The following is a 228,092-nucleotide window of genomic DNA, read 5'->3' as shown; positions in this document are numbered from 1 at the left end:
TCTTGGTGAGTGTGTTTTAGTCGACTTCATTCTATCAATTTGGGTATCTCTTTTTCTATACTTCGCATACAAAAAAGTGTTGGAAGAAAATCGGAGATTTTCCACCAACACTAAATATTGTAGAACCGCTTTTTTGAGTGCGTTAGTCGTTATTGAAGCGGCGTTTCAGCCATGCAGATCCTCGATTAACAAACTGACGCATACGCTTTTCAGTTCTGGTCAAGCGGCTTTTTTCTTCATTTAAAGTCAGAACCTCTGCCAGATGACGCAATGCTTTTTTTTGTGGCAGCTGTTCTACGGCCAATGCTTCCAACAGTTCTTGATAGACTCGTTGGGGTTGATACTTTTCAAAGGCGACCGTCGCAAAGCTTGCCGCCTCTTGGTGAAGCAATGGGAAATCCCGCAAGCTTTTTTCTATCCGCACTGTCAATTCTGCCACATCACCGGAAGAATACAGCTCTCCACCACCAAAATAGTCAAAAGCCGAGCGATGACCGGGATTGTCCGACAAAATCACCGGTACGCCTTTTAGCAGAGCTTCAGCGTAGACCAAACCAAATGTCTCCATCTCAGAAGGCAAAACACAGAGATCCCTCTCTGTTACTTCCCCCCAAGGATCTGTCTTTTTCCCAGTAAAGGTGACAGTCGATAGGCGCTGTTCTTTGACGAAGCGGTCAACTTTTCGCTTGTAATCGTCATCCCAAGCGCCAATTAAAACCAGCTCCGGCCGCGGTTCTTTTAACCTCGTATAAGCCTGTAACAACTCCAGCTGATTTTTTCCTGGTGTCAAACGTCCAATGGAAACAATTCGCTGCTGTTTGCCACTTTTTAATGACTTTGTCGTGACCTCGGTGAAAGGCACAAAACTGCCAATCGTCTTTTTTGATGGCAAGAGTGTCTGGAGTTTTTTTTGCAGTTCCCCTTGAACAGCAAACAGCGCATCGCTGTTTTCAGCTACGAAATCCAGCTTGTCCAAATAATAGGCAAACTCGTTTTCCGGAAACTCATGGATCAACCAAAAATGACTCACTTCCTCACAAGCGGCTGCGACAGCTCCTTGAAACATATTCACCGTATTAGTAATCACTACTTGTATTTCTTTTTCTTTGATCAGCTGTCGCAAAGCACTGATATTGTCCCGGTAGGCCGCTGCTCGCTCGCCAGCAGTCCCGTATTTCAATCCTGGCGCTTCTTCCCACCACCACTTGTTTCGGGGAATAAATGTTACAGGAACGTCGATTTCTTTAAAATGAGCACGATAATCTTCTTCAAAATTAGGAAAAGAAGCTGGCGCAGCATTGTAAACGACATGCCCATTGTCTTTTAACAGCTTCATGAGATGATAGATTGAGATCTCCGCACCGTTGTCAAAGGTCCCACTAGGTGAAACAAATAATATTCGTGTCATTGAACTGCCCCCTTCTCATCAGATGCAAGCCATTTCTTGACATACGCCGTTAACTCATCGTGATGCCGGCTTGTGACACACTGTCTTTCAACTTCCTCAGCTGCCGCCTCTGCCAAACGCTGCCGTAATTCTCGACTACCGATTAGCAGCTCCAATGATTCTTCCCATTCGTCATCACTTGCCAGTAAACCAGTCTGACCGTCCTTGATCATTTCTTCAAAGGAACCCAAACGGCTAGCGACTGTGGGAACTTTTACCAATGCTGCTTCCAACCACTTAATCTCTGATTTTGCTTGATTGAAGATGGTATCAGTTAGCGGGGCTAAGTTAATATCTACGCGGCTGATCAATTCGGGCAACTGATGCCACTCTACATAGTCATGAATGATGATCCGTTTTTTAAAGGGCTGCAGATCCTGGGGCAGCTCCAGGTACCCCACAATATGGAGCTCTACATGCAAATAGCGGTTCATTAAACGAATCAGCGCCTCTTTGACCAACTCAAAATTTTCATTATGGGTGATAGAACCTGAAAAATAGCCAATCTTCACCGTGCTTTCTTCTGGTGTCGAATAGTCCTTCATAAACTGACGACTGATGTCTACCAGCTCTTTGGAAGCCAGATTACGATTCATCAATACAAAGGGACGATAATTGGATAGCTCTGTTTTTAAACGTGCCGTAGTGGTCACCGCTCCATCACAGAGTTCCAGCATTTTACCATAGCTCATAACTCCAGCATCATAATCGCCTTTCGCTCCGACTGACAGGCCTTGAGTATATGCCAGCTGGTCGGTATATTTCGTAGCGATTACCAAATCATCGATGTCATACAGGACGCCTTTTCCAAATTGCTTTGCCAAAGTGACCATTTGGCCTAAGACTTCTCGATACCCACAGCGATAAACAATAATCAAAAACGCCCTTTCAGCATCGGCTAATCGGAATTTAGAATTGTCCACTACTTTTACTGGATAGCCTAATGAACGCAGCTGCTCGGCTTTGTTTAAAACACGATAACGGGTGCATTGTGGAATTTGATTTTCAACGCCATCGATGATTAAAATGTACTGCTCCTGATCTTTCTTACGGATATCTTCCTGAATTTGGTGAATCACTGCCATCGGATAGTTTGTCTGTTGGTCAAGATAGGCGATTAAATCTGGTACTTCTGTCTGGCGCTTAAGGCCCTGCCACAAAAACTTTTCATTCGAATAATTCGCAAACGCACTGTATTTTACTAGTGGAATGCCTTTTTTTAACATGGTTAAAGGATGAATATACATTGCACTGTCGGCGTTGTGAGTCAGAAGAGCATCGGCTTTAAAGCCTAGATCAGTAAAGTGACGGGTAAAGACTGTCTCATGGCGACCAATCGCTTTTTCCCGTGAATTGGTATCTGTCAGCTGTTCCCAATAAGTCCAAAAGGCTGGACTATCCAGCAATGAATGTTCAATTGCTAAAAAATACGACTGCAAGTGTAACGGAATATAGCCATATTTGTTGTAACCGGTAATATCTGATTGCTCTTCCCCATAGGAGATTCCCCAAAAATCTAAACGGCGGGCAGCCATCTTGGAAAAAACTTGCTGAAGATTTCCAAAAGGACCAACATTGGTGTCATTGACCAGCAGCAGCTGATCATACGTGACCAACTGTTCTTTTCCTAAAAAGAGAATGCCCTCACGAAATGCAGCTGTGTCATAACCACTGTTTTCCCGACAATGCACCTGGCCATAGGTTGCCAATTTAGCTATATCTTTTTGGGGAAGCTCGCCATTGACGACAATTAAAATATCCGCGCAAAAGTCGGCCAAGCCTTCAAGAAAAAGCAGCTTGTATGTTTGCAATTGCGGTTGCTCTTCATAAATCACATAGATTAACTGACGCTTAGGATCAGTATAGTTGTTTTTACTTCTAGCTAAACTGCGATAAGGTCGATAGAGATAGCGCATCGGCGAAGGAATTTTTCGTGCCGTCCGTTTCATTCGTGACAGAACTCTTTTGACGAGGGGTTTTGCAGCACGAGGATTTCGGACAACCTTCAAGGCATATTTTGCCGGGCGAATGATCGCATTGCCCATGCGATAAGAACGGGAATGCAGCAGCGCGACCTGTTCTCCTTGGAGTCGCTGGATTTCCGTGTTGAGACGCTTAATTTCAGCTTCTGGTGATTGATTAGCCGGATCCCCAGTCAATTTTCCTTCAAGGGATTTGACATAGTCGGTGACTTCTTCAAGGTGATCTGTCAACTCAACCAAACGATCTTCCAACAACATGGTATTGTTTTCCAGCGCCGTAAAAATCTCATCTTTCCATTTAGGCACATGCTTTTTTAACAGATAAAAATAGACTTCGTAAAAGTTTTTGCGTTGGGTATGTCCGTCTCTTCTGGATATCGAATCCGGCAAGATACGGTAATTGAGTTTGACTTCTGGGGCATAGACTGGTTTTGCCCCGTTTTCCAAAATCAGCGTCATCAAAAAGTCCCAGTCTTCCAAAAACTGGCGGTTCAATGCCATATCGTAACGGGTTTCTTTGATCACGCTTCTTCTCAACAAGGAGGAATTATTGATGTAATTGCTCTGTAAAAAAGAAATCAGTTCAAACGCGTGACTTTCAACGTAAAATTTATCCTCATTGAAATCCCATAGATTTCCGTAAACGATGTCAGCAGCCGTCGCTTCGGCTTTTTCTACTAAGCGCTGCACGTAATCTTGTGGTAAGTAATCGTCGCTGTCGATAAAGAGCACAAAGTCCCCGGTTGTCTCTGCTAAACCCCGATTACGAACCGCACAAACACCGGCATTCTCCTGCTGTAAAAAGACTGTATTGGAAAAAGGCGACCGGCCAAGAACCTCTTGGATGATCGCCCCAGAACCGTCAGTTGAACCGTCATCGATGACAGTCAATCGAATGGCCGGATAAGTTTGTTTGAAAATGCTAGTCAGGCATTGTCTGATATATTTTTCATGATTGTAACAAGTCACAATAACAGAAACCTGCTTCATAATTTCCCTCTTATCTGTTTCGATTTTTTAGTACTTCTTTAGTGGGACAGATTTGCCAAATTATCCGACTTCCCAAATTCCGTTAGCAGTAAGGACACCACTGGCGGCGTCTCGTCGGCTGGAATTCAGAGTTTCATCTGGCGAAACAATAATTACCGGTGAATTGTCCGGACGATTAAAAGCTAATGGTCGCTGTGCATCGTCTCTGACAGAGACCGTCAAAGCCAGTTTACATGAATTGATACCCTTCAACTCACAACGATAACGCATCGTTTTATGCCCCGTACCTTTAAGCATTTGTTCCTGAGAATTGTCGTTATACATCCAGAAGCTGCGGTCGATGTCTGTCAGTGAAAAGGCCAGATAGGTTGTGATATCCTGCATGACATCGTAGCTCACTTCAAAATCAACGGTACGATTTTCACCAGTCAGTATTTCCGAGGACAACAGCCGCACGTTGACATTTTCTACGCTGGACAATTGGCGATCCGACTCGTTTTTTGCAGCATCCAATACCTCAGCTCCGGCTTGAACAACGTTATCCAATGAATACTGGTTGGCTACTTCATCCGGCGTTCCCAATACCTTGACTTTTCCCTTGTCGATCATCACCGCTCGGTTGCAATACTTACGCACGGCTTCCATCGAATGAGTTACCAGAATAATGGTCTTTTTCTCGGCTCGAGCTTGCATGAAATAATCGTTACATTTCCGCTGAAACGCTTCATCTCCCACCGCTAAGACTTCATCCAATACCAAAATATCACTCTTGGCCTGAATAGCAACAGAGAATGCCAAACGGACCTGCATCCCACTTGAGTAGTTTTTCAGCTTCTGATTCATAAATTCTGAAAGCTCGGCGAAACTGACAATATCCTCATACATTCCATCGATTTCTTTTTCAGAAAAGCCCAACATGGCACCATTTAGATAGACGTTTTCCCGTCCAGTCAGCTCAGGATTAAAACCCACCCCCAGCTCGATAAATGAAACCAAACGGCCGTCAATTTCAACAGTCCCATTTTCCGGCCAATAGATTTGACTGATAATCTTCAATAGCGTAGATTTCCCGCTGCCGTTACGGCCAACAACCCCGAAAAAATCGCCTTTGTAGACATCAAAGGAAATATCTTTCAACACTTGCTGCTCTTTATAGCCCTTGATCCCTTTTACTGTGTTGATGACCAGGCGTTTGAGACTATTGGTGCTCTCAGTAGGCAATTTAAAGGCCTTGCTGACATTTTTGATACTTACTGCTGTTTCTTTCATTAGATAATCTCCGCAAATTTTTTGGCATTTTTCTTAAAGTAACGATAGCCGATAAGTAAGATCACAAACGGCAGCAGATAAGGAATAATCGCCAACCACTTTTGATCCACCAGCTGCCAAATCGTCAAATTGGCTGGACTGGTCAATAAATGACGCATATCCTGAATAATCTGCGCCATTGGATTGAACAAAAGAAGCTGTCCAATCAAACGACTTTGATTAAGCACCATTGTTACCGGATAAATCAAAGGCGTGGCATACATCCCAATCTGCAAGATGACTTCCCAGATTGGACCAATATCACGAAAACGTACATAGATGGTGGCTAGAATAAAAGCCACACCTAACGCCAACGCGTAGAGTTCTATTAGCAACAACGGCGACACGATAGCTAACGGAGAAATTGTAACTCCATTAATCAAACCGAAAATAAAAACGATCACCAGACTGATCAAAAGATTAATCAGTGCATTCAGTGAGACCGACAAGACGATAATCTCTGTTGGGAAACTAAGCTTGCGGATCAGATCTCCTCGATTTACAATCGCCATCATTCCCATATTGGTAGTCTCCACAAAGAAATTCCATAAGACCATCCCCAACAACAACGCAATGGCAAAGTGCGGGACGTCCGCGCCGAAACGCAAAAATTTAATGAAGACGACATACATGACCGCAAACAGCATCAAAGGTTTCAACACCGACCAGATATAACCGATGGCACTTCCCTGGTAACGCAGCTTAAAGTCAGTTTTAACTAATTCTTTCAGTAGGATCAGATTTTTTCGTTCAAACATGCTTTTCTCCTGTTGGATCCGGCAGACTGTCCACCAGCCGCCAGATTATTATGGAAAGATTATACCGGACAACCGGCTCTTACTCAACCTTTGTAACGTCAGCTTTACTTTCAGATAACATTTCAGATAAAGCTGTCTGCCAAGTTGGAATCACAAATCCCAGTGCCTCCGCCTTGCTTAAGTCCATCACTGAATACTGAGGGCGGCGCGCTTTTTGCGGATATTCCGCAGAAGTCACCGGAGCTACTTCCACTGTGGTATCTTTCAGGATTTCCTTAGCAAATTCATACCAGCTGCAGGAACCTTCGTTGGACAAATGGTAAATTCCAAAGGGCGCTTGCTTTTGAACAACGAATGTCATGAATTCTGCCAATGTCCGGGTCCAAGTAGGACGGCCAAATTGATCATTGACAACAGTCAGCTTGGAGTGGCTTTTTGCCAAGCGCTGCATGGTAAAGACGAAATTATTGCCATAATTTCCGAAAACCCAGGAGGTTCGAATAATATAATAATTATCCATGATAGCTGCCACTGCTTGTTCTCCCAGCAGTTTGGTGCGGCCATATTCGTTCAGCGGTGCCGGAGTATCAGATTCTTTATACGTATGCTCTTTTTTGGCTCCGTCAAAAACATAATCAGTGCTGATATAAACCAAGGTCGCGCCTACTGCTTTTGCGGCTTCAGCGACATTGCGAGTGCCGTCAACGTTGATCAATTCATCCAACGCCTTACTTTCCTCTTCCGCTTTATCAACTGCGGTATACGCAGCACAGTGATAGATCACTTCAGGCTTAAGCTCTTCAATAACCTGGTGCGTCTGTTTGACATCCGTGATATCCATTTCTGAAGAATCAGTGGACACATAGGTCACTTGCTGTTCATCCAACAGCTTTCTTAGTTCAGTCCCCAATTGGCCATTTCCGCCGGTAATCAAAATCATCTTTGTTCCTCCGTTCTTGCCGCCTTTGCAAAGAGCGCTTTTCAACTTCCTACAAAGTTTATGCCCTTTGAAAAAGGCAGGTACGCACCTGCCTTAGCTGTCTTTTTTATGATTGCTTCAATGCTATTTATTGCCCGTTTTCCGCATATTTTGCTTCAACCGCTGCTTTTTCTGCTTGCCACCATTCGCGATTGTTCATATACCAATCAATAGTGTCTGCCAGACCTTCCTCAAAGTTGGTAAACTGAGGTTGCCACCCGAGTTCTTCTTTCAGTTTAGTGGCATCAATCGCATAGCGCAAATCGTGTCCGGGACGATCGTTGACGTGATCATAGTCTTGAGCATCTTTTCCCATCAGACGTAAGATCAACTCCAACACTGTTTTGTTGTCTTTCTCACCATCCGCACCAATCAGATAGGTTTCGCCAATGGTTCCTTTTGTTAAGATCAACCAAACTGCTGCTGAATGATCCTCGGTATGGATCCAATCGCGAACATTCTTTCCATCTCCATACAGTTTAGGCCGTTCACCGCTTAAAATATTCGTAATCTGGCGGGGAATAAATTTTTCAATATGTTGGTAAGGACCATAATTGTTTGAACAGTTGGAAATGGTCGCTTGCAGACCGAATGAACGCACCCAAGCCCGTACTAACAGATCTGATCCCGCTTTTGAAGCCGAATATGGGCTAGAAGGATTATAAGGTGTGTGGTTGGTGAACTTCTCACCAGGTCCCTCTCCATGCCCCGGTAAATCTTCTCGCAAAGGCAGATCACCGTAGACTTCATCCGTTGAAACGTGATGGAAGCGGACACCCTTTAGTCGACAAGCTTCTAAAAGAGTGAAGGTGCCTACCAGATTCGTCTGAATAAAAGGAGATGGGTCTTGTAACGAATTGTCATTGTGAGACTCAGCCGCATAATGCACAACGGCATCAGCTTCAGCCACTAAAGAATTAACCAACTGTGCATCCGCAATATCTCCCACCACTAATTTTACTCGATCAGTTGGTAATCCTGCTAAGTTTTCCCGATTTCCGGCATAGGTCAGCTTATCCAATACCGTGACGTGGACTTCTGGATGATGTTTCACAACATAATGGACAAAATTAGAACCGATAAAACCGGCGCCCCCGGTTACAATAATATTCTTCATAGATCACACTCCCTAAACATAATGCTGGTCACAAAGACACTTGCGACTCAAGTAAGTAGCATATCTGACAACGATTAGAACCCCACCTCTGTCAGATTTCTCCGTAAATAAAAAGATTCTCTTTCTCAAATTCTTTAAAACTCGGATGATTTTGGTCTTTTTCCGATAAGATAGCTTTGCTGATATCCAGCGGCCAGTCGACGGCTAATGTAGGATCATCAAAAGCAATGCCAGCGTCAGCTTTGGCGTCGTAGTAACGATCACATTTATATAAGAAATTGACATTCGTTGTCAGCGTCACAAACCCATGAGCAAACCCTCGTGGCACTAATAATTGTCGTTGATTTGCTTCTGAAAGGATAAAACTTTCCCATTTGCCATAGGTTGGGCTGCCCTTACGCAAATCGACAATCACATCCAACAAAGCGCCAGTAACCACCCGCACCAATTTTGTTTGAGCCGACTCACCCATTTGAAAGTGCAGGCCGCGAATCACACCCGCTTGTGTAGACAGGGAATGATTGTCTTGTATAAAATCGTGCTGGATGCCAGCGGCTTTAAAGTCCGCTTCGGAATAACTCTCTGTGAAGAACCCCCGGTGATCTCCAAAGATCTGCGGTTCTACAATCAGTGCATCTTGTAAAGTTGTTTTAGTTATTTTGATTTTCCCCATTTGTTTTACTCACCTGCTAAACGGAGCATATACTGTCCGTATTGATTTTTTTTCAGAGGTTGCGCCAATTGGATTAATTTTTCTCGGTCGATATAGCCCATGCGATAGGCAATTTCTTCCAAACAGGCAACTTTCAAATTTTGACGCCGTTCAATCGTTGCGATAAAACTGGAGGCTTCCAATAGTGATTCATGGGTGCCGGTATCTAACCAAGCAAAGCCACGGCCCATGACTTCTACAGCCAACTTACCTTTTTCTAAATAGGCTTGATTGACGTCTGTGATTTCAAGTTCTCCTCTGGCAGAAGGCTTGATATTTTTGGCGATTTCAACAACCTCATTATCGTAAAAATACAGACCAGTCACTGCATAGTTTGACTTCGGTTCTTCCGGCTTTTCTTCAATGGAAACTGCCTGCATCTTCTCGTCAAATTCAACGACGCCAAAGCGTTCTGGATCATTGACGTGATAACCGAAAACTGTCGCCCCATCTGCTTTAGCCGCAGAGCGCTGCAACAGCTTAGATAGGCCACCACCGTAATAGATATTGTCACCTAAAATTAGACAAACACTGTCTTTTCCGATAAATTCTTCGCCAATCAGAAACGCCTGTGCCAGACCATCTGGACTAGGCTGTACTGCGTATTCAATGGATAGGCCCAAATCACTGCCGTCGCCAAACAGATCTTCAAACCGCGGCGTGTCTTGCGGCGTTGAAATAATTAGGATGTCACGGATTCCCGCCAACATCAAAACGGACATTGGGTAATAGATCATCGGTTTATCATAGATGGGCATCAGCTGTTTAGAAGTCGCTTTAGTCAAAGGATACAAACGTGTTCCTGAGCCACCAGCTAAAATAATACCTTTCATGGCAGATTCCTCATTTCTATTAGGTGATAGATTGCTTTGCGTAGTCTCTATTGCCTCAAACATTACCGGTGCAAAATAAAAACCCGCAACACGTATTATCTCACAAAAGACCAAAGTTAAAAACCAAAAACTTGTACTCTTATCTTCTTGTTCTGATTCTGCTCCTTAAAGACATCAATAAATTCCCCCGCCACACAAGCTTTTGACGGAAACTGGTGCTGCTAGCCAATTCACTTGAATTATTGCCGTGTCTCCGATACAAAGTCAGCGACTCCGGTAACAGACGCAACTTGTTTCCCGCCAATAAGCCAATCCACATGTCATGCATCGGAATTTTATCAGGGAAGGGTAAGATTTTTTCTTTTAACCGACTGCGAAAGGCCATCCCCGCACCGATATACCCATTGCGCCAGACGTTACGCCAAAAACCAGTCTTGACCTTTTTTAATTGAAAGTAAGAAGCATATTGTACTTTCAGCTGCTCATCTGTAACAGACAGATCTGAAACCACCACATCGACAGCCGGATTTTCAGCAAAAACCGCCTTGATCTTGGCAACTTTTTCCGGCAACCAGACATCATCTTGGTCCGCCAAAAAGACCAGTTCTCCCCTCGTATGCCGAATGCCATACTCGAAATTTTTAATCAGTCCTTTTCCCGGACCTTTTAGCACTTGAATGCGGGGGTCTTTGGCAGCATAGGAAGCCAATATCGCCACCGTTTCGTCTGTTGAACCGTCATCAGAGACGATGAGCTCATCTGTTTCTTCCAGTTGAACTAAAATCGAATCCAGCTGTTCTCGCAAATAGGCGGCGCCATTATACGTCGCCATGCAAACAGATATCAATTGCGCTCCCTCCTCATCTTCCAATACTCTTGCCAAGTCATTTTCCAAATCTGCCGATCCTTGACTTGAATAAACTGCTTGATTGTCCGCAAAAGAAGCTGTCGATGATGGCGTCTCCTGTTTGCTCTGTCATATTTGGCATAAAACAGACTTTCTCCGGCAAGAATCGACTGATAACGTGTCGCTGTGATATTTTGATAATTCAATACAGAAAGCGCATGAGCCATTTTTTCCTGTGAGACTTGAACACCTTTTTTTTCCTCAGATAGGCGGAAGAAAAACCAATGATCCAAAAAATCTAGTGGAAACGCCTCATTGAATCCGCCAATGCCTCGCAAATATTCCAATGAAATCCCACAGCCGGAATTAACGGCCATCACTGGTTCTCGATGCTCACCAGGGGTTGCTGGAAGTGTATTTCGCCCGATATATCCAGAAGCCAACAGCGGCGACAGTTGCCGTTTATCAGCAAAAAGTCTTGGGACAATCACCGGCACCGACTCATCAAAGGGCCACAAGCGTACTTCCGCCAGATAGGCCGCTGTCAACTGCGTATCCTGATCCAACAGCAACAAGCGATCATGCTTGGAACCTGCTAATTCGATTGCTTTATTATAGGCGACAGCCAAGCCAGCATTTTTCTTGTCGTGAATATAATGCACACCTCTTGTAGCAAAGAAAGGATCTGTTTGTGGGAGTGGGCTGTTGTCGTAGAGTAACAAACTGCCCTGTCCTTTTTGGCAAAAGTCTTCTAAAACAGGTAAAAGTGGTGACTCCCGCCACCGTTGCCGGTACAGAACCACCACTATAAACAGCCGATTCATCATTTAGAAAAACCTCCATCCCCATTTTCCAAAAAATTTACCCATGGATGACATGAAGATTCGGAACAACCGAAAACTCTTATGGGCCCCTTTCCCGTACAAATGAGTCACGTTGGCTTCCGGAGTGTATAAGATTTTGTCCCCGTTCTTGCCAAAACGCAGGCACAAATCATTGTCTTCAAAATACATGAAGAAGCGTTCATCAAATCCGCCAATCTCTTTAAACTTCTCAAGATCCACCAACATAAAACAGCCAGAACCCATTTTGATATAACTGTCTTGGTCGTCTGGCAAACTACGGCATTCAAAATCTGCCAAGCGTTTATTGAAGAGTCGATTCAAAAAGCCAATGGAAACAAAGCGCAGAAAATAATCGAAAACAGCCAAACGATGCCGCACCAGGTATTGGGTGCTGCCATCCCCATTCAAGACTTTGGGACAAACTGCGGCAAGGTCCTGTGCTTTGATTTTATCCACCATCAGGGAAACATCTTTTTCAGCGACCAAAATATCTGGGTTGCAAATAATCCCATAGCGATTTTCAGCGGTCAGCAAGACCCGGTTGTGACCATAACCAAATCCCCGATTTTCGCCAGACTCAATCAGTCTGACAAAAGGATAAGTTGCCAGTTTTTTCCGATAGTCGGCTTCAGAGCCATTGTCATAAATTACCACTTCGTATGCGCCACTAGGGATCAGTTCTTCTTGCAGCTTATCCAAAGTTAAAAAAATATCTTTGCTGTTATATGTCACTATACTAATAATAATTTTATCCATCACTACAGTCCTAAACATCTGAATTGGCGACTGCCGTCAGATCATTGTATTTTTTTGTTTGGCAGAAGCTGCCGCAAAACCCAAGAAACTGAACATGACCGGCACCCATTGAACGACCATCAGACTATCTTCCATGAAACAGTAGCCCAACACCAGGAAGAAGGCGATTAGACAGCTGATTTGACAGTCGGTAAGTGCTACTGCTTTGTTCTTCAACTTTAAAATATAATAACTCAGTCCGGAATTCAAGAAGAGATACCCAAGGATTCCGAAATTACACAGCAAGTATAAATAACTATTATGGGTGCTCAGCAAATGACGCCCATAAAGAAACGGCTTCTGTCCTGCCAAAATCGCCTGAGGTTCTTGTAACCACTGATTGAAAAAAGCCCGCCAAATATCTTCACGTCCAGTAAAGACATTGATTGTCTCAGAATCGGCAATCCAATACGTGATAATCGGTGCCAAAATAAAAATCAGTGAAAATCCCCAGAGCCAAAAACGTCGCTTACTCAGCATCTTTTTAGGCAACAATGTGTCTAAAATCATAAATGCCAACAAAATTAGAAATGAAGTGCGTGATTGGCAGCCCCAAGTCCCCAACAGCCCCAAAAGATATAGGATGCCAGTAAAGATGACGCTGTGTTTTATACCTAGTGATTTGATCATTATGGCGGAAGTTATCGTACAGAACAAAAGAACTGCACCGATAACATTGACATTGATCCAGATTTCTTTCAAAGAATTATCTAACGTGAAGAAGTTATGCAATAATTCTGCATTGTATAAGTGTTTAAAGAGTCGAAACAGATTCAGCCCCATAATGCTGACAGAAATAAACAACAACAACTCTTGATCAAGCTTATCAAAGGGTGTCATTTTACAAGCCATTACAAACAGCACTATCACACTTGGAATAATTGACATGTCCAAGGTCTCCGCATGCCGATATCCAGCCGTATAGAGATTCAATAGGACGTTCGCTGCTGCTAATGCCAATAAGGCCCAGTCGCATCTTTGAAGCTTTCGGACGTTTAACAAAACCACCACCAGCATCAGACCACCCAACCAATAGGCCGAATCGCTGAAAACAGGTTGGACCAATTTGTGATTGATTCCTAATAACCAGAAACTGTAAGAAACTCCAATAGTAAACAAGATCAATAATGAACTGATCCGATGAATGACTTTTTCCATAACCCTTCTTCACTCCTGCAATACGCGTCTTTTCAATACAACCTAGTATACAATAAAACTCTGCCCCTGTCCGGCAAGTTTGAGAAAACATTATTTTTTGCTGTGACTCTGCTGCCCTCCGCTTCAAAAATCCGCTTTCCTTTTAACTTTTCACAACCTTTTTATGTTATCTGTCCCCTTTGAAAGATGACACCCGTGCCAAGCCTCTTTTCAGAAAATCCCCAGAAGACCGCTCCTTCATCAATCCGCCAATTATCTGGGACTCATTAAATAAAAAAACAGCAATGGGACTGAAACCCTAATTGCTGTTCAAAGTTTATGATTTTATTAAGGATAGATCCGGTTTAACAGACGTGGGAAGGGAATAGCTTCTCGGACGTGTTCAATACCTGCAAGCCAAGTTACTGTCCGTTCCAACCCAAGGCCAAAACCAGCATGCGGCACAGAGCCGTATTTCCGCAGATCCAAATACCAAGAGTATTCATTTTCGTCTAAGCCGTGCTTTTGAATTTCTTCCAACAAGTATTCGTAATCTGTCGCCCGTTCACTGCCACCAATGATTTCCCCATAGCCTTCCGGGGCAATCATATCGGCGCAGATCACAACGTCGTCTCTAGTTGGATGAGGCTTCATGTAAAACGGTTTGATTGCTTTTGGATAATTCAAAATGAATACCGGCTGGTCAAAGGAATTGGCAATAAACGTTTCATGAGGAGAGCCGAAGTCATCCCCCCACTCAATATCATCAAAGCCATTTTTCTTCAATAGTTCTACAGCATCATCATATGAAATACGTGGATAAGGCAGCTTGGTGTATTTTTCCAAAACTTCTCGGTCACGACCAAGGACGTGTAATGCGTAGTCACAGTTATCCAGTACGCTTTGAACCAGATACGCAACATACTGTTCTTGCACTTCCAAACTTTCTTCTTGATGTGTAAATGCCATTTCTGGTTCAATCATCCAAAATTCAATCAGATGACGACGAGTCTTGGATTTTTCAGCACGGAAAGTCGGTCCGAATGAAAAGACTTTTCCAAAAGCCATTGCGGCAGCTTCCATGTACAGCTGACCAGATTGTGACAAATAGGCTTTTTGATCGAAGTAGTTGGTCTCGAACAAATCAGTTGTTCCCTCTGGTGCTGACCCTGTCAAAATCGGCGGATCAATTTTAATGAAGCCATGGTTGTTGAAAAATTCATAGGTGGCACGGATTAACTCGTTTCGAATCTGCATGATTGCATGTTGTTTCGAAGAACGCAACCACAAATGACGATGATCCATCAAAAAGTCCGTTCCGTGTTCTTTCGGTGTGATGGGGTAATCATGACTTTCTCCCACCACTTCAATGCCATTGATTCCAATCTCATAGCCGAATTTGGAACGACTATCTTCCCGAATCTCACCGGTAATCAAAACCGCTGTTTCTTGATTCAGGTTTTTAGCCAATTGGAACACTTCTTCTGGAACTTCGCTTTTTACAACGATTCCTTGAAAATACGCCGTACCATCCCGCAGCTGTAAAAAAGCGATTTTGCCGCTTGAACGCTTGTTGGCAACCCAGGCACCGAGCTGAACGGTTTGTCCTACGTGGTTTTTTGCATCAATAATTTGAATTTGTTCCACAGTTGTCTCTCCTGTCTTTTTGTTATCAAAACTGATTTTAATCTTTTATAAGGGATTTTTCAACAACCAACCGTTTATTTATCAGCTTTCAAAAGAATCGTCTCCCGTTATTTGTATTTTAAGCATCTTAAATAGGTGGCTGTTTATCAAAAAAAGCTGTCTAACTGTTGGTGATTTCAAATCCGTAACCAACATGAATCATCTCATGCAGGTCACTTGGATCAGATGCCAACAGTCAGACAGCTTATACGTCCACTTGGTTTTCAAAAAAGTTGCTTAGAAGCTTAACGAATCCGTTTTTCTTCAACAAATGCATTGATTCGTTTGACTGCTTCTTCTAAAGTTTGCCAGTCGGCTGCATAGCTGATACGCAGATTCTCCGGTGCACCAAACCCTGCCCCGGTAACCGTCGCAACGTGAGCGTCTTCTAACAAGTCATTGACAAAAGTAGTGACATTGCTATAGCCACACAGTTCCATGGTTCCCTTAACATTAGGGAAGAGATAAAAGGCGCCTTGTGGTTTGGTGAGTTTCACTCCGGGAATCGCCGCAACCAAGGGATACAACTTGTTCAGTCGTTCTTCAAAAGCCAAGCGCATGTCTTCCACAGAATCCTGCTCGCCTGTCAGAGCTTCCAAAGCTGCATACTGACTGGCTGCGGTGGGATTGCTTGTGGATTGAGAGGTGATCTTCGCCATTGCCGCGATGATTTCCTTGTTCCCAATGGCAAAGCCAATGCGCCAGCCGGTCATGGAATAAGTTTTGGAAACACCGTTAATTACCAATGTATTTTTGCGGATTTCTTTACTGATGGACGCGATTGGCGTGAAATGATTGCCATTGTAGACCAGCCGTCCGTAAATATCGTCTGCAATAATCAAAATACCATTTGCTACCGCCCATTCTCCAATAGCCCGCAATTCATCTTTTGTGTAAATCATTCCTGTCGGATTAGAAGGTGAATTCAACAGCATGGCTACTGTTTTGTTTGTTCTGGCAGCTTCCAACTGCGCAACAGTCACCTTGAAATCATTTTCCATCGCAGCCTCTACAAAAACTGGAATCCCTTCTGCCAGTTTGATCTGCTCAGCATAGCTCACCCAATACGGAACTGGAATGATGACTTCATCTCCGGCATCCAAAATTGTTTGAAATAACGCGTAAAGCGCAAATTTTGCACCATCAGTTACGATGGTTTCTTCAATCTGATAGTCGATTCCATAATATTTTTTCATATAATCAACGACTGCCCGTCGCAACTCAGGAATACCGGCGGCTTGTGTATAGTAGCTAGCTTCGCCACTACGAATCGAAGTAATCGCAGCATCCTGGATGTTCACCGGTGTTGGAAAATCCGGTTCTCCAACAGTCAAACTCAACACATCGTAGCCCTCAGACTTTAGTTGCTTGGCTTTGGCTGCTGCTGCCAAAGTGACAGATGGTTCCAATTTCTGTGCCCGTTGCGATAACTTCATATACATACCCGCTTCCTTTTATTTGTCCAAAACTGATTACATACTCGTAATCAAATATTGCTGATTTTTTTGATTTCTTTACCCTCTTCATAAGACAGCAATAAAAAGTTTACTGCGCCATCTCCAGATTCACTCGTAACCTCCCAGACAGGTTTCTCGTCAAACATTCCCAGGCTGGCCTTCATCACCTGTTCATCAGGATATGCTTGTGCCGCTTTTTGTAGTGCCTGCAGCTCGGTAATGCCATCTTTTTGATTCAAAACTTTGATTTTATCGCCGTCTTTCGGCATGATAACCGCAATTTTTGAACCATTTTTATCTTTTCCTAAGAGACTGAAATAGGTTTTCTCACGAGTGAACCAGTAAAATTCGTCCACTGTGTCCAGATCAGTATATTTTTTAGCCATCGTCGTTGCTTCGTCTTTTGCCTGTGCCAAAGGTCGGCTGCTACGGTAAAACAGCGAAACAAATCCAATGATTACAAATACCAACACCAGTGTTAATACCAACAGAATCCATTCTAAACGATGTCCTTTTTTGCTGCTTGTTTCCATAATGTCACTCCTGACTTTGCAAACCAGCTGGTAGAAGACGAACATTCCATACTGAGTATGACGTCTTCAAACGCTTTTATATGGTTTTTTCATTATAACAGATTTTTTTGCATATTTAATCATCTTTTGCTGCGGTTCGCGAATTTTTTAAAAATTCTTCCAATTCGAGTTTAGTCTCTTCGGTAGAAAGTTCTTGTAGCGGGACCTTTTGAGGGAATGCTTTTGCCAACTTGCGTCCGTATTTTGTCGTCACTAGCCGTCGATCCAAGATCACCATTACCCCTCGATCGTCATTCCCTCGTACCAAGCGTCCATAAGCTTGTCGCAGTCGCAAAGCTGCTTGGGGAATCGCTTCTTCAAAAAACGGATCAATCCCCCGAGACTGCAAATACCGATTGCGGGCTGCCGTCAACGGCCGTTTCGGATTCGCAAATGGCAGCCGCGTGACAATCAGAACTTCCAGCCGCTCTCCTGGAAGATCGACACCCTCCCAAAAGCTGTCCGCTCCCAATAGGACGCTGTCTTTGGACAGGCTGAAACGCCGCAACAGTTTCTCCCGACTACCGCCTACACCTTGCGCTAAAATTTCCCGGCCTTCAGCCAGAAATTTCATATGAAGCCGCTCATAAACTCGCTGCAAACTGTCATGGGAGGTAAACAGCACCAGTACTGGTTTTTGCACCGACCGCAGGATTTCTTCCACTGCTTTTGCCAGATAGTCGCCGTATTCTTGAGAGGTCAGCTGCTTAACTGAAATTCCTTTATCCGGCAGAATGGCCCGCGTCTGTTTTGGATAATCAAAAGGTGCTTGAATAATCTTTACCGGTGCCTCCGCAATTCCCAAACGTTCCGGAAAATAATGGCGATTGCCGCCAATTTTTAAAGTACCGCCGATATACAGGATGCGCTCATAACGTTCATACCACTTGGTCCGAGGCAAGAGTGGTGCGGAAAAGTCCGTCAGTTGAAAATCACCAGTGATTTGATTACTGTTGAGTTTTAGCCAATGAACCAGTTCTCCTGACCACTCCTCAAACCACCGAGTCATGATTTGCCCTTGATGGGTGACCTCTTGCAACAGCTCGAACAATTCTCTCACCATTTTTTTCTCAGAGACCACCAAAGCGCTGTTGACAGCATTTATTTGTCGTCGTAGTTTTTCGGCCACCTGTTCTGCTTCTTGATAGTATAGAAGCAACTTTTTTTGAGACTTTTGTGCTGCTAATGGTAACTGTTGGAGATCATCAAAGCTCACCACCAATTCCGAGCGTGTCTCTTCAGCTTTTAGCTGATAAAGATGAGTGATGACTACTTCTTGCATCTCAACAATTGCTTCCAGCTCCTGCTGATAAAGCCTCACTGTCGCTAGAATTTCTGGCTTCTGGGCAAACAAATTTTCAAGTTGAGAAAACAGTCCGTTTTCCCCATTCAGTCCGCTGACTTGCCGTCGAAAAGCAAAAGTCGCCACTTGCTGCCGCTCGGCTTTTTCACAGTTATCCGGCAGATGATGGGCTTCATCAATTAGTAAAAAACGACTTTTCGGTAATTGAAATTCCTCTCGCAAAGATTCTCTGGCTAAAAACGCATGGTTAACTATCAAAAGATTGCTCTGGGTCATACGCTTGTGTAAAAAGCGCAGAAAGTCATGGGCATAAAACGGACTCTCGTGATCCAAAAAAGCTGTGCCACGATGGCCAGTTTCGCTAAAGAAAGGATGATCGAGTCGAATCAGATTCAGTTCATCCAAATCACCGGTCTCGGTTTTAGTCAGCCAAACTAAAACCGCCATTTGGTACAGTAAATACTGCTTTTGAGCTGACGGCTGCTGCAAGGTAATGGCAAATCGAGCCAAGTCGAGATAGTGGCGTTGTCCTTTAATAACGGTAGCGACAAAGGGTTGTGGCAATACTTTGTTTACCAATGGCAAATCCTTTTGAACTAACTGGTCCTGTAGTAAAAGTGAAGCTGTACTCACAATCAGAGGATTCTCTGGCGTTGCCAAAAAACCGGTTGGAAACAAGTATCCGATGGTTTTGCCCATCCCTGTCGCTGCCTCAATGAATAGATTTTTAGGATCAGGTGTTTCATCTGATAAGGCTTCTTCACCACTGAAATGGCGATATACCAGATTCATTAGTCGGGCTTGTTCTTTGTGAAAAATCAATTGTCCGTCAAAAAGCTGCTCTTTGCCTTTTTTCTTAGTCGGATACTTGCTTTCATACAACTGCTCTTCAAACAACGGAACCTGCTTATTTTTTAGCGCAATTCCTGACACAACAACCAAATCTTCAGGTAGTGATCGGGTTTGTCTCCGCATTTCTGCGACATTTTTTTGAATGAACTGACCGGTCTGCATACCCGTCTGACCAGACAGTTGTGCAATTTTTTCCATCGTAACTAGCGGCAGCCCGCGCATCACTTGTTGGATATACAGCAGCAATGCTCCAGTCACCTCGGCATCGCTGTCTGCCTGATGAGGATTGTCATGGCTGAGACCTAAACTATCAGCCAGATCTTTCAAACGAAAACTCGTCGCTGTCGGCAGGAAAATTTGGGCCAGCTCCACGGTGTCAATTCCTGGAATCGTCATTTCCGGTACGCCACAACGAGCAAATTCATGATTTAAAAACTGATAATCAAAATAAATATTATGCGCCACAAAAACAGTATCCGCCAATAAATTAGCAATCGTAAACGCAATATCTTCAAAATATGGTGCCTTTTGCACGCGGGCATTCGTAATCTTCGTCAAATTTTGAATCTGCTTTGAAATTTTCTTTCCTGGATTGACATCGGTCGCAAAACGATTGATAATCCGGCCATCTTTAATCAAAACACAGCCAAACTGAATGATTCGGTCCTTTTTCGGGTCGGTTCCGGTCGTCTCGATATCCACCACCGCATAAATGTCTTCGCTTGGCATATTTGTCATCCTCTCTACTGCATCGAGAAAAATTATACTACACCCATCTAGCATGGAGCAACCGCGGTCCTTACTTATCCTTAATCACCACTGAAAATCATCAAAAAAGGACTGCACTTTATAAACTATCAAAAAATAGTTACCTAATCGTTGCGTCAGAGTCCGTAGAGGGAACATTTCCATCCGGAGAAAGTCTGTATTTGAAATTTTTTAACAATGAAAAGAAGCCACTTCGATTCTTTAACAGAAGTGGCTTCTTTTTATTGTGGCTCACATTTGGTCGTGTTTCTTTTAAAGAAGTGTGACCAGATGCTTATCACAAACCTTTTTGGTAACTGCTTGCCTTAATCCAATCCGATTTCATCACGAACGATCTTAGCAATTTTTTCTACATAATAGTTAACTTTTTCATCAGTTGGGGCTTCTGCCATCACTCGCAGGAGCGGCTCTGTCCCAGAAGGTCGCACGAGGATCCGACCCTCGCCATTCATTTCCGCTTCGGCTTCATCAATGACTGCTTTAATAGCCGGAACTTCCATGGCCCCGTCCTTATTAGATACGCGGATATTAACTAATTTTTGAGGATAAATCGTCACTTCTTCTGCCAACTCAGACAACTTCTTACCCGTCTGTTTCATGATATTCAACAACTGAATACCAGAAAGCATACCGTCACCTGTCGTGTTGAAATCTAAAAAGATCATGTGGCCGGACTGCTCGCCACCAAAATTATAGTCGTTTTTACGCATCTCTTCTACGACGTAGCGATCACCAACTTGTGTAATCACATCTTTTAAACCGATGCTTTCCACGGCTTTGTGAAAACCTAAATTACTCATAACCGTCGTAACGATGGTATCTTGTTTCAAGCGTTTTTTAGACGCCAGGTACTTGGCACAGATGTACATGATTTTATCACCGTCAACGATATTTCCCAATTCATCAACTGCAATAACACGATCGCCGTCACCATCAAATGCCAACCCAACGTCGGCGCCTTTCTCCAAAACAAATTCAGCCAGTTTTTCTGGATGGGTGGAGCCGACACCGGCATTGATGTTTAACCCATTCGGATTTGTTCCGATGGTATAAAATTCTGTCTCCAAATCAGCGAACAAACGATTAACAGAAGTCGCCGTTGCACCATTTGCCGCGTCCAAACAAACTTTAAGTCCTGAAAGATCACCGGGAATCGTTTGTTCCAAGAATTGGGAGTACTTCAGCAAGCCTTCAGGAAATTCTTCCACTGAACCTAGACCTTCTGCAGACGGACGTGGCAGCAAATCTTCTTTAGCATCCAAGAGAGCCTCGATTTCCAACTCTTGGTCATCCACCAGCTTGAAGCCGTCGCCGCCAAAGAATTTGATGCCGTTGTCTTGAGCAGGATTATGAGAAGCTGAAATCATAACACCGGCGCTGGCTTTTTGCACGCGGGTCAAGTAAGCAACCCCAGGTGTAGAGATCACACCCAATTGAAAGACTTCGATTCCAACTGAAAGCAGTCCCGCAATCAAGGCATTTTCCAACATCTGTCCGGAAATCCGTGTATCTCGTCCAACTAGTACGCGGGGACGTTGATCTCCGCTTTCATGTTGACTTAAGACATATCCGCCGCAACGGCCAAGTTTAAATGCTAATTCCGGCGTCAATTCAACATTTGCTTCGCCTCTGACACCATCAGTTCCAAAATATTTTCCCATATTGATACTCCTCGCTCTTTTAAAATAAAGATTTGCGTTTTATTTTTCAAAAAAAGTGTTACAAAACAGATAAGCACCTGTAATCGTACTTATATCCGTCTGCTCTTTTGCATAGTTGCTTATCGCTTTGTATCATTGTGAAGATTTGACACGAAAAAAGCAAGAGGTTTTGTCGATTTCACTTTTTCTCGCCTTTTTCTCGTGAATAGCCTTTTTTCATTTCTGGTTTACCGCATGGCTACCTGGGCATCTGTAGCTGTCTCACTAAGTGTTGTTGAATCCACAGCGGTTTCATTTTTTTCCTTAGACTCCGTCGGCTTTTCTTCATTGGACGTCTCCGTCGTTTTTTCAGCATCAGAAGAACTCGTGTCATCGCTAGTTGAACTGCTTTCGTCACTGGTTGGCTTTTCTTCAGAGGTACCTGCTTCGGAAGTAGAGGACTGTTGAGTATTTCCCGTGTTCTGTTGCGAACTGCTGTTTTGAGTCGTTGTGGTATTCATTTGTGGTGTAATCGTCACTGTCACTTCCGTTGGCTCGACTGCTAGGCCATCCGGAACCGGGATATGCACTTTGCGTGTCGTTTTCTGACTAATCCCTGAAATGTCTACAGGAACTGAGAGCGTCTCCAGTTCATCCAAGGCACTTTGTTTTCCGCTAATGATGGCCGAGTTACTAGCCAGTTCTATCCGATAGCCTGCAACCCCGGACGCCGGTGTTCCTGCCTGCTCTGTATAAAGTCCAACTTGTTTTTGTGGAGCAGTCAAGGTCACTTTGACAGTAACTTCAGCTGGATCAATTTCGGCACTCAAAACGTTGCCTTCTTGGTCCAAGGCCTGCACCCTAGCCTTTTCTTCGGTATTGTGATCGGTGATTTTGGCGGGATCTACCGTTGCAACTAAACGATGAATCTCTGAGAGCGTTTGACTTCCTGTTGTGACGGTAACCTCTTCAGGATCGACTGCTACTTTATCAATAGCAAAGCCTTCTGCTAAATTTGTTGTAGAGACACCTGGCTCGACTTTCATTTTAGCTGAGGCACGGCTCTCGATGGTGACTGTAATCGTCGTGGGTTCAATGGTTCCTTCGACAGCAGAACTCATATTTTGCAATTGCAGTTTGACTTCATGGTTTCCTTCTCCCAACCCGGTCAAATCGGCAATTACGCGAAACCCGCGAGTATCCGCATTGGCTTCGGTATTCAGCTGAATTCGGTTGACACTTTTCAACTTCACTGAAACAGTAGGATTAAATCCATGGATATAATATTTGGTATTGTCGTAAACAGGCTCGATACGGACATTGCTGACGGTCTCCTCGTAAGCTTCTGGTGTAACACCACCAGTCAGCGGTGAGCCCAATCCTCTTCCGTTAGCATTAAAAAACAAAATCAAGGCAAAGACCAATGCAATCAAACCGTATAAAAGATTGCTACGAATTTTCGGTTGGATCATTTTTTACCTCCTTTTGTCACACCATCAATGAAGGACTGGAGGATACTACGTTTATTATCAGTTTTTTCTTCATCCATCAACTCACGATGGAGCGTCTCCAAAAATTCTTCTTGGGACAAGCCTGGACGCAGCTCATTATTCAAAGTCACACTAACATCCCCGGTCTCTTCTGAAACCACGACAGTCAAGGCATCGCTAACTTCACTGACTCCAACAGCTGCCCGATGCCGTGTCCCAAACTCTTTTGGAATCAGCATGCTTTCTGACAGCGGCAGATATGCGCAGGCTACTGCGATTTTATCTTGGCGCACGATTACAGCCCCATCATGAAGCGGCGTATTAGGGATAAAGATATTGATAAACAGCTCACCGGAAATATCTGCATCTAGCGGAATCCCCGTCTCAATATACTCTTCCAAGCCGGTATTGCGCTCGATAGTGATCAAAGCACCAATTCGTCGTTTCGACATATATTGCACAGCTTTGTCCAAAGCTTTAATGAGTTTTTCTTCTTCCCGTTGTTCCTGCTTAGTGGTTCTAAACAGCGTGCTTCTTCCCAAATGTTCCAATCCCCGCCGAATCTCCGGCTGAAAAATAACAATGGCCGCAATGACCCCATAGGTGATAACTTGATCCATCAACCAAGACAAGGTATGCAACCCGATCAGCTCCGCACCAAAACGAATTGCAATAAAGATTGCCACCCCTTTGAATAGCTGAATTGCCTTTGTACCTCGCACCAATTGAATCAGCTTATAGATAATGTACCAAACTACCAGAATATCCAGGACATTGATCAAAAAGCCGACAGAAAATACATCGGTGGTAAACAGTTGTTTCCAATAATTGAAATCTAAGAATTCCGTTAGATTAAAAGACATAGGCAGACGCCCTTTCCGCTCTTTATTCCTTAAACAGTATACCATAACCTTGAAATTTTGACGGTATTTTCATTGAAAAAGCCTTAAGGTAACTGGATTTGTATTTTTTCGCTTAAACAATTTTCTTTCCAAGAAGCAAAAATTTGATTACACTGACTTATAGAAGATTACTAAAGAAAAGAGGCTGGCTTTTATGGATATCACACGTATCGACCCACAACAAACGACACCCCGCCACGGCATTAAAATTGGTGATCCCCATGCTCGCCACACGCTGCTGGAATTCATCAATCTACGCTGTCCGTATTGCCGCAAATGGCACCAATTGTCTGAGGGAATACTGAAGCAAGCCGTTGCAGACGGTCGCGTGTACCGGGTCATCAAACTCTATGACAAAGACAAAGAGAGTCTGCAGCGCGGCAATGTCATGCATCGTTTTGTTCCAAAGAATGACCCAGCTGCCGCATTGGCCGCCATTGACGCGATTTTTGCCACACAAAAAGAATGGGGCGATCTTTCTTTGGAGGAAACAGCCGAATTCGCCCGTACTCAACTGGGCTTACAAGAAGCTGCAGATCCCGCAACTACAGCGGCAATCAAAGCAGAAGCGGCTGCAGCCAATATCCAATTCGTTCCCACTGTTATTTTAGATGAACATATTTTTGATGAAAGCATCTCTCCTGAGGCCCTGACAGATTTTCTTGTTTGACCCTTCAGAAATAGAAAAGACCAGCGTCATTTCGACTATAAATTCGGAATGGCACTGTTTTTTTTGTATCCTTAAATCAGATTATTTCTAAGCTGATCGGCAAATTCATTAATTTTTCGAATCCGATGATTGATGCCCGATTTGGAGATAGCACCGGAGGGAATCATTTCTCCCAGTTCTTTCAAACTGATTTCTGGATGCTCCAAACGCAGCTCGGCAATTTCCTGTAGTTTTTCAGGAAGGGCCTGCAAGCCAACGTGATTTTCGATAAAGTGTATGTTGTCAATTTGTTTGGAAGCCGCATCAATGGTTTTGTTCATATTGGCCGTCTCACAGTTTACTAGACGATTTACCGAATTGCGCATATCCCTCACGATTCGAACATCTTCAAACTTCAACATGGAATTGGTCGCCCCGATTAGTGTTAAAAAATCAGCAATCTTTTCGGCACCTTTCAAATAGGCAATATAGCCATTTCGTCGTTCCAGCGTGCGGGCATTCAAATCGTAATAATTCAACATATCGCAAATATCCTGATTGTGCTCTTCATAAATGGAGTAAATCTCCAGATGATAACGACTGGTTTCAGGATTGTTCACGGAACCAGAAGCCATAAATGCCCCTCGGAGATAAGAACGCATTTTTTGCGCATTGCCCATGATTTCATTAGATACGTGACTATGAAACATCATCCCGTCCATAATGTCCAATTCCGTCAAGACACGCTCTGTCTCTTGTTTTAGTCGAACAATATAGACATTGTTCTTTTTCAATTTCATTTTTCGACGAACCAACAGCTCACTACGCACATCAAAATGATCCTTCAACAAAGTATAGATGCAACGGGCAATCGCTGCATTTTCGGTCTGAACATTCAAGACAAATTGATGATTGGTCAGACTCAAAGACCCGTTCATTCGAATCAGCGCCGCTAATTCAGCTTTGGCGTGTTCTCGATGGACTTCCAACGTCGTCAATTCTTTTTTCACATCGGCAGCAAATGACATCTCTTTCCCTCCTTCCTCTTAGCTGTGGCAACTGTTTTAATAAGGGTTTTTCGCACCATACAAAATCGTCAGCAGCTCCTCGACTACTTTGTCCCCATCATGGAAAACACCACCGTCTCGCAGCTTCAAAAAGTCCGTTGAAACAACGCGACAATTTTGCGCCCGCAAGCCCTTGAAATCGTGTTTGACTTGTACTAGATATTCATCATAAACCTCAAAATCCATATATCCTTCAGGCACTTTTTCCGTATTTACCAAAACCGTATCGATAAATTGGTCCTGAAGATGTTCATGCAACACTTCCACGTGGTTGGCATCAGTAAAGTGTTCCGTCTCGCCTTTTTGCGTCATAATGTTGCAGATATAGACTGTCTCCGCACTGCTTTTGCGCACGGCTTCACCGATTTCAGAAATCATCAAGTTAGGCAAAATGCTCGTAAACAGACTGCCTGGGCCCAAGACGATCATATCGGCCTCCATAATTGATGTCACAACTTTTCGCGCAGCCTTTGCTTCATGCTCGCCGTCCTGGTTGCGAACAAATACCCGCTCAATGGTTTTGCGATCTCGAGCAATCTTAGACTCTCCCACGGCTTCTGTACCGTCTTTGAACACTGCATGGAGCACCAATGGTTTTTCGCTGCTGGGATAGACATGACCGTCAACATGCATCATCTTCGTCAAAAGTTGTACAGCATCGTAGGTACTGCCTCGCATTTCAGCAATTGCTGCAATAATCAGATTGCCCAAGGCGTGATTTGCTAAAAACTTGTCCTCTTTCTTGAAACGATACTGGAAAATGTCTGAGTACAGTTTTGGCATATCGGACATAGCAACTAAAACATTGCGAAGATCTCCCGGTGGTGCGATTGCGATAGACTCTCTGATTTCACCGCTGGAACCGCCATCATCAGCCACAGTTACCACAGCCGTAATTTCCACACTTTCGCTGCGCAGACTGTTCAAAATGACCGGCAAGCCGGTACCCCCGCCAATCACCACCACTTTTGGCTTTCTGATCCGATAGGTTTTCATTTTCATGAGCGATTCACCGTCTCTTTACGTTTATCTTTGTCACGATGGGTGATGTTCACCTTGTAGTCTTGCGCCAAAGCATGACCGACCCGCTCAGTCAATGCCACTGAGCGATGCTGCCCACCTGTACAGCCGATAGCCACAGTCAAACTGCTCTTGCCTTCTTTCACATAGCCGGGCATGATTGTCTGCAACAAACCTAAAAAGCGTTGGTAAAATTCCTCTGTCTCCGGAAAAGACATAACATAGTCGTACACCGGCTGATCCATTCCAGTCAAAGGCCGCAAATCTTGGATATAGTGGGGATTAGGCAAAAAGCGAACGTCCATCACGATATCCGCATCAATAGGCAATCCGTATTTAAAGCCAAAGGAAACCATTTCAATACGAAAGCCTTGTGTCTCAGAAGTCTTAAACTCGGCAATGATTTTTTCCCGCAGTTGCCTTGGGGTTAGCATAGTTGTATCAATCACCATGGTGGCTTTTGTTTTCAAGTCCCCTAAAATCGCCCGTTCTTTGCGAATTCCTTCAGTAACTAGGCCGTCCATTGCCATCGGATGCGTCCTGCGGGTTTCTTTATAGCGAGATACCAGTTCCTCATCTGAAGCATCCAAAAACAACACTTGTGTATCGATAAAATTGGTATTCTCAATATCAATCAGCATATTTTGGATTTCCTCAAAAAATGAACGGGAACGCAGATCTACTACCAATGCGATCTTGGTGATTTTCCCCGACTCTTTGATCAGCTCCCAAAATTTGGGAATCAGAGAGGGTGGCATATTGTCGATACAAAAGAAACCCATATCTTCAAAACTTTGGATGGCTACTGTTTTACCGGCACCACTCATTCCTGTAATGATTACTAATTTTAAATTTTCCTGCATCAGATTTTGCTCCTTTCCTGATGAACCGCAGATGGACAAACGCACTTCGACAATCGTTGCCTATTGGGGTAGTCAACAACAATCAAAGCGTCCATTTTCTTTTTGGTTGGTATAGCTTATTTTCAACTCTTTGAACATTATATCATTCCGGGCGTGTCCTTACTATCTTTTTACTGAAAACTTACAAAAGCCGCAATTTCTAACTAATACGATCAATATAGTAAACTGGCGTCCAAAAAAGAGGACCGTCTGTAAAAAAATGGCTTTCTACTTCAAAGCCACCTGGAAAACAGAGTATCTGACCCCCCTCAGAGAGAGTCGTCTGCCCCTTTCAATCTGCAACTGCGTAAAGACCAGAGACACCCCGACGTCAAGCTAATCTTAAAAGAACTGCTCGAGTATTATGTACCAGAGTTAAACCCGAATTTTGAGCATAAAAAAATGCCCAACGGAGAATCCGCTGGACATTTTGACTTTAAATGGATTAGCCTTTAACAACGTTTGTTGCTTGAGGGCCACGTTGGCCGTCTTCAACGTCGAAAGAAACTGCTTGGCCTTCTTCCAAAGTTTTGAAGCCGTCGCCTTGGATTGCTGAGAAGTGAACGAATACGTCGTTGCCGTCTTCTGCAGTGATGAAACCAAAACCTTTATCAGCGTTGAACCATTTTACAGTACCTGTTTGCATGTTAAATATCCTCCTGTGTGGGGTTTGCCCACAATTTGTTTTGCAATTTCATGTGTCGGGTGTTAATGGGAATGATGTTTAACAATGGAAACAAACTACCATAAAAGCCCTTAACTAAAACTACAAGATGTATTGTATCACACAATCGCAACAATACCTAATTTTTTCGGAAAAAGGTAAAAAAAGACGTCCGCACCGCTTGAAAGAGCGGCAGGACGCCAATCTAATTATTAAATTTTAATAACGCAAGATAGCAACAAGACTCTTTTCATCCGGCGCATCTTTTTGATCCAGGACAAATACTTCTCCACCATTTGCTATCACATAGTCAGCCATCGTGTTTAGAACTTGACGGCGATCGTATTCAGTATCTGGATCTTCTCCGAAACCGTCCACTAGATTTGAAGTGGCAATGAACAGATGAGAAATCCGCCCCTCTTTTGCTGCTGGGACGATATCCACCAACTGATCCATGAATTTTTTATCCATCAATTTCTGATAGCCGGCGATTTCTTTTGCAGACAGTTGCTTGGAAATCTCGCTGATCTGAGCAGCAATTTCTTTTTCATTCAAGGTTGCCGGAGATGCACTAATACTCGCATCGGTACTGAAATAGGACGTTTTGGCATACTTTTTAAACATTGTTTGATTTTCTGGAAGTGCAAACAGATACAGCGGGTATTTCTCTGGATTGTCAAATTTATCCCGCAGGAAGGTATCCACTGCTTGATAGTAATTTTTCCAGTCAATGGCTACTTCTTCATCCTTTGCGCTGACACCGTGATAAGCTACGCCTTCTTTGGAACCAGCCTGACTGCCTTGCGAACTATAGTTCAGATTCCCGCCAGTAAGCTCTTCTCCCAAGGCAGTAGGTACATCAATTGGCGCGCCCTCTGGCAGTTCGACTGTCGTCAGTTGCTGATTGTCAACAAAATATAATTTGATAGAGTCACGATTCAACCCCAACAAGTAGTAAGTGTAGTTAAATTGGGCATTTTTGATTACCGCTAAAAGATAAGGTGTATCACCTACATAATACTGATCATCAATAGGAATATTCAAACGGTGGATCAAGGTTTGCTCTTCAGTCAAAAATACGGCCACGCTGATTTTACCACTGCGCCAAAACGACTGATCTGCCAGCAATTCATCAATTTTCTCCTGATATGTGCTCCAATTTGCGTCGGGATATTTCTTTTCAAAGCGCTTTTTGGCTTCCTTGGCAAAATTTTTGAATTTAATCTGATCTTTTTCAACATCCTGATGGGCCACATGGGTGTTGAGCATGATGGAAACAAAGGGGCCCTTCGCTCCAGTTCCAGTCAGTTCCGCCAATAATTCCTTGCCTGCTTTTGTCATAAATGATTCCCTCCTATGGTTGATGCCGAAATCCTAAAAAAACTAAGTCGATTTCGCTCATTTCCGAATTTAAATACAGCTGCTATGCTGTAATTAAAGTGTAACACGCTTACATTTTTCGATAAAGCAAAACGATTAGAGCGGCTCTGGCATTTTTCTCATGTTACCGATGAAAATCAAAAAGATGCTGAAAACTTATTTTTTTAACATTTGTTCGCTTTACAAAAGCAAACGTATGTTCGTATAATAATAGACGAGAGCTCCCCTCATTCAACCTTTGTAAAAATAGAAAGAAGGTGCCACCAAATGAATCGTGGCTTCAACTACCGAACTGAGCCGCTACGAGATATCTTGTTCATCGATGTCAAATCCTTTTATGCCAGCGTGGAATGTGCACTCCGCGGCTGGGATCCGCTGACAAAAATGCTGGTGGTCATGAGCACCGCCGACAATACCGGCAATGGCTTGATCCTTGCCTCTTCTCCAATGGCAAAAGCAAAGCTGGGAATCACCAATGTCACTCGAGCAGACAATCTACCAGACCACCCTGATCTGGTGAAAGTTCCTCCGCGGATGAATTTATACATCAAAGAAAATGTCAAATTCAACAATATTTTTCGTGAGTATGTTGCAGATGAAGACTTATTGATTTATTCCATCGATGAATCAATTTTAGACGTTACCGCTTCGATGAAACTTTTCTTTCCAGATTCAACGCTTAGTCGCAGCCAAAAGCGCAGGCTCTTTGCCCAACAAATTCAAGCAGAAGTTAAAAATAAGCTGGGACTAGTTCTAACCGTCGGTATTGGTGATAACCCACTTTTGGCTAAACTGGCATTGGACAACGCAGCCAAACACAACCAGGATTTTGTCGCTGAATGGCGGTATGAGAATATTCCTGAAACAGTTTGGCAAATTTCAAACATGCGGGATTTTTGGGGAATTGGCCGGCGAATGCAGCAAAATTTTTACAAATTGGGAATTGATAGCATCTACCAATTGGCCCACACCGACCCTGAACTGCTGCGGCAGCGGTTCGGCGTTTTGGGACAGCAGTATTATTACCATGCAAACGGTATCGATCGAACCCTTTTATCTGAACAAGGACCGCTGATAAAAGAAAAGTCTTATGGCAACAGCCAAGTCTTACCTAAAAATTATGTAAAACAACAGGAGATCGAAATCGTTGTCAAAGAAATGGCCGAACAAGTTGCCGCTAGAATTCGACGACACGGCTGTCTGACACAGTGCATTCATCTGTTCATCGGTACTGCTCAAGGAGAAAGCAAAAGCGGCTTTTCTCATCAGATGAAGATTCCAGCCACCGATAATACTAAGCAGTTGGCCAGCTATTGCCTACAGCTGTTTCGCAAGTATTATCGTGGGCAAGTCGTTCGTCATGTGGGTATCACGTATTCAAAGCTGTTGTTTACCAATAGCCGGCAACTAAGCTTGTTCGAATCTCCTGAAAAAGCTGAAGCAGAACAGCGCTTAGATCAAATCATCGATCAGATTAGAGAAAAGTACGGCTTTACAGCAATCGTACATGCAACTAGTAAATTAGAAGGCGCCCGCAGTATCCCCCGCAGTCATTTGGTGGGCGGTCATGCTGGCGGCGCAGGAGGATTGGATGGCTTATGACAAATGAACTTCACCCTTATCAAGACCGGAAAAAATTGAAATGGAACGGCTTTTACCTATCTGAACATACCAGCCAGTTAGCCGCTGAAAAAAAGGAACGTCGCTATACTTGGCCAGCAAAACCAGCCATGACCACCGAAGAGATTGGCCAGCTATTGACAGAAGCCCGTATCAAAGACCAGTCTGTCGCACTGCAAAAAGAAGAAATGGATGCTGAGGGTCACTATCCTCCCGATGTAGTAGGCAAAATACAAGGCTATGATGAATTGGGTATCTATATTGCCGGTGAGAAAATCCACTACGACGAAATCCGCAGTGTTGCACTTCATAAGACTAAAAAATGGAGCGCTCTGGATTAATTTTCAGCATTTCATTACCAAAACCACTCTATATTGAAAATTCACATTTTAAATTGATACACTCGAAAACGGCCGATAAATTCTATTTCAATAAACCGAACGGGCCCCCACTGAAACAAGTTACAACGATTAACAGCTTCTCTGCTTGCAGCGGTCTGAAAATCTTATTAAGAGGACTGTGAGCTAGATAAGTAAAAAGGCTGCGATAGCTCATTTCAAAGCAGCATAGAGAGAAAAACTCCAAACACCAACTTTCCTTGACAAAACAAAAATTAGACAGCATTTGAGAGGTTTAACAGCAAAAAAACAAGCACCTTCCAATGTTTCTTAAGGAAGTTGCTTGTTTTTTTTTGCAGCTCATGTGTTCATTTGGCAGGGTTCGCTTCGAAGAATTGTGACCTGATGATTGTCACAGGACCTCTTGGCTAGAATAGCGATGTACCTCATCGATTAATAGACTGCGCACAACGATACAATGTGTGGCGCATTCCGCGAATCGCAATGGACATTTCAAAGATATTTTCAGCTGGTGCTAAACCGCCGTAACCGGCATCACCGATATGTTGGATATCGACTCCACAAGTTTTACAAGTCAAGGCGATTTGACGAAGGGTCTCTGGCCGAGCACTTTCTTGACTAGTTCCGATGGCTGTCATTGTCAAAAGATCCCGTGCTTTGGCAAACTTCACGGCTTCGATTAGATCTTGTTCCAAAAAGCCCTGAATGGTTCCCACTGCCGGCAACAGTAAGATGTCAGCCCCAGCTTCTGCATAAGCCGCGATTGCTTCTTTTGTTACTACCGGTTCATCTGAGCCGGCACTGTGCATCTTACCCGCGATAATCATCCCAGAAAAGTTTTCCTTGGCGATTTTTACTGCACCGGCAATGGCTTCATTAGTTACACCGGTACCAGGATTTCCGGTAAAGCAGATAAAATCCACACCGAGTTCTTCGGCACGCTGAATCGTTTCTGCAGAGCTGGTACGCCCTTTGGAGATCACTACTTGTTCACTCATCAAGTCAAGATCATCTGGGATTGGTTCCAGATTGATCCCGATTGGTCGTCCAGTCAGCTCCTTCAGCACAGGGATTGGATTGGCAATCTCAGCTGTTGGATCCAATACCGCTTCAAAAGATAAGCCCGGTACCCCCATGACTACCGGATGAAAGCAGTCAAAACCATTCAGCAGAATTAAATCCGCTCCAAAAGCTTTTGCCACTTCTGCGTTTGTCAGATCACCGACTTGTGGCAGTGTACCAACAACATTTTCCACACAAATCGTGCGTCCTTCGCTGGCTTTGATGGACTGCTTCAATTCTGCCCCATTCATTTGTGCGACTTCACTTGGTGTCGCACTGATTAATCGTTTTACCATTTTCTTTCCTCCAATCGTCGTTGACTACTTGAATCCTTGCGTCAACAACGTTAAAATAAACAATGTCGTAAAAATAATAGGTTCCCTTAGTTAAATGGATATAACAAATCCCTCCTAAGGATTAGTTGCTGGTTCGATTCCGGCAGGGAACGTTCTAAAACATATTCGCGCTAGCTGACTGTTGATTCGCAGTCTTCTTTACAGGAACGGCAAATTGCCGTTCCTATTTTTTATTCAAAGAATCACTGTTTTACAGAGTTTCGTGGGACCTTTTAAAGAACAAGCTTGTTACTGATTCCACAAGCGTACTTTTAGATTTAACCGCTTTCAAGTGCTACACTTATTGAAACAAGGTTACAAAACTATCTGATAATTATGAGGGGGACTTAATTATGAAACAACGAAAAGAAGAGGTTTTGGCACGACGCATGAATCAATACAAAAAAACTCGGGAACAAGTTGTAAAATCCGCTTTAAAAGATCAAGGCGAACTTTCCCGTGAGACGAAACGTCCGTCGAAACCTATCCGTTTTAAATTTGTCCGCAGTGATGTCAAAAACTAACCACTACTTTTATGCCGCTGTCCACTATGCTCGTGGATAGCGGCCTTTTTAATTACTATTAGCAGCAGCTATCCAAAATCAGAAGTAATCTTCTAAGATTGGTTTTTGATTAGGCAGGATTGTTTTTAAAACTTTTAAAAGACTTTCATCAGTTTCGATTAGTCCATGAAACAAAAGGGTCTCTGGTGAGAGGTATCCCATAAACAACTGAGTAAACCGTTGAATTGACAGCTTAACAAGGGGCAGTTCGGTCTCTTCTACCTGCACAATGTCTACTCCACAATCGCCTTTTCTCAGCTCAAAAATACCATTGTTCCAAGCAGCATAAGAGTCACCCGTCACCATTAGTGCGATACTTTCGGGAAGCGCTTGAACCTTTTTAGTGTATTTTAAAAAACGCTTAACGTCAACTACCCGTGCCATCATTTCTGGTCGCACAGTAAATCCGCTCATTGGTGTTTGAGTGAGAAACTGCAGGTTCTGTCCATCAAAACCTACGTCATAAAAAATGTTGGCCACTGAACCATTATGAGAAGCAACAAAGCGATTCAATCCTCGAAAGGCTTCTCCAGTCAGCCAAGTCCATTCTGCAATAGTCAATTTTCCCGGCTCCAAAAGGTAGACCAAGTAACCTTGAGGGATATCTTTTGCATCATAATACACCGCATAGGTATAGTTTTTGCGTAATGGGAACTTGAAGGACAACCACCACTCTTCTCGCTCAACACCGCCTTGATGGTGCCGTTTCGCGGCAGTAAAAAGCTCCTGAATCACCGGCTTGGCTTCTGTCCAGGACAGCCGTTCAACCCGTCCTGAGACTTTTGGCGAGTCAGGCCACTGAGAAGCCGGCACATCATAGACTGCCCGTTCAAACGTCAACTCATATCCATAGCGTCTGTAAAATGGGTAGGAGAAAGGAGCCAAGTAAGACAGATTAACGCCTCTTTCCCGGGAAGTCGCCAGCAATTCTGTCATGATGCGATCAATTCGACCTTGACTGCGGTATTCAGGGTAGCTAGCAACAAAACCGATACCTGCCATCAAATGGTGGTCACCAAAGAGATCAATTTTAAAAGGAGTCGCCATCACTTGGCTGGCTAGGCGTCCCTTTTCATCAAAGGAACCGAAATTCCATGAATTTTCCGCCAGCATTGAAAAGCGTTTGCGATTGTTATCTGACAATTCCCACTGAAAAGCATACGAGACCAGTGATAGCATGTCCTCAACGTGCTCGCTGGTCATTTCTTTGACATCAGTCAATGTTTCTATTCCTCCTTGTTTCTATCATTGAACACAAAAGTCGACCGCAACACCTACTGCCTGAGGGCACTAAGCGTTCCGGTCTGATGATTATGCAGATTTTTCGATCATTTCCATCATCTTTTTGAAATTGCGTTTTTTAAAGAAACCCATGGGAATCCCCATCACAGCATCATTCATTTGTTGCATGAACCCAAAGGACTTCATCGTTTCTTCGTAATGGATCTTACAACGATTTTCAGCCAGCTCCTCAATTTCATACCGTACTGTAAAATCATTTCTGGTGGTTGACGTTCTGAACTGGTAGACACGATTGGGAACGACTTCTTCAATCAAAATTTTTGCTCGGTTGATTTTAGAGAATTCTTTGATATATTCAAAATTCTTTAACTGGTTTCTGGTGACATCTTTGCCAGTTGTCTTTCGGATATCGAAGACTACCGAGTCAATGATCTTATCATAGAAATTTTTGGCAGATATTTTAAGTTCTTTTTCGATGATCACTCTTGGCGTCTCCTTCCTTTGCTTTATTATTCTTAATGCCTCTTCTGAAGAGCAGAAGACCGACAATAATCAATGTAACTGCGGTTGAAATCGATTCCCAGTTCCAATTGACATTGTTCGGATTCATGCTGTAAACCAAAACCAGCAATCCGATGGCGATCAAGCTGAGTCCATATTTATCCATGACTTAACCTCTTTTCATGATAGCTACAGGCGTAAATCATCAAACTGCAGCTGCTTGTAGATACAATACTGAGCCCCATGATTGCGCTTTGATTAATTTTTTAGCGGCAGCTGCTGCTTCTGCAGGATCACCAGTTACATCAAAAATCAATTTGATTCCTTGTTTTTCTTTGAAAGTATAGGTAAAGTCGCCACCTGTATAGTTGTTCAACAATTCTTTGATTTCGTCTTGTTGCATTGCACTTGCGATTGAGATCATTTGGGTTCCTCCTCATTTGTAAATTTAATCATAGTATCTCCGACAAAAAACATTCAGTCGGATCCCATTGATTACTATGTACAGTGTATAGCAAATTTCCTATGAATTCCATTACAGCAGATTTTTATTTAAAAAGGAAACCACCACCGCCTCTTTGGAAGCGACGGTAGTTCCCGATAATTGGCACAGATTATTTTTCTTCGCCCAAAGCTGGATCCATTTTGTTTGCAGCGATAACAAATGGCAGCCAGATGAGGAAGGCAACGATCATACATACCAGTGTTACGATAGGTGCTTTCCAGTCCATTGTTGCCAAGAATGACATCAAGATTGGTGGCACTACCCAAACCACAGATTGAGAAACTGGGGCAACAAATCCAGAAACTGTTGCAAAGTAACCAATTGCAGTTGTTACGATTGGCGCAATGATGAATGGGATAAAGAAGATCGCATTCAATACAATTGGCATACCAAACATAACTGGTTCGTTGATATTGAAGATACCAGGTCCAATAGACAGTTTAGCAACTGTCAAGTAGTCGGCACGTTTTGAGAACAAGAAGATCGCAATCAGCAATACAATTGTACCACCGGAACCACCGAACATTGTGTAAACGTCAAATGAACCACGTACCCAGTTGTATGCTTTGCCGTCTTTAACAGCGTCAAGGACTGCTTCAACACCTTTTTTACCATTGTAGCCTTCTTGGAAAACATTAATGTTTTTCAATTGGGCAACACCCCAGATACCTTCCAGTACAGGAGACATTACGTTTGTACCGTGGATACCGAAGAACCACAATACTTGAATCAGCAACTGAACGATTACCAAGATACCGAAACCTTGAGATGCACCCAAGAATGGTTCCGCAATGTATTTTTGGATTAAGTCGATCAACAATTGCCCGTTTGTTACTTTACCAACGATGAAGTTGATGATTGCTACAGTGTACAACCCGATAGCAGCCGGCAAGATCGCAGCAAATGCGTTAGATACTGCTGGCGGTACTGAATCAGGCAATTTGATAGTGATGTTCTTTTGCATCAATTTTGCATAGATGATAACAGCGATGGCACCCATGATCATGATCGTGAAGTAGCCATTGGCATTCAAGTGATCCAATTTCAACCAGCCCCAAGCATTGTTGGTGATGGTATCAAAGTGAGTCACATTGCCAGTAACGGCGTCTGTTACGTCGGCAGTGCCAACAACAGAACCTGCGTCACCCAATGTTTTCAAAGCGTCAGCAGTCAATTTGCCTTGTTCAACTTGAACAGTTGCAGGAGCAGAGAATTGTACCCCTTGCAAGTAAGCAGCGATTGCTACGACACCACCGGCCAAGTCATTAACCTTGTAAGCACGAGCTAAGTTGAAGCCCCATGAAAAGGCAAAGACAATACCGGCTACAGCCAAAGTACCATTCCATACGTAACCGTTGACACCAATGATTTCGCGAATAACCGGAATACTGTTCCCGTCATATCCGTCGACAAACTGTGTCGGCAAATCTCGAATAATAGCGTTGATCATTACGGCGACCGCACCGGCCATTGTTGCTGGCATTGTTCCGATAAAGGCGTCACGAAGGGCAACTAAGTGGCGTTGCGCACCGATTTTCGCAGCTACCGGGAGGATGTGTTTTTCCATCCAAGCTGTTAATCCGTTCATTTTTTTCCCTCCTAATTATGAAAAACCAAATTTATATGAAAGAATTTCTTCCTCATATCATAGGTTATGAAAATACGACAACCAACAATCGTACTTCCGATTAGGTGAGCAGAGAGACGGCCATATTCTTTTTTAAGATTTGCGGCTCTAAGCCACCTAGTGCGAAATAATTGCTTATTCCGCGTCGATGCGACGGTACAAGTCGATAATCTCTTTTGCCAAGTCCGTAAAGGCAATGGCTGTCATCAAGTGATCTTGGCTGTGTACGGTCAAAAGAGTCACTTGCACATGGTCACCTTGTGCTTCTTGCGTCAACATACCTGTTTGGGCATGGTGAGCCTCTGTCAAAGATTTTTCTGCGTCGGCAATTTTTTGGTCAGCCAGTTCGAAATCTCCTTGTTTTGCGGCTTGGATAGCCTCCATCGCGTCACTTTTTGCGTTACCACCATACATGATCAATCCCATGATGGCTTCCAAGTTTGGTTGATCTTCCATGTGAAATTCCTCCTAGATAATTGTTTCAAATTAGCTGTTAATTAAGTTTTGACCTGGATAGATGAGATTACTCGCCCATCAGCTTTTCAGCTTGTTCTAAAACTTTTTCACCGTTCATCATTCCGTAGTCGGCCATATTGATAACATCCAATGGAATTCCTTTCGGCGCCAGTTTTTGTTCAAACTGTGATTTCATAAAACGGACTTGAGGGCCTAAAAGCAGAACATTAACGTCTTTTTCCTCCAAGCTGTTGTCCGCATCAGAAGCAGAAACTGCAAAAATATCTGCATCTACACCTTTTGCTTCAGCAGCTTTCTGCATTTTGGTTACCAAAAGACTGGTACTCATTCCTGCAGAACACACTAACATAATCGTTTTCTTCGCCATTCATCTCACTCCTTTCTAAGATTACTTACACTTATTTATAATGCAAAAAGCGTGCCAACTTTAGAATTCCTTAAAAAAAAGAGCGAAACCCTACTAAATCAAGGTTTCGCTCTAGACCATTTTGCTACACACTGTGTGTTTTTCACTTACACACTGATGTTCTGTGTAAAAGTGAATGGGGATTGTAATTTATTTTCTAATAGCATCTGTGTCAAAAAGGCAATCTCGTCTTCCGGTATTTGAAAATCAAACTCTTTTTCCAACGGCATCAGATTAGTTGTAACCAAGTCGTTTTCCAAACGGTATTTTTTTACAAAGCCTGGAAGATCTTTAAATCGTCGTGTAGGTTCACCTTTCAGCAAGCCGTCGATTAAGAAAGCTACATGAACCAAGACTCCTGCTTCAACACTGGGTTCAACGACGGCATGCATCTGTTCTTGAATTAATCGTAGCGCACGTTGCAGCTTCTTCATTAAGCCTCCGACATCTCCAATCTCTGTTAATGTGTTTTCCAGTGAGGCAACAATTTTTTTCATTGGAACTTCATCAGAGATTACTCGTTGCAAAACTTTGATTCGTTCATTATCAAAAACTTCATATGCAGAAAAGAACGGGATATTTTGATACTCAATTTCCACGGTTCCACAAATTGCTTTAATCTCATACTCTTCCAAAAGAGAATCGATGTGTTGAATAAAAACCTCTCGTTCAATAAATTGCATCTGAATGATTTCTACTGCCTGCTGATCGACAATTGGTTCGATTCGTTGGTATAGCTTGTGGGCAACACCTTCCCCAGTGAAGCAGGTCACGACCACCGCTTTTTTCAACTTGGAGTCGCTGATTGGTAAATGACTGTTTTCTCGAATAATGGAGCGGAAGGATTGCATGATATTTTGATAGATATCCTCCAAACTACGGCCAATGTCTGCCATTCGCAATGCTTCTACAACAATCATCGTACTTGTCATGGAGATTGCCTTGGTGCGAATCCCGGTTTCTTTGTAAATCAAGTCAGCAAAGGAATTCAACGACCCCATGTCAGTCAAAAGTAACAAGCCGTTACTCAAGCGGTCTTTATTTTCAGTAACGTGTTCCAGCAACTGGCGATACATGTCTTGCACTTCCATATCCAGACGCATGTTCATACCATGCCCGGTCTTAGTCCCTAAAAGCTCCTGCGCAGCTTCCAACATACTAGTCGCAGTTGCTTTTCCGTGCATCAATACTAAAACTTCGACTCCTTGCTCGATAGTTTTTCCGGTGTCACAAACCTGAATCGATAAAAACATACTGATGAAGCCAATTTCATCAAAGGGAATCTCCACTTGACATTCCTCTTCTATAATAGAGGAAAGATCCAAAGCGACCTGAAATTCCTTCTTCAGGTGTTTACGTACATTATTCAAGTCCGGGTGAACGATTGGGTGTCCGTCATGCAAACGTTCAATGGTACTTTGCAGATGCAAAGCAAATGCAAAGCGAGCCTTTTCATTGAATTGTCGCTCCAATCGCTTTTGTGCAATGTCATATAACTGATTGGTCAGCCGCCACAAATTCGATGGTAGCAAATCCTTGTGAATGGAATGCTCTGCTAATTGTTCCACATAGGTTTCAAAATAAGCATCCACATCTTTCATGATCAATTTTTCCAGATCAATTGTTGCTACGCCGGTATCAGTCAAATCAGATACTTTTTCTTCGATAGCGTTGTAAACCTGCATATTTCGTTCCGGATCTTGGGACCAGACGACCTCTGTTTCTCCCGGTTCAAAACTCAGATATTCACCTTTGCCTTCAAGAAATTTATCCAAACGATCCGCTAGTTCTTTGACTTTCAATAAGCCTTTTTGAACTTGCAATGAACAGTCTTCTTTTCGAATCAAGAGACTTTTTTGATTGTGGGTGCGATAGTGCAAGAATGCTTTAGCACAAACCAGTTTCAAATCCCGCTTGACCTGTCCGATGTTGCCTTCTGCCTCATAGAGCATAAAGGCCAAAATTGCCTCTTTCTCTACCTCGATACGCTGGATTAGACGATTGGCTTCTTGTTTGATGAACAATGTGATAATTTCATATCGTTCATCCAACGAACGCTCTGTTAAGCTGGGCATCGTGATAGAAACCGGAATTCGGCGATTGAACGTTGTTAGAAAATTATCGGAAGACTCCGTAGTGGCACCGATAATCTGCACAGAAGCCTCATAAGTCTGAGCGCTTTCTCCTAAAGGTCGATAGCTGCCTTTATCAATAAAAGTAAAGAGCATTTCTTGTCCTTCTGGTGGCAATCGATGGATTTCATCCAGAAACAAGATGCCACCATCAGCTTTCGCAATTAAACCTGGGCTGTCCTTTTCTGCCCCAGTATAAGCCCCTTTTTTGATACCAAAAATATGACCAAACAGCAATTGCGGATTTTGAGCGTAGTCCGCACAGTTAAAGGATACAAAAGGCGCATCTGCTTCAATAGAGTGGGAATGCAGTGCAAATTGATACATGCACTCGGCAAATAGCGATTTCCCGGTACCCGTCTCACCAAAAACAATGGTGTGTAATCCTCGCGGTGGATAGAGTATAGCCGCTTTAGCTTGTTGAACGGCGACCTTTAGTGAATTTTCTACCCCCACCAAAGAATCAAAAGAAACCGTTGACGAAGTATCCACATGGACCTCTTCTTCAGTCAACGGCTCATAGATCACCGGACGCCCGCTCAATTTCCGGACTCGTTTTTCTTTAGCTAGTTCATTTAAGTAACGGCTGATATTGCTGCGATCGATATGTAATAGTTCAGCCATTTGAACTGCTGTCATCCCTTGCTTGCGCATCTCAAGGGTGCGGAGGATCTCTTCTTTCCTTGAATTCATCGTTCTCTCCCTCATGAAACCATCATATTACACAGTAATTCTAACACAGATCATCTGTGTGTGGAAGATGCACTTTTCTTACTACTTTTTCTGAAAAAAGGACCGCACACTATCAATTGAAATTTCACAAAAGTTTGTTTCTTGTCCCGTTTCATCAGCAAAAGAGGCGCATTAACTGCGCCTCTTCCCTTTGTTTTTCTGTTTGCGTTTTCGATCTTTTTCCCGTTTGACAACCTTCTTAGGTGCGTCAGTGTGTAACACAGATGACTCACCTGTCGTTACTCTCGCTGTTTTTTTGGTTTTGCTCACCGTCGTAGTTTGTGTTACGTCTTTTTCAGGTGGTGTCGTTTGAAAACGACCACCATGAAGGTAGATTTCATTGAGCTGAATATCTGCTGCTTTGACCGTTTTCCGCAACTCTTTTAATTGGCGCTCGCCAATGATGGTCACCACGCTACCCTTGCGACCCATACGCCCTACTCGCCCGGAACGATGGAGATAAGCCGCTTCATCACCAGGAATATCGGCATTCACCACAAGATCCAAGCCTTCAATATCCAGACCACGGGCAGCAACATCCGTACTGAGGAGGCCTGCCAGCTTTTCATCACGAAAGGCAGTCAGCGCTTGTTTACGCAGAGTTTTTCCTTGATCAGAAGCCAATGACGCCACTGGCAACCCATGAAACAGCAGCTTCTCTTCAGCTGCTCCCAGATCGGCTAACTGGTTGAAAAAGATTAGACAGCGCTGATCCGGCTGATTTAGAATTCTTCGCAGGGCATCGACTTTTTTTCGAGAAGGCCAGATTAAATAAAAGTGATCAATGGCGCCCTTGCTTTCATCTGTCTCTGTGACATCAATCACTTTGAGAGCAGCCGGAGAAATTTCCCGAATCTCCGACAAAGCTTGATCGGCCGTAGCAGAAAAAAAGCTTAATTGACAATCTCGATTCAAATGTTTTAACAAACGCAACAATAACGGCTTTGCCCCTTGGCTGAGCAGTTGATCGGCTTCATCCATAACGCAGCTTTTGATTTGATGGGCCTTTAACTTCCGACTGTCCATCAACTCCACCAAACGACCAGGAGTCCCTACAATGATTTCCGGTCGATTTTTCAGCTTTTCCAATTGGCGTTTCAAATTGGCTCCCCCGATTACAGAGGCCACTGACAATTCAAGATCTCTACCCCAGATACGGGCTACCTCAGTGACTTGCATTGCCAACTCCTGGGAAGAAGTGACAATTAGCAGTTGCGTCCCTTGCCCTGCGACTACTTTTGTCAGTAGTGGCAATAAGTAGGCAATTGTTTTTCCCGTCCCAGTTGGTGAGATACCCACGAGATTATCTCCGGCTGTCAATGGTTCAAATACTTGTTTTTGGATGGCTGTTGCTTCTGAAAATTCCTGCTGCCAGCGCTTTTGCCAGACTTCAGGGAGTTTAGATTGACTCATGTTTTTCCTCATTTTCTGTAGATTGGTCTAAATCGGCGTCAAATACGACCCCGGCTTGTTTGCGTAGACGATAAATCACTTCATTGACGTTTCGGGACAATTCGACCCATTCTTCATATTGAACGCCAAGCTCACGATCAGAAGGATGGCGAATAATCTTGGCGAAGGCCTCTGCTTCTTCCACCATCGGATTATCTTGTATAACAATGGGCAGCTCTTTGCGGGAGCCACTGCCGCGATCGTAGTATTCAGCAAACTCAAAAGCGTTGATTCCGCTTAAAATCAAAGTGCCGTCTTCCAAATAAATCTCAGAGGGCAAGAAAGAATCGGCAATTTTTCCTTGCTGAATGGTTACATCAAACAAGTCATAGCGCAAAATAATCGTTCCTAAGCCGTCGACACCGGTATCGATGCGCCGGGCAAAGTAATGAACCTCATTGGGCATCCCAAACCAGCCCAATGCGGCATACAAAGGATAGATTCCTAAATCCTGCAACGACCCGCCGGAAAAATGCGGAGAAAAGATATTGGGCTCTTCCCCATTCAAAACCGCGTCGTAGCGAGAAGAATATTTCATGTAAGTAAAGTTTGCTCCCAAAATATGGTCTTTTACCGGCAGAAAATCAGCAATTGTGTCAAATGCTTTTTCATGAAGATTGCGCGCTGCTTCAAAATAGAAGACTCGTTTTTCATTGGCGCATGTGATAATGTCTGCCATTTCGGTGGGATTAGAAAATGCCGGCTTCTCGACAATAACATGGTGTCCTTTCAAAATAGCTGCTTTGGCTTGCGGATAGTGCAGACTATTTGGCGAGGCAATATAAACCACGGTCAAATCGGCTGCCGTCAAAAACTGTTCCAAGTCCGTCCAATAAGTAACCGCCTCCCCATATTTTTCTCCAAACTTGCGTGCAGTTGCTTCCTTGCGGGAATAGACAGCAGTCAACTGATACTGACCACTCTCGATTGCCGCTTGTACAAATTGATCGCTGATCCAATTGGTACCGATCACTCCAAGTTTCAACATTTCACTTCCTCCTTTGTAATTGCTGGTGCATGAGCGTTTTATACATTTGGGTCAACAAAAGGAAAATCGGGATCAAAAGGGACGGCTTTTTCTACGGCTACCTCTGCTGGCGTTACCCGACAGTTGTATGCCAAAACTTGTACACCGACAGCCTCTGCCTGTTTGATTTCCTCCAATAGAGACGGCTGCATCGCAGTATGAATCGTAGCCATCTGAATTTTTTCAAACTGTACGATAAACAAGACATAGCTATGGTAGCCGGCTCTTTGCGCATCGGCCAACTCTCTGACATGTTTTTGTCCCCGAAGTGTTGGGGCATCAGGAAAGGCGCCGATGCCCTGATTTTCCAGGGTCATCCCTTTGACTTCAATAAAGCCTTTTTCTTCGCCAACTGTTTCAAAGTACAAATCGAACTTCGAGTGTTCGAATGTGACCTCTGGTTTCAATAATTTCAGGCTTTCCTTCACACCCGGCAGTAGGATTTTTCCATTTTGCAGCCCTTCAACAGCCAATTTATTGGGCAGTTGACTGTCAATATTGATCCAACGATCGCCTTTTTTCACTGCCAGCAGATCATAACTGGTTTTTCTTTTGGGGCTCGGGCAATATTGTAATACCACTAGCGCATTGGGCAGGAGAACTTCTTTGCCCCGTCCAGTATTTTTAACGTGGACGACTACTTCGCTGCCATCATCCAGGCGGCAGCGCGCAATAAAGCGATTTTCTCTTACAATGAAACGAGCTGTCAACGTATTTTCATATTTCATTTTTTTCACCTGTCAAAATAGTACCACAAATATCTTAAAGACTTGTTAAAATCCAACCTAAGACCGAGGAAACCACGAGCAGCTCATGCTATACTTTGACCAATATCATAACAAAAGACAGGCCTGTGTTGCTGGTCTAAAACATCCGAGGTGATAACATGAAGAAACGTTTTCCAATTTTGGTAGGTATCTCTATTGTAACGGGGATAATCGGGTCATTAGCAGTTCGACGCAAGCAGCCTCCCGTACGAAACTATTACGAAGATTACGTTGGAAAATGGCGTTATCAAAAAGATCGACATCATCCGGCAGTGATTGTTTCAGTCACGCCTGACTATCAGGTTTTATTTCAAGATCGTCCAGAAATGGTTTCTATCGTGGAGTTAACTCCAAATCGTTTGGTCTTTTTAGACAAAATGGGTTACCACATCATTTTTGAAAAATGTGGTGATAACATGACGTTTTACGACGAGACGGAAGGCCACAGCTACCCGTTAGAATTTTTAGCGGAATAAAGCGTTTTTCTCGTTGAAATCATAAATAACTGCTATAATTGGTTTGTAAACAAGTTGAAGCTACTGTAAATATAGCAATATCGCATGTTACTGAAAAGGAGGTCTTTTCTATGTTTATGACTTTGATTACATTGTTTTCACTGCTGTCTTTGATTTTGGTTTTAGGCGTGTCGGCATACGCTGTTTTCCAATACATCACGTTAGAAAACCAGATGGAAAAAGTACCTGTCCGTGTCAAAAATGACTACCATCGCTAATTTTTGACGATTTAAGCGATTAATAAACTGCTGCAATTGCGGCAGTTTTTTTTGTGCGAAAAAAAGCTGCCCTCGCCCTTTGTGTCTTTACAATACCATTCTAGCGGCGAAAAGCTGAGTATTCAAGGCGCCTGATTGTTTTTGGCAGCTGTCTCTTGTCATGAAAAAACATTAAAGTCTTGTGACAAGCGTTGAATGTGCAGGAGATCTTTGATAAAATTTGGACTTGATATGACAAATACCTTTTATCGAATAGGAGTTTCATTATGACAAAACGCATTCGTTGCTTATTTCTGCCCTTTTTAGCACTCTTTTTGACTATCGCGGCTTTTAGTAGTCCTCAGGCCGCTGCTGCTGAGACTGATTTTACTGTTGCCTCCAAAGCTGCGCTGTCTGTCGATTTTGAGACCGGCAAAGTTTTCTATAATCAGGACGCGGATAAACCGATGGGAATTGCCTCTGTTACGAAGATTATCGGCTTATACCTGATTGAAGAACAAATAAAAGAAGGCAAGTTGAAATGGGAAGATCCCGTGACGATTTCAGAGGATGTCTCCAAACTCAGCGTTGCTCCTGATCTCTCCAATGTCGCACTGAACGCTGGCGAACAATATTCCGTCAAAGAGCTCTTCGAAGCAAGCTTCATCGCTTCTGGGAATGCCGCAATCGTGGCACTGGCAGAAAAAGTGGCTGGCAGCGAGCCAAAATTCGTTGATATGATGAAAGAGAAGGTAGAATCTTGGGGAATCAAAGATGCTACTTTGGTCAATGCTTCTGGTCTGAACAATAGTTACCTGGGAGAAAACATCTACCCTGGTACCGACAAAAATGACGAAAACCTGATGTCGGCTAAAGACGTGGCAATCGTTGCTCGTCACTTGCTAAAGGACTATCCTGAAGCATTGGAAACCGCCAAGACCCCTACCAAAATCTTTGCTGAGGGAACGACTTCACAAGTTGAGATGGTCAACTGGAACTGGATGCTGCCAGGATTTTTGAACTACAAAGAAGGCGTAGACGGCTTGAAGACAGGGACGACTGACCTAGCTGGTGCTTGTTTTGTCGGCACCATGATCAAAGACGGCCAACGAATCATTACCGTGGTTCTAAATGCCACCAACCATGAAGAAGACCCCAGCGCTCGTTTTATCGAGACGGCCAAATTGATGGATTATACTTATGCAAACTGGAAAAAAGAAGAAGTCTTACCTGCTGGAAGTCGCCTACCAGATATGACAACCATCAAAGTCAAAGATGGCGAAGAGCTGACTACCAAAGTATCGTTGAAAAGCGCGGTATCCTTGTGGGTACGCAATGATATGGATAAAACGAAGCTTACAATCACACCACAGCTGAACAAAGATGCTGCCAACGGTGAATTGCAGGCGCCAGTCATGAAAGGCGCCAAATTGGGGACCGCTCAAGTAGCTCTTGAACAAGATGACTTGGGCTACTTGGATGATACGACCCATGAATCAGAAATCATCGTAGACCAAAGTGTGGCTAAAGCGAACTTCTTTGTTCTTTTGGGCCGAAATATCAAAAATTTCTTTTCAAATTTGTTCTAAACCAGATGTTTTCTTATCACATCGGATGGTAGAACCCAAATGACTCTCCTTAAGCTCAGACTGGAAATTTCCAGTCTGAACTTTTTTGCGTTTTTTTTAGTTTCAGTGCAATAGATAGTTGTGCTCCACATTATTTTCAAGTAAAAGAAAGTCAATGCTCGAATTGCTGGCTGGTAGAACAAAGTAAAGAACGCTAACCGTCCTCGCTAAAATCAAGGTAGTCAGCGTTTTAAATTATCCTCAAAAAGACAAGGAATTATTCATGACCAGCATTACTTTTCCAGAAGCGTGACAGGTTTGTTGCCACTGCCTTCTCTTTTAAGTTCTAACTATTACTCATTGAGTATTCTGGTTGGAAAATATAAAACAACTTCCCCTGCAGCAAAATCAGGTTCATAGTATTCCTGGATTGCAGCAGCTAACGTCTCACCTTGTTGTGGAATAATTTCTGTCAGCATTTTTTCTGTCATCGCCACTAAATCCTGTGTATTGGTTTTGACGATTAAATATTCCATCGCTGGCAGATTCCAACGGATCCAACCAGGTGGTGTTGGTGTGTCAGCAGGGACTTCCATGCCTGCCAAGTAACAGCCCACTGCCTGCCAAGGGGTCAACCAAGCCGTTGAATCGCTCATCAGCCCCCACATTCGAATCTCAGTTAGCTCTTTTTGATTAACCACCGCTCCTAATTCTTCAAAGTGGTTATTGGCAGTTTCCCACAGTGGCGGAACCCAGGAAGAACCCTCCTCCGCCAGACCGTCTCCCAGTTTGCCAATAACTGCAAAAGCCGGCAATCGTACTTTTTGCACTTCACCCATTTCCATCCTTATCTCCTCCAGACTTTCCTATTCTTTACCAGTCACTTCCATCTACGCACCATCGACTGTGCAGCTTTTGTGACAAATTCTCATACTGGTAAACAAACAATCCATTTTATTTGTAGTTGTTCCCATTGTACCCCAAAATCACAAAACTCTGAACTCAGGTACTTTATCCGAGCAATCAAGGTAAAATTTGCTATACTAATTATGATTAAAAGAACGACTGATGTCCAAGTGTTGGTGGCAACATTTAAGAAGCTGAGACAACTATTGCCTCAAAAAAACGCAACCAGCCTATTTTCAAACAAACTGGCCTTCAGCGGTTTTTGGTTTATTGTTTTATTCAAGGAGGATTTTATTATGACAACGTTTATACCGGAGATTACTTTTGCAGTGGTCTTCCTTTTAGGCAATTTGGCTATGATCGTTTGGCGGCGCCGACAAGACGATCCGGACACTTTTTTCTTCTGCTGTATCTGGTCCCTAACAGCACTTTTTATCTATCTGGCCATCAGAGAACTTGCTATCGGCAGTTTCTTTATTCTGATTCCATTGCTATTTTTTGGCATATTTTTGTTGGCTTATTTCAAAGAAAAGGCCCGGCTAGCCAACGGACTGCTCTTCAATCTTTTTCTGATCGTTTTCGGGGGCTACCTGGTTTACAATCTATTTTCCACCGGTAGCCTAATTGTCGGCGGCTTGTTGGCAGTTGCGCTGGTAGCCCTCCTCCTAGTAGCAGCCTTTGGAATTATGACCTTGGTCGTTTTTCTCTATTGGAATGCTGCCGTCGTGATTAAAAAAGAATCCCATTCTCTGGCAAATCTGTTGACGCTACTTTTGGCCTTGTTTTTAACTGTATTTTTGATTTACGATTATTTTATCGCTCAACAGCTACCTAATTGGCTCAGTAGTTTTCTCAGTTGCTTGCCACTGATTATGATGTACTTTTTCATCGTTTTCTACAATTTTTTGACCGTTTCGGTATTGTATCAATTCAACCATCCCCGCTATGATCAAGACTACATCATCGTTCTGGGAGCCGGCCTATTAAGAGGAGAAAAAGTTTCTCCTCTTTTGGCTCGTCGAATCGATAAAGCCATCGAGTTTTACCGGTTGCAGCAAAAAGCCAAGAACAAGGCTGCCAAGCTGGTCATGTCTGGTGGGCAAGGTGCTGACGAAAAACTCTCGGAAGCGGCTGCAATGGCTGCCTATGCATTGGAGCAAGGGATCCCACAAGAGGATATTATTCTGGAAGACCACTCCACCACAACCCTTGAAAATATGCGCTTTTCTAAAAAAGTGATGGATGAACGCTCACCAGAAGGGTATAAAGTGATTTTCAGCTCCAATAACTATCATATTTTTCGTGGGGGCATGTTTGCCCATCAAGCTGGACTAAAAGCAGATGGCATCGGCGCGAAAACAGCACTGTATTATCTACCAAATGCCTTTTTACGAGAATATATCGCTATCTTGATGATGAACAAACGCCGACATCTGCTGGTGGTAGGGACTATTTTAATTCTGACTACTTTATTCGCTCTGCTTAATCTCTTCGTTATGTAAGTTGTTACTACTAGCCGAATACTCGGGCGGTAAGAACTCAGTTTCATATTTACAAGTATTGCTGTTTTACTACAAAAACCGCCTTGTCACTGAATTCAGTGACAAGGCGGTTTTAATTTATCAAACTGATTGTTTTTTAGGAAACCATTGGTGCCATTTGTGGCGCAAGTTTTCAGTCATTGGTTCCGATGCTTCTTTGATGGCGCAATACTTGTCCACCATCGTAACGATATAGCTTTCTTTGTATTTCGGTGGTGCAATGGTTGCTCCCCACATGTGCTTCAAGATAATGTCTCTTTCCAAATCAGAAAGCTCCGTGATCTTTTCGGCATTTTTGACAGCAATTCGTGGATGCATGTATGCATGACTGCCTTCATCAAACTTAGTTGTGCGCCAGTCATAGTAGAACAAATCATGCAATAACCCAGCACGAGCTGTTGCACGGGCATTTCCGCCCCATTTTTTTGCTAATTTGTAACTGTAATAAGAAACGCTCAGCGAATGTTCCAAGCGGGTAGAATTCACATGTTGTGTGTAATTTGCCAGTTTTTGGACCGCTTCGGTTGCCAGTAAGTCCTCAATATAGCTCATGTACTCCGGATCATCTTGCCATTTTTCGGTCATAGATTTGCAGTCCCCTTTAAGTTAAATGTACTCTTTTTGTAACTGGGTACAGTATAGCACCATTCAACTTACAGCAGTGTAAGGAACATCTAAGCTTAATACATCTTTAAAAAAAATTACCACTGAAATGATACATAAGGATTCCCGCGGCAACACCGACATTTAAGGACTCTGCTTTTCCATAAATTGGGATATAAAGGTTCAAATCTGTCATTTCTAATAAATTACGAGCAACCCCTTGCCCTTCGTTACCCATCAATAGCGCGACATTTTCTTCATTTTCCACTGTTTGGAATGGACGAGCCGCTTCATTTAATTCTGTTCCATAGACAGTCATACCGGCTGCTTTTAGTTCTGGAATAATGGTTTCCAGCGCTCCGTTTAAAATGGGCAAATGGAAATTACTGCCTTGCATGCTTCGTAACACTTTGGTACTAAAAGGATCAGCACAACCGACTCCCAAAATCACACCTGAAAAGCCGGCAGCGTCAGCGGTTCGTACCATTGTTCCTACGTTTCCAGGATCTTGGACGCGATCCAACAGCAACCAACGCCCTTTTTTGATGTCTGCTACCGGTTGTGCTTGACTGACCACGGCGATGATTCCTTGTGGGGTCGGTAAATCTGAAAGACTGTCCATGACCTCATCAGAAACTAGATATTGCTCCAATGTCTCGTAACGTTGCAGCCATTCCTGCCATTCCTGTAAGCCCCGTTGATTTACCAGAATCATTTGAATTGCTGCTTGGTTTTCTGCTGCTTCTTCCACTAGATGAAACCCCTCCAGCAAAAAGCGCCCCTGCTCTTGTCGGTGCTTTTTTTGATGCAGCTTACGTAATTCTTTAATGAGGGGATTTTTGACAGCTTGAATCTCTTTCATGTGTCGTCCTCCGTTTCTTTGCCTGAATTATAGCATACTTGTCAGCACATCTCTTGTTGCCCAACAAAAAAAACGGTATCATAAAGACAGTAATCATTTCATCGGAATGGAGGTGGCGTTATGAGAAAGGTCCATATGAATGTGACTGGGCGCGTCCAAGGGGTGGGCTTTCGTTATACCACCAAAATGCTTGCTGATCGCCTGGGAGTCACCGGCGCTGTTTGGAATGAGGCGGACGGTTCTGTCGGTATTGAGGCCGTAGCAGAGGACGCGGTAATGGATACCTTTATTGCTGCCATCAAAAAGTCCCCTTCCCCAGCGGGCAGAGTTGCTCGTTTGACTGTACGTGACGATGCAAAAATCAAAGAAAGAAGCCAGTTTGATGTTACTTACAGCCCGGATTAGTTGGCTATATTAAAGCTTTGATATGCGCTGTAATTGAGACTTTTTCATGAAGTCGTTGAAATCAACGGCTTTTTTTAGTATGATTATTCTTGTGCAATTTAGCTGTATCGATCCACTTTCATGCTTGCAAGAACGGTTTTCTTAGAGGATGATCGGCTTTTGATCCACGGTGAAAGTGTATGATGAAAGGAAGAAATCAATGAAAAAAATAAAAAATTGGCTGCTGGGTTCCGGCATGCTGATGCTCCTCGTATTCTTATCCGGGTGTGTCAAAATGACGACGGATTCAGCTGGAAAAACGATCCCGGATACTTCTAGTTTTATGTATAGAATCTTGGTAGCCCCACTAGATGCCTTGCTGAAAATGTTAGCAAATCTCGTAGGTGGGGACAATCGCTGGGGCTGGGCCATCATCTTGGTCACACTGATTGTTCGTTTTATCATCTTACCTCTTGGCATTCATCAATCTCGCCAGACGATGATCCAATCCGAAAAAATGCAATACATCAAGCCGCAATTGGACGCGGTTCAAGCGAAATTGAAAGCTGCAACAACGCAGCAAGAACAAATGGAAGCCCAGCAAGAGATGAGCGCTGTCTATAAAGAAAATGGTGTCAGCATGTTAGGTGGCATGGGCTGTCTGCCACTTTTGATCCAGATGCCGATCTTCTCGGCATTGTATACGACTGCCCGCTATTCGGAAAATCTGCAAAATGCCGTCTTCCTTGGCATTGACTTGAGTAAGCCGAATTTGGTATTCGTAATTGTCGCCGGTGTCTTCTACGCATTGCAAAGTGTGATTAGCTTAATCGGTATTCCTGAAGAACAGAAAAAACAAATGCGTACCATGTCTATCGTTTCTCCATTGATGATTATTATGTTCTCCTTTGGGGCACCAGCAGGAGTTACCCTTTATTGGGTGGTAGGTGGTTTCATCGCCTGCGTACAAACTTATATCACCAATGTCATTATGAAACCGCGGATTAAAGCTCAAATTCAAGCTGAAATGAAAAACAATCCGCCAAAAGTGGTGGTGACTCCACCAAAACAACAAGTAGAACCGAAAAAAGCTGAAAAAGTTTCTGATGGCGCTAATCGCAACCAACCGTCAAATCATAACCAAGGAAAAGGACGTAATTCCGGCAAACAGCAACGAAATAAATAACCACAACTGACATGCGTGACGGAATTGATTCCTCACGCATGTTTTTTCAATCTTTTGTAAAGCAGGTGCTGACTATGCTTCAAGCCTATTTAAATATTTTTGCCATTTTTGCACTGATGTTTTTAGGATACTATCTTTCCTACAAGCAATGGTTTTCCAATCGTACGGCAGATGTTTTTTCAAAAGTCGTATTGAACCTGGCGCTGCCTTTCAACATGTTTTTGAACATCACCGCTAACTTTTCCCGCTCTGAATTTTTGTCGCTATTTTCTGGAATGATCATCCCCTTATTGTCGATAGTGGCAACTTTTGGAATCAGCCTGATTTACCGTAAACTCGCCAAAGTCACCCCGGGTCGGCAAGGGACATTTTCCACGATGTTTACCTGTTCCAACACAATCTTTATCGGATTGCCCATCAACTTAGCGATTTTCGGTGAAAAGGCAATCCCTTATGTTTTGTTGTACTACATTGTCAACACCACCTTTTTTTGGACAATCGGAATCTATGAAATCGCCCAAGACAATCCAGATATCCAACACGCGCAGGTTTCATTTCATCCGCTGGTGCTCTTAAAAAAAGTTTTTACTCCGGCTTTAATGGGCTTTTTGATTGGCCTGGCTTGGGTCATGACTACTTTGCCAACCCCGTCATTTATCCAAAATTTTGGTGGCTATCTGGCAGATCTCACCACCCCCCTTTCCATGTTTATCATCGGCATTATCGTCTATTTCAGCGGCCTAAAGAATCTACGCATGAACCGCGACATTGTCGGTGTGCTGTTGGGCAGGTTTGTGATCTCCCCATTGATTGTTTGGGCTTTGGGTTTTGTCTTTCCCGTACCGCCTTTGATGCTCAGTGTTTTTATCATCCAGTCCTCCATGCCGGTTCAAAACTCGGTACCGATCCTCGCTCGCAATTACCATGCCGACGAAGAGTTTGGTGCATCTAGTCTCGGCTATTCTGTCTTATTGTATATGCTCTACATTCCGCTGCTGCTCAAACTGATCTTATAAACGCACTTTCTTCAAAGTATTTTTTTCTTGTCGCTGAATCTGGTGACTTCAAAACAAAAAACGCCGATCCGCACAAGAGATCGACGTTTTTTTGTTTTGGTATACTTATCTATTTGATGATCAATGAGTCCAGGCTTGCGACTGCCAGAGCCATTTTGGAGATAATTTTCAGTTGCGCTAACCGATTATGGCGGACTTTTTCATCTTCCACCATTACCATGGTCTCTTCAAAGTATTTCTCAATATACGGGCGCAGTGCTACCAAACCAGCATAGTTTTCTTCCATCGTTTGGCGAGGGAATTTTTGTTCCAAATCAGCTGCAACTTCAAACAAGGCTTTTTCAGCATCGTTTTCAAATAAGTTGGGATCCACATGATCTGTTGAATCTTCTGCTTTTTTCGCGAGATTGATCGCCCGGGTCAGGGCTTCCACGGACGGCTTGAACTCAGCATCGGCCACATGTTTGCGCAAAATTGTTGCAGCGGCAAAGAGTTGGGTCAAATCTTCTTGGTCGGCATTGATGACGGCATCAATCACATCGTGGCGAACATTTTCAGAAGTCAAGCGCTGACGCAGACGGGCTTTGATAAAGTCCAAGACGTCCTGCTGGCCACTTGACAGCTTGATTCCGAAGCGTTTTTCATCACTGTTGATCTTTTCATCAATAGCTTTTTGCAGCTGTTTCAACGGGAAGTACCAGCCCTTGTCTTCAACGATGCGCACAATCCCATAAGACTGACGACGCAACGCATACGGGTCATTGGAACCAGAAGGCACCATCCCTACTGCAAAGAAGGACAAGACACTATCCAGCTTGTCTGCAATCGCTAGAACTGCCCCGATATCTGATTGCGGCAGTTGCCCCTCAGCTGAGATTGGCAGATAGTGTTCACGAATCGCTTGGGCAACAGCCGGTTTTTCACCTTGTAGCAATGCGTATTTTTCACCCATGATTCCTTGCAGCTCTGGAAATTCTCCCACCATATTGGTGACTAAATCAAACTTATAAATCTCAGCTGCGCGCTTTAAGTCTTCTAATTGCTCGGTAGTCAAGCCTACCGTTTCACCGATAATCTGAGCTGCTGCTGCAACCCGCTGCATTTTTTCATAGATGCTGCCGATTTTTTCGTGGAAGGTGACATGTTTCAACTTATTGACCAACTCTTCAATGTTGAGTTTTTTGTCCTCGTTATAGAAGAACTCTGCGTCTTCTAAGCGAGCGGTCAAGACTTTTTCATTCCCTTTGGCTACATTTTCCAACTTCACATTATTCCCATTACGAACTGAGATAAAGTGTGGCAAAAGTAAGCCATCTTGATTGCGAACGTCAAAGTAACGTTGGTGCTCTTTCATGGAGGTGACTAAAACCTCTTCTGGCACAGCCAAGTATTTGTCTTCAAAATCACCAACAAAAGCAGTCGGGTATTCCACCAAGTTGTTGACCTCTTCTAACAACTCCCCGTCCATTTCGACTTTGAATTCATTTTTAGCAGCCAACTCAGCGATTTGTTCCACAATTAACTGTTTGCGCTTCATAGGATTGGCAATGACAAACTGTTCCGCCAATTTTTCTTCGTATTCAGAAGGATTGGAAAACGTGAGGTCCTCTCCCAAAAAACGATGACCGCGAGAGTGGCGACCAGTTTTGACATCCAAGATTTCAAAAGGCAAGACGTCATTATCCAACAATGCTACGATCCAATGAATTGGACGAATGTATTCAAAATCAAAATTACTCCAATGCATGGTCACTGGGAAGGTCAAACTCATAATGACATCTTTCAATCCAGTCAATACAGCTTCTGCGGATTCTCCTTTGACATACTTGGTTACGTAGACGTACTCCACACCTTTTAACTCTCTAAAAGTGATGGCATCTGTAGTCACACCTTGTCCCCGAACAAACCCTTGGGCTGCCTTGGACCAATTGCCTTCTCCATCCAATGCAATCTTTTTAGCAGGACCTTTGACTTCTTCTTGAATGTCTTCTTGTTTGTCAGCAATTTTCTCAATCAACACTGCCAAGCGCCGAGGAGTGGAAAAGGCTTTGATTGATTCAAAGCTCAAGCGATTGTCATCCAAAAAAGCCGTCACTTTGTTTTCCAACTGCTCCATGCTGGGAGTGACCACATGTGCGGGCATCTCTTCCAAGCCGATTTCCAGTAACAAATCTTTTGCCATATTATTTCTCCTCCTCTAACAATGCTGCTGCTTGTGCAGGATCCAAAAGCGGATATCCCAGTTTGGCACGCTCGGCCACAAAAATCTTGGCAACCGCCCGCGCCAGATTACGGATACGCGCCAGATAGCCGGCACGTTCCGTTACTGATACGGCTCCGCGAGCATCCAATAAATTGAAGGTATGGCTGCACTTCAGAATATAGTCATAGGCCGGATGTACCAGACTTTCGTCGATACACCGTTTAGCTTCTGCTTCAAAGCGATCAAAATTGCCTAAGAGCAAGGCTTGGTCGCTGATTTCAAAAGAGTATTTTGAATGCTCATACTCCGGTTGTCTGAAAATCTCGCCGTACTTAACGCCTTCTGTCCATTCCAGATCATAAACACTTTCGACTTCTTGAATATATGAAGCTAGCCGTTCCAAGCCATAAGTAATCTCTGAGGTCACTGGTTTACAAGGTAGTCCCCCCACTTGTTGGAAGTAAGTGAATTGGGTAATCTCCATCCCATCTAACCAAACTTCCCAACCTAATCCAGCACAGCCCATCGACGGGTTTTCCCAGTTGTCTTCTACAAAACGAATGTCGTGCTCCAATGGTTCGATGCCTAAAAGTTTCAGACTTTCCAAATACAATTCTTGGATATTAGCAGGCGAAGGCTTCATCACCACTTGAAATTGATGGTGTTGATACAAACGATTGGGATTTTCTCCATAACGACCATCAGCTGGTCGGCGAGAAGGTTCCACGTAAGCAGCATTCCAGGGTTCTGGTCCAATCGCCCGTAAAAAAGTATACGGGCTCATGGTGCCGGCCCCTTTTTCAGTGTCGTAGGCCTGCATCAGCATGCAGCCATTGTCTGACCAGAATTTTTGTAAGGTCAAGATGATGTTTTGAACGGTCATTTTTGTCATTGTGACGCTCCTTTCAAATTTGCAGCAGAGTTGTTGAAGACGTGGGCAGCATTTTTTCCAAAAGTTCTTTGGCAGAGTTTCTTGCAAGAAGATACAAAAAGCCCTGTGTTTGTCTGTATATCAATAGACAAACACAGGGACGAAAAATTCGCGGTTCCACCCTGCTTCCGATTTCTCGGCAGCTTCATTTTGCTGATGCTCCCAAACGCCTGCGGAAAAATGTCTCCATATCCGGCTTCCACCCTCCCGGAATCGCTTTGATGTCTGGCACATTTCCAAATTTGATCAACGCATCTCTTCAATTACCTTATATAATAGCGACTCTTGTTACCCTTTGTCAACCAAAAATCTTTTTTTCAATCGTCAGGTTTTCGAAAAAACTACGAACAATTATCAGAATATTTGCGTTTGTTTCCAATTTTCACTGGTACAAACGATTATTTTTTGCTAGACTGGCAAAAATCACGCTACCTCTCTGTTAAGTGACTGAAGTCAGTCAGTTAGCCGAGATTTGTTAGTAATTAATTCTCAGGAGGACAAAATATGGACCAATGGTTGACCAAACTAAATGACTTAATCTGGGGCGCCCCGATGATCTTGCTGATTTTGGGAATTGGTGTCATTTTGACTGCTGGATTGCGCCTAATCCAAGTGCGGCGGCTACCACTAGCCCTGCGCTACATGCTAAAAGATGAGGAAGATGGTATCGGGGATGTTTCCAGTTTTCAAGCTTTATGTACCGCACTGTCTGCCACCATTGGCACCGGCAATATTGTAGGCGTTGCAACTGCTATTGTCGCTGGTGGACCTGGTGCATTGTTCTGGCTGGAGCTGGCGGGTCTCTTAGGGATGGCCACCAAATATGCTGAAGGCCTACTGGCAGTGAAATACCGAACGTTTGACGCGAATGGCCGTGCGTTGGGCGGTCCCTTTTACTATATCGAAAATGGCTTGGGTAAAAAGTGGCGCTGGTTAGGCAAGCTGTTTGCCTTTTTTGGGATTATGGCCGGCCTTTTGGGTATTGGGACTTTGACACAAATCAACGGCATCACTTCGGCAGCCCAAACGTTTTTTGATCCCAATCAAGTTCATAGTATTCAGCTTTTTGGCAACAATTATTCCTGGGCAGTAGTAATCGTGGGCCTTTTAGTGACCGTTTCTGTGGCTGTGGTCCTTATTGGTGGCGTAAAGCGTATCGCTCGCGTCTCGGAAATTATCGTTCCGGCAATGGTCGTTTTGTATGTCACTTTATGTTTGGTGATGATCTTATTGAATCTCAATAAATTACCCGGTGTCATCGCAGAGATCTTCCAGGGTGCATTTGGCTTACGCGCAGTTTCTGGCGGTGCAGTAGGGGCAATGATTATCGCGATGCAAAAAGGAATCGCTCGAGGGATTTTCTCCAACGAGTCCGGCTTGGGTAGTGCGCCTATTGCTGCAGCCGCTGCCCGGACAAATGAGCCGGTACGCCAAGGATTGGTTTCTATGACCGGAACCTTTATCGATACCATTATCGTCTGCAACATGACCGGCATGGCAATCATTATGACTGGTGCTTGGCAGACTGGTAAAGAGGGCGCTGCCGTCACGATTCACGCCTTTTCCAAAGCGCTGCCCATCTCTTCACAAGCAGCCTCTTTTCTGCTGATGATTTGTCTGGTCTTTTTCGCTTTCACCACGATTCTTGGCTGGAATTACTATTCAGAGCGCTGTCTGGCTTATTTGTTGAATACCGACCGCTACGCCAAAATTTTCCGCCTCGTCTATGTTGGTGCTGTCTTCATCGGCCCTTACCTAACAGTCTCGGCTGTCTGGACGTTAGCGGACATCTGCAACGGTTTAATGGCCTTTCCTAATATCATTGCATTAGCCCTTTTAACACCCGTAGTTTTTAAAGAGACTAAAAGTTATTTTGCTCGCTTAACAGCTTCGAGTGCCCGCACCATTGAGGACCTCCGTCTGCCAATCGAAGAATAACCGGCAAAATTTCCCCATAAAAAAGACACCCTAATTTCGGAAAAGGCCTAAGATTCAGGCGCCGATGGGGTGTCTTTTTTTGATGTGTTTTCAGCATCAGCTCTAGGCTCAATCATCAGTTGGGACCAACTTTGCATTTGATCAATGAACCGTTTGCTTTTTAAATGGAGACCGACGTACTCTTCATAAAGCTGATCGATAAACTGTCGCAGCCCCTGTTTGGTTTCAGTTTTTAGTGTAATAGAGTTGATTTGGTCATAGGAAATATTCATGAAGAGACGAGCAAAATGGACTGCCCGAGGATCAGCATGATAGCGGTGCACATCGTGATCAAAATGGTGCTGGCACAATAAGCCGCCAAACTTGGAAGAATAGTCGAAGGGGCCTTGTCGATCTCCACAAACCGCGCAATGGTCCAACTGCGGAGTCACACCGAAACGCTGCAAGATTTGCAGCTCAAAAATATTGGTAATTACCTCCGGGTCGACGCCGTTGTTCAGCTGCATCAAGGACTGATGAGTAAACCCGTAGAGTTGAGGGTCGTATAGACGATCTTCAATCGCCGCATCCACCAGGTTCAAGATATACGTCCCATAAGCTGTCACAAAGATGTCTTCTTGAATGTGACGAAAAGTTTTGACCTCTTTGGCGCCATTCAAAAAAGATAGGCCTTCAGAAGGAATCGTACCAAAATAAACACCTTCAGTAAAATTTAGCAATGCCGCTGCCAAGGGATTATTTTTCCGGTGTGCCCCTTTTACATAAAACATCTGCTTGCCATAGCTTTCTGTAAAAATCTTGACCAGCTTGTCTTTTTCCTTGTAATCTCGGGAAAACAAAATAATGCCTTTGGTTTCTGCAACTTCCAATTTATCACCTCTTCTTAAAAAAACTGCGACAAGAAAGAAAACTGTTGTCGTAACCTTCCCTTTCTCTCCGGTCCAGTTTAGATTCCGGCAGCAAAGATGCTTAGCCGGCAGTTTTTTTCTGTCGCAGCCCTCACTGTGAATTCATCACTCATGAAGGATTAATAGTCCTCTTTTTTATAACCGTAATCCGTCAAATAGGTCTGTTTATCCCGCCAATCTTTTTGGACCTTCACCCAAAGTTCCAAGAAGACTTTATCGCCCAACAGCAGTTCAATCTCACGACGGGCTTTGGTACCGATGTCTTTCAACATCTTGCCCCCTTTACCGATGATAATTCCTTTTTGACTGTCTCGCTCCACAATAATGGTAGCTTGGATATGGACTTTATCATTTTCGTTTCGTTTCATAGAATCCACGACAACTGCAACGGAATGGGGAACTTCGTCACGCGTCAAAAGCAATACCTTTTCCCGAATCAATTCTGAAACGATAAAGTATTCAGGGTGGTCGGTAATTTGGTCATCTGGAAAATACTGTGGCCCTGTTGGCATTTGTTCCACCAGTGTTCCCATCAGTGTTTCAAAATTATTCCCTTCTGTCGCAGAAATAGGGATGATTTCCTTGAAACTCAATTGTTGGCGATAGTCATCAATGATTCCCAACAGCTCATCAGGATGTACTTTATCAATCTTATTAATCACCAGATAAACCGGACTATCAACAGTTTTCAAGCGCTCAATGATGAAGTCGTCTCCTTTGCCACGTTTCTCATCAGCGGCAATCATAAATAAGACGGCATCTACTTCCCGCAAAGCACTGTAGGCAGTTTCCACCATGAAATCCCCTAAGCGATGTTTTGGTTTGTGGATTCCCGGTGTATCAATGAAGATCAATTGTGCGTCATCCGTCGTATAAACGCCTTGAATTTTATTCCGTGTCGTTTGGGCTTTGTCGCTCATAATAGCAATCTTTTGACCGACAATACGGTTTAATAGTGTTGATTTCCCAACATTTGGTCGTCCCACAATGGCGACGAATCCGGATTTATGTTCTGTCATACAATTCTCCTTTAGGTATTATTCAAAATAATCGAGTAGCAGTTAACGAGGTGCCTTGTCTTTGTCTAAAAAAACCAGAACCAGATTTTTGGTAGAAACAAGATTAATCCTACCACCAAAGCAAAGCCGGAAGTCAGCAGTACTGCCCCTGCGGCCATGTCTTTGACCTTTTTTCCAATTGGATGAAAGTGACAGTCAGTAACCATATCCACCACATTTTCAAAAACCGTATTGATGACTTCCACAATCCAAACCAGAAAAACCGCTAATAAAAGCCACAGCCACTCCATCTGGTTCAAGCCGAAAAACAGCCCTGCTAAAACTGCTAAAATCCCGATGGCAACATGTTTGCGCATGTTACGTTCTTCTTTGAAAACCGTTTTGACGCCAGTTACGGCAAACTCCACCGAGGTAATGAAGTTCTTGTTTTTTTTGACATTTCTATCTTTTGAGTCCATAGGCATCCAGAATTTCCTTTTGCAGTGAGAACATCTCTTTTTCATCTTCCGGTGTCATATGATCGTAACCGTTGATATGCAAAAAACCGTGCAAGGCTAAAAAACCCAGTTCCCGATCATATGAATGCCCGTATTCTTCTGCTTGTTCTTTGGCACGCTCCACAGAAATCATCAAATCTCCCAATTCACGGGGTAAGGGTTCATCATCTTCTTCAAAAAGGATTGGTACTTCACCGTCGCCTTCTTCTTCCAAGGCAAAGCTGATGACATCTGTTGGTGCGTCTTTGCCGCGATACTCCCGATTGATTTCCCGGATTGCTTCGTTGTCCATAAAAGTCACTGACATCTCCGCATTGTCAGGCAGTTTTAATTGATCTGCTGCAAATTGCAACAAATCGTCAATTTCCCGAATCTTATCTTCAGGAACAGATTGAGTTTCATCGATAAAGGTGATTTCCATTATTTTTCGCTTCTTTCCTGTTCTTCTTTCATCTTTTCAGCTTCAGATTTCATCTTCGGATACTTGATCCGAGAATGGAAGGTACTGCACAGGCCGTTGACAAGTGATTTTTCTACCAAATGAATTTCTTTCATCGTCAAGCCGCTATCATCCAACTGACCGTCGATAATTCGATCGATAATCAGATTGTGAACAAACTGTTGAATTTTCTCGTTGTCGGGATGATCCATCGCTCGCACTGCCGCTTCACAGCTGTCAGCGATACTAACGACACCGGCTTCTCTAGTTTGTGGTTTTGGTCCCGGATAGCGAAAATCAGCTTCCGTTGTTTGAGGATTCCGTTCTTTGGCTTTGGCATAGAAAAATTTCATCATGGTCGTCCCATGGTGCTGACGACAAATATCAATCACCATTTGTGGCATCTTATAGTCTTCTAAAACTTTTGCGCCATCGGTTACGTGACCGAAGATAATCTGCTTACTATCTTCCGGCAACAAGAAATTGTGGGGATTTTCTGCCCCTTGCGGCAAGTTCTCAACAAAAAAGTTAGCATGCTTCAACTTACCAATATCGTGGTAATAACAAGCAACTCGGGTCAATAGCGAACGGCCACCAATTTCCGCCACCGCGTTAGCACTGAGATTGGCTACCATCATGGAATGATGGTAGGTGCCCGGAGCTTCTTCTAATAACTGCTTCAATAGCGGATGGTTAGGATTGCTCAACTCATTCAAGACAATCACCGAATCATCGGTTACTAAAAGCTCGATGTACTGATGCAATCCCATGGTCAGCATGAAAGACAATAGACTGCCGGCAAAGCCGCAAACAATCGTCAACCAAGTTGCACCACTGGAAAAACTAAGGCCTTGGAAAACCATCAATACAAAAGTCAACAATGTTGGAAAGACGATAACCCACATTACGGCCGGCCAGCCTTGACGACCAATTCGTTCACGTTTAACGATAGTTCCCATCAATCCGGAAAAGAGGTAGGTGATCAAGATAATCGTCAGCAGGTTGGTTCCTAACGCGTCGTAATAGACAAAGATCGCCGCCACTACCTGGAACATCGCCGCGATAATCCCCGTCCGTCGATTCATAAACAGGCTCAATACTAAGGGAACAAAGGCCGCTGGATAAAACAAGGGGATATAGAGTGTCTGTTCAGTTTGGAAAACTTGGAAGAACTTCATCAATAGCACACTAAAAACCATCGCGGCTGTATAGAAGGTAAAAAACTCCTGCTGATTGTCTTTTGAATGAAATTGGCGACCAAAATATAGTAAAACCGCAATCTGCAACAAGATTCCCATTACCATTGCCACTATTGGAAAAATCGAGCTGCTTTGACTGGTCAGTCCTAAAAGTTTCAATTTTTCGATGGCGTTGGCATCAATTTGGGAGCCTTCACGAACAATAATCTCCCCTTGGTAGATCATGACTGGCTGCACAGCATTACGGGCAGCTTCCCGATTTTCTTCGGTTGCTTTTTCATTTGGAAATTCGTTGACTACGATTCCTTTTTCCAGCAAACTTTCGATTACTGAAACTGCTTGTTGGCTAACGCTCAATGATTCAGCTTGTGCCTTGGCATTGTCCAAAATGTCCGACAGATTGCTTTCTCTAACGTGCTGGGCCATTTCTTCGCTGATGATTGTCAACGACTGGTTTCGTACCACGACGAGATCAGATGCGGAAAGTTCAAACAACGCGTTGTAGAAATCAGCAGAAAAGCTCTGATAAAAATCCACGTCGTCAGCATCAATCTTCTCAAATTTCTTTTTCAACGCAGCCGTATGGTCATCCACGGTGGGCACCGGGACGCTTTCCTTTTTAGCTTTTTCCTTGTCGCTTTCATACTGCTTGTTCAAATCATCGTTGACTTCCCCTACCAGATCAAATAACCGCTTCACGCGATCAAATTGAGTAGTGGCGATTTCTTCTTGATAATTGTATTCGGTAGTAACCGCTTCGGCAGCCAATTTTCGCTTTTGATCCGTTGCAAAAGTATTTTCAATCGTCTTGTTGGCGCGAATGTTTTCCGCGGCTACCTGGCCTTCGCTGTAATTCGTCTGCTTTTGCTGCACGCTGGTAAACAGCACCGCAAAAATAGCTACAAAGAACAAACACAAGACGAGAGGCGTATAAAAACGCCCTAATTTTTTTCGTATCCTGTACAAGGGTTGGATAATCATCCTGTTACCTCCGAAAAATTTCTGGACCAGCACCTTGTGATAGCACTAGCCTACAGAACTTGCTTATGCATCGTTTTTCAAACTGGCTTTGTCATAGGCTTCGATGATTTCTGCCACCACCGGATGACGCACGACATCGCTGGATTCAAAATTAACGAAGGCAATCTGCTTAATATTCTTCAATGTTCGTTCGGCATGAACCAGTCCACTGACAACCCCTTTTGGCAGGTCAATTTGGCTGGTATCCCCGTTGACAATCATTTTTGAGTTGAAACCCAAGCGTGTTAAAAACATCTTCATCTGGGCAATTGTCGTATTTTGGGCCTCGTCTAAAATCACAAAGGCATCTTCCAACGTTCGTCCTCGCATATAGGCCAGCGGCGCGATCTCAATCACGCCTCGCTCCATCAGCCGATTGGTATGATCCGTTCCAAAAATCTGATACAGCGCATCGTAAACCGGACGCAAGTAGGGATCGACTTTTTCTTTCAAATCTCCCGGCAAAAAACCAAGATTTTCGCCAGCTTCCACCGCCGGACGAGTTAAGATAATTTTTTGTACCTGCCCTTTTTTTAACGCAGCAATCGCCATGACCACAGCTAGAAATGTTTTCCCAGTCCCCGCTGGCCCAATGCCAAACACGACGTCGTGGGCTTTGACACTCTCCACGTAATGTTTTTGGCCGGCATTTTTGACCCTGATAGGGCTACCATTACGGTCTTTGACAATTTCTTCTTCATACATGTCTACAAAAAAGCTCAGACGGTCACTTTTAGCCATTTTTAAGGCTGACACTACATCTGGTGTACTGATGTTAATGCCCCGTTTAATCAACTCTTGGATTGCTTCAATGACCCCTTTAGCCAATGCTATTGCTTCTAGCGCTCCTTCAATTTGGATCACTTCTCCACGAGCCCGGATCACCGTTTGAGTATTTTCTTCAATCAGCTTCAGATTTTTATCATGGGAGCCCAATAACATCGCGATATCATCGGATTCACTTAATTTGATTTGCAAAGATTGGCGTTCTTCTGTCAAAAGTACATCTCCTTCGTCCTTCATTCTTATCTATTTTACCATAACGCCTGACAAAATAAAAAACTATGAAATGCTTTCTTATTCTTTTGTTGAGAAAGAATTCACCAGAGAAGTCATAACAAGAACAGTTTCTGAATTACTTATCCCCTCAAGAAACTCTATCAAAACAGCATAAAAAAATCGCGGACAGGATATCCGCGATTTTGTGCACTTATTGTAATAATTCTTTGACGATCGCATTGACTTGGTTCCCGTCTGCTTTGCCTTTTACTTGCGGCATTACAGCGCTCATCACCTTGCCGAATTCCTTTGCGGAGGTCGCGCCGGTTTTAGCGATTGCCTGCTTGACGATGTCACGAATCTCTTCGTCCGTCAACTGTGCAGGAAGATATTCTTCAACAATTGCGATTTCGACTTTGACTTTTTCCGAAAGATCATCACGACCGGCTTTTTCGAATTCCGTTAACGAATCGCGACGTTGTTTCATCTCCCGGGACAAAATCGTCAGTTCTTCGTCAGCGTTCAATTCGTGTCCGACTTTGATCTCTTCGTTCTGAAGCGATGCTTTCAACATACGGATCACCGCCAGACGTTCTTTGTCTTTGGCTCTCATCGCTGTCTTCATATCATCGTTCAGTGTACTTAGTAGTGTCACACTACCAGCTCCAATCCTTGTGAGCCAAAATTAGAATTTCTTGCGTTTTCTGGCTGCTTCAGATTTCTTCTTGCGTTTCACGCTTGGTTTTTCATAGAATTCACGCTTGCGAGATTCTTGCAGAGTACCGGCTTTTGACACGGAACGTTTGAAGCGACGAAGAGCATCGTCAAGAGATTCATTTTTACGAACCACTGTTTTTGACATGTAAATTCCCTCCCTCCGAGCTTAAAAAGTAACCGTTTTTGTCTTTTGGATCGAAATTCAAAAAACAAGACTGTCCTTAAAAAATTATAAAGGAGGTTTAAAACGGTGTCAAGAAGTTCCTTGAAAAAATAAATATCTCCTAGGCTCCCTTTTAATTGCTATAAGAATAAAATAACTATTGGCAGTCCTCGCAGCGCCCTAAAATCTCAAAGCGGTGTCCTTCAATTACACAACCGGGCAGCTGTTCAGCGAAGTAATCCATTGGACAAAGATCCAGTTCCTTGGTCTTGCCACAAACCGTACAGATGAAATGATGGTGATGATGGTGGGCATCTTGACAGCAATGGAAGCGAAATTTCATCTCGCCATTCAGGTCAGTTTCCTCCAACAAGCCGATTTCGGCAAAATCATGTAAGTTTCGATAGATCGTATCATAACTAACCCCGGGAAAATGTTCGTCCATAAACTGATGAACCTCTTTAGCTGCGAGATAACGATTACGCTTAGCTAAAAAAGTCAGCATCGCTTCCCGCTTCTTCGTATTTTTAAAGCCATTGTCTTTCAGTGTATTCATGGCCTGTTGGATTCGTGTCGTCTGCATCATCTATGTCCTCCCTGCAGCTCATTGCCGCTCATTCAGAAAAGTCGGCCTGCTGTTTTTTGCGGTAAATCAAAATGATTCCGAATTAAATTTAGACAATCGTATGGTATAATAAAGTGGATAAAAAGACAAGAGGGGCTGTTGCTTTTATGAACGATGAAAACAATATCTTAACAATTTTTGTGATTTCCGATTCCGCTGGTGAAACCGCTACAAAATTGGCACAGGCCACCATGGCACAATTTCCCACCGTTGAATTCAACCTGTACCGTAAAACTTTCGTCAATGACAAGGAAAGCTTGATTAAGGCATTGACAGACGCAAAAAAACACGACGCTATGATTCTCTTTACAATGATCAACGAAAATCTATCGACTCTGTTACAAGACTTCTGTGAAGAAAGTGGCCTGTATAGCTTCGACGTTCTTTCTTCCACCATCAACGAAATCGAAGCGCGCAGTGGCGTCAAAGCCAGCCGCGAACAAGGAGCCTTGCACCATTTGAACAAAAACTATTTCAAACGCATCAAAGCGATGGAATTTGCTGTAAAATACGATGATGGCAAAGACCCCCGTGGTTTTTTGGAAGCTGATGTCGTGTTACTAGGAGTCTCACGTACTTCCAAAACGCCCCTCAGCCTCTTTTTGGCCAACAAAAACCTCAAGGTGGCGAATTTGCCCCTAGTTCCGCAAGCCCATATTCCTAAACAATTGTGGGAAGTTGACCCTAAAAAAATCGTCGGTCTTACCAATGACCCGGATGTTCTCAATAGCATCCGTAAAGAGCGCATGCGTGCCTACGGATTGAATCCGGACACCGCCTATTCCGATATCGACAAGATCCGGGCCGAATTAGAATTTGCGGCTGACTTGTATGAAAAACTTGGCTGTGTAGTGATCAATGTGGCTTCACTTTCCATCGAAGAAACCGCCTCGATGATTATGAACGCTTTGAATCTGGAAGATCATAGCTATTACGCAACAGAAGAAGAATAGACCGCAAGCTCTAAAACTCCAGTCGGCTGACTGGAGTTTTTATTTACTTTTCAGCAAAAGCAAGTCCGAAAATATCGGTGCCACGATTGAAAATCTATTCCTCACTAACGTCATAGCAAATGCATACTTATGAACCAAATAGGCAGTATTTTGCTTATTTTCCGGCAGTTGTATAAAAATCCCGATTCCACCGGCTCCACAGAAATTTGCGGAAAGCCCGATTTTTTTACAACTAACTCCCCACCAATACTTAGTTTATTATATAATCTATATAAAACAAGTTACCTCAGGAGGAAAGCTTATGTGTACAATACAGCAACCGCCGGTATTGAAAGACGGTGCCGGCTATTTATGGGCCTATTTTACCGGTGAAGGGGCAGGTGCCGAGGCCGTCAGCTTTGCACTCTCAGACGGCAATGATGCTTTACGCTGGCTGAGCTTGAACAAAGGACAGCCAGTAATTTTTTCAAAGTATGGTGAAAAAGGGTTGCGGGACCCTTTTATTCTCCGCAGCCATGATGGTAGCCGTTTTTATCTATTGGCTACCGATTTGAATGTCCACGAGCGACCGGGCGGCTTTCATACCGGCCAACTGAGCGGCTCACGTTATCTGGAGATTTTCGAATCGACTGACCTTATCCATTGGAGCCAGCAGCGCCATGTACAGGTCTCTGATGTGAATGCCGGCAACACCTGGGCTCCCAAGGCCATATGGGATGCCGAAAAGCAGCTTTACGTCGTCTATTGGGCAGCAAATCTTTACGATGAATTGGACCCTCAAAAACGTACGAGTGTCACGTATAACCGCATGATGTGCTCCTTGACCGCAGATTTTATCACTTTCACCCCACCCCGGATCTGGGTGGATGTTAATCGCGGACCGGGTAAAGGAACCATCGATGCAACGGTGGCCAAGGTCGACGGCCGCTACTACCGGTTCATGAAGGAAGAAGAAACGATGACAATTCGTTTGGATACTGCGACAAATCTGCTGACAACCGTGGCAGGGATTGATTACGCTACTGACAAAGAGGTCCCCGCAGATCAATGGCGAACACTAGGACGCAAGATCGGCAACGGGCTGCCGAACGGTGAAGGCCGGGAGTTTACCGGGGGAGAAGGCCCTTGCCTCTTTCCGGCAAATCCCGATGACACAAACGGCTTCAAGTGGTTCTTGTTTATCGATCAGCCGGAGTACCATGACGGACCGAACCATTACATCGGGTTTGCCGGCAATGATTTGGCTAACCCTCGGACTTGGCAGCCGGTTTCGCAAAAACTGCGACAGCAGCTTCCTAAAAACAGTAAAGGAGAAAAACCACGGCACGGTTCGGTTATTTCACTAACTGCGGAAGAATATCAGCGAATTTGGCAGCACTATTTCCAATCCTGAATGATTGTTGCTCTTTGCAGTAATCTAACGAACACAACGGCAACCACAGCCAATCCAATCACCCCTTGGATTCTGATTTGTCGGCTCTGTGACCGATAGAAAACTGCAGGATTCCTAAGCTTTCCAAGCAAGTAGATTGTCGTCTCCGACACTTTCAGCTGCAAAAAGACCTTGTCATCACTGCATAAACAGTGGCGACAAGGTTTTTTCAGTGCTTGATTCGTTTTGCCTGACATCTTGGGATTTCTTCAAGATCATAAGGTGTCAATTGATACACATCATTGAGCCAGTTATGATAGAGCAGGTGGGCGTGGGCCCGCCAGCGGTTCAGTACCCCTTTTTTCGGATCATCTTCAACGTAGTAGTTTTCCGGCGGCGCTGTCAGTACACCCCGCTCCTGATCCCGCAAGTACTCATTTGCCAAAGTATCCGAATCATATTCAAAATGCCCCAACAGGAAAATATCGTGGTCATCTTTTGAAATCAGAATATTTGGCCCTATCTTTTCATCTCGGGCAATCACTTGTAGCGGCTTAGAAGCAATTTGTTCTTCCGCAATCCCGGTATAGCGAGATTGTGGTCCCCAAAATTCATCGTCAAAGCCGCGACAGAAACGATGGGGGGCGACCATCGTTTGAGGATACACACCAAACAGCTTTTCAGAATAGGCGACTTTGTCCACGCCATAATGGTAGTACAGACCTGCTTGAGCGCCCCAACAGATATGGACAACACTCGTAACCTGCCGCTGAGACCAGTCCATAATTTGTTTTAACTCCTCCCAATAGTCCACCTCTTCAAAAGGCAATGTTTCCACCGGGGCACCAGTAATAATCATGGCATCGTAGTTGGTCTGGGCAACTTGTGGAAATGTCAGATAATACTTTTGCAAGTGAGCCAAACTGGTATTCTTATGGTGGTGACCGGCAATTTGTAGAAAGTCCACATCAATCTGCAGCGGACTTTGACTAATCAGACGAAGTAGCTGGGTCTCGGTTGCAATCTTATCAGGCATCAAATTCAAAATAATCAGCTTCAAAGGACGAATATCCTGATGGATTGCCCGCTCATTGTCGATAGCAAAAATATCTTCGGCCAAGAGTACTTTTTTTGCCGGAAAGTCTTCAACCAGTTTAATGGGCACGTTTATCCCTCCAGTTTATCAAAAGCCAGCTGCAAATCAGCCAAGATATCCGCGATGTTTTCAATACCAATGGAGATTCGGATCAATCCTGGCGAAATACCGGCTGCTCTCAATTCCTCGTCAGACATCTGGCGATGAGTTGAGGTCGCCGGATGCAGCGCACAAGTTCTAATATCCGCCACATGGACTTCGCGGGAAACCATCTCCAAAGCATCTAGCCAGCGGGCAGCTGCTTCACGTCCAGCACCGATTTCAAAGGAAATCACGCCGCACAATCCTTTAGGCAGGTACTTTTGCTTCAATTGATAACTGCGATCTCCTACAAGTCCAGGATACGTCACTGACGTCACCGCCGATTGATCCTTGATAAAAGTCGCCGCTTTCAGTGCATTTTCATAATGCCGTTCCATGCGTATCGGCAGAGTTTCCATTCCCAAATTCAAATAAAATGAATTCTGAGGAGAAGGTGTCGCCCCTAAGTCTCGCATCAATTGCACCCGGGCTTTGGTAATGTAGGCCGCAGAACCGAACGTTTCTGTGTAGACAATCCCGTGATACGTTTCGTCTGGTGTCGCTAATTGCGGAAATTTCCCATTGGCCCAGTTAAATTTCCCACTGTCGACAATTACGCCGCCAGTTGCAACCGCATGACCGTCCAAATATTTCGTCGTGGAGTGGATGACGATATCGGCACCAAATTCGATTGGCCGGCAAAAATAAGGTGTGGCAAAGGTATTATCAATCAAAAACGGCAAATCATGGGTGTGAGCCAATTGCGCAAACTTCTCGATATCCAACACATGCATCGCCGGATTTGCGATAGTTTCCGCAAAAACTGCTTTTGTATTCGGGCGAATCGCTTGTTCTAACTCTGCTAACGGAGCAAATTGATCCACAAAGGTGACCTCAATTCCCATTTTTTGCATGGTGTGTGCCAACAAGTTATACGTGCCACCGTAGACGTAGGATGAAGCGATCAGATGGTCGCCGCTCTCTAAGATATTCATAATCGCCAGAAATGTCGCCGCTTGACCAGATGAGGTACACAGGGCACCTATACCTCCTTCAAGGGCAGCGATTTTTTCTTCGACAGCTCCAGTCGTAGGATTAGCCAAGCGAGTGTAGAAGTAACCAGCTTCTTCCAAATCAAACAATTTGCCAATCGCTTCTGTCGAATCATAGGTAAAAGTTGTACTTTGAGTGATAGGCAGTACCCGTGGTTCACCATTTTTCGGGGTATAGCCGGCATGCAAACATTTTGTTTCAAATTCCATAAAAAAACCTCCGTTTCATTATTCCTGATTTTTTTAAGTGCCATCAATAACCAATAACGCTAACACACGCTTAGAGGTTCTCTACTTGTTTAATAAAAAGGACGAGACTAGATAAAATCAGTCCCATCCTCATGACTTACTTCGATTAACTAAAAAACTTGGACACCTTCACGATCAACGCTCAACAGCTCAACAGATGCTGGCTGATCCCACGCCTTTAACAACTGGACAATCTTTTGGCTGCGATCTTCTGGAGAAAGGATCAACACGGTTGGTCCAGCGCCACTTAAAAAGCAACCATACGCTCCTTCTTCGTGAGCCAGATCCCGAATCACTTGCAGATGAGGTACTAGCGGCCCCCGATAGGTTTCATGAAAACGATCTTTTTCCATCAATCTGCCAGCAACCGGCAGATTACCTGTCAATAGTGCAGCTACCATCACATTAGCCACAGAACTGGCTGCCACAGCTTCTTTATAGCCCAAAGTTTGCGGCAAGGCACCTCGAGCTTTTTCTGTGCTGAGGGGCGCTTCAGGAATGAAGGCAATGATATCACAAGGTGGAAAATAGTGTCGGACATAATCTACTTGATTCTCCACTGCACTAGCAATCACCAAATCTCCGCAAACTGCCGGTGCAACATTGTCAGGATGTCCTTCTAACTTGGTTCCAAAAGCAATTTTTTGGGCATCGGACATATTGAGATTGCCTAATCGATTGGCCAGCTCAATTCCGGCAACAATTACCGAAGAGCTGCTGCCTAAACCACGAGTCACTGGAATATCCGAAGACATCTTCAAATGCTTTGGCGTCAAATCTGGTACCAGCTGTAAAGCAGTTGCTACTAACAAATTTTCTTCGTTAGTTGGGATACCTGTACCCAACTCATGAGACACCAACCAAGTCTCACTATCTTCAATGACCTCGACAAATAAATAACGATCTAGTGCCACCCCGCAGGAATCAAATCCCGGTCCCAAGTTCGCGCTGGTGGCCGGCACCCGGATTTTCATAGTTTTGCCACACCTTCTCGCAAGTGTTTCCGCATTTCTTCGACATCACTCATCTTGTGGATATCCGCCTTGGCCTCGTGAATTGCGGTATCCGGATCTTTCAAGCCATTGCCGGTGAAGATAGTCACAACGGTTTCTCCTTGTTTAATCTTGCCGGATTTCACATGTTGAATAACACCTGCTAAGGAAGCGGCCGATCCTGGTTCCACAAAAACACCATCCATTGCGGCAACTTTACGATAGGCGTTCAGGATTTCTTCGTCCGTCACTGCATCAATGTGTCCCTTAGATTCGTCACGAGCTGCCTCTGCCAATTTCCAGCTCGCCGGATTGCCGATTCGAATCGCAGTCGCAATCGTTTCCGGCTGTTGGATGACTTCACCTCGCACGATAGCCGCGGCCCCTTCTGCTTCAAAGCCATGCATCCGTGGCAGAGCTGTCCCCTTCACGTCATGCCATTCTTTGAAACCTTTCCAGTAAGCAGAAATATTGCCCGCATTTCCCACTGGAATCGCCAAAACATCCGGAGCTTGTCCTAATTGCTCACAGACTTCAAAAGCAGCTGTCTTTTGTCCTTCCAAACGATAAGGATTGACAGAGTTGACCAGAGCAACCGCTTCGGTTTCGGCAATGTCACGAACCGCTTTTAGCGCTTCATCAAAATTGCCGGGAATTGAGATGATGTCTGCCCCATAGGCGATAGCTTGCGCCAGTTTTCCCATCGCAATTTTGCCGTCCGGGATTACCACGTAGGCTTTGACACCAGCACGAGTCGCATAGGCCGCGGCAGCTGCACTGGTGTTACCGGTAGAAGCACAGACAATCGCCTTAGCTCCGTCTTCTACAGCTTTGGCAACTGCCATTACCATGCCACGGTCTTTGAAAGAGCCAGTAGGATTCAGTCCTTCATATTTCCCATACAATGTGATCCCCAATTCTTTGGACAAATTGTTCAGTGGAATCAAGGGGGTATTGCCTTCACACAGGCTGATCATCGGTGTTTTGTCAGTAATAGGTAAATACTCCTTGTATTGCTTCAACAAACCTTCGTACATAACTTACTCCTCCATTACTTTCATGATTTGAGTGATCTTTGTCTCTTCAATCTTGCTGACAGCAGAAACGAATTGATGTTTTTGGACTTCGTTGAGTTCTTCTGTCAGCCAAACAATGCGCCGCTTACCATCGGCGGCCATCGTGTTTTCAATATCTTCATAAGAGACGCCTAAGTCGACAGCTGCTTGTTCGATTTCACGCCACAACTGAGCATCGTCAATAGTCTTCATAGCAATGAAATAGCGGCTGCTGACAGCTTTTGGATCAGCGAATTGTTTTTCAGCCTTATACTGAATAAACTGAGGCGCTGGTTTATTATCCGCTTGATTTTCAGCAATAACTGCCAAATCCGTCACTACACTAGTCGCAGTCGGTAATGAGCCTGCTCCCGGGCCAAAATACATGGACTGGCCGATACCGGTACTACGGACAAAGACACCGTTGAATTCATTGCGAATCGCCGCAAGCGGATGATGGACTGGTACTAAAGCGGGTGCCACTTCAGCGAAGACACCGTCACCAACTTTTTTAGTCATCCCAATCAGTTTCACTTCATAACCAATAGCTTTAGCCAGTTCGATATCCGCGATTTCAATGCCCCGGATTCCACGAACAACAAAATCTTCGAGAGCAATATCTGTTCCATAGGCAAACCGAGTCAAAATCACTGTTTTGTAGGCCGCGTCAATGCCATCCACATCATTTGTCGGATCGGACTCTGCAAAGCCTAGTTCTTGGGCTCGCTTCAAAGCGTCCTCATAGGCCATGCCGTTTTCCACCATTTGAGTCAGCATGTAGTTAGTGGTCCCGTTGATGATTCCCAGTACTTCAGTGATTTCATCAGCGATAAAAGAATTCGCCAACGTTCGTAAAATCGGAATGCCGCCAGCCACACTCGCTTCGTAATAGAGTGAAACATGGTGCTTTTCCGCTATTTGAAAAAGCTCAGTGCCGTGTTGGGCTAAGAGATCTTTATTGGCGGTTACAACGTGTTTATTTTCCGACAGTGCCGCCGTGACAAACTCTTTGGCAGGATGGATTTTACCCATCACTTCCACCACAACATCAATCTCGTCGTCTTCGGTAATCTCTTTAACATCATAGACCAATTTTAAGCCATGAGCTGTTGCTAACCCGCTCTTATCTTCGGCTTCACGAATCAGCGCTTTGGTGATGACCAGTTCTACGCCGGTCCGTTGCTTGATTTTTTGACGTTCTTTGGCCAAGATCTCAACGACGCCGGTACCGACGACGCCCAGACCTAAAATGCCGATCTGTAATCGTTTCTCCATACATTTCCCACCAATTCCCTGATTATTGTTTGAGTTCCCCACTATATTGCTTTTAGCATACCAAAAATTGCTTGAAAAAAAAAGAACTTTCCGAAAAATTGGAAAGTTCTTACATTCAGCTTCAACGGTGCTGCACATGTTCGAAGGTTTCTTGTAAAATATCAATCACGTGCTCATCATCTAAACTATACAACATGGTTTTGCCTTCTCGCCGAGCTTTGACAACCCGATTTTCCCGTAGCAGTTTCAGCTGATGGGAAACCGCTGATTGTTCCATTTCTACCCCTTGGGCGATGGCAGTCACATTGCGTTCCCCTTCTTTCAGTGACAGGAGGATCTTTAAACGAGTAGGATCACCCAACACTTTGAAGAGCTGACTGACCTTTTCGATTTCTGTTGGTATCTGAGACATGCTATATCCTCCTTCCTACTGAGGGTTTTTCTTGCAAAAAAATCAGTACTTTTGTAAAACAGCTGTCTGTGGCCTTTTACTAAGAGGCACACGACCTATCTACACCACAAATAGCCTTCTTATCAACCTTAAGCGCCGGTCACCTCATTGATTGCCGTTTCCAGTTCAGCAATGCGGGCATCGGCTGTCCCTTGATCTGCCCCTTTGACACCGATATAAAATTTGATCTTAGGTTCGGTCCCAGAAGGTCGTACAGCAATCCAGCTTTCATCTTCCATCACGTATTTCAACACGTCTGATGGCGGCGTCGTCAGTTTTTCAACTTGTCCGTCCAGGCCAACCCGTGTCAATTGTTTGAAGTCTTCTGTTTGAACAACCTTGACCCCACCCAGTGTCGAAGGTGCTTCCGTCCGGAATTTGTCCATAATCGCTTTGATCTTAGCCGGGCCTTCCAAGCCACTCAAAGTCACACTGATTGTCTTTTCGCTGTAGTAACCATATTTTGCAAAAATATCCTGTAAAGCGTCATACAAGTTTTTCCCTTGCTTCTTATAATAAGCGGCTACTTCAGCAAGCATCACCAATGCCTGAATCGCATCTTTGTCACGCACAAAAGGTTTCACCAGGTAGCCATAGCTTTCTTCAAAACCAAACATAAAGGTGTAGCTGTGGTCTTCTTCAAATTGTTGAATCTTTTCAGCAATGAATTTAAAACCCGTCAATACGTTGAACATCGTTGCGCCGTATGCTTTTGCGATGGCAGTCGGTAATTCGCTGGAAACAATAGATTTCAAAACCGCGGCATTTTCTGGCAAGGTGCCTGCCGTTTTGTGGGCTTCCAAAATGTATTGTACCAAAAGGGCGCCGATTTGGTTGCCGGAAAGTACTTGATAGCTGCCGTCAGGTAAACGAACGGCTGCCCCTAGGCGATCCGCATCTGGATCCGTCGCGATCAACAAATCGGCATCTTCTTGTTCACCCAAGCGGATGGCATATTCAAAAGCAGAGTGCTCTTCTGGATTTGGGGATTTCACCGTACTAAAGTCAGGATCGGCCACCGCTTGTTCCGGTACCAACATGAATTTTTCGAAACCGGCTTGTTTCAGCGCTTTTTCACCCAGCATTTTCCCAGTTCCATGAAGCGGCGTGTAAACCAGCTTTAGTTCTTTGCCCATTTCGTCAACCAACGCTTGGTTAATGGTCACTGTTTTAACGTTTTTCAAATAGGGTGTATCTACTTCTTCACCGATGATATTGATTAAACCGCTGTGTTCAACTTCTTCATCAGACAGCACCTCAATCTCCAATGGATTATCGATAGCCCGTACATACGTAGTCAACGCATCAGCATCCGCTGGTGGCATTTGTCCGCCATCTTGACCGTAAATCTTGTAGCCGTTATAGGCTGCTGGGTTATGAGAAGCGGTAATCATGATCCCAGTAAAAGTTTTTAAATAACGGACAGCAAATGAAAGTTCCGGTGTCGGACGCAGACTTTCAAACACATAAGAGGGGATATCATGTTTCGCCAGCGTTTTAGCTGCCTCTAGAGCAAATTCCGGCGACATGTGCCGTGAATCGTAAGCAATCGCAACTCCCCGGCGCCGAGTTTCGTCATCTTGTTCATCCATAAAACGGGCCAAGCCTTCTGTTGCCTGACGGACAGTGTAGATATTCATCCGATTGATTCCCGGGCCTAAGATTCCCCGCATGCCAGCAGTTCCGAATTCAAGGGGTGCATAGAAGGCATCTTCCAGTTTCTCCGGATCTTCTTCTAGATCGGCTAGTTGCTTTTTCAGATTTTCTTCCAAATCGGTATTGTTTTTCCATTGTTCATAGACTTGTTCCCAAGACATGAAATAACACCTCTTTCACAGTTGATTGTGGTCCTATTTCAGTATAACACTCCCTTTTGAGACCGCCAACAAACAAGCTAGAAAAAAGCAGTTGGCCTCCGTCATTTTTCGGAATTTGCCAACTGCTTTTTCAGGTTTTTTGCATTGCCCTCTTATTCCCCCTGAGGAACGACTTTGTTTTCTTCAATATATTGGAACACTTGTTGACCGGCGATTCCGCCTTCGCCGACAGCTGTCGTAATCTGACGTAAAGTCTTTTCACGACCATCCCCGATGGCAAAAACTCCTGGTACTGCAGTCTTCATTTGATCGTCTGTCACAATCCAACCCGCTTCAGTAGTAATTCCAAGCCCTTTGACTGGCTCAGACAACGGCTCCAAGCCCACGTAGATAAAGACACCATTGCAGTCTTCAACATGAGTTTCCCCAGTCTTGAGATTTTTCACTTTGGCACCGGTAACGACCATCTCATTGCCGGTAATTTCTTCGACCGCCGAATCCCACAAAAAGGTGATTTTGTCATTGGCAAAGGCCCGGTCTTGAATAACTTTTTGAGCTCGTAGCGCATCTCGACGGTGAACGATTACTACTTCAGAGGCAAATTGTGTCAGATAGATGGCTTCTTCCACCGCGGAATCACCACCACCAACTACTAGTAATTTTTTATTGCGGAAGAATGCTCCGTCACAGACCGCACAGTAGCTAACACCACGACCGGCAAAAGTTTCTTCTCCAGGTACGCCCAACTTGCGATGGACACAACCGGTAGCAACAATTACTGTTTTGCCTTGGTAGGTTTTTTCTTCGGTAATTACTTCTTTGTATTCCCCGTGATCCACAACATTTTGAACGATTCCGTATTCATTCTTCGTACCAAAACGACTCACGCTTTCATACATCTTCATCGCCAGTTCCGGTCCCATAACAGAATCAAATCCCGGATAGTTTTCGATTTCTGCTGTATTGTTCATCTGCCCCCCGGGTGCACCTCGTTCAATCAATAATACCGATAAATTCGATCGGGACGCATAAAGCGCAGCGGTCATTCCCGCAGGTCCGGCACCAATTACGATTACATCATACATCTTACTTCCCCCTGTTTCCGAGTTTCTTATTAATTGTAAGTCAATCCTAGTTGATAAAGCATTTTCTGTCGAATACTTTGCTTGTGTTACTTTTTGATAACATTTCAAAAAACAGATTGCTTTTTCACACCTGATTTGTAAGAATCATTGAGGCGGGAACAAAGCGTTCAACGTTACTTATTATAGTAGAAAGAAGGCATACATACAATTGTCCAAGAAAAAAACTCTGACTCTCTCTGATCGAGAACTGTTATTTTTGAGCTGGCCCATCTTCATCGAACTATTTTTACGAGTGGTGATTGGTAATATCAACGTCTGGATGATCGGTCATTACTCCGAACCAGCCGTTGCTGCTGTAGGAGCAGCCAACCAACTGCTGAATCTGACAGTTTTCATTTACGGGTTTATTACCGTCGGCACTCAGATCATCATTGCTCAACTGATTGGTGCAAAAAAACGCGGTGAAATCAATACCGTCATCAATACCGCTTTACTGGGCTCTTTATCAATCGGCGCGTTAATCAGTCTCACTTTTATCTTTTTTGCCGACCCGCTGCTGCACTTCATGAATTTGGATCACCAGTTGATTGCTATTGGCCGCAGCTATTTACAAATTTACGGCGGCAGTCTGTTTCTCTCTTCTTTAACAGCTGTTATCATTGCTGTAATGCGCAGTCACGGCTTTACCCAGCCGGCGCTATTGGTGCCAATGACAGCCAGTATCTTGGCAGTTATCGGCAACTATTTTGCCCTTTATAGTCCCTTTGGCCTCCCTAATTTCGGTGTCAGCGGACTGGCCATTTCAAGCGTCATCGGCAATACCATCGGGCTTTTGATTGCGACTGTGCTGTTGAAAAAGTACGTTGGTTTTTCTGTAACAACTTTTCGCTTGAAGAACTTGTCAAAAGATTATCTGAAAAAGATCCTAACTTACGGAATGCCGTCTTCTGGTGAATCCCTTTCCTATCAAGGGGCACAAGTTGTGGTAACTATGATTGTCGCCTCTCTTGGTTCCAGTGTCTTGATTGCCAAATCATACATCACTGCCATCACACAGTTCGTTTACTTGGTGGCTAACGCACTGGGGCAAGGCAATCAGATTATGATTGGCCGGCATGTGGGGGCCGGAGAGTTTGACAAAGCTTACAAGCGTGGCATGCGAACGATGGTCATTGGGGTAGCCGCTTCTGTTACCATCTGTCTTTTGACTTTCTTGTTTATTGAACCAATCATGGGAATCTTTACTAACAATCAAGAAGTTATCGACATCGCCCGGGGCATCTTTTTGGTGGAGATTGTTTTGGAAACAGTCCGCGCCGTAAACATCATCTTAGTCGGTTCCTTGAATGCTTCTGGTGATGTGAAATTCCCGCTTATCTGCAGCCTTCTGGTTCTCTGGGTTGTCAGCTTGCCTTTTTCATATGCTATGGCAATCCCCGCTCATCTGGGTCTAATCGGCGTCTGGATTGCTTACGCTATTGACGAAGCGCTTCGTAGCATATTGATGATTTATCGTTGGCATTCAGGTATTTGGAGGAGTAAAGCCGTAATCAGCACGGCAGCAGAGACAGAAGAAACTGAACTTCCAGTTGTCTAAAGATTAAAAGTCATTGAAGTAAAAAAAACTCCGATAATCGCCAGAACTACTGGTGTTATCGGAGTTTTTTGTATTTTGAAAGACTAACTGGTCGCCTTAACTACTTGAATCATCCACCGGTGAAGGGACTTTTCAATTGTCTTTTCCTTCTAGGGCTTCGTAACCTGAGTCATATTGGTCGCGAAATTCTTTTGGCGTAATACCATTGAGTTTCTTGAACATCTTGGAAAAGTAGTTGGTATTGTTGTAGCCAATCGCGTCAGCAATCTCGCTGATTGTTTGAGTTGAGTGCAAAAGCAGTTGTTGGGCCTTTTTGATCCGAATTTGATTTAAATATTGGGAAAAACTGCGATTGGTTTCTTTTTTGAACAGTTGGCCCAAATAGACAACGTTCAGGTGCAGCGCTTCTGCAATTGTTTTTAAGTTCAATTCTTCTCGATAATCATCATCCACCATCGCGATGACTTGGCTGACCGCATCGGAATAAACTGCCGGACGATCCGTATTGCGAACGTTGTCCAAAACAGCCGTCAGCATTTTTTTAATCTCATCAATGGTATGGCTTTTACGAATCCCCACCACCGTCTCATCGTAGATTTCTTGTGTCGCAGTGGGAAACTGCCGAGAAATATCAGCAAACAGCAAGAAAGCGACATAACGGACGTATTCCGGAGAATAGTGTTTCACCATAAGCTCTCGAAAAATTCGGTCCAATTCTCCTCGCACCGTTTTTTCATCACCAATCATCAGTGCTTTATTGAATGACAAAAAAGACATATCATAATCCGGTTCTTGAATAAAATCAGAACTGCTCAATAATTCCGGCAGTAATTCTGGATAAAATTCCCGCAGACGCCGAATCTGCTGCACTCGTTCGTAACTCTCGTAGACATTCTCCCACTCCGCCACCGTTTCCCCGACAACAAAACGCAGCTGATCAATTGTTAAACGTTCCAGATAATGCAAAAGCACATACAAGGATTGCCGTGTGCCCATGTACAACCACAGCAGTTGACCCGATTGGTGAATCCAGCCCTCAATCAACAGCTTTTGACCTTGCCCGCGTAAAAAGTCAGCGGCCTCTTGCAAGCGGGTACTGTCACCTTCCAGTAAGACAGCCGTATAAGGCGGCTGGGCTTCCAAGTGAAAATGCTGCAGCATCTCAATGAATTCACTGTCGTTTAACTCATCATTGAGCCAACGAACCAGATTGTTTTCTAAAAACAGTTGCTGTTGGCGATCAAACTGCTTCTCCTCATCCAATAAAAGCTTGATCTGCTTCACACTCCGCAACAATTCCTCTTTGTCCACCGGCTTCAGCAGATAGTTTTTGACCCCCAGATCAATCCCCCGTTTGACATACTCGAATTCTTGATAACCTGACAAAATTAAACTTAAAAAATGTCGTCCTTCATTTTGGGCAGTTTCAATCAATTGAATACCGCTGATTTCCGGCATATTGATATCCGTAATCAACAGATCAATCTCATGGTCTTCAAAAAAGCTGAGGGCCTCTTTAGCATTTCGAGCCGTCTTGACGATTTCAAATCCCAAGTCCTGCCAGGGCAAAATCTGCTTTAGCCCTTCCAAAATCATGTATTCATCATCTACCAGCATTACCTTATACATGCATCAAGCCTCCCTCGTTTTTTACAGTAATCTCGATTACTGTGCCTTCGCCCGCCGTAGAATCAATCTGCATTTGATACCCTTCACCAAAAAAGCTCTTCAGCCGTTCGTGAACATTTCTGAGTCCGATAGAGGTACTCATCTCGACTTCCGGAGCCGCCAATTTTTGCCGCACTTCCGCCAAGCGTTGCGGCGTCATGCCCTTGCCATTGTCTCTCACCAAAATCACCAGTGTATCAGCTTTAATCTGAGTTTTTACACTAATGGCATTGTCATAGCGAGTATAGTCGATGCCATGAACAAAGTAATTCTCAATCAACGGCTGAATAGTAAATTTAGGAATCTCGATTTTTTGAGTCCCTTCTGCCAATTCAAAATGATAAGCAATCTGATCTGGGTAGCGCATCTGATACAGATATACATATTTTTCACAAAAAGAAAGTTCTTTCTCAATATTAGTTGTCTTTTCCTGCGTAGTATTGTTTCTTAAAAGAGCAGAAAAAGCGTAAACCACGTCGGCCAGTTCTTCTTGTTGACGACTTAAGGCATACATACGAATATATTCCAAGGTGTTATAAAGAAAGTGGGGATTAATTTGAGATTGCAACGCTCGCATATTTGCGTCTCGCTGCTTAACTTCCAACGTGTAGATATCTTCTACATAGTGGTCCATGCTTTCAATCATAAAGTTGATTGCTCCCGCGAGTTCATACAGCTCATCTTGTACCTGATTGGTGTCAATTCGATCCTTGAGATTTCCTTGAGAAACATTTTCCGTCACGTTAACGATTTTGGCAACTTGACGGGAATAGCGTTTAAATGTTCGTTGCAAGGTAATCAAAAGTACCGCCGTCAACACTATGCCAATAGAGATAATCACACAGAACATCACCAAGTTCTTCTGCCAAAAAAGCCCTTTACTGGTCAATAGTAAGATTCGATTTTGACTGATAGTAGTCTGTTGCGAGACAAAATATTTTTTTTCAGCAAAACTCGGTAACGGCTTTTGGTTCTTAACTGCTTGTTTTAGTCCCTGCATCTGTTTTTTCGTCAGCTCGCCGTTTCGCTCGTAGATGGCATCGTCATTGTTATCAAATACTAAAGTAGCCATTCCCAACTCATCCGCATCTGTTGCTAAGTCTCCCAACACGTCGCTTTCCGAAAAAACAGCCCAGATCATCCCGATGGACTTACCGGAATAATAGTCCTGTAGACTGCGTTTTAAAACCAACCCATTGTCTTGTGTTAATACTCGTTGAATCTTACGACCAGCAGGATGTGAACGATCCGCTCGCAAGACTTCATCCACGTCGGTCATCTGAATATACAAGGTCTCTAAATCAGGATACGTCCCAAATAAGGTAGATAACGTGGACACAAAGTTGACATCCGTTCGATACGTCGCATAAGAATCGATAGTGTATTGCAGATATTCCGCCAGCGGCATGCTGAGATAATTCCGCATATTTTCCACTTTTGAGTTATTCCCCGCTAAATCCGTATAGATATTTAACATGGCATCATTTTTACTAACAGTAAAACTCCGAATCTGACTTTCGATAGCCGTAGTCTGAGTATTCAGCTGTGTCTTATTGGAAAAATTGGTGTAAACGCACAAAGCAGCCACCGTCAACAGGATAATTCCCGCTAACAGTAGGCTGTAAATCTGCATCAATTGATTAATTAAATACCCTTTTTTAAAGGTTTTTTTCAGCTTTTGTATCATCGTTTTCCAACTTTCCGTCCACAATTTGACGAATGTCTTTGGTGGCATAGCCGCTCCACACTAAAAATAGACTGAAGGTTGCCACCAGCAGTAACCCTTTGAAAAACCAGGTAACGACCAAAATGCTGGCCAACCCGAACAGCACTTTCAAGAAAGTGCCAAAGTTCAAAAAGACACTGATAAAGGCCAATTTAATCAGGTTACCGATGCTGATGTCATAGACCGTTTCGTACTGAACAACATACAAATGAATGACCATCAGTAAAATCACCGCAAAAGCCAGTACAAAAGACAAGACAAACCACAAAAGCCCTTTAATCTGACTAGCTAAATATAAATTATACCCTAAAACAAAGAAGACTACTGCATAGATCCAAAAAAGAATATTGCCTCGTTTAAAATTACTTTTGAATCGTTCCCACATGCCAGAAAAAGTAATTTTCTGATAGTCCATTCCCGATTCCACCAAGATATCGTTGGCACTTTGAAAAGCTGGCCCAGCACCTAGCACGACGGCGCCTGCCAAGGTAAACACCAGAATATATAAATTCAATTTAACGATTGCCCAGATGATGTAAAATAAACGTTGGATCCCAGTACTCTCCATAATACTCTCCTTCTGTCTTTTAAAAAGACACCTTCTTTTACTATGTATACCGCAGAGAAGCCGACCTGTCAAAGGCCGGCTTCTCCTTAGGTTAGAAATTAGTTGCTGGATTTTACAAATTCATCCAATTGCTTTTGCATTTCATCCATAACATCTTTAATCCCAGCTTTTTCCAGTTCCTTGTTCAATTCCGGAACATTCTTTTCAGGATCGACTGTACCAGTATTCAAGCTGGCAGCATAACGGTTCATCACGTTGATTACGTTTGTCATCTGTGTTTTCACGTTGTCTGTTACAAATTGGAAACCAAGGATTGGAGAAGTTTTAGCATTTTCGATACTTTCGTCACGTTCTTTGATTTGTTCGTCAGTGATGGATTCTTGGGTGTACAAGATCATGTTGTTCCCAGTATTCCAAGCAGCCATGTGGGTATTTGGTTTGTAGCCGTCCAACAATTTCAGTTTGTCGTCGCCCACTTTTTCCCATTGTTCCCCTTCAACACCATACACCAAACCGTTCAAGAGGTCAGCGTCAGTATTCAACAGGTTCAAAAATTCAACAGCTTTTTCTTTGTGTTTAGAAGCATTACCGACAACAAAGTTTGCCATTTGTGCTTGACCAGTAGATTTCAGTTGTTCAGTCAATGGTTTAGATACCAATGGTTGGCCAGCAGCATTGGTCAAGATAGTATCACCGTAGTCAACAGGTCCTTGCGTTTCTTCACGCATGAACCAAGTGTTTCCTTCCAACGGATAACCAGTAGTGTTTGTTGCCGCATCGGTTGGAATCAGGCCGGCATTGTACCATTCATGCATAGTCTTCAAGACCTTCATGAATTCTGGATCTTCATAACGATTGATGATCTTAGGATTTTTTTCATCATCCAGTTTTACTGCAAACGGATAATCTTTACCCAATGGGTAGTCGTAGTTGTAAGAAGCTTTGAAGCTTTGACCAATTGCGAAAGCTGCAATGTTTGGTTCTTTTTCGTGGAACTGTTTCAAGACTTCAGTTGCAGATTCATATGAACCGTCGACTTTTGAAATGTCGATGTCATATTTATCCAAGTATTCTTGGTTGAAAGTCAACATTTGTTGTGCCCAAGCATTTCCATATACTGGTATCGCATACAATTTACCGTTGATTTCATTCCCTTTGATATACATATCAGGAAGTTGTTCCATATATTCTTTTGCATATTTCTGTGACAGTTCGCTCAAATCAGCAAAAGCACCTTTTTGTGCGTTTGGAACATATTGGAATGCAAAGGATACGTCGTAAGCTTCACCAGAGGCAATAACTGCTGCCATTTTCTTATCCCAATCGCCCCAACCTACGTATTGGATATCGACAGTTGCATTGATTTTTTCTTTAATTCTTTTGTTAGCGATTTCCATCAATTTGTCATAGTTTTCTGGTTTATCACCAACTTGATACATTTTCAGTGTCACAGTGCCGTTATCGGATCCGCCGTTATCGGAATCCTTAGCATCATTGCTTGAATTGCCACAAGCTGCTAAGCCCAAAGTCATGGCGCCGACTGCTGCAAACCCTAGTGCTTTTTTCCACGTTTTCATTGAAATTCCTCCTAATTTATTTTGCTTAAAAGGGTGTTGTGAAAGAACTCAGTTACCACCATTGAAGTAAAGAAATGACTCTACATCAGGTAAAAAACTTTGTCCTAACACATCCCTTCAGCTGTTTTGTTAAATAAAGCTGAAATTACTCTTTGACCCCACCGATTGTCAATCCACCAACGAAATACTTTTGGAAGAATGGATAAGTCAATGCAATCGGTAAAGTAGCTACGACAGTAATTGCCATTCGAGCAGATTCACTCGGAAGGGCTGCTAAGCCGCCTTGGATTTGAGCACTCGCTCCGGCATTTTTTGCCAAGTAATCCAAGTTGTTCATGATTCTCATCAACAAATATTGCAGTGGAACCAGTTCATCTTTTTGAATATACAGCAACGCATTAAACCAGTCATTCCAGTAACCCAGAGCAGCAAACAAACTGATTGTTGCGATACCTGGCACTGCTAGCGGCAAAACGATACTCATAAAAATCTTCATTTCAGAAGCACCATCAATGCGGGCTGACTCGATGATACTATCTGGAATCGTCTTTTTAAAGAAGGTTCGCATCACCAAAATATTGAAAGGTCCCAAGGCGAGCGGCAAAATCAAAGCCAAAATCGTATCCTGCATGTTCAACAGGTTGGTAACTACCAAATAATTGGCAACCATCCCTGGGGTGAACAGCATTGTAATCAATGCGAAAACGGTAAAGAATCTGCGGAAAGGAAAGTTGGAACGTGAAATCGCATAAGCATAAAGAGAAGTCATCGATGCATTAACGAAAGTACCAACAACTGTGATGAAGACAGTCACTCCAAATGATTGGAAGATTTTTTTGCTCATGCCGCCAGCAAAGATGTACTTATAAGCGGCTAATGAGAATTTCTCTGGCCAAAACGCATAGCCATTTGCTGCCAAGGATTGCTCGTTTGTCAGTGAAATCATTACGACAAAGAAGAATGGCAACACACAAGAAAGTGCAAAAATCGCAATCACGATATTGAAGAACAGATTCACTCCCGGACTAAAGGAGCGAACTTGGACATTGTAAACTTTTTTCTTTTTCAAGTTCAATTCCTCCTTAGAAAATTGCTGAATCCGGTTCAATCTTACGAACAACTAAATTAGAGAGCAACAAGAGTGCCGCACCGACTGCTGATTGATACAAACCGGCAGCTGCTGTCATCCCGATATCACCGGTTGCAGTCAAGCCGTTATAAATGTAAGTATCCAATACAGAAGTAACTTGGTAAAGTGCCCCTGAATTTCGTGGCAGGATATAGAACATACCAAAGTCAGCACGGAAGATCCCACCAATGTTCAAAATCAAAAGCACTGTCATCATTGGCAAAATCTGTGGAATTGTAACGTTTTTGATCTGTTGCCACTTGCTGGCACCATCCACCATAGCTGCTTCGTAGTATGTCGGGTCAATCCCCATTACTGAAGCATAGTAGATAATACTGTTGTAGCCTAAGCCCTTCCAAACATTCAGGAAGACGAAAATAAACGGCCAATATTTCGGATCAGCATACCAGTTGATTTGCTCCTGTCCACCAGAAGTCAACCATTGATTGACAATCCCTTTATCCGGACTCAAGAAAGCATACACAAAGGCACTGATTACAACCCAAGATAAGAAGTAAGGCAGAAGTGACATGGTGTGGTACACCTTCACCAGTCGTTTGTTCCGCAATTCACTCATAACAATTGCAAAGGCAATGGCAAAGAATAAGTTGAATGCTAAAAATACTACGTTGTATAACAGTGTGTTACGGGTGATCAACCAAGCATCACTTGAAGAGAATAAGAATTTGAAATTATCAAATCCTACCCACTTACTCGTCATCAAGGCATCGATAAACCCATTTGGCGAATAGTGGAAATCTTTAAAGGCCACCACGTTTGCCAGTACGGGGATGTAGAAGAAGAAGATAAACCAGATAAAGCCGGGCAGTGCCATCAGGATCAGTGCCTTATAGCGCCAGACATTCTCCAGAAAACCGCCTTTTTTCTTCTTTTTCATTATTTCAGCTCCTTTCTGATTGTCGAGTTGATTTGGATGAAAACCCTCTCACTCGATCCATAGACAGTTTACCGCTTCCAACAGTCGGAAAGAAGAAACAAACTAAAGGTCTTCTTGAACAAATTAAAGAACTTTTTTATAAGGAATTATGACTTTTTTGTGAAGCAGCATGATGGAGCGTGTCTTAAAGAATAGGGTTTCTCTACGGTTTCAACCGAATTCTTCACAAAGATTGGTCAATCTTCATTTGTCCATTTGCCCGCTGCTCTAAAAAAAACAAAAAAACGCTGCTCAATAATTGAAAGCAGCGTCATGAAGAATTATTTCTTATTATCTATTTGTATGGAGCTGTGACCAGCGTCTAGGCAACTGTCTTCGAAGCGAACATTACCAAACGTGAATCTCAAAAGCCAAGTCACTGCCGTAAAAAACGGTGCCCGTGACTTGGCTTTTCATTTATCACTTAGAAATGATTGATGACACACTTCTTATAATAGTACTTTTCCAATTGCCAGTTGTTAGTTACTCAGATCTTCCCCATTGCTGGCAATCACTTTTTTATACCAATGGAAGGATTTTTTACGACTGCGATCCAACGTACCATTGCCTTCATCATCCAGATCGACATAGATGAAGCCATAGCGTTTTTTCATTTCACCCGTCCCAGCAGATACTAAATCAATACAGCCCCAAGGAGTATAGCCCATCAAATCGACACCATCCAATTCCACGGCATCTTTCATGGCTTGAATATGGTCGTGGAAATATTGAATGCGATAATCATCATCAATGCTGCCATCCGCTTTTACCACATCCACCGCTCCAAAGCCGTTTTCAACGATGAACAGCGGTACATTGTAGCGGTCGTATAACCTGCACAAGGAAATTCGCAGACCTAGCGGATCCACCGCCCAGCCCCAGTCAGACTCTGTCAAATACGGATTTTTAACCGCTGGCATCTGGTTGCCGCCGACATATTTCACTTTATCGGGATCTGCTGTAGATGCTGTAGACATGTAGTAACTAAAGCCAATATAATCCACGGTTCCCCTTGCAATCAGTTCGTCATCCCCAGCTGCTTTTTTAATGACGATATTTTCTCGTTCAAATTCTTTGATACGATGCGCCGGATAATACCCTTTTACTTGTACGTCGATAAAGGACTCTTGATCTCGGTTAAATTGTAGCGCCGCAAACACATCTTTAGGATCAGCCGTCATCGGATAGCTGGGAATATACGCAACCATCATCCCAATCTTATTCTCCGGATCAATTTCATGCCCACGCAAAACGGCTTTTGCACTGGCAACAAACAGATGGTGCATGGCCTGCCACCTTTTCGGTTTACTGTTGTCATGGATTCCAATCTGAGTCCAACTGCGAAGAAAATTGATTTCATTAAAAGTCATCCAGTGTTTGACTTTGCCCTTGTATCGTTTGAAGACCGTTTCACAGAAAAAGACGAAATAATCGATGACTCGCCGATCCATCCAGCCATCATATTCATCTGCTAAATTCATTGGAATATCAAAGTGATTAATAGTTACAACTGGTTCAATACCATATTTATTCAGCTCATCAAAAATTCGATCATAAAAAGTTAGCCCTTCCTCATTGAGCTCTTCGTTGCCTTTCGGACAGATTCGAGCCCAGGAAATGGACATGCGAAAACATTTATAGCCCATTTCAGCAAATAAGGCAATATCTTCTTTCCAATGATGATAGAAATCAGTGGCAACATGGCTAGGGTAATACTGATTGGGATCGACATAGCCGATTGCGCCTTCTGGTAGAGGCTGTTCTCTTGTTACCCGATTGATTTCCCCCTTTTTTGTTTTAAAAGTAATCATCCGTGGATGGTCTTTGCTGCCGCCAGTGATTGCATCCAGAGTACTGAGTCCTTTGCCACCTGAAAGATAGCCACCTTCATATTGATTGGCGGCTGTTGCACCGCCCCATAAAAAGTCTTTTGGAAATGCCATTGTTCGTCTCTCCTTTATCAAAATCCGTGTCTTCTATTTTTACTAAATAGTCTCGATTGGCTTTGGATCAAAAAGGCAGCAGAAATCACTGCTGCCTTCCACCTTTAAAAAAACTTTTAACCGTCTATTTATTGCTCAAGTCTTCGCCGTTTGAAGCAATCACTTGTTTGTACCAGTCAAAGGATTTTTTCTTACTGCGAGCCAATGTGCCGTTGCCTTCATTGTCTCGATCCACATAGATAAAGCCGTAACGTTTTTTCATCTCACCGGTTCCCGCCGATACCAGATCAATACAGCCCCAAGTTGTATAGCCCAACAAGTCAACACCATCCAATTCAACAGCATCTTTCATTGCGGCAATGTGAGCCGCCAAGTAATCGATCCGATAGTCATCTTCCACATAGCCCTCTGCATCTGGCGTATCCACTGCCCCCAATCCGTTTTCGACAATGAACAATGGTTTTTGATAGCGATCATAGATATCATTCAATGTGATTCGCAACCCAAGAGGATCAATCTGCCACCCCCACTCACTGGCTTTCAAATAAGGATTTTTAACGGATGCAAAAATATTGCCAGCTGTTTGATCCAAAAGTTCCGGATCTGTGGTAGACACCCGAGAAGAGTAATAAGAAAAAGAGATGAAATCAACCGTATGTGCTTTTAGTAATTCCAAATCACCCTCTTGCATCTCGATTTCGATTCCTTTTCGCGCCATTTCTTTGAGGGCATATGCCGGGTATTCGCCTCGGGATTGCACATCAATGAAGAAATAGTTTTCTCGATCATCTTGACGAGAAGCAAAAACATCTTCCGGCTTACAGCTATACGGATAGTAGGCCCCAGCTGCTAACATACAGCCCACCTTATTTTCCTGATCTACTTCATGGGCAATCTTCGTAGCCAATGCCGAAGCTAACAACTCATGGTGAGCTGCTTGGAATTTCACCTGCTCTTTATTGTCGCCTTCTTCAAAATACAAGCCTGCTCCCATAAATGGCGCATGTAAAATCATATTGATTTCATTGAAAGTCAGCCAGTATTTTACCAAGCCTTTGTAGCGATTGAAGATCACCTTGCAAAGATTTTCATAAAAACCTACCAGTTCACGGCTGCGCCATGCGCCGTATTCTTCAATCAAGTGCATCGGGCAATCAAAGTGAGTGATGGTTACTAAGGGTTCGATTCCGTATTTGTGGCATTCTTTAAAGATATCTTCGTAGAATTTCAAACCTTCTTCATTTGGCTCTTGCTCGTCACCTTTTGGAAAAATTCGTGACCAAGCAATGGACAGACGGTACGTTTTGAAGCCCATTTCTGCAAATAGCGCGATATCTTCTTTCCAATGGTGATACATGTCGATGGCGGTTTTAGCTGGATAAAAATGTTCATCATCAAAGTCAAACATCTTCATTTCACCGGAAATCACCGGAAAACGATCTTTCCCAATAGGCACGACATCCACATTGGCTAAGCCGCGACCACCTTCGTTGTAGCCACCTTCACATTGATTGGCAGCTGTTGCCCCACCCCATAAAAAGTCTTTACGAAATCCCATTTACGTTACCTCTTTCCTGATTCTTTATGATTTCGGGTTCCCCCGTTTTAAACTATAGTAATGCAAAATGTTCAAATGCTTTTTTTAGACCGTCATCATCTACTGACGCAGTAATATAGTCCGCCATTTTCTTGATCTCCGGCCCGCCATTTCCCATGGCAATCCCAGTCCCACAATGCTCCAACATGGGAATGTCCACCTTGGCATCACCAAAGGCAAAACTGTCAGCCACAGGAATATCCAGATAAGTCAGCAGTTCATCCACGGCGACTGCCTTGTTGATATTTCCCAAGGCGATATCACCAAACAGTGCCTTTTCTTCTGCGCCACCCCAAGTTCCCAGTTTGTAACCGGGAAAATCAGCTTGTGCATCTAAAAAGTCCTGGTAGCTGTCCAGAATGAAACTGATTTTATTGATGTCGTCTCGATACAAATCAGCGTCAAAAATCATTTCAGGAAAAACTTGGCGAACAGTCACTTCCCGCCCTTTGCCTTTGCGGTCTGAATACTCTTGGATCGTCGCCTGTCCCCGCTCATCAAAAGCGCGGCTGGCATACAATCCACTGTTGGCTTCCAGATAAAATTCCAATCCTCGATTTTGCAGCCAGTCAACGATTCTACGGGTATCCGCTGAAGACAAAGTGACCTCTTTGATCACCTTTTCACCGGCTTCGATATAACTCCCGTTGCCTCCGATATAACCATCAAAACCAATATCGAGAATTTCTGGGTACATCTCGGCTTTGCTGCGACCAGTCACAGTAAAAACTAAATTTCCTTTTAGCTGCGCCTTGTGAATGGCCTGAACTGCCGAATCGGGCAGGTGATTCTCATAGTTTACGAGTGTGCCGTCAACGTCTAAAAAGATGATTTTTTGAGCCATATATTTACACGTTCACCGCATCCAAGTTGCGAGCCACTTCGTCTTGAACCGTTACGCCTTCTTTTTCCAAACGTTCGATTGTCTCCTTGAAGTTTGGCAAGTATTTCTTATGGGCGATAAACAATTCGTCCATGATCCGCTTCCCGGTTTCACCAGAAGTGACCAATGGATTCAAGGTGAAGGCTTGAAGTGCTGTACCATAATCACCAGTCACCGCAGCTTCGATTGTCAAAAGCTCCATTGCTTTCATCACTTGCAGCCAGCCTCGTTCAGCTGTCGGCAGCTCACCGAAAGCGACATTGCGAGCGCCTTGTCCACCAACATAAGCTGTCACTTCAACGACACAGTCTGCCGGCAGATCAGGAACCGCACCGTTGTTTTTGGTGGATACCACGATTTGCGTCTGCTTGTTTGCGTAGATGGATGCAATCGTTTCACAGGCTGCATCGGAATAATATGCGCCTCCTCGTTGTGCCAATTGCTCAGGTTTGTGGTCCAGTTGCGGATTTTTGTACAGCTCAAACAGTTCCTGTTCCGTCTTTTTCACCTGTTGTGCTCGCGTACCGATGGTTTGATATTCTTCCAATGCATGATTCAGCATCTCTTCTTCTTGATAATAGTAGCGATGGTAAGCACAAGGAATCATTTTCATCTGTTCCAAGAGTTCCCGTTCAAAAGGAATATCATAAATATTTTTTGGCAGACCGTTGTCTTCTTGATACATCTTATCAATCAATGCCATCGTGACATCATTGCCATGGGTATCGGCAACTTTATGCCAGTGGAAGTGGTTCAGGCCGGCAAATTTATAAATCAGTTCATCAGTTTCTTTGCCAATCAGTCCCGGTTCTAACATTGTCGCCATGACTGGCACATTGCACAGGCCAATGACCTTGTCCCATTTCCCATAACGCACCACAGCTTCTGTCACCATCCCGCTTGGATTGGCAAAGTTTACCAACCAAGCATTTGGACACAACTCTTTCATGTCTTCCACAATTTCTAGAATAACCGGTACTGTCCGAAACGCTTTGAACATCCCGCCAGCGCCGTTTGTTTCTTGACCAAGCATGCCATAATAGGCTGGAATCCGTTCGTCTTTCACGCGGGCATCCAAAAGACCGACACGAAACTGAGTCGTTACAAAATCTGCATCTTTCAGCGCTTCTCTACGATCCAATGTCAGATGAATTTTCACATCATATGGAGAAGCGTCCCACATTCGCTGTGCCATTTTGCCGACGATTTCCAGTTTTTCTCGGCCTTCTTCGATATCCACCAACCAGATTTCACGAATTGGCAATTCATCATAGCGCTTGATGAACCCTTCCATTAATTCTGGCGTATAGCTGGAGCCGCCACCAATTGTTGCAATTTTTACTCCTTTAGCCATCTGTTTCTCTCCTTTTCCGCTTGTCAGTGCAAGCCTTTGCTTTTTTATTTTCATTTGCTGCTGACGCATTAAACATCAGCGCACCAATCAGCGATTGTTATTTCTTTAATCGCTTTCTTTTTACATATTCATTATCTCCTATGTAAATTACTCACTCTAGATTTAAAACGCAAAATGCAATAAGATTTACAATTTTTCCGAGAACCACCAAGGATTTTGTAAATAATCGTAAATCAAGCAGGAATATCCCTTGAATTTTGGATTGTTTCTTTATTTTTTCTGTTTTTACATTCTCAATTCATCTATAATTATTGTAAATACAATCGAGGTGATTTCATGTTGATTCGAGAAAAAATGATGACGACTGCTTTTTCTCCTGCGGAACAGCAACTAGTAGACTTTATCTTAAGTGAAGCACAACGTCTTTCCGCGATGACTGTCCAGCAACTTGCTGATGAAAACTACGTCCATCCGTCTACTTTGATTCGTGTCGCCAAAAAGCTCGGCTATTCCGGCTGGCTAGAGTTAAAAGAAGCCTATTTACGAGAAGATCATTACTTGAATGGTTACTTTCAACAAGTTGATGCCAATCTTCCCTTTGCGGCTGGCGATGGCATTACCACTATCGCCAAAAAGATGGCTGCGTTGGAAATTTCTACCATTGAAGATACCCTTTCCTTAGTGGATCATGATCAATTGAATACTGCCAAACAATTACTGCTACAAGCCGAACATATCAAGATATTCGGCAGTAACGCCAATCGACTGATCTCGCAAGATTTTGCGCTAAAAATGAATCGTATCGGAAAAATGGTGACCCATACTGCTTCCGGAGAAGGCCCTTATGAAGCCTATAATATGCCTGCCAACAGTTGTGGCCTCTTAATTTCCTATACAGGCGAGAATACGGGATTGGTTCAAATTGCCCAAATCTTAAAACAGCAGCAGATTCCACTAATCGTGATTACCAGTATAGGAGACAACACGTTAGCCCGCAGTGGAGATTCACAGCTGCGTCTAACTACTCGCGAACGCTTGTATTCCAAAATCGGTAATTTTTCAATCAACAAATCTGTTTGCTACTTGTTGGATCTTTTGTACAGCTGTGTCTTTGCCGATAATTACGCCATTAATCTCAACCATCTCATAGAAATGGGCGAGCGAATTGACAAACGCAAGACTTCTTCTGCCATTATGAAGGAAGAGTCTGTGGAAAAAACTGTCCAGTTCAAGGATTCCTTTCGACCCAACTGAAATAAAAGCGGCGAAAAATTAGAGGCCAGCACAGCTGGTCCTCTAATTTTTACCTTGCTATTTACGGTTTATGCTAAAGCTGTAATCAGCTCGTCTTCACCGGTAACAGTGGTTTTGTCGCTTTCAATGATGTCCAGATAATCCCCAACGTTAGTTACGATTATCGGTGTTTCTACACTGTACCCAGCCTGTTGGATAGCAGCGATATCGAAGCTCACCAGCTTTTGGCCACGTTTCACATGATCGCCTTGTTTCACATGAGCTGTAAAGTATTTACCATTCAACTGTACCGTGTCCAAGCCAATGTGAATCAACAACTCCAGACCGTTGTCAGAAACCAAACCAATCGCATGTTTAGTCGGGAACAATGTCATCACCGTTCCATCAAATGGTGCAACAACTTCCCCTTTTTCAGGATGGATCACAACCCCTTTGCCCAGCACGCCTTGTGCAAAAGCTTCGTCTTTTGAAGTAGACAGTGGCATGATGGCGCCTTGAACCGGTGCAGATACGATTTCTTTACGAACTTGCATTTGAGGTTCTGTTTCTGCTGCTTCTACATAATCATCTTTCCACAAGAAGAAGGTCAACGTAAAGCTGATTGCCATAGCAACCAGAACGGAGATAATCGCTGTCCAAGCATACTGTGCATTGCCGTCTGGAGCGATATAGCTTACGATACCAAAGACACCCAAACCACCCATTTGATAAGAAGTAGCACCGTTCATCATCATAATCATGCCCCCGACAGCAGCACCGATCATTGACATGATAAATGGTTTTTTCTTTGGCAATGACAACCCGTAAATTGCTGGTTCAGTTACCCCGCAAATTCCTGAGATGATTGCAGGAATCGCCAATGTTTTCAGTTTCTTGTCTTTCAGTTTGAAGAACATAGCAATGATTACTGCAGTTTGTGCGAAGCTGGCTGCAAAAGAACCTGCCAAAACTTGACTCATACCGGTTTCGGTAATCTGCATGATGGCCATCGGTACCACGGCCCAATGAAGACCAAAGATAACCAAGACTTGCCACAGCGCTCCCAAGACTAGCCCATACAATGCTGGTGAGAAGCTCATCAAATTGTTGAAGCCCAAGCTCAACAGATCCGTCGCACCAGAGATGATTGGCCCGATAACCAAGAAACCTACTGGCAAAGCAATCAGTAAAACAAAAAATGGCACAAAGAATGTCTGAACTAGTTCTGGAATCACTCGTTTAGCGATTTTTTGAATCTGAGCTGCAAAAGCAACGATAAAGATGACTGGCATCACAGAACTGGTGTAGTTACCAGCTACCCACGGAATACCCAAGAAGGTTTCGTAAGCCGGCAGTCCGAACAAACTGTGAGCTGCCCCATCTGGATACATGGATGCCAAAGCACTAGCCTGGATTCCTGGGTAACATAACGCCGCTCCGATTACCATCCCTACCATCGTGTTCAAGCCGAATTTCCGAGAAGCCGTATACCCAACAATTACCGGCATGAAGAAGAAGATAGCATCCCCAATAGCATTAAGCATCATATACGTGCCGCCGGTAGTGGTATATTCAAACCAACCTGTCTGCGTCGCTAAGAATACTAACAGCGCATTCAACCCTTTTACCATACCCGCTGCTGACAGCGCTCCCAAAAACGGTTGGAAACAGCCACTCAAAATGTCGATAATCCGATTGAAGATATTGCCTCCAGAAGCTTCACCCCCGCTGTCAGCAGAAATACCGGCTACATCGATGACATCTTCATACACTGCCGGTACATGGTTTCCGATGACCACTTGGTATTGGCCGCCTGATTTCATTACGGTTACGACACCGTCCATATTTTTCAAAACCTCATCGTTGGCTTTTCCTTCATCTTTCAATTTGAAACGCAAGCGAGTGATACAGTGGGTCAGGCTATTAATGTTCTCCTTACCCCCGACATTGGCAACGATTTTTTCAGATAACTCACGATATTTTCCCACAATTTTCCCTCCTTATTGGTATGTAGAAAATAAATAAATGCAGACAACCTTTTTAATGCGGGTGAACCTCTTCCCTCCTTTTTCAAAAGTATTATCACTGATTCGCCTTCTGCACCAATCTGGCCAGATGGATTGTCAGATATAATTTTTCATCATTGCTCATCACATAGTGGTACTTTTCTGTAATGAACTGTTGAATCTTTAAGACACATTGATAGGCATTACGGTATTTCCGTTGGATGATCAACAGCAATTCTTCATCGGTCTCGTCCTGATATTGACGGCCGCCCATGATACGAGAAGCAAAAAAGCGCAAATGTGTCGTAAAGCGATAGAAGTAAACCGACTCTTCATCGAACTGGGTTTTGAAATAATAACTGGCAATTTGGATAATCTCCTGCATCAGCTCGGTCATCTCATACACGTCTTGATGCTCCGTCTCAGTTTGGGCGTTGACCAAATGCAGTGCAATATTTCCCGCTTCGTCTTCCCCCAGATCCAGTCGATATTTCGTTTTAATCATGGTCACTGCTTTTTGCCCGATAGAAAATTCATCCGGGAAAAAACGTTTAATGTCCCACAGCAAAAGATTGCGCAAACGAATGCCTTTTTTCACTCGCTGAATTGCTGTATACAGATGGTCAGTGATTGAAATATATACTGAATCATTTACCGGTGCCGACAACTGCTTTTTGGCATCATCGATGATTTCAGTCGCCAACTCCAGATAAGTAACGGGAACATCCATCAGCAATTCTTGAAATCGCTGGGAGGCGCCGGAATCACTCAACCGATAACGCTTATCGATTTTTTCTTCCTCAATGAGATCCCCACACTTCTTTTGAAATGCCAGCCCGCGACCTGACACGATGATTTCGTTATCTTTTTCATCTTTCGTCAAAACCACATTGTTATTTAGAATCTTGACGATTTTCATTTTCAAGCCCCCGATCGTTCATTTTAGAACGATTATTATAATAATTTTCTAATTCATATCACATCTAAATGATAAACAATCAAATCTAAAGTGTCAACGCTTTCATCAAGTTATTTTTTAACTTTTTTTGAGTAGTGAAATCAAGGAAAACATAGAAAAAAACCCAATGAATGCACACAAAGAAGTGGCTTCATCAGGTTTAGCTTGTTTTTCACAATCACTATCCAGACTTAAGATGTCTATTTAATTCATCTATATCCTAACAAATGAAGAAAACGCTGTCAACACTTTTTTGAAAGAAAGTCAAAAAGACATCAAATTAGATTTTCTATGATATTTTATAGAAGTCACTAATAGTAGGCTCTGTCTTTTTAATATTAGTAAAAACAAAGCAGGCACTTTTCATTGCCTTCAGCTTTTTGTTATGATGTGAGCGGAGGGATTAGGATGATAGAAAATCTTTCAGAAAAAATTCGCGTTTCACTTGAGCATACACCGGGAATTGACGGGATTGAACAATGGTTTCACGCCGCAGTTTTCTTACCATTACTTACCCAGGGAGATGGTGAGTGGCATCTGCTTTTTGAAAAGCGGGCAGCCACGATTCGTCAAGGTGGCGAGATCTGCTTTCCTGGCGGAGAAGTAGACGCTAAAGATGCTTCACCTTGCAGCGGTGCTCTACGAGAAACTTTTGAAGAACTCGGTGTCATGGTGCCGTCAGAAAATGTTTGGGGGCAGTTGGATACTTTGCTAATTGCCAGCGGAACGCGCATCTCAGCTTTTGTAGGAGAATTTCCTGTGACAGAGCTTGCGGGTCTTACCCCACAACCAGCAGAAGTCGCAGAAGTTTTCACACTGCCACTCACCTATTTTATTGAAAATCCGCCGCAACGCTATTTATGTCCCGTCTTGATTCATCCCTATCAAGAAAAAAGCAATACCTTGCAAAAAGAATGGTTCTTACCTGCTGAGACCCTCTTCTTGCCAGCTCGCTACCACGAACCTTGGGGCAACGCTTTTGAAGAAATCTATGTTTTCGAAACCAAATATGGCCCAATCTGGGGACTGACCGCTAAACTGATTCTCCAACTGCTGAAAAAGACTCAACTAATAACCAAATGAACGATGACAATAAGACGACTACAAATAATGACCGTCAGAACTGATCCACACAATCAGCTACTGACGGTCATCTTATTTTGCCCTTGAGAAATAATCTCGACAGTCTTGGAGTGAGACTGGATAAGAGCCTGTCGCCTATTTCTTGTTTGATGGTGAGACCTTTACAATCTGCAGTCTGCTAATTTTCTGCTGATTGTAATTTATACATATCGGCATACAGACCGTTTTGCTGCAACAGTTCTTCATGGTTGCCTTGTTCCACAACCCGACCTTTGTCCAAAACCAAAATCGTGTCGGCGTCGCGAATGGTGGACAGACGGTGAGCAATCGCAATCGTGGTTCGGCCTCGACGCATCTTGGCTAACCCTTCTTGGATCAAACCTTCTGTTTCTGTATCGATATTAGCCGTTGCTTCATCTAACACGAGAATCTTGGGATCAGTGACCATCGTCCGGGCAAAAGAAATCAGTTGGCGCTGGCCACTAGAATATCCCGCTCCCCTTTCAATTACTTTCCCATGATACCCCCCAGGTAAACTTTCAATAAATTTGTCGGCTTGAACAAAACGGGCGGCAGCTTGAACTTGTTCGTCAGTAATCGTTTGATTTAGCAAACGGATATTGTCAGAAATATCTCCAAAAAACATGAAGGCATCCTGTAAGACCAACCCCATCTTTTGCCGAAGTTCTTCCAGCGGATAGTCACGGATATCCCGATCATCGATGAGGATCTGGCCTTCCGTAAATTCATAAAAGCGCATCAATACATTGATAATCGAGCTTTTCCCGCTGCCGGTATGACCAACCAGTGCGACGGTTTCACCGGGATGGGCCACAAAGGAGATATCCTTCAAAACGTCTTGCTGTCCATCATAAGAAAAGCTGACATTGCGAAATTCAATCTTCCCTTTTTGAATCACCTGATCAGCTCCAGGATTTTGCTGCGGGGTGTATTCTTTTTCATCCATAATCCGCAGAATTCGGCTGGAAGCTACGATGCCATCTGTGAAGACTGAAAGATAATCCATCATCTGACTCATGGGGTTGAAAAAAGCTTGGACATAAGTGGTAAATGCATAAATTAACCCCACTTCTACTGAGGAATGCAGCGCATCGATTCCGAAAAGAGTCAATGACAGCGCCAATGCGATAGCATACAGAAAATTAATAATCGGTGACAACAACAACGAGTTAGTCTTGATCATGGCAAAGCGAGTCTTCAGATAATCGTCATTAATAGTTTCAAACTCTTCGTTTAAACGAGCTTCTTGGCGAAATTGTTGGATGATTCTCATTCCCGAAATTGACTCATTCAACTTAGTATTCAATTGACTGAGCTTTTCCCGCATCCGGCGATAAATCCGTGAGCTGTATTTTTGATAATACCAGATGACTACCAAGAGAATCGGTAAAAATACGAGGTTTGCCAATGCGATCTTAGCAGAAATCTGAAACATCGCAATAAATGACGAAGCGACTGCAAACACACCCGTCAGTAACATCAAAAAGACATACCAAAATTCATAGAGTGTTTCTGTATCATTGGAGACTCGAGATACGATGGAACCTGCTGGTGTTTGATCAAAATAACGCATCCCCAAAGTATGGAGCTTTTCAAACAATTTCGTCCGCACAAACTGATAGGTTCGCAGCGAAGCCATGGAATACATAAACCACTGGTAAAACCAGATGACTGCCTTCATGACCACACCGAAAAGATACAGCGCCGCAAAAAACCAGATAATTTCAGTGGTTGCTGTTTTAGGAGTCAGGTAATCATCCATAAAGGTCTGGATGATACGCGGCAAAAGCACATTGACTACCGATAACAAGAGGGCAAAGCCAATGGCCCCAAAGAAGGTCTTACGAAAAGGTTTGGCGAATTTGAACATCCGCTTAATAATCACCTTTTGTTCGGAAAAAGGGATTGATTTAGACCAAGCTGATTGATTTTCTTCCATTATTCTGTAGCCCCTCCTTCGATTTTGGCTTCCAACTGCTGTCGTTCCCACATACGGTGATACCAACCACCTAGTGCCAAGAGTTCTTCATGACTTCCTCTTTCAATGATCCGGCCTTCATCCAAAACAACAATCTCTTTGGCATGCATCACAGAGCTTAGCCGATGGGCGGCAATGATGGTCGTCTTATGTTTACGATAGCTCTTTAGCCCTGATAAGATTGCTTCTTCAGTCTTGGCATCCACCGCAGATAGTGCATCATCCAAAATCAGTAATTCAGGATCCACTACCAATGCTCGCGCAATCGAAATTCGCTGCTTTTGTCCACCTGAAAGGGAAACACCCCGCTCACCTACCATGGTGTCGTACCCCTGGGGCAATCCTTTAATGTCCTCATCAATGGCAGCCAAGGCAGCCGCCGCTTCAACTTTTTCTTGTGCCAATTTTGGATCAGCAAAGCGAATATTGTCACGAATGGTCATAGAAAAGAGAAAATGGTCTTGTGGCACATACCCGATTGCCGGCAAAAGCGCGTCCAACGAATAATCTTTGATGTCAACTTCACCAAACGTGATTTTGCCGTTGTAATCGTCGTATTCTCTCATTAAAAGTTTCAAGAGTGTTGTTTTGCCGGCGCCAGTTTTACCAACAATTCCTAACGTTTCTCCTTTAGTCAATACGAATTTAATCTGTGCAAGAGCCTTTTTTTCAGCTGCATCCGGATAAGCAAACGAAGCAATTTCCACATTCAGATCACCCTCAGCAGGAGTAGTGATTGCATCGGCTTTCTCCACAATGTGGGTCTTTTTTTGCAGCAGTTCTGCCACCCGGTCATAGCTTGCATTTCCTCGTTCTAAAACATTAAACAAGCGGCCAATGGCAAACATCGGCCACACCAACATCCCGATATAGCTGATGAAAGAAACCATCTGACCAATCGTGATTGTCCCTTGCATAATGAAACGGCCACCCACAATGATGGTGATGACATAACTGATCCCGATGATCACCGTAATAAACGGATCGAACAAGGCATCTAGAAAGTTAACCCGTCGATTTTTTACGATGGCCTGGTCAATCTTCTTCTGAAAATCTTCCAAGTCTTCTTTTTCTTGTCCAAATGTTTTGATGACTTTGATCCCGGTAATACTTTCTTGCGTTTTGTCGTTGATATCAGAAAACGCCTCTTGGGAATCACGAAAAGCATCGTGCAGCTTGGAGCCTAGAACCCGAGACGTCACTGCCAAAAGGGGCAACGGCAACAGCGCAATCAAAGTCAAGCGCCAATCTACAAACAAAATCATGGCAACAATCGTAGCGCCGCCAGTAATAAATGAATCGGCAAAAGTCAGGATTCCAGCTCCTGCCACATTTTGAATGGCGTTTAAATCATTGGTCGCATGTGCCATCAAATCACCGGTACGATGCTCTTGATAAAAGACGTGATCCATCTTGGTAAAGTGATCAAAGAGTTGTCGCCGGAGATCTTTTTCTAAACGAGCCGCCCCACCCCAGATATTCATCCGCCACACATAGCGAAAAACATACTGGCCTAAAGCCGCCAAGAGTAAAATCACAATCCAAAAGACAATCACCTTCATTTGAATATTATGATCAGCGATTTCATCAATAATGATCCCCACTACTTTTGGTGGGATCAATTGAACCAGAGCCACCAGCACCAAAGCAGTGACTCCAATCAAGTATGCTTTGCGTTCCTTTTTAAAGAACCAGTCCAACTTGCGGAAAATTGACATTTTCAACCTTCTTTCTGATAAGTGCCTTCCCTCTGTTTTCTGATAAGCTTGAATGTTGTCTATTACCAGAGTTTTTAAATAACTCAAGGGAAAAATTTGCTTTCAAATCACAATTGCCTCTTTTGAACACTCGGAGAATCCTTGTTTCCAGTCTGCTTTCTCCAAGATTTAAGGCTGTATTTCGAGGTGATTCTTTCAAGCCACAAAAAAAGACAGCGAGCCGAAAATCAGCCCGCTGGTAACATTGCCTAAGACACTGTCTGCTTACTTTTTCTTATTAGCAGCCTGCTGTCCTTTCATTTGCGCCATCATTTGACGAATCTTTTTCTCAGAAGGCTTTTGCCCCATCGACATCATCATAGAACGCAGCATGTCCTCATTAATGGGAGGATTTTGTTCAAGATAGTTTTGCATATATTTACGGGCCAAAAAGAAACCACCCACAGCACCTAACAACAGTGCGATGACTACCAATAAAACGACTACCGGTGTTTGCATCTCAATTCCTCCTTTCTCTTTGATCTTGCCCAGGCAAAAGCTGCGCAGTCTTCTCAATGAGATATTTTACTAGATATCCCAACAAAAGAAAAGGCGTTTCCCGAAATTCCTCACAATTTCGAAAAGCGCCTACTCTTTTTATTTAAAATCAGCTTAACGCCACATCACGGGCACTGAAAATCCAATTCGCAAAAATATACAGTAACACACCATAGACGCCAATCCCCCCTAAAGACTGCCAAAAATCAAGGGTCAGATAGGCTTCCAGTTTGACACCTGCCAACTGGGGAATCGTTTCTTTAATATTGGCAGTGTTAAAAATATTCCATTTCAGCCAAGGATACTTTTCTTGCCCCATCATCAGCATACTGTTGAGCAGAGGTGCACCAAACAGCATTCCAATACCTAAGCCTACCGACATTGCCTGAGAACGCATTGCAGCCGAGATGAACATCGTAAGCGCCAGATAAAACAGGATTAGAATCAGATTGACACCGGCAGTCACTAAAGCCACTTTCATCGCCGACCAATCACCAAAGCCACCAGCCTTCAAAAAAGGAGACTCAGCTTTCATAAACAAGTTGGCACTTCCCAAACAAGTCACAAACAAGATGCCCGTGCCCAACAAAGCAAACAGCAACGAATTGATGAACTTGGCCGCAAAAATCTGTGTGCGGGAATAAGGGCGAATCAGTAAAAATTTGATGGTGCCGCGAGAAAATTCTTCAGCGATGGAAGACGCGGCAACAATCACCACAAACAAGTTCAGAAATGAAGTCATCTGGGAAAGAGAAGCAAACATCGAGTTGGCACTGGCTTCTCCTGAAGAGATCATGCCCGTCAAAAAGTTTAACCCACCAGTCAATAGAACTAGCATTCCCAACATGATCCAAGTCGAATTCTTTTTACTCAATTTGATCCATTCATTTTTAACAAGTGCTAGCATCTTATAAGCCTCCCTCTTCGGTCCATTCCAAGAAGACATCTTCTAGTGAATTGACCTTTTGATTCAATTGCAATAAGCCAATCTCGTTTTTGACCAACAAAGCGGCAATTTCGCTACGACGATCTTCACTAGTCGTCACAAAAACTTTGTCACCTTCTGTGTGAAGGTTCAAAAATCCTGAGGCTGCCAGCAGTTTTTCAGCAGCTGCATTATCGCTGGTAATCAGCTCAATTACATTACCAGAACCGTTTTTAATTTCAGCCATGGAGACTCGGTGAGTAACTTCACCTTTTTGCAAGATGACGAGATGGTCGGCGATTTGCTCGATATCACTCAGCTGATGACTGGAAACCAACACAGAGATCCCCTGGTCTCGTAGGGCTAACATCATCTCCCGAAATTCCCGCATTCCTTTTGGATCGAGACCGTTCATAGGCTCATCAAGGACTAATAACGCTGGTTTATGCAGCAGCGCTTGAGCCACTCCTAAGCGTTGACGCATCCCCAATGAATACGTCTTGACCTTCTGATCAATATTGTTTTCTAAATGCACGGCCTTGACCACGTCATCAACCTCTTTTTTAGAAATCTCTTTGCGGGCCATCCGCACATATTGCATCAGGTTATCATATCCAGACATGTAGTTGTAAAACTCGGGATTCTCGATGATGGCGCCGACTTGCGCGATTGCTTTCTTATAATCTTTAGATAAGGAAATACCGTTGATCATGATATTTCCCTGATCCAGCTGCATCAAAGAAACGATAACTCGAATCAGAGTTGTTTTCCCAGCACCATTTGGTCCCAACAGCCCTACGATTTGTCCTTTTTCAACTGTAAATGCAACATTTTTGATGATCATCTTCTTACCGATTCGTTTCCAGATATTCGACAATTCCAATACGTTAGACATGTTCATTCCTTCTTTCTGCCTCAGCAAAGTGTTTCAAAACATAAATTCCTAAGGCGATCTCAACTCCTAATCCCACTAACACTGCCAGCAGTGCAAAAGGTCCTCTCCCCACTAAGGAATAAAAGAACGTCTGGCTAACATCCTTGAAAATTACTCCGTCCATGAGTTCTCCTAAATGACTGATACCCGCATCAGCAAACATCAACGCAATAAAAATGATGATTCCCATCAATGGTCGAAGCTTGGAAAAGAAATTTTGGGCAATCGTCATCGTAAGCAATCCGGCAGCCTGCCAAATAACAGAAAAAGAGACAGAAAAAACAAAGACAGTCCGAATAATATCAAAGAAATCTCCCATTCCCGGCCAGGTTATTTCTGTTAAAACAGAGTTGGCAATTCCCAACCAGCTAAGTGCCAAAAAGGCAAAATACAGCACCTGGTTGAAAACAGCAAAGCCCATCACAGAAAAGTACAATTTCGTCGAAGAGACCGGCAATAGCCGATAGCGGGGATTTTGCCAAACCTTCATAGCAGAGATATTCTCCATCACAGAAAAAAAGAACATAAAAACCAATAGAAAGCCTAGAAAAGCTGTCGCTGATACGGTGATTTCCTTTTGCGAATCTCCTAGAAAAACAACTAACCGATACGCCAAAATCGTTTCTGCAATCACGATAATTGGAAAACCAATCAGATATTGTTTCAAGTGCTCGTGAAAAAGCTGGCGAAAAATTTTAAATCCCATCACACGTTCCCTCCTACTTTGTCAATACCCGGCGATAAATACCTTCTAAGCCGGTTTGCTGCTTCTCCCGCACCGTTTCCAAATCTGCTTGCAGAGCAATCTGACCATCTTTTAAAATCATCACTTCATCAGTAATATTCTCGATTTCAGTGATTTGATGGGTGGTAATTAATAGCAGACTGTCCTCTTCAAACCAGCGGAGCATTGATTCAATGATTTTTTCCCGCGCCATTAAATCAATCCCACTGAGCGGTTCATCCAGTAGATAAACCTTTGCTTTGCGACTCAAAGTAGCCACCAATGCCAGCTTTTCACGATTCCCCCGTGATAACCCTTTTAACTTGTCGGTGGGTTCCAAATTCATAAAACCTAATAATTGCTGGGCCTTACCGATATCAAAATTATCATAAAAATCGGCATAAAAATTTAGTACCTGTTGAATTTGAGAGTCGCTCGCAAAATCGTCAGGATTTGCCAAATAAGAAACCGTTTCTTTGGTCTTGGGACCTACTGGAATCCCATCGATGTGAATGGAACCTTTCCAATTCAGCGCCAAGCCTCCTAAAAGACGCATGATGGTGGTTTTCCCGGAACCATTTTCTCCCAATAGCGCCACAATCTTCCCCCCTTCAAGGGAAAAGTCCAGGTTTTCAATAATTGTCGTTTGCCCCTTGCGATAAGAAACATTCTTTACCTCAATCAAACTCATTGGTACTCCTCCTTTAAAAATGCTGCCGTTTTTTCCAGCGCTTCTTGTGCCGGAATACCGATCCCCTGCATTTTTTGCAAAAAATCTTCTATGATTTGGCGGGTCCGATCTGCACCCAACTGCGCCAATACCTCTTCATCAGCGGTCACAAAACGCCCACGCCCTCTTTGGGTATAGAGGATTTCTTCTCGCTCTAACTCTTGTAAAGCTCGCTGGACAGTATTTGGATTGGTGGACAGTTGAATAGCCATTTCTCTGACGGCAGGTACTTTTTCTCCCGGCAGCAATTCCTTAGAGACGATTTGTTGGATGATCAGGTCCATGATTTGGATGTAGATGGGCCGCTCATCTGAAAATTCCATCTGTCTACCTCCTTTTTCTACTAATAATGTGCCGTTTCTATCCTTTTAAGGAAAACGCCACGTTTGACGTCAGTCTTCCAGGTTTTAAATGTGACATGCAGCTGTGTTCTAGTTGAATAATACACACGTACATACATTTTGTCAATCTTCTTATGCTGACTATGCTTATTAGAATAATAGTACTCCCGTTATCAAAATATTTTTTATCTTACCTAATTTTTATTTAGTTTTATATCTTGTATACGTTTTCAACTAAAGGTAAACGTGCTATTATAAACATACAGGATACATGAAAGGGTGTTGTGTTATGGAACAAACATTAGTTATCATCAAGCCGGATGGTATTCGGAGAAAATTAGCTGGTCGTATTATTCAGCGTTTCGAAGATCGGCAACTGACCATCAAAGGACTGCAAGTAGCCATGATGGACCGAGAGTTGGCCAAAATTCACTATGATCACTTGAAAGATAAACCATTTTTTAACGAGATTTTAGATTATATGACTTCTGGTCCCGTAATCTATATGGTGTTAGAGGCGGAAAATGCCGTAGAACTAGTCCGGGGGATGGTTGGTTTTACGGATGGGCTGAAAGCCGCACCGGGAACGATTCGCGGCGACTTTGCGATTAATAAAGATGAAAATGTCATTCACGCTTCTGACTGCAGAGAGGCTGCCCAAACAGAGATTGCACGTTTTTTCGGCGTAAGCTTGAATCCAGTAGCCTAAAGCGATTTCAAAGCAGAAATCAAACTGTTTGCTGACAGGTCTTTCGCTAGCCTTTCAACTGATTCCGTAAAAGCATTCATACTAACATTATGGTTCTTTTCTAAAAAACAAAAAAGTAGCAGGTAGTCAGCCTCCTTTGCTTGACTACCTGCTACTTTTCTATTTAATTCTATTGAGAACTTGATTGAGAACTTGCATTTTCTATTTTGAATCGAATGACTAAGCCATGATTTTCTCTAAGAGCTCTGGATCAAAGACTTGTTTTTTTAGCATTGCGATTTCAAATCCATAAGGTGCTTTCTTATCCTTTTTGTCTTCTCCCACATAAGGAGTTTCCAGGATTTTCGGCAGCTTTTCTAATTGTGGATGATGAACCACCTTGTTTAGTGCCTCAAAGCCAATGGTGCCAAAACCGATATTGGCGTGACGGTCTTTGTGAGCGCCTTGAGGGTTTTTAGAATCGTTGACATGGACCACTTTCAGTCGTTCTAAGCCAATCACTTTATCGAAGGTATTCAATACACCATCGAAATCCTCTTTAATATTATAGCCGGCATCGTTGGTGTGGCATGTATCCAGTGTAACCGACAATTTTTCATTCAATGTAACCCCATCGATGATTGCAGCTAATTCTTCAAACGTTCGACCCACTTCAGTTCCTTTGCCGGCCATCGTCTCCAGCGCAATTTGGGGAATCTGGTCTTTTTCCAGCACTTCATTCAAGCCTTTAATAATTTGCTTGATACCCGCCTCGGCACCGGCCCCCACATGAGCCCCTGGATGCAGAGTAATCTGTTTTGCCCCTAATGCCTGGGCTCGCCGAATCTCTTCTCGTAAAAACTCGACAGCAAAGCCAAAGTTTTCCGTTTTAATCGTGTTACCTAAATTGATGATGTAAGGAGCGTGAACGACAATATTGGAAAGCCCGTGCCCCTCCATAAATTGTTGGCCGCTGGCAATATTCAATTCTTCAATCGGTTTCCTGCGGGTATTCTGTGGTGCTCCCGTGTAAATCATAAAAGTCGAAGCGCCATAACCGGCCGCTTCCTCTGCTGCTCCCAGCAACATCTTTTTTCCACTCATAGAAACATGGGATCCCAATAATAGCATAATTACTTGCTCCTTTTTATAGTTTTAATTGTTAACATTCCAATAATCTGAAAATGATTTCTCCGCCACTTGATGGTCTTTTTTAAATTCCAAAAGCCGTCACAATAGTGGTCATAAACACCAAGCTCAACAAAAAACTGACAGATGAACAAAAACCAGCAACTTCTTCTTTGACTCCGGCCGCAACCGAATGAATCACACTGAAAAGCGGCACCGGCGTGACTGCCAGCAGACACAAAATCATTTTCACAGTTTGCGAAATCGGCAATGACAAGATGACCAATAACAAGCCACCGCCAATACTGTACCGCAGTCCCAGCGCTTTAACCACGATTCCTAAAGACTGCCGCGGTAAACGGAGTTCCAGATACAGGCCAATCATGAACATGGATAAAAACGTGTTGGCAGCGGCAACTGGGCTCAATACGCTGATGATTTGTGAGGGGAGTTCTACCTGTAACAGGCGAATTACCAGCATCACCACATAACAAGTAAATGGTGGTGTACTCACAAGTTTTTGTAAAATACGGCGGATACTGACCTTTTCGTTGCGCCCTGTCAAAGCGTCAATCGCCACCGTCGTGCCACCTGCCAGCATGATGGAATTGCCAATGTCAAAAATCGACAAGACCGGAATACCGGCACTAAAAAAGCTCTGGACAAAGGGTAGTGTGAAATTTCCAATATTGAAACCCGAAACCCCGTATAGCAAAAACAATTGGTCTGCCGGTGCTTGCTTAGCGGCAAACAGTTTCCCGATAAGAATCTGGACCAAGGTCACCAGGACAGCCCCTGGTATCAAGAGCAGTAAAAAGCCGGATAACTCCAACCGGGCGAGGTTCACAATGATAACCGCCGGAAGGGTGACATTGACAATAATCTGTGACAAGGTATTCCCATCGGCTTTTGATAAGAGCCCCATTCGTTTGATGAACCAGCCTAAAAAGATGATAACAAATAAAGTCAGCGCGTTGATAATGATATGCCCCATCCTACACTCTCCTGCGTTAATTCTATGAAAAGCACTTTTCCAATATGTAAAAAAAGATCGGACCTTGAGCGGACCGATCCAAAGCCATGAATGAATGATTATGTCAGGCTTTTATTGATTAGTTTTTGAAGCCCCTTTTGAATTTCTGCAACGAGTGGCAAGCTAGCCAATTATTGTTACAAGGCAAGATTTACTTTATCAGCCAGACAATTCAGCAGACAAAAGATAAATTAAGCAGGCCGGCGTAATCGCCGGATCAGCTGTTACCTACTATTTGATAGAACTCGTTAACAGAAAAGAAAGACTCTTAAAGACTGCTTCAAAATTCCAGCAAGAAATATTTTTTCTTACCACGGCGAATCACGGTAAAATGCCCTTCAAGCTTATCGTCGTCAGTCAAGACAGCTTCTAATTCTTGACGTCTGTCGCCATTCACATAGATGGCACCGTTTTGAATATCTTCTCTCGCTTGACGCTTGGAAGGCTCGATACCTGCTGTAATCAGCAATTCTACCAAAGTTAGATCATCCTCAGCCTTGACTTGGTAACTTGGCACACCTTTAAACCCTTGTTTGATTTCTGCTGCTGAAAGATCTTTCACATCACCAGAAAACAAAGCCGCAGAAATGTGCAGGGCTTGTTGGTACGCCGCTTCACCGTGAACCAAAGTGGTTACTTCTTTTGCCAACGCTTTTTGTGCCACACGAGATTCTGGAGCAGCCGCGAATTCTTTTTCGATTGCGGCGATTTCATCCAAGCTCAAGAATGTGAAGTATTTCAGGAATTTAACAGCATCCCGGTCATCTGTATTGATCCAGAATTGGTAAAACTCGTAAGGCGTGGTTTTTTCTGGATCCAACCAAACAGCGTTGCCCTCTGTCTTCCCAAATTTAGTGCCATCTGCTTTAGTAATCAATGGCATAGTCAGTCCAAATCCTTGAACTTCTCGCTCACGTCGCAGCAATTCAATTCCAGACGTGATGTTGCCCCATTGATCAGAGCCACCCAATTGCAACAGACAGCCTTGTGTATCGTATAATTTCAAAAAGTCGTAGGCCTGCAGCAACTGATAAGCAAACTCGGTGTAGGAAATACCAGTTTCAATCCGGCGTTTGACACTTTCTTTTGACATCATGTAATTAATGGTGAAATTTTTGCCGACATCCCGTAAGAAATCGATCAGTTTCATTTCCCCCAACCAATCATAATTATTGGCAACAATCGCAGGATTGGTGTCATCATCAAAATCGATAAAGCGAGAAAGTTGATTTTTGATGCTTTGGGACCACTCTTTGACCGTATCCAGCGTATTCAACTGACGCTCTTGATCTTTAAAGGAAGGATCCCCAATCATTCCCGTACCGCCGCCCACAAGAGCGATAGGTACATGACCGTTTTGTTGGAAACGTCGCAGCATCAAAATCGGCAGCAAATGACCGATATGCAGACTGTCCGCCGTCGGGTCAAAGCCGATATACAACTTCACAGACTCTTCGTTTAATTGTTTTTCCAGTGCCGCTTCATCGGTGACCTGGTGCACCAGACCGCGACCTTTCAGTTCTTCAAAAAATGCAGAACCCATGGTGTAGCCTCCTTATTCATTGTCAGATGCTCGTAACAGGTGAAACCCGAGCATCCTCTGATCACCAAGGCAAACGCACTTTGCCAAATCTCGGTGATTTTCCTTTTCTTTACCTGTTCATCTTAACTGAATTGCCCTGTAAATAAAAGGGTTACGAAGGGAATTGTTTGCGATTTTATTAGTATTGCGGCAGCGATTTTCTGAGCACTGTCCATTTGAAGTCTTTTTTGCTATAATACAACGGTAATTGTCTTACTTCTGGGCGCAAGGCCGCTCAGTTTTATTCTATGATTGAGGTGAAAAATGTGCCCCAAAGAAAAAAACGCCAACACCACGATGAGCCAGAGGCAAAATCGAAGGGTTGGTTTTATTTTAATGTCACACTGCGAACACTCCACGCGCTGCTCTTGGTAATCATCTCCTTTTTAATCATCGGTGGTGCTCTAGCAGCCGGTATCGGTGCTGGTTACTTTGCTTACCTGGTAGAAGATACCAAGACGCCCACTAAAAAGGAAATGCAGAAAACTCTGGGAGAGTATTCCGAGACATCGAAGTTGGTCTATGCGGACAACAGCAATATCTCAACGATTCGCTCTGACTTAATGCGAACAGCAGTCAAATCAGATAAGATTTCCGACTTGTTGAAGCAAGCCATCATTGATACCGAAGATGAATATTTCAATGAACACAACGGTGTCGTCCCTAAATCCGTCGTGCGGGCCCTCTTATCGGAAGCTACCGGATTTGGCGGTGGTGGCGGTGGTTCGACGTTGACACAGCAGTTGGTAAAACAACAGGTGCTGAGCAATGAAACGACCTTTAAGCGTAAGGCTAACGAAATTCTTTTGGCGATGGAAGTGGAAAAGTATTTCTCCAAAGATGACATCGTCACTATGTACCTGAACGTCTCACCATTTGGGCGGAACAATCGGGGCCAAAATATCGCTGGTGTCCAAGAAGCTGCCAAAGGGATCTTCGGGAAAAATGCGGATGAAGTCAACCTTGCCCAAGCAGCATTTATCGCCGGCTTGCCTCAAAGTCCTATCACGTACAGTCCTTACGACAATACCGGTCAGCTCAAAGAAAATCTTTCTGCCGGCTTGAAGCGTAAAGATTTCGTCCTCTTTAGTATGTACCGCAACCACAGTATTACTAAAAAGGAATACGAAGAAGCAAAAAAATATGACCTGACCAAAGACTTTCTACCTCGCCAAGAACGAGATGCCAACGACCACGGCTATCTTTATTACACGGTTTTGGGTGAGGCACAGGAACTGATGGCAGACAAGCTGCGAAAAGATGACAAGGTTTCCGATAAAGAGTATCAAAAGGAAAAAGTCAAAAAAGAGTATCTCGAAAAAGCCTCTTCAGAATTGGTTTCCGGTGGCTATACGGTCAAATCCACCATCGACAAAACAATCTATAATGCGATGCAGGATGCGGTGGCAGAATACGGTTATATGTTAGACGGTGAAAATACCGGGACAGTGCAAGTGGGCAATATCATGATGGATAATCACACGGGTCGCATCTTGGGCTTTGTTGGTGGTCGGGACTTCAATGATACGCAGCTTAACCACGCCTTTAACATCACACGTCCCGCAGGCTCTTCTATCAAACCGCTATTGGTCTACGGACCGGCGATTGACCAAGGCCTAATCGGTACAGAAACCAAGCTTTCCGACTTTGAAACCACTTGGCAAAATGGCGAAGACAAAGGAAAACCCATCGTCAATGCCACCAATACCGGTTCTAACACCTTCCAGTCCGTCAGAGAAGCCCTGGTTCAATCCAGCAATATTCCGGCGACCCATGTCTATCGGGATTTCCAGGAAAAAGTCGGAGAGACCGCTGCTTATGACGAATACTTGAAAAAAATGAATTTTGCCGCTAGTGATGACTGGTTCAATGAATCTGCAGCTTTAGGCCCTAACGACGTCTCACCGTTAAATGAGACAAACGGCTTCCAAACACTGGCGAATGGCGGCGTTTATCAAGAAGGCTACATGATTGACTCCATTACCGATAATGCCGGCAATGTTATCTACCAGCACAAAGAAAATCCCGTTCAAGTCTATTCCAAACAAACCGCCTCTATCATGAATGACTTGATGCGCGGCATTGTGGATGCTGGCTATACGACACGGTTTAAAGATTTCGTATCCAGCTTAAATTGGTACTTGGGAGAAGGCGATTGGGTGGGTAAAACCGGTTCTTCTGATGAATACCGCGACTCCTGGCTGATCGTATCAACACCAGCAATCACCATCAGCAGTTGGTCGGGGGTAGAAAATAACACTATCAAAAACGATCGCAATGCTTCGGTCCGAACTGCCAATTATATGGCCTATCTAGTCAATCGCGTCTACATGGCCAATCCAGACGTCTTTGGCATCGATCAGCGATTCCAACTGGCAGACGGCGTCAAATCCTATGAAGTTGCCAAAGCGACTGGCGAACTTCCTGGGAAAGTCACCGTTAATAAAAAAGAACAAACTGTACCTTTAGAAACAGTGAGCTCTCTTTATGCAAAAGGCGAACCAGCTAAAAGTAGTTTTGAGTTTGGTATCGGTGGCACGGCAGCCAACTATCAAGCCTATTGGGAAACGATTTACGGCAAAGAAGAAGAAAAGAAAAAGACAGAAGAAAAAGATAAGAATAAGACTGGAACTTCCAGCTCCAGTTCGGCAGCAAGTGCTGCTGATCAGACGACCCCTTCTTCTGAATCTGCTGACAACAAAGAAGAAACCAAGGACTCCAGCACCTCAGAAGATAATAAAAAAACAGAGACGTCAAAAGACACTGAAAAAAATGAGGACAACAAAGAAACACAAAAAAATTGAGCTATTGAATAGAGCAGCTGCGTAGTGGCTTTGTAGCAATCATTAGCGATCGCTACAAAGCTAGCACTACCAAATGTGGGCCAAAAAAGACGGCGATCTTTCCTAAAAATCATTGGAAAGTCGCCGTCTTTTTGCGCTTAAGCCTTTCAAAAAAGCGTCCCCCACAAATAATCGGGAGACGCTTTTTCTACGACAGCTTATTTAGTTGAGCCTTTTTCATCAATACCATATGGCAAGATGATGCTTTTTTCTTCTACATCTTCTTTATTCATCATTTTTGTCAACAGGCGCATCGATACGGCACCTAAATCATACAAAGGTTGTGTGATTGATGACAACCGTGGACGAGCGACATCTGTCAATAAAGAATTGTTGCTGGTAATGATTTCAAAGTCTTCCGGAATTTTCTTGCCGGCATCAATCAAACCGTCCAAAATTCCGATAGCTAATTCATCATCAGTGACGTAAGCTGCAGTTGCACCACTGTTTAGGATGCGTTCTACCAAACCTAAGCCGTCTTTAAAGCTGTATTTAGCTTCGAAGATCAGTCCTTCATTGTACTCCAAATTATTTTCTTTCAATGCTGCTTTGTACCCTTTCAAGCGGTTTTGACCATTGATTGGATCAATCAGCGCGCCGCTGACAAAAGCGATCTTCTGGTTGCCGTTTTTCGCCAACAAATCAACTGCATCTTTGGTTGCTGCAGTGTAATCAATATTGACAGAGCCAACTTGTTCATCGGGATCGATGGAGCCTGCCAAAACTACTGGTGTCTTAGAACGAGAAAATTCGCCTCGTACTTCATCGGTAATTCGATGGCCCATGAAAATAACGCCATCTACTTGTTTTGCCAACAAGTTGTTCAAGACATTGACTTCCTTTTGGCTGTCGCCGTCAGAGTTGGCTAAAATGATGTTATATTTGTACATGGTGGCAACATCGTCAATCCCCCGCGCCAAAGAAGAGAAGAACATGTTGCTGACATCAGGGATAATCACCCCGACAGTTGTTGTCTTTTTGCTGGCTAGCCCACGAGCCACGGCATTGGGACGGTAATCCAGACGATCAATGACCTCCAGAACCTTTTTACGAGTGGCTGGTTTAACGTTGGGATTCCCATTGACCACCCGCGAAACGGTTGCCATTGAAACGTTGGCTTCCCGTGCAACATCATAGATTGTAATAGTTTGTTTATCCATATTTATGCTCCTTTTTTTCATTTTCAGAAAATCTGATTTACATTTCTAGGTAAGAATATCATGTTATTTCAAAGAATGCAACCGTTTTATTCCCATTTTCATGAAAACTAACTGTTTCTTTCAATTATTCTTTTGATCTTATCATGCTATAATAGAAACGACTTGCAAGACAGCCACCTCGTTTGCCAGCTTACGTTTTTGTTAACAAGCGGGGGGTGATTTATGAATCGGAAAAGAGGATGCTTTATGAATCAAGAAAAAATTTCCCAACTGCGTAGTGCCCTCTCGCAAAACCATGCAGACTTGGCTTACGTCACTGATCCTGGTCACATCGCCTATTTGAGCGGCTATGCCAGCGATCCCCACGAACGGATCCTTGCCTTGTTCATCCCGGTCGATGGTGATCCATTTTTGTTCACACCGGCTTTGGAAGTAGAAGATGCTCAAAACAGCAGCTGGCCTTATGATGTCCTTGGTTACCTGGATAGCGAAAATCCGTGGCAAATGATTCAGTCAGCCATCAATGACCGCTATGGCAAACCAGCTAAGATGGCATTGGAGAAAAATGCCTTAACTGTCGATCGCTTTGAGTTGCTGCAAAAAATGTTCCCCCAATGTGACTTTTCCTTTGATCTGACCCCTACTTTGCAAAAATTGATGCTCATCAAAACCGAGGCAGAAATTCAAACGATGCTTGAAGCCGGTAACTGGGCAGATGTTGCCTTTGAAATCGGATTTGCGGCAGTCAAAGAAGGGGCACAAGAAGCGGAAATCGTCGCTGAAATCGAATATCAATTGAAACGCCGGGGTGTCTCTCATATGAGTTTTGATACGATGGTCTTAGCGGGGACCAACGCTGCCAGTCCCCACGGCGAACCAGGTAAAAATACAGTGAAACCTCATGAATTGGTACTTTTTGACCTTGGTACTATCTGGAATGGCTATTGTAGTGATGCCACCCGTACAGTTGCCTTCAAAGAGCCGACTGCTTTTCAGCGGGAAATCTACGAATTGACTTTAAATGCACAACTGACAGCAGAAAAAGCCGTTCGTCCTGGAGTGACTGCTGCACAATTGGATCAGATTGCTCGTGATGTGATTACTGAAGCTGGCTACGGCGAGTATTTCAATCACCGACTGGGACACGGGATTGGCACCACTGTCCATGAATTTCCTTCGCTAGTCGCCGGTAACGACCTGGTGATTGAAGAAGGCATGTGCTTTTCTTTGGAACCAGGCATCTACATTCCCGGTAAAGTCGGCGTCAGGATCGAAGACTGTGTCTATGTCACTTCAGACGGCTGCGTTCCTTTCACTAAAACTGATAAGCAGCTCATCGTCTTGGATTGATTTTGACTCTAAGATAACTAAGTATAAAAAGATAGTTTCATCGTTTATTTGCATTGTACCTTTGAAGTTTTTAACAGTGAAAATCCCAGTCATCTCCATTGTGTTTAATGGAAATGACTGGGATTTTTGCTTGAGGCTTATATTGATGTTTTTCACTTTGTAGGATGGTGACAGGACGATTATCCCGACCTATTTCCTTTTATCATGGAATTTTTTCTTAGGCATCTCCTTGGTCAGGATTGTTTTCTTCCATGACTTCTTTTAAATCGGCAGCGGCATCTTCAAATGATTCTTTCGCTTCTATCGTGTTTTCAGTCGCAGTATCTTTTAAATCCGCAGCTGCAGCTTGGGTTTCGGCTTTCAGGTCATCGACTACGGGTTTCGCCTCGTCTACAGCATCCGCGGCTGTTTCCTTAAAATCACCCGTTGCATCTTTAACATCAATCACAATGTCTTCCATGCTGTCTTGTACCTCATCTGCCAGATTGGAACCTTCTTCTTTCAGCTCATCTGCTGATTTTTTGAAACGTTGGGACAAGTCGCCAGTCTGCTTTTTCAGGTTTTCCAATAAATCCCCGGAACCTTCGTGGAGATTATCAAAGGAATCTGCCGTTTTATCTTTGATGTTACCCGCCAAATCTTCGGCTTGTTGGCTAAATTTCACAGCTGTGTCTTTGGCAACTTCTGTCAAATCACCGCTCTTTTCTTTGACAACATCGGTATAATCACTGACAGTATCAAAAAAATCATCTGCTCTCGCTGCCAATTTTTCTCGCAATTCTTTTCCTGATTCAGGAGCTAATAACAATGCTGCCGCTGCTGCTGCACTGGCACCGATTACGGCGCCTAATAAAAATCCACCTGTTTTACCCATTTCCTATCCCTCCATATACTTGCTTTTTTAAGGCTGGTAATCTAATTGTAGATCGCCACGCCGGATACTTACTTAACCTTTTTTACTGTTGCGCTCTTTGAAAAATTTCATGGCCGTCTGACCAACTTTTCCGGCAACTGTCGCCTGAGCTGTCGTTTTAGTGACTGCTCCCAGTTTGGAGATTGCCTGTTTTCCGGAGTTGTTTAACTCGGAGACACTTTCACTAAGATCAGCGACTGCCGTAAACAACGGATCAATCGTTGCTACTTTACCATTGACATCATTTAATAGCGCGTTGGTCTTCACCAACAGCCCTTCTACTTCACTTGATAAAACGTCGACATCTTTGGTTACTACGCGAATCGTCGTATTGGCCTCCTCGACTGTTTGTGTAACCTTTGTCACTGTTTTTGATACTTGCATCAGTACTCGAACAAGAAAAACTACCAATACCGCAAATGCCACAGCGGCGATCAACGCCGCGATCTCTCCTCCGCTCATAACTTCGGCTCCCTTCTGCTTCTACATAGTTCAAGAATATCATTACCGTAAATCAATCACAAATAAAATACCCGTAAATCAGGTTTTTAATGACTTTTTCTGCGACATTCCACACTGTTTGTCGTCGCTTCTTTTAGCGACTATCTCACAGGGATCTTTTCTGCCGATTAACTGCCCATTTGAAAAGTCCAACAGACAAAGTATGCGCCCTTGTTTATGAAAGTCTCTCCTCCCCTTGTTTGCCTGCGTGTAAAAAGCAAAAGTAAAAGACAGTCCCAAACATTTGAGAGATTGGTCACGAAAAAGCGGCTATCTTCCATTAGTTTTCAATGGAAAATAGCCGCCTGTTGCGTTACTCAGGTTTAGTCTGACTTACTTTGAATCCGGGCATCAGAAAGATTGCGCCTGCTACTTTGGTTCTGCTCACTTTCTAAGCCTCTGGTTACGACGATTGTTTCAAACTTTGTGACAACGAATCATTTTTCTTTTTTCTCAGTAACAGGTGTTAAGTCCCCGTCCGTTTTTGCCAACTCAAGGCCCAGGTCTTTGATATAACGTCGAAGTTCATCTTTGACTTCAGGATGTTTCAAGCCGTATTCGATACTGGTTTTCATAAATCCAAATTTGTCGCCCACGTCATAACGCGTTCCTTTGAATTCTTGAGCAAATACTCGCTGTGTTTTGTTCAATGTATCGATAGCATCGGTTAATTGAATTTCGTTACCGGCGCCTGGTGCTTGATTTTCCAAAATGTTAAAAATTTCCGGTGTCAGCAAGTAGCGGCCGATGATGGCCAAATCACTGGGTGCCTTTTCTGGCGCAGGTTTTTCGACAAAGTTACGGACGTTAAAAAGGCCCGGTTCCACTTCTGCTTCCGGATCGATGATTCCGTATTTCGATGTTTCTTCATGAGGAACCTTCATCACCGCAATCGTGGACGCATGCGTTTTTTCATAGTCGTTGATTAGTTGTTTGGTCAACGGTATATCATCTTCCATCAAGTCGTCTCCCAGCATCACGACAAAAGGCTCGTTACCTACAAAGGCTTTGGCTTGTAAAACAGCATGGCCAAGACCTCTTGGATGAGACTGGCGAATAAAGTGCAGATTGACATCGGTGGTTTCTTCCACTAATTTCAAAAGATCTGTCTTGCCTTTTTCCTTCAAGTTCGTTTCCAACTCGATGTTGGCATCGAAATGATCTTCAATAGGACGTTTGGCCTTCCCGGTAACAATCAAGATGTCCTCGATGCCAGATTTCAGCGCTTCTTCAACGATGAATTGGATTGTCGGTTTATCGACAATTGGAAGCATCTCTTTAGCCATCGCTTTAGTTGCCGGTAAAAAACGAGTCCCCAGTCCGGCAGCTGGAATTACGGCTTTTTTTACTTTCATAGCTTTACCCCTCCGTTTGTCTTCTGCTTATTTATTCCAAAGAAAATTCGTTTTCCTCTTTGCCATCTCTTAGCATGATATTCTTCGCAGCATCTTTGACATCGTCGCCTTCGTACAAAACACCATAGATTGTTTCTGTAATCGGCATTTCGACATTCAACTGTTGTGCCAGCTCCATGGCAGCTTTAGTGGTAGAAACGCCTTCTACGATCATCCCCATGTTGTCCAGAACTTCTTCTAGCTTGTGACCTTTACCCAAGAGATTGCCCGCCCGCCAGTTACGAGAATGGACACTGGTACACGTTACAATCAGATCACCCACACCGGAAAGACCGATAAAAGTCAACGGATTGGCCCCCATCGCGACACCTAGGCGGCTGATTTCCGCTAAGCCACGGGTCATGATGGCCGCTTTCGCATCGTCACCAAAACCCAAACCAGCGATTGCACCTGCCCCAATTGCGATGATGTTTTTCAATGCAGCACCGGTTTCAACACCGATTACATCATCGTTGGTGTAGATGCGGAAGTAATCATTCATGAACAGATCTTGTACATACTTGGCCGCTGCATCATCTGTACTGGCGGCTGTGATTGTCGTAATGTCGTGTTTTACCACTTCTTCGGCATGACTTGGCCCAGACAATACCACGACTGCTTTGCGTTTATCTGCTGGAATTTCTTCAATCAGAACCTCAGAAATACGTTTATGAGAGTCTTGCTCCAAGCCCTTTGAGGCGTGAATAATGACTGGCGTATTTTTCGCTTTTTGAGCGAATTCTTGTGCGACAACTCGAATGGCTTTAGTCGGTACGACGAACAAAACTGCATCACAATCTGCAATCGCATCTGCGAGCTCTTTATGTGCAGTGATACTTTCAGGGATTTTCACATCCGGCAAATAGTGGCGATTGGTATGATAGGTGTTGATTTCATCAATCTGTGCGGGCAGATTTCCCCAAATACGAACGTCGTGCCCATTTTCAGCTAAAACTTGTGCCAATGCGGTTCCCCAAGAACCAGGGCCTAAAACTGCAATTTTTTGATTCAAAATAGTTCCTCCTTGATAATCTGGTTGGGTCCTTGAAGATCACAACAAGCATTCATTTGTGCCGTGGCTGCGATCATAGCGAGGCAGCTGCGGCTCTGTCTTGCGACGATAGAATAAAATTACTAGACCACCGAAAAACAAAATCAGCGACAGGACTTGCGAAACACGGATAGGACCAAACAGATACAGACTGTCTTCGCGCAACCCTTCAATCCAAAAACGGCCAAAACTGTACCAGATAACATAGGCCAGGAAAACTTCCCCTTGTTTGAAAATCTTTCGCTTTCGCAAAATGATCAGAATCAAAAAACCAATTACATTCCAAACAGATTCATATAAAAACGTCGGTTGGCGATAAGCATCATCAATATACATATTGTCGATAATAAAACTCGGCAGGTGGAGTTTTTCCAAAAAAGTCAGGTCTGTTACTGGACCATAGGCTTCGTGGTTCATAAAATTGCCCCAACGACCGATACCTTGTGCCAAAATAACTGTCGGTGCTGCAATATCAAGGAATGTCCACATATTGATTTTCTTTTTGCGACAAAAGAAATACAACCAAATCACAGCGGCGATCAAACCGCCGTAAATTGCTAATCCGCCGGAACGAACATTAAAAATCTGGATTGGATCTTCCAGATAAGGTTTCAAATCAAATAAAATAAAGTACAGGCGAGCGCCAATTAAAGCCAGTGGTAGTCCCACCAACATAAAGTCCGTCACATCGTCAGGCCCTAAGCCGACGCGAACAGCTTCCCGAGATGCCAGCCACATCGCCAATACAACGGCAGAAACGATGATGATGGCATACCAGTAGATAGCCACACCAAAGACTTCAAAAGCCACCCGATCAACTACAGTCAAAAACATAATGTGCCTCCTCAAAAGGTACAGGCTGTCAAAATGATTGCCAGCCTGATTTTTTTATCCCCTTGTCTTTTTGTTTCTTATTTACCAACTAGCATTTACTTCTGTTCATCGGAATTTTGGGCAATCAGTTGTGTCAACCGTTCTTCAAAGGTCTTGGTCGCATCATAGCCCATCGCTTTAGCCCGGAAATTCATAGCGGCCACTTCAATGATGATTGCCACGTTGCGCCCAGTTTTCACTGGAATTTTGATTTGAGGCACGTCTACTTCAGCAATTTGAATCGAGGTGTCTGCTGAACCCAAGCGGTCGTATTTTTTGTCTTTGGCCCAAGCTTCCAAATAGACACACAGTTGAACCTGCATGCTTCCCCGGACTGCTGAGGCGCCAAAAAGGTTCATAACGTCAATAATCCCGATGCCGCGGATCTCAATCAGATGTTGCAAGATTGCTGGCGGTTCTCCTACCAAGGTCAGCTCATCTTGTTGGTAAACATCCACTCGGTCATCTGCAATTAAACGGTGCCCTCGTTTGATTAATTCCAAAGCAGTCTCACTTTTACCGATACCACTATCCCCTTGAATCAAAACCCCTAATCCATAAACATCTACTAAAACACCATGAACACTAGTGCGGGGTGCCAGATGTGCACTAAGATAGCTAGACATTTCTCCTAGCAAACGCGAAGTGCTGATCGGTGAACGCAAAATTGGGATATCATGCTCTGTACAAGCCTCAATCATCTCTTCTGGCACTGTCAGTCCACGGGAAATAATAAATGCCGGTGTATCCTCGGTGCACATCCGCCGCAAAACCATCAACCGTTCTTCCGGCATCATCCGCTGAGCAAAGGTAATTTCTTTTGAACCAAATAATTGGATTCGGTCGTGGGAATAATAATTGAAATAGCCGGTCAGCTCCAAGCCGGGACGAGAAATTTCCGCAATTCTGACACTGCGCTCCAACGCTGTTTCCGATCCGGAAACAACCTCCAAATTTAATTTCTGGACCATTTGGCTCACTGTTACAAATTCCGCCATTGGTTTCCCTCATTTCTTGTCATTTAATTTTCATCACTGTGCCTATTTTACCCTAAGTGAACGGAAAATACACCCATAACAGGTGGAATTAGGGGAGAAGCCCTGTGGTTTATCGTATCGAAATAGGCACCTTTATGCTATCATTTGAAAAGAAACAACAGCACCAGAGAAGCTTTTACTACAAAAAAGTGAAAGTCGGCTCTCGGCTGTTGTCTCGGCAAACAATCTAAGGAGGTTTTTTAATGAAATTTTCCGAATACACATACACCCGTCCGGACTTTGACAGCTACCAAAAAGACTATCTGGCAAGCGTTGCCCAACTGCAGCAGGCAACTTCATTAGCCGAAGCAAAAATCGCGGTAGATCAGCTGAACACTTTCCGTTCTGCCGTGGATACTGCGATGAATCTAGCCAGCATCCGTTATTCCATCGATACCAACGACAGCTTTTATGAAAAAGAAGATGAATGGTGGAATGAATACCTGCCTCATTTTGAATCTTTAGACTTTCAGTTTTACCAAGCCCTTTTAAGCTCACCTGTTTTGACAGAATTGAAAACCGCTTATCCGGAAACACTTTTTCTCTTTGCTGAAAGCCGCGTCAAGCTCTTTTTGGAAAAGCTGATTCCACTTTTCCAAAAAGAAAATCAGCTGGCTTCTGATTACAGCAAGCTAATTGCATCAGCTCAAATTGATTTCGAAGGCGAAATTCGCAATCTGCCCCAAATGACACCTTTTGCTCAATCAACTGACAGAGACATCCGTAAAAAGGCAGCACAAGCAACCACTGCCTTCTTCACCGAAAATGAAGCCAAATTCGATGCGATTTATGATGAAATGGTCCAAGTTCGTGATCAGATTGCCAAAGGGCTGGGGTTTGATAATTACGTTCAGTTTGCCGATGTGAAAATGAATCGTTGGGATTATGACCGCTCCATGATTGAAACCTATCGGAAGGAAATCTTGGAAAAAGTCGTTCCGGAAGCGCAAAAACTCTACAACCGCCAAAAAGACCGCAACCAGTTGGATCATATGTACAATTATGATCTCAGTCTGGTCTATCCTTCCGGCAATGCCAAACCGCAGGGAACGCCAGAAGAGCTGGTGGATCAGGCCCAAACAATGTACCGGGAACTTTCACCGGAAACTGGCGAATTCTTTGACTTTATGAAAGAGCATGACCTGTTGGATTTACTGAGTAAAAAAGGCAAACAATCTGGCGGCTACTGCACTTATATTGCCGACTTCCAATCCCCTTATATCTTTGCCAATTTCAACGGAACTTCAGGAGATGTGGATGTCTTGACCCACGAAGCTGGTCACGCATTTCAGTGTTTTGAATCCCGCTGGATAAAAGAACCAGAAATCGTCTTCCCAAATTTCGAATCTTGTGAAATACACTCCATGTCGATGGAATTCATCGCTTGGCCCTGGATGGATCGCTTCTTCAAAGAACAAACAGCTAAATATAAATTTGCTCATTTAGGCGATGCCTTGGAATTTCTGCCCTACGGTGTCTTAGTGGATCATTTCCAACAAGAAGTTTACCAGCATCCCCAGTGGACACCAGAACAGCGGAAAGCTTGTTGGCGGGAACTAGAAAAACAATACTGTCCAGAACGTGATTACAGCCAAATTCCTGACTTAGACCGCGGACTATTCTGGTACCGTCAAGGTCACATTTTCCAAAGTCCTTTCTACTATATTGATTATACTTTGGCGCAAGTCTGTGCTTTCCAATTTTGGAAGAGATTCCAAGTAGACCATGACGAAACAGCGTGGTCAGACTACTTGGCAATCTGCCAAGTCGGTGGTACTAAGACCTTCTTAGAAATCTTGGAAATCGCCCATCTGCGCTCACCATTTGAAGAAGGTGCCTTGGATGATACAATTGCAGCCGTAGCCGATTACCTAGCGGCGGTACCTGAAACCCAGCTGGATTAAGCTTAAGGTTTAACGTGACGATTATGGATGACTCCGTCGACTATTTCGGCGGAGTTTTTTTCCGGTTTTACAAATGAAAGAAAAGGGTTACAATTGATTTCAAATAGGAGCGATCCAATCTTCTCCTGCAATAAGGAAAGTTCTTTTTACTTTTTGCTTTACAGGAGTTCAGGAGGCAGCAATATGACAACTCACTTTTTTTCTACCCTGCACCAAGAGATCAAACAACAAGTTATCGGTAATGAACAGGAACAGCGGCTCTTGCTCACTGCCCTTTTGGCAGAAGGACATGTCTTATTAGAAGATGATCCCGGCAGCGGAAAAACCGCATTGAGCCGCGCACTCTCTGAAAGTTTGGGCTTACGTTTTCAGCGAGTCCAAGCCACTCCTGATCTCTTGCCCTCAGACCTCACCGGCATCAGTGTCTATCGTCAGGATCAAAATACCTTTGAATTTCATCCTGGTCCGATCTTCACCGAAATTCTTTTAGTTGATGAAATCAATCGGGCGACTCCTCGTACTCAGTCTGCTCTTTTGGAGGCCATGGCTGAGCGGCAGGTCACCGTTGATGGGCAAAGTCGTGCCTTATCTGAATTATTTTTTGTTATCGCTACTCAAAATCCGCTAGAAACGGCTGGAACTTTTCCGCTACCAGAAGCACAATTGGACCGTTTTATGTTTCAGCTTTCTTTAGAAAAATTAACCCATGCCGACAAAGAAAAAATGCTTACGACAGCGTTAAAAGAAAGCCTGCTGGCAGAGCCTTTAACAGCTGTGACTGAGGCCGAGACGATCCTGGAATTGCGCAAACAAGTTCGCGACATTTATCTTCATCCAGTTTTACTAGACTATCTGGTTACCCTTTGTGAGCAGATTCCCTCATTAGAAGGAGTGGTCACTGGGGTCAGTCATCGCTGTTTGATCCAATTTGCCAAAGCCTGCCAAGCACTGGCTTTATTGAAGGAACGGAATTTTGTATTGCCAGATGATATTCAAGAGCTGGCAGTTCCCGTGTTGGCCCACCGCCTCTTCTTTCAAAATGCCTTTACCACTAGTGCCCGCAAAGAAGAGCTGATCCGAGAGCTGCTTCACAAAACACCAGTCCCCACAGAAAATTGGGAGCAGTAAATCATGATTCTCTTCTTTTCGCTCCTGCTGCTTTTGCTACTCTTCGGATTGCGGCACTATTGGCTGGCCAATTGGCAAAAAGGGCTGTCGGTTGCCGTTGAGATGAAGCAGGCCCGGGTTTTCCCCGGTGAAACCTTCACGATTCGCCAGATTGTATACAATGAAAAAGCATTCGGACTGCCTTTTCTGCGTTTACTGATTCCATTTGTAGACAGCTTTTATCTAGTGACTGCTGCGAAAGAAAAACCGGTAAATGACCTCTTTCAAGTCTTTTCGTTGGCCAGTTGGTCCCGTTCTGAGAAAGTTTTTCGCATCCGGGGAACCAAGCGCGGGGTCTACCACCTGTCAGAAATTGAGCTCCACTGTCGCAGCCTGTTATTCCCAGAAGCAGTCACGCAAAAATATCCGCTAAACAAAGAGATTATCGTGTTTCCCAAACAAGTTTCTACACAAGAGGTTTTCCAAATTTTTCAACAATCATTAGGCGAACAACTCGCACAACAAGGTCTATTGCCAGATCCTTTGAGTTTTCGTGGAATTCGAGAATACTGTACCGGCGATCCGATCAAACAACTGGATCATAAGAAAAGCGCCCAAATGAATCAATGGATGATTCGAGAATATGATCCTACCGCCAATCAGGAAGTTACGCTGATTTTGGACCTACCGGAAAGCTCTGATTGGAAAAATGATCCCTTGGCAGAAGCCACAATTTCGTTATTTACCACCATTGCTACAGAGTGCCAAAAGCTGGGCTACTTGACCCGCTGTCGCTCCAACGGTCGTGACAAAGAAGGCCAGCTGCTTTTCAATGATACCCTCCTCTCTCGTGCTGCCATTTTACAATCTGCTAGTCAGTTGGTACTAAAGCAGACCGCAGCGACAACAGACCATCTGCAAGACAACGTGGCATCAAATAAAAGCTGCTATATTTTCACTTCTGATGCTGCTTGGGACAACACAAAAGCAGCTTTGCTACAAGCAACTGGCGGAGAAGCAGCAACGGTGGTTATCGCCACACGATTGCCGCAAAACCTTCAGCAGGACGGCCGACTAATAATCAGAGAGTGGGTGATTCAATGACAGCCATCAAACGCGTGAAAAGTGGTTTGGACATGCTCTTTCGCAGCCTTTTGGTTTTAGAATTGTTTTGGATCGTCTGGCTGGCTGTCATGAAATCACCGCTGACACTTCAGTGGTCCCTGATGATTGTCCTTGGGAGTCTCTTGGGGGTGCCGCTGATCAACCGACTACAGCGAAAATGGCCGCCTGTCTATCAACTGTTTGCGCTTTTGCTCTTGTTTTCTGGTATCTGGTCATTGTCGGGTTTTTCAATTTCATTGGCAGGTTTCCTGATTTTGATAGGCGTTTTAGGGAGCATCCCGCAAGAGTCTTACTCGCGGCTGATGGTATTTTGCCCTCTTGCCCTTTACACGATAGGCTATTTTCAAAACAGCACCCAGCAGCGCTTACTTGCTTTGTTGATGGTTGTAGTCATTCTGGTGATTTTATTACTGCAAGCCTATCTTAAAGAAACCGCTGCGGCTTTAGATTTAAGCAAAGCACTGGATGGCACTTCCCAAGGCAGCTTTTTACTGATCAGTCGGCAGCAACTACGTCTTTTGGTAACTACAGTCACAACACTAGGGTCATTGCTTTTGGGTCTTATGGCCTGGCTACAGCCTTTTGGTACGTTTGTGTCTCGTCAAAAAGAAGTGACACCCCCTGAACAAACAGCCGCTTCTAACAGTGGGCAAGTCTTTCAGCCACAACCAGGAGGATTTGACACCGATCAATTGGCTGCCGGACACAAACCCAATCAATTGCTTCTGCAGGTTTGGGCATTTTTGGAAACTGGCATGAAACTAATTTTACTGATTGCTGTGGTTCTTATTTTATTGTTTACCCTCTATCGGATGTTGCGTTACCTAAAGATGAAACAGCCCGTGATACAAGAAGAAGATCCTCCTGCTGAAGCTGACTTTATCCTGCTAGATAAAAAAAAGACCAAACGTCCGTCGCCTTTTTTACCTCGAGGAGATTACAACCAGCGGGTCCGTCGCCTATTTAAACAAGAAGTGGGGAAACAGTTTCATAAAGATGCTACCCCTCGTCAACTCTTGGCTCTTCTGCCGCTTCCAGTTGACTATGCTTATCAGTTAGCCCGCCTTTACGAAAAAGCTCGCTATGATCAACAGACAGTCTCAAAAGATGAATGGACACAATTGAAAGCACTGGCAAAACAACGATAAGAAGGCTGGGGCTGCGACAATAGTTGAGTCACCGTCCGCTGAAGCCAACAGGACCAAACGTGAGAACCCAAAAGCCGACGATCTTCCATTAAAATTACTGGAAGATCGTCGGCTTTTCATTGCTAAAAATTTCAAATGTAGGCTTTCTCTGATTTTATCAAGGGAAGTCAGCCTCATTCACTGCTCTTGACACACATGGTCATGTTCTCTCTCTTCGGACTAAGACATAAAGGTTGTCACGATTTTTTTCCATCCGTCTACTTTTTATTAATTGTGGCTAAACATCCGCTATTTAGCAATTGGAAATTACTGATGCCACATTCCCTTTATTGTTTGGCTTTTTTTACAGGGAACAATTTACTCAGTGCTTTCGAGGCTAGGTAAATGATGAACAACACCAAAAACACGCCACCCCAGCCCAATACTAACAGTTCAAATGACTGCTTCAGATCCTCCATATTCACAGACATGGTCTTTCACCCTTTCATCAAGTCAACAGTGCTAACAACAAGCCGCCTGCAATCACCGAGGCAATCTGTCCAGAGACATTGGCGCCGGCTGCATGCATCAAAATAAAGTTTTGCGGGTCTTCTTCTGTAGCCATCTTTTGGATTACGCGACTGGACATCGGAAATGCCGAAATCCCTGCGGCACCAATCATCGGATTGATTTTTTCTTTGCGGAACAGATTTAAAAACTTCGCAAAAAGAACACCGCCCACTGTATCCATGATAAAAGCAATCAACCCTAGGAAAATTACCATCAGCGTGTCTAATTTCAAGAATTCTTCATAGTGCATACTCACCGAAATGGAAAGACCTAACAAGATGCTGACGATGTTCACCAGTTCATTTTGTGCTGTAATCGACAGTCGATCCAAGACACCACATTCCCGCAAAAGATTCCCGAACATCAAAAAACCTACCAATGGCAAAGAAACCGGCGCAATCAACCCCGCCACGATACAGATTACCACAGGAAATAGAATCTTAGCCGTTTTTGAGACTTCTCCCGCGCGATAATTCATGCGGATTCGGCGTTCTTGTTTAGTAGTGACTGCTTTGATTGCGATAGGCTGAATGATTGGTACCAACGACATGTAAGAATACGCCGCTACCATAATTGCCCCCATATATTTGGAGTTTAAAGTATTGGCTACAAAAATCGAAGTTGGGCCGTCTGCTGCGCCGATAATTCCGATTGACGCTGCGTCATTCATGTCAAAGCCTAACAAAACTGCCATGATTACCGTAAAGAAAATCCCAAACTGAGCGGCAGCACCGAACATCAGCATAAAAGGATTTTGCAATAATGGTCCAAAATCGATCATCGCTCCAATCCCAATAAACAATAGCAACGGGAAAAGCTCGGTTTTGATTCCCATGTCAAACAGCACTTGAAAAGGGCCCGGCTCTCCTCCGGCTGTCAATACGCCGGAATTTGGAAAATTTACCAAGATCGTTCCCAGCCCCATTGGCACTAAAAGCGTCGGTTCGTATTCCTTTTTGATACCTAAATACATCAGCAGGCCGCCAATCAGCATCATGATAATTCGACCGGGTTCTTGCCCCATGCCAATCACGCCTTCCAACAATGTTTCCATCCACTTCACTTCCTAATCGACTAATGATTGTCCTGTCTTTGACCGCTTTATCTAAGATTGCGTTATTGATATCCCTAAACATCATAATTTTGCGCTGCGATTGATAGCGCATCCAAAATCACCCTATTTTCGACTATAAAGCATCAAAATAAAACATCGTGTGTAAAATCTATCTCAGCCTCAAGACATCAAAATTACAACTTATGTAGGACTTGTATATATTGTAACATGTTTTTTATTCAGCTGCTCCTACCTGCGGATTTCTGGAAAAATTTTTTCTGCTGCTTATTCCAAGAATCGCAGCCGAAAAACGAAAAGCGTGATTTCAATCATTTCTGAATGATACTAAGAGAGCGAGCCTTTCAACAAAAAAAGAAGCAACTTCCCACATTGGAAGTTGCTTCTTTTTTTACTTATAACACACCTTTAGCAGCCTTCGCTTTTGAGGATGGTGGCAAAATGAGAGTCACCATCTCGTTTGATTTATCGATTATTCATCGGTGTATTTTTGTAAGGCATGCTCTGTTACGATCAAATTGACAACAGACATAATCACTGCCACCAAGATTGCCGATCCAAAGGATGAAAACCCGAAATGGTTGGCTCCCACCAAGTTTGAAGTGATCACCAGCATCCCAGCATTGATCACAAAAGTGAACAAGCCCAAAGACAACAAGGTCAAAGGCAGAGACAACACCAAGAGAATGGGTCTTAAAAAGCCGTTAAGAAACGACAGAATCAGAGCTGCCAAAAGAGCTGTCAAAAGACTTGAAACATGCACCATGTTGGGGAAGAGCACCGTTAGACCGATAAAAGTCAGTGTATTGACCAACAGACGCTGGAAATAAGTCATTAGAAATCACTCCAGTCGTCATCGTCGATCTTTTCAGCTTCTTTACGTTTTTGCGGTCCTTGCTTAAACTGTTTGTAGTCCCGGTTCGTTTGGGTATTACGGTTTTGGTAATAAGGATTGCGGCCATTTCCGCCAGTAGTATGATTACGGCCAGAAGGGATGATCAACGCCAAGATGATGTACAACGTGATGCCGGGAAACGCCACCGTCACCAAAGACAAGAAGACGTAGATCACACGGATGATCGTTGCATCAATACCCAAAAATTCAGCGATACCACCCAAGGTACCAGTAAACACAACATTGTCGGTAGATTTAGTCAATTTTCTTCTCATATTCTTTCACCTCTATCCCTTCAATTTTACCGTATTTTCCAGAGGATTTCACCTCAGATTTTTTTCGTTTTTGTTTCCTACTTTAACTGTAGGAAACAAAAACGTCTGAAATTTATTTATCTGTATCTTTCAATAAGATATTACCAGTAGTTGTAGATAGGTCCAATTGTGCCAAGCTATCTTCCGCTACGCGACGGAACTGCAGCAATTGGTTCAGTTTTTCTCTTTTTTCCCGTACAATCTCGACTTCACTCATTCGGGAATTAATCTTACCCAGATTAGTCTTAGCCACGCCTTCAACTCCCAGATCAGCCGGTAACGCAACTTTCACATTGCCATTCACCGAACTGGCGTCCACTTTTTTCAAGCCACGCTCCTTAAAGGTCAATTTAATATCTCCGTTGACCAGTGAGGCGCCGATAGTTTGTGGGGTCGCCTGTACTGTAATTCCGCCGTTGACGTTTTCGATGATTGTGTCCATGATTTCGCCATCAGCGATCTTGATATTGCCATTGACACCGGCAACCTCCAGCATAGTTGCACTGATCTTTTCAAAATCAATATTGCCGTTAGTTGACTGGGTGTAGACATCCTTCGCTTCCAAATCCTTGACGAGGATATTGCCATTCAAAAGTTTGACTGACACATGATCATACATCCGTTTTGGCAAATAGAAGCTCAAATCAGCACGCACTCGTTTGTTAGGCACATGGAAAAGAATATGATCGTCATCAACTTCAATCTTGCTGCGATCATTGAAGGCATCAATTGGTGTCGCCGCATCCATCTTCCCATACAACGTAATTTTCGCGTCTACTTTCACATGATCTTCTTCCCAAAAATCGAAAGTCACGTTTCCGTTAGCGGCTTTGACATCAAGAATTGTCGCTTCTGAGGCAGGAAACTCGAATGTATGGTCAAATTTAGTATTGGCAACGCCTGGTACGCGGATGCTGATATCTTTCCATTCCACGTTGTCATTAAACGATTGCGAAACAGAATTGATGGTTTGCTTGAAGAAGCGCCCCAACTGACTACCAGCTTCTGCCATTTTTTCGCCGGCCTGGCTGAAAGCTTCAGTTGCTTGATCTTTCCATTCATCACTAAACTTATTACGAAAATCATCTTTCATTTGGGACCATTGATCTTTTTTCAGACCTTTCAAACGGTTTTCCAACTCTGATTTTTCAACTTCGAGGTCATCAGCAGCTGCTTCCAATGCTTGCAGTTCCCCTTCTAACTCTCGCCGTTCAGTTAGTTCTTCTTCCGAAAGAATACCTAATTCTTCTTTCGTGTTCAATTCCATCAGTTGCCCTTGAATTTCTTCTTTTTGGGTATTCAGTCCCGCGATTTCCACATTCAACTCGTCCAGTTCGGCTGAGGCTTGATTAGCTTCTGTAGCCAGGTCATCCAAGATTGATTCCAACTGCTTACGATCTTCGTCTTCTTTTTCTTGGAGTGTTTGAGCGAAATCTTTTTCTTCAGGATCTTCCAGTAATGTTTCAGCCGTTTCCTGTTTTTCGGCTGTCACTTCATCGTTTGCTTTTTTGATTTGCTTTTCGTCTTTTTCCTTGGCCATGCTTTCCAGCAGATCTAAGGCTTCCTCTGTTGAAAGCACACCTTTTTTCACTAAGTCCAGTACACGTTCTCTTTCATTCATGGCTTAGGAGCCTCCTTGAGTGTTTCATATTTGCAGGTATCTGTCATTACCTTACATTGCTATTATGCCAAGAATGCTTCCCTTTGTCATAGGACTAAAGACCGAACTTTTTCCCAACTATCGATGTAGAAATGATTGCTTCCGGTTTCATGCGTCCTCTTACTCTTTTTGCCGCTAAAAATAAATTTCTTCAAATTACGATTAAAAATCACTCATTAATAACTATTTCCAATCGCATTAGTCAATAATAACCTTACCTTTATTGAAATGAGTAGATGTTATGGAAAAAATCAGCGGATTGCTCTTTTGGATACCGGTTGTCTTATTTTTTTCAATCGCCCTATTTTTTGTGCGTTGGAGCAAAGACCGGATCACATTAGCCGGATTGTCACTTATCGTGTTTTTCTTTATTTATCAAGTCCTCAACCATCGTCACTTTGATTCTCCGTGGCTTTTATTCTTACGGCTCTTGGGACTCTTTGTTTCGATGATTTTCCTGATTATCTTTTTAAAAAAGCAGAGTCGCTGACTACCTTACCTTACTTAAATTAAACTAAGACAAAAACGGCCTCAATCCCAAAAGTAAAGGATTGAGGCCGCTTCTTTGATTAAAATTCTTCGTCATGATTGGAATTTAGTTCTGTGATCTTACCGGTAGCCAAGTAAACGATCCATTCGCAGATATTAGTCACGTAATCCCCGATACGCTCCAAGTACTGAGCTACTGACAAGTAGTCAGTTCCGCTGATGACGGTCTCAGGGTTTTCTTTCATGGCGTCGATTGCTTTATAGTAGATTTGGCTATAGAAATCATTGATTCGCTGGTCCATATCGGCAATCAGACGTGCGTCTTCTTCGTTGGTCTTCACATAAGCCACTAAGACATTGTCTACCATTTTTTTCACGTAGTCAGACATATCTGAAATTTGTTTTTCGATATCTGGGATTCGTGTTTCCCCTTTGACTCTGATCGTTGATTTAGCGATAGATACCGCATGGTCGGCCATCCGTTCCAAATCGGAGCTGGCTTTCATAACTGTGATAATCATACGCAAGTCTGTTGTCACTGGTTGCTGCAAAGCAATCATCTCAAAGCTCTTTTTCTCCAGCTTGACCTCCATATCATTGATTTGAACATCGTTTGCGATAACTTCAGCGGCAAGCTCCTTGTCGTGCTTGATATAAGCTCTTACCGATTTATGGACCGCATTACTCACCATCATCCCCATCTCGTAAAACTGATTGTGGAGATTCAATAATTCTTCTTCAAATTGTGTCCGCAACATATTGTACTTTCCTCACTTTCGTCTCACGAAAAACCGCTGATATCAGCCGAAGCGTCCGGAGATATAATCTTCAGTTTCTTTTTTACTAGGATCCAAGAAAATCTTTTTGGTGTTATCAAATTCAATCAAATTGCCGTCCAGAAAGAAGGCTGTTCGGTCAGAAATCCGGGAAGCTTGTGACATGTTGTGAGTCACGATAATCATCGTATACCGTTCTTTCAATTGGAAAAGCGTGTTTTCGATTTTCCCTGAAGAGATGGGATCCAGCGCACTGGTAGGCTCATCCAGCAAAATGATATCTGGATCCACCGCCAATACCCGTGCAATACACACCCGCTGTTGCTGTCCCCCGGATAAAGAAAGGGCACTTGAATGAAGCTTGTCTTTAACATCTTCCCAAACAGAGGCGGCTTTCAGGCTTTCTTCCACCACTTGATCTAGCTTTCCTTTGTCTTTTTCACCTTTTAATTTTAACCCATAGATGACGTTTTCGTAAATGGAAAATGGAAAGGGATTTGGCTGTTGAAAGACCATGCCGATTTCCTTGCGCAACTCGACAATGTCTTGTCGAGGACTATAAATGTCCTGGCCTTTGTATTGCACATTGCCGGTGACAGTCACTCCGGGAATCAAGTCATTCATTCGATTCAACGTTCGCAGATAAGTCGATTTCCCGCAACCGGAAGGACCAATCATAGCGGTGATTTCATTACGGTTGAAACCCATGGTAATACCCTTTAACGCTTCTTTTTTTCCATAATACAGATGCAAGTCCTGTGATGATATCAACTGTTCAGACATAGTTTTCCTCCTGAAAAGGCAAGCCACCGGAAACAAACAGCCACCGGCCGCCGTAGCCTTTGCTCTTAGCCGAAATGCCCTGAGACATAATCTTCAGTGGCTTTAATCTTCGGTCGGGTAAAGATTTTACGGGTTTCATCATATTCCAACGCATGACCTAAATAGAAAAAGGCAGTATAATCACTGATTCGAGCCGCCTGTTGCATATTGTGGGTCACGATGATGATCGTGTAGTTTTCTTTTAGATTTACCAGTGTTTCCTCAACTGTCCCGGTAGAAATCGGATCTAGTGCCGACGCAGGTTCATCCAGCAATAAGATGTCTGGTTTCATCGCAATCGCCCGGGCAATGCACAGGCGTTGCTGTTGTCCACCGGATAAGGCTAACGCACTTTTATTCAGGCTGTCTTTCACCTGATCCCACAGTGCTGCTTGCTTCAAGCTGGTCTCTACAATTTCGTCTAGCTTGTGTTTGTCTTTTTCACCGTGTCGTTTTAAAGCAAAGGTAATGTTTTCATAAATAGATTTACTGAAAGGATTAGGTCGTTGAAAGACCATTCCAATTCGTTTCCGCATCTCGTAGACATCGATATCGGATCGATTCACATCTACGCCTTTGTACATAATTGAGCCAGTGACTTTCGTTCCTGAGATCCCGTCATTCATGCGATTAAGTGAACGAAGGTAGGTGGACTTACCGGATCCCGATGGTCCAATTAAAGCGGTGATGCAATTTTTTTCAAATTGTAAATCAACCCCGTGGATTGCTTCATTTTCACCATACCAGACCTTCAAATCTTCAGTATGCAAAGCAACATCATCGGGTTTACCAAAAGTGATAATATTGCGTTCATTGATATCGTAGCTCATGAGTTTGCTCCAATCTTATGCGGAAGTCATTTTCTTGTACAGACGCTTACCGACAGCTCGGGCGCCGAAGTTGAACAACAAGACAGCGATGATCAACACTGCCGAAGCACCGGCAGAAACCGCTGCGCCGTCAGGCATCGTACCTTCAGTATTGATCTTCCAGATATGCACAGCCAATGTTTCTGCCTGCCGGAAGATGCTGATAGGGCTGGATACGCTCAACGGGTTCCAATTCGTGAAATCCAAGGCGGGCGCACTTTGACCAGCTGTGTAGATCAATGCCGCCGCTTCCCCGAATATCCGACCCGAACTCAAAATGACACCTGTCAAAATTCCTGGTGTCGCTTCTGGAACTACGATTCGTAAAACCGTCTCCCACCGAGAAAGTCCCAGAGCTAAGCCCGCCTCACGTTGGGTGTAATGAACAGCCTGTAAGGATTCTTCGACATTCCGGGTCAAAAGCGGCAAGTTGAAAAAGGTCAATGCCAACGCACCAGAAATAATGGAAAAACCGTAGCCAAACTGGATAACAAAAACCAGAAAACCAAACAACCCCACAACCACTGAAGGCAAGGAACTCAAAATTTCAATCGAGGTTCGGATGATATCTGTCACCCAGTTCTTTTTGGCATATTCCGAAAGATAGATGCCTGCGCCTAAAGAGATTGGAAAACTGATTAACATCGTGATAAACAACAAGTAAAAGGAGTTGAACAGCTGGATTCCGATCCCGCCGCCTTCTTGATAGGCTCTGGAAGGCTGTGTCAAAAATTCCCATGAAATGTGTGGCAAGCCCCGAGCTAAGATGTATAGCAGTAAAGCCGCCAAGATCAAAACAATCGTTGCTGAAATGCCGTACAAAACTCCGGTTGCAATCTTGTCTGAGCGTTTTGCATTCATTTGCTAAAGGCCCCTTTCTTCCCAATCAAACGGATAATAATATTAAAGATTAATGACATCAACAAAAGAATTAATGCCAGCGACCACAACACATTATTTTCTGCTGTTCCCATGATGGTGTTCCCGATTCCCATGGTCAAAATCGAAGTTAACGTAGATGCTGGTGTTACCAGAGAAGTTGGCATCAAAGCAGCATTACCGATGACCATCTGGATAGCCAAAGCTTCACCGAACGCGCGCGCCATGCCGAAAACCACGGCAGTTAAAATCCCCGGTACCGCTGCCCGCAAAACGACCTTGTAAATTGTCTGCCAACGAGTGGCTCCCAATGCTAATGAAGCTTCTCGATAATGCCGAGGAACAGACTTTAGGGCATCAACCGTCATGGTCGTCACCGTTGGTAAAATCATAACGAACAACACAAAGGTCCCCGCAAGAATACCAAAACCGGTGCCGCCAAAAACGGAACGAACTGCCGGAACAATCACCGACAAACCGATAAAACCATAGACGACTGAAGGAATCCCCACCAACAGCTCAATAACCGGCTGGAGAATTTTTTGTCCTTGTTTTGGCGAGATTTCTACCATAAAGACCGCCGCTCCAATTGCAAAGGGGGTAGCTACGATTGCCGATAAGAAAGTTACAATAAATGAGCCGGCAATCATCGGGAGTGCACCAACTTGTGGCTTCCCATCAGGACCCAGCTGACTGGGATTCCAATCCGTGCCAAACAAAAAATTCATGACACTAATCTTATCTTTGAAGAATGTTGCCAATCCCTTGCTGGCAACAAAATAGAAGATTGAAACAACTACCACTACGATCAATGCGATACACAGAAAACTGATGAACTTTCCCCGTTGCTCCATCCGTGCCCGTTTGGACTTAGTGGTCAACGCTTTTTTAACATCTTCTTCCAAAATGATTCCTCCTGAACACTCGGTTTGAGCTCATTGATATTGAGATTTGGAACAGTTTACGTCAAATTCAGAATACCATGTTGCTGCCGGCTTGTCCTTTTCGACCTATCCCTGGGCGCCTTTTGGCATTTGGACTACAAGCACAACGCGATTGAAAGGCTATTTCGGTTACCAACATGATTTTTTCCGCTCTCAACAAAAAAACAACCGCCGTACTCCATCGCTACACAAGCGAGAAGCAGGTGTTGTCTTCCTGCACAGAATACTGTTTTATTTTAGGTGACCAACATCAATTTTGGATAAACTTATTGTAAATTTTGTGTAAAGATCCAAAAATAAGGGCAGCTTGTAGAGTCAAAAGACCGAAAAATCACAATGTCTTCACAGTGCTCCTTGAAAAATCCCTACTAGTTGATCAGATTGCCTTGCCAGTCTCGTTCTACCTTCATCTTGGAGACCGGAATATAACCCAACTTGCCTACGATTTCTTCTTGTACCTCAGCAGACAAGATATAATCCAAAAAATCTTGCGTCAATGCATCAGGTTTTCCCTTTGTATACATATGCTCGTAAGCCCAAATCTTCCAATCATTGGTGGTGACATTTTCATCTGTCGGCTCCACACCATCAACTTTCAACGTTGCGACATCTTTTGAAACATAGGAAAAAGCAACATAACTGATTGCTCCCGGTGTGTCTGCGACGATTTGACGAACCATCCCACTGGAATCTTGCTCTTGAGCACGGATGGCAGTTTTTCCTTCCAATACCCATTTTTCGAAAGTTCCCCGAGTCCCAGAGCCAGCTGCTCGGTTCAAGATGACAATCTCCTGATCTGCGCCGCCTACTTCTTTCCAATTCTTGATTTCACCCAAAAAAATATCCCGCAATTGCGTCATCTTTAGATCCGTTACACCAACTTTTTTATTGACGATTGGCGTAATTCCAACAGTCGCTACCTTATGATCAACTAACTTAGAAGCGTCAATCCCACTTTTTTCTTCAGCAAATAAATCGGAATTGCCGATTTCAACAGCCCCAGACTGTACTTGACTCAAGCCAGTCCCACTTCCGCCCCCTTGGACATTGATGAATTTGCCTGGGAATTTGTTCTGGTATTCCTCTGCTACAGTTTCTACCAAAGGCTGTAGCGCCGAAGATCCTACTGCCGTAATGGATTCTCCGCGATCAATCCATTTGGCACATCCCGTCAAAAGTACGCAAGCACCTAAAGCCAGCGTAAGAAAAATTCGTTTTTTCATAATTCAGCAATCTCCTTTTTATGCTTCAACTCATTCAGCATTACCGTTTTTAAAACTGTTCATTATTGTAACAGGCTGCATACTTACCGTAAAGGATTTCTCATAATTTCATTTTTCCCAGCACCCTCTTTTAAAAAGAACAGGGTTGCTGCAAATAAATCTATTTTAACATTACCAGTGATTATTGAAAATCTCAAATCCATCTTGTAGCCGGTATTATTTTTACAACGTCTCTAAAAAAAGACTAGGCTGCTTTCTTGGGATATGCTATACTGTCCATTGAAAAACGTCCCTAAAAAGAACGAACGTATTTTCTTGCTTCCCCAAACGAGAAAACCCTTTTACTCCCGTTGTTCTAGACGTTTTCAATCAGCAGTGACTCCCCCATAGTCCCCGCTGATTTCGAAAAGAGGACCTACCCCGGTTCCTCTTTTCGGTAATACATAGAAACAAAGACGATCAGAGCATCCTTCAATGCTTATGATCGTCTTTTTTTAAAGTAATGGCGAAATCAGCCGAGCTAACCCTTCTTTGATTTTGATTATCAGTCCTCGATTTTGATAACTTGTCATAGTCATCGGTTTCGAATCTCGACTATCTTGGAAAAAGGCGTCCCGCACCGTTTGTGCCATCTGCTCATCATACAAAATGCAATTCACCTCAAAGTCCAATCTGAAAGAGCGGACATCAATATTTGCCGAACCGACGGACACGATACCGTTGTCAACAATCATTGTTTTGGCGTGCATAAAACCCTTCTCGTAGGTCTCCACCACCGCCCCATATTCCAGTAATTCCGCAGCAAAAGAATAGGTTGCCCAATAAACAAAGGGGTGATCTGGCTTATTGGGGATCTGTAATTGCACAGAAACACCTGAAAGCAAGGCCAATTTCAACGCTTCATGGATTGATTCGTCAGGAATATAGTAAGGGGTTTGGATTAAAATCTCACTTTTTGCCATGCTGATCATCTTCAAATAAGTCATTTTGATCTGCTCAAATTCTGAATCTGGGCCACTGGTAACAACTTGCAAGGAAACTTTTCCTTGATCTGCAATCTCAGGAAAAAATTCTTTTGCATAATGCACTTCATCCGTATGCTGTGAATTCCAATCCATCAAAAAGCGATTTTGTAGAGAATAAATGGCTTCTCCTTTAATTCGCAGATGATTGTCCCGCCAATAGCCGAATTTTTTCACCAACCCCAAATATTCATCCCCCACGTTAAAGCCGCCGGTATAGCCGATACAACCATCGATAACAACGATCTTGCGGTGGTTACGATAATTGATGCGCGGGTTGATATAAGGAACAAACAGTGGGAAAAACAGCGCCACCTCACCCCCGGCTTGCTTCAATTCATCAAAAAAGTTCAAGGAAACTTGCGTCGATCCCCAAGCATCCAATAAAACTCGCACCGCCACCCCTCTTTTGGCTGCTCGCACCAGTGCATTTCTGACTTCTATCCCCAATGAATCGCTGCGATAGATGTAATATTGCATATGGATATGATTTTGGGCCTGTTCAATATCTGCGATGAGGGCATCAAATTTTTCCCGCCCATCCGTATATAGCTTGACATCATTAGTCGTGGTATACAATGAGCGCTCAAAAACGGTCAGCATGTAGACCAGCTGCCGGACGTCCACTTGAGCTGTTGGCGGATGAGGAAACAGATCTCGCTGCAGCGCTTGTCGCTGCTCTTCAATCTCTACATTCATCCCCAGCTTGCTTTGCATTTTCAAATCAAAAATTTTATCTTTTGATATCCCGCGACCAAAAAAGATGTAGAGAACAAAACCCAGAATAGGGATGAACATCAATACCAATAGCCAAGCCCAAGTCTGGGCTGTCTGCCGCCGCTCCCGGAAAACGATTACAACAGATAATAAAATATTAGCAATGACAATGATTGTAAAAATATTTTCGGTAATAAGCTGCATTCTTTTTCTCCAACTTGAACACTTTTCTTTCAGGATAGCGGAACAATAGCAGCTTGTAAAGCTGCAGGCCTACAGTTTTATCCATCCATTGTTTCCAGCTTTCAGATTGCAACTTTAGCCGGAATTTTGAGTCAAGCTGACTCCAGTTGATGCGGACATAACAAAAAAGCGATCCGAACGATCGAATCGCTTTTTACAATCAGATTTTTAAGAAACGGCGCATGGATAGAACAGATCCCAGAGAACCGATCAAGAAACCAACCAGTACCATCATTAGAGAAATTTTCCACCCCAATGCATCTGGCGTTACCATACTGTAATTTGAACGCAGCAAAATCGGGTTCATAATTTGGTAAACCTTGCCATAACCGAAGACTACCAACAAGACAGGAATAATCGCACCAATCAGTCCAATCCAACCGCCTTCAAGGAAGAAAGGCCAACGGATATAACCATTTTTGGCCCCTACCAAGCGCATAATCTGGATTTCTCGTTGTCGAGAAATAATCGTGATTCGGATCGTGTTGGAAATCAAGAACATCGCGACAAACAGCAGTAACGCTGCCGCAGCCAGTCCCCAAGTTTTCACTAAGTCAGCAATCTTAAAGATTTTTTCAGACTCCAAACCACCGTAATCTGCCTTGTACACATTGGCCAATTTTCCAGCATCCTCTGCGACGTTTTTCGTCAACTTCGGTTCAGTAGTGCTCACAATGAAAACATCATATAGCGGGTTGCTGTCTTCATCAAACAAATCCCATTCCGGACCCATTGTCTTTTTAATTTTGTTCAGCTCAGCATCTGCGCTCGAGAATTTAACATCTTTTACATTGCTCAGCTGCTTTAGCTCGGTTTCTAATTTTTCGATTTCGGGCTTTTTCGTCCCGTACTCGATAAAGACTGAGACATCAACGTTGCTTTCGATATCCTCAGCTAACTTGGTGGCATTCATAATAACCGCCATAAAGATCCCCACCAAGGATAAAGTAATAGCCACGGCACTGACTGAGGCAACTGTCATCCACCCGTTACGCTTCAGGCTCTTGATACTCTCAAGTAAATGACGGAAAAAAGTTCTAATCATCGTATCCGTATTCCCCTTCCGCTTGGTCTCGAATGATTCGACCATTTTCAATGGCAATCACTCGGTGACGAATCGTGTTTACGATGGTCGAATTGTGTGTTGCCATCACGATTGTCGTGCCTTGGGCGTTGATACGATCCAAGAGCTTCATAATTTCCCACGAATTTTCCGGGTCAAGGTTCCCTGTTGGTTCATCACAGATTAAAACTTTCGGCGTATTCACGATTGCCCGGGCAATTGATACCCGCTGTTGTTCCCCACCGGAAAGTTCACTTGGAAACACCCGAACCTTATGCTTTAGTCCCACCAGATCCAATACTTCCATAACTCGTTTTTTTATTTCACGGGGTTTACGTCCAATGACTTGCATTGCATAAGCTACGTTTTCATAAACTGTTTTTTTCGGCAACAGCTTATAATCTTGAAAGACAACGCCGATTTCACGACGCATCAGTGGGATTTCACGATTCTTGATTCCCACCAAATCGTGTCCGGCAACGTTCAATGTGCCTTTTGTTGTTTTTTCTTCTCGATACATCAACTTGATAAAAGTGGACTTACCAGCCCCAGAAGGACCTACCACGTACACGAATTCACCTTGATCGATGTTGATGGTGATATTACGGATGGCAGTTGTACCGTTGGAGTACTTTTTCATTACATCCTTCATTTCAATCATGGCTATCTCTCCATCTTGATAGATTTCAATACTCACGTAGTATAGCACATGAATATTGCAACTTTCTTTCATTAGGTTACATTTATGTGTCAATTATTGGCATACAGCAAAAAAACCAGTGGAAAGCGGCATTTGAAATCCTCCTTCTCACGAATTATTTCCTCAGAAGATAGCAAATAGCCTTATTTAATGCATGGCACTTTGCAAAAGATCATCGAAAGAAACGGCAACTGCCATTTTATCCGATGATCACTCTTGTATTTATTCCCGATTGAGTTTCAACTTCAGATAGGCATCGATGAAACCATCCAGTTCCCCATCCATGACTGCTTGCACATTCCCAGTTTCAAAATTCGTCCGATGATCCTTCACCATTGAATAAGGATGGAACACATAGGAACGAATCTGGGAACCCCAACCAATTTCTAACTGTTCCCCTCGCAGGGCGGCTGCCTCTTGTTCTTGTTTTTCAATCTCCAATTGATACAGCTTAGCTTTCAACATTCCCATCGCTGTATCTCTATTTTGAAATTGAGAACGCTGTGCTTGGCTGGCAACTACGATCCCGGTAGGAATATGGGTGATTCGGACGGCGGAGGAGGTTTTATTGATGTGCTGTCCTCCAGCCCCGCTAGCCCGAAAGACGTCTACACGGATATCATCTGGGTTAACTTCGATATCAATATTGGCATCCAATTCCGGCATCACATCGCAAGAGCAAAAAGAGGTATGGCGACGTTTTGCCGAGTCAAAAGGCGAGATACGAACCAAACGATGGACCCCTTTTTCCGATTTTAGATAGCCATAGGCATTGTACCCTTTAATCAACAAGGTCACGCTCTTAATACCGGCTTCGTCTCCCGCTTGATAATCCAGCGTTTCCACCTGATAGCCATGTTGATCAGCCCATCTGGTATACATACGCAACAGCATGCTGCCCCAGTCTTGAGACTCGGTCCCGCCGGCTCCTGGATGCAATTCAACGATGGCATTGTTATGATCATAAGGCTCGTCTAACAGCATCGACAGCTCATAAGTATTCATCTGTTCGGCAACTTGTCCCAGACGTTCCTCCAGCTCTTGCTGCATCTCCTCGTCGGGCTCTTCAGTAATCATTTCTTCCATCATGACCAGCTCCTCGACTTCTCCGGCCAAATGCTGGAAAGAGTCGTAAGCCTCTTTGTTGGCATTGTTTTCGTTGATGACTACTTGGGCAGCTTCCGTATCGTCCCAAAAGCCCGGTTCAGCCATCTTGTGCTCTGCTTCAGCAATGTCTTCTTCCAACTGATCTAAGTCAAAGAGACCCCCTAAAGCTTGTGATTTTGGTTTGCATTTCGTCAAGGGTGTTGCGGATTTCTGCTAATTCCATCTTGATCGCTCCTCTTTATTAACTCATTATTCTAAACTGATTATTCTCCCATTGCCCCAACGATTCTTCGAAAAAAGTAATCGCACTTGAGATTTTTTCATTAAAACAGGCTGGTAAAAGCACCAGCCTGTCTACATCCTTCGATTATTGTGACAGCTTTGGCGAAATTTGTCAAAAGGTGACGAACTTACAAGCCTTTGCCGTGACAATTTTTATACTTCTTGCCGCTGCCGCAAGGACATGGATCGTTTCGACCAACCTTTTCCACATGAACTGGGGCTTGTTTTTGCGTCTGTTCTTCTTCTGGCTGTTCCGGTTGGCCTTGTGCTACTTGTTCCCGTTGAACGTTTTGACGGATCTCAGCTTTCATAAACAGACGGGTTACTTCAAATTCGATGGCACCAATCATGTTTTCAAACATGTTGTAGCCTTCTGTCTGATATTCAACCAATGGATTGTTTTGACCATAAGAACGCAAACCAATGGATTGACGCAATTGGTCCATCTCGTCGATATGGTCGGTCCATTTGGAGTCAACCACTCGCAAGATCACAACTTTTTCAAATTCCAGCAGCTGTTCTGGAGAATTCAACTGTTCTTTTTTCTGATTGAAGATTTCTTCTGCACGACTGTAAAGTTCATCTTTAATCTGTTGTGCATCTTTGTCTTTCAGATCTTTTACTGTGATGGTATCTTCATGGACCAACGTATTACCGGCAAAGTCCACGATTGCTTCTAAATTCCATTCGGGCTGTTCCAGCTGCGTATGAGCATCCACGGCCCGCTCAATTGTGCGTTTCACCATGTTCATCAGCGTGCGATTCAGATCTTTTTCTTCCATGATGACTTCTTGGCGCTGACCATACATAACTTCCCGCTGTTCACGCATCACATCATCGTATTGCAAGACGTTTTTACGAGTGTCATAGTTGTTGCCTTCCACGCGTTTTTGAGCACCTTCGACTTGTTTGGTGATCATTTTGGACTGGATTACTTGATCTTCTTCAGCCACATTCAACCTTTCCATGAAGGATTTGATGCGATCAGAACCAAACCGTTTCATCAAGTCATCTTCTAAGGACAGATAAAATTGGGAAACCCCTGGATCACCTTGACGACCAGAACGTCCCCGCAACTGGTTATCAATACGACGAGATTCATGGCGTTCAGTACCAATGACTGCCAAGCCACCCAACTCAGCCACTCCTAAACCTAATTTGATATCGGTACCACGACCGGCCATATTGGTGGCGATGGTTACTGCACCTTTTTGTCCAGCATTCAAAATGATTTCGGCTTCTTTAAAGTGATTTTTTGCGTTTAACACTTCATGAGGCACTTGTTCTTTATCCAACAAATTAGAGAGTAATTCAGAAGTTTCCACTGCCACGGTACCTACCAAAACCGGCTGGCCCTTGCGATGACGATCCTTGATGTCTTGAACGACTGCTTTAAACTTGCTGTCTAAAGATGGGTATAACAAATCTGAGCGGTCATCACGAATCACTGGACGGTTGGTTGGAATCTGAATGACTTGCATGTTGTAGATTTCACGGAACTCTTCTTCTTCAGTTTTGGCCGTACCGGTCATCCCTGCTAATTTTTTGTACATCCGGAAGTAGTTCTGGAAAGTGATAGTAGCCATCGTTTTGGTTTCGTCTTCAATCTCAACGCCTTCTTTGGCCTCGATTGCTTGGTGCAGACCATCTGAGTAACGACGTCCGTCCATGATTCGCCCGGTAAATTGGTCAACAATCATGACTTTACCCTCTGTCACCACGTAATCAATGTCTCGCAGCATGATAAAGTTGGCCCGCAATGCTTGATCCATGTGGTGAGTCAAGGCGGTATTTTCGATGTCGTACAAGTTATTCAAACCAAATGTTTCTTCAGCTTTTTCAATCCCAGCTTCGGTCAATCCGATAGTCTTAGATTGAATATCAATCTTGTAGTCTTCTTCATTTTTCAGACGTTTCACAAAATTATCCGTACGGGTATAAAGGGCGGTGGATTTTTCTGCTTGACCAGAAATGATCAACGGGGTCCGAGCTTCATCCACCAAGATGGAGTCAACTTCATCCACCAAGGCAAAGTTCAACGGCCGTTGCACCATTTGGTTGCGATAAACTACCATGTTGTCTCGCAAGTAGTCAAAGCCCAATTCGTTATTGGTGCTATAAGTGATGTCACAAGCGTAAGCCTCACGTTTTTCTTCTGCGGACATGGCATTAGTATTCAATCCAACTGTCAAACCTAAGAAGCTGTACAGTTCACCCATTTCCGTTGAGTCACGAGTTGCCAAGTATTCGTTGACAGTCACCACGTGAACGCCTTCGCCACTCAATGCATTCAAATAAACCGGCATCGTTGCTGTCAAGGTTTTCCCTTCACCGGTACGCATTTCGGAAATATTCCCATCATGCAATACGATACCACCCATGATTTGTACGTGGTAAGGATATAAACCTAGGACACGACGGGCACCTTCACGAACGACAGCAAAAGCTTCTGGCAAGATGTCATCCAATGTTTTACCACTTTTCAGTTGCCCCCGAAACTCGTCTGCTTTGTCGCGCAGTTGTTCGTCTGTTAAAGCAGCCATTTGATCGGCATAGCTTTCGACTTTATTGGCGATAGCGTCTAAGCGCTTCAATTCTTTTTTATCATTTTCAATAATCTTACGTAGGAAATTGGCCATGTAGTGATGATTCTCCTTTAAGTCAAATTGTTTCAATGCAGAAACTCTCCAGACTATTTTATCATTACTTTTCTACAAATGAAACAGTTAGAACAAGCTTGGAAGCTCTAAAGTACAAATTCTTAAAACTCTGAGGACTCCACCATCATTTCACAGTTTCTTTGACAACGAAGAAAGCCTCCACTGTCCCCCGATATGGCTGTTCAAAACGCAAAAAACGGGGACGCTGTGCGCCCCCGCGGTACTGTTAGGATCAGTCAGTTTCAATCAAGCCATATTTGCCGTCTTTGCGACGATAAACGATGCTTGTTCCGTTAGTTTCAGCATCTTCAAAGATGAAGAAATTGTGACCCAACATATTCATTTGCAGCACCGCTTCTTCGCTGTCCATTGGTTTCAAGGACAAACGTTTAGTCCGCACGATATCCAAATCGGTGCCATTTTCTTCTTCAGTCGGTTCATTGTTGAACAAAACTTGTGCATCGCTATTGGGAACACCGGTTTCACGGGATTTCCGATTGATTTTAGTTTTGAACTTGCGGATCTGGCGTTCCAACTTGTCGACCACCAAGTCGATGCTGGCATACAGATCCGGTGATGTTTCTTCAGCGCGCAATACCAGATATGGTAGTGGGATAGTTACTTCCACTTTCGCAGTTTTTTCGGTATATACTTTCAGATTCACATGAGCAGTTGCATTTGGCACGTCATTAAAGTAGCGTTCCAATTTTCCAACTTTCTTTTCCACGTAATCACGAATAGCATCTGTAACCTCGATATTTTCTCCGCGTACATTGTATCTAAACATAACAATTGCCCCTTTCATCTACCACTAAAGAAAGAACGAGGACCACTCTCGCTCCCTCTTCTTACTTTTATTATAGCGGACTCTCACTGTTTTGCAAACTTAAACGCTACCAATTTCAGTATATTCTTAACTACTCTTCTGCCTCAGCGAGCCAGTGAAAAGCTGCGAACCTCAGCTGGTTCATACGCCCATAAAAGTTCGGCTCCATGACGGATCGTTCGACCAGTAGTATAGACATCATCCACCAACAGGATTTTGCGTTTCGTGATGTGCTTGATGGTTGGCAAAACTTCATAGGGCTGCGGCATTTGCAAACGCTCTTGCCGATTCTTTTTTGATTGTGGCGCGCTGTGGCGACTGCGCACCAGCAATTCAGTCGTTTGGATACCGGCAGCTTGTAAAAACGCACTGGTCTGATTGAACCCCCGCTCAAAAAACCGCTCTTCTGACAGTGGAATCGGACAGATTAGATAACCATGATAAGCTTGTAAATGCTTTTTTACTTGCTGATTGAAGGTATGCCGCAAACGAAAGTCCCCAGAAAACTTATAACGACTCAACCATTCGGAGAATCCTTCATCATATTGAAATAATGCGTGATGATGCAACAAATGGGCCGGTCGTTGTGCTTGCCACCATTGACAATCCGGACAAGTACCTGTCACTCCCGACTTGCTGCAATACAAACAATTTGCAGCCGGATCAATCCGAGAAAAAAGTCCACTACAGTCCTTGCAGAGTTCAAAGTCTGAAAGTCGCCAAGGAAAAAGAAGCTCTTTGACCGTCAAATTGCGAATCACCGCTTTTTGACAATAGCCGCAGATCATCTTTTCGCCTCTTTTTTTGCCAATTGGTTCATTTGAATGATTTCCTTTATGGCTTTTCTGATCGCTAGTGTCTGTTCTTGAAAAAAGAAAAGCACACGGCCATTTCGTTGTGTTCCTTTACGATCCACTCGGCCAGCGATTTGCACCAACACGGACTTATTAAAGACCTCGTGTTCAGCTCCCATCACAACTACCGAAACCCTTTCAAAAGTTACACCTCGTTCCAAGATTGTCGTACACAAAAGGATATCCCACTGCTTGTTACGCAGCTGCAAAATCTTTTCTTCCCGCAGCGGATCCTGGGCAGAAACAAAAGTGATCTTTTTTTGCGGCAACTTTTCTTGCAAAACTTTTGTAATGTCCTTCATAAATGCGATATCTGGGCAAAAGAACAATACTTGGTTTTCTTTGAGTAGCTGTTCACAAATTCTCAGAACCCGCGCTAATCGCAAGGGATATTTGGCAAAATTTCGCCAATCCTCTAAAAAGAATAATTCCGGCACTACTAAAGGTCGGCGATGGTAACGCTGGGGTAGATGCAAAACTTGCCAGTTCTCACTTTTTGCTTTCTGTAAAAGGTTCTTCGTAGGTGTCGCTGTCAAACAAACCCGTACGCCCATCGGTTTTAGCGCTTGGGTCGTCCCAAATGCCAAAAGCGGATCGCCTTCATAAGGAAAGGCATCACTTTCATCCACTACCAACAGATCAAAAGCCTGATAGAAATGCAATAATTGGTGGGTCGTACAAACGAGCAAATCAAACTCCTGCCATTGCTCTAAGGCTTTTCCATAGCGCAACAAAATAGCAACGTCAGGAAAAGCTGCCACAAGTCTAGGATAAAGCTCGCGGCAAACATCGATGCGGGGACTCGCGATGGCAATCTGCTTGCCTTCATTAAGTGCATTCTCGATTAGAGGGTACAACATCTCTGTCTTGCCGGCACCGGTAACAGCCCACAACAACACATTTTCCCGGCTATCCACACAGCGAATCAGTTCTTCTGCCAGTCTGCTTTGTTGTCTGGTTAATTCCCCTAACCATCGACAGTGGATTTGAGGCTTTGTCTGAAGAACTTCCGCCTCCTTTTTTCGATGAATCGAAACCAGCTGGTCTTGATCAGTCAAACGACCATATAGCACACACCCCGGGCAATAATAACTTCCTGCAGGCAGCCGAACTTCCCGTAAAGAAAAATGGCTACCACAGCGATTGCAGTAGAGTTGGCCTTTAGTTATCTTCACAGCCTCTCTATATCGCACAGTCTCATCCGCAGCAGCTTGAATCATCACGCCTATTTTATACACTTCTTGTTTGCCATATATCACCATTTTTCATCCCCCACCTCACAAATAGGTACGCAAAAAAATAAGATGACTTGTCTTTTATAAAAGAAAAAACGGCCTTCCAAAGAGGAAGACCGCTTTTAATCCGACAAATTCGTCGGAAAAGCTTGCATTGATTATTTGTCGATGAGTGTCAGTGCTTGTTTCAACACGTTTTCGCCATTCATCATCCCGTAGTCGGCCATATTGATGATATCCAAAGGAATATCTTTGCCTGCCAAACGTTTTTCAAAGTCGCCTTTCATAAAACGAACTTGTGGGCCTAAAAGTAAAACGTCTACCGGTTTAGCTTCCAAGTTGTTATCGGCATCGGATGCGGAAACTGCAAAGATATCAGCATCTACTCCTTGTGCTTCAGCTGCCTTTTGCATTTTTGTTACCAGCAAGCTGGTACTCATTCCGGCAGAACATACTAACATAATGGTTTTTTTAGCCATGATCATCGCCCCTTCGATTTTGTAGGAATGCACTTACATTCCTATTACTCATTATAGTTTTTCTGTTATATTTGTCAACGTTCTAACGTTTTGTAAGCCTGGCAAAATCGGCAGTTATTCAGCCGGATTTATCTTAATTGGTACAAAGCCCACCAAATCAAGGCGTTTTCACAAGTAACAGCAAAAAAAGCCGCCAACTCGAGATTAAAACAGCCAACTGCTCTTAAGAAGTTTGTTAAAAACGGCGTATTCTTTCTCCAAATTGATATGAACTACTTCATATCCCGCATTAAGCCAGGCGTAAGCGCCTTTTTCCGGATGATTGTAGTCATTAGCCCACCAATCAGTCTGCGTTCGCGCCGTTTTTGGCAAGCCGGTAGCTGGAAATAACAATTCATCAAATTGGGTAAAGGTCAGGGTAACTTGCGATCCACCATTTGTTTTTAAATAATGTGTGATGATATCGTATTTTTTCTTGCGGGATGTCATATAATTCCCCTTCCTCAAAACCAACAACTGCCCAATTGGTAAGTCTTTACATCCATTATCACTGTTTTTCAAAAAGTTGACAAGCATTCCAATCAGGGTTTGCATTGCCAGCTGCTTTTTCCTATACTAAATTGAAGAATACACAAGTTGGTCAGAGGTGAAAGTGATGCGTGATACTTATCAAACAATCCGTGGTGACGGTCAATCCGAAATTGAGATCAAAAAATCTCGCTTTATTACTAGTTTGAAACGGGTCTATTCTGAAGAGGAAGCCAAAGCGTTTATCGCCGGATTGAAGAAGGAGCACTGGAAAGCTAATCACAACTGCAGTGCCTATCTCATCGGTGACAACAGTGAGATTCAGCGTTCTTCTGATGACGGAGAACCCAGCGGAACTGCCGGCATCCCCATGTTGGAAGTTTTGAAAAAAAATCAGCTAGTCAATGTCTGCGTTGTGGTCACCCGCTATTTTGGTGGAACTAAACTGGGAGCCGGTGGATTGATTCGCGCATATTCCCATGCGGTGTCCCAAGGTTTAAAAGACATTGGCCTAGTTATCGGTAAACTGCAACAGGAGCTTCGCTTGACGATTGACTATAGCTTATTAGGCAAACTCCAAAACTTTCTTGACAATGACTGGTTCACAAAAGACACATCCTTTGCCGAAAAAGTGACGGTTGTCTGTCTAATTGACGAGGATAAGACAGCCCTTTTTGAAGCCGCAGTAATCGACTTATTAAGCGGACAAGTAACGATTGACGTCGGCCCTACCAGCTACCAGGAGCTTCCTTTAGAAACTGCGAAGGAAGAGCTCTTTTTAGAAGATTAAACAGGGCTGTGACAATAGTTAAGTCACCGTTCCGTGAAGTGAACAATACCAAACGTGAGACCCCAAAAGCCGACGATCTTCCATTAAAAACGTTGGAAGATCGTCGGCTTTTCATTGCTAAAAATTTCAAATACAGACTTTCCTTGATTTACATGGTTGGTCATATTCTCTCTTCGAACTAAGACATCAAGAGGGTCACAAATTACCTCATCCGTATATTTTTTATTATTTTTGGTTAAATATCTGCTGTTTAGCACTTGGAAATTACTTATGTCACATTTTCTCTTTTGTCTTGCAGTTATTAGCAAAATTCATTTCTCTGGCTACTACACCAGATTCCACCATGATACAGGTAATTTCCTCATTTCAAATGGCGGCTATTTTTCCAAATAAAATTCGAAGCGATTGCCGACATATTGGGTCCGCACATATTCAAAGGGCTGCCCGTCTTCAAAGAAAGAAACTTGACGCATGCGCAAAATGGCATCTCCTCGTTTGATTTGCAGGTACTCAGCAATTTGTTCAGCGGCTAACATCGCTGAAATTGTCTGGTTGGCACCACCAATCTTATGGCCGCCTTTGTCTTCCAAGGTCTTATACAAAGAAGAAGTCACTTCGCCTTTACTGAAATCTTTAATCAAGCTTTCCGGGATACTGGCTACTTCAAAACAAATGGGAACATCATCGGCATACCGAACCCGCTCCATTCGCAAAATCTGTTCATTTTCCTGGAGTTGGAGTTTTTCCATTTCCGAAGAGCTAGGAGCCGTATAAAAATACGACACCACTTTGCTGGAAGGCACTCGCCCTTGTGAAAGCATGATATCGGTAAAACTGGTGGTTCCGGACATTTTTTCCTGAACCTTTTGGCGAGCAACGTAGGTTCCTGAACCGATTTTACGTTCCAAAATCCCTTCATCAGCTAACGTCTGAATGGCTTGACGTAAAGTCATGCGGCTGACACCAAACTGTACGGATAAATCCCGTTCAGAAGGCAATCGATCACCGATGTTCCAGAATCCGCTTTCGATTTTATTTTTAATCTGGTCGTGAATCTGAATATATACTGGTAAGTTATCTGACACCATTTGCACTCTCCCTGAGTTTTATAATGGATTTATTATAACTGGTATATACCTCATTAGCAAATGTTATCGTGTCATCTTTAAGAAGCCGTAACAACACAACAGTATAGCAATCACTTTCTGAGAATAGAAAAGACCCGAACCCAGCGACTGAAATGAATGATTCCAAGGGATGCCGGAGACATTCCTTAGAATTCTAGCAACATTTCAACTCAGGTTCGGGATAGGTTTAACCGTTAGTTTTTCTGCAAGTTCTGCTTTTACTCACCTTCGAAAAAAACAGTCCCTCATTTGGTACATCTCAAACTTTGACTTGCTCTGCTTTCAGCGTCTTATTGGCAGTCGCCATCATCAGACGAATCCGGTTCAATTGATTTACCAAGGAAACCCCTGGATCGTAATCAATAGCCGCAATGTTGGCTTTCGGATACTGATGACGCAGCTCCTTGATGACACCTTTACCTACCACATGGTTTGGCAGACATCCAAAAGGTTGCATACAGACAATATTGTGAACGCCTGATTTCAACAGATCAATCATTTCACCAGTCAAAAACCAGCCTTCCCCTGTATGATTGCCAATGGAGAGAATCTTGCTGGCATCATCCGCCAACTGATAAATGGAATGAATTCCGTCGAATCGTTCAGAGGCGCGCAAAGCCTTGTCCATCGGTTTTTCCACAACCTCGATAATCTTGATGGCGAGCTCCGCCAAAATTTTACTACGTTTGGCCATCCCCAGGTTTTGATACTTCCAAATCTGGTTGTATAGGGAGTAGTTCATGAAACCAATAATGTCTGGTACCACCGCTTCGGCACCTTCTGCTTCCAGCAAGCGTACGATGTCATTGTTGGCAGTTGGTGAATATTTCACCAAGATTTCGCCAACGACACCGACTCGCGGTTTGACTTCATCCGTCAATGGCACGGTGTCAAAATCGCGAATGATCTTTTTCATGTTGCGATTGAACTGAGTCAAGGAACCGTTGCGAACATTTTTGGCTACTTTTTTCAGCCAGGCTTCGTGAAGCTGGTCGATTTGGCCCTTTTGCATTTCATAAGGACGGGTTCGGTAAACCAACCGTTCAAAAAGATCTCCGTATAAAAAGGCCACGATGATTCGTTTAAGCATCGGCAGCGTGAATTTAAAGCCAGGATTTTGCTCGACCCCTTTATTCCCCATGGAGACTGAAACCACAGGAACTTGTGGGAAGCCGGCATCATTCAGAGCTTTTCGCAGCAGCGGAATGTAGTTGGTAGCCCGACAACCGCCACCAGTCTGAGTCATCATGACACTGGTGTTGTTCAGGTCGTACTCGCCACTTTGCAAGGCTTCCACCAGTTGCCCAATAGAGATAATTGCCGGGTAACAAGCATCATTGTTAACATACTTCAAGCCGACATTGATTGCTTCTTTGTCTTCTGAAGGCAGACAAACAACATCATAACCGGAAGCTTGTAACGCCAAGTCTACCAAACCTTCTTGATGAATTGGTGACAGCATTGGCATCAAAAGCGTATGGCGTTTGGCCATGTCTTTGGTAAAGACGATTTTTTCCGGCTCTTCATAGCGCTTGGTTGGTGTGAAATCCATCTTGTCCCGCTCGTTGACTGCCGCTTTTAAGGAGCGCAACCGAATTCGGATGGCCCCTAAGTTTGAGCCTTCGTCAATCTTCAATACGGTATAAATCTTGCCGTACTGATCCATAATTTCTTCTACTTGGTCAGTGGTTACTGCGTCCAACCCGCAGCCAAAAGAATTTAATTGAACCAATTCCAATTGTTTGGATTTTGCTACTACTCGAGCAGCCGCATACAGACGGGAATGGTAGACCCACTGATTGACTACCCGCAGATTCCCTACATCGCCCAAATGAGAAATGCTGTCCTCAGTCAATACGTGGAAGCCTTCTTGTGTGATAACTTCTGCAATCCCGTGATTGATTTCCGGATCCAAATGATACGGACGACCAGACACCACGACACCCCGCTGATTTTTGGCGGTCAGCATGGCTAGCGTCTCTTCCCCTTTGCGGCGAATGTCCGCTTTGAATTTTTCCAACTCTTCGTAGCCATGATGCAAGGCCTGACGGATCTCATTTTCCGAGATATTCAAATCAGCAAAGTTTTTCGCCAATACACTACCGACAGACTCTTCATCTGACAAATTGATGAAGGGATTGCGGTAATCAACTTTCCCCTCACGAATATCGTCCACGTTGTTACGAATCACATCCGGATAGCTTTGAACGATAGGACAATTAAAATGATTGTCGGCCTCAGCAGATTCCTGTCTTTCAAAAACCACACCAGGATAAAAAATCATTGGAACCTTTTCATCAATTAACGCTTGGATATGGCCATGTGCAATTTTGGCAGGATAACAAGCGGTATCACTTGGGATAGTCTCCATTCCTTGTTCGTACAGCTCTTTATTGGAACGAGGCGACAGCTGAACCCGAAAGCCCAGATCACTGAAAAACGTGTGCCACAAAGGATAATTTTCATACATATTCAGGACTCGTGGAATACCTACGATTCCACGAAAGGCCTCTTTTTCCTTCAACGGGCGGTATTTGAACAAGCGCTTGTACTTGTAGTCCACCAGATTGACTTTACGCTGGCTGCGGTCAATCTTGATTCGGGCCCCTCGTTCACAACGGTTACCGGTAACAAACTGACGCCCGTCAGAAAAAATGGTGACTGTCATCATGCAGTTGTTTTCGCACAATCCGCAATGCGTAAATTCTTTTTCAGCGGTGAAGCTTTGCAGCTGTTCTTTGTCCAGAATCGTACTTTCATCTCCAACCTCGGCATTTTCCAAGGCAATGATAGCTGCTCCATAAGCGCCCATCAAACCGGCAATGGAGGGACGGACCACTTGCCGACCACTGATTTCTTCAAAGGCCCACAGCACCGCTTCATTATAAAATGTCCCCCCTTGGCAGACAATTTTGTCTCCCAATTCTTCCGGACGGCGAATTTTGATAACTTTATAGATGGCATTTTTGATTACAGAATAAGACAAGCCGGCGGAGATGTCAGCAACAGTCGCTCCTTCTTTTTGAACCTGTTTCACTTTGGAGTTCATGAAGACTGTACAGCGAGAACCCAAATCCACTGGTGCTTTGGATTTGCAGGCTTCGACTGCAAAGTCTTTGACATCATAGTTTAGCGATTTTGCAAAAGTTTCAATAAAAGACCCGCAACCAGAAGAGCAAGCTTCATTCAACTGAATAGAAGACAAAACGCCTTCTTTGATGGTCATCGCTTTCATGTCTTGTCCGCCGATATCAAGAATGAAATCAACCCCCGGCTGGAAGTGATTGGCAGCTTTGTAGTGAGCCATCGTCTCGACTTCCCCGATGTCGACCTTCAGCGCATTTTTGATTAAGTGTTCCCCGTAGCCGGTAATCGCTGCCTTGGCGATATAAACATCTTCTGGCATTTTGCCGTACATTTCTGCCAAAACCGCCATCGTTGTTTCCAGCGGCTGGCCTTCATTGTTGCCGTAATGGGAGAATAAAATCCGACAAGCATCGTCAATCAAGATGACCTTAGTGGTGGTAGAACCCGCATCAATCCCCAAATAAGCAGCGCCTGAATGCGTAGCCAGCTCTTTTTCTTCAGCCGTTGCTTGTGCGTGGCGGGCACGAAACTCCGCCAATTCTTCTTCACTGGAAAACAACGGCTGCAAGGTATCACTGGGTTTTAGTTGACTTTGATCGCCGGAATCCAATGCTTCCAAAAGTTGAGAAAGTGTCTTTTCATCGGCAGTTTCCGCATAAAAAGCCGCACCCATAGCTACAAACAGCTGAGGATTTTCCGGGAAAACAACATTTTCTGGTTGAATAGCTAGCGTTTCGATAAAGCGTTGACGCAACTCTGACATGAAAAATAGCGGTCCACCTAAAAATGCGACGTTGCCTTTGATTTTACGTCCAGCTGCTAAACCGGCAATCGTCTGATTGACGACGGCTTGAAAAATACTCGCCGCAATATCCTCTTTGGCAGCTCCTTCATTGATCAATGGCTGAACATCCGTTTTGGCAAACACGCCACAGCGAGAAGCAATCGGATACAGCTGCTTATAATTTTTAGCCAGCTCGTTGACACCATTGGCATCCGTCTTCAAAAGAACCGCCATCTGATCGATAAAGGCACCGGTCCCACCGGCACAGCTCCCGTTCATTCGTTGTTCCAGGGCACCTTCAAAAAAGGTAATCTTGGCATCTTCGCCCCCCAGCTCAATCACGACATCGGTCTGAGGAATCACCTCTTCTACTGTCCGGGTACAGGCAATTACTTCTTGAACAAAGTCAATGTCCAAGACGTCTGCCAGCCCCATCCCCCCAGAACCGGTGATATTCATAGCAATCGGAACATCCCCCATCAAGTCCCGTGCTTCATTCAAGATTTTTTTTGTGGCAGTTTTCACATCGGAAAAATGCCGTTCATATTTTGCAAATACTGATTGATTCTGCTCGTCCAAAATTACCAGCTTCACTGTGGTAGAGCCCACATCGATCCCCGCTCGTAGTTTCATGTTTACATACCCTCTTACTTTTTAATTGACAGTGTGTTGAATATCTTACGCGATGTTTGATATAATACTCATGTATATTTTATAGACTTGTGAAAAAAATGACAATACACAATAAACAGCAATCTGTGATTTAAACAACACATTGTCGGATTCTGTCGGAAAAGAAAGGAATTTCATGAAGAAAACCGATTTACGCGTCAAACGTACGAATAAAATGATCGTCGAAGCGTTTATTCGCTTAGTAGAAGAAAAAGGCTTCGAACAAGTCACCGTACAGGATATCGCCGAAGAGGCCATGATCAATCGCGCGACGTTTTATGCCCACTACAAAGACAAACAAGATCTCTACGAAAGGATCTTTGACTTGGCGATTGAAGCCTTCACTTCCGTTTTATCCCCTACCGATTTATTGCAGGGCAATCGTCTGCGGGTCAAACAGATTGAATTTCTCATGACCCACATCTATCAAAACATCCAAAAAAACAGCAAGTTTTACCTGACTGTCATGGACGGGGCTTCAATGGAAATCTTGCGCAAAAAAATCGCCGATATTTTGTACGAGCAGTACGCCCATATTTTTGACCGTCTGAAAATCACCGAAAATGACATTGAAGTGCCGATGGATTTCATCATCGAGTACATGACCTCCATCTTTATTGGCACACTGCATTGGTGGTTGACCACTGATTCGGACATGACCCCAGATCATTTGGCAAAGCTGGTAATCAAATTGGTGGGCAATGGTCATTTGACTGTCCTTGGCATCGAGATTGAGGGCTGACTTCTTATCAGTTGCCTGAAAAGCCGACTTGGGCTACGATTATCAGAGAGGCTAAAACTGAGTTATACGAGGAGGATGCAATATGAAAATCAAAGAAGTTGTCGCTGATACAGCCGAGCGGGTTCGTTACATGTTGAAAAACAATGACTATATCGTAAACATTGACAAAAAAGGGGTCGATGTCAAAAAGACTCGTCCCACAAAACATACGATTAAATGGCGCTCTAGAAACCATTGATACGCAATAAAAACCGAGCATAAAAAATGACTGATTCTGTAAACTAGACCTTCGTATAAACCATTAGGAGCGGTGGCAGTTCTGGGGCTGTGATAATCCTCCAGTCCAGTCACCACCCGGCGAAGCGAACACTGCCAACTATCAGATACTAGTAAAAAAAGACAAGCAACTTTCCTTCAAGAAGAGTGGAAGTTGCTTGTCTTTTTTATAAATATTTCAGCTGACTACTCAAAAATGAGCCCTGCCGCTGCTTCGTACTTGTTATCCAGCTCCAGTCATGTGCTTTTAGCACCAGAAATGTTTTCAGTTGGTTGAATCACTTCACTCGTAAACAACGCATCGCATTTAGGACTGCTAAAAGTGTCACACCCACATCAGCAAAGACGGCAACCGCCATTGACGTATACCCCAATGCTCCTAAAACCAGGACAACCGCTTTGACACCCAAAGCAAAGAGAATATTTTCTTTGACGATTTTTAACGTCTTGCGGGAAATCTTGATTCCTTGGGTCAACTTGGAAGGCTGATCGTTCATAATGACGATGTCTGCCGCCTCAATTGCAGCATCACTTCCCAGTCCGCCCATAGCTACACCCAAATCCGCCGTTACCAACACAGGGGCATCATTGATCCCATCCCCTACAAAAGCGACTTTTCCTACAGACTGTGCCATGATTTCTTTCAAATGACTGACTTTGTCCTCTGGTAGTAAGCCGGCAAAAAAGCGGCTCAAACCGAGTTTTTGAGAAACTGCAGCAGCAACTTTGGGACTGTCGCCGGTCAGCATGATTGTTTCTTTGACACCTGCCGCTTGTAAGCCGGTGATTGCTTCCTTAGCATCCGACTTGATCTGATCATTGATTACTAACAAACCGGCATAATTTCCATTGATGGCCAGATACAACACGGTTCCCACAGCATCATTTTCAGGATAAGTTACCCCCAGCATCTGCATCAATTTTTGATTTCCGATAGCAGCTAATTTTCCGTCAACGACTCCGGTGATTCCGTGACCGGCGACTTCTTTCAGGTCAGCCACGCTAGCCACTGATTCAGAGGCCGCAGCCTGCATAACTGACTGTGCAATAGGGTGACTGGAATGTTGTTCCAATGCTGCCGCATAGTATAGAATTTCTTGGGTAGGAAGTGGTCCGGAAACTGATTCTACTGCAAATTTACCGGCAGTCAACGTCCCCGTCTTGTCAAAGACCACCGTATCGACATTGGCTAGCGTTTCTAAGTGATTGGAGCCTTTAACCAAAATCCCCGCTTTACCGGCACCACCGATTCCTGCAAAAAAGCTCAAAGGCACGGAAATCACCAAGGCACACGGACAAGAAATCACTAGAAAGGTCAATGCCCGATACAGCCATTCTTTAAAATCTCCTCCCAAAAACAGCGTTGGAATTGCGACTAAGAGTACCGCCAAACCCACTACCGCCGGCGTATAGTAACGAGCAAATTTGGTAATAAATTTTTCAGCCGGTGCTTTTTGGCTGCTGGCGTTTTCCACCAACTCCAAAATTTTAGAAACCGTTGATTGACCATAACTGCGGCTCGTTTTTATCACAAGGCGCCCATCTTGGTTGATCATCCCACTCAAAATTTCATCACCTGTCGCTAACTGGCGGGGCATTGATTCGCCGGTCAAAGCTGAAGTATCTACACTACTGCTCCCTTCTTCAATCAGCCCATCTAGTGGGATTTTTTCCCCTGGATTAACCACAATCAAACTGCCCACCTCAACGGCAGACGGTGAAACTTCTTTTTCAACACCATCGGCTAATAAACGCGCAAAGTCTGGTCTGACATCCATCAATTCCCGAATGTTCTTACGGGAACGATCCACAGCGAAGTCTTGGAAATACTCGCCAATTTGATATAAAAACATGACCGCAACCGCTTCAGGAAATTCACCAATAGCTAATGCACCAATCGTGGCAACAGTCATCAAAAAATTTTCATCAAAAACTTCCCCGTGGAAAATATTCATGACTGCATTTTTAACGATATTGCCACCGATCAAAGCATAAACGACAACATAGGCAATTACCCGTGGCAGACCGATTGGATTGAGCCACAAAAGCAGTGCCAGTGCCAGCCCTGTGACTATTATTCGCCAAAGATTGCCGTTTTCACCGCCGCTATGCTGATGGTCATGAGTATGCCCGTGGCTGTGCTCGTTTTGCAAACCTTCACTTTCTGTGGGAACAACTGCAACATCTGGTTCAAGCTGCCCTATCAGTTTATATGCCTGAGCTTCAACAGTTGGCAGATTCTCTTGTTCACAGGTAATTGACATTTTTTGACTCATAAAATCGACATTGGCTGTTTTTACACCATCTACTTTAGTGACTGCCCGCTCGATTTTTGCCGCACAATTGGCACAGTCCAGGCCTTTTAAATAATAACTCTTTTCCATGTATAGTTCCCCCTCTCTATAGGTTCTCTTCATTCAAGAGAACCACTCGCACTTAAAGCGAATACATGAATATCTGTTCATTTGTATTATAAATGAACAGAGGCTCATATGTCAAACTGTTTTTGTTGTATTTACAAATTTTCACAGGTTAGCTAATTTCGCTAAAAAAGACTGCCCACAGCCAATCCTGCAGTCAGTCTTAGAATATCTTTCTCTTTTTCAATTAATGATTGCGCCAACGCATCGTTTTATCCGCCAGTACATCCAATAATATAAACAGAATCAACCCCAGCAAACTCAGCAGCAAAATGCCCCCATACATCGCTGGGTAATCCATACGCATCCAAGCATCCATGATGAAATAGCCCATTCCGTATTCAGTTCCATAGTTTTCTGTAAAGAACAATATCGAAATGGCTGTGCCCAGAGAAACTCGGGAAGTACTAAAGACTGCCGGTAAACAAGCCGGCAGGGTAATCTTGTAGAACAGTTTGCTCTTTTTGCCACCGATACACCGATACACATCGTAATAATGTGCCGGAATTTCCAGCACCGCATCTCGCACGGCAACCAGTACCTGAGGAGTTACAATTAAGACAATCATGATGATCTTCGAAAGATCCCCCAAGCCCCCCAATAGCATTACAATAGGCAACAGTGCCATTTTGGGAATCGGGTAAGTCAAATAGATTAAAGGCGAGAAGAAACTTTGCCATCTAGGAAGGCTCCCCATCAGCAAGCCCAGCAAGAACCCCAATAAAACAGCCACTCCCATTCCTATAGCAATTCGATACAGACTGGCAGTCACATGCTGCAGCATTCCTTTGGAGAACAGCAACGGCAACTTTTCCAAAACCGTGATTGGCGATGGCAGGACCGTTTTTTGAACTAACAGACTGGCAATCAGCCAGATGCCAAATAAAAAACAAAGTGCTGCGACAAACCCAAAAGAGGTACGATAACGAGTCATAATTTTCTTTTTCATAACAGCTGCCCCCTTAGATAGGTTGCCGCCGCAAACAGCTCTTGTGACTGGCGGGCATGCTCCAAATTTTCTTTGTCAGTCAAAGGAGAAGTCATGATTTCTTTGATTCGGCCAGGTTCTTTAGCCATAACGATTACCCGGTGCCCCACTAGGAGGGCTTCGGTGACATCGTGGGTAATAAACAAGGTTCGCGTGGGCCGTTTCAACCAGTTTTTGATAAACAAATTTTGAGCTTTGTCTCGCGTTAAAGCATCCAAAGCAGAAAAGGGTTCATCCATCAAAAGCAGTTGACTGTCGCAGGCAAAAGCCCGAGCAATCGCTACTCGTTGCTTTTGGCCACCACTCAACTGTCCAGGATAGCGACGACTTTCGGACTCCAATTCCATGTCTCGAAACAGCTGACGGATATCTTCTTCCTCAGTAAGAGAGAGTTTTTTGGTCTGGCGACTGATTTTTGCAGCTTCCGTCACAGCCTGCCAAGCAGTCTGCCACGGCAGTAAACCGTAATCCTGGGGTACGAGTGCAATACGGTGTTGCCGGGGGTCATAAGGATTGCCTCCCAACTCCAAGCTGCCAGTTGTCGGCTGTAATAAGCCTGCCAACAGCCGCAGCAAAGTCGTCTTGCCAGCTCCAGATGGGCCAATCAAGGTATAAATTTCTCCAGAAGCAAGGCCCAGCGAAATCTCTGATAAAATCGTCTTCTCTTCGGTTCGGTAACTAATATTATTCAAACTGAGGTCAGTCTGTGCAGCTTCCAAAGCTGATTCCTCCATTCAAGACAGATAAAAATTTCAAACGGGCAAAATTGCCAGCGTCTTTTCTGTCAAATCAGTTGCTATTGTATCATTGTTAGACTGAAAAAGGGACGAAAAAAAGGACTTTCATCCATGAACTTCACAATTCTAGGAGAATGTAGTATCGAGTTGAGAAACAAAGCGAACTTCTTTAGAAGACCAACATGAATAACCGTCGTCCCCTACATTGAAAAAAGCCTCCGCAAAATAGCGGAAGCTTTAAAGTAGTGTATCAATCCTCGATTTTAAGCTATCTTTTCTAAGGTGATGACTCCTTTTAGAAGCCCCTTTTATTGCTTGTCAGGCTCATGGTCCTTATCATCAGAGCTGCCTGGTTTAGAAATCCCAGGCTCCTGATCCTTTAGCTGTTGGGTATCGTGGTTTTCTGTCTGCTCTTGGTCCTCAGCTGTTTCCTCCCGATGCATCACATGTTGGCGATAACTGCGATTTCCTAAAAACTTCAGCGCCTTCATCAAAGGCTGTCGATTTTCACCAACTAGTCCAATCAGTTCAATAAATAATTCCAGTCCAATAACAGTGCAAATAATCAATAAGATCATGGCTTGCGTGCTGGCGTAATTCATCAACAAAGCTATAAACGAAAAGACCAACGCCAGCGCATAGATGGTTAAAACTGCCCCGCGATGGGTAAAGCCCAAGGAAATTAAACGGTGGTGCAGGTGCATTTTATCTGCGGAAGAGATTTTCTGTTTATTGAACTTGCGACGAATCATGGCGTAAACAGTATCTGTAATCGGTACCCCTAAAATCAGCATCGGCGTCAAGATTGAGATAAAAGTAGCATTTTTCAAACCGGACATGGAGACAATAGAGATCATATAGCCGAGAAAAAGCGCACCTGTGTCCCCCAGATAGATCGTTGCCGGATAGAAATTGTAAGGGAAAAAGCCCAAAATTGCGGCCACCAGCGTAAAGATAATAATGGTCGTTACCAAGCTGGCGTCTGGCAACAAGAAGAAAAAGGAAATAATCCCAATCGTTGACAAGCCGATGATGGAAACACCAGAAGCCAGCCCATCCAGGCCGTCAATTAGATTGACAGCGTTGGTCAAGGCGAGGATCCAAATAATCGTTACCGGTAAACTCAGCCAGCCTAGTTCAAACTTTCCGAAAAAAGGAAAGCTGATACTGTCCATCTGGATACCAGCTACGAAATAGGCTTCCAAGGCTGCCAACGTAATCCCCAGCGTTTTTTGCCAAGGCTTTAGTTCTCGTACATCATCAATTAACCCTGTCAAAACAACGATTGCCGCCCCTAATACGATAGGTCCCGTGACTTTGTACAATTGAATGTCCTGAAAGCCAAAGAGCATCGAAATCGAAAAAGCCAAAAAGATACTCAGGCCCCCGGCAGAAGGCATCGGCTTTTTATTGATTCGCCGAGCATTTGGCATATCTACCGCACCAATCTTAAAGGCGAGAAGCTTGACTAAAGGGGTCAAAACCAATGACAGGATCATCGTGATGAACATTTGAATGATGAATTTAAAGGCAAAATGAGGCACGTCGATTTCTCTCTTTCTGTAGATAAATAGTCTGTCGCAGATTCACGACTGAATATTCAACAATATAACAACACAGTAGTGTAACCAGATTTGGCTGTAATTAGTAGTTCCCTGTAAGCCGAAGCAAGAACTATTAGCTGTCCGAATCATTGCCGCTATGTTCGCTGAACTTATTGCTGATTTTCGAGGTGAGCTTTGAAACAGGCCCTTTTCGCTCCGCTACTTCTCCTCCGGAACGATAAGCTTCGATGACTGCATTCAAAATGCCACCTGCCAAGATGATTGTAGATGCCAAGTTAAGCCAAAGCATCAAGACAATAAAACTCCCGATGATCTGATAGCCGCTGACTTTGGAAGCAAAAAAGCGGGTGTACAAGCCAAATAGCTGACCTAATAGCATCCAACCCACTGTCGCCACCACTGCGCCAGGAAACGCCGAGCGGAAGGTGACTTTGGCGTTGGGCACCAACCAGTAGATAATCATCATAATCGCTAGTAGTGCGATAATAGTCACTGGCCACTTGAGGGTCTGAAAAAGACCAATTATGCCTTCTGAGAAGCCAAAAATCGGCTGCAAGGCATCCAAAATACTCTTACCCACACCAAGAATCAGTGTTACCCCGATGATTCCCAGAAACAAAAAGACGATGATGACCACCGAAACCACCCGAGTCACAATAAAGTTATCCCGACCATCGACTCCATAGGCCTTGTTCAAAGCGCCTTGTAACGCATTGATACTCTGACTGGCAGACCACAATGTAGCCAAGGCCGAAACCGACAAAAGCCCGCCGGAACCTTGCGTCAGCAAGCTGGTGATAGCAGGTCCTAAAAAACTGTAGATTTCTTTAGGAATGATGTTTTCGATGTAGGGAAGCACATCGTTGGGGTCGATATGTAAAAACGGCAGGATATTTCCTACCGCAATCAAAAGCGGAAACAGCGACAACAGCAGATAGTAAGAAACTACTACCCCGCTGTTGCTCAATTCCGCTTCTGAAAAACGCTCTTTGCTGATTGTCAAAAGCGTCATTAATCGTTTGTTATTTTTGATTTTTTCTACCAGTTTCATTGATCTCCTCCAAAGTTCAGTGCAGCTTTGCGAGGAGCTGAACCCTCAATATGTTCCTTCTTCACCTTGGGAAGTCAGGATCATTGGCCCCTCTTTAGTGATAGCGATGGTGTGCTCGTATTGGCAACTCAAACCGCCGTCCAATGTGTAAGCCGTCCAACCATTCGGATCCATCTTCATTTTCCAGGTTCCTGTGTTGACCATCGGCTCGATCGTGATGACCATTCCTTCTTTCAAACGCAAGCCTTTGCCTGCTTCACCGTAATGAGGAACAGCGGGTTCTTCATGAATTGTTGGACCTACGCCATGGCCGATAAAATCACGGACAACCGACAGTCCTTGGGCTTCTACATACGTTTGGATAGCATGACCGATATCCCCGATACGCTTACCGACTTGCGCCTGCTCAATCCCCAGGTACAGTGCCTTTTTAGTAACAGCCATTAAGTGATCCAACTCTGGGTTACTTTCCCCCACTACATAAGCCCAGCAGGAGTCAGAAATGCCGCCTTTCAAGTCGATACACATGTCAACTTTGATCAGATCGCCATTCTTCAATACTTTCTTACGAGGAAAACCGTGGCAGATTTCAGTGTTGATGCTGCAACAAGTGGCATACTCGTAGCCCTCAAAACCAATCTGGGCGGCGATGCCTCCGTGAGATTCGATATACTCTCTGACAAACACTTCGATATCCCAGCTGGTGATACCAGGTTTGATAAAGCTGCGGAGCTGTTTATGGACATCAGCCAAAAGAGCACCGGATTCTTTCATTGTCTCAATTTCTCGTGGTGATTTTAATGTTATCATATTCTGTTCAGACTCCTCTTATAAAATCGTTCTTATTCTATCATAGGAAAGATTTTTGCGCCAATTTTGCGGAAAAATAACCAAGCTGGCTATTAGTTCTTTTAAATTGTCTTTTAAAAACGTCTTTTAAAATGCTGTGAGCCATTCAACAACTCCCCACGGCAAGGAGGCCAGCTCTTACTAACAGTTCCATTAAAACCAATCTAACTGAAAATAGCTTGACTCAAATAGTGCAAGCAAAATACCACAAAAAACCGGCAACCTTCAAGTTGCCGGCTCATTTTGAAATCAAGACACCTCAATTGTTTCTTTTCGATCTAGGATTCCTTGAATGCTTTCTTGCATCAGACGAATAATTTGCTCCTCAGAAGGATTAATAATTCCTGAAGACATCAATGCTGCAATCCCAGTTGCAATAATCCAAGTCCCAGTGTGGAGTGATTCGATCTCGTCTTCAGTCAAGTCTTTAAAATCTGGATCTGAGCGCACCAAATTCTTATAGAAAGCATAAGAAAACTCCTGCATCTCACGACCGCCACCGTACTCTTCCAAATACATCGCCCGGTACAACCGACGTTCTTTAGTCGCAAATCCGATGTAATTTAAAGCCAAGTCGACAATCTTTTCCCCTGTATGTTCCACTGGAAATACTTCCGTTGCCAAATAGTCATGGACCTTTTTGATCAATGCGCGTTTCAGATCCTCCATGTTCTTGAACTCCAAGTAGATTGGCTGCGTAGAACAGTTCATTTTTGCTGCAATATTACGAGCAGTAAAGCGGGAAAATCCCTCAGTTGAAACAACGGCATAAGCCGCATCCAAAATCTGCTCTCTTGTTATTGTCTTTTTTCTTGCCATACTTTTTCTCCCCTACAAGTTATGTACATCGCTTACATTTCAGCTGTCTTTATTGTATCATGTTTTTTTTTTAAACTCAAAACCAGTTTCGAATTTTCGTCATTTAATCTTTAAATAATTCGTTATTAACACAGACCTTACCAATTTTTTGACAAAAAATACGCCAGCGTCCTTTATTGTTGTTCCAACAGCGCCACAATGTTATCATAATTTTGTTTATAATAATTTATTTCGGAGGGATATCATGACTGAATCTACCTTTATGAAAAACTTAGAAAAATACGCACAATTGATCGTAGAAGTCGGCGTCAATGTGCAAAAAGGGCATACGATTGTGTTATCGATTGCAGTAGACCAAGCTCCTTTGGCTCGCCTAATCACTAAAAAGGCCTATGAACTTGGAGCAGCGGAAGTGGTGTTGCAATGGACAGATGACAAAATCAACAAAGAATTTTTCCTGCATGCAGCGGAAGACCGCTTGACTGACATCCCCCAATACATCGTTGATCGCGGCGATGACTGGATTGCAAAAGGAGCTAGTCGAATCAGCGTTGTTTCATCCAGTCCAGATGCCTTGGCAGGAACAGATACCGACCGGGTAGCTAAATACCAAGCAGCTTCCGGAAAAGCATTGAAAAATATCCGGCAAGCAACCCAAGCCAACAAAATCAGTTGGACAGTCGTAGCTGCAGCTGGCGAAGATTGGGCACAAAAAGTCTTCCCTGAACTTTCCGCCGAAGATGCCCAAGCTAAACTCTGGGATGAAATCTTTAAAACCACCCGCGTCTACAGCGATGACCCTGTTGCTGCCTGGAAAGCCCACGATGAAAAACTAGCTTCAAAAGCAGCCGAATTAAATAAAGAACAATTCACGGCACTGCACTACACGGCACCGGGAACGGACATCACTATCGGTCTGCCAAAAAACCATTTGTGGGAAGGTGCCGGCAGTTTTAATAGCCGCAATGAAAAATTCATGGCCAATATGCCAACAGAAGAAGTCTTCACTGCTCCCGATAGCCGCCGTGTAGATGGTGTCATTTCAAGTACCAAGCCACTGAGTTACGCCGGCAATATCATTTCTGGAATGAAATTCACGTTTAAAGACGGAAAAGTTGTTGAATTTTCTGCTGCAGAAGGTCAAGATGTCTTGGCAAAACTGTTGGATACCGATGAGGGAGCAAAACACTTAGGCGAAGTCGCGTTGGTTCCTGATCCTTCCCCTATTTCACAATCTGGCATCATCTTCTTCAACACCTTGTTTGACGAAAATGCTTCCAACCACTTGGCCTTTGGTTCTGCTTATGCTTTCAACCTGCAAGGCGGCACCGAAATGACAGAGGAAGAATTAGACGCTGCTGGTTTGAATCGCAGCCACACCCATGTAGACTTTATGGTAGGTTCTGATCAGATGAATATCGACGGAATCAAAGCAGACGGCACCTTGGTTCCAGTCTTCCGTAACGGTGACTGGGCATAATCGGGCGAGCCGATTTTCTACCTGACGTTAATTGAATTTAGCAATACCTTATCAAAGAAGTGCTTTATCTAGCCGAAGAATACGGACCACTCACGGGAGACCGCCAACTGGTTACTTTCCCTGAGCTAAACCGTGTCCTCGGCTTTTTACATGAGAAAATTCCAGTAAAGACCTATTTTTTCCACATTCCTAGAAGCGAGCCGCTAACATTCGGGATCTACCTAAAATTTGGCTGATTCGAGAAGTGGTTGAAAAGGAAAAATAGCAACTGGCGACATTTTTTGGTAGAATTGACGAGAACAGTTCTCAATTACTGTATCACTGAGTATTTGCCCTATTTACTGATGATTTTTAACGCATTCGACGAAAGGAATGAGACCTGTGACCCCTAATCGTGAAGATTATTTGAAGCTTATCTTGGAACTGGGAGGCGACCGCCAAAAAGTTAGCAACAAGCAGATTGTGGCAGGTTTGTCGGTAGCGCCGGCTTCCGTCAGCGAGATGTTGTCCAAACTGGTAAAAGAAGAATTGGTCTCCCACACTGCCTATCAAGGCGTTCAGTTGACTGCATCCGGCTTACAGACAGCCAGCACGTTGATCAGAAAGCATCGCTTATGGGAAGTTTTCCTGGTAGAACACTTGGGCTACTCTTGGAATGAAGTCCACGACGACGCCGAAGTTTTGGAGCATGTGACTTCAGAAAAACTGGCAGAACGGCTTTCCGATTATTTAAACGAGCCCCGTTTTTGCCCACATGGCGGGATGATTCCTGAAGCAAATGAAACTGTCCACGAACAAGATCGTAAGACATTGGCAGACTACCAAGCAGACGACAACATTCGGATTGCGCGGGTTTTGGATGAGCGGGAACTTCTTGATTACCTCGTTTCATTGGATATCAAGATTGGTGATGTTTGTCAAATCTCGGAAGTGGCTGCTTATGAAGGCCCGATTACTATCGTCGGTGAAGATGGTCGTAGCCGCCAAGTCAGCTACAAAGCGGCCAGCACGATTTTTGTCGATCAATTATAAAGGAGATGTCCCTGTTATGCCTGAAAACAGACCCGTTTTGTTTACTATCTTTGGTGCTACCGGAGATTTAGCTTTCCGTAAACTTTATCCTTCCCTCTTCCGCTTGTTTCGCAAAGGTGACTTGCAGGAAAACTTTGCCGTAATCGGAACTGCCCGCCGCGAATGGAGCGATGAACATTATCGTGAAATCGTCCGGAAAGCCATCGCCGATCTTGAACCAACATCAGGAGAAGCCCAGAGCTTTGCCAGCCATTTTTACTATCAAGCCCATGATGTTCAGGATGCTGCTCACTATGACACCTTAAAGCTGTTGACTGACCAATTGGATCAAAAATATCAGCTATCCGGCAATCGACTGTATTATTTAGCAATGTCCCCCAACTTCTTTGGCACCATTGTTACTCATCTGAAGGAACATGGAATGAAGAATTCCAGTGGCTTCCATCGCGTCATCATTGAAAAGCCTTTTGGGTCAGATTTAGAGTCAGCGACACAGCTGAATCGTGCAATCGGCGAAGTATTTTCAGAAGATGAAATCTACCGGATTGATCATTACTTGGGTAAAGAAATGATCCAGAATATCTCAGCCATTCGTTTTGCCAACAATATCTTTGAGTCACTCTGGAACAATCGCTATATTGATAATGTCCAGATTACATTGGCAGAAAGCCTCGGCGTAGAAGACCGCGGTGGCTACTATGACAAGAGCGGTGCTTTAAAAGACATGGTCCAAAACCATATCCTGCAGATTCTTTCGCTGTTGTTGATGGAACCACCTGCAGCTTTTTCTGACAGCGAAATCCGGGCTGAGAAAATCAAAGCATTAAATGCGGTTCGTATCTACAACGAAGCAGAAGTCAAAGCCAATTTTGTTCGTGGACAATACCAATCTGGCCGTATCAATGGCAGTGATTTTGCCGGCTATCGTGACGAACCAAACGTAGCACCAGAATCAGTGACAGAAACCTTTGTTGCAGGTAAATTTACTGTTGATAATTTCCGCTGGTCCGGAGTTCCTTTTTATATTCGTACTGGTAAGCGCCTAACTGAAAAAGGAACTCGTATCAACATCGTCTTCAAGCAGGTGCCGTTGAACTTATTCAAAGCGGAGATCAATGCCGACTGCAAAGAACGCCAACTGCCACCGAATATCCTGACCATTTATATTCAGCCTACTGAAGGCTTTAGCCTGACTTTAAACGGCAAAGAGATCGGCCAAGGTTTCGATACCCAACCGGTGAAGTTGGATTACCGTAACAGTGCCGATGCTGTAGAAAATAGTCCCGAAGCCTATGAGCGTTTGATTTTGGACGCACTGAAGGGGGATTCTACCAACTTCACACATTGGGATGAAGTTGCTCAATCTTGGCGAATCGTGGACGCCATCCGTCACGTCTGGGACCATATTGAACCTGATTTTCCTAACTATGCTGCGGGTACGATGGGCCCGGATGCTGCCTTTGAGCTGGTAGAAAAAGACGGCTTTGAATGGATTTGGGAACCTGATGAATGGTACCGGGAACGCGGCCTGCTTTAATTCCTCCAACTATATTTCATTGAAAAAGACTCCGACAAGGGCTAAGACATGCGTCAGCCTTTGTCGGAGTCTTTTTGGTTTACGTAAAACCTGTCAATTTTTAAAGTTGGGAGGAACAATTAGGTTTTCTGTTGCTTATGATACGGTCTTTTATTTATTCCATTTTTCCAAAAATAGGCTAGACGCTTTAACTGCTTGCTCTGACGCAACAGTGTCCATTTTTAGTTGATAACCGTGACCAATTTGCTCATTCGAATCAAAAAAAAGTGTCTCTACATTGTTTCCGGTTTTTTTCAGGTTGTCAGCATACTCTTTTGCTTGCGTGGTAAAGGTTTGGTAGTTTCCATCAGTAATAAAGATTGGTGGAAAATCTTCGCTGATGAAGTTGTTTAGGTTTAATTTTCGTCCAAGTGAGGCATCTGCTCGCCAGTTCTTTTCCCCGGTTATTCCCCAACCAGTCTTTGTCATCAAGTAGTCCACCAGTTTATTTTGATTGGGCTGTTGAAATTTCGATAAGTCATAAACACTACTGTAAAGCAGTAGACTTCGAAGGCTCAAGTCATTGATTGGCTGGATTCCTAATGTTTTCCCGTAGGACTCATCATGATAAGCAGACAAAAGCTGTAATGCTAAAAATCCGCCTGCAGAAGAGCCTGATAAATTGATCTTTTTACTATCCATCCCATATTTCTCACCATCATAGACAATAAAATGAAGGGCCTCATTTATCTGTTTCACCTGATCAAAAATTGTCGAATCTGGCGCAAGATTGTAATCCACACTAACGAACACATAGTGACTGTTGGCTAGAGTTGGGCCAAAAAATCGGGCCATTTCTTTTTCTCCTTTAAAAAAACCACCCCCGTGAATGAAAATGATCACTGGCAGCTTTTCTTTCATTTCTTTTGGAGAATAGATATCCAATCTGCTTTTTGGATAGTCATTAGAATAACTCACATTTTTTTCAACTTTTATCCCTTCTTCTATAGCTGAATAGTCTCTAGGCTTTGTTTGAACAGTATTCCAAGGGACTAAATTAATTAATCTAAACAAAGGGGTAGGAGTAAAGTGCAGGACTCCTATCAAAAACAACAGACTGAGAAGAATCAAAAGAAAAATACTGAAAAAAATTCTACTTACTTTTTTTGACATAACCTGCTCCTGACTGCACCGCAATGATTGCTTTTTAACTAAGAATACTATACTGGCTTACTTTGAGCACTATACTTTCTCCTTTACTCAAAAGCCACTAAAAAGACTGCAGAATCTAGTCATTTCTGACTCGACCTGCAGTCTTCATGGAACCAATAGCTTAGTACGCTTTTATTTACTGATAGATCAATGCTCTTAAGGAGGCATCGACTTTTTCTGCTGCTTTACGACCTTCGCGAATTCCCCAGATTACAAGGCTTGGTCCCCGCTTAGCATCGCCTGCCACCAGCACCCGTTCATTATTGGTGGTGTAATCATCATATATTTCTTTGATTTCAAACCGATCGAACAGCGCTTGCTCTGCGCCGGTAAAGCCCATCGCCAGCAAGACCAGATCTGCTTTTAGCACTTGTTCGGTTCCTGTTATCGGCTGAAAATCAGTACCGACGCTCACTGTTTCGACAGCAATCACCTGTCCCCGCTCAGCACCGATAAATCCGGTCGTAGACGTACTGTAGCGAGAAACTGCCTCTCCAGTGACAAAGGCGGCTTCTTCTTGTCCATAGCCTAGTTTTGCCACAAAAGGATACTCTGGCCAAGGATTAGTTGTCGGTCGGTCTTCAGGTAATGCTGGTGTGATTTCCAATTGCTTGACTGAACTTGCTCCTTGTCGAATAGCAGCTCCAACACAATCATTGCCGGTATCACCACCGCCGATGACAACCACATGCTTACCCGCCAATTTTTTCGAAGTGGCATCTTTGCCATGCTTCAAGACGTCTTTGGTAGCTTCTGTCAGATAGTCCACAGCAAACTGAATTCCTTGCAAATGGCGACCGGTCACTGCCAAATCTCGTGGAACACCAGCTCCAGTACATAAGATAATCCGATCAAACGTTTCGGAAAGCTCTTTGACGGTCACATCCACGCCGACTTCGGTATCTGCAACAAAAGTGATGCCCAACTCGACCATTAAATCAATCCGCCGCTGCAGGATATCTTTATCCAGCTTCATATTCGGGATACCATACATCAATAGGCCACCAAAGCGGTCACTGCGTTCATAAACTGTCACTAAATGTCCCAACTGATTCAACCGCCATGCGGCAGACAGTCCAGCCGGGCCTGAACCAACAATAGCGACTTTGAAGCCAGTCCGTTCCACTGGCTCGCCGCTAGCTTTGACCCAGCCCTTTTCAAAAGCAGTGTCGATGATGTAGCGCTCGTTGTCATGAATGGTAACTCCATCGCCGTTTAAAGACTCGGTACAGCCCTTTTCACATGGGGCGGGACAGACTCTGCCGGTCATCTCAGGTAAAGGGTTGGTTCGAGCCAAACGTTCGAATGCGGCTTGCTCCAATCCCTGGTACAACAAATCGTTCCATTCAGGGATCAGGTTGTCATTGGGACAGCCTGATGCGGCCCGCTGCTCGCCGTAAAAGGTACCGGCATGACAAAATGGAATCCCACAATTCATGCAGCGGGCGGCTTGTTTTTGTCGTTCTTCTGCCGATAATGGGACTTGTAGTTCATGCCAATCTGTAATACGCTCTGCTACGTCCCGATACGGATTATCTTTACGGGGATATTTCATAAAACCGAATGGATCAGCCATTTAGACCCCCTCCTTTCCCATTGCAGCAACTACCGGAACAGCCTGTTGTCCAACGACTTTTTCAAAGGCGCGATTCACTAATTCAGCACCAGCAATTCCTTCGGCAGCAAACTCAGCCAATGCATCATTCACCGCATGGTATTCTCGTGGATAGACTTTCACAAATTGACCAACTGTACTCTCCCACTCTTGCAAGAGCTGCTTTGCTTTCAATGAGCCGGTAAAGGCAAAATGATTCTCCACCATTTCTTTCAAGATACTGTCATCGCCACAGTCTCCAACTGAAAACAGGTCCACCATCTCCAGATTGCACTTGCTGGGGAAAACTCCCTCAGGATCGTAAACATAGGCGACACCACCACTCATACCGGCAGCAAAATTACGGCCGGTCTTGCCGAGAATCACGGCGACGCCACCGGTCATGTATTCACAGCCATTATCACCAACGCCTTCAACAACCACCTTGGCCCCACTGTTTCGTACACAGAATCGTTCCCCCGCCAGTCCGCGGAAATACCCTTCACCTTTGTTGGCACCGAAGCAGGCAACATTGCCGACGATTGGTGATTGTTCCACATCATAGGCAGCATCTTCTGGAGGTATAATAATCAAGCGCCCACCGCTGAGTCCTTTGGCGACGTAATCATTTGCTTCACCAATCAGCTTCAATTCCATTCCTTGTGTTGTAAAGGCACCAAAACTCTGCCCAGCAATTCCTGTATAGGTGTAATTTAGTAATCCCGGAGTCAGTGAATAATTACCGAAACGTTCCGCAATCCATCCACCCATGCGAGCACCGACAGAGCGTTTTACGTTATTGATTGTTTCTGTGACCGTCACCGGCTGAGCATTCTCAATAGCCGCCTGCCCATAGTCGTCCAATAGCGGCCACTGTCGTTTTTCCAAGAAGGGATCCACTGTTTTTCGTTGAATTCCAATAGTAGTTCCCAGCATTTTTGAAAAATCCAATGACTTCGCCTTGCCTTTAGCTACAAAGCGGGTCGTCAAGACTTCGGTATGTCCCACCATTTCATCGATAGTTTTGAAACCCAGTTCAGCCATGATTTCCCGCAAATCTTCCGCCAAAAACAGCATCATATTCACCACGTGCTCTGGCTTACCCACGAAGAATTTCCGCAAGGCTGGATTTTGGGTAGCTACTCCTACAGGACAAGTATTCAAGCTGCAAACTCGCATCATAACACAGCCAATTGCCACTAGAGCCAATGAAGCAAAGCTGTATTCTTCCGCACCTAAAAGTGTCGCTATGGCGATATCCCGACCGGTCATCAGCTTCCCATCAGTTTCTAAGGTCATACGCTGACGTAAATCGTTCAGCGCCAAGGTTTGGTGAGCCTCTGCCAGACCCATTTCAAGAGGCAGGCCGGCATCCCTTACAGAATTACGAGGTGAAGCCCCAGTACCACCGTCATATCCGGAAATTACTACCACGTCGGCACCGGCTTTAACAACACCGGTAGCAATCGTACCCACACCAGTGGAAGACACCAGCTTGACGTTGATGCGAGCATAAGGATTGATCGCCTTTAAATCGTAAATCAGCTGTGCCAGATCCTCAATAGAATAAATGTCATGATGAGGCGGTGGTGAAATCAAGCGAACTCCCGGTGTGGAACCACGGATCTCCGCTACCCACGGAAAAACTTTGTTGCCGGGAAGTTGCCCGCCTTCTCCGGGCTTTGCCCCTTGAGCGACTTTGATCTGCAGCTCTTCTGCACTCATCAAGTACTCGGCGTTAACACCAAAACGTCCGGAAGCCACCTGTTTAATCTTACTGTTGAAATTGCGTCCGTCAGGTGTTGGTTTAAAGCGATCACGGTTTTCACCGCCTTCACCAGAGTTGGATTTTGCACCAATCGAGTTCATTGCTTCAGCCAGACATTTATGTGCTTCTTCACTGAGGGAACCGTAAGACATGGCACCTACTTTGAATCGTTTCACGATGCGCTCAGCTGGCTCGACTTCTGCTAGCGGAATACTTGGACGTTCTGCTGTGAATTCCCACATTGCCCGTAAAGTTGTCGGCGTTGCCAAGGCTTCTTCATTCATGGCTGCGGCATATTCTTTATACAGGCCATAATCACCGGAGCGGACCGCTTTTTGGAAGTTATAAATCGTCTTTGGGTTGAACAGATGATGTTCACCGTCGGCTTTGTATTGGAAGCTGCCACCAGAAGGCAGATAATCATTGCTGTGGGGACCATATGCTTCCTGATAACGTGCCATATATTCGGCTTCGATTTGCTGTAAGTTCAGTCCACCAATTCGTGAAGCTGTTCCGGTGAAGTATTGATCAACCACCGTCGCTGAAATGCCGACTGCTTCAAACAGCTGCGCCCCATGGTAGCCAGCAACCGTCGAAATCCCCATTCGGCTCATCACTTTTACGAGCCCTTTTTCACAAGCCTTCCGATAGTTTTCTGCCTTATCGGATAAGCCATACGCCGTCAGTGAAGCATAGGCCAAATACGGATGGATGGCGCTTGCACCATAACCAATCAGCATCGCAAAATGATGGACTTCACAGACTTCTGCTGAATCCACCACGATAGAAGCCAGCGCCCCTTTGCCTTGCTTCACCAAGTAATTATGCAGCCCACTGACTGCCAAAAGGATTGGAATCGCCAACTGCCCTTCACTGCGGTCACGGTCACTCAATACTAAAATTGTAGCACCGGCATCAACTTTAGCTTCTGCCTCCTTGAATAGCATTTCGAGAGCTTGTTGCAATGCATTCGGATTATCTGGATCCATCTGATACAGCAAGGACTGACAGCTGGTCTTCTGTTTGCCACGATCCACTGCCAACATTTTTTCAAAATCAGTCGTGGATAAAATCGGATTGGCGACTTTCAGCTTGCAGCAGTTGTCTGCAGTATCTTTACGAATATCACCATCCCGACCCAGGAATAGTTCGGTTCCGATTACCATTTTTTCACGAATCGCATCAATAGGAGGATTGGTGACTTGGGCAAACTGTTGCTTGAAGTAGGTAAACAATGATTGCGGTTTGTCGCTGAGGACAGCTAGCGGTGAGTCATACCCCATGGAAATCACCGGTTCCTCCCCTTTTTCCGCCATCGGGGCAATTACCGTACGTAAAATTTCCTCGGTGTAGCCATTTAGCTTCCACAATCGATTCCGTTCTGACTCATTAAAGTCTTGCTTGATCGGAAACGTTTCAACCAGTTCCTGCAGTTCCAAACGATTTTTATTCAACCACTTCTGATAAGGTTTAGCCTTGGCATATTTATGCTTGATTTCTTCATTACGAAAAATCTTACCATTGCGAGTGTCCACCAAAAAGATATTGGCTGGTCCCAAGACTCCTTTTTCAATGACCTGAGAAGGTGCCAGATCCACTACTCCAGATTCAGAGGCGACAATGATAAAGCCATCCTTCGTAATGGAGTAACGAGACGGTCGTAAACCATTACGATCCAAAGCCGCCCCTACAATCTCACCGTCTGTAAAACACAAAGCAGCCGGGCCATCCCACGGCGTCATAAAGCTGGCATTGTATTCATTAAAAGCCTTCAACTCAGCCGATAAATTAGCTTCTTCTGACCAAGCTTCTGGTACCAGCATCATCAAGGCATGGGGAATATCTCGCCCATTTCTATAAAGATATTCCAGACAGTTCTCCAGCTTGGCAGAATCTGAATTGTCTTCATTGTAAACCTCGATCTTGTGGCTGTGCATCCAGTTTTCGGCACCCCGCAAAGTATTGATTTCACCGTTGTGTGCCAAAAAACGAAAGGGCTGCGCGCGATCCCAGCTGGGAAAAGTATTGGTGGAAAATCGTGAATGGGTCAGCGCAATACTGGTAGTCATCTCAGGATCCTGTAAATCCGGGAAAAATTCTCCTACCTGATACGCGTGGAGCATCCCTTTATAGACGATTGTTTTAGAAGAAAGGCTACAGATAGAAACTTCTGCAGCATCGTAAGATTTCTCCAATTTGCGACGCAGCCGGAAAAGCTGATCTTCAAACTCTCGTCCTTTTTTGATGTCCAGCGGTTTTTCCACAAAAATCTGCAAAAAACTTGGCATCACAGCTTGTGCTCCCGGCCCACAGTTGTAAAAATTGTAAGGAACATCCCGGGTCCAAAGCACGTCAAACCCCGCTGAGAAAATGTCATGCACCAGCGCTTTAGTCAATTGTTCTTTCTTCTTTTCCTCTTTAGGTAGAAACAGCATCCCTACCCCGTAATTTCCCTGCTCAGGTAAAAAAACACCCGCTTCACTGGCTTTATGCTGGAAGAAGTTATCTGACAAGGCCATCAGGATCCCCGCGCCGTCTCCGGTATCCGGTTCTGCTCCAGTGCCCCCACGATGATTCATCCGCTCTAACATTGTCAGTGCCCGCTTTACTAAAAGGTGGGAGGCAATCCCGTCCTTTTGCGCGATAAAACCCATTCCACAGGCATCCTTTTCAAAAGAAGGATCATACATCAGGTTTTCTTTTGACAGTTTTTGATTCATCCTCACACCTCTTTGTAGTAATAGTCTGAAAATTCTAATTTCCAATAGTTTACATTGTTTTGCAAAACATGTAAATAGTTTTCAGATGCTTTCAAAATAAAACTGCCGCCATCGTTCGGATTTATTTCCTAATTTCGCGACATTCTTACGCCAAATATAGGTAGTTTACTAACAATCCATGTTAGAAAAGTCATTTTTGTTCTGAAACACTTTTTTTGTTGAAAACAATCCTCATTTGCAACTCTCAAAATCAAAGGCGCTGATTTTCACACTTCAAACATTATTCTATAACTAATAATATAACAATTTCGTTTTAGAAAACCATAAAAACAAGCAGTCCCCTTTTCTTAAAAAGGCGGACTGCTTGTTTGGGTTGGTAAAAGCTCTCATGTTTCAAAGCGACTGTTTACCGGTTAAACTTATTTAGTTTCAAAACCTTCTGTAACAGCTTCAGGAAAGTTTTCTTCGACGATATGAGCACAGCGACCGCACAATGTTGGCAGTTTTTCATCGGTACCGACATCTTCACGAACTTGACGACAACGTTCACAAACTTCGCCTTCTGCTTTTTCTACCAAGATCGCAACATCTTCAAAGACCTGAGCCTCAGCAGGAACTTGTGCGCCAGCGTCTTTGATTTCCAAGTAATCTGGAGAAACAATCAACAATTGTGCCAGATCACTATCGACAGCTTTCAGCAAAACAGCTGCTTGTTCGTTAGGATATACCGTCAGCTTAGCTTCCAGCGATTTCCCGATTAGTTTGGCATTACGCGCTTCTTCCAGTGCCTTGAGTACCTTGTCACGAAAGTCCATAAAGGCTGACCAAGTATCTAGCAGCTCTTCTTGGTTCGGAAATTCTTCATAGCCTGGGAATTCGGCCAATTGGACGTAGTCTTCTTCTTCTTTCAACTGTTTCCAGATTTCTTCTGCTGTATGGGGAATGATTGGGGTCAACAGTTTGGTTAATGCGACAGCTGTTTGGTAAAAGACTGTCTGCATACAGCGACGTTGGGCGTCATTTTCTGCTTCAATATAAACCACATCTTTTGCAAAGTCCAAATAGAAGGAGGACAAATCGGTGGTCATGAAATTCATAACTGTCTTGTAAATGGTCAAGAAATCATACTTATCGTAACCATTTTCCCGGATTTCCTTAATGGTTTCATTCAAGCGCACCATCATGTATTTGTCTACCGAGCGCAACTCTTCATAAGCCACCGTGTCTTTAGCCGGATTGAAATCATTGGTATTAGCCAGCAAAAAGCGCATTGTATTACGGATTTTGCGATAAACCTCCGATACTTGATTCAAGATATCCATAGACACCCGCACATCTGCCTCTGTATCAACACTGGCTACCCACAAACGCAGGATATCAGCTCCCATTTGTTTGATGACTTTCTCTGGGGCAATGGTATTCCCCAGTGACTTACTCATCTTGCGTCCTTCTCCATCCAAGGTAAAGCCTTGAGACAACACCGCTTTGTAAGGAGCAACGCCGTTAATAGCCACACTCGTTGTGATGGAAGAGTTAAACCAGCCTCGGTATTGGTCAGAACCTTCCAGATACATGTCAGCCGGGAAGCTGAGTTCTGGTCGCTGACGCAAAACAGCCTCATGAGATGAACCGGAATCAAACCATACGTCCATGATGTCAGTTTCTTTCGTAAATTCTCCATTCGGTGAACCCGGATGAGTGAATCCAGCCGGCAGCAACTCTTTGGCTTCACGTTCAAACCAGATATTTGAGCCGTGTTCTGCAAACAATGCGGCTACGTGTTCAGTAGTTTCCGGTGTCAGGATTGCTTCTCCATTTTCAGCATAAAAGATTGGTAATGGTACGCCCCAAGCCCGTTGACGAGAAATTACCCAGTCTCCCCGGTCGCGGATCATGTTATAAAGACGAGTTTTCCCCCAAGGAATAATCCAATCAACTTTTTCAACTTCATCCAAGATGTCTTGACGGAACTTGTCAATTGATGCAAACCATTGCGGTGTGGCACGGTAAATAACCGGTTTTTTCGTCCGCCAGTCATGAGGATAACTGTGGGTAAAGAAATCCAACTTCAGCAAGGCACCTTTTTCTTCCAACAATTGGGTAACCATTGGATTGGCTTTGTCATAGAAAATTCCTTCAAAGCCCGGTGCTTCATCTGTAAATACCCCACGGGAATCTACTGGAGACAAGACGTCCAAACCGTATTTTTTACCGACAATGTAGTCGTCTTCCCCGTGTCCTGGAGCAGTATGAACCAAACCAGTACCAGCGTCCAAGGTAACATGGTCTCCAAGGAGTACCAGTGATGTCCGATCATAAAACGGATGTTTTGCTGTCATGTATTCCAGAGCACTTCCCGGAAATTCTTGCAGCACTTCAACATTTTCCCAGCCAATAGCTGCTTTTACAGTTTCCAACAAATCTTTCGCCACGACAAATTTACGACCGTCTGCTTGAATCTGAACATAGACAAAGTCAGGATTTGCTGAAATCCCCAGGTTTGCCGGCAGCGTCCATGGCGTAGTTGTCCAAATTACAAAGGAGGTGTCCGAATCTAACAGTTCTTTTCCGTCAACAACTTGGAACGCAACATAGATAGAAGGTGATTTCACATCTTTGTATTCAATCTCAGCTTCCGCCAAAGACGATTCCGAAGAAGGTGACCAATAAATTGGTTTCAACCCTTTATAGATATAGCCTTTTTCTGCCATTTTACCGAAGACACGGATTTCTGCCGCTTCATATTCAGGCTCTAATGTGATATAGGGATGGTCCCAATCACCAGCAACACCTAAGCGTTTGAAATCGTTTCGTTGCGTATCCACTTGTGACAAGGCGTACTCTTTACATTTTTCTCGATATTCTGCCATCGTCATTTCTTTACGTTTGATGCCTTTATTGGTCAAAACCTGTTCGATAGGCAATCCATGAGTATCCCAGCCGGGAACATAAGGTGCTCGAAAACCGGACATGGATTTTGAACGAACGATAATATCCTTTGAAACCTTATTCAATGCGTGACCGATATGGATATTTCCGTTGGCATAAGGAGGGCCGTCATGGAGAATAAATGATGGTTTCCCTTCATTCAGCTCTTGCCGGCGTTCATAAATCTTGGCATCTTCCCATTCTTTCTGCCAATCGGCTTCCCGTGTCGGCAAATTGCCGCGCATCGGAAATTCAGTTTTCCCTAAATGCAGGGTTTCCTTCATTTTCATGTATGGTCGCTCCTTTTTATTTTTTGCTGTTTAAAACAGCGATACTTACTAAATCCTGTTGCAAAACAAAAGCTGCTATTGACACAGCAGATAAAAAAAGACACGTTTATCCCAAAAGGGACGAACGTGTCGTGGTACCACCCGAATTCAGACTGCTAAAAACAGTCTCTCGTTGATGGATAACGTCATCACCCGTTGCAGCTTACTGTCATTTCAGCCACACCTCAAAGTAAAGGATCTTTTCGCAGACAGTGCTTTACCGGACTCTCACCTCTCTCCGGCTCGCTGAAAAGTTACCTGCGACTTTTCTGTTTTACTCTAGTTTTTTTCTTCAATCTTGTTCAACAATTCTTTGGCATCATCCAAAGTATTGACTTTGATAGGTTCTTTGTCTTCCGGTTTAGGAACAGCAACCACTTTTTCAGAAGCTTCTACAACTTCAACGCCACTTGCAGTCGGTTCTGAATCCGAGTTTACTTCAGAGTCATCGCTATTGTCAAGGTCTTTTGCCACCAGTTCCTTGAATACTTCATGGCCGTCCTGCACATAGCTGGAGAATGGTTTCAAGATTTCATCCCATTCCGGACTCTTCACCTGCTCCAATTGGGATTGCAACATCAGTGATAGATTTTGATGGAAGACGCGGGTCTTGGTCTTCAAATCATTGGTTTCTGTCGCCAACTGACGGGCATTGACTGTTGCATCGTTCAAGATTTCCTTCGCTTTTGCCTCCGCCGCTGTCGTCAATTCGTGGGCGCGTTTTTCAGCAGTAGCCACCATTTCGTCCGCTTTATTTTGAGCCGATGTGATGATCACTTCAGACTCCTTGCTGGCAGATGTTTTGACTTTGTCCGCTGTATCTTGGGCCACGATGATGGATTGGTTCAATGCATCTTTCAACTCATTGAAATATTCCAACTTTTCTTCAGCGTGTTTTAGCGCTTTTTCCATCTCACGATTTTTTTGAACGGCTGTTTCATAATCCCGTCCGACCAAGTCTAGAAAATCATCGACTTCATCTTGACTGTAGCCCCGCATTTTCACGGAAAAACTCTTGTTATTGATATCTAATGGAGTTAATGCCATAGTTATTACCACCTTTATCGTTAGTTAGTTGTTTGCTCTTTATTTCCGCAAAACCCCTAGGGAGAGACGGATCTTTTCTTTCTTAGTCACACCTTCGATATCTTGAATCTGGATGCGACCAAATCCTCGGATTGAGACGATATCCAACAAATCCAACATAAAATCTGGGCGAGTCTCCTCAGTCCAGTTGACCTTGATTTTTCCAGATTCGATAAGCTGTTTTGAACGTTGACGAGAAATATTGTAAACACTGGAAATCACGGTATCCAAACGAAGTGAGCTGACGGTTTCTTTCTCGGCAGTCCAAGCATCCAAAGGTCGAATAATTGCTGTATACGGCCGTTCTTCTAAACGCACCGAAATTTTGCCGATCTTATCTACCTGCAGCTGAACATAAGAGGCTACCTCTTTTGCTACAAAGAATTGCCAAGTTTCCCCGTCACTAATGATGTCACCGAAATATTCCCGCTTGACGCCGGTTCCCATCAATGTTCCCAATACACGACCATGGCCTAATGTTGCAAACTTGGTAGGATAATTGATCTCAAACAGCTGAATATCGAATTCTTCTTCATTTGGTTCGTAATAATCAGGATAAATGAGACAGCGCCTCCGTTCAGCTGCCTGATAGCCGCCGTAAAACCTAAACTTAAGGTCGCTTTCCTGACGGATCAATGTCTCTGTGATATACGCTTGTCTAGGATCCAAAAAATCGGTTAGATAAGGTGCATATTGCATCTGCACCTGCTCAACCCAATCTGCCACCAAATCAATAAAGGGGCGTTCTTCATTGCGAAAGTGCTGATACACATTTGCATTCAAAGAAAATCACCCCTTTCTCTTTCATTTTCACGATCAGCCGCCGTAAAGAACACGAACAGCCAGATTCCACAGCAGCTGATAAATCAGCCGTCCCCCCAAGTTCAAAACCAAAATCGCGGCCATAATACTGAAATCCACCGGACCAAAAGTCAATGGCAACTTGCGAAATAAGTTTAAAAACGGCTCACAGATTTTGGCCAAAAACCGTCCGATACCTGATTCATAACCTCCAGGCATCCAAGACAACAGTGCATAGATAACCAAAATCATCGAATAAAGATCAACAGCCTGTATAAATAAGTTCAACAGATTGAATATGATGGTCATTTCCTCCTAAATCAGACTTCAAATACATCGGCTGCCTCGCCATACAAAGAAGCGGCACCCTCGATTTCGACATCTTTTGGTGTGCATAGGAAGATTTCGTCTCCCACCCGTTTGATATCGCCATCTTGGGCATAGACTGTACCTGTCAGAAAATCAACGATTCGTCGTGCCTGGTCTTCTTCCACTTTATGGAAATTAATCAAAACTGCTTCACCATTCAACAAACGCTTAGCAATTGTTTGGATCTCATTGTAGTTACGAGGTTCCAAAATGGTGATTTTTCCGGCAGCAGCCAGACTTTCACTACGGCTGCGGCTGGGGTTACGTTTGACATTTTGTACACGGCTAGGCTGGTGGATCGACACAACTTTTTCTTCCTGTACCGGTGCAACAGTTTCTGATGGTATTTGGTACTGTTGATTCTCACTAACTTTGACTTTCTTTTGCGGCATTGACGCAGCTGGTTCAGCAACTGCTTTTTCAGTTGTTTCAACAGCTGCCGATGCTACCTCGTATTCAAAGGCTTCTTCATCAGAAAGACCAAAAAAATCAGCGGCTTTACGTAAAAAGTTCACTTTGGTTTCCTCCTTTTAAGTTCATCGTATCCCAACACGACACGCTACTGTTTTGAAAAAAAGTTCGGTAACCACACCGACCTTTAGATGAAGCTACTCTTTGAACAGTACGGTACCGATTCGTACAAATGTCGCACCTTCTTGAATCGCCGCTTGGTAGTCATGGGACATCCCCATACTGAGTTCTGTACATGGGGCCCAAGAGAGCTTCTGATTGTGGATTTCATCCCGCAGTTCTCGCAATCGTCGAAACAGCTGATGCTGCTCAGGCACAGTTGCCATAGCCGGGGCCATCGTCATTAATCCCACGACTTTGATTTTGTCATAGGCAGCCAACTTGGCAATGAAATCCGCAAGTTCTTCCGGAGAGATGCCTTGTTTGGAAGCTTCTCCCGAAACATTGACCTCCACAAAACACTTCAGCACTTTATTGACCCTTTTTTGAATCTCTTCAGCCAATTTTAAGTTATCTAAAGAATGCAGAAAATCAATTTCATTTACTATAGATTTTACCTTTCTCCGCTGCAAATTACCAATAAAATGCCATTGGATTTCCGGAAAATCTAAAAAAAGTTGTTTTTTTAATAAGAATTTATCGGCGCGATTCTCTGCCAAATGAAAAACTCCGGCAGCAACAATCGCCTTGGTTGCACCAGCATCAACCGACTTGGTCACTGCAACCAATGTGACATCCTCTTCAGAACGTGAAACAAGAGCACAGGACTTCTGTATCTCTTGTCGGACCTCCCGCAAGTTCTCAGAAATCATGTGCTCTGCCTCCATGTTATCGTTTGCGACGGAAGAACGGCGGTGTGCTCAATTCGTCATCGTCATTTGATTTTACTTCATCACGATTGAATGTTTCAAAATCTTTCTTTTCGATGGTTTCAAATTGGGTGTCATCCACTTTAGGGCGAACAGTTTGTTCTTTACGGATGTCCCAGTCACCGAATGCATTATCGTCTTCCGGTTGGCTCGGTTTTGCCTGTTCCATATCCAAGACTGGTTTTTGCGGAATGCTGTGGATTTGGCTTTGGCGAGTCGTGCGGGTCTTATTTTCTTTTTTTGTTGGATCAATTCCGGTAGCGATTACTGTCACGCGAATTTCATCACCAAGTTCTTCATTGATTGAAGTACCCAAGATAATGTTTACATCACCAGTCGCAGCATTTGCCACGATATCAGATGCATCTTGTGCTTCAAATAAAGTCATGTCCAAACCACCTGTGATGTTCAACAGCACTTGTTCTGCACCATCGATTGAAGTTTCCAACAATGGTGAAGAAATAGCTTTCTTCGTTGCTTCGATTACACGGTCTTCGCCAGAAGCAACCCCGATACCCATCAAGGCCGTTCCTTGATTTTCCATAACGGTTTTCACATCAGCAAAGTCCAAGTTTACGTAACCCGGTGCTGTAATCAAATCGGAAATCCCTTGAACACCTTGACGCAAGACATTGTCCGCTTCACGGAAAGCTTCCAACATCGGTGTCTTCTTGTCTACGACTTCCAACAAACGGTTGTTGGAAATGATTAGCAAAGTATCTACATTTTCTTTTAATTTTGCGATTCCTTCCGCAGCAAAGCGGCCACGTTTTGGTCCTTCAAAAGTAAAAGGTCTAGTTACGACACCAACTGTCAATGCACCTAAATCTTTAGCAATTTTGGCAACGATTGGAGCGGCACCCGTACCGGTACCCCCACCCATGCCGGCAGTGATGAAGATCATATCTGCACCGTCTAAAGCTTCACGGATTGCTTCTTCTGATTCTTCAGCTGCTTTTTCGCCAACTTCTGGTTGGGAACCTGCACCTAAACCACGAGTATATTTTGGTCCTAATTGAATCACTGTTTCTGCTTTTGAATTTTTTAATGCTTGAACGTCAGTATTGGCTGCGATGAATTCGACACCCTTGACGTTTTCTTCGATCATGCGGTTGATGGCATTGCCACCGCCACCGCCGACACCGATGACTTTGATCACGGCGCCTTCATTGATGTTATTATCGATTGAGAATTCCATAATGTCTGTTTCCTCCCGGATAGATTAGTCAAAAATATTGGAAAAGAAGTCTTTTACTTTGTCTTTTACGCTTTCACCGGATTTTTCTTCTGGTTCAGTGTAATCTTCTTCAACCGCATCGTCATATTCTTCATAACGTACTTCTTGCGGAACGACTGCTTCTTGCTTGACTTGTGGTGTTGACTTTTCACCGGTAACGGCTGATTTAGCTAGGTGATAAACCTCACTCAAATTAGCAGAATAGTCTACGATACTGATTACGTTGGTAAAGACCGGATTACGCAATCCCATATGATTTGGCACATACAGTTTTACATTTGTATCAAAAATTTCTTGTGCCAAGTCTACAACACCTGGCAGGCTGGCTGCACCACCGGTAAGGACCACGCCTCCCGGAAGACTCAAGGCATCGATTTCATCCAAAACTTCTTTTGATTTATTGAAGATTTGTTCCATGCGGGCTTCGATGATTTCAGACAAATAGCGTTCGTCGATTTTCACCGGTTCGGATTTACCAATAACATCTACCGGAAACTCTTCACTAGCAGAAGTCCGTTCAGGATAGGCATCGCCATAATTAATCTTCAAGGCTTCTGCATTATTGAAGGAAGTATTCAAGACTGTCGATACATCCTTCGTGACGTACTCGCCGCCTTCTTGATTAACGTGGGTGAATTTCAGCTGCTTGTCATGCATGACAGCAGTGGTCGTTTGGCCGCCACCGATATCAATGACGATAGTACCGAAGTCTTTTTCACCGTCTGAGAGAATGCTTTCTGTCAAGGCAAGTGGTGTAATCACCATTTCATTGATGGTCAAACCAGCTTTTTCAACACATTTGCGGATATTGTGCAAGATGGTCTTCGGTCCGGTAAAGACAACACCGAACATTTCCAGACGAACACCAATCATCCCGCGAGGATCTTTGATACCTTCAAATCCGTCTACCGTGAATTCCTGTGGCAGGATTCCGATGATTTGGCGTTCAGGAGGCACAGAGCGGACCAATGCCGCAGAAGAAACGTTGCGGACATCATCATCAGTGATTTCTTTAGAATCATTGTTGACAGCAATCATGCCCTGACAGCTTTCCACTTCCAGCAGATTAGCAGGAACTCCTACACTCACGCTGCGAATTTGGATGCCGGCCTTCTCTTCAGCTTGGCGGACAGCCCGTTGGATTGCTTGAACCGTCTTTTCGATATCGACGATAATCCCGCGGTTGATCCCTTCAGACTTGGCGTTCCCGACACCAATAATATTCATTTGGTTTTCTACATACTCGGCAACAACGACTTTAACCGACGTTGTACCGATATCAAGGCCTACATACATTCCCGTTTTTGCCATGAATGGGATTCCCTCCTACAAAATAAATCCATATACGAAACAGGGCACTGAGCCCCTTGCGCTATATCATTTACATATTTGTTCACTGCTATCAATGATACCATAAATCACCGGAATTTAGAAATACGTATTGAAAATTATTTGATTTTTTTACTGTTGTGATTGCGGTTGTGTCAAACTTTCTTCAGTTGAAGACGTTGTTGTCTCGCTACTGGAGTCAGTGGTCTTTTCGTAAGGATAAGAAAAGATACCCACTTCCATGTCGATGACGCCTTTTTCCTTCATATCCTTAGCTACTTGCGGGTAATACTTCATTTGAGCTGCTAAGTTAGAAATATTGACAATTACCTGATTGCCGTCATTCATATACAGCTGCAACAATTCTGAATTACTGGAGGTAGGAGCATATTTAATCTGTGAAACTGCCTCTTGCAATTCTTGTGATAACCCATGGTAAGCCTTCAACACTCGCAAAATCATTTTTTGTTCTTTGAAATTTTCTAAAATCGGCATCTTCTCGGTTGGATTTTTCATATTTTCCTTCAAGACTACGCCATTTTCTAAAATCGGCGAATAGGAATTGGCATGCGCCAAAACAGCAACTTCCTGGTATTCTTTCACATGAATCACAAAATGATTGAAAGAATTGATCTCAACTGACACCGATTTGACACGAGGCTCCGCTTTTTTAACGGCGGCAATGTGTTCACTACGCTTGATAAATTGCGGCCAGATGTCACTGTCGGTAACAAAATCCGCCTCTTTTTCCACGGTAGCAGCAGCGACCTTTTGCGTACCAGTCACTGTGACCCCGGCCAACTTAGCTAAGGGAGAGACATAATAAATGACTCCAGCCAAGGGGATTGTCAATAACAAAATGATAATGGCCATCCGCCGATACAAGACTGTATGTCGCTGATACTTAACCTTGGGCAACCGATCAGCAAAAGACTCCGAGGTACTTGTCTTTGGACGAGTTCCAAGTTCCAGCTCTGCTTTTGTTTCAGTCGTCTTTTCTTCAGTTTCTTCTGCCTCTTGCTTACCTTCGATGATTGTAGGCGACCAGTTGGTATCTTCCCCTTTTTGCTTTTTGTACTCTAAATTCGCTTGTTGCCAAGGAGTCAGGTGGCTGAGATCTTGTGGCGACTCCGGCTTTACATCTTCTTTATTTTTTGGGTCATTGGGTTTCTTACTGATCGTCATCACCACCTTTTCTTGAACGTATATCTATTATTTATTTGACGATTTCCCTTACTAGTTGTTGCAGCCGCTCAGCTGCATCAGGAAGGCCTTCTTTTTTGGAGGCTTCTGCCATCTGTTGTCGGAGCGTTTCGTTGGACATAATTTCATCTATGGTTTGGACCAGCAACTTGCCGGTCAGCTCATCATCAGTCAACATTTTAACAGCGCCGGCTTTCACCAGACTGACAGCATTTTTTGTTTGCTGATCATTGGTTACATGAGGGCTGGGAATCAAGATGGCTGGCAACCCCAGTGCCGTAAACTCGGCAATGGATGTCGCACCAGCACGTCCGATTAATAATTGACAGTTGACCATGACTTCAGCCATTTTATCAATATAGGGGCGAAGGCTGACATTTGTCAATTGTTGCCAGTCAATTTTAGGGTTTTCTTGGATTTCTTGATAATAGCGATCACCGGAAGCATACAGCACTTGGTAGCTCTTTTTAGCAAACAGTGGGATTGCTTCTGCCATGGCTTGATTTAACTTATACGCCCCTTGACTCCCACCAAAAATCAAGACCGTTGGTTGTTGCGGTTCTAGACCATATTCGGCTAAAATTGCTGAAGGTGACACGTCAGCAACCTCAGTCGCTCGAGGATTTCCTACTAACACGGTTTTCTCTTTCGGAAAAAAGCCGGCTGCATCAGGAAAGGCCACAGCAATCTTATCGACATAGCGGCTTAAAAACTTGTTGGTAACTCCGGGGACGCTGTTTTGCTCGTGAATGATCGTAGGGACCTTCAATTTTGCGGCAGCATAAACCACCGCACCGGAAGCATATCCCCCTGTCCCAATCACAACATCTGGTGCAAAATCACTGACGATTTTTTTAGCTTCTTTGATACTTTTCAAAAAAAGCTGAATCGTTTTGAAATTCGACGGACTCAAACTGCGCTTAAAGCCTTGAATCTCTAATGTCTTGAAAGGAATACCGGTTTTCGGCAAAATTTTATTTTCCAATCCACGTTTGGCACCGACATACATAAACTCAGCCGTCGGATCATTTTTTTTGACGTATTCTACGTAGGCCAAAGCAGGATAGATATGTCCACCTGTTCCGCCACCGGTCACTAAAATTTTCACTTATTCTTCGCTCATTTCTGCATTAAAATGTCGCAGTTTTACTCACTGCAGGGCTTGTGCCAGTTCATGGACTGCCGCCATATATTTGTCGCCTCTGATTTCAAAATTCTTGTATTGATCCCAAGAAGCATTCGCCGGTGACAACAAGATGGTGTCGCCAACAGCGCTCAACTCATAAGCAAGGGGTACAGCAACTTCAGCGTTCTCAGCAAAAAGAATGGTTTCGATACCCGCTTGGGTCGCCGCTTCAGCCAGCTTGTCCTTGGTCTCTCCGAACAAGACGACAGCTTTCAGACCTTTTAAAGAAGGAATTAATTCTTCAAATCCATTGCCGCGATCCAACCCACCGGCTAATAAGATCAGCTTGCTGTGATCAAATCCGCCCAACGCCATTTCTGTAGCTAAAATATTGGTAGCTTTGGAATCATTAAAAAAAGTCCGCTCGTTGATGCGCGTCACAAATTGGGTCCGGTGCGGCACACCAGTAAAGCTGGTTAAAGCTCTTATAATTGCTTCGTTTGCGATACCTCGAGTTTTAGCTACACAAATCGCAGCCAGCGCATTTTCAATATTGTGATTGCCAGGTACACCCAGTTGCTTGGCTGCCATGATGGCTTCATCTTTGAAATAAAGAACACCTTCAGACAAATAAGCTCCTTCGACTTTTTCCTCAGAAGAAAACGGCAAAACAACCGCTTTGGTTCCTGCAGCCAACTGACGAAGTTCCGGCTGTTTCCAGTTAAGAATCAGCGTGTCAACAGCCGTCATATTCTGTTGGATATGCCACTTGGCTTTAATATATTCTTCGCGGCTGCCATGATAATCCAGATGTGCTGAAAAGAGATTGGTGATAACCGCAATCTCCGGATGAAATGCAGTGATGCCCATTAGTTGAAAGCTGGAAAGCTCCATTACCAATACATCATCTTTTGTCGCAATTTGTGCCACGCTGCTAGCTGGGAAACCGATATTGCCGGACAAACGAGCTGTCCCAACATCCATACCTTGGTTGAGGATATCAGCAGTCATGGTCGTGGTCGTGGTCTTCCCATTTGTACCGGTAATTCCGATGATGGGACACTCGCTAATTTCATAAGCCAACTCGACTTCGGTAATCACAGGGATTTTCTTTTCGATTGCGCGTTGTACCAATGGTTGATCATAGGGAATTCCTGGATTTTTCACCATCAAAGAAAAATCTTCATCTAACAATTCAATGGGATGGCTGCCAGTGATAACTTTGATCCCTAATGCCAAAAGATCTTGCGCTTCAGGGTTTTCATCAAATGGCTTTCCGTCGTTAACGGTAACAAGTGCGCCCAAATCATGAAGCAATTTGGCCGCACTGAATCCACTCTTGGCTAAACCCAGCACAAGAACTTTTTTATTTTGATAGTCTGTAATTTGTTTCATTTCCATTCAGCTCCTACAAGACGATTAAGAGTGTGATTGCAGACATAACTACTGCAATCCCCCAAAAGATGATATCGATCTTCCACTCGCTCCAGCCGCTCATCTCGAGATGATGATGGTAAGGAGCCATCTTGAAGAGACGTTTACGAGTCTTTTTGAAGTAAGTGACCTGCAGCATCACACTGGCAGTTTCTACGACATAGATCAGTCCAATCAGCAACAACGTCCACTCTTGATGAAGCAAAATGGAGATTGCCGCTAAGAGTCCGCCCAGAGCCAAAGAACCTACATCACCCATGAAAATTTTTGCCGGTTTGTGGTTGTAGGGAATAAAGCCCACCAGTCCGCCAATCACACTCAAGCAAATCAATAATACGTCAATTTGCTGTTGATGAAAAGCAATAATTCCATAGGTCGCAAAGGAAACCACGCCGAGTCCACTTAAAAGGCCATCAATTCCATCCGTCAAGTTCGTGGCATTGGAGAAACCCACCAGCCAGAACAAAACAAACAGCCCGTAAACATAGGATAAATTCAGGTCAAACCCGAAGACATTTAGCACATTGCTATTTCCATCCAGAAGATAGACGACATAAAAAACCACTGCGCCGGCAATCTGACCAAAAAGTTTTTGTTTCGAAGTCAGACCTTCATTACGTTTTTTAAAAATCTTGATGAAATCATCTAGGAAACCCAAAAGGCCGTAAAGCACCATGATGAACAGTAGAATAAACAGTGTCGGTGTCAGTTCATTTTGCCAAGCGGCCACCCAGACTGCCGTCAATAAGATACCAATCAAAAAGACAAAGCCCCCCATCGTTGGGGTACCAGATTTGGCTTGATGCCAATTGGGGCCTTCTTTACGGATTTCTTGGCCATAGCGTTTCATTTGAAAATAACCAATAAACAGTGGCATCACTGAAAATGTCATTGCAAAGCTACTGACGATTGGGATGATCATTTGGGTCCATTCCATGATTTAACTACTCCTCAATTTTACTACTCATTTTATTTCAGGGTAAAGGTCAGTGTCTTGCCTTCGATACGTTCATACGGCTTGATACTTTGTGCAACACAATACCCTTCTCCTTCAAACTTCACTTCAATATCAAAAAGCTTACCAATCTTCATCAAGTCCGCCTTTGACCAGCCGGTAGTATCCGGCATATAAAAATCACTGCCATCCGTTTTTAAAATCAGTTTTTCCGAAGGTAACAATTCCGTCCCGTGGGGTGTGGATTGTGCGGCCACTTCTTTTCCGGTCCCAATGACTACTGGAACCAAACCAGAGCGGCTGACATCCGTTGCTGCCGCATCCGTTCCCAGCTTACGATAATCAGCAACGTCAATTTTTTCCTCTTCTTTTTCAGAAGGCAGCGGTTCTTCGCTTTCTTTGAAATCCATTGCCCGTTTCAGCAGGGGATTTCCGATACTGCCGAAAGCTTTTTGAGACCATTTTTCAGGCTTTTTGATGGTCATGTACAAGATGTATTCCGGTTCTTCAGCCGGAATCATTTCCACGATGGAATACAAGTAATTGCTGCCGGTATCATAATAAGTTCCGGTCTCCGGGTTGTAGATCTGAGCTGTCCCGGTTTTCCCGCCGATGTTATAGCCTGGCACATCATAAACCCCGTACGCAGAGCCGTAATTAGCACTTTGTGTCACATCTACCATGTATTCCCGTACTTTTTTAGTAGCTTCTGCCGACACCGGATTGCCGACGACTTCCGTTTGGAACACTTTTTCTTTGTTGCTTTCAGGGTTGATGATTTTCGAGATGTATTGCGGCTTCAACATCTTACCGTTATTGGCGATTGCAGTAAACGCCCGCATCATTTGAAAGTTGGTAACGTTAATTGCTTGTCCAAATGAACTCATGGCTTTATCCACGACGTTGTCATTCGGCAAAGTTCCCGCATTTTCCGAGGCTAAACCAGAATAGGTACTCGTTCCAAAGCCAAAGTATTTCAGATGCTGCTGTAGTTCGTCACTCATTCGTTCTTCTAATGTGACCATCCCCACGTTTGACGACCAAGAAAGCGCCTGGCGCATGGTCAGGATTCCCTTAGCCCCTAAGTCGTGGTCGCGGATTGTAGTATCCGCCACTTTAATTTCGCCGGAAAGGAAGGTCTCATTTTCATTGAACACGCCCTGGTCAATGGCGGTGGCTACAGTCATCAGCTTCATAGTAGAACCCGGTTCATAGTGATCTTCCACTAAAATATTCATCCAATTGTCTTCAATGCCTTTCCGAGTCTCAGGATTGAAAGTCGGTCGCTGGGCCATTGAGACGATTTGCCCGGTTTTGGCTTCCACTAACATAGCTGTCATATTTTCAGGCTTGTACTCAGCAAAAGTCTCATCCATGAGACTTTCCAAATAAATCTGCAACCGACTATCCAAGGTCGTATAGATATCTTGCCCGTCTTTGGCCGGTTTTTCTTCTGCAACCGTTCCTGGCAATGGGTTTTGATAGTTGTCTTGTTGATAGACAATCTTGCCGTCAGTTCCCTTCAAGATATCGTCATAGGCCTGTTCGATTCCCATACGGCCGACAACACTTTCCTGGTTGTCTTTTGTCTCTGTGTCAGTATAGCCAATCAAGTGAGAAGCAAACGTCCCATTTGGATAGATTCGATTAGGATGGTCTTTAAAATAGACTCCCGCGATATCATCTTTGTCATCGTCTTTGTCTCCTTGAAGCAGCTCTTCAATCTTCTTCTTCTTTTCCAAGGTCAAATTTTTCGTTTCATTGCCCAACTCAATCTGATAAGCCTTGTTTTTCTTACCATTTTCCAGTGTTTTGAGCACCGTTTCTTTTTTCGAGCCCAACTGGTCATGGAGCACATCGGCAATCTTCTCGAAGTTTTTTTCTTCTGCGTATAATTTTGTTTTGCCGGAAACATAGGTATCGCTCAAGACGATATAAATCGAATACGAGGTCGCATCCTCCGCAATCACGACACCGTTGCGATCATAGATGGTCCCTCGTTTGGCTTTGACGACACGAGAACCCTGATAGAGGTTGGCCGTCATCTTTTTTAATGAGTGTCCTGCCACGTCACCCACTACAACTACATAGGTCAAGCGAGCGGCAAACAAAAAGAACAACCCAATACTCGTAGCAAACAACAGGATACCTACTTTTTTGCGATTGTTCCATGGTGTTGAATTCTTTTTTTTGAAAAAATTTCTGATTCGTTTAAAACGCATTTACTTCACTGTCCTCAAATTATCATCGTTGATCTTCAAACCGGCCTCTTCTGCAACTTCTTTAATCCGCTCTGTTTTAGAGAGCTCGGCCTTTTCTTGTTCCAGCCGTACCTTTTCCTGTCCTTGCAAACTGGTCTGGGCTTCGATTTGAGAAATTTCATGTTCCAATTGGCTAATATCGGTTCGAACATAAACTGTCAGGATTGCCAGCCCGATTACTGAAAACAGCAACAAAATTCCAATCAGTTTTTCAATTTTACTGATGCGCTTTAATCGGCGAGCCGGTGATGCGGGAATCTTGATAATATCAGGTCGTTTAGGCGGTGTTTGCACAGGCGGCTGCGGTTCATTGGTGGTGTAGTATTCATAATCAAATTCCGGCAGCTTTTTGACTTCGGCCATGTGCGACACTCCTTTCCAGTTTAAGCATTGTAGTTGTTCCATAATCGAAAAAAGCAAACAGCAAATTTCGATTCTCAGTCTTTAATCTTCTCGGCGATCCGCAACTTGGCGCTGCGAGACCGATTATTTTCTGCTAATTCTTCTACACCTGCCACTAGTGGCTTGCGGGTAATGACCTTTAGCTCCGGTTGATATTCTTCCGGCACCATTGGCAGACCCGGCGGCAGATCCTTTGGTGTACTGTGTTCTTTAAAAATCGTTTTTACGATGCGATCTTCTAAAGAATGGAAGGTGATTACAGAAATCCGTCCATCTTTTTTCAACAAATCGATCGCTTCTTCCAGGGACTCTTCCACCGCACCTAATTCATCGTTGACAGCGATTCGTACAGCTTGAAAGACCCGTTTGGCAGGATGTCCGCCTTTTCTGCGGGCCGGCGCGGGAATCGCTTCTTTGATCAACTCCACCAGTTCACCGGTGGTTTCGATTGTCCCATGTTTTTGGGCTTCTTCGATTTTACGCGCAATTTGCTTTGAAAACTTTTCCTCACCGTAGCGGAAAAAGATTTTAACTAATTGATGATAATCGTATTCGTTGATTACATTGTAAGCTGAAAAATCAGCACTCTGATCCATACGCATGTCTAACGGTGCATCTTGATGGTAGCTAAACCCTCGTTGGGCTTCATCTAATTGCGGTGATGAAACACCTAAATCATACAAAATGCCGTCAACCTTAAAAACATCATGGTTCAACAAGGCTTCTTTTAAATAGCGAAAGTTACTCTTTATAAAGGTCACTTGGCCGTTTTCCACATATTTAGCTAATCGTAGTTTGGCGTGATCCAAGGCTTTTTGGTCCTGATCAAAACAATAAAGATGTCCGCCCGGGCCTAGTTGACTGAGGAGGTACTCACTGTGTCCGGCTCCGCCTAACGTACAATCGACATACACGCCGTCAGGTTTGATGTTCAATCCGTCCACGGTTTCTTTTTTCATGACAGTATAATGTTGAAAATCCTCACTCATGGTGTGCCTCTTTCTGTTTTACAGTCCGAAATCGATCATCGTTTCGGCGATCTCATCAAAGCTTGCTTCCGCCTCTTCAGAGAAAGCTTGCCATTTTTCTTCATCCCAGATTTCGATGCGATTGGCTACCCCGGTAATCACACAATTTTTCGTCAAACCGGCGTGATTTCGCAATGTTTGCGGGATGTTGATGCGCCCTTGCTTATCGATTTCGCATTCGGTGGCAGCAGAATAAAAGAAGCGAACGAAGGTACGAGCATCCTTTTTCGCCAACGGCATTTCGTTGAGCTTCTCTTCCAACTTTTCCCATTCATTTAAAGGATAGCCAAATAAACAGCCATCCAACCCTCGGGTCACAACGAACTTTTCGCCTAGTTGCTCCCGCAGTTTTGAAGGGACAATCAGGCGGCCTTTGGTATCTATCGTATGCTGAAATTCGCCCATAAACATCGACAAATAACCCCCTGTCTCCACTCGATATACACAGTCTACCACAATCCCCCACTTCCTACCACTTTTTATACAAAAGTGCTGGAAAAGTTGTCTGACTTTTTTTAACCAAAGCGGAAACAAGCGTTTTTCATGCATTTTAAGACTTCTAAAAGTCTCTTCAAAACTACAAATAATGTACAATATCTACTATAATCAGCAGCAGATAAGACAATAAAGTGAAGAGAAAAATCAAGCGCCACAACATCTTAAAGTAACGCTTATAAGCGATTTCTCCATAATAATAGGCTTGAAAGATTACCAGCAGGATACCTAAAAACAATACGGCAATCACAAAATAAGGTAAAATAGAGACTGAAAAGCTGTTCACAGAAATCTGGTGTAATCCCAACCACAAAAACGGAACGGCTAAATCTGCCCCTTTGATCTGCCATTTTTTTTGAAGAGATAACGCCGAAGTCAGATAGCTTGCAGCCAACAAGACGATGACTGGAAACACATACCATAAGACCATAATCGGATGAAAAGTTGTATTCATAATTGCTCCTTTGCAACAAATTCCGGCACCGAAAACTACCAAAAAGTCAGCCACTTTTTTACGAGACTGTTTCTGGCGGCTTGCATTAAAAAAACGATTGACTGGTCTTTCGGTTCGGCGCATTCATTTATCCGCAGATTTTTTAACAGGTACTAACCCCTTCAGAAAACCTGCCATAACAGGCTAACTATACTTTATTTTCATTACATGAATGTTTCAGTTCTTTTAAAAATTCATAGCGATGACCGGTCTTCATAAGGTTTTTGCAGGTAGGGATGGTTATCTTTTACATTTTTTCAATAAAACGTTCAAAAGGATGGAGATACGATGCTCACTTATTACGCAGTAGCTGACAATCAAATTAAAGATGTTCGAGAAAATAGTTCTGACGTTTCCTGGCTTCATGCAGACAGCCCTACAAAAGCTGAGATCACTCAGCTATGTCAGCAATTTCAACTGCCTGCCGATTATCTGACAGCGGTTTTAGACAACATGGAAAACGCTCGAACGGAGGGGTTGGACCAACAGACTTTTAAACGCCCCGTTTTGTTAGTAATGGAGTTTCCTTTTGTCTCCACTAGTCCCAGCGGGTATCTGCAGTACCAGACATACCCTATTTCATTGATTATTACACCTGATAAACATTTAATCAGCGTCGCCAATCAGCGCCCGCCCTTTTTTAATCAAGTGTTGCAAAGCCCAGTTCTGCAAAATGATATGAGTCCCCGTATGAATATCTTGCTGATGATTTTATGGGAGCTGGTCCTCAGCTACAATCAACATCTGGAAGAAATTGATCGCCAGGTAAATCACTTGGAGTCCCAGATTCAGGTTTCCACTGAGAATAAACGATTGTATCAAATTATGGATATTCAAAAGAGCCTCGTCTTTTTTGAGGCCGCGACTTCTGCCAACTATGAGGCCTTGCAAAAATTGTGGAATACGCCTGAATTCAATAGCCACCACGCATATCACAACCATCTCCATGATATTCTGGTAGAAACTAAACAGTCTGTTACCACCTCTAAAATCTACATGAAATTAGTCAGTCAAATGACAGATACTTTTTCGGCGATTGTTTCCAATAACCTCAACAACATCATGAAGATTTTGACCTCTTTGACTATTGTCTTGACCATCCCTACCATTATTGGCGGAATTTATGGAATGAATGTCAAACTACCCTTTGCTGATAACGACGGTGCCTTTTTATTGATCATGGGCGGAACAATTCTCTTATGTGTTTTAGCCATCCGATTTTTAAGAAAAAAGAATCTTTTGTGATTTTTGACAGACCTGCCTTGAAGATTCCGCCAATAGCGGTTACACTGTTCATTGCAAAGACCGGTAAAGGATGGATAACAATGAACGAAAAAAAGACGAGTACCTTCTCTAAGATCACAAAAATCGTGATCTGGATGATGCTGATCCTGACAGTGGGCGGCGTCGTTTTGACTGCATTGATGAGTTTTATGTAAAAGACAGTAAAAAGGCGCTTGTTCCTTTCAGCACAGCTGAGGAACAGGTGCCTTTTTCATCTTTAATGAAAAATTGTCATGCGCGTACCAGTTTACTATCTTGGGGCTATCAGCCGTCTGAGGAAAATGAACACGCAGCAAATCTGCGAGGTACTAAATCAGCACTGCTGGGTATCGCAAAAAATGCCAGAACAGTTCCAGCAAAGCTATAAAAATTCAGTGTCACTGCCAAATAAGAATGTGACACAAGTAATTTCCAAGTGTTAAGCAGCGGAGATTTACCCACGATTAATAAAAAGTATACGGATAAGGACAAATTTGTGACTACCTTGATGTCTTAGTTCGAAGAGAGAACAATCCCATACCTGTAAAGAGAAGTGAATGATGCGGACTTTCCTTGATTTCATCAAGGAAAGTCCGTGTTTGAAATTTTTAGCAATGAAAAGCCGATGATCTTCCAATATTTTTAATGGAAGATCATCGGCTTTTGAGGTCTCACGTTTGGTAGTGTTCACTTCAGAGAACGCTAACTCAACGATTGTCACAGCCGTTTTACATCTTGCTTTTATAGTCTTCTTCTAGTTATTCATTATGTTGCATTTGATTTTCTGTCTCTGGATTAGCCGTGCCCTGCCATCGTCAAAAGCTCTCTGGCATGTTCCAAGGTCAATGGTGTGACCTCGGCGCCTGAAAGCATTCGGGCAATTTCATTGACTCTGGCGGTTGTATCCAACTGAGTGACTGTTGTTTCCGTGCGTCCGTGACTGACTGCTTTGGCGATTCCATATTGATAATCAGCAACCGCCGCCACTTGTGGCAGATGGGTGATACACAGCACTTGAGAATTACGGGCAATCTTGGCAATCTTTTCAGCGATTGCTTGAGCCACACGTCCGCTGACACCCGTATCTACCTCATCAAAAATGATGCTGGTGATCCCTTGATTTTGTGAGAAGATCGTCTTCAATGCTAACAGGATACGTGAAAGTTCCCCGCCTGACGCGACTTTCACCAATGGTTTTAACGGTTCTCCAGGATTGGTAGTCAAGTAAAATGCGGCCTCATCAAAGCCGGTTTCTGTTAATACCCGTGTTTTTTCAAAAACTACTGCAAACTGAGTATTTTCCATATACAGTTCTTTTAGTTCCTGCATGATGGCTTTTTCTAAGCGATGACTGATGGCTTTGCGCTGTTGATGGAGCTGTTCAGCAGTATTCCACAGCGCAGCCTCGTCGCGCTTCAATTTTTGTTGGAGTTCTTCCAACTGGTTATCAGAATCATCATAGGCGGACAGCTCACGACTGATGGCTTCGAAATAATGTAAAATCGCTGGAATCGAATCACCATACTTTCGCTTTAATTGGCGAATCAGTTCCAAACGCTGCGTCACTTCTTCCAATCGTTCTTCATCCAACTCTAGAAAATCCAATTGCCGAGAAATATCGCCGGCAGCATCTTGCAAAAGATAGTAGGCGCTTTGCAAGTTTTCAGCAATTGCATTGTATTCATTGTCCAAATGAGCCACTTCCTGAAGTTCGCTTAAAACAGCACCGACTCCGTCTACTGGACTCATTTCCGTGGCGGTTAAGATTTGGTAGCTTTGCCCCAATGCGTCCACAATTTTTTGGTAATTGGCCAGTTTTTCCCGCTCTTCTGTCAACTGAGCTTCTTCTTCTGGTTGTAAGTTCGCTTGGCTGATTTCTTCTTGTTGAAAACGCAACATATCCAGACGCTGAACAAAGGACTGCTCGTTGGTCTGGATTTTGTGTACTCGCTTTTCCAACTGACGATAAGCCTGGTACTCTTCTTTGTAAGCTGCTAATTCTTTGTGAAACTTATTGTCACCGAATTCATCTACCAAGTGCAAGTGTCGCTCTTGTTGCAGCAATTCTTGATGTTCGTTTTGTCCTTGAATATCCACTAAAAAATCGCCAATCCGTCTCAAATTGGCTAAATTCATTGTTCGTCCATTGACTCGGCAGACATTTTTTCCAGCTGTCGTCATGTCCCGCTGCAAAATCAAAGGATCCCCCGCTTCAGTCTCCACCCCCAACTCTTGCAATAGTTGGGTGAAACCCGGTTGTTGCGGCATATCAAAGACCCCTTCTAAGCGGCATTTATCAGCCCCTTGACGGATGTAGTCGGCAGAGCCGCGGCTACCAGCCAATAGCCCCATCGCATCGATGATAATGGACTTTCCGGCACCCGTCTCACCGGTTAGTGCCGTCATACCTTCGTGAAATGTTAATCGTAGTTGTGAGATGATGGCAAAATTTTCAATCGCCAATTCCAACAGCATCCCCATGCCTCCTGTCAAAATGCTAACTCATCTGCCAAAAAGCAAACTCGCCAGCTATCAGATATAGTCTAAAAACTCGGCCTTCATATCCGCCGCCGCCGCTTCGGTTTTGGCAATCATCAATACAGAGTCATCGTCGTTCAAAATCGCAAATAGTCGTGCTTTATGAAGTCGATCGATCAAATTAGCGATTGCTGAAGCATTTCCTGGTAACGTCTTTAAGATTACAAACTTTTCCAACTGATCCACTGAAACGAAGGCATCTTGCAATAATTTAGCCAACTTTTCACCAATGTCTTCTGCTGTCTCAGCCGGCAAACTATACCGGTAACCACCTTCAAAAGGAATCTTAATCAATTTCAGCTCTTTGATGTCCCGTGAGATGGTGGCTTGAGTCACCATTATTCCACGTTCTTGTAGCAGACCCACGAAGTCTTCTTGTTTTTGGATATTGTGTTCGTTCAACAATCGGGTAATCAACCGATGACGATCTTTTTTCCGCATATTTTACTCCCTTCAACACGTCCACTGCCAATATTTGTAGGATTTGATTTGAAGAGTCCTTGGCAGACCCGCCTTTACCGGCAAGAAGACAACGGCGTAAGCCACGCTGTCCCCGCGTTTTAACTTCCCTATCATACCTTATTTTTATGCAAAAAGAAAGAAAGGTCCCAGAGAAAAATAACTCTTTTACCTTTCTTTAACAGCGTGTTATCAGCTTATGTCAGTATTTCATGAGCACTTTTTACAACGCTGGAAATATTCACTTTTTCTGAAATTATACCTTTATCGGCACTTTTTTTCAGCAAGAGTAAAAATTCAATATTGCCTTCGCCACCAGTAATCGGTGAAAAAGCCAGATCCAACACATCAAAGCCGGTTTCCCGAGAAAAGTCGCAGATTTCAGTGACCACCCGTTCATGGGTCTTCGGATCACGGACGATTCCGTTTTTGCCAACAGCCTCTTTCCCTGCTTCAAATTGCGGCTTCACTAACGCCATCACCAACCCATTTGGCACTAGAATCTCATGCAGCGGTGGCAAAATCAATTTTAAGGAGATGAAAGAAACATCGATTGTCGCTACATCTGGTAGACCTTCCAAGAAATCAGCCGGTTTGCTGTAACGAAAATTGGTTCGCTCCATGACGACAACCCGGGGATCTTGACGCAGTTTCCAGGCCAATTGGTTGTAACCAACATCTAGTGCATAACTGAGTGTAGCCCCATTTTGCAATGCCGCATCTGTAAATCCGCCGGTAGAAGAGCCGATATCCAGCAAAATCTTGTCTTGTACATTGAAGTCGAATTGCTTTAAGGCTTTCTCCAATTTCAGTCCACCACGAGAAACATATGGCATGACCTCACCTTTGACTCTGAGGGGGGTGTCTTGCGGTATTTTTTCTCCAGGCTTATCTAAGCGCAAATTGTTTTTTTCCATCACCACTAAGCCGGCCATCACAGCTCGCTTCGCTTTTTCTCGGGTTTCAAACAATCCTTGCTGGACAGCCAGAACATCCACTCGCTCTTTTTTCATGGTTTCTCCTCACAATCGGAATTTCAACAAAAGTTCTTGTAACAACTCGCCAGAAAAAGGGAGTGTTGCCGTCAACTCGTTAATCAGCTTTTCCGCTGCCGCCAACTCGTCACTCAACGCTTCTTTGGCTTTGTCTAATCCTAATAATTCCGGATAGGTATTTTTACCGGCGGCGGCATCTTTATGAGCTGCTTTGCCCAATTCCGCCGTTGTTGCTGTGACATCCAGTAAGTCGTCTCTAATCTGAAAGGCTAGGCCAACGTGGGCTGCCAATTGCTCCAACTGCGCCAAGACTTCCACTGGTTGTTGTGCTAAGATACCGCCAGCTACCAGTGCATAACTCAATAAATCCCCGGTTTTGCGTTGATGGATGTTTTGCAGTTCTGCCAATGACAAGCGTTGATTTTCTCCTTGAATATCGGCGGCTTGGCCTGCTACCATACCACCACTGCCAGCTCTTTTAGCCAACAACTGGATCAACAACAGCTTTTCCTCAGCAGGCAAAACCGCCGAACTTAACAAATGAAACGCCTCGGTCAGCAAGCCGTCCCCAGCAAGAATCGCTGTTGCTTCTCCGTATTCGATATGATTAGTCGGCATTCCCCGACGTAACGGGTCATCGTCCATCGCCGGTAAATCATCATGGATCAAGGAATAAGTATGGATCATCTCCAAAGCCGCTGCTGTCTGATAAACACCTGTCTCCACCGGCTTATCAAATCCAGAAACCACTGCCAGCAACAGTTGCGGCCGGATTCGTTTGCCACCGGCTCTGATAGAATATAGCATACTTGCCAACAAACGCTCATCTGTAGTGACCCCAGTCAAAAAGTTGATCATCTCTTTTTCCACACGAGGCAGGTGTGTTGTTTGTAAATCCGTTGGTGTCATCATGCATCACGCTCTTCAAAGTCCGCTTCCTGGCCATTGTCCTGCATCATCTTCGTCAAGGTCTCTTCGGCATTGGTCAAGGTCTCTTGACATTGTTTACTCAGTGCCATGCCCTTTTGGAAGGCTTCCAATGCTTCTTCCAGTGGGACATCCCCTTTTTCCAAGCGGGTGACAATCTGTTCTAATTCCTGCAATGATTCTTCAAATGTTGCTTGTGCCATTTTTTATGCTCCTTTACGTCTTCTATCGATTGTTATCCTCTTACTCAGATTATACATGTCAGTCGGGGTAACTTTAGTCTCATATCCATTTTACTCTTCAAAGATTTCTGTAATCGCTGCCTGAGCCTGACCATCAGGAAAATGAATAGTGACAACTTCTGTTGGATGAAGATGTTCAATTGACTTGACTACTTGTCCCTCTTTTGTCGTATAGGTATACCCTCGCCCCATGATTTTTAACGGGCTGAGGAGATCCAAAGACTGCACCGTACTTATAAAAGCGTTGCGTTTATTTTCCAACAAACGAAGGATTTGCTGCTCCAAACGAGCTGTTAAAAAGTCATTTTGTTGTTTTCCAGCCTGCACTCTGGCTAACGGATAAACCTGTCGTAAACGCCGGTCTGTCTGCTGATACCCCCGCTCGTTAGTGTAAAGAAGCTGCTGTAGGCTTTGCCCCAACCGTTGTGTTAATTGGTCCACCTTGAGAGTCTGCGCTTCATACAGCCGTTCCGGTTGCCGGAAGACATAAGAGCTCAAGGCTCGCTGGTAGCGTTCATTCTTTTGTTGCAGTTGCATACGGAAGGCTTGCTCCAAGCGGGCCTGTTGCTGTCTAAGCTTTAGGATTTCATCTGACAACACCGGCACTGCCAGCTCAGCTGCTGCAGTGGGTGTAGCAGCTCGCACATCGGCTACCAAATCGGCAATCGTCGTATCCGTTTCATGACCGACTGATGAAATTACCGGTGTTTGTGCAGCAAAAATTGCCCGAGCCACCCGCTCTTCATTAAACGGCCATAAATCTTCAATTGAGCCGCCCCCACGGCCAATGATCATCGTGTCGAATCCGCCATCTTCCTCGACTCGCTGAATGTTACGAATTACATCATCAGCTCCACGATCGCCTTGAACAATTGTTGGAAATAAGACTAGCTGTGCAATAGGGTAACGACGCTTGACGGTGGTAATGATGTCACGAATCACTGCACCAGAGGGACTGGTCAAAACGGCGATTCGCTTAGGAAAGCGGGGCAACTGTTTTTTAGGTGCGGCAAAAAGTCCTTCTTTGGTCAGCTGCGCTTTTAACTGCTCATAGGCCTGGTAAAGAGCCCCAACTCCATCTGGCTGCATCTGCTCGACATAAATTTGATAGTTGCCACTAGATTCATACAACGAAATCCGCCCTACAACCAGAACCTTCATCCCTTCCTCTGGACGAAATTTGATCTTATCAAAGGCGCCTTTAAACATGACCGCCGAAATTTTGGCACCATCATCTTTCAAACTGAAATACTGGTGATTAGGACGCAGGCGAAAATTAGAAATTTCACCGGTCAAAAAGACTCGCTCCAAATAAGGATCCGCATCAAATTTACGTTTGAGGTAACGGGTTAACGCCGTTACAGTCAAATACTGCTGAGACAACTCTTTCACCTGATTTCTTTTAAGATTGCGCCCGATGCCGCTTGGCGCTTTCAATCGTTTGATACATCAGCATCGTAATAGTCATAGGACCGACACCACCAGGAACCGGCGTGATATAGCTTGCTAAAGGAGCAACTTCATCAAATTTTACATCACCGATCAATTTGCCGGCAGCACTGCGGTTCATGCCGACATCAACAACGACAGCCCCTTCTTTAATGAAGTCTTCTGTAACAAAATGCCCCCGTCCAATAGCTACAACCAAGATATCTGCTTGTCGGCAAAGGGCAGCCAGCTCTTTTGTTTTTGAATGAGCAATAGTAACGGTAGCGTTCTTTTGCAACAACAAATGCGCCATCGGTTTACCCACGATATTGCTACGACCAATTACGACAGCATTTTTCCCTTCCAAATCAATGCCATAGTATTCAAACATCTTGATGATCCCAAATGGTGTACAAGGAATCATTCCTGGATTACCGGCAAAGAGGGCGCCCAAATTCAAAGGATGAAACCCATCAACGTCTTTTTTGGGATCGATAGCTAAGAGTACCTTGTTTTCATCAATGTGGGCCGGCAGTGGCAATTGCACTAAAATCCCGTGAAACAACGGGTCATTGTTATATCTATTTATTTCTGCAAGCAGTTCTTCTTCAGTGATACTTTCCGGATAGCGTTCAACGGTAGAACGAATCCCAATCCGCTCTGCCGCCAAATCTTTATTACGCACATAAACTTGACTCGCCTGATTTTCCCCTACTAATAAAACGACCAATCCAGGAGTCAGTCCTTCTTCTTTTAAAAGCGACACTTCTTCTTTCATCTGCTCTTGCATCAAAGCAGCCAGCTTTTTCCCATCGATTAATTCTCCCACAACCAACACCCTTTCGATTTCATTTTTCTTTATATTCTAGCACAGGCCTTGTCTTTGCGAAACTTTTCTTATTGTTTTCAGAGCTTGATTTTGAACATTTTCAGCTTCTTAATCGCCAGCTTCCTCATCTGACCACGGAAGGCGCGTCGATAATGTGGCAGCAAATTTTTTGTAATCTTCTCGTTCTGCCAGACGGTCCTTGCGCCGCTTCTCATAGCCGGCACATACCATTTTTTCTTCCGGTGTATCCGCTATAATCTTTGGAACTGTAAATGTCGTTTCTGGATTCATGTGAGAAGGAATCGCAACAAACGTGGTAAAGCAGGTGGCGGCTAAATAGCGTTCCCCAGTAACTAAATCTTCCCCGATAATTTTCACAAAAACCTCCATCGACTTGTTGTGGGCTCCCGAAACATAAGATTTCACACAAACCGAATGATTTTCATGCAGCGGCTTCAAAAAATTCAAGCTATCCAAAGAAGCCGTGACCGCTCCTCGACGACAGTGGCGGGTCACTGAAATCGAAGCGGCATCATCAATCATCGTCATCAGCTTGCCGCCAAATAAAAAGCCAAATGGATTTAAATCAAAAGGAAAGATCCGATGGGTCTGGATCACCCGTGACTCTCGACAATGTTTTTCTTCTTCCACAAAATTCACCTCATTTGATAGTGTAACAAAGCTTGCAACAAATAACCGTTTTTCCGCCCTAATGACTCTTTTTATTAGCCACTACCCCTACGCTTTAAACCACGCTCAAACAAGAACTCAAAAAAGTTTGATGAGAACAAAAAAGCCCCAACCCTTAGCTTGTAAGGGTTAGAGCCGTTTGTTGATTATGCTTCTTGCGCTACCGGGTAAACGGAAACTTGTTTTTTGTCGCGGCCTTTACGTTCGAAACGTACGACGCCGTCAACTTTAGCAAACAATGTATCGTCACCGCCGATACCAACGTTCACACCTGGATAGATCTTAGTGCCCCGTTGGCGGTAAAGGATAGAACCACCAGTAACGGTTTGACCGTCCGCACGTTTAGCACCTAAACGTTTGGATTCTGAGTCACGGCCGTTGGAAGTAGAACCGCCCCCTTTTTTGTGGGCGAAGAATTGTAAGTTCATTTTCATCAACATGGAAAAGCACCTCCTGTGATAGTTTTTTTATTTCGTGATGGTTTTCAGTTGCAGATATTCGCTATATTCCGCCTGAACAGCTTGCAGACCGAGCAAAAGGTTTTCCAACAAAATCTGCGTGATGTTGGTCTGCTCCTGAGTAGAATCCCGGGGAATCTCCACATAGAGATAACCGCCGTCTTCCTCATTGGCATCTATGACAGGTGTACTCCCTGCCAAAGCATCAATTCCGTTGACTGCACTAATGGCTAATGCCGATACTGCAGCACACACGAGATCTTTGCCGTATTCACCTGATTGGGCATGGCCTGTCAGTTCAAAGGAAATGATCCGACCAGAGTCATTGCGTTTGAATGTCCCGATGATCATAGTTCGACCTGCTTTTCTAAGAATTATGCGTTGATGGCATCGATGACAACTTTAGTGTAAGGTTGACGATGACCTTGCTTGCGGTGTGAATGTTTTTTAGGTTTGTATTTGAAAGTCACGACTTTCTTTTGTTTGCCGTGTTTTTCAACAGTTCCTTCAACAGTTGCACCTGCGACAGTTGGTACACCAACTTTCGTAGATTCGCCACCGACCAAGATTACTTCATCAAAAGTAACCTTCTCGCCAGCTTCTACGTTCAATTTTTCAACGTAGATTGCTTGACCGACTTCCACTTTGACTTGTTTGCCACCAGTTTTAATGATTGCGTACATACTCAAAAGCACCTCCTTATTTAGACTTAGACTCGCCATCCCAAGTGAACGCCGGTAAACAGCGTTGCTTATGACTTGTTCTGTGCGGTTGTAGCTGTGGTGCCCACAATTACAACAAGAATACTTTATCAAAAAAAACGTTGGCCGTCAACTGTAAGTTTTGCCTGTTTTCGTGAAACTTTTCAAACGAAAAGATTCTATCTATAATAATGAAGAAGAAAGAAACGGAGGGATTTTGGTGGATTATCCAAAAGAACTGGTTGAACATGTGCGACAGCGCTCAACAGGGATGCAGCTGGAAGGTTTTGTGGCAGGTCAAGGCCCACTTTTTCCCAAGCTGATGATTGTCGGCGAAGCACCTGGTAGAAATGAAATTACTACACATATTCCTTTTAGCGGTCAAGCCGGTGTGGAATTGATGAAGTGCTTAGCGCTAGCTGGACTTACCCGCGAAGATGTGTACATTACAAGTGCGGTTCGCAGCCGCCCTTTCAGTATTAAAGAACGCTTAAACAAACGAACCGGACTGCTCGAAACTAGCACACCTAATCGAACCCCTTCCAAAAAAGAAGTCCTGGCTCACGCTCCAATCTTAGACTATGAGATTTTTCAGGTGGCCCCTACGCTGATTGCAACAGTAGGCAATATCGGGCTGCAACGCTTGTTGGGATCGGGGCATCTGATCACAGACGAGCACGGCAAGCTGCTGGTTGGCCCAATTCAAAAATTGGATGCCAAAGAGACTGGCTACCAGTGGACTTCCCAGAATTATCAGGTGATTCCTCTCTTTCATCCAGCCGCCGTTTTTTACAATCGCAAATTGGAACCGGTAATTCAAAAAGACTGGCAACAGGTTGGACAGTTATTAAACAACTGAATTTTTCCTTTAATATGCCGAAATTGCCAATTTTCGTCTTTGTTTGTTTCGCTTTGAACAGCCACTCAAAAACTAAAAACAGCCTATTTCAACGCGCCTTGTAAAAAGACAGACGAGAAAAACAGTGGCTTTCTCGTCGCAGTCTTAACAGCAAGCTCGTTAAAGTAGGCTGTTTTTTAGCTTTCACTGACCACAAGACAGACACAAATACGTTTTGCCAAAAGATACTCGTCAGTCGCTGTTTTGCCCATTTTTATTAGGGTCTGACTTCACGATTGGCCGGGTTTAACTCCGGCTTGCGTCCAGCAGCCAACTCAGTATAGAAGCGATGCCAAATCTTTGCGACATTGTCTTCTGAATAATGTTGGGCTGCTTCAGCTGAAAGCTCACTAAAATGGGTTAACTGAGCGGGATCTTGTGCTAGTTGGTTGAGCTTTTCAGACATTTCTTTACGATCTTTGGTGCCGATATAATAGCCGGAAATGACTGACTCATAAAGGTCCAGCTCCCGCAACATCACTGGTGTCTGACAACTGAAGGCTTCCAAAATACTCATGGGAAATAATTCATTGTAGGAAGGCAGCAAGAAAACATCTGCTGCATTGTAATAATCCACTAACTCCTCACGGTCAACGATGCCGGTAAACATCAGATTAGCCGGCGGATTTTCATAGACTTCTTTGTAATCATCGTAGCCGTCGGTGATTTTTCCAAAAGAAAAGCCCCCCGCCCAAACAAATCGGATATGCGGGTTATCTTTGGCCAGCTGGATGAAATCATCCACTCCCTTACGTTTTTGAATCTGTCCCACACCTAAAACGACAAAATCATCTTGTGAAAAACCTAATCGCTCACGATCCATCTGCTTATCGACAGCTGATTTGGGGTAAAAATCTGTGGTGGAAACAAAATTCGGGATATAGCAAACTTTTTCTTCTGGGATTCCCGCTGCCGTCAACTGAGGAATAAAGCTGGGATTGACCACCACCAAAACATCCATCCGCTTATAAAAAGACATCACATACCAGTCAAAGATCTTTTGAATCGGCCAAAACAATTCAATACTACCCTTTAAAGTTTCTGGCAGAAAGTGAACGTAGCCAACTCGTACACCACGACTTTTGGGTGTCAATGCCGACAGATAAAATTCAGGGTTGATCGTATGGTAATGAGAAATATCTGCTTTTTTTGCAGAATTAATTTCAATATGAAATTCGTCTGAAAATCGTTCTTGCAACATGCGCAGTAATTCGTTATAGGCACTGCCTACTCCTTGTCCTTTAACGGTATCTGCTCGGGAAAGCATTGTGATTCTGATCATGGATATTCCTTTCACAACTGTAATTTAATCATTGACAACTATTATAGCACATTGTCGGAAAACTAAAAATCAGACTGGCGTCGGATTTCTTTGAGCAGCTGATTGGCAGTCTGGCACCAGACCTGTACAGACCAGTCATTACCTTATCAGTTAGTCCCTTTTGGCAATTATGGTAAAATCGATACTATGAGAGGAGAGGTATCTATGACTAATCAACGAAAAATTCAACGGGCCTTCACGATTTTCGGACTGTTGGTCTTCTTGTTCAATCTTTACGAATACATTACTGTCCGTCTACCCCGCCCAGAGATGACGGTCATCTTATTGGAATGCTTGGCAGGAATTGCGCTGATTTATCTGCCGCAGATTGCTCGTAAATTGTTGAAAATTGAGATTCCACAGCCGATTGTTTATTTCTATTGGTTCTTCTTATGGCTGTCGGTCTTTATGGGAACCTGCCTGCATTTGATTCGCTTCATCAACGGCTGGGATAAAGTGCTCCACACTGTCAGTCCAATGCTGTTGACGGCATTAGGCTATGGGATTTGCGGGATGCTTTTGAAAAAAACAGTCGCAAAAGAGGTTTCCCCTTGGCTATTTTTAGTCTTCGGTTTTGCATTTGCCGGCGTTTGTGGGGTCTTTTGGGAATTTTGGGAATTTCTCTGCGATTCGGTTGCCAATATGAACTTACAACGCTATTTAGACTCTCCGGACAGTAGCGGTGCGCCATTAGTCGGTCGAGCTGCTTTGATGGATACGATGGGAGATCTTTTTACAAACACTGCCGGAGCGCTTTTGATGGGCCTTTATGCTGGGGTTAAAAGCCGCAAAGACCTTGCCTATTTTGAAACCTATCGAATCAAAAAAACTGGGCGCTGACAGACAATATTCACTGGCAAAAATCAAAAACCCCGTGATCCAACATCGGATCACGGGGTTTTTTAGCATCGCAGGAGGGGTTCGAACCCCCGACCGTCCGCTTAGAAGGCGGATGCTCTATCCAGCTGAGCTACTGCGACATAGCGGCAACATGTTTCATTATAGAAAAGGAGCTAAGCCTTGTCAAACTTTTTTTAAAAGGAGTTGAGCTGAACATTTAAGCTTTACCAATGAAGATTTACGTTATTTTACTGTCTCATGCCAAAGCTCATCTGCAATCAGATGGACGACGGTCTCGTGGGTGACTAACTGGCTATGGCCAGCTCCTTTCACGAGGACAAATCGACAACTGTTAGCCTCCGCGTACAACTGAAGACCCGCTGCAACACTTATCACCGGAACAATTCCATCAGAGTTACTATCGTTTTTCTCTCCTGCTACCAAGACCACATCGAGATTACTGGGAAGACGCGACTGTTTAACAAGATAGTTTTTCAAGCTTTCTGAAGGATTTTGCTGTAGCTGATTAGCAGCCTGGGAAACAGTCTGTTGACGCACACCGTCAAAGGGCGTTCCTGTCAGCAGCAAAAATCGCACCTGAGGATCAATGGACAAGCAGACGTTTTCCAAATATTCGGTGATGACTAATCCACCGTTTGAATGACCAAAATAATCATATGCTCTCACCTGATAGTGTTCTTCCAAATACATCAGTGCCTTGCGAAACCAATGGGCCTGTTTGGGGACTGCCGCCTCAGAAGCATCACTAAAGGCAATAACTACCACCGGACGAGTATTGTCAATGGCCAGACTGCCACTGACAAGGAGAGTATCATCTTCTTGTACAGTTATTTTTAAAACCGCCACCGGTTGCTTTTCTTCCAGTAAAGCGATCAGTTTGTCGAACCGGCTGATTTTTCCGTCGGTTCCGGGCACCAAAAGAAGCGGAGGCGTTGCTAACGAATAGTCTTCTTCCACCTGTTTCTTTTTATTCCACTTGGCTTTTGCAGCTGTCAAAAGCTCCGTCAGCTTTTTCATCTTACGTTTCTCCCACTCTTTTGATCACCTGCGTTTGAGAGACACTCTAACACATTTACTCTCGAAAAACTAAATGACTCTTTACAAAAAGATTTCCTCTGCCTCTTTGGTGACCAGCAGAACGCCGTCTCCCAGAGGAAGCAGTGTTGAAGTTAGCTGCGGGTGCTCCGTGACTACATCTAAAAATTCATTTAGCTTGCGATGAATGGCCCGATTTTTCCGTGGAATCTCTTCGATTGGATCCAAAATCGTACCGCCTTGAAAGACATCATCTACCATCAAGACGCCGCCTTTTTTCAAAAGACGCAGACATTCCGGTAAAAACTCGATATATTTAGACTTTGCACTGTCCATAAAAATAAAATCGTAGGGCCCTGTCAACGTTGGCAGAATTTCATTCGCCTGTCCTTCCAATAACGTAATCTTGTCTTCTAATTCCAGACGTGCATAAGTTTCTTTGGCTTCTTTGATCATCACGTCGTAGCGATCAATGGTGGTCACATGGCCGTCAGTTCCCACAAACTGGGCCATCAAGCTGGAAGAAAAACCAATAGCTGCCCCAATCTCTAAAATTTGTTTTGGTTGCAGTTGTCCCAAAAGAAATTGCATGAAGACCACAGTTTCATGGGGAATTACCGGAACCCCTCGGCGATTGGCATCACGTTCCAGTTCACCTAACTTACCTGTCAAAGGCTTTTGTTTGCTGCGCATATAATCCACCAGTTCTTTTTTCACCACTGGCCGGTGCATCATTTCATTTTTCATTTTTTCGAATCCTCTCTTTGGCTCCATTCCAAGTTGCGGCTTTGGGATCATTCAACTGATGAACAAGTTTCTGTTTTCTTACGAACAACAGCTGATATTTACACTAGCATCACTGACACCAGGTACCTTTTCAAATAAGAAACGCAACATCCCAGTATTTGAAATGCTATCCTTCTTTTGCAATCAAAAAAGCCGCCCACTAGGACAGCTTTATTATAATCAATCCACTTAACTGGCGCAATCAAGGAGCGTCTTCCCCTTCTTTTGCTTTCCATAATGTCTGCTTTTCTGGTTTAGGCCGGACCTGCTTGAAAAAAGCGCTAATGGTGGTTAATGTCAGAAACGCAGCTGCTAACCAAAACAACAATTGCGCAGTTTTGACAAAACTGCTGGTAGCTATCAAACCCAAGTAAGGAAGATGAAAAATTGGTTGTCCAATCAGGTTACGCCTTGAAACAGAACCAAAGTCCAGTTGCTTTTGATTATCTCCTTTTGTATAGAAGGTGTTGTTAGAAGAATCTTTTGCCACGATTCGTCGCGTCTTGATATCTTCTCCTTGATCAACATAAAAAGTGATAAGCTCTCCCACATGAAGGTCCTCAATTTCTTGATGCTTCACAAAAATCAAGCTGCCTTTTGGGAAAACATTTTGCATATTATTGTCTCTAATCACAGCGACAGTCAAACCCATCAGATGCGGCAACAACGTCACTGCCAGCGCCAGAGCCATAAAAAAAATCAGCGCAAATGAGCTGATGCTATTGAGTTGTTTCAGACGCTTCATACGGCGGCTTCCTTTCTTGGATAAAACCCTTGGTGATTAAAACCCACGCTCTCCCCATCCTTCTCGTTTGTAAGTCTTCTGGAGTTTGCGCTAAGAAGATAGGCGAATGCTGCTTTCAATATTTATTATATTATAATTAAAAAGAAATATTTTCAATTGTAACTTAAGTTATATTTTAATCTTAGGATTTCTGTGTAAATCCGTCAAACATCAACTACATTAATTCATTAACCCGGTTGACTTGTAAATAAAAACAAAATAAACTGAATCTAGGAAAGGATGTGCTTTTATTTTATGGATACAATAAATAACTATTATAAGTTAAATTCAAAAAAAGGCTGGCGTTGGATCCTCTTTACAATGGTCATCGCTTTATTCTTGTCGATCATCGTTTTTTTTGGTCACGCACTGACCCATCCTTTCACCCAATCCCAGTTTTCAGAGATCAAAGATACTTGGACCTATTTCCCAAAAGATGATCCGGTTACAACCTTCAAGAGTCGCTACATAAAAAAGATGCCAGGAATCGAAACTGGCGAAGCCATGATCATGGAAAGAAAAATGGTCAGAAAAGTGAACAATCCCATGCTGTTGGTTCAAGGAAATCATCAATGGATCAAGGTCTGGATTGATGACGAGTTGATTTACGAATACAGTCCTGCTTCGACTGGGGGGCAACCTTCGGATAACCCGGGCAACTCCCTACAAGAAATCCACCTGCCCCGCAATTATGTCGGCCGCACACTGGAAATAGAAGTCTCCAGTCCTTATAAAAATTATTCGGGACTGCCTGCTCGTGTTTTTGTCGGTGAGGCCAACTCAGTTATGGCCTATGTCTTCAGTGTGTCGATGCCCCAGATTTTGATGATGATTGTTGCCCTTTCTATCAGCATCGTTCTTTTGTTTTTTGTGGGACGGACACTTTTGAAAAAACAGTTTTTGGAACTGGAAATGCTGCTGCTGGCTTGTTTTGCCATGACTATTGGCTTGGAAGCTGCAGCCGGGGATATTTTTTCTAGTCTGCTGTTTAGCCCCACAGTCAATTCCACCCTCGCTACTTTATTGGCGATTATGACGCCTTTGTTTTTGATTTCCTACTATTGTTTAAAAATGACTCACGTTCAAAAGTACTATAAATTCTGGGTAATTCCTCATATCTGCTTTAGTCTTGCCATGCTGATTATCGCCATTCTCACCAAAACGGACCTGCCAGAGATCAAACCTTGGGTGGATACAATGAATATGTTTGGTACATTGGCCGCCACTGTTGCCGCTATTCGTGAAAGTCATTATAAAAACCACTTTTATGCTGTCTGTACACCATGGATTGTTTTAGTGGCGTTGGCCCACTGCTTTTTGTATATCATGGGTCTGCTAGGAACTGAGTACACTCAGATCAACTTCAGCGGGTTGTTCTTCGGGGCGATTCTTTTAGTTCTCTTTGGCTACACTATCACAGACTTCATGGCCAGTGAGGAACGAAACCGACGACAAGTCAATTTTTTGGAAGTCAAAACGACCCTATTAGAAGAAAGCCGCCAAGAAATGCAGCAACACATGGCCGAATTGGAGCAAATGAAAACCGCCTTCCAAAAAAATCTGCAGATGATGCAACTGTTAGCAGAGGATGGCAATCTTGAAGGCACCAAAGAATACCTTGATAAGCTTATGAAGGACACCCGTCTGATGGACGGCATCCCGAGATACACTGACCACACACTAGCCAATCTGATCTTGTCTCGCTACCAAAAATTAGCACAAAAACGCAGCATCGCTATTGATTTTCAAGTCCTGCTGCCTGAAGAAATCAATATCTCTGATGATGATCTCACCAAGCTTTTAGCACACTTGTTGGAGCACGCCTCTAGAGAAACCTATGCAATTGCTGATCCCAGACAGCGAAAGATTCGCCTGCAAGTGACTTGTGATCAAGACCAGTTATATCTGTTTTGTGAGCACACCGCAAACTATCAGGAAAATATCTTTGACCGCGGCATCGATACCGAGTTACCGGAAAAAGAAGAATTTGATCTTTGGGTCTTAGAATCCATCTCTAAAAAATATGCGGGTCACTTGAAAAAAGCCGTGACAGAAAAAACAGACAGTGTCGAAATCCGTATGGTCGTTTGATGGGTTTGGCAAATTCAGCCAGCAACGGAATTTAGACTTGCATTTTTTACTGTTTGCCGGTAGCATAGAGGCAGTTGGATTAGTATTCTAAACAAGGTCACAGAGAGTCGTTCCTCGGTTGAAAGAACGATACCCACTGGTCAGAAGAACCTGCCAACATTATAGATCGCCAGAAACGATCGGGTCGGAGTCCCTTAGCACTCCTTCGAGGGGGTCGATAACACACATCGATCAACAAAGGTGGTACCGCGAATGTTACACGCATTTCGTCCTTTTTATAGGACGGGATGCGTTTTTTGTTTGGCTCCCCTGCGCTTCGATTGACAACCAAATCCAAGGAGGAAATAACATGGCTGAAAAGCAAACCAACGACTTTACCGAATGGTATGTCCAAACCATCCAACAAGCAGAACTGATGGCCTATTCCCCAGTGAAAGGCTCCATCATCTTCCGTCCCGACGGCTTTGAATTGTGGGAACATATCCAAGAAGAATTCAACAAATTCCTGCGTTCAGAAGATATCCGCAACGCCTACTTCCCAATGCTGATTCCTAAAAGCTTTTTCATGAAAGAAGCCGATCACATTGAAGGTTTCGCGCCAGAACTGCCATGGGTGACAGAAGTCGGCAATGATAAACTGGAAGAACCTTTGGCATTGCGTCCAACCTCAGAAACCATGATTGGTTCCGCATTTTCTGATTGGATCAATTCTTACCGCGACCTGCCTTATGAAATCAACCAATGGGCCAACGTCTTCCGCTGGGAAAAGAAAACACTGCCTTTTTTGCGCACTTCTGAATTTTTATGGCAAGAAGGTCATACCGCTCACGCCAATGAAGCAGATGCTCGTCGTCGGACCATGAGTATTCTGGACGAATATGCCCGTTTGGCAGAAGAATTTTTAGCGATTCCAGTTTACAAGGGCCAAAAAACGCCCTCTGAGCGTTTTGCTGGAGCCGTTGACACGTATTCCATCGAAGCGATGATGAAAGACGGGAAAGCCGTTCAAGCCGGTACCTCCCATTACTTGGGCACAAAATTCGCTGAAGCGTTTGATATCACCTACTTGACCAAAGAAAATCAGCATACCCACGTCCACACCACTTCATGGGGAGTCTCAACTCGTCTGTTGGGTTCACTGATTATGACCCACGGGGATGACAACGGATTGGTCTTCCCACCAACTGTAGCACCGACACAGATTGTACTGATGCCGGTAGGTCCTTGGAAAAAGAATCCAGCCATTATGGAAAAATTGGATGAACTCTTTAAAGAATTCAAAGCAGCCGGCTACCGGGTCCGCATGGATGACAGCGACAATTCTCCTGGTTACAAGTTTAACGAATGGGAATTAAAAGGCGCTTGCTTGCGGATTGAATGTGGCCCTCGCGACTTGGAAAATGGCCATGTGATGGTGAAAATTCGCGACCTCAGCGACAAAACTGCGGTACCATTTTCAGAGTTGGCAGCCTACGTCAGCGAACAGTTGGCAATCATGCCTAAGCGTTTACTGGAAGCAGCCAGAACCCGCAACAAAGAAAACGAACACTTCAATATTGATACCTTAGAACAATTGAAAGAACACATCGAAGCCTGCAAAGAATCCGGCCGCCCTACTGGTTTTGTGCTGATTGGTTGGGATGGCAGCGAGGAAACGGAAGCCAAGATCAAAGAAGAGACCGGCTTTACCACCCGCAATATCCCATTTGAAGCACCAATGGAAAAAACTGTCGATATCGTCAGTGGAAAACCGGCACAACACACAGTCTGGATTGCCCGCGCCTACTGATTGCTTGCCTTTTTCATTACGATAACCGTTAACTGCAGAAGAATGGGCTCTAATCATCCTTCTGCCGCCGTTTTTCAAAGCGAACCGCGCGAAATGTGAGCCACAAGTAAAAGACAAGTCATTTCCATTAAAAATCAGTGGAAGTGACTTGTCTTTTTGTTATGAACAAATTCAAACACAACTGCGTGAATAGCCCGTTCCATAATCTTCATTAGAAAAGACGCTCTTGCGGAACTTTTGATCCCCTGCTTATGGCCCCGATGTCTCTGAAGAAAAAAGGCTCTTCGTCAAATAGTGTTGGTGAGTTCAAATTGAATGAGTGAATGAGCTCAGGCAGGAAAAAATTCTTGCCTGAGCGCTTTTTTATTTTTCGCTCTTTCTTAAACAAAAATCAGTCCTTGGATGATGTAGATTCTTGAGCGAAAATTCAGGAAGTTGCGATATCCATAAGCGACACGCTTGATTATTTTTATCTTGTTATTCGTTCCTTCTACGAAGCCATTACTGTAAGTAAGTTCAAATGCATTTTGAATCCCTTGCCGATACTTTTTGAAGAAAGTTAGTTTCTTACGAAACTCTTCTGGTAAGCGCTGATCAAGTTCTTCAATAAGTTCAAAGAAAAGCGTTGCGTTTTTTCTGCGGTAATGACAAAGAAGCAGCTGACACGTCTCATATGCTAATTTCAAAGTTTCATCATAAGATAAGAGCTCATCAATAATGGCTTTTTCTGTCATCGGACGCTTGAAAGAGCGCTCATAGTGGTAGTTAGCGCTATTCACGTTGAAGTCATTTTTCAAAAGAAGCTTCCAATATCGTTTTAAGCGTCGATAGTTCACCTTGTCAGTCCCTTTAAACTGTTTCATCGTCTTTATCCGTAATTGATTGAAGGTACGATTAATCTGTTGGACGATATGAAAACGATCCGTTACGATTTGAGCATTTGGAAAGACATGCTTAATCAGTTGGGCATAAGGTGCATTCATGTCCATGACTAGATACTTGACCTTACATCGTATATGATGTGGATAGCGTAAAAAATGAGCCTTCAAATAGGTAAGCCGACGGCTTTCCAAGATACTGATGAGCCGTTTAGTATGACCATCCATGCAGATGAAGCTCATTGCATTACTACAAGAGTTCATTGAGCGAAACTCATCAATGCAAAGAACTGACGGTAAATAGTTAAAATTGGTTCTGAAGCTTTGCACGCAGTCTCGCATAATACGCATAACTGTCGTGTCAGAGACAAAATATTCTTGAGCAATCTCCTTCCGGCTAATATTCTTTTTCAGATCTAAGGTGATCTTGAGTTGTAATTCGGTTGAAATATGGCATTTTTCTCTAACAAGTGCTGTTTGAGCGTTGAAAGTCGCTCCGCAGTCTTTACATAAAAAGCGTGACCGTTTCACTTCTAATAAAGTCTTCTTTCCCCTGAAGGGGACTAATTGGGTTTTTGTCTGGTGCGTCCCGTTTTTGATGATTTGGCCCACATTTTTAACGCCACATTTTGTACAGGCCGAAGGTGTATAGGATAGCTGCCCTTTAATGACCAGAATTGGAAGATCATTTTCCTGACGCTCTTCTAGCCAATTTGTATCAAAAAATAGGTTTTCATCTGTTAAACCAGTTAAAATTCTTGTAGAATAGTCCATGGAGATATCCCTTTCTTGGTGAGTGTGTTTTAGTCGACTTCATTCTATCAATTTGGGTATCTCTTTTTCTATACTTCGCATACAAAAAAAGTGTTGGAAGAAAATCGGAGATTTTCCACCAACACTAAATATTGTAGAACCAGAAAAAAGAGCGGCACCAGCAGCAAGTTTCATTCTGCGGTGTCGCTTTTTTACTTAGGCGTTTTCTTTTGGTTGTTCTGCTTTTTCCAGCTCGATATTGATGTTTGACAAGAGTCCATTGACAAACTTTCGCGACTGGTCATCACTGAAAGTTTTCGCCAACTCGATGGCTTCATTAAGGGCCACTTTGTTGGGGACATCCTTTTCATAAACCATTTCATAGATGGCAATGCGCAAAATTGTCAAATCCATCTTCGGTAGCCGCTTTAAATTCCAGCCTTTTTTCAAATGCTTTTGAATCATATCGTCCAATTGGGTTTTATGATCGCAAACACCTGCCACCAGCTCATCCAGATAGACGGGCACGAAATTTTCCTGCTCCTCATCCAGCATGTCTTGGTGTTCCAATTCGATGGCATGATAGATGGCATCTTTTTTTGACAAATCGGCGTTAAAGTCCAACGGAAACAGAGCTTGCAGCGCCATTTGCCGGATCATATGCCGTGAGATCTCTTTACTACTCATTCTCTTCCTCTTCACTTCCAAATAATTCTTCCAAATCAGGGGTATCAATCTTTTCGGGAACGACAGCCACCACATGGACATTGACTTCTGACAACGCCACATCCGTCATGAACAAAACTTGTTCTTTGACCCGTTCTTGAATCGCCATCGCAACTTTAGGAACCGACATGCCATATTTAATATAACAATAGAGGTCCACTTTAAGACCTGCTTCATCGATACTCAGGTAAACCCCTTTTCCGTGAGCCGAACCACCTAGTAATTCAGTCACATTGTTAGCAAAAGTCCCCTGCATATCGTAAACACCGTCTACTTTAGAAGCAGCAATCCCGATGATCACTTCGATTACTTCCGGCGCAATGACGATTTCTCCTAATTCCTGATTGCTGTTCAACACCAGATTTTTTTCATCTGCCACAACAACTTCCTCCGTTTCTAAGCCCGAGAAACATACGTCCCGTCGGTTGTATTGATAATCAGTTTATCACCCTGGTTCACAAAAAACGGCACATTGACGGTTAATCCTGTTTCCATCACAGCCGGTTTTGAGCCGCCAGACGAGGTGTCCCCTTTGATATTTGGGTCCGTCGTTTCCACTGTCAGTGTCACCGTATTGGGTAAGTCGACTCCCAGGATTTCTGATCCGTACATGATGATGTTGACTTCCATGTTTTCCAACATGAATTTCAACTCGTCTTTGATTTGTTCTTCCGGGATCTCGATCTGTTCGTAACTTTCCAGATCCATAAAGACATGACTACCGCCACTTTCATATAAATACTGCATTTTTCGGTTATCAATCTGCGCTTTTCCGACTTTTTCACCGGCACGGAAAGTTTTTTCCTGTACACCGCCAGTTCGCAAGTTTTTCAGTTTGGAGCGAACAAATGCAGCCCCTTTACCGGGTTTTACGTGCTGAAAATCGACAACTCGCCAGATATCGCCATCTACTTCGATGGTCAAGCCGGTTTTGAAATCATTTACTGAAATCATGGCCATCCTCCTTTTAAATTCCTCGCAAATGGACCTTTTAAAGGGACATTCTTCTTTCCTAGTTTATCATTCTTTCAGCAGTTAGGCTATACAAAACCATCAGTGAGCCGCGGATGTAAGCCACTTGGAATCGTTTTTTTTGAAAGATAGTCAACTCATGGTTACCAGCTGTTTTGTTCTCTTCCTTAAAACTTCTCTTTACAAAAGCTCTCTTAAACAGCAGATGAAACAGCCTGTATTAGTGAGGCGCGATTTAAAAGCTGGCTCTCTCAATTTTTCTTCGATGACACAATAGACAAAAGCAGCAGGATCTGGCCAGTCTTCTTTTGATTGGGAATAACCCCAACTGGAAAAAGACGGCTTTTTAGTCGCTGCTGCTTTTTTATCCTCATTCAATCCTATTACCAAAAACGCTTCTTACAAAATGATCAATTCTTTTGGTGCATGGGTCAAGACCTGGTTGCCATCTGGTGTAATCAGCAGATCGTCTTCAATACGGACGCCACCAATTCCCGGCAGATAAATTCCTGGTTCATCCGTGATGATATTTCCGGGAACAAATTGTTTGTCGGCTCTAAAGGAAACATTTGGTCCTTCGTGAATTTCCAAGCCAATCCCGTGGCCTGTTGAATGTCCAAATGCTTCTCCATAGCCGGCCGCAGTGATATGATCCCGAGCAACCGCATCTAATTGGATGCCAGTCAGCCCTGGTTTTGCAGCTTCCAACACTTTTAATTGGGCTTCCAAAACGACCTGATAAATTTCCCGCAATTTTTCGCCAGGATCGCCAATGGCAAACGTCCGAGTCATATCTGAAACATAGCCTTGGTAATAGCAGCCGAAATCCAAGGTGATCAGATCTCCTTGTTCAATCACTTTTTCAGAGGCCACCCCATGAGGCATTGCAGAACGGAGACCAGAAGCCACGATGGTGTCAAAAGAAACACCGCTGGCACCTAAAGAACGCATGTAAAAGTCCAACTGGTTAGCGACTTCGATTTCTGTCATTCCCGGTTTGATGGTTTTTAGCACATAATCAAAACCTTGATCTGCGATGGCACAAGCCTTTTGTGTAATTGCGATTTCTTCTTCGTCTTTGACTTCCCGCAGATTCTCAATCATTCCTGAAATTGGGATTAAGGGTGTTTCTTCAATAATTTCTTCTAAAACAGAATACTCAGCAAAACTAACATGGTTTTCTTCAAAGGCTAACCCATTCAGCTCTTCTTGGGCACAAAGCTTAGCGACTTCATCAAAGATTGGGCCGACGTTTTTGATGATTTCAAAACCTTGTGCCTGCGCTGCTGCTTGTTCTGTGTAGCGGAAATCCGTTACAAAAAAGGCCTTGTCCAAGGTAATAACTGCCAGACCGGTAGTGCCGGTAAAGTTAGTTAAATAGCGAAGATTATAAGGACTGGTGACCAAAAACCCGTCTACCTGTTCTTTTTTCATTGCTTTTCGCAGATTTTCAACACGTAACATCATGATACGATTCCTTCTTTCTGTTTTCGTCATGTCCTATTATAACAAACACTGATGTTTTTGCGAGCCAGGAACATTGCACCTTTTTCCATTAATGCTCGTTGCTGCGCCCGAAAACCAACGTGATAACCGCTGTAAAAACCACTGCCCCCAAGACTGCCGGTACAATCGCCATCCCCGCCAGTTGCGGCCCCATCTCACCAAACAACCGCTCACCAATATAAGAGCCGATCAGTCCGGCAACAATATTGTACAGACAGCCTCGTTTCTCACCGGTAATCATGCCGGCGATAGCGCCAATCACGGCACCGATTATCAAGGTCCAAATCATCCACTGTTCCTCCGCTTCCTAAACACGCGACTGTAACTTTTTAACATCTGCGCATCTTTTTCACATCACTTCAACAGCATACCACAACAAAATGCTCCCCTGAAATACAAACTACCGGCAAAGACAATGCAAAAAAAAGATAACCAACCTGAAGAAACTGCTGTAACAGTTCTTGGCTGATTATCGATTTTATGATTAGTTTGATAACAATTGGTGAACTTTATCAGTTGTCACCCCCTGCTTAGAGGTTGTCATCATGATTTACGCCTGCTTTTTGCCTTTTGAAGTAAAGGCCCGCTTGATGACATCAAAAAAGCTCAGCGACCGTACAAGCCGTTCTTCTGGTACGTATTCCCGAATCGCTCGCAACACCTTCTTCGGCTCTTTTGAAGAAAACGTAAAGGTGCCGTTTTTCTTCGTTTGAATCGCATAGCGGGGAATCCATTTTCCTTTGAACATGATGGAAGCCACCACATAATCGACTTCTTCCCAGGGAATCTGAATAAATTTATTCTTGTCCCGATCGTTGTAAAATTCGAAGGCGTTGTCTCCTACCATCACTTGTCCATATTCGTTGATTCCCATAAAAGAAGTGGCGGCAATCGCCAGATCTACTTTTGTATTCAATGATTCTACCATGTTGAACGCTCCTTTTTGATAGGTTTGCAGCGACAGCAAGAACACTGTCGGCCACCTGAAAGCCACCTTTTGCCGAACAGGATTATCAAAATCTTTGACTCGATTTCACAAATGCTCGATGGCACTGCCGACTTACTACCCACTGAACACTTCCAGTATACGCAAAAATCAGCTGTCTGTCCTGTTACAAACAGACTTCCTATGTAAAAGGAGACCGTAAATTCGGTCTCCCTTGTAACTAAGCTTACATCAAGCCGATAACGTGGAAAACGATACCGACAACGAACAAGCCCAAAATGATAACGATTGGAGAAACTTTTTTCTTCAACAACCACATGCACAACAGAGTCAACAGCAATGCTGCCAGCCCTGGAATCAGTGAATCCAAGTTATCTTGTAAAGTAGTGACTTTGATGTTGCTCAATGCTTTACCAGAAGCCACTTCTTCAAAGGCTTTCTTGATGCCTTCTGCACCGCCAGGAAGCTTGTCCCATTCGATATAGGCACCATCAGACAATTCAATTTCTGAAACAGTCGGAGTAAATTTAACACTTACCCAACGTTGGACTAGCGAGCCCAACACGAACATCCCTAAAATCGAAGCGCCTTTAGTTACGTCTTGCAACAAACCACCAGACAAGTCGTCAGTGATCTTAGAACCGGCTTTGTAACCAAATTCTTGTGTGTACCACATGAATGCCCAACGAATGATGTTCCACGCAACGAAGAACAAGATTGGACCCAAGATGCTGCCAGTCAGTGCCAAAGAAGCACCCAGCGCACCCAACATTGGACGTACAGTAAACCAGAACACAGGGTCGCCGACACCGGCCAAAGGACCCATCATGCCGACTTTTACCCCTTGAATCGCTACGTCATCGACTGGTGCACCATTGGCCCGTTCTTCTTCCAGTGCCAAAGTTACCCCGATGATTGGAGATGCGATATACGGGTGAGTATTGAAGAACTCCAAGTGGCGTTTCAACGCTGCGGATTGTTCTTCTTTTGTTTTGTATAGTTTACGAATAGCTGGAATCATTGCGAAACACCAGCCGCCGTTTTGCATCCGTTCATAGTTCCAAGAACCTTGAATGAAGGTAGAGCGCCATGCTACGGCCAAACGGTCTTTTTTCGTTAATTCAAGTTTTTCTGCCATTTTCTTTCTCCTCCTTCAAGATTAATAATCGTTCAAAATGTCGCCCAATGGATCGCCAGTACCGCCTTGGCCACCACCATTGCTTGAACCGCCCATTTTAGACAAGTTCAAGTAAATCAGTGCCATGGAGACTGCAATCGCATCTAAAGCGATCAGTGTCAATTGAGAGATTGCCGCAACGGCAAACCCGATAATGAAGAAAGGCCATACTTCTTTAGTCGCCATCATGTTGATAACCATTGCGTAACCAACCGCAACGACCATCCCGCCGCCGATTGCCATACCATCAGTCAACCAAGCAGGCATTGCGTGCAGCAAGTTTTGTACGCTTTCTGCCGGAATGAACAACAGCAATGCTGCTGGCAATGCGATCCGAACACCTTGCATTAAGATTGCGATGATGTGCCACATCTCAACTTTACGAATGTTACCTTCTTCAGCGGCAGCGTCCATGATATGAACGATTGGCACAGCCAAAGTACGTACAAACATTGTCAATACCAAACCAGCTACTGCCAAAGGAATCGCAATTGCGATTGCTGACGGAATGCCGGCTTTGCCTTCGCCACCCAAAACTAAAATAATTGCGGATGCAACTGCGGCCAATGCAGCATCTGGTGCAACTGCCGCACCGATGTTAGCCCAACCCAAAGCGATCATTTGCAATGAACCACCGAGCATGATCCCTGCCTCTAAGTTACCGGTCACCAGACCAATCAATGTACAAGCAACTAATGGTTGGTGGAATTGGAATTCATCGAGGATCCCTTCCATCCCAGCCAGGAAAGCCACGAGTACAACTAAAATCATCTGAATAAAATTCAAATCACTCATGATTTCTTAACCTCCTATTTCTCTGATTAACCGTTTTGAGCTTTCAACTCAGTTTCGGCCTTTTTCAAAATGTCATCCATATTGTCTTTTGAATCATTTGGTACTTTACGAACATCAAATGCGATGCCGCGGCTCTTCATGTCTTCAAAGGCTTTGACATCATCTGGACCCATTGACAATACTTTACTTACTACAACTTTTCCAACTGAATGGGCCATGGAACCCACGTTGACTTCTTTAATGTCTACGCCGCCGTCCAATACACGAACCACATCTTGCGGATTTTCAAACAGCAACAATGCTTTGGTTGCACCAAATCGTGGATCTTTGGCGATATCAATCATTTTTTGAACCGGAATAACATTGGCTTTAACCCCAGGAGGAGCAGCTTGTTCGATCAGTTTCTTTCGCAGATCGTCTTTGGCAACTGCGTCGGAAACAACGATGATCCGGCTTGGCTGTACTGATTTGGTCCATGCTGTGGCCACTTGTCCGTGAAGCAGACGAGAGTCGATACGAGCCAATACAAATTTGATGTGACCGTCTCCAAGAACAGTCCCCGGTTTCAGTGCCCCTTTAGGTTCTGTACCGGCAGCTGCAACTGGTGCCGCAGCTTCTTTTGGTTCCAGCTCTTCCGGTTTAATCCGGACGCCTTCTTTTGCAGTTTCCAGAATATGGGCTGCGATTTCTTGCGCTTTGTTCATTGAGAAACGGGATGCGTAGGCTTCGATTACCATCGGCAAGTTCATGCCGGCAACGATCGCCCAAGTCTCCTTGTGTTCTTCAAACAAGCTGTTGGCTTGGTTGAAAGGCGTGCCGCCCCACAGATCCACTAAGAACAAAACTTCTTGCTGGTCGTCGAAAGAGGCGATTGCTTCTTTCATTTTGGCTTTGATGTCATCGGGACCCTCTGAAGGCATCAATGTAACTGCTTTGACATTTTCCTGCTCACCGAAAATCATCGATCCCGATTGCAGGATACCTTCAGCGAATTCTCCGTGACTCGCTAGGATAATTCCTACCATTTTTCTACCTCCTATTTCATTTTTGTGTCAGACAACAGTTCCTTTTGGCTTTCTGTTGGCCAACGGTGATTCTATTCATTGACAACAGCCTCCGAAAAAAATAATTGCAGCTTACAGGTGACTATTGCAACGACGATTTGGCGTCATCCTTGTCCAAAAGCTCGATTAGATCCAGCTTACGGTCACTGGGAACTTTGCGAACCTCCAAGGTGATCCCTCTTTGGGCCAGGATTCTGAAACAGCGGATGTCTTCGGTATCCACCGAGATAAAATTGGTAATCATTCGCTTTCCGACGATATAGCGCATGCCGCCGATATTGACTGTCTGCAAACCAACGCCCGCTTCGACCAGCCGCAGGACATCCCGCGGGTTAGTAAACAAGAGCATCAGCTTTTCGCCAATCAGCAGTTCCGAAAAATACAGACGAATCATTTTTTCGGTATCGATGACATTGACCTTGATTCCTGGCGGTGCTGCTTCTCTTAATAAGAAGCTTCGCAATGAATCATTAGCCGCCTCGTCACTGACGACGATGATTCGGTTGACACCGGTTTGCTTCGACCAGGCCGTAGCTACTTGACCATGAATCAAACGATCATCAATTCGTGCTAAACGAATATCCGCTTCCATCTCACTCCCTCCTATCACAACAGGCCCTCATCACAAAAGTGACACAACCGGACAGATGACTGACACGGTATTTCCGTATCACTCTTATATAAGCAAGGACCGTGCCAACTTCCAAATCGATACACTATTGTTAAACCAGCCTTAAGAAGGTCTAAATAAAAAACACACTATAAAATACACTAACAATAGTGTATTTTATAGTGTGTCTAGACTTAATATTTCTCTTCAAATGACATCTTCTTCAAAAAGATCAATCTCATCATCGCTCACAGTCGCGCCACTACTTTTGAGTTTCAAGATTTCCATCAGATAATACTCTTCACTGACCGGAACTGTCAGTCGCAACAATCTTTCAAAGGATTGCAGATGCAAGTGTAGTCGCGAATAAAATTCTTCCCCAAGTAGTCCTGCCTCTTGTTCAGCAGTTACCGTCAGTGGTTCATTGACTAAAACTCGTTCAATCATCCCCGCAGTGTGCATCGCCAAGTTGATCTTCAGTCCTTGTTGTTCTCCTGACAGACCATAAGCTGTCACCAATTCTTCGACAAAACTCCAAATCACCGGAAACAGTTTACCAACATTTAAGAAGGTAAAGTTTTCTTCCATAAAAGCAATGGCCTTTTTTTGAATCTCATCTGATCCTAGCGCTACTTGAGCATTTGGACATTGCGCTTGTTCCAATAACAATCGATTCACCAAATCACCGACATCAGAATCGATGAATTGATCCAAAGGAATAAACGGTGCCGCCAGCTTTGGATCCATGATCCCAGTAGAAGCAATAATATGATAGGTATCTTTTAGAGCCGGCAGTTGCGACTTCAGCTCAACCGCAGACTGCGTCAACACGGTTAATTCTTTTTTCTGTTCTGGGGCCAATGCTCGCTGAATCAACTCCTTGACCCGCATCGCTGTCCCCTCTCCGGAAGCACAGATGGCCAAAATAGCCGGCTGTTTATGAGGTGGCGGCGCAATTTGCGTCAAATCGCCACTACCATAACCGTTAAACGCTCGCAGACTATCATAGATGGAATCAAGATCACTGCCCAGCACGGAAGCTTTTCGCACCGCTTCTAAGACTAAGGCTGTCGTCACCATATCCATGGTTCGAACCTCGATACCGGTATCTCGGGTAATTGTTTCACCAAATGTCGCCAACGAACCCATATCTACCAAGAGCAGTGCTCCGCTATCTTCTGAGACTTGTTGGACAGCTTGTTTGATTTTTTCCAGTGCAATCTGAGGTGGCATATCCAGTGGCATATCCACTGCTTGCACATGATCTGCTCCTAAAAGCTGGGTAACGACTTTTACCATGCTGCTAGCCGTAGTATCCCCGTGGGCAGCCACTACAACCCCAATCTTGCCGTCTTTTTGGTTGGCAGCTAATGAAATCAACAACACCGCCAAATAATAGTCTTCACTATCGGGAATCTGGACTTGAAAAACCTGTGACAAATATTCCCGAATGGAGCGGGCAATTCGAAATTCTTCCGGGTAAGCTGCCACCATTTGGCGAATATTGTCATTGGTATGACGCTCTTCACCGGTAGCTAACTTTTTTAGAAAAGAACTGATATGCAAACTCATGGCATACAGAAAATTCTGTTGCAGCTCATAGCCCAACCGTTCTTTGAGCATATCGTAAATATGATTGGTGGTCTCAATGATTTTTTCATCCACGAACTCCGCCAGCTTATTATCGGCATGGAAAGTGAAGCCGTGATCTTTATAAAAGGATTTTAGATGAATGTTGATATCTGTAGAAATAAATTGGTTGATGGCTGTTTGATCCAAACCATCCGCGGCTAAAAGTGCTGCTTTGTCACCGATAATATCGTATAAATTGTAAGGCAGTTCATAAGAATCAGTTTTGATTTCCATCATGCTTTCATGAGGATCAATCACTAAACGAGGCGCCAATATTTTGGATAAATCGGCACTTTTGACCCGCTCATTGGTTAACGCTACAATCCCGGAGCGAATCCCTTCTGGCAAATCTTCCATAGTAATTGCGATTTCTTCGTGCTGCATGTGGTTCAAAAAGCCCCGAGCACAAACCAGTTGAATATTTGATTTTAGTTGCCCGATATTGCCATAACTGACACTGCCAATCAACGCCTTCACTACGTCTTCCGTGACTGAGATTCGTCGTTGGATTCGTCCTGCCTCCTGGGCAATCATTAACTTAACCAGTTCCACTTGTTCTGTCGCTGGTCGCTGACTAAAAGCCGGCAGTGTAATATTGATAGGGATTCGACGAACAAATGTCGCCAGCAGGCTGGAACCAGGATCTTCCGTGGTCGCACCAATAATTCGCACATCCGCTTGATGGGTCTTAGTGCTTTCTCCCAATCGACTGTAGGTCCCATGATCCATAAAGTAAAAGACCATTTCCTGGCCTTCTGGCGGCAAGCGATGAATTTCATCCAAAAAGAGCATCCCACCATCCGCCTGATCGATAATTCCTTTTTTATCTTGATCGGCGCCTGTAAACGCCCCCTTCGTATAACCGAAAAGATGGCTCATAAGCAGTTCCGGGTTATTGGCATAGTCCGCACAGTTAAACACAATCAACTCTTTTTCCCGAGCAATCACGCCACTATTTACAGCAAAGCGAAACATCGCATGGGCAAAATAGGTTTTCCCTGATCCCGTGGGACCGGTAATCAAACAGTTCAAGCCTTTCGGTGGATAGAGAATTGCCGCTTTTGCCTGTTCGATAGCATTGCGCATACTGCCACCGGTACCGATCAAGCGGGCAAAAATATCTTGCACTTCCGGTACCGCCGCATAACGCTGACTTCCCACTGGCCGCATGTAGGGGCTGTCGGGTGATTCTTTGTAGCTGGGTACATATTTCTTTTCAGCCGGCAAATCAGAGAAAACGTCAGTCTCGTCAAAAACCTCAAGTTCCTTTTGGGAAGTTGTCACCGGCAGATAGCGAACTGGCCGCCCTTCAGACTTTTCAATCCGACCTTGGCGAACCAGCTCATTTAAATCTTTACTGGCATTTGGTCGTTGAATCTGTAGACACTCCGCCACATCTTGGGTTGTTACACCATAAGCTGAAGAGCTCATGTCACCTGCTTGTTGAAATACAAATTGATAGACCCGCTCGATACGTTTCATAAGCCGTTCCTTTCTGCGTTTTCCGGTCATCGGTTGGGCAGCCAAAGCTACCTAAAGAGCTGACCGTCAGCGCTAGTGTATCATTTGTATCTATTATACTGTTTTTTCAAGAGAAACAAAGCGATTTACTTTCTTATGAGTTTTGTCGACGTAAGACACCAACCTTATGGGACCACCATTTCTTGTTCAGCAAAACAAAAAAGACGATTCACCAGCCTCATAGCTTAGTGTATCGTCTGATAAAAGTCAATAGCCTGTACGGGATTCGAACCCGTGCCTCCACGCTGAGAACGACTCCGAAGTACAAAAGTTGAACTAAGTTCCCTACTGTTGCGCTATTCTCGTGGATAATTTAGTGTATCGAAAACCAAGTTTT

General features: G+C 43.9%; 200 protein-coding genes, 2 tRNA genes, 2 pseudogenes and 2 other annotated features. Of the genes and pseudogenes, 38 read left to right on the top strand and 166 right to left on the bottom strand.

The window, feature by feature from the left end:
* Nucleotides 1-142 precede the first annotated feature (142 nt).
* From ACOMA8_RS10275 to cdaA, 19 genes are all read right to left on the bottom strand, one after another.
* Nucleotides 143-1,408, bottom strand: coding sequence for a glycosyltransferase family 4 protein (locus ACOMA8_RS10275; RefSeq protein WP_421370516.1), 1,266 nt, complete (start codon nt 1,406-1,408; stop codon nt 143-145).
* Nucleotides 1,405-4,419: a rhamnan synthesis F family protein gene (locus ACOMA8_RS10270; RefSeq protein ID WP_421370514.1), complete on the bottom strand. Its 3,015-nt coding sequence runs from the start codon at nt 4,417-4,419 to the stop codon at nt 1,405-1,407. The genes ACOMA8_RS10275 and ACOMA8_RS10270 overlap by 4 nt, the downstream gene beginning before the upstream one ends.
* A 60-nt stretch (nt 4,420-4,479) precedes the next feature.
* A complete protein-coding gene (locus ACOMA8_RS10265) occupies nt 4,480-5,688 on the bottom strand; it encodes an ABC transporter ATP-binding protein (protein WP_421370512.1) in 1,209 nt (402 codons plus the stop codon).
* Complete coding sequence (locus tag ACOMA8_RS10260; protein ID WP_161899572.1) at nt 5,688-6,485, bottom strand: ABC transporter permease; 798 nt, start codon at nt 6,483-6,485, stop codon at nt 5,688-5,690. Before ACOMA8_RS10260 ends, ACOMA8_RS10265 begins: the two co-directional genes overlap by 1 nt.
* A gap of 79 nt (nt 6,486-6,564) precedes the next feature.
* Nucleotides 6,565-7,425: a dTDP-4-dehydrorhamnose reductase gene (gene rfbD / locus ACOMA8_RS10255; protein WP_421370510.1), complete on the bottom strand. Its 861-nt coding sequence runs from the start codon at nt 7,423-7,425 to the stop codon at nt 6,565-6,567.
* A gap of 127 nt (nt 7,426-7,552) precedes the next feature.
* The gene (gene rfbB / locus ACOMA8_RS10250; RefSeq protein ID WP_421370508.1) at nt 7,553-8,581 is read right to left on the bottom strand and encodes a dTDP-glucose 4,6-dehydratase; all 1,029 of its coding nucleotides are present in this window, start codon (nt 8,579-8,581) and stop codon (nt 7,553-7,555) included.
* Nucleotides 8,582-8,672: 91 nt separating this feature from the next.
* On the bottom strand, nt 8,673-9,254 hold the full coding sequence (rfbC, locus tag ACOMA8_RS10245) for a dTDP-4-dehydrorhamnose 3,5-epimerase (protein WP_421370505.1): 582 nt from the start codon (nt 9,252-9,254) through the stop codon (nt 8,673-8,675).
* 5 nt (nt 9,255-9,259) lie between these two features.
* A complete protein-coding gene (gene rfbA, locus ACOMA8_RS10240) occupies nt 9,260-10,126 on the bottom strand; it encodes a glucose-1-phosphate thymidylyltransferase RfbA (protein WP_161899568.1) in 867 nt (288 codons plus the stop codon).
* A gap of 139 nt (nt 10,127-10,265) precedes the next feature.
* A complete protein-coding gene (locus ACOMA8_RS10235) occupies nt 10,266-10,973 on the bottom strand; it encodes a glycosyltransferase family 2 protein (protein WP_421370502.1) in 708 nt (235 codons plus the stop codon).
* Complete coding sequence (locus tag ACOMA8_RS10230) at nt 10,970-11,800, bottom strand: glycosyltransferase family protein (RefSeq protein WP_421370500.1); 831 nt, start codon at nt 11,798-11,800, stop codon at nt 10,970-10,972. Before ACOMA8_RS10230 ends, ACOMA8_RS10235 begins: the two co-directional genes overlap by 4 nt.
* Nucleotides 11,801-12,574: a glycosyltransferase family 2 protein gene (locus tag ACOMA8_RS10225; protein WP_421370498.1), complete on the bottom strand. Its 774-nt coding sequence runs from the start codon at nt 12,572-12,574 to the stop codon at nt 11,801-11,803.
* A 36-nt stretch (nt 12,575-12,610) separates the two neighbouring features.
* Nucleotides 12,611-13,771, bottom strand: coding sequence for an EpaQ family protein (locus ACOMA8_RS10220; RefSeq protein ID WP_421370496.1), 1,161 nt, complete (start codon nt 13,769-13,771; stop codon nt 12,611-12,613).
* 327 nt (nt 13,772-14,098) lie between these two features.
* Entirely contained in the window at nt 14,099-15,397 is a 1,299-nt protein-coding gene (gene asnS / locus ACOMA8_RS10215) for an asparagine--tRNA ligase (protein WP_161899563.1), read from the bottom strand.
* Between the two features lie 284 nt (nt 15,398-15,681).
* On the bottom strand, nt 15,682-16,872 hold the full coding sequence (locus ACOMA8_RS10210; protein WP_421370532.1) for a pyridoxal phosphate-dependent aminotransferase: 1,191 nt from the start codon (nt 16,870-16,872) through the stop codon (nt 15,682-15,684).
* Nucleotides 16,873-16,922: 50 nt separating this feature from the next.
* Entirely contained in the window at nt 16,923-17,426 is a 504-nt protein-coding gene (locus ACOMA8_RS10205) for a cell wall elongation regulator TseB-like domain-containing protein (RefSeq protein ID WP_421370493.1), read from the bottom strand.
* 115 nt (nt 17,427-17,541) lie between these two features.
* Nucleotides 17,542-20,349: a helicase C-terminal domain-containing protein gene (locus tag ACOMA8_RS10200; protein ID WP_421370530.1), complete on the bottom strand. Its 2,808-nt coding sequence runs from the start codon at nt 20,347-20,349 to the stop codon at nt 17,542-17,544.
* Between the two features lie 344 nt (nt 20,350-20,693).
* The gene (glmM, locus tag ACOMA8_RS10195; protein WP_161899561.1) at nt 20,694-22,049 is read right to left on the bottom strand and encodes a phosphoglucosamine mutase; all 1,356 of its coding nucleotides are present in this window, start codon (nt 22,047-22,049) and stop codon (nt 20,694-20,696) included.
* A 227-nt stretch (nt 22,050-22,276) separates the two neighbouring features.
* A complete protein-coding gene (locus tag ACOMA8_RS10190; protein ID WP_421370491.1) occupies nt 22,277-23,500 on the bottom strand; it encodes a CdaR family protein in 1,224 nt (407 codons plus the stop codon).
* Nucleotides 23,497-24,381, bottom strand: coding sequence for a diadenylate cyclase CdaA (gene cdaA, locus ACOMA8_RS10185; RefSeq protein WP_161899559.1), 885 nt, complete (start codon nt 24,379-24,381; stop codon nt 23,497-23,499). Before cdaA ends, ACOMA8_RS10190 begins: the two co-directional genes overlap by 4 nt.
* 193 nt (nt 24,382-24,574) lie before the next feature.
* Here cdaA and ACOMA8_RS10180 point away from each other — a divergent pair, with 193 nt between their 5' ends.
* Nucleotides 24,575-25,090: a thioredoxin domain-containing protein gene (locus ACOMA8_RS10180; RefSeq protein WP_421370489.1), complete on the top strand. Its 516-nt coding sequence runs from the start codon at nt 24,575-24,577 to the stop codon at nt 25,088-25,090.
* 71 nt (nt 25,091-25,161) lie between these two features.
* Here ACOMA8_RS10180 and whiA read toward each other — a convergent pair whose 3' ends face one another.
* The 5 genes from whiA to ACOMA8_RS10155 all read right to left on the bottom strand — a co-directional run bounded on the left by whiA (nt 25,162) and on the right by ACOMA8_RS10155 (nt 30,063).
* Entirely contained in the window at nt 25,162-26,097 is a 936-nt protein-coding gene (whiA, locus tag ACOMA8_RS10175; protein WP_421370487.1) for a DNA-binding protein WhiA, read from the bottom strand.
* Between the two features lie 36 nt (nt 26,098-26,133).
* A complete protein-coding gene (locus ACOMA8_RS10170; RefSeq protein WP_421370485.1) occupies nt 26,134-27,138 on the bottom strand; it encodes a gluconeogenesis factor YvcK family protein in 1,005 nt (334 codons plus the stop codon).
* Entirely contained in the window at nt 27,135-28,019 is an 885-nt protein-coding gene (gene rapZ, locus ACOMA8_RS10165) for an RNase adapter RapZ (protein WP_161899555.1), read from the bottom strand. The genes ACOMA8_RS10170 and rapZ overlap by 4 nt, the downstream gene beginning before the upstream one ends.
* A gap of 484 nt (nt 28,020-28,503) precedes the next feature.
* Nucleotides 28,504-28,704: a cold-shock protein gene (locus tag ACOMA8_RS10160; protein ID WP_161899554.1), complete on the bottom strand. Its 201-nt coding sequence runs from the start codon at nt 28,702-28,704 to the stop codon at nt 28,504-28,506.
* Between the two features lie 237 nt (nt 28,705-28,941).
* The gene (locus ACOMA8_RS10155; RefSeq protein ID WP_161899553.1) at nt 28,942-30,063 is read right to left on the bottom strand and encodes a baeRF6 domain-containing protein; all 1,122 of its coding nucleotides are present in this window, start codon (nt 30,061-30,063) and stop codon (nt 28,942-28,944) included.
* A 306-nt stretch (nt 30,064-30,369) separates the two neighbouring features.
* Between ACOMA8_RS10155 and ACOMA8_RS10150 the strand changes: the two genes are divergently transcribed.
* Nucleotides 30,370-31,704, top strand: coding sequence for a Y-family DNA polymerase (locus tag ACOMA8_RS10150; RefSeq protein WP_421370481.1), 1,335 nt, complete (start codon nt 30,370-30,372; stop codon nt 31,702-31,704).
* Entirely contained in the window at nt 31,701-32,063 is a 363-nt protein-coding gene (locus ACOMA8_RS10145; protein WP_421370479.1) for a hypothetical protein, read from the top strand. The genes ACOMA8_RS10150 and ACOMA8_RS10145 overlap by 4 nt, the downstream gene beginning before the upstream one ends.
* A 443-nt stretch (nt 32,064-32,506) precedes the next feature.
* On the opposite strand, the gene ACOMA8_RS10140 is transcribed toward ACOMA8_RS10145, so the two are convergent.
* Nucleotides 32,507-33,439: a DUF7916 family protein gene (locus ACOMA8_RS10140; protein WP_421370477.1), complete on the bottom strand. Its 933-nt coding sequence runs from the start codon at nt 33,437-33,439 to the stop codon at nt 32,507-32,509.
* 80 nt (nt 33,440-33,519) lie between these two features.
* Here ACOMA8_RS10140 and ACOMA8_RS10135 point away from each other — a divergent pair.
* Nucleotides 33,520-33,591, top strand: a tRNA-Arg gene (locus ACOMA8_RS10135).
* 240 nt (nt 33,592-33,831) lie between these two features.
* On the top strand, nt 33,832-34,002 hold the full coding sequence (locus ACOMA8_RS10130; RefSeq protein WP_421370475.1) for a hypothetical protein: 171 nt from the start codon (nt 33,832-33,834) through the stop codon (nt 34,000-34,002).
* Between the two features lie 78 nt (nt 34,003-34,080).
* Here the strand turns inward: ACOMA8_RS10130 and ACOMA8_RS10125 are convergent, their stop codons facing one another.
* From ACOMA8_RS10125 to ACOMA8_RS10080, 10 genes are all read right to left on the bottom strand, one after another.
* Nucleotides 34,081-35,262 carry a GNAT family N-acetyltransferase gene (locus tag ACOMA8_RS10125; RefSeq protein WP_421370472.1) on the bottom strand — a complete coding sequence of 394 codons (1,182 nt, stop codon included), beginning with the start codon at nt 35,260-35,262 and terminating at the stop codon, nt 34,081-34,083.
* Between the two features lie 90 nt (nt 35,263-35,352).
* On the bottom strand, nt 35,353-35,766 hold the full coding sequence (locus tag ACOMA8_RS10120; RefSeq protein ID WP_161899547.1) for a DUF3284 domain-containing protein: 414 nt from the start codon (nt 35,764-35,766) through the stop codon (nt 35,353-35,355).
* Nucleotides 35,744-35,950, bottom strand: a complete 207-nt coding sequence (locus ACOMA8_RS10115) for a DUF3188 domain-containing protein (protein ID WP_161899546.1) — start codon at nt 35,948-35,950, stop codon at nt 35,744-35,746. Before ACOMA8_RS10115 ends, ACOMA8_RS10120 begins: the two co-directional genes overlap by 23 nt.
* A gap of 39 nt (nt 35,951-35,989) precedes the next feature.
* Entirely contained in the window at nt 35,990-36,208 is a 219-nt protein-coding gene (locus ACOMA8_RS10110) for a hypothetical protein (protein ID WP_161899545.1), read from the bottom strand.
* A 190-nt stretch (nt 36,209-36,398) separates the two neighbouring features.
* Nucleotides 36,399-37,877, bottom strand: a complete 1,479-nt coding sequence (locus ACOMA8_RS10105) for a PTS sugar transporter subunit IIC (RefSeq protein WP_421370469.1) — start codon at nt 37,875-37,877, stop codon at nt 36,399-36,401.
* A gap of 174 nt (nt 37,878-38,051) precedes the next feature.
* Complete coding sequence (locus tag ACOMA8_RS10100; protein WP_161899543.1) at nt 38,052-38,372, bottom strand: PTS lactose/cellobiose transporter subunit IIA; 321 nt, start codon at nt 38,370-38,372, stop codon at nt 38,052-38,054.
* 67 nt (nt 38,373-38,439) lie between these two features.
* Nucleotides 38,440-38,760 (bottom strand): PTS sugar transporter subunit IIB, encoded by a 321-nt coding sequence (locus ACOMA8_RS10095; protein WP_161899542.1) that lies wholly within the window; start codon nt 38,758-38,760, stop codon nt 38,440-38,442.
* Between the two features lie 146 nt (nt 38,761-38,906).
* The gene (locus ACOMA8_RS10090; protein ID WP_161899541.1) at nt 38,907-41,624 is read right to left on the bottom strand and encodes a sigma-54-dependent transcriptional regulator; all 2,718 of its coding nucleotides are present in this window, start codon (nt 41,622-41,624) and stop codon (nt 38,907-38,909) included.
* Nucleotides 41,625-41,795: 171 nt separating this feature from the next.
* Complete coding sequence (locus ACOMA8_RS10085) at nt 41,796-43,076, bottom strand: DEAD/DEAH box helicase (RefSeq protein ID WP_421370466.1); 1,281 nt, start codon at nt 43,074-43,076, stop codon at nt 41,796-41,798.
* Complete coding sequence (locus tag ACOMA8_RS10080; RefSeq protein ID WP_421370464.1) at nt 43,063-44,103, bottom strand: Gfo/Idh/MocA family protein; 1,041 nt, start codon at nt 44,101-44,103, stop codon at nt 43,063-43,065. The genes ACOMA8_RS10085 and ACOMA8_RS10080 overlap by 14 nt, the downstream gene beginning before the upstream one ends.
* Nucleotides 44,104-44,132: 29 nt before the next feature.
* Here ACOMA8_RS10080 and ACOMA8_RS10075 point away from each other — a divergent pair.
* Nucleotides 44,133-44,210, top strand: a pseudogene (locus ACOMA8_RS10075) (hypothetical protein); the annotation flags it as partial.
* On the opposite strand, the pseudogene sfsA reads toward ACOMA8_RS10075, so the two are convergent.
* Nucleotides 44,208-44,870, bottom strand: a pseudogene (gene sfsA, locus ACOMA8_RS10070) (DNA/RNA nuclease SfsA); the annotation flags it as partial. The pseudogenes ACOMA8_RS10075 and sfsA overlap by 3 nt on opposite strands.
* Before the next feature lie 158 nt (nt 44,871-45,028).
* On the opposite strand from sfsA, the gene ACOMA8_RS10065 reads away from it, so the two are divergent.
* The 3 genes from ACOMA8_RS10065 (at nt 45,029) to ACOMA8_RS10055 (ending at nt 47,210) form a co-directional block, all read left to right on the top strand.
* Nucleotides 45,029-45,385, top strand: coding sequence for a DUF4828 domain-containing protein (locus ACOMA8_RS10065; protein WP_161899537.1), 357 nt, complete (start codon nt 45,029-45,031; stop codon nt 45,383-45,385).
* Nucleotides 45,386-45,495: 110 nt separating this feature from the next.
* Nucleotides 45,496-45,642 (top strand): hypothetical protein, encoded by a 147-nt coding sequence (locus tag ACOMA8_RS10060; protein ID WP_202622184.1) that lies wholly within the window; start codon nt 45,496-45,498, stop codon nt 45,640-45,642.
* 266 nt (nt 45,643-45,908) lie between these two features.
* Complete coding sequence (locus tag ACOMA8_RS10055; protein WP_421370462.1) at nt 45,909-47,210, top strand: serine hydrolase; 1,302 nt, start codon at nt 45,909-45,911, stop codon at nt 47,208-47,210.
* A 332-nt stretch (nt 47,211-47,542) separates the two neighbouring features.
* On the opposite strand, the gene ACOMA8_RS10050 is transcribed toward ACOMA8_RS10055, so the two are convergent.
* On the bottom strand, nt 47,543-48,034 hold the full coding sequence (locus tag ACOMA8_RS10050) for a GyrI-like domain-containing protein (protein ID WP_421370459.1): 492 nt from the start codon (nt 48,032-48,034) through the stop codon (nt 47,543-47,545).
* 357 nt (nt 48,035-48,391) lie between these two features.
* Between ACOMA8_RS10050 and ACOMA8_RS10045 the strand changes: the two genes are divergently transcribed.
* Nucleotides 48,392-49,597, top strand: coding sequence for a YdcF family protein (locus tag ACOMA8_RS10045; RefSeq protein WP_421370457.1), 1,206 nt, complete (start codon nt 48,392-48,394; stop codon nt 49,595-49,597).
* A gap of 120 nt (nt 49,598-49,717) precedes the next feature.
* Here ACOMA8_RS10045 and ACOMA8_RS10040 read toward each other — a convergent pair whose 3' ends face one another.
* Both ACOMA8_RS10040 and ACOMA8_RS10035 read right to left on the bottom strand, forming a co-directional pair.
* Nucleotides 49,718-50,221, bottom strand: coding sequence for an HD domain-containing protein (locus ACOMA8_RS10040; protein WP_421370455.1), 504 nt, complete (start codon nt 50,219-50,221; stop codon nt 49,718-49,720).
* A gap of 106 nt (nt 50,222-50,327) precedes the next feature.
* Nucleotides 50,328-51,101, bottom strand: coding sequence for a TrmH family RNA methyltransferase (locus ACOMA8_RS10035; protein ID WP_421370453.1), 774 nt, complete (start codon nt 51,099-51,101; stop codon nt 50,328-50,330).
* Nucleotides 51,102-51,221: 120 nt separating this feature from the next.
* Here ACOMA8_RS10035 and ACOMA8_RS10030 point away from each other — a divergent pair, with 120 nt between their 5' ends.
* The 3 genes from ACOMA8_RS10030 to ACOMA8_RS10020 all read left to right on the top strand — a co-directional run bounded on the left by ACOMA8_RS10030 (nt 51,222) and on the right by ACOMA8_RS10020 (nt 53,687).
* On the top strand, nt 51,222-51,506 hold the full coding sequence (locus tag ACOMA8_RS10030) for an acylphosphatase (protein ID WP_161899531.1): 285 nt from the start codon (nt 51,222-51,224) through the stop codon (nt 51,504-51,506).
* A gap of 199 nt (nt 51,507-51,705) precedes the next feature.
* Nucleotides 51,706-52,671 (top strand): membrane protein insertase YidC, encoded by a 966-nt coding sequence (yidC, locus tag ACOMA8_RS10025; protein WP_161899530.1) that lies wholly within the window; start codon nt 51,706-51,708, stop codon nt 52,669-52,671.
* Nucleotides 52,672-52,745: 74 nt separating this feature from the next.
* Complete coding sequence (locus ACOMA8_RS10020; RefSeq protein WP_161899529.1) at nt 52,746-53,687, top strand: AEC family transporter; 942 nt, start codon at nt 52,746-52,748, stop codon at nt 53,685-53,687.
* A gap of 109 nt (nt 53,688-53,796) precedes the next feature.
* On the opposite strand, the gene glyS is transcribed toward ACOMA8_RS10020, so the two are convergent.
* Nucleotides 53,797-55,869 carry a glycine--tRNA ligase subunit beta gene (gene glyS / locus ACOMA8_RS10015; RefSeq protein WP_421370449.1) on the bottom strand — a complete coding sequence of 691 codons (2,073 nt, stop codon included), beginning with the start codon at nt 55,867-55,869 and terminating at the stop codon, nt 53,797-53,799.
* A gap of 1 nt (nt 55,870) precedes the next feature.
* Nucleotides 55,871-56,782, bottom strand: coding sequence for a glycine--tRNA ligase subunit alpha (gene glyQ, locus ACOMA8_RS10010; protein WP_421370446.1), 912 nt, complete (start codon nt 56,780-56,782; stop codon nt 55,871-55,873).
* Between the two features lie 543 nt (nt 56,783-57,325).
* Here glyQ and ACOMA8_RS10005 point away from each other — a divergent pair.
* Entirely contained in the window at nt 57,326-58,759 is a 1,434-nt protein-coding gene (locus ACOMA8_RS10005; protein ID WP_421370444.1) for an alanine/glycine:cation symporter family protein, read from the top strand.
* A gap of 47 nt (nt 58,760-58,806) precedes the next feature.
* Here ACOMA8_RS10005 and recO read toward each other — a convergent pair whose 3' ends face one another.
* The 9 genes from recO to ACOMA8_RS09960 form a co-directional block, all read right to left on the bottom strand.
* Nucleotides 58,807-59,628: a DNA repair protein RecO gene (gene recO / locus ACOMA8_RS10000; protein WP_421370441.1), complete on the bottom strand. Its 822-nt coding sequence runs from the start codon at nt 59,626-59,628 to the stop codon at nt 58,807-58,809.
* Between the two features lie 158 nt (nt 59,629-59,786).
* Complete coding sequence (gene era / locus ACOMA8_RS09995) at nt 59,787-60,686, bottom strand: GTPase Era (protein WP_161899524.1); 900 nt, start codon at nt 60,684-60,686, stop codon at nt 59,787-59,789.
* A gap of 65 nt (nt 60,687-60,751) precedes the next feature.
* A complete protein-coding gene (locus ACOMA8_RS09990) occupies nt 60,752-61,144 on the bottom strand; it encodes a diacylglycerol kinase family protein (RefSeq protein WP_202622194.1) in 393 nt (130 codons plus the stop codon).
* Entirely contained in the window at nt 61,128-61,604 is a 477-nt protein-coding gene (gene ybeY / locus ACOMA8_RS09985) for an rRNA maturation RNase YbeY (RefSeq protein WP_161899522.1), read from the bottom strand. Before ybeY ends, ACOMA8_RS09990 begins: the two co-directional genes overlap by 17 nt.
* Nucleotides 61,604-63,802, bottom strand: a complete 2,199-nt coding sequence (locus tag ACOMA8_RS09980; RefSeq protein ID WP_421370437.1) for an HD family phosphohydrolase — start codon at nt 63,800-63,802, stop codon at nt 61,604-61,606. Before ACOMA8_RS09980 ends, ybeY begins: the two co-directional genes overlap by 1 nt.
* Before the next feature lie 63 nt (nt 63,803-63,865).
* Nucleotides 63,866-64,840: a PhoH family protein gene (locus ACOMA8_RS09975; protein WP_161899520.1), complete on the bottom strand. Its 975-nt coding sequence runs from the start codon at nt 64,838-64,840 to the stop codon at nt 63,866-63,868.
* Nucleotides 64,841-65,051: 211 nt separating this feature from the next.
* Entirely contained in the window at nt 65,052-65,495 is a 444-nt protein-coding gene (locus tag ACOMA8_RS09970; RefSeq protein WP_421370435.1) for a GatB/YqeY domain-containing protein, read from the bottom strand.
* A 30-nt stretch (nt 65,496-65,525) separates the two neighbouring features.
* Nucleotides 65,526-65,702, bottom strand: coding sequence for a 30S ribosomal protein S21 (gene rpsU / locus ACOMA8_RS09965; protein ID WP_002356740.1), 177 nt, complete (start codon nt 65,700-65,702; stop codon nt 65,526-65,528).
* Nucleotides 65,703-65,877: 175 nt separating this feature from the next.
* Complete coding sequence (locus tag ACOMA8_RS09960) at nt 65,878-66,306, bottom strand: Fur family transcriptional regulator (protein WP_161899518.1); 429 nt, start codon at nt 66,304-66,306, stop codon at nt 65,878-65,880.
* 146 nt (nt 66,307-66,452) lie between these two features.
* Between ACOMA8_RS09960 and ACOMA8_RS09955 the strand changes: the two genes are divergently transcribed.
* Nucleotides 66,453-67,298 (top strand): pyruvate, water dikinase regulatory protein, encoded by an 846-nt coding sequence (locus tag ACOMA8_RS09955; protein ID WP_161899517.1) that lies wholly within the window; start codon nt 66,453-66,455, stop codon nt 67,296-67,298.
* 301 nt (nt 67,299-67,599) lie between these two features.
* Complete coding sequence (locus tag ACOMA8_RS09950; RefSeq protein ID WP_421370400.1) at nt 67,600-68,691, top strand: glycoside hydrolase family 43 protein; 1,092 nt, start codon at nt 67,600-67,602, stop codon at nt 68,689-68,691.
* Between the two features lie 208 nt (nt 68,692-68,899).
* Here the strand turns inward: ACOMA8_RS09950 and ACOMA8_RS09945 are convergent, their stop codons facing one another.
* The 8 genes from ACOMA8_RS09945 to trxB all read right to left on the bottom strand — a co-directional run bounded on the left by ACOMA8_RS09945 (nt 68,900) and on the right by trxB (nt 77,823).
* The gene (locus ACOMA8_RS09945; RefSeq protein WP_421370398.1) at nt 68,900-69,835 is read right to left on the bottom strand and encodes a homoserine O-succinyltransferase; all 936 of its coding nucleotides are present in this window, start codon (nt 69,833-69,835) and stop codon (nt 68,900-68,902) included.
* A 2-nt stretch (nt 69,836-69,837) separates the two neighbouring features.
* The gene (locus ACOMA8_RS09940) at nt 69,838-71,109 is read right to left on the bottom strand and encodes an O-acetylhomoserine aminocarboxypropyltransferase/cysteine synthase family protein (RefSeq protein WP_421370396.1); all 1,272 of its coding nucleotides are present in this window, start codon (nt 71,107-71,109) and stop codon (nt 69,838-69,840) included.
* 149 nt (nt 71,110-71,258) lie between these two features.
* On the bottom strand, nt 71,259-72,122 hold the full coding sequence (gene thrB / locus ACOMA8_RS09935; protein ID WP_161899513.1) for a homoserine kinase: 864 nt from the start codon (nt 72,120-72,122) through the stop codon (nt 71,259-71,261).
* Complete coding sequence (gene thrC / locus ACOMA8_RS09930) at nt 72,119-73,177, bottom strand: threonine synthase (RefSeq protein ID WP_161899512.1); 1,059 nt, start codon at nt 73,175-73,177, stop codon at nt 72,119-72,121. The genes thrB and thrC overlap by 4 nt, the downstream gene beginning before the upstream one ends.
* 3 nt (nt 73,178-73,180) lie before the next feature.
* The gene (locus ACOMA8_RS09925; RefSeq protein WP_421370393.1) at nt 73,181-74,470 is read right to left on the bottom strand and encodes a homoserine dehydrogenase; all 1,290 of its coding nucleotides are present in this window, start codon (nt 74,468-74,470) and stop codon (nt 73,181-73,183) included.
* A gap of 121 nt (nt 74,471-74,591) precedes the next feature.
* Complete coding sequence (locus ACOMA8_RS09920; protein WP_161899510.1) at nt 74,592-74,882, bottom strand: ArsR/SmtB family transcription factor; 291 nt, start codon at nt 74,880-74,882, stop codon at nt 74,592-74,594.
* A 128-nt stretch (nt 74,883-75,010) separates the two neighbouring features.
* The gene (locus ACOMA8_RS09915) at nt 75,011-76,738 is read right to left on the bottom strand and encodes a phospho-sugar mutase (protein ID WP_421370391.1); all 1,728 of its coding nucleotides are present in this window, start codon (nt 76,736-76,738) and stop codon (nt 75,011-75,013) included.
* A gap of 152 nt (nt 76,739-76,890) precedes the next feature.
* Nucleotides 76,891-77,823: a thioredoxin-disulfide reductase gene (gene trxB, locus ACOMA8_RS09910; RefSeq protein WP_161899508.1), complete on the bottom strand. Its 933-nt coding sequence runs from the start codon at nt 77,821-77,823 to the stop codon at nt 76,891-76,893.
* Between the two features lie 208 nt (nt 77,824-78,031).
* On the opposite strand from trxB, the gene ACOMA8_RS09905 reads away from it, so the two are divergent.
* A complete protein-coding gene (locus tag ACOMA8_RS09905) occupies nt 78,032-79,420 on the top strand; it encodes an MATE family efflux transporter (RefSeq protein WP_421370388.1) in 1,389 nt (462 codons plus the stop codon).
* 132 nt (nt 79,421-79,552) lie between these two features.
* Here the strand turns inward: ACOMA8_RS09905 and ACOMA8_RS09900 are convergent, their stop codons facing one another.
* From ACOMA8_RS09900 to ACOMA8_RS09855, 10 genes are all read right to left on the bottom strand, one after another.
* Nucleotides 79,553-81,049, bottom strand: a complete 1,497-nt coding sequence (locus ACOMA8_RS09900; RefSeq protein ID WP_421370386.1) for a response regulator — start codon at nt 81,047-81,049, stop codon at nt 79,553-79,555.
* The gene (locus ACOMA8_RS09895) at nt 81,042-82,775 is read right to left on the bottom strand and encodes a histidine kinase (protein WP_421370384.1); all 1,734 of its coding nucleotides are present in this window, start codon (nt 82,773-82,775) and stop codon (nt 81,042-81,044) included. The genes ACOMA8_RS09900 and ACOMA8_RS09895 overlap by 8 nt, the downstream gene beginning before the upstream one ends.
* Complete coding sequence (locus ACOMA8_RS09890; protein ID WP_421370382.1) at nt 82,747-83,382, bottom strand: YesL family protein; 636 nt, start codon at nt 83,380-83,382, stop codon at nt 82,747-82,749. The genes ACOMA8_RS09895 and ACOMA8_RS09890 overlap by 29 nt, the downstream gene beginning before the upstream one ends.
* A gap of 98 nt (nt 83,383-83,480) precedes the next feature.
* Nucleotides 83,481-84,959 carry an ABC transporter substrate-binding protein gene (locus ACOMA8_RS09885; protein ID WP_161899504.1) on the bottom strand — a complete coding sequence of 493 codons (1,479 nt, stop codon included), beginning with the start codon at nt 84,957-84,959 and terminating at the stop codon, nt 83,481-83,483.
* A gap of 145 nt (nt 84,960-85,104) precedes the next feature.
* Entirely contained in the window at nt 85,105-86,028 is a 924-nt protein-coding gene (locus ACOMA8_RS09880) for a carbohydrate ABC transporter permease (RefSeq protein WP_161899503.1), read from the bottom strand.
* Nucleotides 86,029-86,041: 13 nt separating this feature from the next.
* A complete protein-coding gene (locus tag ACOMA8_RS09875) occupies nt 86,042-86,986 on the bottom strand; it encodes an ABC transporter permease (RefSeq protein WP_421370379.1) in 945 nt (314 codons plus the stop codon).
* 518 nt (nt 86,987-87,504) lie between these two features.
* Complete coding sequence (locus ACOMA8_RS09870; RefSeq protein ID WP_421370377.1) at nt 87,505-88,968, bottom strand: glycoside hydrolase family 1 protein; 1,464 nt, start codon at nt 88,966-88,968, stop codon at nt 87,505-87,507.
* A 124-nt stretch (nt 88,969-89,092) separates the two neighbouring features.
* Nucleotides 89,093-90,526, bottom strand: a complete 1,434-nt coding sequence (locus ACOMA8_RS09865) for a 6-phospho-beta-glucosidase (RefSeq protein WP_421370375.1) — start codon at nt 90,524-90,526, stop codon at nt 89,093-89,095.
* A 52-nt stretch (nt 90,527-90,578) separates the two neighbouring features.
* A complete protein-coding gene (locus ACOMA8_RS09860; protein WP_421370373.1) occupies nt 90,579-91,409 on the bottom strand; it encodes a Cof-type HAD-IIB family hydrolase in 831 nt (276 codons plus the stop codon).
* A gap of 4 nt (nt 91,410-91,413) precedes the next feature.
* Nucleotides 91,414-92,802 carry a 6-phospho-beta-glucosidase gene (locus ACOMA8_RS09855; protein ID WP_421370371.1) on the bottom strand — a complete coding sequence of 463 codons (1,389 nt, stop codon included), beginning with the start codon at nt 92,800-92,802 and terminating at the stop codon, nt 91,414-91,416.
* Between the two features lie 336 nt (nt 92,803-93,138).
* On the opposite strand from ACOMA8_RS09855, the gene ACOMA8_RS09850 reads away from it, so the two are divergent.
* The gene (locus tag ACOMA8_RS09850; RefSeq protein ID WP_421370369.1) at nt 93,139-94,056 is read left to right on the top strand and encodes a MurR/RpiR family transcriptional regulator; all 918 of its coding nucleotides are present in this window, start codon (nt 93,139-93,141) and stop codon (nt 94,054-94,056) included.
* A gap of 68 nt (nt 94,057-94,124) precedes the next feature.
* Here the strand turns inward: ACOMA8_RS09850 and ACOMA8_RS09845 are convergent, their stop codons facing one another.
* Nucleotides 94,125-96,023, bottom strand: a complete 1,899-nt coding sequence (locus tag ACOMA8_RS09845) for a beta-glucoside-specific PTS transporter subunit IIABC (protein WP_421370367.1) — start codon at nt 96,021-96,023, stop codon at nt 94,125-94,127.
* A gap of 94 nt (nt 96,024-96,117) precedes the next feature.
* Nucleotides 96,118-96,960, bottom strand: coding sequence for a BglG family transcription antiterminator LicT (licT, locus tag ACOMA8_RS09840; protein WP_161899495.1), 843 nt, complete (start codon nt 96,958-96,960; stop codon nt 96,118-96,120).
* A 447-nt stretch (nt 96,961-97,407) separates the two neighbouring features.
* On the opposite strand from licT, the gene ACOMA8_RS09835 reads away from it, so the two are divergent.
* Nucleotides 97,408-98,082, top strand: a complete 675-nt coding sequence (locus ACOMA8_RS09835) for an NUDIX hydrolase (protein WP_421370364.1) — start codon at nt 97,408-97,410, stop codon at nt 98,080-98,082.
* A gap of 178 nt (nt 98,083-98,260) precedes the next feature.
* Here ACOMA8_RS09835 and ACOMA8_RS09830 read toward each other — a convergent pair whose 3' ends face one another.
* The 8 genes from ACOMA8_RS09830 to ACOMA8_RS09795 form a co-directional block, all read right to left on the bottom strand.
* On the bottom strand, nt 98,261-100,042 hold the full coding sequence (locus ACOMA8_RS09830) for an ABC transporter ATP-binding protein (protein WP_421370362.1): 1,782 nt from the start codon (nt 100,040-100,042) through the stop codon (nt 98,261-98,263).
* Complete coding sequence (locus ACOMA8_RS09825) at nt 100,042-101,799, bottom strand: ABC transporter ATP-binding protein (RefSeq protein ID WP_421370360.1); 1,758 nt, start codon at nt 101,797-101,799, stop codon at nt 100,042-100,044. The genes ACOMA8_RS09830 and ACOMA8_RS09825 overlap by 1 nt, the downstream gene beginning before the upstream one ends.
* Before the next feature lie 264 nt (nt 101,800-102,063).
* On the bottom strand, nt 102,064-102,297 hold the full coding sequence (locus ACOMA8_RS09820; protein ID WP_161899491.1) for a YneF family protein: 234 nt from the start codon (nt 102,295-102,297) through the stop codon (nt 102,064-102,066).
* Nucleotides 102,298-102,445: 148 nt separating this feature from the next.
* Nucleotides 102,446-103,243, bottom strand: a complete 798-nt coding sequence (locus ACOMA8_RS09815; protein WP_421370357.1) for an ABC transporter permease — start codon at nt 103,241-103,243, stop codon at nt 102,446-102,448.
* A gap of 1 nt (nt 103,244) precedes the next feature.
* A complete protein-coding gene (locus tag ACOMA8_RS09810) occupies nt 103,245-104,156 on the bottom strand; it encodes an ABC transporter ATP-binding protein (RefSeq protein WP_421370355.1) in 912 nt (303 codons plus the stop codon).
* Complete coding sequence (locus ACOMA8_RS09805; protein ID WP_161899488.1) at nt 104,149-104,901, bottom strand: hypothetical protein; 753 nt, start codon at nt 104,899-104,901, stop codon at nt 104,149-104,151. The genes ACOMA8_RS09810 and ACOMA8_RS09805 overlap by 8 nt, the downstream gene beginning before the upstream one ends.
* Before the next feature lie 13 nt (nt 104,902-104,914).
* Complete coding sequence (locus ACOMA8_RS09800) at nt 104,915-105,610, bottom strand: ATP-binding cassette domain-containing protein (protein WP_161899487.1); 696 nt, start codon at nt 105,608-105,610, stop codon at nt 104,915-104,917.
* Nucleotides 105,607-105,972 (bottom strand): GntR family transcriptional regulator, encoded by a 366-nt coding sequence (locus tag ACOMA8_RS09795; RefSeq protein WP_421370353.1) that lies wholly within the window; start codon nt 105,970-105,972, stop codon nt 105,607-105,609. The genes ACOMA8_RS09800 and ACOMA8_RS09795 overlap by 4 nt, the downstream gene beginning before the upstream one ends.
* Before the next feature lie 307 nt (nt 105,973-106,279).
* Here ACOMA8_RS09795 and ndk point away from each other — a divergent pair, with 307 nt between their 5' ends.
* Nucleotides 106,280-106,699, top strand: coding sequence for a nucleoside-diphosphate kinase (gene ndk / locus ACOMA8_RS09790; RefSeq protein WP_421370351.1), 420 nt, complete (start codon nt 106,280-106,282; stop codon nt 106,697-106,699).
* A gap of 219 nt (nt 106,700-106,918) precedes the next feature.
* Here the strand turns inward: ndk and ACOMA8_RS09785 are convergent, their stop codons facing one another.
* From ACOMA8_RS09785 to tyrS, 3 genes are all read right to left on the bottom strand, one after another.
* Complete coding sequence (locus ACOMA8_RS09785; RefSeq protein ID WP_421370349.1) at nt 106,919-107,809, bottom strand: deoxyribonuclease IV; 891 nt, start codon at nt 107,807-107,809, stop codon at nt 106,919-106,921.
* An 82-nt stretch (nt 107,810-107,891) separates the two neighbouring features.
* Complete coding sequence (locus ACOMA8_RS09780) at nt 107,892-108,800, bottom strand: AEC family transporter (protein WP_161899483.1); 909 nt, start codon at nt 108,798-108,800, stop codon at nt 107,892-107,894.
* 319 nt (nt 108,801-109,119) lie between these two features.
* Nucleotides 109,120-110,382, bottom strand: coding sequence for a tyrosine--tRNA ligase (gene tyrS, locus ACOMA8_RS09775; protein WP_421370347.1), 1,263 nt, complete (start codon nt 110,380-110,382; stop codon nt 109,120-109,122).
* 287 nt (nt 110,383-110,669) lie between these two features.
* On the opposite strand from tyrS, the gene ACOMA8_RS09770 reads away from it, so the two are divergent.
* Nucleotides 110,670-113,225 carry a transglycosylase domain-containing protein gene (locus tag ACOMA8_RS09770; protein ID WP_421370345.1) on the top strand — a complete coding sequence of 852 codons (2,556 nt, stop codon included), beginning with the start codon at nt 110,670-110,672 and terminating at the stop codon, nt 113,223-113,225.
* 197 nt (nt 113,226-113,422) lie between these two features.
* Here the strand turns inward: ACOMA8_RS09770 and ccpA are convergent, their stop codons facing one another.
* Complete coding sequence (gene ccpA, locus ACOMA8_RS09765) at nt 113,423-114,424, bottom strand: catabolite control protein A (RefSeq protein WP_161899480.1); 1,002 nt, start codon at nt 114,422-114,424, stop codon at nt 113,423-113,425.
* A gap of 246 nt (nt 114,425-114,670) precedes the next feature.
* Here ccpA and ACOMA8_RS09760 point away from each other — a divergent pair, with 246 nt between their 5' ends.
* Nucleotides 114,671-115,774: an aminopeptidase P family protein gene (locus ACOMA8_RS09760; protein ID WP_421370342.1), complete on the top strand. Its 1,104-nt coding sequence runs from the start codon at nt 114,671-114,673 to the stop codon at nt 115,772-115,774.
* A 217-nt stretch (nt 115,775-115,991) separates the two neighbouring features.
* Here ACOMA8_RS09760 and ACOMA8_RS09755 read toward each other — a convergent pair whose 3' ends face one another.
* From ACOMA8_RS09755 to hprK, 6 genes are all read right to left on the bottom strand, one after another.
* Nucleotides 115,992-116,648: a YtxH domain-containing protein gene (locus ACOMA8_RS09755; RefSeq protein WP_421370340.1), complete on the bottom strand. Its 657-nt coding sequence runs from the start codon at nt 116,646-116,648 to the stop codon at nt 115,992-115,994.
* Between the two features lie 72 nt (nt 116,649-116,720).
* The gene (locus ACOMA8_RS09750) at nt 116,721-117,149 is read right to left on the bottom strand and encodes a DUF948 domain-containing protein (protein ID WP_161899477.1); all 429 of its coding nucleotides are present in this window, start codon (nt 117,147-117,149) and stop codon (nt 116,721-116,723) included.
* Nucleotides 117,150-117,625: 476 nt separating this feature from the next.
* The gene (gene galU / locus ACOMA8_RS09745) at nt 117,626-118,543 is read right to left on the bottom strand and encodes a UTP--glucose-1-phosphate uridylyltransferase GalU (RefSeq protein ID WP_161899476.1); all 918 of its coding nucleotides are present in this window, start codon (nt 118,541-118,543) and stop codon (nt 117,626-117,628) included.
* Between the two features lie 31 nt (nt 118,544-118,574).
* Nucleotides 118,575-119,594 carry an NAD(P)H-dependent glycerol-3-phosphate dehydrogenase gene (locus ACOMA8_RS09740; protein ID WP_421370337.1) on the bottom strand — a complete coding sequence of 340 codons (1,020 nt, stop codon included), beginning with the start codon at nt 119,592-119,594 and terminating at the stop codon, nt 118,575-118,577.
* Between the two features lie 39 nt (nt 119,595-119,633).
* Entirely contained in the window at nt 119,634-120,467 is an 834-nt protein-coding gene (lgt, locus tag ACOMA8_RS09735; RefSeq protein ID WP_421370335.1) for a prolipoprotein diacylglyceryl transferase, read from the bottom strand.
* Nucleotides 120,468-120,562: 95 nt separating this feature from the next.
* On the bottom strand, nt 120,563-121,504 hold the full coding sequence (hprK, locus tag ACOMA8_RS09730; protein WP_161899473.1) for an HPr(Ser) kinase/phosphatase: 942 nt from the start codon (nt 121,502-121,504) through the stop codon (nt 120,563-120,565).
* A gap of 242 nt (nt 121,505-121,746) precedes the next feature.
* Here hprK and ACOMA8_RS09725 point away from each other — a divergent pair, with 242 nt between their 5' ends.
* The 4 genes from ACOMA8_RS09725 to ACOMA8_RS09710 all read left to right on the top strand — a co-directional run bounded on the left by ACOMA8_RS09725 (nt 121,747) and on the right by ACOMA8_RS09710 (nt 126,827).
* Nucleotides 121,747-123,447 (top strand): M3 family oligoendopeptidase, encoded by a 1,701-nt coding sequence (locus ACOMA8_RS09725; protein ID WP_421370333.1) that lies wholly within the window; start codon nt 121,747-121,749, stop codon nt 123,445-123,447.
* Between the two features lie 183 nt (nt 123,448-123,630).
* Nucleotides 123,631-124,575 carry an AAA family ATPase gene (locus ACOMA8_RS09720; RefSeq protein WP_421370331.1) on the top strand — a complete coding sequence of 315 codons (945 nt, stop codon included), beginning with the start codon at nt 123,631-123,633 and terminating at the stop codon, nt 124,573-124,575.
* A 3-nt stretch (nt 124,576-124,578) separates the two neighbouring features.
* The gene (locus ACOMA8_RS09715; RefSeq protein WP_421370329.1) at nt 124,579-125,658 is read left to right on the top strand and encodes a DUF58 domain-containing protein; all 1,080 of its coding nucleotides are present in this window, start codon (nt 124,579-124,581) and stop codon (nt 125,656-125,658) included.
* Nucleotides 125,655-126,827, top strand: a complete 1,173-nt coding sequence (locus tag ACOMA8_RS09710) for a DUF4129 domain-containing protein (RefSeq protein WP_421370327.1) — start codon at nt 125,655-125,657, stop codon at nt 126,825-126,827. The genes ACOMA8_RS09715 and ACOMA8_RS09710 overlap by 4 nt, the downstream gene beginning before the upstream one ends.
* Before the next feature lie 326 nt (nt 126,828-127,153).
* Here the strand turns inward: ACOMA8_RS09710 and ACOMA8_RS09705 are convergent, their stop codons facing one another.
* From ACOMA8_RS09705 to ACOMA8_RS09605, 21 genes are all read right to left on the bottom strand, one after another.
* A complete protein-coding gene (locus ACOMA8_RS09705) occupies nt 127,154-127,297 on the bottom strand; it encodes an OadG family protein (RefSeq protein ID WP_202622181.1) in 144 nt (47 codons plus the stop codon).
* Between the two features lie 17 nt (nt 127,298-127,314).
* Complete coding sequence (locus tag ACOMA8_RS09700; protein WP_161899468.1) at nt 127,315-128,430, bottom strand: sodium ion-translocating decarboxylase subunit beta; 1,116 nt, start codon at nt 128,428-128,430, stop codon at nt 127,315-127,317.
* A 490-nt stretch (nt 128,431-128,920) separates the two neighbouring features.
* The gene (locus ACOMA8_RS09695; RefSeq protein WP_161899467.1) at nt 128,921-129,283 is read right to left on the bottom strand and encodes a phage holin family protein; all 363 of its coding nucleotides are present in this window, start codon (nt 129,281-129,283) and stop codon (nt 128,921-128,923) included.
* Complete coding sequence (locus tag ACOMA8_RS09690) at nt 129,283-129,618, bottom strand: PspC domain-containing protein (RefSeq protein WP_161899466.1); 336 nt, start codon at nt 129,616-129,618, stop codon at nt 129,283-129,285. Before ACOMA8_RS09690 ends, ACOMA8_RS09695 begins: the two co-directional genes overlap by 1 nt.
* A gap of 112 nt (nt 129,619-129,730) precedes the next feature.
* Entirely contained in the window at nt 129,731-131,278 is a 1,548-nt protein-coding gene (gene liaX, locus ACOMA8_RS09685; protein WP_421370324.1) for a daptomycin-sensing surface protein LiaX, read from the bottom strand.
* Nucleotides 131,279-131,886: 608 nt separating this feature from the next.
* Nucleotides 131,887-132,564: a phosphate signaling complex protein PhoU gene (phoU, locus tag ACOMA8_RS09680; protein WP_161899464.1), complete on the bottom strand. Its 678-nt coding sequence runs from the start codon at nt 132,562-132,564 to the stop codon at nt 131,887-131,889.
* A gap of 42 nt (nt 132,565-132,606) precedes the next feature.
* Nucleotides 132,607-133,365 (bottom strand): phosphate ABC transporter ATP-binding protein PstB, encoded by a 759-nt coding sequence (pstB, locus tag ACOMA8_RS09675; protein ID WP_421370322.1) that lies wholly within the window; start codon nt 133,363-133,365, stop codon nt 132,607-132,609.
* Nucleotides 133,366-133,430: 65 nt separating this feature from the next.
* Nucleotides 133,431-134,234, bottom strand: coding sequence for a phosphate ABC transporter ATP-binding protein PstB (pstB, locus tag ACOMA8_RS09670; RefSeq protein WP_421370320.1), 804 nt, complete (start codon nt 134,232-134,234; stop codon nt 133,431-133,433).
* A gap of 15 nt (nt 134,235-134,249) precedes the next feature.
* Nucleotides 134,250-135,134: a phosphate ABC transporter permease PstA gene (pstA, locus tag ACOMA8_RS09665; protein WP_161899461.1), complete on the bottom strand. Its 885-nt coding sequence runs from the start codon at nt 135,132-135,134 to the stop codon at nt 134,250-134,252.
* Nucleotides 135,131-136,006: a phosphate ABC transporter permease subunit PstC gene (pstC, locus tag ACOMA8_RS09660; RefSeq protein ID WP_161899876.1), complete on the bottom strand. Its 876-nt coding sequence runs from the start codon at nt 136,004-136,006 to the stop codon at nt 135,131-135,133. The genes pstA and pstC overlap by 4 nt, the downstream gene beginning before the upstream one ends.
* Before the next feature lie 458 nt (nt 136,007-136,464).
* Nucleotides 136,465-137,319, bottom strand: a complete 855-nt coding sequence (locus ACOMA8_RS09655) for a phosphate ABC transporter substrate-binding protein PstS (RefSeq protein ID WP_161899460.1) — start codon at nt 137,317-137,319, stop codon at nt 136,465-136,467.
* 494 nt (nt 137,320-137,813) lie between these two features.
* Nucleotides 137,814-139,262 (bottom strand): cardiolipin synthase, encoded by a 1,449-nt coding sequence (gene cls, locus ACOMA8_RS09650; RefSeq protein ID WP_161899459.1) that lies wholly within the window; start codon nt 139,260-139,262, stop codon nt 137,814-137,816.
* A gap of 199 nt (nt 139,263-139,461) precedes the next feature.
* The gene (ftsX, locus tag ACOMA8_RS09645) at nt 139,462-140,346 is read right to left on the bottom strand and encodes a permease-like cell division protein FtsX (protein ID WP_161899458.1); all 885 of its coding nucleotides are present in this window, start codon (nt 140,344-140,346) and stop codon (nt 139,462-139,464) included.
* Nucleotides 140,339-141,025, bottom strand: coding sequence for a cell division ATP-binding protein FtsE (gene ftsE / locus ACOMA8_RS09640; protein ID WP_161899457.1), 687 nt, complete (start codon nt 141,023-141,025; stop codon nt 140,339-140,341). Before ftsE ends, ftsX begins: the two co-directional genes overlap by 8 nt.
* A 261-nt stretch (nt 141,026-141,286) precedes the next feature.
* Nucleotides 141,287-142,394, bottom strand: a protein-coding gene (prfB, locus tag ACOMA8_RS09635) for a peptide chain release factor 2 (RefSeq protein WP_161899456.1) whose coding sequence is annotated in 2 segments (ribosomal slippage) — nt 141,287-142,321 and nt 142,323-142,394 — 1,107 coding nt in all. Because the reading frame shifts where the segments join, the coding sequence is not laid out codon by codon here.
* 187 nt (nt 142,395-142,581) lie between these two features.
* Nucleotides 142,582-145,092, bottom strand: a complete 2,511-nt coding sequence (secA, locus tag ACOMA8_RS09630) for a preprotein translocase subunit SecA (protein WP_421370316.1) — start codon at nt 145,090-145,092, stop codon at nt 142,582-142,584.
* 253 nt (nt 145,093-145,345) lie between these two features.
* On the bottom strand, nt 145,346-145,900 hold the full coding sequence (gene hpf / locus ACOMA8_RS09625) for a ribosome hibernation-promoting factor, HPF/YfiA family (RefSeq protein ID WP_161899454.1): 555 nt from the start codon (nt 145,898-145,900) through the stop codon (nt 145,346-145,348).
* A 143-nt stretch (nt 145,901-146,043) separates the two neighbouring features.
* A complete protein-coding gene (locus ACOMA8_RS09620; protein WP_161899453.1) occupies nt 146,044-146,727 on the bottom strand; it encodes a ComF family protein in 684 nt (227 codons plus the stop codon).
* The gene (locus tag ACOMA8_RS09615; RefSeq protein ID WP_421370313.1) at nt 146,724-148,055 is read right to left on the bottom strand and encodes a DEAD/DEAH box helicase; all 1,332 of its coding nucleotides are present in this window, start codon (nt 148,053-148,055) and stop codon (nt 146,724-146,726) included. The genes ACOMA8_RS09620 and ACOMA8_RS09615 overlap by 4 nt, the downstream gene beginning before the upstream one ends.
* A 131-nt stretch (nt 148,056-148,186) precedes the next feature.
* The gene (locus tag ACOMA8_RS09610; RefSeq protein WP_161899451.1) at nt 148,187-148,507 is read right to left on the bottom strand and encodes a PTS sugar transporter subunit IIB; all 321 of its coding nucleotides are present in this window, start codon (nt 148,505-148,507) and stop codon (nt 148,187-148,189) included.
* 204 nt (nt 148,508-148,711) lie between these two features.
* Nucleotides 148,712-148,996, bottom strand: a complete 285-nt coding sequence (locus ACOMA8_RS09605) for a DUF7662 domain-containing protein (RefSeq protein WP_161899875.1) — start codon at nt 148,994-148,996, stop codon at nt 148,712-148,714.
* A 166-nt stretch (nt 148,997-149,162) separates the two neighbouring features.
* Between ACOMA8_RS09605 and ACOMA8_RS09600 the strand changes: the two genes are divergently transcribed.
* Nucleotides 149,163-149,825: a YigZ family protein gene (locus tag ACOMA8_RS09600; protein ID WP_421370310.1), complete on the top strand. Its 663-nt coding sequence runs from the start codon at nt 149,163-149,165 to the stop codon at nt 149,823-149,825.
* 377 nt (nt 149,826-150,202) lie between these two features.
* On the opposite strand, the gene ACOMA8_RS09595 is transcribed toward ACOMA8_RS09600, so the two are convergent.
* Nucleotides 150,203-150,910, bottom strand: a complete 708-nt coding sequence (locus tag ACOMA8_RS09595) for a GntR family transcriptional regulator (RefSeq protein ID WP_161899874.1) — start codon at nt 150,908-150,910, stop codon at nt 150,203-150,205.
* A gap of 301 nt (nt 150,911-151,211) precedes the next feature.
* A complete protein-coding gene (locus ACOMA8_RS09590) occupies nt 151,212-155,456 on the bottom strand; it encodes an acyl-CoA dehydratase activase-related protein (RefSeq protein ID WP_421370308.1) in 4,245 nt (1,414 codons plus the stop codon).
* 175 nt (nt 155,457-155,631) lie between these two features.
* Here ACOMA8_RS09590 and ACOMA8_RS09585 point away from each other — a divergent pair, with 175 nt between their 5' ends.
* Together ACOMA8_RS09585 and ACOMA8_RS09580 are read left to right on the top strand one after the other, a co-directional pair.
* Complete coding sequence (locus tag ACOMA8_RS09585) at nt 155,632-156,237, top strand: TetR/AcrR family transcriptional regulator (protein WP_161899448.1); 606 nt, start codon at nt 155,632-155,634, stop codon at nt 156,235-156,237.
* Between the two features lie 82 nt (nt 156,238-156,319).
* On the top strand, nt 156,320-156,475 hold the full coding sequence (locus ACOMA8_RS09580) for a hypothetical protein (RefSeq protein ID WP_202622180.1): 156 nt from the start codon (nt 156,320-156,322) through the stop codon (nt 156,473-156,475).
* Nucleotides 156,476-156,791: 316 nt separating this feature from the next.
* Here the strand turns inward: ACOMA8_RS09580 and ACOMA8_RS09575 are convergent, their stop codons facing one another.
* The 7 genes from ACOMA8_RS09575 to ACOMA8_RS09545 form a co-directional block, all read right to left on the bottom strand.
* Nucleotides 156,792-158,897: a heavy metal translocating P-type ATPase gene (locus ACOMA8_RS09575; protein WP_421370306.1), complete on the bottom strand. Its 2,106-nt coding sequence runs from the start codon at nt 158,895-158,897 to the stop codon at nt 156,792-156,794.
* A 223-nt stretch (nt 158,898-159,120) separates the two neighbouring features.
* Nucleotides 159,121-159,882, bottom strand: coding sequence for an ABC transporter permease (locus ACOMA8_RS09570; protein WP_421370304.1), 762 nt, complete (start codon nt 159,880-159,882; stop codon nt 159,121-159,123).
* Nucleotides 159,879-160,640: an ABC transporter ATP-binding protein gene (locus tag ACOMA8_RS09565; protein WP_421370302.1), complete on the bottom strand. Its 762-nt coding sequence runs from the start codon at nt 160,638-160,640 to the stop codon at nt 159,879-159,881. Before ACOMA8_RS09565 ends, ACOMA8_RS09570 begins: the two co-directional genes overlap by 4 nt.
* A gap of 326 nt (nt 160,641-160,966) precedes the next feature.
* The gene (locus ACOMA8_RS09560) at nt 160,967-162,169 is read right to left on the bottom strand and encodes a glycosyltransferase family 4 protein (protein ID WP_421370525.1); all 1,203 of its coding nucleotides are present in this window, start codon (nt 162,167-162,169) and stop codon (nt 160,967-160,969) included.
* A gap of 166 nt (nt 162,170-162,335) precedes the next feature.
* Entirely contained in the window at nt 162,336-163,274 is a 939-nt protein-coding gene (locus tag ACOMA8_RS09555; RefSeq protein ID WP_421370300.1) for a YihY/virulence factor BrkB family protein, read from the bottom strand.
* Nucleotides 163,275-163,319: 45 nt separating this feature from the next.
* The gene (map, locus tag ACOMA8_RS09550) at nt 163,320-164,084 is read right to left on the bottom strand and encodes a type I methionyl aminopeptidase (protein ID WP_421370298.1); all 765 of its coding nucleotides are present in this window, start codon (nt 164,082-164,084) and stop codon (nt 163,320-163,322) included.
* A gap of 288 nt (nt 164,085-164,372) precedes the next feature.
* A complete protein-coding gene (locus ACOMA8_RS09545) occupies nt 164,373-164,942 on the bottom strand; it encodes a TetR/AcrR family transcriptional regulator (RefSeq protein WP_161899442.1) in 570 nt (189 codons plus the stop codon).
* Nucleotides 164,943-165,186: 244 nt separating this feature from the next.
* On the opposite strand from ACOMA8_RS09545, the gene ACOMA8_RS09540 reads away from it, so the two are divergent.
* From ACOMA8_RS09540 to zwf, 3 genes are all read left to right on the top strand, one after another.
* Nucleotides 165,187-166,422, top strand: a complete 1,236-nt coding sequence (locus ACOMA8_RS09540) for an aminopeptidase (protein ID WP_161899441.1) — start codon at nt 165,187-165,189, stop codon at nt 166,420-166,422.
* A 381-nt stretch (nt 166,423-166,803) separates the two neighbouring features.
* Nucleotides 166,804-167,454, top strand: a complete 651-nt coding sequence (locus ACOMA8_RS09535; protein ID WP_161899440.1) for a metal-dependent transcriptional regulator — start codon at nt 166,804-166,806, stop codon at nt 167,452-167,454.
* Nucleotides 167,455-167,470: 16 nt separating this feature from the next.
* On the top strand, nt 167,471-168,991 hold the full coding sequence (zwf, locus tag ACOMA8_RS09530) for a glucose-6-phosphate dehydrogenase (protein ID WP_161899439.1): 1,521 nt from the start codon (nt 167,471-167,473) through the stop codon (nt 168,989-168,991).
* 150 nt (nt 168,992-169,141) lie between these two features.
* Here the strand turns inward: zwf and ACOMA8_RS09525 are convergent, their stop codons facing one another.
* The 20 genes from ACOMA8_RS09525 to ACOMA8_RS09430 all read right to left on the bottom strand — a co-directional run bounded on the left by ACOMA8_RS09525 (nt 169,142) and on the right by ACOMA8_RS09430 (nt 195,041).
* Entirely contained in the window at nt 169,142-170,143 is a 1,002-nt protein-coding gene (locus tag ACOMA8_RS09525; RefSeq protein WP_421370295.1) for an alpha/beta hydrolase, read from the bottom strand.
* 175 nt (nt 170,144-170,318) lie between these two features.
* Nucleotides 170,319-171,758, bottom strand: a complete 1,440-nt coding sequence (locus ACOMA8_RS09520) for a glutamate synthase subunit beta (protein WP_421370293.1) — start codon at nt 171,756-171,758, stop codon at nt 170,319-170,321.
* Nucleotides 171,759-176,264 carry a glutamate synthase large subunit gene (gene gltB, locus ACOMA8_RS09515; protein WP_421370291.1) on the bottom strand — a complete coding sequence of 1,502 codons (4,506 nt, stop codon included), beginning with the start codon at nt 176,262-176,264 and terminating at the stop codon, nt 171,759-171,761. It lies immediately after the preceding gene.
* 419 nt (nt 176,265-176,683) lie between these two features.
* Nucleotides 176,684-179,482, bottom strand: coding sequence for an isoleucine--tRNA ligase (gene ileS, locus ACOMA8_RS09510; protein ID WP_421370289.1), 2,799 nt, complete (start codon nt 179,480-179,482; stop codon nt 176,684-176,686).
* A gap of 113 nt (nt 179,483-179,595) precedes the next feature.
* Nucleotides 179,596-179,808, bottom strand: a binding site (T-box leader).
* Entirely contained in the window at nt 179,801-180,568 is a 768-nt protein-coding gene (locus tag ACOMA8_RS09505; protein WP_161899434.1) for a DivIVA domain-containing protein, read from the bottom strand. (Overlaps the previous feature by 8 nt.)
* 39 nt (nt 180,569-180,607) lie before the next feature.
* Complete coding sequence (locus ACOMA8_RS09500; RefSeq protein ID WP_421370287.1) at nt 180,608-181,390, bottom strand: YlmH family RNA-binding protein; 783 nt, start codon at nt 181,388-181,390, stop codon at nt 180,608-180,610.
* A gap of 33 nt (nt 181,391-181,423) precedes the next feature.
* On the bottom strand, nt 181,424-181,717 hold the full coding sequence (locus ACOMA8_RS09495) for a YggT family protein (protein WP_161899432.1): 294 nt from the start codon (nt 181,715-181,717) through the stop codon (nt 181,424-181,426).
* A gap of 11 nt (nt 181,718-181,728) precedes the next feature.
* Complete coding sequence (locus tag ACOMA8_RS09490) at nt 181,729-182,292, bottom strand: cell division protein SepF (RefSeq protein ID WP_421370285.1); 564 nt, start codon at nt 182,290-182,292, stop codon at nt 181,729-181,731.
* Between the two features lie 93 nt (nt 182,293-182,385).
* Nucleotides 182,386-183,060 carry a YggS family pyridoxal phosphate-dependent enzyme gene (locus tag ACOMA8_RS09485; protein WP_421370283.1) on the bottom strand — a complete coding sequence of 225 codons (675 nt, stop codon included), beginning with the start codon at nt 183,058-183,060 and terminating at the stop codon, nt 182,386-182,388.
* Between the two features lie 16 nt (nt 183,061-183,076).
* Nucleotides 183,077-184,315, bottom strand: coding sequence for a cell division protein FtsZ (gene ftsZ / locus ACOMA8_RS09480; protein WP_161899430.1), 1,239 nt, complete (start codon nt 184,313-184,315; stop codon nt 183,077-183,079).
* Between the two features lie 24 nt (nt 184,316-184,339).
* On the bottom strand, nt 184,340-185,665 hold the full coding sequence (gene ftsA, locus ACOMA8_RS09475; protein ID WP_161899429.1) for a cell division protein FtsA: 1,326 nt from the start codon (nt 185,663-185,665) through the stop codon (nt 184,340-184,342).
* Nucleotides 185,666-185,815: 150 nt separating this feature from the next.
* Nucleotides 185,816-186,868, bottom strand: a complete 1,053-nt coding sequence (locus ACOMA8_RS09470) for a cell division protein FtsQ/DivIB (RefSeq protein WP_421370280.1) — start codon at nt 186,866-186,868, stop codon at nt 185,816-185,818.
* A gap of 31 nt (nt 186,869-186,899) precedes the next feature.
* Nucleotides 186,900-187,994 (bottom strand): undecaprenyldiphospho-muramoylpentapeptide beta-N-acetylglucosaminyltransferase, encoded by a 1,095-nt coding sequence (gene murG / locus ACOMA8_RS09465; RefSeq protein ID WP_421370278.1) that lies wholly within the window; start codon nt 187,992-187,994, stop codon nt 186,900-186,902.
* Between the two features lie 42 nt (nt 187,995-188,036).
* Nucleotides 188,037-189,407, bottom strand: coding sequence for a UDP-N-acetylmuramoyl-L-alanine--D-glutamate ligase (murD, locus tag ACOMA8_RS09460; protein WP_421370276.1), 1,371 nt, complete (start codon nt 189,405-189,407; stop codon nt 188,037-188,039).
* A gap of 13 nt (nt 189,408-189,420) precedes the next feature.
* Nucleotides 189,421-190,383 carry a phospho-N-acetylmuramoyl-pentapeptide-transferase gene (gene mraY / locus ACOMA8_RS09455; RefSeq protein WP_161899426.1) on the bottom strand — a complete coding sequence of 321 codons (963 nt, stop codon included), beginning with the start codon at nt 190,381-190,383 and terminating at the stop codon, nt 189,421-189,423.
* 32 nt (nt 190,384-190,415) lie between these two features.
* Nucleotides 190,416-192,623 carry a penicillin-binding transpeptidase domain-containing protein gene (locus ACOMA8_RS09450; protein ID WP_161899425.1) on the bottom strand — a complete coding sequence of 736 codons (2,208 nt, stop codon included), beginning with the start codon at nt 192,621-192,623 and terminating at the stop codon, nt 190,416-190,418.
* Nucleotides 192,624-193,025, bottom strand: a complete 402-nt coding sequence (gene ftsL, locus ACOMA8_RS09445) for a cell division protein FtsL (protein WP_161899424.1) — start codon at nt 193,023-193,025, stop codon at nt 192,624-192,626. It lies immediately after the preceding gene.
* 74 nt (nt 193,026-193,099) lie between these two features.
* Complete coding sequence (gene rsmH / locus ACOMA8_RS09440) at nt 193,100-194,053, bottom strand: 16S rRNA (cytosine(1402)-N(4))-methyltransferase RsmH (RefSeq protein ID WP_161899423.1); 954 nt, start codon at nt 194,051-194,053, stop codon at nt 193,100-193,102.
* Between the two features lie 18 nt (nt 194,054-194,071).
* Nucleotides 194,072-194,503, bottom strand: a complete 432-nt coding sequence (mraZ, locus tag ACOMA8_RS09435; RefSeq protein WP_161899870.1) for a division/cell wall cluster transcriptional repressor MraZ — start codon at nt 194,501-194,503, stop codon at nt 194,072-194,074.
* 166 nt (nt 194,504-194,669) lie between these two features.
* Entirely contained in the window at nt 194,670-195,041 is a 372-nt protein-coding gene (locus ACOMA8_RS09430; protein ID WP_161899422.1) for a DUF3397 domain-containing protein, read from the bottom strand.
* 327 nt (nt 195,042-195,368) lie between these two features.
* On the opposite strand from ACOMA8_RS09430, the gene ACOMA8_RS09425 reads away from it, so the two are divergent.
* Both ACOMA8_RS09425 and ACOMA8_RS09420 read left to right on the top strand, forming a co-directional pair.
* Nucleotides 195,369-196,325, top strand: coding sequence for a magnesium transporter CorA family protein (locus ACOMA8_RS09425; protein ID WP_161899421.1), 957 nt, complete (start codon nt 195,369-195,371; stop codon nt 196,323-196,325).
* A gap of 80 nt (nt 196,326-196,405) precedes the next feature.
* A complete protein-coding gene (locus tag ACOMA8_RS09420; RefSeq protein ID WP_161899420.1) occupies nt 196,406-196,519 on the top strand; it encodes a DUF4044 domain-containing protein in 114 nt (37 codons plus the stop codon).
* Nucleotides 196,520-197,138: 619 nt separating this feature from the next.
* On the opposite strand, the gene recN is transcribed toward ACOMA8_RS09420, so the two are convergent.
* From recN to rplU, 11 genes are all read right to left on the bottom strand, one after another.
* Complete coding sequence (gene recN / locus ACOMA8_RS09415; RefSeq protein ID WP_421370272.1) at nt 197,139-198,818, bottom strand: DNA repair protein RecN; 1,680 nt, start codon at nt 198,816-198,818, stop codon at nt 197,139-197,141.
* Between the two features lie 57 nt (nt 198,819-198,875).
* Nucleotides 198,876-199,322 (bottom strand): arginine repressor, encoded by a 447-nt coding sequence (locus ACOMA8_RS09410; protein WP_161899418.1) that lies wholly within the window; start codon nt 199,320-199,322, stop codon nt 198,876-198,878.
* A 215-nt stretch (nt 199,323-199,537) separates the two neighbouring features.
* Nucleotides 199,538-200,353, bottom strand: a complete 816-nt coding sequence (locus tag ACOMA8_RS09405; RefSeq protein ID WP_161899417.1) for a TlyA family RNA methyltransferase — start codon at nt 200,351-200,353, stop codon at nt 199,538-199,540.
* Between the two features lie 9 nt (nt 200,354-200,362).
* Complete coding sequence (locus ACOMA8_RS09400) at nt 200,363-201,244, bottom strand: polyprenyl synthetase family protein (RefSeq protein ID WP_421370523.1); 882 nt, start codon at nt 201,242-201,244, stop codon at nt 200,363-200,365.
* Nucleotides 201,244-201,465, bottom strand: coding sequence for an exodeoxyribonuclease VII small subunit (locus ACOMA8_RS09395; RefSeq protein ID WP_421370269.1), 222 nt, complete (start codon nt 201,463-201,465; stop codon nt 201,244-201,246). The genes ACOMA8_RS09400 and ACOMA8_RS09395 overlap by 1 nt, the downstream gene beginning before the upstream one ends.
* Nucleotides 201,466-201,555: 90 nt before the next feature.
* Entirely contained in the window at nt 201,556-202,887 is a 1,332-nt protein-coding gene (xseA, locus tag ACOMA8_RS09390; protein ID WP_421370520.1) for an exodeoxyribonuclease VII large subunit, read from the bottom strand.
* A gap of 19 nt (nt 202,888-202,906) precedes the next feature.
* Nucleotides 202,907-203,761: a bifunctional methylenetetrahydrofolate dehydrogenase/methenyltetrahydrofolate cyclohydrolase gene (locus ACOMA8_RS09385; RefSeq protein WP_421370267.1), complete on the bottom strand. Its 855-nt coding sequence runs from the start codon at nt 203,759-203,761 to the stop codon at nt 202,907-202,909.
* A 108-nt stretch (nt 203,762-203,869) separates the two neighbouring features.
* A complete protein-coding gene (locus ACOMA8_RS09380; RefSeq protein ID WP_161899413.1) occupies nt 203,870-204,412 on the bottom strand; it encodes an acyl-CoA thioesterase in 543 nt (180 codons plus the stop codon).
* A 185-nt stretch (nt 204,413-204,597) separates the two neighbouring features.
* Nucleotides 204,598-204,891, bottom strand: a complete 294-nt coding sequence (gene rpmA / locus ACOMA8_RS09375; protein WP_048604848.1) for a 50S ribosomal protein L27 — start codon at nt 204,889-204,891, stop codon at nt 204,598-204,600.
* Between the two features lie 27 nt (nt 204,892-204,918).
* Nucleotides 204,919-205,260 (bottom strand): ribosomal-processing cysteine protease Prp, encoded by a 342-nt coding sequence (locus ACOMA8_RS09370; RefSeq protein ID WP_161899411.1) that lies wholly within the window; start codon nt 205,258-205,260, stop codon nt 204,919-204,921.
* Nucleotides 205,261-205,283: 23 nt separating this feature from the next.
* Entirely contained in the window at nt 205,284-205,592 is a 309-nt protein-coding gene (gene rplU, locus ACOMA8_RS09365) for a 50S ribosomal protein L21 (protein ID WP_161899410.1), read from the bottom strand.
* A gap of 18 nt (nt 205,593-205,610) precedes the next feature.
* Nucleotides 205,611-205,692: a sequence feature (ribosomal protein L21 leader region), on the bottom strand.
* 138 nt (nt 205,693-205,830) lie between these two features.
* Here rplU and ACOMA8_RS09360 point away from each other — a divergent pair.
* A complete protein-coding gene (locus ACOMA8_RS09360; protein ID WP_161899409.1) occupies nt 205,831-206,469 on the top strand; it encodes a uracil-DNA glycosylase in 639 nt (212 codons plus the stop codon).
* 256 nt (nt 206,470-206,725) lie between these two features.
* Here the strand turns inward: ACOMA8_RS09360 and ACOMA8_RS09355 are convergent, their stop codons facing one another.
* Nucleotides 206,726-207,790, bottom strand: a complete 1,065-nt coding sequence (locus ACOMA8_RS09355; protein WP_421370263.1) for a glycosyltransferase family 4 protein — start codon at nt 207,788-207,790, stop codon at nt 206,726-206,728.
* Nucleotides 207,791-207,994: 204 nt separating this feature from the next.
* Between ACOMA8_RS09355 and ACOMA8_RS09350 the strand changes: the two genes are divergently transcribed.
* The gene (locus ACOMA8_RS09350; RefSeq protein WP_161899407.1) at nt 207,995-208,669 is read left to right on the top strand and encodes a DUF2238 domain-containing protein; all 675 of its coding nucleotides are present in this window, start codon (nt 207,995-207,997) and stop codon (nt 208,667-208,669) included.
* Nucleotides 208,670-208,735: 66 nt separating this feature from the next.
* Here the strand turns inward: ACOMA8_RS09350 and ACOMA8_RS09345 are convergent.
* The 4 genes from ACOMA8_RS09345 to ACOMA8_RS09330 form a co-directional block, all read right to left on the bottom strand.
* A tRNA-Arg gene (locus ACOMA8_RS09345) sits at nt 208,736-208,809 on the bottom strand.
* A 103-nt stretch (nt 208,810-208,912) separates the two neighbouring features.
* The gene (locus ACOMA8_RS09340) at nt 208,913-209,707 is read right to left on the bottom strand and encodes an alpha/beta hydrolase (protein ID WP_421370261.1); all 795 of its coding nucleotides are present in this window, start codon (nt 209,705-209,707) and stop codon (nt 208,913-208,915) included.
* A gap of 81 nt (nt 209,708-209,788) precedes the next feature.
* Nucleotides 209,789-210,472, bottom strand: a complete 684-nt coding sequence (locus ACOMA8_RS09335) for an O-methyltransferase (protein WP_421370259.1) — start codon at nt 210,470-210,472, stop codon at nt 209,789-209,791.
* 241 nt (nt 210,473-210,713) lie between these two features.
* Complete coding sequence (locus ACOMA8_RS09330) at nt 210,714-211,256, bottom strand: signal peptidase I (protein ID WP_161899404.1); 543 nt, start codon at nt 211,254-211,256, stop codon at nt 210,714-210,716.
* Between the two features lie 294 nt (nt 211,257-211,550).
* Here ACOMA8_RS09330 and ACOMA8_RS09325 point away from each other — a divergent pair, with 294 nt between their 5' ends.
* Nucleotides 211,551-213,386 (top strand): hypothetical protein, encoded by a 1,836-nt coding sequence (locus ACOMA8_RS09325; RefSeq protein WP_421370256.1) that lies wholly within the window; start codon nt 211,551-211,553, stop codon nt 213,384-213,386.
* Between the two features lie 349 nt (nt 213,387-213,735).
* Nucleotides 213,736-215,175, top strand: coding sequence for a proline--tRNA ligase (gene proS / locus ACOMA8_RS09320; protein ID WP_421370254.1), 1,440 nt, complete (start codon nt 213,736-213,738; stop codon nt 215,173-215,175).
* A gap of 380 nt (nt 215,176-215,555) precedes the next feature.
* Here proS and ACOMA8_RS09315 read toward each other — a convergent pair whose 3' ends face one another.
* The 12 genes from ACOMA8_RS09315 to ACOMA8_RS09260 all read right to left on the bottom strand — a co-directional run bounded on the left by ACOMA8_RS09315 (nt 215,556) and on the right by ACOMA8_RS09260 (nt 227,716).
* Nucleotides 215,556-216,827 (bottom strand): ISL3 family transposase, encoded by a 1,272-nt coding sequence (locus ACOMA8_RS09315; RefSeq protein WP_421370252.1) that lies wholly within the window; start codon nt 216,825-216,827, stop codon nt 215,556-215,558.
* A gap of 195 nt (nt 216,828-217,022) precedes the next feature.
* Nucleotides 217,023-217,493, bottom strand: a complete 471-nt coding sequence (gene nusB / locus ACOMA8_RS09310; protein ID WP_421370250.1) for a transcription antitermination factor NusB — start codon at nt 217,491-217,493, stop codon at nt 217,023-217,025.
* Nucleotides 217,486-217,911, bottom strand: a complete 426-nt coding sequence (locus ACOMA8_RS09305; protein ID WP_161899400.1) for an Asp23/Gls24 family envelope stress response protein — start codon at nt 217,909-217,911, stop codon at nt 217,486-217,488. Before ACOMA8_RS09305 ends, nusB begins: the two co-directional genes overlap by 8 nt.
* Before the next feature lie 17 nt (nt 217,912-217,928).
* A complete protein-coding gene (gene efp, locus ACOMA8_RS09300; RefSeq protein ID WP_161899399.1) occupies nt 217,929-218,486 on the bottom strand; it encodes an elongation factor P in 558 nt (185 codons plus the stop codon).
* Nucleotides 218,487-218,903: 417 nt separating this feature from the next.
* On the bottom strand, nt 218,904-219,971 hold the full coding sequence (locus ACOMA8_RS09295; protein WP_202622179.1) for a M24 family metallopeptidase: 1,068 nt from the start codon (nt 219,969-219,971) through the stop codon (nt 218,904-218,906).
* 88 nt (nt 219,972-220,059) lie between these two features.
* The gene (locus ACOMA8_RS09290) at nt 220,060-220,299 is read right to left on the bottom strand and encodes a GlsB/YeaQ/YmgE family stress response membrane protein (RefSeq protein ID WP_421370247.1); all 240 of its coding nucleotides are present in this window, start codon (nt 220,297-220,299) and stop codon (nt 220,060-220,062) included.
* A gap of 261 nt (nt 220,300-220,560) precedes the next feature.
* Entirely contained in the window at nt 220,561-220,938 is a 378-nt protein-coding gene (locus ACOMA8_RS09285) for a DUF956 family protein (RefSeq protein WP_161899397.1), read from the bottom strand.
* 244 nt (nt 220,939-221,182) lie between these two features.
* Complete coding sequence (locus tag ACOMA8_RS09280; RefSeq protein ID WP_161899396.1) at nt 221,183-222,094, bottom strand: PTS system mannose/fructose/sorbose family transporter subunit IID; 912 nt, start codon at nt 222,092-222,094, stop codon at nt 221,183-221,185.
* A 21-nt stretch (nt 222,095-222,115) separates the two neighbouring features.
* Nucleotides 222,116-222,919 carry a PTS mannose/fructose/sorbose transporter subunit IIC gene (locus ACOMA8_RS09275; RefSeq protein ID WP_421370518.1) on the bottom strand — a complete coding sequence of 268 codons (804 nt, stop codon included), beginning with the start codon at nt 222,917-222,919 and terminating at the stop codon, nt 222,116-222,118.
* A gap of 35 nt (nt 222,920-222,954) precedes the next feature.
* The gene (locus tag ACOMA8_RS09270) at nt 222,955-223,953 is read right to left on the bottom strand and encodes a mannose/fructose/sorbose PTS transporter subunit IIA (protein ID WP_161899394.1); all 999 of its coding nucleotides are present in this window, start codon (nt 223,951-223,953) and stop codon (nt 222,955-222,957) included.
* Between the two features lie 121 nt (nt 223,954-224,074).
* Nucleotides 224,075-224,584, bottom strand: a complete 510-nt coding sequence (locus ACOMA8_RS09265; protein WP_421370246.1) for a mannose/fructose/sorbose PTS transporter subunit IIB — start codon at nt 224,582-224,584, stop codon at nt 224,075-224,077.
* Between the two features lie 225 nt (nt 224,585-224,809).
* Nucleotides 224,810-227,716 (bottom strand): sigma-54-dependent transcriptional regulator, encoded by a 2,907-nt coding sequence (locus ACOMA8_RS09260; protein WP_421370244.1) that lies wholly within the window; start codon nt 227,714-227,716, stop codon nt 224,810-224,812.
* Nucleotides 227,717-228,092 lie beyond the last annotated feature (376 nt).

Origin of the sequence: Enterococcus infantis, assembly GCF_049166715.1 — a bacterium.
Lineage (GTDB): Bacteria > Bacillota > Bacilli > Lactobacillales > Enterococcaceae > Enterococcus_C > Enterococcus_C leclercqii.
The sequence above is the reverse complement of the archived record's forward strand: the minus strand, read 5'-3'. Positions and strand labels throughout refer to the sequence as shown.

Coding starts and splice junctions, on each gene's coding strand:
- ACOMA8_RS09895 (WP_421370384.1), bottom strand. CDS start 82,775: ATGATACAAAAGCTGAAAAAAACCTTTAAAAAAGGGTATTTAATTAAT.
- ACOMA8_RS09770 (WP_421370345.1), top strand. CDS start 110,670: ATGATTGAGGTGAAAAATGTGCCCCAAAGAAAAAAACGCCAACACCAC.
- ACOMA8_RS09950 (WP_421370400.1), top strand. CDS start 67,600: ATGTGTACAATACAGCAACCGCCGGTATTGAAAGACGGTGCCGGCTAT.
- tyrS (WP_421370347.1), bottom strand. CDS start 110,382: ATGGGTTCTGCATTTTTTGAAGAACTGAAAGGTCGCGGTCTGGTGCAC.
- ACOMA8_RS10145 (WP_421370479.1), top strand. CDS start 31,701: ATGACAAATGAACTTCACCCTTATCAAGACCGGAAAAAATTGAAATGG.
- ACOMA8_RS09520 (WP_421370293.1), bottom strand. CDS start 171,758: ATGGCTGATCCATTCGGTTTTATGAAATATCCCCGTAAAGATAATCCG.
- pstA (WP_161899461.1), bottom strand. CDS start 135,134: ATGAATGCAAAACGCTCAGACAAGATTGCAACCGGAGTTTTGTACGGC.
- glyS (WP_421370449.1), bottom strand. CDS start 55,869: ATGGCAAAAGATTTGTTACTGGAAATCGGCTTGGAAGAGATGCCCGCA.
- mraZ (WP_161899870.1), bottom strand. CDS start 194,503: ATGTTTATGGGCGAATTTCAGCATACGATAGATACCAAAGGCCGCCTG.
- ACOMA8_RS09525 (WP_421370295.1), bottom strand. CDS start 170,143: ATGTCAAAAAAAGTAAGTAGAATTTTTTTCAGTATTTTTCTTTTGATT.
- ftsE (WP_161899457.1), bottom strand. CDS start 141,025: ATGATTGAAATGAAGGATGTAATGAAAAAGTACTCCAACGGTACAACT.
- pstC (WP_161899876.1), bottom strand. CDS start 136,006: ATGGAGCAACGGGGAAAGTTCATCAGTTTTCTGTGTATCGCATTGATC.
- ACOMA8_RS10260 (WP_161899572.1), bottom strand. CDS start 6,485: ATGTTTGAACGAAAAAATCTGATCCTACTGAAAGAATTAGTTAAAACT.
- lgt (WP_421370335.1), bottom strand. CDS start 120,467: ATGTTTTTGACTGTAGTTGATCGGGTGGCTTTTGAAGTCTTTGGTGTG.
- rplU (WP_161899410.1), bottom strand. CDS start 205,592: ATGTACGCAATCATTAAAACTGGTGGCAAACAAGTCAAAGTGGAAGTC.
- ACOMA8_RS10040 (WP_421370455.1), bottom strand. CDS start 50,221: ATGACCGAAAAATGGCAAGATGATCCGGAGTACATGAGCTATATTGAG.
- ACOMA8_RS09405 (WP_161899417.1), bottom strand. CDS start 200,353: ATGAAAAAAGAGCGAGTGGATGTTCTGGCTGTCCAGCAAGGATTGTTT.
- ACOMA8_RS09370 (WP_161899411.1), bottom strand. CDS start 205,260: ATGATCATCGGGACATTCAAACGCAATGACTCTGGTCGGATCATTTCC.
- ACOMA8_RS09805 (WP_161899488.1), bottom strand. CDS start 104,901: ATGGGATTTAAAATTTTTCGCCAGCTTTTTCACGAGCACTTGAAACAA.
- ACOMA8_RS10055 (WP_421370462.1), top strand. CDS start 45,909: ATGACAAAACGCATTCGTTGCTTATTTCTGCCCTTTTTAGCACTCTTT.
- ACOMA8_RS09925 (WP_421370393.1), bottom strand. CDS start 74,470: ATGGAGAAACGATTACAGATCGGCATTTTAGGTCTGGGCGTCGTCGGT.
- ndk (WP_421370351.1), top strand. CDS start 106,280: ATGGAACAAACATTAGTTATCATCAAGCCGGATGGTATTCGGAGAAAA.
- ACOMA8_RS09265 (WP_421370246.1), bottom strand. CDS start 224,584: ATGGAAGCGGATATTCGTTTAGCACGAATTGATGATCGTTTGATTCAT.
- ACOMA8_RS10060 (WP_202622184.1), top strand. CDS start 45,496: ATGTTTATGACTTTGATTACATTGTTTTCACTGCTGTCTTTGATTTTG.
- ACOMA8_RS09285 (WP_161899397.1), bottom strand. CDS start 220,938: ATGGTAGAATCATTGAATACAAAAGTAGATCTGGCGATTGCCGCCACT.
- ACOMA8_RS09335 (WP_421370259.1), bottom strand. CDS start 210,472: ATGAAAAATGAAATGATGCACCGGCCAGTGGTGAAAAAAGAACTGGTG.
- zwf (WP_161899439.1), top strand. CDS start 167,471: ATGCCTGAAAACAGACCCGTTTTGTTTACTATCTTTGGTGCTACCGGA.
- ACOMA8_RS10035 (WP_421370453.1), bottom strand. CDS start 51,101: ATGAAAGAGATTCAAGCTGTCAAAAATCCCCTCATTAAAGAATTACGT.
- ACOMA8_RS09605 (WP_161899875.1), bottom strand. CDS start 148,996: ATGACATCCCGCAAGAAAAAATACGATATCATCACACATTATTTAAAA.
- murD (WP_421370276.1), bottom strand. CDS start 189,407: ATGAAACAAATTACAGACTATCAAAATAAAAAAGTTCTTGTGCTGGGT.
- ACOMA8_RS09810 (WP_421370355.1), bottom strand. CDS start 104,156: ATGTCTAACGTATTGGAATTGTCGAATATCTGGAAACGAATCGGTAAG.
- rpsU (WP_002356740.1), bottom strand. CDS start 65,702: ATGTCAAAAACAGTGGTTCGTAAAAATGAATCTCTTGACGATGCTCTT.
- ACOMA8_RS09590 (WP_421370308.1), bottom strand. CDS start 155,456: ATGAAACTACGAGCGGGGATCGATGTGGGCTCTACCACAGTGAAGCTG.
- rapZ (WP_161899555.1), bottom strand. CDS start 28,019: ATGCAGGAAAATTTAAAATTAGTAATCATTACAGGAATGAGTGGTGCC.
- ACOMA8_RS10210 (WP_421370532.1), bottom strand. CDS start 16,872: ATGAAGTTATCGCAACGGGCACAGAAATTGGAACCATCTGTCACTTTG.
- rfbC (WP_421370505.1), bottom strand. CDS start 9,254: ATGGGGAAAATCAAAATAACTAAAACAACTTTACAAGATGCACTGATT.
- galU (WP_161899476.1), bottom strand. CDS start 118,543: ATGAAAGTAAAAAAAGCCGTAATTCCAGCTGCCGGACTGGGGACTCGT.
- ACOMA8_RS09695 (WP_161899467.1), bottom strand. CDS start 129,283: ATGACTTATTTCCAGCGTCTGTTGGTCAATACACTGACTTTTATCGGT.
- ACOMA8_RS10180 (WP_421370489.1), top strand. CDS start 24,575: ATGGATATCACACGTATCGACCCACAACAAACGACACCCCGCCACGGC.
- ACOMA8_RS09485 (WP_421370283.1), bottom strand. CDS start 183,060: ATGATTTCTGAGAACTTGCGGGAGGTCCGACAAGAGATACAGAAGTCC.
- ACOMA8_RS09900 (WP_421370386.1), bottom strand. CDS start 81,049: ATGTATAAGGTAATGCTGGTAGATGATGAATACATGATTTTGGAAGGG.
- ACOMA8_RS09295 (WP_202622179.1), bottom strand. CDS start 219,971: ATGATGTTACGTGTTGAAAATCTGCGAAAAGCAATGAAAAAAGAACAG.
- ybeY (WP_161899522.1), bottom strand. CDS start 61,604: ATGGAAATCACCTTTATCGATGAAACTCAATCTGTTCCTGAAGATAAG.
- ACOMA8_RS09760 (WP_421370342.1), top strand. CDS start 114,671: ATGAATCAAGAAAAAATTTCCCAACTGCGTAGTGCCCTCTCGCAAAAC.
- ACOMA8_RS09325 (WP_421370256.1), top strand. CDS start 211,551: ATGGATACAATAAATAACTATTATAAGTTAAATTCAAAAAAAGGCTGG.
- ACOMA8_RS09270 (WP_161899394.1), bottom strand. CDS start 223,953: ATGGTAGGAATTATCCTAGCGAGTCACGGAGAATTCGCTGAAGGTATC.
- era (WP_161899524.1), bottom strand. CDS start 60,686: ATGACAGAACATAAATCCGGATTCGTCGCCATTGTGGGACGACCAAAT.
- thrC (WP_161899512.1), bottom strand. CDS start 73,177: ATGTACGAAGGTTTGTTGAAGCAATACAAGGAGTATTTACCTATTACT.
- rfbA (WP_161899568.1), bottom strand. CDS start 10,126: ATGAAAGGTATTATTTTAGCTGGTGGCTCAGGAACACGTTTGTATCCT.
- ACOMA8_RS10265 (WP_421370512.1), bottom strand. CDS start 5,688: ATGAAAGAAACAGCAGTAAGTATCAAAAATGTCAGCAAGGCCTTTAAA.
- ACOMA8_RS09585 (WP_161899448.1), top strand. CDS start 155,632: ATGAAGAAAACCGATTTACGCGTCAAACGTACGAATAAAATGATCGTC.
- ACOMA8_RS09980 (WP_421370437.1), bottom strand. CDS start 63,802: ATGATTATCCAACCCTTGTACAGGATACGAAAAAAATTAGGGCGTTTT.
- ACOMA8_RS09315 (WP_421370252.1), bottom strand. CDS start 216,827: ATGGACTATTCTACAAGAATTTTAACTGGTTTAACAGATGAAAACCTA.
- ACOMA8_RS09815 (WP_421370357.1), bottom strand. CDS start 103,243: ATGCTAGCACTTGTTAAAAATGAATGGATCAAATTGAGTAAAAAGAAT.
- ACOMA8_RS10090 (WP_161899541.1), bottom strand. CDS start 41,624: ATGAATTCAAGGAAAGAAGAGATCCTCCGCACCCTTGAGATGCGCAAG.
- ACOMA8_RS09865 (WP_421370375.1), bottom strand. CDS start 90,526: ATGGGATTTCGTAAAGACTTTTTATGGGGTGGGGCAACAGCTGCCAAT.
- ACOMA8_RS09700 (WP_161899468.1), bottom strand. CDS start 128,430: ATGGAAACATTGTTGGAAGGCGTGATTGGCATGGGGCAAGAACCCGGT.
- ACOMA8_RS09330 (WP_161899404.1), bottom strand. CDS start 211,256: ATGAAGCGTCTGAAACAACTCAATAGCATCAGCTCATTTGCGCTGATT.
- cls (WP_161899459.1), bottom strand. CDS start 139,262: ATGCAGCTTATTACCGAAAATATTTTTACAATCATTGTCATTGCTAAT.
- ACOMA8_RS10225 (WP_421370498.1), bottom strand. CDS start 12,574: ATGGATAAAATTATTATTAGTATAGTGACATATAACAGCAAAGATATT.
- cdaA (WP_161899559.1), bottom strand. CDS start 24,381: ATGTCTTTTAATCTAACGGAATTCTTAGATTTCAATTATTGGAAACAA.
- ACOMA8_RS09715 (WP_421370329.1), top strand. CDS start 124,579: ATGATTCTCTTCTTTTCGCTCCTGCTGCTTTTGCTACTCTTCGGATTG.
- ACOMA8_RS10270 (WP_421370514.1), bottom strand. CDS start 4,419: ATGAAGCAGGTTTCTGTTATTGTGACTTGTTACAATCATGAAAAATAT.
- ACOMA8_RS09470 (WP_421370280.1), bottom strand. CDS start 186,868: ATGACGATCAGTAAGAAACCCAATGACCCAAAAAATAAAGAAGATGTA.
- ACOMA8_RS09505 (WP_161899434.1), bottom strand. CDS start 180,568: ATGGCATTAACTCCATTAGATATCAATAACAAGAGTTTTTCCGTGAAA.
- pstB (WP_421370320.1), bottom strand. CDS start 134,234: ATGAGCTACGATATCAATGAACGCAATATTATCACTTTTGGTAAACCC.
- yidC (WP_161899530.1), top strand. CDS start 51,706: ATGAAAAAAATAAAAAATTGGCTGCTGGGTTCCGGCATGCTGATGCTC.
- pstB (WP_421370322.1), bottom strand. CDS start 133,365: ATGTCTGAACAGTTGATATCATCACAGGACTTGCATCTGTATTATGGA.
- ACOMA8_RS10100 (WP_161899543.1), bottom strand. CDS start 38,372: ATGGAAGATCAACCAAACTTGGAAGCCATCATGGGATTGATCATGTAT.
- ACOMA8_RS10110 (WP_161899545.1), bottom strand. CDS start 36,208: ATGATCTCAATCGCAAGTGCAATGCAACAAGACGAAATCAAAGAATTG.
- rfbB (WP_421370508.1), bottom strand. CDS start 8,581: ATGAAGAATATTATTGTAACCGGGGGCGCCGGTTTTATCGGTTCTAAT.
- ACOMA8_RS09350 (WP_161899407.1), top strand. CDS start 207,995: ATGACTAATCAACGAAAAATTCAACGGGCCTTCACGATTTTCGGACTG.
- ACOMA8_RS09420 (WP_161899420.1), top strand. CDS start 196,406: ATGAACGAAAAAAAGACGAGTACCTTCTCTAAGATCACAAAAATCGTG.
- ACOMA8_RS09795 (WP_421370353.1), bottom strand. CDS start 105,972: ATGGAATTTTCAGATGAGCGGCCCATCTACATCCAAATCATGGACCTG.
- ACOMA8_RS10220 (WP_421370496.1), bottom strand. CDS start 13,771: ATGGAAAAAGTCATTCATCGGATCAGTTCATTATTGATCTTGTTTACT.
- ACOMA8_RS09915 (WP_421370391.1), bottom strand. CDS start 76,738: ATGTCTTGGGAACAAGTCTATGAACAATGGAAAAACAATACCGATTTG.
- ACOMA8_RS10020 (WP_161899529.1), top strand. CDS start 52,746: ATGCTTCAAGCCTATTTAAATATTTTTGCCATTTTTGCACTGATGTTT.
- ACOMA8_RS10160 (WP_161899554.1), bottom strand. CDS start 28,704: ATGCAAACAGGTACTGTAAAATGGTTCAACGCTGATAAAGGTTTTGGT.
- ACOMA8_RS10065 (WP_161899537.1), top strand. CDS start 45,029: ATGAAGAAACGTTTTCCAATTTTGGTAGGTATCTCTATTGTAACGGGG.
- ACOMA8_RS09920 (WP_161899510.1), bottom strand. CDS start 74,882: ATGTCTCAGATACCAACAGAAATCGAAAAGGTCAGTCAGCTCTTCAAA.
- ACOMA8_RS09875 (WP_421370379.1), bottom strand. CDS start 86,986: ATGAAAAAGAAGAAAAAAGGCGGTTTTCTGGAGAATGTCTGGCGCTAT.
- ACOMA8_RS09785 (WP_421370349.1), bottom strand. CDS start 107,809: ATGCTATTATTGGGATCCCATGTTTCTATGAGTGGAAAAAAGATGTTG.
- ACOMA8_RS10140 (WP_421370477.1), bottom strand. CDS start 33,439: ATGGTAAAACGATTAATCAGTGCGACACCAAGTGAAGTCGCACAAATG.
- ACOMA8_RS09955 (WP_161899517.1), top strand. CDS start 66,453: ATGAACGATGAAAACAATATCTTAACAATTTTTGTGATTTCCGATTCC.
- ACOMA8_RS09780 (WP_161899483.1), bottom strand. CDS start 108,800: ATGGGGCATATCATTATCAACGCGCTGACTTTATTTGTTATCATCTTT.
- ACOMA8_RS09280 (WP_161899396.1), bottom strand. CDS start 222,094: ATGGCAGAAAAACTTGAATTAACGAAAAAAGACCGTTTGGCCGTAGCA.
- ACOMA8_RS09705 (WP_202622181.1), bottom strand. CDS start 127,297: ATGTCTGTGAATATGGAGGATCTGAAGCAGTCATTTGAACTGTTAGTA.
- ACOMA8_RS09870 (WP_421370377.1), bottom strand. CDS start 88,968: ATGGCATTTCCAAAAGACTTTTTATGGGGCGGTGCAACAGCCGCCAAT.
- ACOMA8_RS09990 (WP_202622194.1), bottom strand. CDS start 61,144: ATGGACTCAAAAGATAGAAATGTCAAAAAAAACAAGAACTTCATTACC.
- ACOMA8_RS10080 (WP_421370464.1), bottom strand. CDS start 44,103: ATGTTGAAACTTGGAGTGATCGGTACCAATTGGATCAGCGATCAATTT.
- licT (WP_161899495.1), bottom strand. CDS start 96,960: ATGAAAATCGTCAAGATTCTAAATAACAATGTGGTTTTGACGAAAGAT.
- ACOMA8_RS09545 (WP_161899442.1), bottom strand. CDS start 164,942: ATGGCAAGAAAAAAGACAATAACAAGAGAGCAGATTTTGGATGCGGCT.
- ACOMA8_RS09290 (WP_421370247.1), bottom strand. CDS start 220,299: ATGATTTGGACCTTGATAATCGGTGCCGTGATTGGCGCTATCGCCGGC.
- ACOMA8_RS09830 (WP_421370362.1), bottom strand. CDS start 100,042: ATGGAAGAAAATCAATCAGCTTGGTCTAAATCAATCCCTTTTTCCGAA.
- rsmH (WP_161899423.1), bottom strand. CDS start 194,053: ATGAGTGAGGATTTTCAACATTATACTGTCATGAAAAAAGAAACCGTG.
- ftsX (WP_161899458.1), bottom strand. CDS start 140,346: ATGATTAGAACTTTTTTCCGTCATTTACTTGAGAGTATCAAGAGCCTG.
- ACOMA8_RS09410 (WP_161899418.1), bottom strand. CDS start 199,322: ATGCGGAAAAAAGATCGTCATCGGTTGATTACCCGATTGTTGAACGAA.
- recN (WP_421370272.1), bottom strand. CDS start 198,818: ATGCTGTTGGAATTGGCGATTGAAAATTTTGCCATCATCTCACAACTA.
- rpmA (WP_048604848.1), bottom strand. CDS start 204,891: ATGTTGATGAAAATGAACTTACAATTCTTCGCCCACAAAAAAGGGGGC.
- ACOMA8_RS10205 (WP_421370493.1), bottom strand. CDS start 17,426: ATGGAAACAAGCAGCAAAAAAGGACATCGTTTAGAATGGATTCTGTTG.
- ACOMA8_RS09825 (WP_421370360.1), bottom strand. CDS start 101,799: ATGTCAATTTTCCGCAAGTTGGACTGGTTCTTTAAAAAGGAACGCAAA.
- ftsZ (WP_161899430.1), bottom strand. CDS start 184,315: ATGGAATTCTCAATCGATAATAACATCAATGAAGGCGCCGTGATCAAA.
- ACOMA8_RS10030 (WP_161899531.1), top strand. CDS start 51,222: ATGAGAAAGGTCCATATGAATGTGACTGGGCGCGTCCAAGGGGTGGGC.
- ACOMA8_RS09615 (WP_421370313.1), bottom strand. CDS start 148,055: ATGGTGATATATGGCAAACAAGAAGTGTATAAAATAGGCGTGATGATT.
- nusB (WP_421370250.1), bottom strand. CDS start 217,493: ATGAGTAGTAAAGAGATCTCACGGCATATGATCCGGCAAATGGCGCTG.
- ACOMA8_RS09720 (WP_421370331.1), top strand. CDS start 123,631: ATGACAACTCACTTTTTTTCTACCCTGCACCAAGAGATCAAACAACAA.
- whiA (WP_421370487.1), bottom strand. CDS start 26,097: ATGTCATTTGCTGCCGATGTGAAAAAAGAATTGACGACGTTGGAAGTC.
- ACOMA8_RS10045 (WP_421370457.1), top strand. CDS start 48,392: ATGACAACGTTTATACCGGAGATTACTTTTGCAGTGGTCTTCCTTTTA.
- gltB (WP_421370291.1), bottom strand. CDS start 176,264: ATGAATCAAAAACTGTCAAAAGAAAACCTGATGTATGATCCTTCTTTT.
- rfbD (WP_421370510.1), bottom strand. CDS start 7,425: ATGATTTTGATTACCGGCGGAAATGGCCAATTGGGGACTGAACTAAGA.
- ACOMA8_RS09860 (WP_421370373.1), bottom strand. CDS start 91,409: ATGGCTCAAAAAATCATCTTTTTAGACGTTGACGGCACACTCGTAAAC.
- hpf (WP_161899454.1), bottom strand. CDS start 145,900: ATGTTTAGATACAATGTACGCGGAGAAAATATCGAGGTTACAGATGCT.
- ACOMA8_RS10155 (WP_161899553.1), bottom strand. CDS start 30,063: ATGACAAAAGCAGGCAAGGAATTATTGGCGGAACTGACTGGAACTGGA.
- ACOMA8_RS10275 (WP_421370516.1), bottom strand. CDS start 1,408: ATGACACGAATATTATTTGTTTCACCTAGTGGGACCTTTGACAACGGT.
- ACOMA8_RS09655 (WP_161899460.1), bottom strand. CDS start 137,319: ATGAAAAAACGAATTTTTCTTACGCTGGCTTTAGGTGCTTGCGTACTT.
- ACOMA8_RS09755 (WP_421370340.1), bottom strand. CDS start 116,648: ATGGGTAAAACAGGTGGATTTTTATTAGGCGCCGTAATCGGTGCCAGT.
- ACOMA8_RS10115 (WP_161899546.1), bottom strand. CDS start 35,950: ATGGATAAATATGGACTCAGCTTGATCGCCATCGGATTGCTGGTTTTG.
- liaX (WP_421370324.1), bottom strand. CDS start 131,278: ATGAATGAAAGAGAACGTGTACTGGACTTAGTGAAAAAAGGTGTGCTT.
- map (WP_421370298.1), bottom strand. CDS start 164,084: ATGATAACATTAAAATCACCACGAGAAATTGAGACAATGAAAGAATCC.
- ACOMA8_RS09820 (WP_161899491.1), bottom strand. CDS start 102,297: ATGCAAACACCGGTAGTCGTTTTATTGGTAGTCATCGCACTGTTGTTA.
- ACOMA8_RS10005 (WP_421370444.1), top strand. CDS start 57,326: ATGGACCAATGGTTGACCAAACTAAATGACTTAATCTGGGGCGCCCCG.
- ACOMA8_RS10150 (WP_421370481.1), top strand. CDS start 30,370: ATGAATCGTGGCTTCAACTACCGAACTGAGCCGCTACGAGATATCTTG.
- ACOMA8_RS09960 (WP_161899518.1), bottom strand. CDS start 66,306: ATGATGCAGACGACACGAATCCAACAGGCCATGAATACACTGAAAGAC.
- ACOMA8_RS10170 (WP_421370485.1), bottom strand. CDS start 27,138: ATGAAAATGAAAACCTATCGGATCAGAAAGCCAAAAGTGGTGGTGATT.
- ACOMA8_RS09540 (WP_161899441.1), top strand. CDS start 165,187: ATGACTGAATCTACCTTTATGAAAAACTTAGAAAAATACGCACAATTG.
- ACOMA8_RS09620 (WP_161899453.1), bottom strand. CDS start 146,727: ATGATCTGCGGCTATTGTCAAAAAGCGGTGATTCGCAATTTGACGGTC.
- hprK (WP_161899473.1), bottom strand. CDS start 121,504: ATGGCGGAATTTGTAACAGTGAGCCAAATGGTCCAGAAATTAAATTTG.
- ACOMA8_RS09450 (WP_161899425.1), bottom strand. CDS start 192,623: ATGCGTTTTAAACGAATCAGAAATTTTTTCAAAAAAAAGAATTCAACA.
- mraY (WP_161899426.1), bottom strand. CDS start 190,383: ATGGAATGGACCCAAATGATCATCCCAATCGTCAGTAGCTTTGCAATG.
- ACOMA8_RS09400 (WP_421370523.1), bottom strand. CDS start 201,244: ATGACACCAACGGATTTACAAACAACACACCTGCCTCGTGTGGAAAAA.
- ccpA (WP_161899480.1), bottom strand. CDS start 114,424: ATGGATAAACAAACTATTACAATCTATGATGTTGCACGGGAAGCCAAC.
- ACOMA8_RS09710 (WP_421370327.1), top strand. CDS start 125,655: ATGACAGCCATCAAACGCGTGAAAAGTGGTTTGGACATGCTCTTTCGC.
- ACOMA8_RS09575 (WP_421370306.1), bottom strand. CDS start 158,897: ATGGAAAAGAGTTATTATTTAAAAGGCCTGGACTGTGCCAATTGTGCG.
- ACOMA8_RS10200 (WP_421370530.1), bottom strand. CDS start 20,349: ATGCCAAGCGAAGACATTTATGCGGTGGTGGATATCGAGACGACCGGA.
- glyQ (WP_421370446.1), bottom strand. CDS start 56,782: ATGACAAAAATGACCGTTCAAAACATCATCTTGACCTTACAAAAATTC.
- ACOMA8_RS09560 (WP_421370525.1), bottom strand. CDS start 162,169: ATGTTCATCACGATGATCCTGTCATTGGTTTTGACCCCTTTAGTCAAG.
- ACOMA8_RS09835 (WP_421370364.1), top strand. CDS start 97,408: ATGATAGAAAATCTTTCAGAAAAAATTCGCGTTTCACTTGAGCATACA.
- ACOMA8_RS10130 (WP_421370475.1), top strand. CDS start 33,832: ATGAAACAACGAAAAGAAGAGGTTTTGGCACGACGCATGAATCAATAC.
- ftsA (WP_161899429.1), bottom strand. CDS start 185,665: ATGGCAAAAACGGGAATGTATGTAGGCCTTGATATCGGTACAACGTCG.
- glmM (WP_161899561.1), bottom strand. CDS start 22,049: ATGGGAAAATATTTTGGAACTGATGGTGTCAGAGGCGAAGCAAATGTT.
- ACOMA8_RS09600 (WP_421370310.1), top strand. CDS start 149,163: ATGCGTGATACTTATCAAACAATCCGTGGTGACGGTCAATCCGAAATT.
- ACOMA8_RS09940 (WP_421370396.1), bottom strand. CDS start 71,109: ATGGAATTTGAAACAAAATGTTTGCATGCCGGCTATACCCCGAAAAAT.
- ACOMA8_RS09425 (WP_161899421.1), top strand. CDS start 195,369: ATGCTCACTTATTACGCAGTAGCTGACAATCAAATTAAAGATGTTCGA.
- ACOMA8_RS09690 (WP_161899466.1), bottom strand. CDS start 129,618: ATGAGAAGAAAATTGACTAAATCTACCGACAATGTTGTGTTTACTGGT.
- ACOMA8_RS09890 (WP_421370382.1), bottom strand. CDS start 83,382: ATGGAGAGTACTGGGATCCAACGTTTATTTTACATCATCTGGGCAATC.
- ACOMA8_RS09580 (WP_202622180.1), top strand. CDS start 156,320: ATGAAAATCAAAGAAGTTGTCGCTGATACAGCCGAGCGGGTTCGTTAC.
- ACOMA8_RS09800 (WP_161899487.1), bottom strand. CDS start 105,610: ATGAGTTTGATTGAGGTAAAGAATGTTTCTTATCGCAAGGGGCAAACG.
- ACOMA8_RS09570 (WP_421370304.1), bottom strand. CDS start 159,882: ATGAAAAAGAAAATTATGACTCGTTATCGTACCTCTTTTGGGTTTGTC.
- phoU (WP_161899464.1), bottom strand. CDS start 132,564: ATGTTGCGGACACAATTTGAAGAAGAATTATTGAATCTCCACAATCAG.
- ACOMA8_RS10190 (WP_421370491.1), bottom strand. CDS start 23,500: ATGATCCAACCGAAAATTCGTAGCAATCTTTTATACGGTTTGATTGCA.
- efp (WP_161899399.1), bottom strand. CDS start 218,486: ATGATTTCAGTAAATGATTTCAAAACCGGCTTGACCATCGAAGTAGAT.
- ACOMA8_RS10085 (WP_421370466.1), bottom strand. CDS start 43,076: ATGAGTCAATCTAAACTCCCTGAAGTCTGGCAAAAGCGCTGGCAGCAG.
- ACOMA8_RS09850 (WP_421370369.1), top strand. CDS start 93,139: ATGTTGATTCGAGAAAAAATGATGACGACTGCTTTTTCTCCTGCGGAA.
- ACOMA8_RS09340 (WP_421370261.1), bottom strand. CDS start 209,707: ATGAAAAAGCTGACGGAGCTTTTGACAGCTGCAAAAGCCAAGTGGAAT.
- ftsL (WP_161899424.1), bottom strand. CDS start 193,025: ATGGCCGAAGTCAAAAAGCTGCCGGAATTTGATTATGAATACTACACC.
- secA (WP_421370316.1), bottom strand. CDS start 145,092: ATGGCCAATTTCCTACGTAAGATTATTGAAAATGATAAAAAAGAATTG.
- ACOMA8_RS09395 (WP_421370269.1), bottom strand. CDS start 201,465: ATGGCACAAGCAACATTTGAAGAATCATTGCAGGAATTAGAACAGATT.
- ACOMA8_RS09855 (WP_421370371.1), bottom strand. CDS start 92,802: ATGGCTAAAGGAGTAAAAATTGCAACAATTGGTGGCGGCTCCAGCTAT.
- ACOMA8_RS10230 (WP_421370500.1), bottom strand. CDS start 11,800: ATGATGAATCGGCTGTTTATAGTGGTGGTTCTGTACCGGCAACGGTGG.
- ACOMA8_RS09355 (WP_421370263.1), bottom strand. CDS start 207,790: ATGATCAGAATCACAATGCTTTCCCGAGCAGATACCGTTAAAGGACAA.
- proS (WP_421370254.1), top strand. CDS start 213,736: ATGGCTGAAAAGCAAACCAACGACTTTACCGAATGGTATGTCCAAACC.
- trxB (WP_161899508.1), bottom strand. CDS start 77,823: ATGTATGATGTAATCGTAATTGGTGCCGGACCTGCGGGAATGACCGCT.
- thrB (WP_161899513.1), bottom strand. CDS start 72,122: ATGAAAATCCGGGTGCCGGCCACCAGCGCGAACTTGGGACCGGGATTT.
- ACOMA8_RS09430 (WP_161899422.1), bottom strand. CDS start 195,041: ATGAATACAACTTTTCATCCGATTATGGTCTTATGGTATGTGTTTCCA.
- ACOMA8_RS09610 (WP_161899451.1), bottom strand. CDS start 148,507: ATGGCTAAAAAAACCATTATGTTAGTATGTTCTGCCGGAATGAGTACC.
- ACOMA8_RS09725 (WP_421370333.1), top strand. CDS start 121,747: ATGAAATTTTCCGAATACACATACACCCGTCCGGACTTTGACAGCTAC.
- ileS (WP_421370289.1), bottom strand. CDS start 179,482: ATGAAAATGAAGGAAACCCTGCATTTAGGGAAAACTGAATTTCCGATG.
- ACOMA8_RS09750 (WP_161899477.1), bottom strand. CDS start 117,149: ATGAGCGGAGGAGAGATCGCGGCGTTGATCGCCGCTGTGGCATTTGCG.
- ACOMA8_RS09260 (WP_421370244.1), bottom strand. CDS start 227,716: ATGAAACGTATCGAGCGGGTCTATCAATTTGTATTTCAACAAGCAGGT.
- ACOMA8_RS10095 (WP_161899542.1), bottom strand. CDS start 38,760: ATGGCGAAGAAAACGATTATGTTAGTGTGTTCTGCAGGAATGAGTACC.
- ACOMA8_RS09885 (WP_161899504.1), bottom strand. CDS start 84,959: ATGAAAACGTGGAAAAAAGCACTAGGGTTTGCAGCAGTCGGCGCCATG.
- ACOMA8_RS09495 (WP_161899432.1), bottom strand. CDS start 181,717: ATGACCATCATATTCAATCTGTTGAACTTATTTATACAGGCTGTTGAT.
- ACOMA8_RS09555 (WP_421370300.1), bottom strand. CDS start 163,274: ATGAAACTGGTAGAAAAAATCAAAAATAACAAACGATTAATGACGCTT.
- ACOMA8_RS10050 (WP_421370459.1), bottom strand. CDS start 48,034: ATGGAAATGGGTGAAGTGCAAAAAGTACGATTGCCGGCTTTTGCAGTT.
- ACOMA8_RS10105 (WP_421370469.1), bottom strand. CDS start 37,877: ATGAACGGATTAACAGCTTGGATGGAAAAACACATCCTCCCGGTAGCT.